Here is a 173,423-nt window from a genome sequence, read left to right on the forward strand (position 1 = left end):
AGGGCAGAAAAAGCCGCATTAATTGATTCGGGTCTAGGTATTGAAAATATGAATAGAATAACTAATCAACTAACTCACGCAGACCATATTGGAGGCCATAGCGAATTTAAAACAATCTATGTCCATGAAGGGGATGCAGATCGGCTAAAAAACGGAACTAAAGGGATTGCCTATAGAGCAAATAAGAAAAGATATAGGCCGCGACATTACAATACCTACTTCGGAGGCACTTGACCCTGACACATACACGCCATATCAAGGATGAAGTTTTCGTTTAAACAGACGTTGTCAGTTAGCGTAATAATGGATCGTGTTGCTGTACTACTTATATTTTTCATTTTCTAAAACAATCACGTCTTCATAATGAGATGTTTTAGCAACTTGTTTCGTATTTTCAACTAACTTATAAATATTATCACAGCATTGTTTTGCACCTTTTACTAATAACGGAACACCTATAAAATCAATTTTCAATCCTCTCGAGAAAAATCCCCCAAACGACATAACAATTGGAACAGTAGGTGATGTATTGGAGAAAACTATTTTTTCATTAAAATGAAATTTACTTTGAAGTAATAAAGTCAATTCTTTTAAAGCTGGAACAACAAGTTTGTTCCTTTTTCGTCCTATGGTATACACTGCGTTGCCATCTTCATCGTTTCCGTGAAAAATTAGTTTTCCAAAATCTTTTCTCGTTAGTCGATTAAAATACTTTACATTTAATATCTCTTCTGAGGTTAGTTTTCTTTCTGATTGAGGTAATTGTTTTAAATGATACGCAGCAGCCAAAGCCGTGGTATGTGTTCCGCCATAATCATTATAAATATAAATCATAGGAAATCATCCTTTATCAATTGATTGTTTTTATTATGGGCACTTTTTCATTTGCCAATTCGGTTGGCAGTGCAGACAGACAATACAATGGCTTTATATTGATAAAATTGTATTTTTCACCATCAGGAGATTTGGGGCTAAGCTCCGCTTTTCTTATAAAAAAATTTGCTTTGCGGAAAGTGGACAGTGTACTATAAAAAGAGCTAAATGATTGGAAAAACTTTGAGGTGAAGACTTGTGTTCGATAGATTACAATCGGTTGAAGACCGGTATGAAAAATTAAATGAATTGTTAAGCGATCCCGAAATCGTCAGTGACTCTGAAAAGCTCAGGGAGTATTCGAAAGAACAATCATCAATTTCGGAAACGGTTGAAGTTTACAGGGAATATAAAGAGGCTAAGTCGGAATACGATGATGCCAAAGAAATGCTCGATGATAAGCTAGATGCGGAAATGCGGGAAATGGTCAAGGAAGAGATCGCTGAATTGGAAGACCGGATCGAAGAGCTGGAAGAACGGCTGAAAATTTTGTTGATCCCGAAAGACCCGAACGATGATAAAAACGTCATTATGGAAATTCGTGGAGCTGCAGGCGGTGACGAGGCCGCTCTGTTTGCCGGCGCCCTTTACCGCATGTATAGCAGGTATGCGGAGGCGCAAGGATGGAAGACAGAAGTGATTGAAGAACATTCCACGGGTCTTGGCGGTTTTAAGGAAATCATCTTCATCATAAATGGTAACGGAGCTTTTTCCAGACTGAAATATGAAAATGGAGCCCATAGGGTGCAGCGTGTACCGGAAACGGAGTCGGGCGGAAGAATCCATACGTCCACTGCGACGGTGGCTGTACTTCCTGAAGCTGAAGAGGTTGAAGTGGATATACATGAAAAAGATATTCGCGTTGACACTTTTGCATCTAGTGGACCGGGCGGGCAAAGCGTAAATACGACGATGTCTGCTGTACGTTTAACGCATATTCCTACGGGAACTGTTGTCTCCTGCCAGGACGAAAAATCACAGATTAAAAATAAGGAAAAGGCGATGAAAGTTCTTCGTGCCCGCGTTTATGATAAGTTCCAGCAGGAGGCGCAGCAAGAGTATGATGCGAACCGTAAATCAGCTGTTGGAACCGGTGATCGCTCAGAAAGGATCCGGACGTACAACTTTCCGCAAAATCGTGTGACGGACCACCGGATCGGCCTTACAATCCAGAAGCTGGATCAAATATTGGAAGGCAAGCTGGATGAAGTCATTGATGCACTGATTGTTGAAGATCAATCCAAAAAGCTCGAAAGCGTGGAAGATTAATTGTCAAACGAACGGACCATATTCAAAGCCCTTTCCTGGGCTTCTTCTTTTTTAAAAGAAAATGGACGGGATACCAATGCTGGTGAAATTCTGTTGAGAGCCCAACTGGACATGAGCCGCTCAACACTTTTAGCTGAACAGAGAATGTCTCTTGCTGATCATCAATGGGAGCAGTTTGAAGTAGCTGTAAAGGAACATGCGGAAGGTAAGCCTGTTCAGCATATTATTGGTCATGAAGAGTTTTACGGTAGGGAATTCCTAGTAAACGAAGATGTTCTTATTCCGCGTCCGGAGACGGAAGAACTGATCGAAGCTGTTTTACAAAAGATCGAGGCGAAGTTCGGTTCCTCATTACAAGACCTTAAAGTGGCTGATATTGGCACAGGAAGCGGTGCTATAGCTGTGACGTTAAAATTGGAAAGACCCGAGTTGTCAGTTTTTGCTTCCGATCTGTCTAAAAAGGCCCTCGCAACTGCCAAACGCAATGCGGAACGGCTGAATGCAGAAATTGAATTTTTGCAGGGTGATTTGCTTCAACCCTTCATCGGAAGCCGGCAGAAACTGGATGTAGTTGTGTCCAATCCGCCCTACATCCCAGCTGATGAAGTGTTGTCAAAGGTTGTTTCTGAGCATGAGCCTCATACAGCTCTATTTGGTGGGGAAGATGGATTGGATTTTTATCGCAGATTTGCGCGGGACTTGCCGGGAGTTTTAAGTGAAGTCGCAATTGCGGCGTTTGAAATCGGGGATGGCCAGGGCAAGGCCGTGAGCAGTTTGTTGGAGGTCAGTTTTCCGGAGGCTGAAATTGAAATAATCAATGATATTAACGGAAAAGAGCGCATTGTCACCATGATACGTTAGGAAAATATGATTCAATTGATTATACGATTCAAATGTTGTCCATACTGTCCTAGTGAAGGGACGGGTGGGGAATATGAGGAAAAATAGTAAACAAAAATTCTATCAAAAAAATATAGCGTGGATATACATTGCCATTCTTTCACTAGCAGCTGTCGTTAGCTTCTATGCTCCTGAAAATGAGAGCGCAGCTGCTGAAAATATTATGGTTATTCCGGAAGAAGCAATTCGATTAAGGATTCTTGCCAACAGTGACAGCGAAAAAGACCAGGAAGTCAAAAGGGCTGTCCGAGATGCTGTGAATAAACAAATAAATGAATGGGTGGAAGAATTAACATCCATTGATGAAGCGCGTAATGTAATATCTTCAAGACTGCCGGAGCTTGAAAGCATTGCGAAGGAAGAGCTTGAAAAGAACGATTTTGATTATTCAGTCCACATTGATTTTGGGGATGTGCAGTTCCCGACGAAGCTTTATGGGCAATACCTTTATCCCGCAGGAACCTATGAAGCTGTATTGATCACTCTTGGCGAGGGGAAGGGAGCTAATTGGTGGTGTGTACTGTTTCCGCCGCTTTGCTTCCTGGACTTTTCAAACAGTGCTGCGGTCAGCCAGGGAATTGACGAAGATGTGGAAAACCCTGTGGATTCAGAAATTCAACTTGATGAAAATGTAATTGACCAGGCAGGAGGCCAGCCGGATGTTCCAGCGCCGACATTCGTTGGTGAGCAGGAGGAGGAAGTGGAGGTCAAATTCTTTTTAAAAGAATTGTTTGATGGACTTCTTTAATCAACAATCAATCTCTCGAAGGGGAGATTTTTTGTTTTTTGTGTTACTGTTTTAGCAAGTTATTCACAAATTCCAATTGGATTATCCACAAAACAGGGGTTTTTATCCCCAAGTTGTTGATAAAACCTGAAAATACATGTTGATTGTAAAAACCATGGCGTAAAAAAGACCCATATATTATGGTTGAAAGCGTAGGAAAAAAGAGGTGGCATTTATGGAGACAAAATACTGGTCTGTGGATAGTAATGTGGATAGAAAAAAAGATTATCCACAGATTGTGGAAGCCGCGGATTTTTTAAAAAATGAAGAGCTAGTTGCTTTCCCGACGGAAACGGTTTATGGCCTGGGAGCTAGTGCGCTATCGGACGCTGCGGTGTCAAAAATATTTGCCGCAAAAGGCAGGCCGGCAGACAATCCGTTGATTGTCCACATTTCTAGTGTAGAGCAGCTCGAATTATTAACAGAAAACATCCCTGAGACAGCTGTCCTGTTGATGAATAAGTTTTGGCCTGGTCCATTGACGTTAATATTAAATAAGAAAACCAATGCTGTTTCTTCATTGGTAACGGCTGGGCTGAATACGGTAGCCGTCAGAATGCCGGATCATCCAGTTGCCCTGTCACTAATCGAGGCAGCTGAAGTTCCAGTTGCAGCACCGAGCGCCAATAAGTCCGGAAAACCCAGCCCCACCTCAGCAAGTCATGTATTGGATGACCTTGCTGGTTTGATTGGCGGAGTGGTTGATGGTGGACCGACAGGGGTTGGAGTTGAATCAACTGTAATTGATTGTACTGCCGAAGTTCCCGTTATATTGCGTCCTGGCGGCGTGTCCAAAGAAGAAATAAAGGAAGTCATTGGAAACGTGGAACAGGATCCTGCCCTAATCGGTTCCAAGGCTGCACCTAAATCCCCTGGAATGAAATACCGCCACTATGCGCCGGTGGCACCGCTGTTTTTAACAGATGGAAATCAGGAATGGATTCAGGGGCTTATTGATCAAAAGAGGTCATCCGGACTAAAAGTCGGTATACTTGCCCCAAGGGAGTCAGCTTCTTTTTACAAAGCAGATGCGGTCGCAGTCTGTGGAAGCAGGAGAGACTTGGGGAGTGTCGCACAATCCCTTTATCAGGCACTAAGAAGCTTTGACGAAAAAAATCTTGATCTAATATATGCAGAAGTTTATCCTGTCAAAGGGGTGGGAGCGGCCATTATGAACAGGCTTGAAAAGGCGGCTGCCCACAGAAGAATAACACAGGAGAAATAGGATTCTAAGGGCTGGACGCCTTAAAAATCAAATCGTTAAAGTGGAATTAATCCGGCTTTGTCTAGCTATAGCGCCCAGCAACTAGCATGCTTCACACTCCTTTCCTCGAAAAAGCTCCATTTTTCTGCGTGGATGCTTTTTCAAGGAAGTAGATTCAGAGCACTACAATAAGTCAACATATAGTGCTCCTGCGCCATAGCTTACTCGAGGAGATTTTGTTCAGCTCGTCGCAAAGCGCACGAAGCGTATTCAAGGAGCAACTCACGATGCTTGGGAGAAAGCTGCTTGGCTCCGACGGGCAGGACGCCCTAGTGCCACCGACGTACAGGAAGTAATAGTGCAAGCGAAACGACAGGATGTCACGCTCTGAGCCTGCCAGCGCTTGTCGCCCCTAAACGGCCGTCTTCCGTATTTCAACTTGTACGTCGCTTAACGGGCGCTTGCGCTTTTCTATACGTCTACTCCTTCACCTCGATGCATATGATTTTTATAGGCACGTCCGAGGTGAAAGGGGTCATTCCATGACATTTCCGGAATTTGTTACATTAGTGATCATGGCCTTTGCTGTGGGAATGGATGCTTTTTCTGTTTCACTTGGCATGGGGATATTTAAACTCAGGTTACGTCAGATATTTTCTATTGGAATAACAATTGGTATTTTTCATATGGCCATGCCGCTACTTGGAATCATGACGGGACATATGCTGTCCGCTACATTTGGAAAGATTACAGGTTATATTGGCGGCATGCTTCTCGTGATTATGGGGGCACTGATGGTAGTTTCATGTTTTCGCAATGATGAACAAACAATCGTGGCACCTATTGGTTGGGGCTTAATTATTTTTAGTATGGTTGTAAGCTTGGACAGTTTTTCAGCAGGATTGAGTTTGGGAATGTTTGGTGCAAGAGCGGTCGCTGCCATGATTATTTTCGGAGCGGTGGCCACTATCTTGACTTGGAGTGGGCTAATTTTGGGGAGAAAAGTACAGACCTGGCTGGGTTTCTACGGGGAATTGCTGGGTGGCTTCATCTTAGTGGCATTTGGGATCAAGTTGGTCGTTATCGGCTAAAAAATCCCAGTAATATAGATTCATAGAAATAATCGCTCTACAGCTGTCCGTTGGATGGCTTTTTTATTGTTTAGCCTACTTGTTGTCGGTAAGCAGGCACTCTCCGCACTTCTTTTTCCTTTATCTCGTCACGAGTCGTCCAGTGTCTAGCTGCAACGCCTAGCCCCTCGAGGTCACAAGCCTGCAAGGAAGCACACTCAGGAAGGATGTGCTCCTGCGCCATAGGGAAATTCGAGGAAGTCTTGTTCAGCTCGTCGCAAAGCTGCACGGAGCATATTCAGAGTAGTTTCACATGATGTGTTTTAAGTAAGTAGCTTCCCTGTGGTGGCTGAAGTACTGCCTCCTCGGGAATCGTCTTGTGCTTGTCTGGGCTGACCAAGGCGTTTCCGCTTTTCTGTCTGTACGTCGCTAACCGAGCGCCTTCGCTTTTAATGATATCCAGCTACGACGGATAGGATGTCCTAGTGCCACCGACGCCACAGGATGTGGCGCTTGGAGGCGGCCAGCGCTCAGCGACTAGCAGACTTCCTCCTCTTTCCTACGATAAGTCAACATCGCTCCGCTTTGCTTCGCGTGTTTCCTTTATCTCGTCAGGAGTCGTCCAGTCTGTACGTCGCTCCCCGAGCGCTTTCGCTTTTAATGATATAATAAGGAAAAAAGATAAGGGGCGAGATGTGCCAGTATGAAAAACGTATTATTCGTTTGCACCGGCAATACATGCCGAAGCCCGATGGCCGAGGCGATTTTTAATCATATACAATTAGGAAAAGCTTTTGCCCGATCTGCCGGATTGTTTTCCTCCGAAGGCAGTCGTGCAGCCCAAAATACAATAAAAGTCCTGGAGGAAAACAAGATGCAGTTGGACCACAGGTCCAGTCAGCTGAATGAAGACGATTTGCATTGGGCTGAATATATTTTCACCATGACGAAGGGCCATAAAGATATTTTAATGGACATGTATCCGGCAGCCGCAGATAAAATATTCACACTGAAGGAATATGTTGAGGGACCAGAAGGCAACCTTGATATTGTTGACCCGTTTGGAGGGGATATCCATACATATAGGACAACCTTTGCCGAATTGAAAAATCTTATTGAAAGACTATCTTTATAATTAAAGAAAGTATAAAGTTAGACTGAATTTTCTTTTCAAACAAGGATAGGTTGTGTCTAGCTTCGACGGACAGGAGGTCTTAGTGCCACCGACGCGCAGGAAGTGCTAGCGCAACTGAACCTGCCGAAGCCACAAGATGTAGCGTCCTGAGGCGGCCAGGCGCCATCGGCTCGAGGTCACAAGTTGCAAGGAAGCCTATTCAAGATGAATGTGCTCCTGTGGCACAGCATATTCGAGGAAGAAAAGGTTAATCTCGTCGCAAAGCTGCATGAAGCAAATTCGGTGATACTTCTCACGGAGTGATTGAAATCAGTCGCTTCGCTGTGGTGGATGAGGAACTCCCTCATCAAAATTCGCCTTGTGCTTGTCGCCGGTAAGCGGGCGTCTTGCGCTTTTCATAATTAACGGCAATAATCCTGCGCTCTAAAATGGCAACAGCACTACTCTTCTTTTATAATGAAGAAAGTATGTGAAGAAGAATAAGGAGGAGAATCTTTCAATGAAAGTCGCAATTGCATCTGATCATGGTGGTATTAACATCCGAAAGGAAATTCTCCAGCTAATGGAAGAAATGAATATTGAATATGAAGACATGGGATGTGAAGACGGATGTTCCGTTGATTATCCTGATTATGCCATTCCTGTTGCGGAAAAAGTGGCAAGCGGGGAATGCGACCGTGGAATTCTGGTTTGTGGAACGGGTATTGGCATGAGTATAGCTGCCAATAAAGTGAAAGGCATACGCTGCGCTCTTGTACATGATGTGTTTAGTGCAAAAGCTACCAGGCTTCATAACGATAGCAATGTCTTAGCGATGGGCGAGCGTGTTATTGGGCCGGGATTGGCCCGTGAAATAGCAAAAGTGTGGCTGGAAACCGATTTCGAAGGTGGCCGCCACGAAAACCGGGTTCGTAAAATAACGGATTACGAAAGCAGGTAAACTTTTTGAATATTTTAGTGGAGGCGTTGTAAATGTCAGTTGAACAATGGCGTGAAGAGATGCGTACCCTCCTTATGGAGTGCAGTGAAAATTTATCCCTCACACAAGGTAAAGTTCTTGTAATCGGCTGTTCCACTTCTGAGATTGCCGGGAAAAAAATCGGAACTTCCGGAACATTGGAAGCGGCTGATATGTTGTATGAGGAATTGAAAAAGTTTGCAGACGACCAAAATATCCATTTGGCTTTTCAATGCTGTGAACATTTGAACCGTGCCTTGGTTATCGAAAGACAGACCGCTCTGGAAAAGGGTTGGGAGGAAGTGTCGGTTGTTCCGGTATATAACGCTGGCGGTTCCATGGCTACTTGCGCATACTCGCAAATGAAGGATCCTGTAGTAGTTGAATTTATCAAGGCAGATGCGGGCATTGATATTGGTGATACATTTATAGGCATGCATTTGAAGCATGTGGCGGTACCTGTTAGAGTCAGCCAAAAGTCGATCGGTGATGCCCATGTTACAATTGCAACTACACGACCAAAACTTATCGGTGGGGCAAGAGCGGTATATGAAAAGCAAAAACTGAACAATCAATGCTCTTTCTGATAATAATGTTCCGTTTTTGTTGAAAATGGAATTGGAAAGTCGAGCCCATCGTGTTAAAATATAAGCGAATAACGAATACAAGCCAAACCTGAAAGGATGAGGGAGAGCAACATGAGCAAATTAAGTGAAAATAGTGCTTTGAGTGCTATTGCACAAGAAGATCCGCAAGTTTACGAAGCCATTCAAAAAGAATTGAAGAGACAGCGGACGAAAATTGAATTGATAGCATCCGAGAACTTTGTCAGCGAAGCAGTAATGGAAGCGCAAGGATCGGTTTTAACAAATAAATATGCCGAAGGGTATCCAGGACGCCGTTATTATGGCGGATGTGAGTATGTAGACATTGCAGAGGACTTGGCACGTGACCGAGCAAAGGAAATTTTTGGTGCAGAGCATGTAAACGTACAGCCGCATTCAGGTGCACAGGCAAACATGGCGGTTTATTTTACTGTTCTTGAGCATGGAGACACTGTTCTTGGCATGAACTTATCTCACGGCGGCCACCTTACTCATGGAAGCCCTGTGAACTTCAGTGGTGTTCAATACAACTTTGTTGAGTACGGAGTTGATAAAGAGAACCACCGCATCAATTACGAAGATGTCCGTCAAAAGGCATTGGAACATAAACCAAAGTTGATTGTAGCTGGTGCGAGTGCATACCCGCGGGTCATAGATTTTGAAAAGTTCCGGGAAATTGCTGATGAAGTAGGAGCATACTTCATGGTGGACATGGCTCATATTGCAGGTCTTGTAGCAGCAGGACTCCATCCTAACCCAGTGCCATATGCTGATTTTGTGACTACAACAACTCACAAAACATTGCGCGGCCCACGCGGCGGAATGATCTTTTGCAAAGAGAAGTTTGCTAAAGCGATCGATAAATCTGTATTCCCTGGGCTTCAAGGCGGCCCGCTCATGCACGTTATTGCAGCGAAAGCCGTTGCGTTTGGAGAAGCTTTGCGTGATGACTTCAAAGATTACGCGAAATTGATTATCGAAAATGCCAACAGATTGGCTGAAAGCCTTAAAAAAGAAGGCATTAACCTTGTGTCCGGCGGAACTGACAATCACTTATTATTGTTGGATGTTCGTTCCTTGGGGCTTACTGGGAAAGTTGCAGAAAAAGTGTTGGATGATGTGGGAATCACTGTCAACAAAAACACTATTCCTTTCGATCCTGAAGGGCCTTTTACAACAAGCGGCGTCCGTATTGGAACAGCAGCAGTCACATCTCGCGGATTTGGAATGCAAGAAATGGATGAAATTGCTTCCCTGATCGCTTTTGTCCTTAAAAACCATGAAGATGAAGCGAAATTGGAAGAAGCACGCAAACGGGTTGAAGCAGTCACTTCACGCTTCCCACTCTATGAATAATTTTTTAAACGAACAGTCTGTCGATTAAAAGGCAGGCTGTTTTTTTTCTGCTTATTAATACGGTAAATATAAATTGTAATAATTGTCTTCACAAAGAGACCACAGTTGATTTCCGTTCTTGGCGGACGCTTTTGCGCGGTCTCACTTCCGCAGAATCCAGAAAAAGCTACTTCGATTAAGCAGCTCACATTGGAAATGCGAAGCATTTTCGAGGAGTCGCCGCCTTCTAGCAATCAACAAACTGGGTTTCTATGATTTCCATTGTATGTATCTCCAGGTCTTTGCTAGATGAATATTATTTCACTTTTCAGTTGTAGTCAGACTGCGAATAAGGCAGCTTCCGAACAGTAATCGAAACATCAATACCATTGTCTAGAAAGCCATGGTTGTGTTCAGGTATAAAGCGATCAAAAATGATAATTTTATTTGGTAGCAATCTTTCTCATTTGTTTCTTGAAGAAAGATTTTCTTTTATGTAAAATGGGCAGGGATATATAACGACCAGAGCGAGGGTAACTGGTTCGGCCAATCATGCCTAGCCGCTTTACATATGCTCCCGTCTTGATCGTAAAAACTAAATTATAAAGGAGAGAGAATAAATGGGCAAAGTTCATGTGATCGACCATCCTCTCATTCAGCACAAAATTACGTACATTCGTGATAAAAATACAGGGACAAAGGAATTCCGTGAGCTCGTTGATGAAGTGGCAACGCTTATGGCTTTTGAAATTACAAGGGATATGCCTCTCAAAGAAATTGATGTGGAAACTCCTGTAAGCACAGCTAAGTCGAAAGTGTTGGCCGGGAAAAAAATCGGCATTGTACCGATTCTTAGAGCTGGCATCGGTATGGTGGAAGGCATATTAAAACTCATTCCTGCTGCAAAAGTTGGACATGTAGGTCTTTACCGCGATCCGAAGACTTTACTGCCGGTTGAATATTATTTAAAACTTCCAAGCGATGTTGAAGAAAGGTTCTTTATTGTTGTGGATCCGATGCTTGCAACAGGCGGTACTGCAGTGGAAGCAATTCATTCATTGAAAAAGCGTGGAGCAAAGCAGATTAAGCTTATGTGCCTTATTGCTGCCCCTGAAGGTGTAAAGGCTATTCAGGAAGCACATCCGGACGTAGATATTTACGTTGCGGGTGTCGATGAAAAATTGAACGAAAAAGGATATATTGTACCGGGCTTGGGTGACGCCGGGGATCGTCTGTTTGGGACGAAGTAATGTTAAACATGGAAAAACGTATTAAGGTTTTGTCCGTTTTCGGAACAAGACCGGAGGCCATAAAAATGGCACCACTTGTCCATGAATTGAAAAGCAGGGACAGCGAATTTGAGTCGTTTGTGGCTGTTACAGCTCAACACCGCCAAATGCTTGATCAAGTACTTGAAATTTTTAACATTGAACCTGATTTTGACTTGAATATAATGAAAGACCGTCAAACACTCATCGATGTCACAACACGCAGCCTTGAAGGGCTTGATGCGGTTCTTAAGGATTTGAAGCCTGATATTGTTCTGGTTCATGGCGACACGACGACCACTTTTTCTGCCAGCCTTGCCGCTTTTTACAACCAGGCCTCCGTTGGCCATGTTGAAGCAGGTTTGCGGACATGGAATAAATATTCTCCATTCCCTGAAGAGATGAATCGGCAGTTGACAGGCGTTATTGCGGATTTGCACTTCTCGCCTACTGAAAAAGCAGCCCGGAATCTGATCGCCGAAGATAAAGAGGAAGAGAGAATTTTTATCACTGGAAATACAGCTATCGATGCTCTTAAAACAACTGTAAAAAAGGAATACAAGCATGAAGTGCTCGATCGGCTTGGCAGCGACCGGTTGATCCTTCTTACTGCCCACCGAAGGGAGAATCTGGGTGAACCCATGCGGAACATGTTTCGCGCGATCAAACGGGTTGTTAACGAGCAGCCCGATATCCAGGTTATCTATCCGGTTCATTTAAACCCGGTTGTTAGAAAAACCGCGGACGAAGAGCTGGGCAACGATCCGCGGATTCACCTGATTGAACCTCTCGGGGTTATCGACTTTCATAACTTTGCCAATAGGGCGCACTTGATTCTTACCGATTCAGGCGGAGTTCAGGAAGAAGCACCGTCATTGGGAGTTCCTGTGCTCGTTCTCCGGGATACGACAGAGCGGCCAGAAGGGATAGAAGCAGGGACATTGAAGCTTGCAGGGACGGATGAAGAAACGATTTATCGCCTTGCTACGCAATTGCTTAGGGATGCCGATGAATATAAACAAATGGCTCACGCAGTCAACCCTTACGGTGATGGAGAAGCTGCGAAACGGATTGCAGATGCTATTTTGTATTATTTTAAAATGAAAACAGACAGACCGAAACCATTTCGGCCATAGATTGACAGGAGGGAAATTGCCTCCTGTTTTTCTAAAGAAAAGATGTTGAAAATCAAAGTAAGAAAAAGGTCGAAAAACCACATATTAGTTGAAATTTGATGAATTTGTGACAAACTGAAAATCGCAATTAGTTTGTTTCTAATTTCACATGAAACTCGTTGACATTGACATAGCCCTATTGTATGCTTACAAAGGGTATGAAAAGGAGAGTTTATTCACTTTCTTTTAACCAGAAAAAGCGCGGAATTTGTCAACAAAACTCGAATGTTGCAGGCTTGAAAACGGAGCACAGGAATGATGCGAATTGAGTAAAGAAAAACGTCATCCGCTTTACGGGATGGCCATTTATTCTGCTGTCCTGACGCAGCTGGCAGGCTCTGTTTTGGCGGGAGTTTTTATCGGAAGATGGCTGGATGAAAAATCAGGAATGGAGCCATTGTTTCTGATTGTCGGTCTCCTTTTGGGTTTGGCAGTTGGAACGTTCGGGGTGATTATGACAATCCGACAATTTTTATCGGGGGATTAGAAAGATATGGATGATCTCCAACAGTTATTTAATAGGCACCGGAAGTACATACTGTACTTATTGGCAATTCTTGTATTGGGTTGGGGTTTTACTCCTTACCAATCTATATTTATGGGATTGATACTTGGGACTTCGATCAGCTTCTTTAATCACTGGATGATGATTCGAAGGACAAGCAAGCTCGGGGAAGCTGTTTTGGAAGGACGCAAGATGCGTTCAATCGGCACTTTGTCAAGGATGGCGTCAGCCGTATTTGCCGTATACATTGCAATGCAATACCCGGAAGTTTTTCATCTCATAAGCGTAATTATTGGATTAATGACATCTTACATTGTCATATTGATAGATGCTTTAATCTCCATCCTAATTAGAAAAGACAAGCAGCGGGAAGAGAGGTGAATCTAAATGGATCATGGAGCACCAATAAAAGAAATATTTGGATTATATTTCAACCTCGGTAACGTAATGATGATTACGATAGCTTCACTTATTGTGTTTATCATTGCTGTGGTCAGTACACGGACACTGGCAATGAAACCGACAGGTATGCAGAACTTTATGGAGTGGGTATTCGATTTCGTCAAAGGAATCGTTAAAAGCAACATGGACTGGAAAACAGGTGGGCACTTCCACATACTTGGCGTAACTTTGATATTTTATATATTTGTTTCCAATATGCTGGGGCTGCCATTTGCAGTATCCGTCGATCATCAACTATGGTGGAAATCACCAACAGCCGATCCGGTTATCACACTTACATTGGCAACAATGGTAGTGGTTCTATCACATTACTATGGTATCAAACAAAGAGGCTTCGGCGAATATCTTCGCGGCTATGTCCGCCCTATGTGGTTTTTGCTCCCGCTCAAAATTATTGAAGAATTTGCCAATACATTGACATTAGGTCTTCGTCTTTATGGAAACATCTTTGCAGGGGAGATTTTACTTGGTTTGCTGGCTGGAGGGCTTGCAGCCATGGGCGCAGTCGGCTGGATTGCAGCAGCAATTCCGACGCTTGCATGGATGGGATTCTCAGTGTTCATCGGAGCAATTCAAGCATTTATTTTTACGATGTTAACAATGGTTTACTTGGCTCACAAAGTCAATGCAGACCATTAATATATAACTTGTTCATAAAAATGGACAAAGACTTTCAACCAAAATACTTTTTATATATTTAAGGAGGAAATTTTATAATGGGAATGTTAGCAGCAGCAATTGCAATTGGTTTAGCAGCTCTTGGAGCAGGTATTGGTAACGGATTGATCGTTTCCCGCACAGTTGAAGGGATTGCACGTCAACCTGAAGCACGTGGTATGCTACAAACTACAATGTTCATCGGGGTAGCGTTGGTAGAGGCTATTCCTATCATCGCAGTTGTTATCGCGTTTATGGTTCAAGGTAGATAACATTTATTGAATAATCAGAACACGTTTTAAAATGGCGAAGAAGATAATGCTTCGCCATTTTTTAAGAAAAGCGTAGGCGTTTGACGCCTCATACAGTAGCAAAAACGAGTTAGTATTGACTTGCCACCGGCAACGGCCGGTTTGATTTAATCCAATACGAAAGGCCGAAAGGAGTGGAGCGGGCTTGTTAAAGAGCAGCTTTGTATTAGGAGCAGAGATTGCCGGCGTTCATTTTAATGGCGGCGACATCATTTTCCAGCTTCTAATGTTTATTATATTAATGTCGCTGTTGAAGAAGTTTGCTTGGGGTCCTTTAATGGGCGTCATGAAACAGCGTGAAGAACATATATCAGGTGAAATTGAAGCGGCAGAAAACAGTCGTTCAGAAGCGAGCAAATTGCTTGAAGAGCAAAAGTCTCTATTAAAAGAAGCACGTCTTGAAGCGCAAAACATGATCGAAAACTCCAAAAAGCATGGTGAAAACCAACGCCAGGAAATTATCGATACTGCCCGCCAAGAAGCGGAGCGCCTAAAAGAATCTGCGCGTGCGGAAATTGCACAGGAGAAGGAAAATGCTGTTGCGGCTTTACGCGAACAAGTAGCCTCCTTATCTGTCATGATTGCTTCTAAGGTTATTGAAAAAGAATTGTCGGCTGAAGATCAAGAGAAGCTGATCAATGAATATATCGAAAGAGCAGGCGAGGATCGATGAGTAATCCTGTCGTAGCTGAGCGTTATGCGCTGGCTCTTTATCAAGTGGGAAAGGAACAGAACCTTTCCGGTCAAATTGACGAAGAGCTCAAGACGATTAAAAAAGTCCTTGTGCAAAATCCAGGATTCATCGGCCTTTTGAAGACACCTAAGCTTTCCGTAGACGACAAAAGGAATTTAATTAGGCAGTCATTTCCAAATGTATCTCCTGCCGTTATCAACACTTTCATGCTTTTAGCTGATCGCCACAGGGAAGATATCATGGTTGAAGTGGCCGAATCCTATATCAATCTTCTCAATGAAGAGCGCGGCATTGCCGAAGCGACTGTCTATTCAGTCCGGGCATTGACTGCAGACGAAACTAAAGCCATTTCTGTTGTGTTTGCCCCAAAAGTAGGCAAGCAAACATTAAATATTGAAAATGTAGTTGATCCAAACTTGCTCGGCGGTGTCAAAGTGCGCATTGGCAACAGAATCTTTGACGGAAGCCTTCGTGGAAAACTTGACAGGCTTGGACGCAAGTTGACCAGTTAAGAACGATTTGAATAATGTGGGGTGAAATTCATGAGCATCAATGCTGAAGAAATCAGTGCGCTGATAAAGAAGCAAATTGAAAACTATCAAGCTGAATTAGAAGTTAGTGATGTTGGTACAGTTATTCAAGTAGGGGACGGTGTTGCCCGTGCTTATGGCTTGGACAACGTCATGGCTGGAGAACTTGTCGAGTTCTCTAACGGTGTCATGGGAATGGCGCAAAACCTTGAGGAAAGCAACGTCGGTATCGTAATCCTCGGACCATATACAGAGATCCGTGAAGGTGACGAAGTTCGTCGTACAGGACGCATCATGGAAGTTCCGGTTGGTGAGGAACTGATCGGTCGTGTAGTTAACCCATTGGGACAGCCTGTTGACGGAATGGGACCAATCAACACAACAAAAACTCGTCCAATCGAAAGCCCGGCACCTGGTGTTATGGACCGTAAATCAGTTCATGAGCCATTGCAAACAGGGATTAAAGCGATCGACGCTCTTGTTCCAATCGGACGTGGACAGCGTGAGTTGATCATTGGTGACAGACAAACAGGTAAAACAACCGTTGCTATCGATACAATCCTGAACCAACGCGAAGAGGATATGATTTGTGTTTATGTTGCTATCGGACAAAAAGAATCTACAGTTCGTAATGCGGTAGAAACACTTCGCAAACATGGTGCAATGGATTATACAATCGTTGTTACAGCTTCTGCAGCCCAGCCTGCACCACTCTTGTACTTGGCTCCTTATGCCGGCGTTACAATGGGTGAAGAGTTCATGTACAACGGCAAACATGTCCTTGTTGTATATGATGACTTGTCCAAACAGGCAACTGCTTACCGTGAACTTTCTTTGCTTCTTCGCCGTCCTCCAGGACGTGAAGCATTCCCAGGGGATGTCTTCTACTTGCACTCCCGTTTATTGGAGCGTGCTGCGAAGCTTAGTGATGCAAAAGGCGGCGGTTCTTTAACTGCGCTTCCGTTCGTTGAAACACAGGCAGGCGATATTTCTGCTTATATCCCTACGAACGTTATCTCTATCACAGACGGACAAATCTTCTTGCAATCCGATCTATTCTTCTCCGGTGTTCGTCCGGCAATCAACGCTGGTCTTTCTGTATCCCGGGTTGGTGGATCTGCGCAAATCAGTGCAATGAAAAAAGTTGCTGGTACACTGCGTCTTGACCTTGCAGCATTCCGTGAGCTTGAGTCATTTGCTCAATTCGGATCTGACCTGGATAAAGCGACACAAGCAAAGCTTGCTCGTGGTCAACGTACAGTTGAAGTGTTGAAGCAGGATCTGAACAAACCGATCAGAGTGGATAAGCAAGTAATGATTCTATATGCTTTGACACGTGGATACTTGGATGATATCTCTGTACCGGATGTCCTTAGATTTGAAGAAGAATTATATTCATGGCTTGATCACAACCGTGCAGATTTGCTTGAGTCTATTCGTTCAACAGGAAAGCTTCCAGCTGACGAAGATATGGCAGATGCTTTGAACACATTCAAAAAGACATTTGCAAAAAGCGACTCTTAAGATAAATGACGGCTCAAGGTGCCAAGGTTCTGAGTTCCTGGCACCTTTTCAAAAGAATATGATAACTTCAAATACAGGGTGGTGAGAACCAGTGGCATCATTGCGTGATATCCAAAACCGTATCAATTCGACGAAAAAAACAAGTCAAATCACGAAGGCAATGCAAATGGTTTCTGCGGCAAAGTTGAACCGTGCTGAAACCAACGCCAAGTCATTTGTTCCATATATGGAGAAAATCCAGGAAGTTGCTGCAAGTATTGCTTTGGGAAGTAAAGATGTAAATCATCCGATGCTTGAAACCCGTCCGGTCAAAAAAACAGGATACCTTGTCATCACTGCTGACCGTGGTCTTGCCGGACCGTATAACAGCAGCATTTTGCGGGCGGTCAATAATAAAATTCAAGAACGCCATAAAAGCAAAGACGAGTATGCAATCATTGCTATCGGGCGAATGGGGCGCGACTTCTTTGTGAAAAAAGGCATGAATGTAGTGCTAGAGATTACAGGCCTTTCGGATCAACCATCATTCGTTGATATCATGGACATCACTCGGAATACAGTCGGAATGTTCACCGACGGTACATTCGATGAACTGTACATGTACTATAATCACTTCGTAAGTGCCTTGACACAGGAAGTGACCGAGAAAAAAGTATTGCCTTTGACAGATTTGGGCACATCGACCAAGCTCATGTCATATGAATATGAACCTTCTGCGGAAGCCATTCTTGAAGTCTTGCTTCCACAATATGCAGAAAGCTTAATATATGGGGCTCTACTTGATGGAAAAGCAAGTGAGCATGCTGCAAGGATGACGGCGATGAAGAGCGCGACAGATAACGCCTCCGAACTCATCGACAGTCTTACATTGTCCTTTAATAGGGCTCGCCAGGCAGCAATCACTCAGGAAATCACTGAAATTGTTGGCGGAGCGGCCGCGTTAGAATAGATTGATGAAATAAAAACTTGATTATTATTACTATTGATCCCAGGTAGGAGGGAAAGAAATGAGCAAAGGACAGGTTTTGCAAGTTATGGGACCGGTTGTCGACGTTAAGTTCCCAGACGGCCATCTCCCTGAGATTTATAATGCGCTGAAAGTAACGTACAATGCTCAATCAGAAACAGAAGTTAATATTGACCTAACATTGGAAGTTGCCCTTCATCTTGGCGATGATACTGTACGTACTATTGCCATGGCATCTACAGATGGAGTTCAGAGAGGCATGGAGGTCATTGACCGAGGAGCTCCAATTTCCGTACCGGTCGGCGATGTCACTCTTGGACGTGTTTTCAACGTACTAGGTGAAAATATTGACTTGGATGAAAAGATTGATGAGAATGCAAGACGCGACTCCATCCACCGCGAAGCACCTAAGTTCGATCAGCTTTCTACTGAGGTAGAAATCCTTGAAACAGGAATCAAAGTTGTCGACTTGCTCGCTCCTTATATCAAAGGTGGAAAAATTGGCCTCTTTGGAGGTGCGGGTGTAGGTAAAACAGTTCTTATCCAGGAATTGATCAACAACATCGCACAAGAACACGGTGGTATATCCGTATTCGCCGGTGTTGGAGAGCGTACTCGTGAAGGAAACGACCTTTACTTTGAAATGAAAGATTCCGGAGTTATCGATAAAACAGCCATGGTATTCGGACAAATGAACGAGCCGCCTGGAGCACGTATGCGTGTTGCATTGACTGGTTTGACAATGGCTGAATATTTCCGTGACGAACAAGGACAGGACGTTCTTTTCTTTATCGACAACATTTTCCGTTTTACACAAGCAGGTTCAGAGGTTTCCGCCCTTCTTGGCCGTATGCCTTCTGCGGTTGGTTACCAGCCTACACTTGCAACGGAAATGGGTCAATTGCAGGAGCGGATTACATCAACAAACGTTGGTTCCGTAACATCCATCCAAGCGATTTATGTGCCTGCGGATGACTACACTGACCCGGCTCCAGCAACAACATTTGCTCACTTGGATGCTACAACAAACCTTGAGCGTAAACTTTCTGAAATGGGTATTTACCCGGCGGTTGACCCGCTAGCTTCTTCTTCCCGTGCACTTTCCCCAGAAATTGTCGGCGAAGAGCATTACGAAGTAGCGCGTCAAGTACAAGTAACACTTCAAAGATATAAAGAGCTTCAAGATATCATTGCAATCCTTGGTATGGATGAGCTATCTGATGAAGATAAGCTGACTGTTGCTCGTGCACGCCGCATCCAGTTCTTCTTGTCTCAAAACTTCCACGTAGCTGAGCAATTTACCGGCCAGCCTGGATCTTATGTTCCTGTACAGGAAACTGTCCGAGGATTTAAAGAGATCCTTGAAGGTAAATATGACCATCTTCCTGAAGATGCTTTCCGTCTTGTCGGTCCGATTGAGGAAGTTATAAAAAAAGCGGAAGAAATGGGCGTAGAAGTATAAATAGGGACGAGGAGGCGATCAAATGAACACTTTGAAAGTAAGTATTGTCACTCCAGACGGCCCAGTCTATAATTCAGAAGTTGAAATGATCAGCACAAAGGCTGAAACCGGTGAGCTGGGAATACTTCCAGGACATATTCCATTGGTTGCTCCCTTGCAAATCGGTGCAGTCCGTTTAAAGAACGGAAGCAAAACAGAATATGTTGCGGTCAGTGGCGGCTTTTTGGAAGTTCGTCCTGAGGAAGTCACTATTCTTGCCCAAGCGGCTGAAACAGCGGAAAACATTGATTTTGCGCGTGCTGAAGCAGCCAAGAAACGTGCAGAACAGCTTCTGCAAACTAAACGGGATGACATAGATTTCAAAAGAGCTGAACTCGCATTGAAACGTGCGATGAACCGGATAGATGTGTCACAACAAAGATAGAGCTTTAAAATATAACACCTTCTGGTCTTGCCTGATCGGAAGGTGTTATTTATAAAAAGACTGGTCGCTTCGCTGGGATTCCAGCTGTACAAGGAGGATTTCAATGATCGATGGTATGGAAATTGGTCAGCAGGCCCTCATTAGCATCATTTCGCATCTGTTATTTATCGGGTTAACCTTTTGGGCCCTTCAGGCATTACATTTTGATAAACTCCTAAGTGCCAACCGGATATTTCAGGCCAGGCTGCTATATATCATTTTAACGATTGCAATCGGGTCTTCCGTCAGCAACTTTTTCCTCGATTATTTACACTGGTCTCGACAACTTCAATACTTTTTTAAATAGGTCTTTTGGCACGTTTTTAAACGAAGGCTTTTTGTTATGATGTGAATTGTGAGTGCATAATAAAAGGAATTTGTCGAAAAAGCAAAAAAAATTTGTCTGGATATGCAGTCTTTCTTAAAGTATGTCCTACCCCTGAGTGGAAACACTTAAGTTAAGGGGGAGAGTACTTATGAAGGGATGCTGCAGAGAATATTTTATTTTATTGTTGCTATTAACTAGTTTGATTGTTTTTTTTAGCGGGAATAACACAAGTGTTGCTGAAAAAAGTGAATTGGATATTGAGAAATTGGTACATGCGGTTCAAAAGCAACAAGGATCCATCATTGAATGGTCTCTATATACAAGAGAACTGGCTGAGCAACCATCACAGGAATTGTCTGTCACTAGATTAAAAAGAGTTTTTCCCGAGTGGGACTGGTCTTTGTCACGTAAAGAAGGAAAAGAAACAGTGACAGGGATCAATTACAACGGGAAGATAGAAGAAAAGATTGTAGCAGTGACAACCGATAATGGTAATAAAGACAACTTAATTTCTTATGTATCTTATGAATTGAAGGGTACAACGTGGAATCACAGAATATCTAAAAGTACAGAAACATTATTTCAATCTAGAACTGAATTGATTTTTAAACAAAAGCCTGTTGTTTTCTCTTGTATCAAAGGCATATTCAATGATGATGAATTTGGGCAAACAATTGTAAGTGGACTATTATCATCTCTTTTGGCGAAGGAGAAAGAGGCACTTAGAGAAGAGGATTTTTCCTCTATATCTGCATATTCCTCTCTTTTTACACAATCTCTATCTCTCCCCGGCAAAGAAATGAATCTGCAGATCGGTCTGCGCAAAAACAAAGCAGGAAACGGTACATACTTTACGGTAGGCACACCCATCCTGACAAATGAATACTAATATTAAAGAAAATAGACGCGGAGGGGAATACTCTTGGAAAAGATCATCGTCCGCGGCGGGAAAAGGCTCAGCGGCACAGTCAAGGTTGAAGGTGCAAAAAATGCTGTTTTGCCTGTTATCGCTGCATCACTATTGGCAAGCGAAGGAAAAAGCGTCATTCGCGAAGTACCAACTCTCTCCGATGTATACACAATTGGTGAAGTGTTGCGTCACTTGAATACAGAAGTAACATTTGAAAATAAAACGGTTTATGTGAATGCTTCAAACGAACTCAATATCGAAGCTCCGTTTGAATATGTTCGGAAAATGAGGGCCTCAGTGCTTGTGATGGGACCATTACTGGCCAGGCAAGGTAAAGCTCGCGTGGCTCTTCCAGGCGGATGCGCAATCGGTTCGCGGCCAATCGATTTGCATTTAAAAGGCTTTGAAGCAATGGGAGCGCAAGTTTCCGTTGGGAATGGATACATTGAGGCTTCTGCTGAACAGTTGACGGGCGCAAAAATCTATTTGGATTTTCCAAGTGTTGGCGCTACACAGAATATCATGATGGCAGCTGTTCTTGCAAAAGGAACGACTGTTATGGAAAACTGTGCAAAAGAACCAGAAATTGCGGATCTTGCCGCTTATTTGAATAAAATGGGTGCTTATGTAAGAGGGGCAGGTACCGAAACGATTACAATCGAAGGTGTCGATAAATTATATGGTGCCGACCATACAATCATGCCTGATAGAATCGAAGCGGGTAGTTTTATGGTGGCTGCCGCTATTACAGGCGGGAACGTGCTTGTTGAAGGTGCGATCGCAGACCACATGGCATCCGTTGTTGCCAAGCTTAAAGAAATGAATGTGGAAATTATTGAGGAAGAAAACGGTCTGCGTGTAATTGGTCCGGAAAAATTAAAGCCGGTAGATATTAAAACAATGCCGCATCCAGGATTTCCAACAGATATGCAGTCGCAAATGATGGCACTCCTGCTATGTGCAGAGGGAACAAGCGTCATTACTGAGACTGTATTTGAGAATCGTTTTATGCACGTGGAAGAATTCCGCAGAATGAACAGTGATATTAAAATCGAAGGCCGTTCTGTTATCATCCAAGGACCATGCGAGCTCCAAGGGGCAGAAGTAGCTGCAACTGATTTGCGTGCAGCTGCAGCATTGATTATTGCAGGGTTGAAAGCCGACGGATATACTCGAGTTACCGAGCTTAAACACTTGGACCGGGGCTATCTTGACTTCCATAAAAAACTGCAAGCTTTGGGTGCTGACGTTGAACGTGTGAAAGACATTTCCAGTGAAGTGGAACACAAAGAAAGTAACATTGTAACCGACTTAAATGCATGATATGATCAAACCCGCGAAAGCGGGTTTATTTTTATGGATTTTTTATGGGGTCCAGACCCCTATCTGGCATATTTACAACACCATTCGTTCCCTGCATATAGATAGCATAAAAGCTTGTCCTTCTGAATAAATTGGACCGAGGTGATTGTTTTCAATTCACCTTAATTTTTATATTGGAGGCATAGGCATGAAGCAATTAAAACCGCTGCTTTTTATTACCACTCTATTAATCGCCATTTCTTTTCTCGTTCCGTCCCTTCTCGTTCTGCCTTTTTCAAAAGAAAAGGCCATCATCGAATTAGATGAACGAACGGCCGAATTGCCGCCAAAAGTTAAAGAAAATCAACCATCTGCTGAGGTCGCGGTCTACCGAACTGCAGCTCAGACAGTCGAAAAACTGCCTTTGGAAGAATACGTAATAGGAGTGGTGGCGTCGGAAATGCCGGCGGACTTCGAAGAGGAGGCATTAAAAGCCCAGGCGCTAACAGCAAGAACGTATATTGTCAACAATCTTTTAAATCCTGAAGGCGGCCAGTTACCGCAAAATGCGGATGTAACTGATACTGTCAACCATCAGGTTTATAAGAATAAGAAAGAATTGAAGCTTCAGTGGGATAAGGATTACGATTGGATGATGAAAAAAATAACTGAGGCAGTCAAGGCTACCGAAGGAGAAATCCTTACCTATAATAATAAACCCATAACTGCTTCTTTTTTCTCTACAAGCAACGGCTATACGGAAAACGCAGAAGATTATTGGAATAACCCTGTCCCTTACTTAAAAAGTGTAGAAAGCCCTTGGGACAGCCAATCGCCAAAATTCAATGACCGGAAAGTCATCAGTGTAAAAGAGTTCCAGCAGAAGCTTAATGTTAATATCGAGAATGCAAATGATATCGGCACGGTCACCGCACGTACATCAGGAAAAAAAGTGGCTGCTGTTACCATCGGAGGGAAAAGTTTTAGCGGTAGAGAAGTGAGAGAAAAACTTGATTTGAAGTCGACCGATTTCACTTGGGAGAAAAAGGGGAAATCGATTATTATAACTACGAAAGGATACGGACACGGTGTTGGAATGAGCCAATACGGTGCAAACGGAATGGCGAAAGAAGGAAAAAATTATGATGATATCGTCAGCCATTATTATCAGGGAATAACCATTTCGAATGCTAGTCAATTCTTTGATAAGAGAGTTGCGTCCACACAATGAGAGAAAGCCGGCAATCCGAAAGAACATTGCCGGCTTTTTCAATTTATCCATATGGTTATTTAATGCTTTAATGAAAGTAGAGGCTGTTCATGAGCAAAATAGATTTTAGCATTAGGAGAAACCTTATTCGAAAATACAAATCCAAATCCAAAATTGAAGGTTGAGCCTTCAATGTGCAATATTACATAGGGAATAAAAGGGAATATTCATTTTTTTGCATAAAAAATGTCTTATATCAGAAAATAAGAAGTGTTTTTCTCATTTTCAAGTATATAATTCTGTCTTTCTGTTCAAAATGATGGCAGAGGTGATGAAAATGAGAGAGGAAGAAAAGAAGCGATCTTCTCTAAACAAGTTTTTTAAAAAGCGGTGGGTATTCCCGGCAATCTATCTTGCCAGTGCTGCATTGCTCATTTCCATGATATTCTGGTATCAGACCGCCGGCAATAATACAGCTGATAAGGCTAAATTGACGGAGGAAGGTAAAGAGCTTACAGGCATGCATGACAATGACACAGTCATTGAAGTTAACCAGTCATTTGAAAATGTCTCGGTTCCTGTGAAAAATCAAGACGAAGTGGATTACGTCACACAATTCTACGATTCCAACGCATCAATGGACGAGCAGGAAGCGGCACTCATTGTTGATGGTAACAAATATCGTCCAAACATGGGAATTGATATTGCCATGAAGGACGGTTCCGAGTTCGAAGTATTAGCTTCCCTCAGCGGGAAGGTTACTGCTGTCCGGAATGATTCGCTCCTTGGCAACGTCATTGAAGTGGAGCATGATAATGGTGTGAAGACGATCTATCAATCGGTCAAAGACATGCAGGTCAAGTCGGGAGATGCTGTCAAGCAAGGGCAGGTGCTTGCTAAATCAGGTACAAGCCAGTTAAACAAGGAAGCAAAGAACCATGTTCATTTTGAAATTCGCAAAGACAACACGGCGCTAAATCCACTCGACTTTTTTGGGCAGCCGTTCACCGCTTTTGAAAATGTAGACAAAGAGGCAGCTGACACAGAGAAGCAGGAAGATGCATCCGGCGAAACGGAGCAGGATCCTGCAGCAGGAGATTCTGAGCAGCAAGAGACTGATGCGGATAATGATGGTCAGTCACAGGAGACTGATTCTCATGAAGAAGATCAGTCTAACCAAATGATAAATGAATAAATATTAAATCGACAGGCTTTGTTAAGGCCTGTCTTTTTTATTTTTATAAAAAGAACCGATATGCTCATGAAAGCTTTTTATAACGAAAATATTTGTCCTCATCCTTGTCCTTATTGCCTTTTTCGAGCATATATCTTCGTGCGGACAAATAAGATGTACCAACACGATAAAAACAGAGAGTGCTTGAGGTGAGTAATCGTTTATTAGAGCCTACATTCAATTCGATATTTGTTCATTTCCTGTAAATGAGCTTGATTTGTAAAAGATGACTTCCTATTCGTACAGTATGCTGTGGAACAGAAGACAAGTTCCAAAAAAGCAGACCCAGTATGTATATACAAACGACGAGTCTCATTTCACACTCCTCACATCCAATTCAGGGAGGGCGAGTGGTGTGCACGATTACATCAAAGAGCGAACGATCAAGATTGGAAAGTATATCGTGGAGACGAGAAAAACGGTTCGCATGATTGCGAAGGAGTTTGGCGTATCCAAAAGTACTGTCCACAAAGACTTGACCGAACGGCTTCCGGAATTGAACCCGGAGCTGGCCAACCAGGTGAAAGGCATTTTGGAATACCATAAATCAATCAGGCATCTTAGGGGAGGAGAGGCAACAAAGCAAAAATATAAGAAAGCCGAGCTTCAAAAATAACTTTTTCTTAGGAGGAAGGCGTGTGCCTTCTTCTTTGTTTATTCCATCTGGTTGGTGCTACGCCTAATCATTGATTTTTTATCTCATAGATTGGAGTGCTTTAGTACATGCGATTCGAAGCTGCTTTTGTCATCTTCTCAGCCTTACATATCCCGGTTTCTCCCTGATCAGCCGCCCTCCGCATTTCTCCTGTCCAGCTACGACGCCTAGCCCCTCGAGGTCATAAGCCAAACGCTGCTGTAGGCACAGGACGCCTTCTTCAGCGCTCGTCTTATGCTTGTCGGGGCTAATCAAGCGGTCTCCGCTTTTCTCCCTGTCCAGCTGCGGGCGGCAGGGGCTCGAGGTCGCTTCGGTCAAACCAATGAAGTCAAGGAACGACTTCACTGGTTTGACCTCCAGCGCTTGTCCCCCCTAATCAGCCGCCCTCCGCTTTTCTCCCTATGTCAAAAAACCCAAAATTTTGTCAAACGCTCATTTCTTTTAGATACCTTGGTGTGTTAAAATATATAATTAGGGATATGTGTGTTCATCGACATTGTACATAATAAACTTTTTAATAAATGAAGGGGTAGTTAATATGTTTGCAAAAGATATCGGCATTGACTTGGGGACGGCTAATGTATTGATTCATGTGAAAGGCCAGGGTATTGTCTTGAATGAACCATCAGTCGTGGCAATTGACAGAAATACAAATAAGGTCCTTGCGGTCGGCGAGGAAGCCAGGCGCATGGTCGGGCGTACTCCGGGGAATATCGTAGCCATTCGTCCCTTAAAGGATGGGGTCATTGCCGATTTTGATGTTACGGAATCTATGTTGAAGCATTTTATCAACAAGCTGAATGTTAAGGGTTTTTTATCAAAGCCGCGCATTCTTATTTGCTGTCCGACAAACATCACAAGCGTAGAGCAGAAAGCTATCAGGGAAGCTGCTGAAAAAAGCGGCGGAAAAAAGATTTATCTTGAAGAAGAACCGAAAGTTGCGGCAATCGGCGCAGGCATGGATATTTTTCAGCCAAGCGGAAATATGGTCATCGACATCGGCGGAGGTACGACTGATGTTGCTGTCCTTTCAATGGGCGATATCGTTACTTCTGCTTCCATTAAAATGGCCGGAGACAATTTTGACAGCGATATTCTAAATTACGTGAAAAAAGAGTACAAGCTCTTAATCGGTGAAAGAACTGCAGAAAACGTGAAAATCAATATTGCCACTGTTTTCCCAGGCTCCAGGAACGAAGAAATGGAAATACGCGGCCGCGATATGGTCAACGGTCTTCCACGGACAATCACAGTCACTACCAAAGAAATTGAAGAGGCATTAAAAGAATCTGTCGATGTTATCGTTCAGGCAGCTAAAAACGTTTTGGAAAAAACGCCACCAGAGCTTTCAGCAGATATCATAGACAGAGGTGTCATCCTTACAGGCGGGGGAGCACTTCTGCATGGAATTGATCAACTGCTTGCAGAGGAGCTGCGTGTACCAGTATTAGTGGCTGATGAGCCGTTGGATGCAGTTGCGATAGGAACCGGCATCATGCTCGAGAATATTGACCGGATTGACAAGCGTAGTTTAGTTTAAACGGGAGGCAGAAGTCATGTTAAGAGGCTTTTTTACTGCAGCATCAGGGATGTACGCTTCACAGCGAAAAACCGAAATGATAACGAATAATATGGCCAACGCCCAAACACCAGGGTTTAAGGCTGATTACTCCCATATACGGGCTTTTCCTGAAATGCTCATCGAGCGTTTCAATGCCGGGTCCAGCCGAAGCGAACAGGTTGGCACACTCCATACAGGTGTATATGTTCAAGAAGTCATACCACGGTTCATTCAAGGCGACTCCCTTCAGACGGATCGTCCTACTGATTTGGCACTCATGGATCGAACAGATGGGACTGCTTTTTTTTCGGTGGAACAGAACAATGAAATAAAATACACACGAAACGGGAAGTTTACTGTCGATCCGGAGGGTATATTAACTACAGAGAACGGATGGCCTGTCCTTGATGCGAATGGCAACCGGATCAGGGTTGCAAGCGAGCAGTTTGAAGTGGATGAGGCGGGTTGGATTACAGAAAATGGCGTACAAGTTGCCCGATTGAGAATCGTACGGTCAGATAATCCCGAGGATCTTTCAAAAGAGGGAGACGGCCTCTTTAGTACAGATATTAATGCTGGACTTCCACTGGCTGAAAATGCCGACTTTACACTCTCCCAGGGATTTGTCGAGAAGTCGAATGTTGATGTTACCCGCTCGATGACTGACATGATCACTGCCTATCGGACTTTTGAGGCAAATCAAAAAATGCTGCAGGCATATGACCGAAGCCTTGATAAGGCAGTCAATGAAATTGGCCGGGTTAACGGATAAGTGGGTGAAGATGTATGAATAGAACAATGATAACGGCCGTAAATACCCTTTCACAACTACAAAAACAAGTCGATTTGATTGGCCATAATATGGCAAATGCTGAAACTACAGGATACAAAAAAAGAGAAGCTTCTTTTGCAGACCTTATGGCACAGCAGATCAACAACTATTCTTCCAGAGCCGACTCTGAAGTTGGCAGGGTTTCAGCTTTAGGAATCCGTCAAGGCATCGGCGCCAGGATTTCACAGACCGGAATGATTACAAAACAGGGTTCATTGAAGACAACTGACCGTCCCCTAGATTTAGCTTTTACCAAGGAAAATCAATATCTGAAGGTAAGGGTTCAAGAGGGTAATGACTCTCAAATCCAATTTACTCGTAATGGTGAACTGGATATTGTGAATACAGGCGGCCAATGGATGCTTGCCACAAAAGACGGGCATCCGGTTTTAGACGAATACAATCAAGTGATTACTTTTTCTCAGAATGTAGAAAACGTAAAAATGATTAGGCCCGGCACATTCGAAGTGAGAATGGGGAATGGTGAAAATGCCATTTTTCAATTGGGAGTAATTACTTTAAACAAGCCCCAGTTTATGGAGCAAAAGGGAAATTCGTATATAGGGCTTCCGGACCAATTGAACAATAACATAAATCTCGATGATATTTATGTTAATTTGACGGAAGAGGGAAGAGGAGAGATCTCCCTTCAACAGGGTGTTTTGGAAGTCTCCAATGTAGACATTGGAATTGAAATGACTGATTTGATGACAGTGCAACGGGCAATTCAATTTCAATCCAGATCCATTACATTGGCTGATCAAATGATGGGTCTAGTCAACGGGATACGGTAATTTTTATCGCTCATTCTTCCAGGATCAAACAGCCAAAAGGAGTTTTTTTCTATGACGGCTAAATTTATCAGCAAAGAACAAACTAAAACACGTGAGCAAACGGATAAAAAACGCAGCAAAGAAAAAAATGTTGATGAGTCTTTGAAGAAGATCAAAGTTCGGCTCATCCCCATTTGGCTGAGGGTTTTGATTATCATATTTTTTACCGTAATCAGTCTGATTGCCGGCATCTTGGTCGGATATGCCGTCATTGGCGATGGGAAACCCCAGGATGCATTAAAAAAGGAAACGTGGACTCATATTATCGACCTTGTGAATAAGGAAAAGTGAAGGCTGTCTCAGCCTTTTTTTACTACATAGGTGAAGTGCATTTAATTATCTATCTAAGGTTTGGGGCATTATACATTGAACATTCTTAGAAACCCGGTTCGAAGGCGGGGAAACCTCGAAAATGCTTAGCGCTTCCTTCATTCGCAGAAGCTGTTACTGGGTCCTTCGGGAGAAGCTTCATCCTTGAGACCCCTCCAGGACGCGATGCGGCCGGGGAGGCTCAAGCAAGACTGCGCAAAAGCGTCTGCCTGGAATGGTATCAATCTGATTTTTGCACATTTTTAGTTCAACATATATTATTTTGGAGGAATACATTATGATGGATATTCAACAAATCAAGGAAATCATCCCGCACCGCTACCCATTTCTTCTTGTAGATCGGATTCTCGAAATCGAGGAAGGCAAGAAGGCTGTCGGAATGAAAAATGTTTCAGCGAATGAAGAGTATTTTAATGGACATTTTCCGGATTATCCGGTCATGCCAGGTGTACTGATTGTCGAGGCGCTTGCTCAAGTGGGTGCTGTGGCGATGCTCAAAAAAGAAGAAAATCGCGGAAAGCTTGCGTTTTTTACCGGAATTGATAAATGTCGTTTTAAACGCCAGGTGAAGCCTGGTGATCAGCTTTTGCTGGAAGTGGAAATCATTCGTGTGAAAGGCCCGATCGGTAAAGGGAAGGGAATTGCCCGCGTGAATGACGAAGTGGTTTGTGAAGCAGAAATAATGTTTGCTCTTGGAGAATAACGGGAAATGAAAAACTGAAAGTGGGATAGATGGTAAAGTCTTAGAAAAAAAAAATGAAGAAATTTGGGGAATTTGGGAAAGCTAAAATCAGACCAAGCAGGTCCTATGTAAACGGAAATCGGACATCCGATTTTAACCCACATAAAGTGGGCCCAAAAATCTGAAAGGAGCTTACCAAATGAATCCAAAGCTAGGAAAAATCATTGGGGCAGCGGCCCTGTCATCGTTACTTCTTGCAGGATGTGGAACCAATGATCAAGAGCCGCCGCCGCCGGCCAACAACAATGGCGTCGAGGACAACAACGGTATCAATGATAATAATGATGGAGTCAATGATAACAACGGTGTCAACGACAATAACGATTTGAATGATAATAACCTGGATAACAATGACGGTGTTGGCACGGATAACAACGGTATGGACAATAATAACAATCGTATGGATGAAGACGACAACAAATAGAAAAAAAGCGGGGGATTCCCCGCTTTTTTCTATGGCCTGAATTTAGATTATATGGAAAGGTCCTAGTACAACTTCCTGTGCTACGGTGCGTTTGCGTAGCAGGGCTATGCTCGTGCGCTTTTCTTTATTCCTTGGAAACAGGCTGCTTCATTCTCATTCTTGCCTTAAATTCCCTTAATAGCTTCTCTCCGCTCAATCCTTCTTTGATCAAATCGTCCAGAAGCAATTCCAAATACTCGTTTCGACGTTTGCTCAGGCGACCTATAAATAATACGCTGATATGATCTTTCACTGGCCTGATGGAATGAACCGAGACAGTGAAAGGAGCTGGATCGTTAGCAGCATGTGTAATAATTACCCGGATTTCAAATGGCGTGTTTTCTTCTTGAATTGATTCGAAATATGATTGAAATCTGTCAGCTACATAGGCTTCAATAATCCAGCTGCCTTCTTCATTCTCTTTATTAATGATCAACCCGTCTGTAAGTGGAATATTCTTCGCGTGCTTTTGTTCATCGATGACTTGCAGGGCTACGATTTTAAATGTTTTCAAATCGAGTCTCCTCCATATGCTCTTTTATTAAGTATATCACTTTCTAATTTCCTCCACATAGCCATACAAGATTATATTTTCGACAAGCTTTTTCAAAGTTTGATCTTTTTTTAAGAAGTATCAATATTCTTTTATAAATAAAGAAAAGTATTGATATTAGAATTTTACATTCTGAAAAACTGTAATTTTCAAGATACATTTTGAATGAAAAGTGATTTTTCGTCATTTTACATCCAGGAGTTTCGTCGATAAAATGTGGGTACCAAAGGAAAAGGAGTGATTATTTGATAAATCAAGTTACATTGGTAGGGAGGTTGACAAAAGATCCGGAGCTCCGTTACACGGTGGAAGGAAAGGCGGTATTGAATATTACACTTGCTTTGAACCGCCATTACAGAAATGCCCAAGGAGAATATGATGCTGATTTTGTGCTGTGCACGCTTTGGAACAAGACTGCCGAAAATACAGCGAAATACTGTAGTAAAGGGGCGATTATCGGAGTTACGGGGAAAATACAGACGAGGAATTACGAAGACCAGGATGGAAAAAGAGTTTATGTGACTGAGGTTGTTGCCGATTCTGTCAAGTTTATGGGTGGACGAACAAAAGCCGAAAGCCCTGCCGCATCAACTAGATCCGAAACAGGCTTAAGGGAGGTGAACGCTTGAGACGGACTGGCCAAGGTGATTCGCTGGAACTCCTTGTTAGTGACCTCATTTTTAAGCTTGGAAAAGCCAACCAGCAAATCCACACCCTTTCCCAACGGGTTCATCAACTTGAACTTCTCTTAAACCAAACACCCGACCGTTTATCTTCAACTAAAGCATATGATCTTCTAGAGAAACACTGATCCCCGCTTCAGCCTCCATTGTCCAATTTCAGTATCCACGTTTTGCGCCCTCCAAATGGAAGACCAGCTGCAATCAGCTGGTCCTTTTTAATCAAATCTATGCCTGTGGACATATTGGATTATGCTAAGTTTAGTTCCAACGCTAACTTCGCACTTTTCCCTATCTTGGAATCCAAAACATACTCCCGTTATATATGGTAATACCTTTAATTGGCTCTTCTTTTCCGTTTACGATTCTTACATTTCGATTTGAAGGGTATTCAATGGTTTGTCCATTTTTTTCAGCGATGAAAGCGGGGGCTTGATTCTTATTTTCGACTCTTACTATTGTCTTGAATCCCTGTTTTTCAAAGTGCTGTTTGGCCGGGATAAATCTCGTTTTCGTAAGCTCGGAAAGCGGCGGCAGATTGAGATGCTTTACAACATAGTCAGCCAACTCGATATTGTTGATGAGTCCTTGAGGTTTATGCGGAACACCTTTTCCGCCGTAAGTATAGAGGAAAACGTCCTCCCCTGAATGACCTCGTGTTGTAAACCCTAAATGGGCCCGCTTGGCCATCATTTGTACCATTGCTTTTTCAATATCTTTTTCATTTTTCATTCGCTCGATTTCAACTCTGCTAAGATTATCCAGGCCATAGCTGATCAGTACATCCCTCATATTGGAACGGTCTTGCTTTAATTGCGACACGGCACCTGTTACTGTCAAAGAAGCTTTTTTTAGTGGAGTGATAAATTTTTCTGAAGGTGTTTCAGGATACGTTTTATCCGTCTGCCTGTTTCCCATTGTCAAGCCGCTGTTTCCGTGATCCGTGACTGCAATTAGAAGGGTCTGTTGATCATTTTTTGCAAATTTCAAAGCTTCATTAACAGCCTCATCGAATGCCAAAACCTCACTGACCATTCCTACAGGATCATTCTTATGAGCAGCAAAGTCAACCTTGCTTCCTTCGATAAATAGAAAAAAGCCATTGGTATTTTGATTAAGTGTCTGTAAGGCTTTTTTTGTCATCTCGGCAAGAGAGGGCTGTTTCGGGTGGAGTCTTCTCCGATCGAAGTCATAGGCCATGTCCTCCTCGGAAAAAAAACCATGAAGCCGCGATTTGGTTGATCTCATCAACTCTTCCTTTGTATATATAACTGGAAAATCTTTATTGATAAAGGAATATTTTTTTCCTCCCCCCAGTATGACATCAATATTTTGATGCGCTTGCTGAAATCCGATCTCTCTCAGATTGTGCCGGCTGATTGAGTGGGCGGAAAAAGCTGCGGGTGTGGCATGTTGAATAGGTGCCGTAGCTACAATGCCGGTTGCCAGTCCTTTTTCTTGAGCAGCTTCCAAAACATTAGCGACTGGACGCCCCTTGATCGTTTGGTCTTTTTCCCTATAAGGGACCATGCCAATAAAATCAACTATCGTTTTATGTCCGGTGGCCATGGCGGTGGCTGCAGCAGCTGAATCTGTAATAGCTGAACGCAAAGAATAAGTGCGAACTCCTCCGGCTAAAATTTCATCCAGGGCAAGCGGCTTGCCCTTATAATGCCTGGATAATGTAATAACGTCTGAGTTTGTACCGTCCATTACCATAAAAATAACATTGTTCCGGTTTGTAATAGAGGCCTCTGCGTTAAACGGGAGGCCAAATGAAATTGAGTATATGAGAACTCCTAAAATCATTTTTTTAAACATGTTTTCCCCCCAATACAAACGGTGTGAATGGTTTTATTATTGGGAGGATAAATGAAATTATTCGGCGTTCCTTCTTTGAGTAAAAGAAAAAGCTGCAACGCATTTTCCGCGTTGCAGCTTGAATATTAATAAAATCTCTTGTATCCGTTAAATTTGCTCTTCCAATAAGAATTGCTCAGGCTTGCAATTTCCACTCCATTGTTTCCAGCATGGATAAATTGATTGCCTCCAAGGAAAATGCCCAAGTGGGAAATCCCACGTTTGTATGTATTTTCAAAGAAGACTAAATCTCCAGGCTGTGGGGTTTTAACATAATAAGATCGGTTGAAGTACCCATCTGCACTTGTTCTGGAGATGTTCTGGCCTGCTTGCTTAAATGCATAATATATGAACCCGCTGCAGTCAAAGCCTGCAGGAGTTGTACCGCCCCAGACATATTTGACACCGAGATGCTGTTTGGCTGCCGTAACTACGTTGCCCACTTTTGATTGGACCGGCTGTGAAACTGATGCAGCTGTTTGTTTGACAGTCGTTCCTGCTGGAGCGCTGCCGTTTAGGCGAAGTACTTGTCCAACATAAATCAAGTCCGATCTTAGTCCGTTTAGCTGCTTCAACTGTGCTACAGTAGTTCTGTATTTTGATGCAATCCGTCCAAGGGTATCGCCGGATACCACTTTATATGTAGTTGCATTGGCAGTGTTGCCGCTATTATTGCCTGAGGAGTTTGAAGTAGATGCCGCTGCCGTAGTAGGCGCAGGTGCCGAAGCGCTCCCCCCGCTTACTCTTAAAACTTGTCCGGGCCTGATGAGATCTGATGTCAAGCCGTTCCATTGTTTTAATTGGGCAAGGGTGATGCCATGTGAACTGGCAATTCTCATCAGGTAGTCTCCTGATTTCACAGTATATGTACTTCCCGTGGAAGGTGTGCTGTTTGTAGTTGAGTTCTTGGTTGAAGCTTTTACTGCAGGAGTAGTAGATGTACTATTTGCAGTGGAGCTACCATTTATTTGAAGAACTTGCCTTGGATAAATGATATCGCTGGATAATTTGTTTAGTTCCTTAATCTTAGTGACCGTTGTCTTATAATGATTTGCTATATTCCAAAGAGTGTCTCCGGGCTTAACTGTGTGTTCTGCAGCAGAAGCTTTTCCAGAAAAAGTTGCTACTAATGCTACTGTTGCTACGCCGCCGACTAACTTTTTCCGCACTATCTATTCCCCCTAGTTATATATATAGCCTTAATAGCAAGTCTAGCATAAAATTTTCATAATTCATGTAAATAAAACAAAATGTTACATTATTTTAATAAAGTAACCATATTTTTCCATGTAATAAAAAATGATTTGCTTTTCATCTGTAGGGCATTGTCATAGAATAGGAATGAGAAGGATTTCAGGAGGTATTCGACTTGGGAAAAAAGAATCGATTTGAAACAGATGTCTTACATGCAGGATATAATCCATCCGATTATCTGGGAAGTCTTGTTCCACCGCTTTTCCAGACCTCGACATATACATTTCCATCTGCCGAAGAAGGGGAACGACGCTTTGCGGGTGAGTCGGAAGGACATATTTATTCTAGGTTGGGAAACCCGACAGTTACAGCCCTGGAAGAAAGAATGGCGGTGCTTGAGGAAGGGGAAGCGGCATTGGCATTTGCTTCCGGAATGGCGGCTGTAAGCGCCACATTATTCCATTTGACGAATACTGGCGACCACATTTTATGCTCCGAAGGTATTTACGGATGCACTTTCGGTCTCCTGCAATTGATGGAGAAGAAATATAAGATCGATCATGACTTGATCAATATGGATAGTGAGGAAACGGTCAGAGCGGCTATTCGCGACAACACAAAAGTGATATATGTGGAAACACCGATCAATCCGACAATGAAACTGGTTGATCTTGAAATGATTGTCAGTGTTGCCAAAGAACATGATATTCGTGTTGTCGTTGACAATACGTTCTGTTCGCCATATTTACAAAGACCACTAGCATTGGGCTGTGATTATGTTTTGCACAGTGCGACCAAGTATATCGGAGGTCACGGCGATGTGGTTGCGGGCCTTGTTGTCGGTGCAGATAAAGATGAAATCGCTGCAATGGGAGCCACCATGAGAAAAGATATCGGAGGAATCATGTCTCCATTTGATGCATGGCTATTGATGCGAGGTCTGAAAACGCTGCCTGTAAGACTAGACCGCCACTGTGAAAACGCAGAAAAAGTTGCCGGGAAATTAAAATCACATCCGAAGGTGGGACAAATGTTCTATCCTGGAGATCCGGACTTCCCGCAGTACGAACTCGCCCAAAGGCAAATGAAACGTCCTGGAGGGATGATCAGCTTCGAAGTCAAGGGAAGCAAAGAGGATGCACAAGCTATTTTAAATCGGGTCAAGCTCATAAGTCTGGCTGTCAGTTTGGGTGACACGGAAACACTGATTCAGCATCCCGCAACAATGACTCATGCGGTTGTACCAGCGGAAGAGCGGAAGAAAATGGGGATATCCGATACGTTGATTAGAATATCCGTCGGTTTGGAAGCATGGGAAGATATTTGGGAAGACCTGAAACAGGCATTGGATGGTATCTGATTAATAACGCGGCAGCAACCTTAGATTAATTACCACCCTTGAAACACCTTGTCTTTTTATGAGGCAAGGTGTTTTAAAATTTATCCTGCGTAAAACCTTGAGGAGTTGGGGCCTCCCTATTGCAACAGGTAAGCTCTTCAACAGTATTATCGCATGAAGAAAAAGCGGCAGATTTTTAGGGATGTAGTGTATAAGCGGCGTTGCCTTTTCGAGCAGTCTATTGTCAGTAAACAGTTGCTTTAGCTTTTATGCTGGAAAAGTCGCCAGGCATAACCCGTGTAAATGAATCATAATGTATCAAGGGGTTATTTGGATGGGGTGGTAAAGGGCTGGATATGCCACCAAAAAAATCTGCGTTGTTTCTCGGGGTTTTTATTGTAACGAAAAAAAATGAGCTTTATAATTAATAGATGTTCATTCGGAAATTTGTTTAAATATGACAAAATGAGGTAAATAAGCAGGGTCCTAGGGAATGAAGCCGCAATTTTGGGGGTTCAAGATATAAGTGTTCCAGTTATGTTAGGAGGAAAATGAGATGAACGTGTTAATATTTAAAAACCCGGAAGAAGCAACAAAAGCCGCTTTTGATATTGTAAGCCAGCGTCTTGAAGCAGGATTGAAAACAATCGGCTTGGCTACAGGAAGTACTCCTTTAAAGCTTTATGAAAAGCTACGCAGTACGAACATGGATGTTTCTCATGTGACGACTGTAAACCTCGATGAATATGTCGGATTGGAGCCGACGGACCCCCAGAGCTACAATTATTATATGAATGAAGAATTGTTCAAGTATATGAATTTTGCGGCAACCTATGTTCCTAATGGAGTGGCTGAGGACCTGGAAAAAGAGTGTGAGCGATACGAGGAGATTTTGAGAAACCATCCCGTTGATCTGCAAATATTGGGAATGGGACCGAACGGTCATATCGGTTTCAATGAACCGGGGACATCCTTTGAATCAGTTACACATATTGCCGAGTTGACCCAATCTACTAGAGATGCAAATAAAAGATTCTTTGATAAAGAGGAAGATGTGCCGACAAGGGCGATCACAATGGGGATTTCTTCCATCATGATTGCCAAAGAGATCATGATGCTTGCCTTTGGAGAAGGTAAAGCTGAAGCAGTGAGAAATATGATTGATGTTCCGGTCACAGTTGATTGCCCGGCTTCTGTTCTGCAAAACCATTCAAATGCTATCATCATTCTTGATGAAGCAGCGGCAAGTAAATTGAAACGTAATTATTAACAATAAACAAAAGCGCAAGTGCCTGTTCATCGACGTACAGACTGAGCTGAAATGTGGAAGACGGCCGTTAAGGGGCGACAAGCGCTGGAGGGCAATCCAGTGAAGTCGTTCTTTGACTTCATTGGATTGACCGAAGCGACCTCGAGCCCCTGCCGTCTGCAACTAGACAATAGTGACTCCAACGAGATAAAGGAAACACGGCGACGAAGGCCGCCTCAGAACGCCACATCCTGTGGCTTCGGTGGCACTAGGACGTCCTGTCCGTCGGAGCTGGACGCAGCATATTCCGATTAACAAGTTATACACAAGCACAGAATTTTATAGTTTAATAAACAAAAGGCCGGACATCCCATTGAGATGTCCGGCTTAATTTTCATTGTTGCAAAACACCGATAAAAAAGTACTTAATAACTTTTTTGCGGCTGATTTCTTTTGCGGAAGATCTATTCAACTTATATACATCCAACGGCGTAATGAACGGAGCCTGCTTCACAGCTTGGCGATGGTCCGTCACGTAAAACTCTCCTGCTTTTGCCCCGTTTTTAATGGCATAAAGATTTCCGACTTCCAATCCTGTTGTTACTTTTCGCTTTTCTGCTATTCCGCTTTCGTTCAGCACCCAAATATAGGACGTATCTTTTTTCTCGCCGATGCTTTTTCCAAGTACGGCGGGTACATCCTTTTCTTCTTCCAAAATAATATCGGCTGTGACATGGTAACCAATATGTATATCTTCATTTTCCTCATCAAAGGCTGCTGTAAAAGGATATATGCTTTTCTTTTTAACTTCCGGTCTGTCTGCCGGAAGCTCGGAGATTTGATTGATTTCCCCAGTCAGCCGCCCTTCGAATAAGTGAGAAAGGATATTCACTTTCATCCCTTCATCCACTTGGGGCAATTGCTCCTCCTGAAGTTCTCCCTTCAGTATTTTCTCATCGGATACAATTGTAATGACCTTCTTCGAATCAGGGGTTATTTTTTTTACAACACCGGAAATGGGACTTGTGAGCGACAGGCTATCCTTATCGTTTTGCAAGGAATCCCTCTGACTTTCGAGCTTCTTGATATCAGCCTCAAGCTTTTCCATTTCAAAAATTTTTTCGCCGATTTCTTTATCATTAGCTTGTTTCCACTCTTCCTCATTGAAATGGTCAGAGGGGCTCGGATAGTACCAATCACTATAATCCTCGTCATAATATAGATCTGCGTTTGATGACCTCGATGAAACAGGCGGAGTCAGCGATTTTAATTGATTGATCAGGGACTGAATGCTGTTTCTCTTGGATTGCAGACTTTCTATCTCCGCATCCAAAAGAGCCGTTTGCCTGTCAATCTTATCGCTTTTATAAAGGAGCAGAGGAGTACCTTCCTCTACAGTATCGCCTTCACCGACAAGGAACTCTTCTATTGTTTCATCTTCGGAAGCCAACACATAGTATGTCTCGGCTTGAGTGATTACTCCATCAACAGGCAATGACTCCACGATGTCCGTCTTTCTTATTTTCGACCAGTCCGTAATATGATTAATCCGGCTGACTTTGCTGTTTTCCTTGCTGATAAGAACTAAGTTTACTATAAGAAATCCTGTTAATCCTATTGCTAGCAGTATGCTAAACCACTTCATCATTGTCCACAGCACACCTTCGTCATAAAATCTTTTTAAAATCAAGAAAAGCCAGGAATGCAGATCCGAGCCAGAAAATGAGATGTACTCCCAAGACGATGCCGAATAATGACAGTTGCCGACGGCGGCTTAAAATGCGCAAACCGTACAATTGGATTGAAATCACCCAAACTTTAAAGAGTGAGATACAGCCAAGGAAATAAATGAAATATCGTTTATCTGTCATATACTGAGCGATCGGGCCGAGTGAGAATGGAGAAGAGGACCAGGGCAGGTTTAATTGCACGGTCAGGAAAATATTGATTGCTTGCTCCAAAAGTAAGATAGGAAATATAAATGCCTGCAGCACTACCAGCTTGGAATATGGAACGTCTGTAAGTGTCCAAAACCAGAGCGCCTGAAAAAAAATGATCAAGGCTGCATAGAAAAGCCCAAGAATAAAACGGCCCGCAATAAAGTAGCTTTTCAGCCATTCAAACTCTCCGCTTGAACCTTCGGTCAATTCAGATGAAAATACATGCGAACCTATGCCCGCAAATCCAGACACGGCAAAAACTAAGGTGCTCATTAAAAATAGCAGAAATAATTTGAGGCGGAGGTCATAGACACTTTCCGCTTTTTCCAATTGAAAAAAACTTCTCTTGGGATAAAGCAAACCTTTTAATATTCTTAACTGGTAAATCATTACTCTCACCTGTTTCGAAAAACCTATGATTTCCCCTCATTTTACCTCATAATGTCCTTTTTTGTAATCCGCTAGTTGAAATTTTGTCAATATGGAGACATTCGGGTGCAATTCAGGCTAAAAGAATGGGATTTTGTATTCAAAAATCCGTGCAATTTAAATTTTGAAAAAGTTGTCGAAAAAAGTTTGAAAATGAGAATGATTGATATAATCATTATGTAAACGGATACAGTATTTGTGCTGGCTTTTAAGCAGCGATAAGATTCTGAAAAATGGTTGACGGAATGGGGAATCAACGGTATTATTAGGAACAATATATTACATCCACAAACGACAAATGTGCGAGAGGGGCGAACAATGGTGAGCGAGCAGTGGATATTCCTCAACGGCAACTATGTGAATAAAGAAGAAGCCGTTGTTTCGGTATATGACCATGGGTTTTTGTATGGAGATGGGGTTTTTGAAGGGATCCGTTCTTACGGCGGAAATATTTTCCGCTTGGATGAGCACCTCGTCCGTTTATATGAATCTGCAAAATCCATCATGATCGATATACCGTATACTCAGGAGGAAATGACACAAATTCTTGTGGAAACTCTCCGAAGAAATAATCTGAAAGATGGGTATATTCGCCTGGTCGTTTCACGTGGAGTTGGAGATCTCGGACTGGATCCGGCAAATTGCAGGAAGCCTTCTGTAATTGTCATTGCCGAACCGCTTCGAATTTTCCCTAAAGAGTTGTACGATTCAGGAATTGAAATTGCAACGGTGGCCACCCGGCGGAATCGCTCGGATGTGCTTAATCCGATGATAAAGTCTTTAAACTACTTAAATAATATTCTTGTAAAAATAGAGGCGAACCTGGCAGGGGTACAAGAGGCATTGATGTTAAATGACCAGGGATATGTTGCCGAGGGTTCAGCCGATAATATATTTGTGGTTAAAGGAAATAAAATTTTGACACCTCCGGGGCACGTCGGTGCATTAGTAGGAGTTACGAGAAATACAATTATTGAGATTGCCAAAGAAAAAGGTTATGAGATCGAAGAAGCTATGTTCACCAGACATGAAGTCTATACGGCAGATGAAGTTTTCCTGACAGGTACGGCAGTTGAAGTCATAGCCGTTGTTAAAGTGGACGGACGAGTCATCGGTGAAGGTAAGCCGGGTCCTGTTACAAATGATCTGCTTGAAAGCTTCCGGGAAATAACCGTTACAGATGGGAAAAAAGTTTACGGCGAAACATTACATGTCAGCTAAGAATCAGAGGGGGATGACGATGCGAAGTGATATGATAAAAAAGGGGATCGATCGTGCCCCTCACCGAAGCTTGCTTTATGCTACCGGTATTAAAACAAAAGATCTGGATAAGCCATTTATAGGTGTTTGTAACTCATACATCGATATTATTCCTGGGCATAAACATTTGAATGTATTTGCAGAAGTTGTCAAGGAAGCGATTTGGGAAGCAGGCGGAGTGCCGTTTGAATTCAATACAATCGGTGTAGATGACGGCATTGCGATGGGCCACATTGGCATGCGCTATTCACTTCCCAGCCGGGAGCTGATCGCGGATGCGGCTGAAACAGTCATCAATGCCCACTGGTTTGATGGGGTTTTCTACATCCCGAACTGTGACAAGATCACTCCAGGAATGTTGATGGCGGCATTCAGAACGAATGTCCCTTCCATATTTGTATCCGGAGGGCCGATGGAAGGCGGAACGTCTTCCGAAGGGGAACCGTTGACACTTACTTCAGTCTTTGAAGGCGTCGGTGCTTACCATGCCGGAAAAATGACTGCTGAAAAACTCTTGGACATTGAACAAAATGCCTGCCCAACATGTGGATCCTGTTCCGGAATGTTTACAGCCAACTCCATGAACTCGTTGATGGAAATGCTTGGGGTGACAATACCTGGAAATGGAACGATTGTTGCCACATCTGATGAGAGGCACCGACTGATCAAAGAGGCTGCACGCCATTTAATCAGAATGGTGAAAGAAGACATCAAGCCAAGAGACCTTGTCTCCGAACGAACTATTGACGATGCTTTCGCACTTGATATGGCGATGGGCGGATCGACAAATACAGTTTTACACACATTGGCTATTGCACATGAAGCAGAAATAGATTACGATTTATCTAATATTAATAAAGTGGCTGAAAGAGTTCCGTACTTGGCAAAAATTGCACCGGCTTCAGATTACACGATGCAGGATATACATGATGCCGGCGGAATCAGCGCCATCATTCGTGAACTCTGCGAAATGGGCGCGGTTGAAGCAGACCGCATGACAGTCACAGGTAAAACAGTATACGAAAATGTAAAAGAAAGCGTAATTACCAATCCTGAAGTCATAAGACCGAAGGAAGATGCATATAGTCCAGTTGGGGGATTATCCATCCTATATGGAAATCTCGCTCCAAACGGCGGCGTCATCAAAGTGGGAGCAGTCGACCCATCGATTAAAACATTCCTTGGAAAAGCGATTGTTTTTGAATCCCAGGAAGATGCGCAAAATGGCATCAATGATGGTACTGTCCAGGCGGGCCATGTCGTAGTCATCCGCTACGAAGGACCAAAAGGCGGACCAGGGATGCCTGAAATGCTTGCACCTACTTCAGCAATCGCTGGAAGAGGGCTCGGCAAAGAAGTTGCGTTGATTACCGACGGACGCTTCTCCGGAGCATCCCGTGGAATATCCATCGGACACATTTCACCTGAGGCTGCCGAAGGCGGGCCGATTGCTTTGGTAGAAAACGGCGATGAGATCTTCATAGATTTAGTCAACCGTACAATCCAATTGAATGTGGATGATGAGGTTCTGAACGAACGGAAAAAGCAAATAAAACCGTTTGAGCCGAAAATCAAAAAAGGGTATTTGGCTAGATATTCGAAATTAGTCACTTCCGCCAGCACAGGCGGAGTCATGAAAATATAAGAATATAAGGCAATGATAAGGAAAAAGTGGATGGTCACCTGCATTTACAGAGAGCCGGTACTGCTGGAAGCCGGCAATGCAGTCATTCGCGACATCACCTTGGAGCCGGAATCCTGAAAGCGAAAAGCGACTAGGGATTCACGGGAATACTTAGGAGTTCCCGTTATCAATGAACGGCTGTACAGCTGTTCTTAAGTCAGTGTTTGACACTGTAAAGTAGGGTGGTACCATGAAAGTTTTTTCATCCCTGCATAAAAGGTTCTCCTTTTGTGTGGGCTGAAAAAACTTTTTTTTTATAGAGAAATTAGGCAGATACATTTAGCGAAAGCTAAAAAATAAAATTTGAAAGGAAGGCGCTAGTGGTGAGTATAGGTTTCCCGATGAAAGCAGGCAACCAACAATCAGACACGGCCGTACAGGAACAAGTGAAGACAGGGGCTGACTTGTTTATAGAAGCATTAAAAAAAGAGAATGTAGAAATGATCTTCGGCTACCCGGGAGGCGCCGTCCTTCCGATATATGATGCGTTGTATAAAAACCCCATCAAACACATTTTGACAAGACATGAGCAAGGTGCCATCCATGCGGCAGAAGGATATGCCAGGGTAACCGGAAAACCAGGCGTTGTTATTGCAACTTCCGGTCCAGGTGCCACAAACCTGGTAACAGGTATTGCAGATGCAATGATGGATTCCATCCCTCTTGTCATATTCACAGGCCAGGTAGGAAGTGCGGTTCTCGGAACTGATGCATTCCAAGAGTCCGATATTGTTGGAATCACGATGCCAATCACAAAGCATAACTACCAAGTGAAGAAGATGGAAGATCTGGGGCGCATCATCAAAGAAGCTTTCTTTATCGCCAACACTGGAAGGCCTGGCCCTGTATTGATAGATATTCCTAAAGATATTGCTACAGAAACAGCTGGCGTATATCCGGATAAGCCGATTCATTTGCCAGGCTATCAGCCGACAACGAAGCCAAACTATTTGCAACTGCAAAAACTTGCAAATGTCATGTCAACAGCTAAAAAGCCGCTTATCCTTGCTGGGGCAGGCGTCATATTCTCCAAAGGTGCAGATGAGCTGAAAGCATTCGTTGAAAAAACAGGATTTCCGATAACAAACACGCTTCTTGGTCTTGGAAGCATTCCTGGCGACCATCCTCAATTTTTGGGAATGGCCGGTATGCATGGAACTTACGCATCAAATATGGCTATCACAGAATGTGATTTGCTTATAAACTTCGGTGCACGATTCGATGACCGCTTAACAGGAAACCTGAAACATTTTGCACCGAATGCAACGGTTGCTCATATTGACATCGACCCTGCGGAAATCGGCAAAAATGTTCCAACTGAAATCCCGATTGTTGCAGATGCGAAAGCAGTGTTGGAAAAGCTCCTGGAAATGGACTTTAAACTGTCAGATATTTCAGCCTGGACGGATCATATCCGGGGGTATATGGAAAAATATCCATATAAAAAACCAGTGTCCGATGACAGAGGGCTTTCTTCCCCTCATGTCGTCAAAATGATCCACGAAATGACCGGGGGAGACGCCATCGTAACAACAGACGTTGGACAGCACCAAATGTGGACCGCCCAATATTATGGATTCAATGGGCCGAACCATTGGGTAACGTCCGGAGGGCTTGGCACCATGGGCTTTGGTTTCCCATCGGCGATCGGTGCCCAGTTGGCCGACCCTGAAAAAACAGTCGTATCCATTTCAGGCGATGGCGGGTTCCAAATGTGTCTTCAGGAATTATCTGTAGTCAAGGAATTGAATCTTCCAATTAAGATTATCATCTTAAACAACAAGGCACTTGGCATGGTGCGCCAATGGCAAGAGAGCTTTTACGATGAAAGATATTCCCAATCACTTATTCCGGAGCAGCCTGACTTCATCAAATTGGCTGAGGCATATGGAATTAAAGGATATAAAGTAGAGAATGAGCAAGAGGCTAAGGAAGTTTTTGAAAAAACTTTGAACAGCAAGGAACCGGTTTTGATCGACTGCCGCGTCGTAAAGGACGAGAATGTATATCCAATGGTTGCACCAGGCAAAGGACTACATGAAATGATCGGGGTGGGAGAATGAAACGCGTTGTAACATTAACAGTCAACAATAACAGCGGCGTGTTAAATAGAATTACCGGACTAATCTCTAAAAGACAGTTCAATATTGAGAGCATCACAGTCGGCCCGACAGAAAACCCGGGCATTTCCAAAATGACTCTGATTGTTCCAATTGACGATCCAGCCAAAATGGAACAGCTCTCAAAACAACTGCAAAAGCAGATTGACGTGCTGAAAGTGACGGATATCACCGATAAAGCGGTGACCCGTGAGCTGGCACTCATCAAAGTATCTTGCCCACCGTCGGCTCGCAGCGAAGTTTACAGCATCATCGAACCGTTCAGGGCAACAGTCATTGACATTGGCAAGAATATCATCACAGTCCAAGTCACTGGCGAACCTTCAAAAGTCGAGGCTTTTATTGAACTTTTGAAACCTTATGGCATCAAAGATATTTCAAGGACAGGGTCAACCGCCTTCGTCCGGGAACAGCAAAAGCAAGAAACACCACAACTATCAATCTTACAATTATAAAAAGGGAGATGTATTAGAAATGGCAAAAGTTTACTACAATAATGAAATCAATGAAGCAGTACTACAAGGAAAGAAAATCGCAATCATGGGTTACGGTTCCCAAGGACATGCACATGCAAGCAACTTGAAAGAAAGCGGATTTGACGTAATCGTAGGTATCAGACCAGGTAAATCTGCGGAGGCAGCAAAAGAAGACGGACATGAAGTTTACTCTGTAAGAGAAGCAGCTTCCCAAGCGGACATCATCATGATTCTTCTTCCAGACGAAAGACAAACAGCAGTTTACGAAAATGAAATCAAACCGGAATTGACAGAAGGAAAAGCATTGGTATTTGCTCACGGATTCAACGTTCACTTCAGCCAAATCGTTCCTCCGGCAAACGTTGACGTATTCTTGGTTGCTCCTAAAGGACCTGGCCACTTGGTAAGACGTACATTCCAAGAGGGTGCTGGCGTTCCTGCATTGTTCGCTATTTACCAAGATGCTACAGGAAATGCAAGAGACATCGCTTTAGCTTATGCAAAAGGAGTCGGAAGCGCGAGAGCTGGCGTTTTGGAAACAACTTTCCAAGAAGAAACAGAAACAGACCTATTCGGAGAGCAAGCAGTACTTTGCGGAGGAACTACAGCTCTTGTAAAAGCTGGTTTCGAAACACTTGTAGAAGCTGGATATCAGCCTGAAGTTGCATACTTCGAGTGCTTGCATGAGTTGAAATTGATCGTTGACCTTATGTATGAAGACGGATTGGCTGGCATGCGCTACTCCATCTCCGATACAGCACAATGGGGAGACTTCGTATCTGGTCCACGCGTAGTTGATGCTGATACAAAAGAGCGCATGAAAGACATCTTGGATGATATCCAAACAGGTAAATTTGCAAAAGGCTGGTTGCTTGAAAACCAATTGAACAGACCTGAATTTAACGCAATCAATCAACGTGAAAGCGAGCACCTCATCGAAAAAGTTGGTCAAGAGCTTCGTGAAATGATGCCATTCGTCAAAGCTGGCAAAAAGAAAGCTGCCAAGGAAGTGGTAACTAGTGAGAAAAATTGACATCTTTGATACAACACTTCGTGACGGAGAGCAATCGGCGGGAGTCAATTTAAACACTGCCGAAAAGCTTGAAATAGCGAAGCAGTTGGAGCGCTTTGGAGTGGACGTAATGGAGGCGGGATTCCCCGCCGCCTCTCCTGGCGACTTGGATGCAGTCAGACAGATTGCTTCCACGATCAAAAACTCGTCTGTCACCGGATTGGCGCGCTCAGTCAAATCCGACATCGATGCAGCTTGGGAAGCCCTTAAAGTGGCTGAATGCCCAAGGCTTCATGTCTTCATTGCGACTTCGCCGATCCATATGACATATAAGTTGAAACAGACGCCCGAGCAAGTCGTGGAAACAGCTGTTGAATCAATCAAATATGCCAAACAGTTTTTCCCGATTGTCCAATGGTCCGCTGAAGATGCATTCCGTTCCGATCCCGCATTTCTTGCCCATATCGTTGAACAGGCAATTAAAGCCGGAGCTTCTGTCATCAACCTTCCTGATACAGTCGGATATGCAACACCTCATGAATATGGGGCTATGTTCAAATACATGAAAGACAATGTTCCAAATGTCGATCAAGTGAAATTGTCTTCTCACTGTCACAATGACTTGGGAATGGCAGTAGCCAATACACTTGCCGCTATTGAAAATGGCGCGGATCAAGTGGAAGGAACGATCAACGGCTTGGGTGAAAGAGCAGGAAATGCTGCACTTGAAGAAGTAGGCGTCGCTCTTTATACAAGAAAAGATGCTTATAATGTTCAAACAAATTTGACATTGAATGAAATCAAACGCACAAGCCAGCTTGTCAGCCAATTGACGGGTATGGCGATTCAAGCGAATAAAGCCATTGTCGGTAAGAATGCTTTTGCTCACGAATCCGGTATTCACCAGGACGGAGTTTTGAAGGAGCCGACAACTTATGAAATCATTACTCCTGAATTGATTGGTGAGACATCCAACAACTTGGTCCTTGGAAAACACTCCGGACGTCATGCATTCAATGACCGGGCTAAGTCCATGGGATTCCATCTTGATAAGGATGCACTTAACCAGGCATTCAAGGAATTCAAGCAATTGGCTGACCGCAAAAAAGAGATTACTTCCGAAGATCTGTGGACAATTTTGACACAGCAGCAATTGAAGGATTCTGATGCTCCTGTTTACGAATTGGAGTCCGTCCAGGTCCATTATGGAACAGAAGACAGCCCGATGGCCACTGCCCGCGTCAAAGTTCCTGACGGTTCAATCCAAGAGGATGCCTGCAACGGAGCGGGAAGCGTGGAAGCCATCTTTAATACATTAGAACGGATTATCGACGGCAAGGTCCATGTATTGGATTACAGGGTTTCTTCCATTGGCAAAGGCCGGGATGCTCTAGGAGAAGCAGTCATCAATTTGACTTTTAACGGCGAAGAATTTACAGGCCGAGGAGCAGCTCAGGATGTACTCGAAGCATCCGCGAAAGCTTATTTAAATGCAATTAACAGAAGCTTGCTTCAATCAAAAATGAAACAGCTTATTTCAACGACAGTTTAATTTAGTTACGTTGATTGAAGCGGAAGGCGGCCGCCCGAAGCGAAAATCAACAGTATGATAAATAATGTAAAAATTAAAATTAGGAGGAAAACGGGATGAAGAAACGAGTAGCTGTACTCGCTGGAGACGGAATTGGAAAAGAAGTAACAAATGCTGCAACGGCTGTTTTGGATGCAATCGGCCGTCGCTTTCATCACGAATTTGAGTGGGTGCACGGCGTACTCGGTGGAGCAGCCCTTGATCAGGCCGGCCACCCGATTCCTGAAGAAACAATCAGGAAATGCGAGGAAAGTGATGCAATTTTACTTGGTGCAATCGGAGGTCCGAAATGGGATCATTACCCAAAGGAACTTCGGCCGGAAAAAGGGCTTCTTCAACTTCGGAAGCACTTTGAATTAAGTGTGAATTTAAGACCCGTTCAAGCATACAAAACTTTGCTTGCCTCCTCTCCTTTGAAGGAGGAAGTTGCAGAAGGCGTCGACTTGGTATTTGTCAGGGAGCTGACAGGCGGCCTTTATTTTGGAGAACCGAGCTACCACACAGATGAAGAAGCAGTGGATACGCTAGTATATAAACGCGAAGAAATTGAGCGCGTTGTCCGGTTTGCTTTTGAAATGGCGCAACAGCGGAGAAAGAAAGTTTCCTCAGTAGATAAAGCCAATGTGTTGGAATCAAGCAGGCTATGGCGCAAAATTGTCGAAGAGATTGCAGCCGAATACCCTGATGTGGAATACGAGCATATGCTTGTGGACTCGACAGCAATGAAGTTGATTACTTCTCCAGCTTCTTTCGACGTAATTGTAACTGAAAATATGTTCGGCGATATTTTAAGCGATGAAGCCTCGGTCATTTGCGGTTCACTTGGGATGCTTCCATCAGCAAGCCTTCGTGCGGACGGATTCGGGCTTTATGAGCCGGTACACGGCTCTGCTCCGGATATTGCAGGCCAGAATAAAGCAAATCCATTGGGAGCCATTTTATCCGGTGCGATGATGCTTAGAACAGCATTTGGCATGACTCAAGAAGCTGATGCTATTGAAGAAGCAGTCAAAAAAGTACTTGAAGACGGATTTAGCACGGGAGAATTTAAATCCCTTGGTGGAAAAGTGTTGACTACTACGGAAATGACGGAAAAAGTCATTAACGAAATTGAAAGTGAATTAGTTTCAGACCATATTTTAGCAGCGTATTCGTGAGGTGAGGAAGATGGGCAAAACAATTATAGAAAAAATATGGGAAAAACATGTTGTTCATAGTGAGGAAGCAAAGCCGGATCTCATCTATATCGATCTTCACCTTGTTCATGAGGTAACATCTCCGCAGGCGTTTGAAGGATTGCGTCTAAACGGCCGTAAGGTGAGAAGACCTGATCTTACGTTTGCCACGATGGACCACAACGTTCCGACTAGAACGAACGAAGAAGTGACAGATCCAATTGCGAAGAAGCAAATGACAACATTGGAGAAAAACTGTGCAGAATTTGGAGTGCCTCTTGCTGGTATGGGTCATCCTGATCAGGGGATTGTCCATGTAATCGGTCCTGAGCTCGGCTTAACACAGCCTGGTAAAACAATCGTGTGCGGAGACAGTCATACTTCCACACACGGTGCATTTGGCGCCCTCGCTTTTGGGATTGGGACCAGTGAAGTTGAGCACGTTCTTTCTACGCAAACCCTATGGCAGCAAAAGCCGAAAACAATGCAAGTCAAAGTGAACGGGGAACTTGGTGCCGGCGTTACTGCGAAAGACTTGATCCTTGCTATCATTGCCAAGCATGGTGTTGACGTGGGAACAGGCCATGTCATGGAATATACAGGTGAAGCTATCCGCAAGTTGACAATGGAAGAGCGCATGACTGTATGTAATATGTCTATCGAAGCCGGAGCAAGAGCTGGTCTCATCAGCCCGGATGAAACGACTTTCGAATATTTGAAAGGCCGTGAGCATGTTCCGGCCGGTGAAGAATATGAGAAATTGGTGGAAGAATGGAAACAGCTCGCATCCGATGATGATGCTGAATATGATTCAGTCATCGAGATCAATGCAGATGAAGTTGAGCCGTTTGTTACATGGGGAACGAATCCTTCCATGGGTGTCAGAATTTCGGAGAGCATTCCATCTCCTGAAAATGCGGCGAGCAATTCCGAAAAAGAATCGATTGAACAGGCACTTGAGTATATGGGTCTAACCGGTGGTGCCAAGATGACAGATGTGGACATTCAATACGTGTTCATCGGATCATGTACGAATTCCCGCATTGAAGACTTGAGAGCCGCTGCGGAAGTATTGAAGGGAAGAAAGGTAAGCGAAGGTGTAACAGCGATCGTTGTACCAGGTTCCCGTACAGTAAAAGCACAGGCTGAAGAGGAAGGCCTGGATCAAATCTTCCTTGAATCCGGATTTGAATGGCGTGAGACAGGGTGCAGCATGTGTCTTGCGATGAATGCGGACCAGGTCCCTGCAGGCAAACGATGCGCATCTACATCCAACCGGAACTTTGAAGGACGCCAAGGGAACGCATCCCGTACACATCTAGTCAGCCCGGAAATGGCAGCAGCTGCAGCCGTAGAAGGCAGATTCGTTGATGTGAGGCATTTGATGAAAGGGGAGGTTCACGCATGAAGCCGATTAAAGAAGTAACAAGCGTTATTACACCGTTAGATCGCGTGAACGTTGATACTGACCAAATCATCCCGAAACAATTTTTAAAACGGATTGAACGGACTGGGTTCGGCCAATATTTATTTTACCATTGGCGTTTTAATGACGATGGCACAGAAAAAGCCGACTTTGTCTTGAACAAACCCGAATATAAAGGCAGCGAAATTATTGTCGCCCGCGAGAACTTTGGATGCGGCTCCTCCCGTGAGCACGCTCCTTGGGCATTGGGGGACTATGGATTCCGCGTTGTCATTGCAACAAGCTTTGCTGATATTTTCCATAGCAACTGCTTCAAAAATGGCATCCTGCCTATCCAATTGAAGGAATCCGAAGTGGAAGAATTGCTTAAAGACGGCAAAGAAAAGCCGCTTCAGATCACTGTCAATCTGGAAACAGAAACAATTGAGGCAGAGAATGGAAAAACATATTCCTTCTCTATCGATCCATACCGCCGCCAAATGCTTTTGAACGGCTGGGATGAAATTGCATTGACATTGCAATTGGAAGATGAAATTACAGCATATGAAAAAGCAATAGCGAAATAAGAAGAGCCAAAGTTTCGCCAGCACCGACAAGCACAAGACGATTCCCAAGAGGCATATGTCAGCCTAGCAGGTTACTCGAAAGCATCTTGAGAAGCTTCTCTGAAGATATCCATGCAGCTTTGCGACGAGCTGAATAAGACTTATTCGAATAAGCTATGGCGCAGGAGCACTTTTGCTTCATTGAAGGCTTGTGACCTCGAGGGGCTGAGCGCCGGAGCTAGCCAATGATTATAAATTTGCCCGCAGGCTTAAACCTGCGGGCAAATTTTTTTCAAAAATCCTTTATTAGGGTTGCAAAATACAGTAGATCGAACATTTGCCAAACAGCTGAGATAATTGTAACCCCTTTTTCATCAAATTTACATACGTTGTAATTTTATAGAAATGAAGCTGAAAAGTTTCATTGGTAAAATGTAAGATGGCCTATTACTCTGCCTACGTATTATAGATGATAAAAGGAGATTGAACATGGAGGAATATATAAAAAAGTCTTTGGAAGAATGGAAGGAAGAAATTTGCGAATTATTAATTGAAATAGATAAAAGATATGAAGAAACAAACCGGGAACTTCGTGTTTATTCCTATAAATTCAGTATTACCAAACAGGTTATACAATCAACTGTAAATGAAGAAATTATTCAAAACATCCGTGAGCTTTATCATACACCTTTTGAACAAAGGTTTTTCAAGTTAAAAGAAGAAATAAAAGATCTTGAAGAAAAGAAAAAAGTTTTTCAGATGTTTGTAGATAAAATTGATAAAGTGAAAGGAAAAGAAGAAAAGCCGTATGAATCTGTCCAATAATTGAAACTGGGAACCATAGCGGGGCTCTTTTCTATACACTGGCAAAAGTCTCCTCTTGGGGAATTTACCGGGCTTTTCCACATACAAATAGTGGTAAGGCGTATGGAAGGAGATCAGGCTTATATGATCCAGGACTTCCTTCAAGTGTTCTTGATGACACTTGTAAGCGATATTGACAATATGCTGATTCTCGGAGCAATATTGCGAAAGCATTCCTATTTGGAAGTGACTTTTCTGGCGGCTGTACTTCTGACATCCACACGAACAGTTTATGTCGGGTTAGTAGAGGGGCTGTCCAACGTTCCGCTGTTTCATTTGGTGACAGGGGTAATTTTGCTTTTTATTTCATTTAAACTTGTTACAAAGCTAATTTATGGTGCAGAAACTTTCAGGCCTTCGCGCCGTTCGTCATTCAAAAAAGTAAAGATATTGGCTGCTCTGGCGGCAACTGACTTTTTAATTTGCTGGGATGGTGTCCTGATCATTTCAAATATTTCCGACCAGTTGGCGGTTATATCATTAGGGATTTTAGGCAGCCTTTTAATCTCGCTATATTTTTTACGGCTGATCATTAAACTGGCCGCAACCATTCCTTGGATTAATATAGTTGCCGGAGGTTTTATTGCCCAAAATGCCATTACAGCCATATTTAAGGACCCGTGGTTAGCGAGATGGATCAACTATATGGACGTATTAGTACCTCAGGTAAACATTGTAAACACAGCCGCCAATGGAGCCGTCATTATTATTGTTGTAATTGGCCTGGTTTCCTACATTACACATCATCGAATTATCATACATAGGAAGTTTTGAACTTTAAGATTGAATCACCTCAAACCCCAGTAACGGATTAAGAATCTATTACCGGGTTTTTTCTATTGGCCTAATTGCATCTTGCGGCAAGGTTTATTTCCCTGTATAATATGTGACAATAATTAAACTTATAAAACTATTTCGGTTTAATTAGTTTTTCGGAGGGATATTTCTATGAAAGACAGAATTATGCAGGCCTTTGTTGATGAGGTGAAAGACAAAGGCATTAAGTTTACGATGAATGACTTGGCTGGCCGTTTGGGCATCAGTAAACGTACGTTATATGAACATTTTTCATCGAAGGTAGAAATCTTGGAATCTATTATAGAATTGACGATTAAAGAATTTGATGAAAAAACGGAAGCCATCGTTCAAGACAGCAGCCTGACAATCTTAGAGAAAATTAAAGCTGCTATTATGGTTGTTCCGAAATACGATGAGTTTTATGATCTGCAAATCTTGGAAGAGATGAAAAAGTACTACCCTCAACAATGGGAAAAAATGAATAACTCCTTATATGAGTGGGAGGCTTTAAAAAAGCTTCTGGAGCAGGGCGTTGAGGAAGGCCTCATTAAAGATCAAAATATTGAGCTGCTGATGCGGCTGGTCATTGATTCTACGAATCTTACGTTGGATCGGCGGTTCATTTGGGAAAATAGAATAACAGTGGAAGAAGCGATGAAAGGCATCGTGAATGTTTTATTGTTTGGAATGGTTGCAGAAAATGCGGAGCAATAAATATCTGCAGTTTCCATCTTGTTTTTTTGCATAAATAAACCAGGAAAACTAAAATAGTTTTCAAATTTTTATTGAGGTGCGAAGATGAATTTTTTTAAACAGATGAGCACAAAAAAAAGGCTGGGCTTAACGTTTGCCATAGCTATAATATTTTTAGATATGCTGTTATACAGCGTCATTATTCCGCTGACACCATATTATGAAGGAACATTTGAAGCGTCGTCCACCATGATAGGTATTTTATTTAGCAGCTATTCAGTTACTTTATTGTTGACTACTACATATTTTGGCAATTTGACAGATCGGATTGGGAGAAAGAAGCCAATTATTATTGGATTGATCGGAATGTCAGCCTCAACTATTCTGTTTTCCCATCCCATCAATTTTGAAATGCTGATTATTGCCAGAGGATTGCAAGGCATCGCTTCGGCAGCAACCTGGACAGCTGCGCTTGCCCTCTTGGCAGATCTCTTTGTAAAAAAGGAACGGGCGGTGGTCATGGGATTTGCCATGACCAGTATGTCTGCAGGTACACTGCTTGGAGCACCGATTGGCGGTTTTCTTGTTGAATTCGGAGGATATCTCGCACCTTTTTATACAATTTCAGTGCTATTGCTCATTACTACAGTCTTTGGTCTGATCTATTTACAAGATGAAAAGCGGCCTGTCATTCAGAAATCAAAGAAGCCATTGGATTTGTTAAGGCAGCCTGCGGTCATTTGGATCTTGATGATCATGGTAGTAAGCGAGGGCACCCTGACGATGCTTGAACCTATATTGCCGATTTATTTATCCAGTACCTTTAGTGGAAACTCAATTTTCATTGGCCTGATGTTTGGAGTGATTACATTAGCATACGGAATCATGGCTCCAATATCGGGCTCTTTGGTAATTAAATATACACCCAGCCGGGTTGTACTTATTGGTTTGTTACTAGGAGGATTATTCCTGCCTTTTGTTGTCCTTGCTCAATCTACCTTACAATTGGTGATTGCCTTAGCGCTTCTCGGAGGGAGCATGGGCCTTGCGGTATCACCCACGTTAACCATGCTGGGAGATACACAAGGTGACGGAGATCAAAGCTCATATGGGGCTTTATACAGTTTGTTCAATATTTTTTTTGCCGTTGCGGCAATTATTGGTCCCTTTTTTGGCGGAGTGCTGACAGATGTATTTTCGGCAAAAATTACAATCTTCATTACGAGCGGAGTTGTCCTGCTGGGAACAATTGGATTATCTGTAACAAGAAAAATCAGCATGGGCAAACAAGATTGTGTTCCAGCCCCAGATGCCGTACAACGAATAGACTGAAATTTTATCAAAAGACATGCCCAGGACCGAATCCGAGGCATGTCTTTTCCAGTTCTTTATATTGAAGCTTTTCGAAGCAGTATATACGAGACAGCCATATTGAACAAAATAAACGGTAGAAGCCAATAGGATAGCCCGGCCGCAGTTTGGGAGTTGAACCATTGGAAGATATCGGACCAAACATGAAATTGATGGAACAGGAATACGACGATACTTACGATCAGAAAAGCTCCCAACGATAAAAGCAACATACCTTTCCCGCCAAATCGTCGGGCAAAGCTTCCAATCAAGAATCCTAGAAAAAATAAAAAGGTTAATTGAATCATATACATGATCAGCTGCTCGAAGAAAGTACCGTCATTCAGGTAGGGAAAGTGGAAAAAATGGAATCTCTCTCCCCAGCCGTTAGACATGTTTTCAAGGTAGGCAAAAATACACATCAAGGCGGCAATGATGAAATTTACTGCGAGGCCCATAAATGCAGTCCCGTAGTAGTAATCCTTTCTAGTAACGGACATTCCGACCGCAAATGGGAAGGATTGGGCGACCACCATGATTCCCAGCACTAGCACATATACAAAAATGGAGGTTACTCCGCCCGTATAAAACTTTTCATCATTATTGATCAGTAGGCTGACAAGCAGATTGACGAAATAACTTAAAGAGAGAATGAGCGCCGGAATATAGATCCAACTCCATCTATCTTTTCTATGAATGTTTACTACGCTTTGAATATTCATTTGGCCACCGCTCCTTTTGAGTCGCGTTTCCCGGTTGTCAGATAGACGATTAACTGCTGCAGCGAAACCGGTGTCACTTCAAGACCAACTGCTTCCGCTTGTTTTTGTTCAGGACCGTAATCACTTCGGATGACTGTGGCTGAGAGTAATCCTCCGAACGGTTCCTTATGGACAATTTCTTTTCCGGCAAGGAAAGCTTCGACTTTGGCTGATTGGCCGGTAACCGTGTAAGCCATCCCTCTGAGTTTCTCCGCGTCTTCATCGATCATAAGCTCACCGTCCGCAATCACAAATATATGCTCCAGCAAATTACTGACCTCATCGATTAAATGAGTGGAGAGGATCACTGTGCGCGGATGTTCCACGTAGTCCTCCATTAACCGATCGTAAAAAACCCCCCGAGAAACAGCATCCAGCCCCAAATAAGGTTCATCGAAAACTGTCAGCGGTGCACGGCTGGCAAGGCCGACAACGATGCCTACAGCCGACAACATTCCGCGCGACAATTTTTTTATTCTCCTTTTTAAGGGCAGATTAAAATCCTTGATAAGCGAATGTGCAAAATCGGGGTCCCAGTTTGGGAATAATGATTTTGATACTTCAATCACATCCCTGACAAGAAAATTATCCGGGTATTTCTGGCTTTCTTTGATAAAACATATTTGGTTCAGTACTTTCCTATTTTCATAAGGGTCTTCATTGAATACCTTTAGGACGCCGCTTGTAGGAAAAATTTGTGCCGTGATCATTTTCATCAGTGTTGTTTTTCCAGCGCCATTTCGGCCAAGAAGTCCGTAAATTTTATTTTCTTTAATGGAAAAGTTAACGTTTTGAACTGCTTTAAAATTTCCAAATGACTTCTCCAATTGACTAACCTCAACAATGTTCTTCAATTGTGCTCATCTCCTCTCCGGATCATTTCAGTCAGTTGATCGGTTGTGATTCCAAGCTTTTTCGCTTCATGAATCATCGCAACGATATATTGTTCAAAAAACAGCTCTTTCCTTTTTTCAATGACCTTTGCACGTGCACCTTCCGCCACAAACATGCCAATCCCCCGCTTTTTGTAAAGAATACCTTCGTCCACCAATAGATTTACTCCCTTCGCGGCAGTAGCAGGATTGATCTTATAAAATGCTGCAAACTGGTTGGTTGAGGGGACTTGAGCTTCTTCTGCCAGTCCGCCTGAAAGGATGTCATCTTCAATGCGTTCAGCAATTTGAATAAAAATTGGACGGCCATCATCAATTAAACTATTCACTGCTTCACCACCATGTTGGTTAGTTACTTGTGTAATTAACCATATAACGTTAGCGGTCTAAAGTCAATGTGTTTTTATGAAAATACTTAAAAATGGGTTCCAGTATATTTTGTTCGCTGTGATAAGCTGCAATGCTGTGCCATACAATAAATAAGTACGGGGAAATAGTTGAAAGGGGGAAAGCCATGGACTTTTTGGGAGGAATGGTTACATGGAATATGCCGCTTTTAATGGTTCTTGCGTGTATTTCGGTCATTTACTGCTTTTTCATAAAGAAGGACTTGAAAATTAAACCCATTCAGCCTTGGCTGTTTTTCATGTGTATCGGTTTGTTTTACTTGCTGATGGGAAGTCCGTTATATGTAATCAGTCATGCATCATTCAGTACGCATATGATACAGATGAGTATTCTTTATTTTGTTATTCCACCTCTTTTTTTGCTTGGAATCCCGGCAGGGGTCATCCAAAAAATCAAGACGTCCAACATACTAAAAATGCTGTCATTTTCTCCGTTTATAGCTCTCATCATTTTTTCAATCCTGTTCTTTCTCTATCATTTACCCCCGGTTTTATCATTTCTTTTCAGTCAACCAGCAATCCATGCAGGATTCAATTTCATATTGCTCGTTCTGTCTTTTTTGATGTGGCTTCCCGTCACTGCATCTGATACCGGCTCTGAAGATAAGAAGAAGCGGTATTCATGGTGGAGCGGTATATTATTAATGCCAGCCTGTCTGCTATTTATTGTGAATGGATTAATAAGTGAAGTGAATGCCAGTCCCCTCTTAAATCAGCTTATTCTGGAATTATGTATCCCTGCCGGCCAAGTGGATTCTTTGCTTCCATTTCAAATGAATACGAAAATTGATCAAGTCCTGGGCGGGCTTCTGATGCTAGGTCTCCACAAGGTCAGCTTGATGATGACCTTCCGGCTGAGCAGTTTGAAAACAAACGAGGAGAACGTAAAGTTTGAAATAATAAAACCGTCACTCCGAAGGATGGAGTGACGGTTTGTTTTGTTATTTCGACAAAACCCGGGAAGTGACAGGCACTTTTTCAGGCATTTTTTTCGGCCAAAAACTCCATTTTCCAAGGAGGGTTAAGATGGCCGGGATGAGCAATGGACGGACGACGAATGTATCGATCAATATTCCAAGTGCCATGATGAAGCCGAACAATTTCAGTTCGTAAATCGGCATTGTTGCAAGGACAAGGAAGGTTGCGGCCAAGATCAACCCCGCAGAGCTGATGACGCCTCCTGTACGATCGACTCCTCTTCTGACAGCATCGACGAACGACATTGATTTAAGTTCTTCCCGTATACGTGCAATCAGCATGATCGAGTAGTCAACGCCGAGCGCAATCAGGAAAACAAAAGAGTATAGCGGAATTCGATAGCTGATGCCATCGAGTCCCAGAATGACTTTAAACAGGAACAGTGCCAGGCCGATGGTCGCTGCGTAAGAAAGGAGAATCGTTCCCATCATATAGATAGGGGCAATGACAGACCGCGTCTGGATGCCAAGCATGATGGAAATAAGCACGGTCATCAACACCATGACGACGATCGTGTCACGCTTGTTGATATCGCGAAGGTCCGCATTCTTGGCGCTCTCTCCAGCAACTAATATCTTTGTATCTGTTAATCCGGCATCTTTTAAGATGGTGTCGCTTTTGGACCGGATTGTTTTTACTGCATCAAAAGCCTGCTGTTCATATGGATTGCCTTTGAAAAGGATAGAAAACTTGGCCGCCTTTCCGTCTTCTGACAGTGGATGGCCGGTGGCGGCAACTTGATCCACGCCGTTTATTTTTTCAAACTCTCCAATGGCTGACTGGACGTCTTTCATCTTCAGCTTTTCGCTGGAAACAAACAGCATGGTGCCCGGTGCAAGGCTTCCTTCTGAAAAATCTTCACCCAACTGTTCATAACCGATTCGTGAAGATAGATCCTCGGGGAAGGATGCAATCAAATCATAAGACTCTTCAAGGTTTGTGGTATTCCAGGCGCCAACCGCTAAAAGCAGCATGATTGGAATCAGAAAAACCGCCGGACGCTTTGTCACCTTGTCAGCAAGTTTCCCCCAAATCGATTTTTTCTCAGTTTTTTCATCTCCGAACTTCGGAATGACAGGCCAAAAGGCTTTTCGGCCGGCAATTGCGAATAACGCTGGAAGCAGCGTGAGCCCGGCTATAAGCATGAAGCCTGCAGCAATCGCAAAGGCGGGGGCAAAGTTCCGGTAAGGCTCATACAGAGCGAAGAATAAAGTTGCCACCCCTAGGACAATCGTGCTGCCGCTGAAAAAGATCGGTTCTTTTACATGCCGCATCGTTTCGCGCATCGCAGCATCTTTTTTCTCATGGGTGCGAAGCTCTTCGCGGTAACGCGAGAAAATGAGCAGGGAATAATCGGTTACTACAGCAAATAAAAGAATGGTCATGATGGAAACCGCCTGGCTGTCAATGGCAAACAATCCCGCTTCTGTTGCCAGCCCGATCACTTTATCGACAACCGTGTAAACGATGGCAGCACCAATAAGCGGAATAAACGTCAGCAGCGGTGAACGATAGATTAATAGAAGCAATACTAAAATCAATCCGACCGTTGACAGCAATAAAACCACATCCGCACGGCTGAACAGCTCCACCGCGTCAGCCGCAATGCCTGCCGGTCCAGTCCAGGATAGCTTCACATCGTCAGCAATAGATACCTGCTTTTTAATTTGTTCCACTGCAGCATGCAGGTCATTGCCTTCCAAGTTTTCGGGCAATGTGATGGGGATGAAAAATGTTCTTTTATTTTCAGAGAGAAATGAATTTCGCACATCCGGAGACATGTTGGATAAAGGGAGCGGTTCAATGTCCCCGAATTTTTTATCAACCTTCAAGCCTTCAACTTCTTTTGAAAATGCCAATGTATCTTCATCCGTTAAGCCGTCTTCCTTTGAAAAAACAGCAAATAGCGGCAGTCCTCCGTCAGCGGGAAAATGTTTTTCCAATTGCCGGTCGGCAACGATGGACTCGACATCTGCAGGCAATCCCGCGTCCTTATTCGCGACGACAAAATCTTTGGCGCCAGGGGCAAAACTTGATAAGATGCCTGCCAGCGCCACCCAGACCACCAGTGAAAACCACCAGAGGCGGCTGCCTTTTAACATTCCCTTTTCCATTATTGTTTCACATCTTTCTCAGTGAGGAATGTGACGAAAATGAATAATACAAAACTGATCAGAAGAACACTTCCGCCTCCGATATAAAAGATCAAAGAAAAGACTTTATTGACGCCAAAAGGCTGAATAAACTGGAACCACATGCCTGCCGTCAACCCGATGGAACCAAGGATTGCTGTCCAGCCGTGTGCGGTGATCAACTTTTTCGCACGTACTTTAAACATTTTATAAAACGCTCCCCAGGCAAACATCGACAGCCACCCTACCAAAAGGATATGCGCGTGGACAGGGCGGAATGCATAGGATCCGGAACCGGCCATATGCGATCCCAGCACTGTTCCTATCAACCCAAAAATCGCCGCAATACGAATCAACCGGATACTCCATTTTTCTTGAGACATCATTCGTTCCTCCTAGTTTGTTCATGTTATACGTTTATCCTAATGCCCGAACATGAACGCAACATTAACTGGAGGTTACAAAAGTTAATTTCTGCAAATTTGAAACAGATTGTTGATAAAAAATGAGGTGCCAATCTTAATCAAACTTTAACAATTCACTTCCATAATGAAACTGAAAAAGGAGTGAGGATCGATGAATGACGTCGGAGTATTTTTTGCACTGGCGGGGGGCGTATTATCTTTTTTCTCCCCATGTGTATTTCCCCTTTTGCCTGCCTATATCACCCATTTGACAGGCGGGCGGATTGAAGATGCTAAAATTCAGGTCAACCGAACGAAACTTTATACCCGTTCAATCGGATTTATTATTGGATTCAGTCTCATTTTTATTGCGCTTGGGGCCTCGGCAAGCTTTATCGGGAAGGCTTTGGCGAATTACCGGATCATCATTATGCAGTTTGCCGGCCTGCTCATTATTGTTTTTGGCCTGCAGATGGCAGGTTTATTAAAATTTAAATTCCTTATGAGAGAAAAAAGAATTCAAGCTGAACACGGATCAAAAAATATATTTAGTTCCGTATTATTGGGAATGGCTTTTGCAGCAGGCTGGTCTCCTTGCGTCGGACTGGCTCTTTCCTCCATACTGTTGCTAGCAGGTTCATCAGAAACGTTAAGCCAGGGTGTTTTTCTTTTAGCTGCATATTCTCTTGGAATGGCTATCCCATTTTTTTTCATTTCCATTGTTCTTTCCTATTCATTGAAAGCAATGAGGAAAATTAATAGGTTTTTACCGAAGCTGGCATTTGTTAACGGCATGATCATGGTTATGCTGGGGTTCCTCGTCTTAAGCGGGCAAATGCAGAAAATTAGTGCCTGGCTGGCATCATATAACTTATTCTTTTAATAAGGAGGAGGGAGCGCGCTTGCTGCATAAAAATCTAATTGGAAAATCGGTTTTGATTGTAGAGGATGATCCAAAGATACGCAACCTCGTAAAAATCTATTTGACACGAGAAGGTTATGAAGTGATAGAAGCGACGAATGGCTTGGAAGCAAAGGAAAAAATAGAGGAAATGGATCCATGTATTTTAATTCTTGACCTCATGCTTCCCGGAATCAGTGGTGAAGAAATATGCAGATGGGTTCGAGAGGAGTATAAAAGCATGATGCCGATCATTATGCTGACAGCAAAAGTTTCGGAAAAAGACCGGATCAAAGGCTTCAAATTAGGTGCAGATGATTATGTTGTCAAGCCTTTTAGCCCTGGAGAATTAATGGTCCGTATCGAAGCGGTGCTTAGAAGGACGGCGAGCCGCTGTGGTAAGCTGAGCTTTATCGGATTTACGATCAAGCCGGCAAAAGGAGAGGCGTTAATCAACGGCGAACAGCTTGAATTAACCCATTTCGAGTTTAAGCTTCTTCATATATTCATGCAGCATCCTGATCAAATTTTATCAAGGGAACAAATCCTCTCTTTTATCTATGAAAACAATGAAAAAGCTGTATCAGACAGAACGATTGATGTCCATATTAAAAATTTACGTGAAAAAATAAAAGACAAAACGCCTAAGGATTATATTCAAACCGTACGTGGAATGGGGTATAAATTTGTGGCTCTTTAAAAGATTTTCCAACCTTTTGTCAAGACTTATCGCCCTGAATAGTTTTGTTATTTTGCTCGTCATTCTTGTCGCAGGCATATCCGTTAAGGATTATGCTTGTTTTTTGGTTAATTCGGAACAAGTCACGGGACAGGCTCTTGTTGACACCTTGAACGGATTTCTTTGGAAAGTTGGAATAGTTGTTTTTATTATAGTGGGGCTGTTTCACTATTTTACAGTAAGAAAAATGATGCGTCCCATTAAATCTTTATCAGCTGCGGCGAAATTGGTAAGGGAAGGCAGCATCCCAAGCAACATTGATGTAAGAACATCTGGCGAGATGAAAGAGTTGATTGAAAGTTTCAATTCAATGACCGAAACCCTTTACGCAGTTCAGGAACAAAGGGAGGAAATGCTTCGCGATATCGCCCATGAACTTCGTACTCCTTTAACAAATATAAACGGATATCTTGAGGCCTTGCAAAATGAGGTGATAGAAGGGGATTCCGAATTATTTGGTTCACTGCTCGAAGAATCCCAGCGTATTACAAGAATTGTCGAAATGATAACAGAATTGAATTCGTGGGATGATGGGAACTTTTTCTCGGATAAGGAGTTTCATCCAGTAATGGTCAATGAAGTGCTGGCCAAGGTGGTTACGACTTTCCAATTGAAGCTGGAAAACAATTTTAAAAACATTGATATTCATATTGAACAAGCGGAACTACTGGGGAATCAGGACGGCCTCAAGCAGGCTATTACAAATATACTTCAAAATATTATTGATTATAATACCGAAGAGACATTGACCGTGAACGGATCGGTGGAAAATGAAACATACACCATTGTCTTTTCACATACTGGTCAATTTATTGATCCTGAAAAAAAAGAACTTATCTTTGAGCGCTTTTACCGATTGGAACAATCAAGAAGCACGGAAACCGGTGGTGCAGGTCTTGGGCTTGCCATCACCAAAAGTATTATTGCTTCCCATGGCGGCAAGGTCGGAATCAAGACAAATGGCACCTGCCATACTTTTTGGATAAAGCTTCCTTTGAATTGACATTTTAATCATTCCTTAACAAATACAAATTATCATGATTTTGAGAGGAGTGATGAGATGGAATTTACCATTGAAAATAACCATATTAAAGGCAGTCTGGGGTTTGGAGAAATTGCTGTGGCACCGAATGAAACAGACGGTTACCGCCCATACGAGCTTTTTGTTTCTTCATTAGCCGGCTGCAGCGGAATCCTGCTTCGTACCATTTTAACAAAAAGAAGAATTACATTTGAAAACATCAAAATGGAAGTTACAGCGGTTAGAAATCCCGAAGAGGCGAATCGGATTGAACAGCTTTCTTTTTCGGCCCGTGTTTATACGGAAGATCCAATTACTCCGCAGCAAGCAGAAAAGATGGCCCATTTAGTGCTGAAAAATTGTGGGATGATCCAGTCAGTCATTCAGTCAATTAATGTCAAGTTCAGCATTGAATGTACCCCTTTGAATGGAAGTAAGAATTGACCTATTTCCAAGTCGGCAGTTTAGCAATTCCGGCTGTTTGGATTGCCGTTGTAGGGGCACTTTTTGTTGCATCCCTTTTTAACTGGGCTGTTATGGGTAAAAAGGTTGAGGATTGGTACTGGAACGGCTTTTTCTATTATTTTGTTTCATGGAAACTAAGCTATATTGTATTTAATTTTAATCTATTTTTAGACATGCCAATGTCGGTCTTATATTTCAATGGAGGTGAAAAAGGCCATGCTCTTGCGTTGGTCATACTTTCCATTTATCTACTGGTCGCATTAAAGCGATTCCCATTTTTATATGAAGAAAGTTCCAGGCTTTTTCTGCTCTACTTTATTAGTTATCAAGTGATAGTAGGATTTTTAGAAAAAAGCAGCTTGGAGATGTTCATCCACCTTGTATTGTTATTCGGTTTCCTTCTCCTATTACAAAAAATGAAAAAAATCCTGATATCCAGTCAAATGTTCCTGCTGTTCGTATTCCTTGAGCTATTGATCATCAGCTTGTTTAATTCTTTTTTTTCGTTGGAATCATTGACCATTATCTGGATGGGCTCGATTGTATTTATTCTAGGTATGAAAGCTGATAAGGGGGCATGATGACTTGAATAAAAATTTTTTGTCTGTTGCAATTATCATACTGGCCATTGCCATTGTAGCCGTCAATTTGTGGAAGCCGGTTGAAAAAGAGGCTTCCAAAGACAAATCGAATACTGAAACGGAGGAAGTGACATCAGAGGACGAAAATGTTCCGGGCGTGGATCTCTCGCAAGTAAAAGAAGGAAAGCTGGCACCCGACTTTGAATTAGCTACATTAAGCGGTGAAACAGTAAAACTTTCCGATTATAGAGGGAAAAAAGTAATCTTGAATTTTTGGGCAACATGGTGTCCGCCCTGCAGGGCTGAGATGCCTCATATGCAAAGCTTTTATGAAAAAAACAAGGATAAAGGCATTGAAATAGTGGCCGTGAACTTGACGAGTATGGACAATGGGAAAATGCAAATAGATAAATTTAAAAAAGAATATGGTCTTACCTTTGATATTCTCTTAGACGAGGATGGGGATATTGGTATGCAATATCAAGCCTTTACCATACCCACAAGCTATATTATCGATACAAACGGAAAGATAGCACAAAAAATTGTCGGCCCAATGGATGAGCCGACGATGGAAAGCCTGACGAACGAGATCGAGTAAGACCTCCTTTGCTTGTAGAGAAAGCTCTTATTCACTACAAGCTTTTTAGTTTTCGGTGAATGGGGAGGCCGGCAATGTCACAATAAATGTAACACCTTCTTCTTCATTCCTGCGTACGTCGATCCTGCCCCCGTGGAGCTTAACTACCTGTAGGACAATCGACAACCCAAGCCCCGTTCCAGCAATCTGCTTTGTCCTTGATTCGTCCACTCTGTAAAAACGATCGAAAATCCGTTCCATATGCTTCTCATCAATTCCGATGCCGGTGTCAGAAAAGCTCACGGTTACTTTATCCGCTCTTTTAGTAAGTGTAATTTCGATTGACCCGCCTGCCTCGGTATATTTTAATGCATTGGATAACAGGTTTTCCCATACCTTTTCGAGGAAGGCAGGATCGCCTTGAAATTCCACTTCGTCAAGGTCTGTAGATAGGGACATTTCTTTTTCCTCAAGAAGCCATCTGTGCCTGCGAATGACTTCCATTAACTGCTCATCAAGTTTGAATGCTTTCTTTCGGAGCGGGGAGACAAGCTGATCCAACGAGGTTAAAAGCATCAGCTGCTTTGTCAAAGTAGAAAGCCGTTCCGTTTCCGATTGAATGACTTTTGCATAATTTTTTCGCTCCGCTTCGGGGAGGTTGCTGTCCGTCAGCAGCTCCGCATATCCTTTGATGTTTAAAAGCGGCGACTGGAAATCATGCGAGACATCGCTGATAAATTCTTTGCGCATCCGGTCATTTTCACTTAACCTCTCTGTCATCGTTTGGAAAGTATGGGCAAGCTGTCCGATTTCATCACGGCGATGGATGTCAAGCTCCGCAGCGTATTGTTCTTCGCCTACTTTTTTTGCAGCCACAGTCAATTTTGTGATTGGATCAATAAGCATTTTTGCGACAATCAGCATGACCAAAACGCTGATAATCGCCATTACTACAACCATTCCGCCAAGCAAATAATGGACCTCAGTAAAAAGGAATTTAATGTCGGGGCGGAGGAAAAGGGCATAGTTTGTCCCGTTATATTGGAAAGGGACACCAACCGTATTCGCCAGCTCGTCGGAGAAAAACCCCGTGACAAATGTTTCGCTGGGAAGATCCCTCATTCCGTGATAGACTCCACCATCCAATACTTGGTTAATAGCGTCCTCTGAGAGATTGTTAACTCGAAAAGCTGCTCCATACCCGGCGGTGTCATGCCGATCGTTTATGACAAATATTTTATAGCCCGCTGCAGCCTGCGTTTCAAGAAAGCTTTCTAAATTCAAATCTTGAGTGGATTCGATGTATGAAGCTAAAGATTTTGCAATCGACATGTTTTTTTCATCATTTTTTCCTTTAAGCTGCTGGTGATAATAGGTGTTGACGGCCAAAAAAGCAATCAGTCCGCTCATGATCATCGTTCCAAGTGTAAAGATAACGAATTTGCTGTAAAGGGATTTCATGGTTTTACAACCTCTAATTTATAGCCAACACCCCGGACTGTAGAGATGACTACATTTTCAGCAAGCTTTTCCAATTTATCGCGGAGTCTTTTTATATGTACATTCAACGTCTGCTCATCACCTTCATAATCAAAGCCCCAAACCCGCTCGAGCAACACCTCGCGGGTAAATACCTGATGGGGGCGGGAAGCAAGCAGGGACAGCAATTCAAATTCCTTAAGCGGCAGCAGAATCATTTTTTTACCGGCAGACACTTCGTAGCTTTGCCTGTTGATTTTCAAAGGACCAACCTCAATCAGCATATCAACGGCTTTATCATATCTGCGCAAAATGGCATTGATCCGGAAAAGAAGTTCCTTTGGTTCAAAAGGCTTAACAAGGTAATCGTCTGAACCAGCAAGAAAGCCTTTTTCCTTGTCTTCGAGTTCTCCTTTGGCTGTCAACAGCAGCACAGGAATATCCGCTTCAGCCCTTAACTTTTTCGTAAGTGTATAACCATCCATTCCTGGCATCATCACGTCGACAACTGCAAGGTCCGGAAACTCACCGTCTAAAAGGGCAAGTGCTTCCAAGCCGTTTGATGCTTTTAAAACGCTATAACCAGCCTGTGTCAAATGGATATTTACAAGCTCTAAAATATGCGGATCGTCATCGACAACTAGGATTTTCAATCGTCGCCAACTCCTTTTACTTAAACTGCTTCTATTATAAAGGAAATTGTGGCGTATGAGAAAAAGGTAAGGAAAAGGAGACGAAAGCCGTATTTCCAGTTTTCAGCACAATACTTTTCACCTTTTTATCCGTCCGCCATAAGTAGACAACAAAAATCAGTCTCTGCTCGGCTGTTTTTATGAATTCAGGTTGGTTTTACAAGTTTATGTTTTCTAATATGGTATTGGAGGCTTTGACGGCTGATTCCAAGTTTTCTTGCTGCGGCGGAAATGTTCCAGTCAGTCTGCTCCAAAGTAGCTGTTATATAATGTTTCTTTGAGGAAGTAAATAACGATTTAAAAGGTGTTGTTTCCTTTGTATCTTCTTGATTATTTGTCTCGACAGCTTGTATTTTTCCTCTCATAAAGACGGGCAAATGCTCTATATCGATGGCTTTTTCGTTATCGTTGAGACGAATCATCAGGTTTTCAATTAAATGCTCAAGCTCCCGGGTGTTTCCTGGCCAGCTATATTGAAGAAGCATTCTTCGCAATGCTTCAGTCATTGGTGGTGCGACCTTTGAAAACTTATCCTGGTAACGCTGGAGGAAATACTCGATAAAAAAGTGGATGTCCTCCGGCCGCTCCCGCAACGGTGGAATATACAGGCTTGTCCTGGCAATTCGGTAAAATAAGTCCAGCCTCATTTTTTCATTCGAAAACAGTATTTCAGGATCTTCATTTGATGCGCTGATGACCGTACAATTGATAGGCTTGGTATCGTTCGAACCGACTCTTCTGACAAGCCTTTCTTGTAAAACTCTCATTAGCTTGGATTGTAATGTCATCGACATGGAGTTAATTTCATCGAGAAAGATCGTGCCGTCTTCTGCATATTCAAATAATCCCGCTTGATCGGTTGCCCCAGTAAAAGCCCCTTTCACTGTTCCGAATAACGTACTTTCCAAGAGGTTTTCCGGTATGGCCGCACAGTTGACAGCCACGAATGGGCTATTTGCCCGCTGACTGTGGTTGTGCATACTTTGGGCAAAAAGCTCTTTTCCAGTGCCTGTTTCACCCACAATTAAAACATCTGCGTTGTGCACTGCAATGTTTTGTGCGTCTTTGATCAAGTTTTTTAGAACGAGGCTTCTTCCTTTAATATCTTCGAATGTAAACGTAGTCCCGTTGCTTGAATCAATCCTTTCTACCTGGTTGTCAACAGTATGCCTTTTTTCCTCGATTGTTTGGTGAAGCCTGTCCTTTAGAAGGGATTCGTTAGTGCTGATTGAAAATACAGCAATGGTCTCCCCGTTTTTTTGGATGGGGAAAGTACTGTAATTTACATATCGGGGAACACCATCAATTTTTGAGTGGGCTCTGTATCGTGAAAATATGGGCTTTTCCGTTTTTAACACGTGTTTATGCTCGGAGTTTTGTGGATTATAATTATACGCAGTCCAGAGCGGCTTCCCAATAACCTGGCTTTTGTTCAATCCCTCCATTTTTTCCTGTGCGTCATTATACAGGACAATATCCCCGTTCAAGTTGCTCATCATTACCCCCTCATCAAGGGAGTCGATTACTCTTTCAAGGCAATAAAGGCGATTGCTCTTGTTTTCTATGAGATTCGCCAAATCCTCAAGGCAAAGAATAATGTATGGCTGTTCAGAAGCGAAAATTTTCACTTCGATGCTATATTTTTTACCGCTTAGCACTTCAGAAAATATTTCTTTATGTTCGAAGCTAACTTCTTTGGATGTGAGTAATTGGGAGATTGGCATTCCTATTTCTATGCTTTTTGACAGATCCGGATTTGTATCATGCCAAATAATCTTGTGGTTTTTATTTAGAATGATGACCTCTTCTACAAAACTTTTAATAAGAGAACCGATAGCTGGTGCAAGCAAAGCAATTCCTCCTATTTGTTATTTATATATTCCGAATATATCATGCGTTGACATTTTTTTAAATAGTCTGCATGCAAAAACACTTTGCATGCTCTAAAAACTTAAGCAAATTCAGCGCTTTTTCCTGATTTCGATTAATTTTCCTTTTTTGGCATGCAAAACTTATCTGCGGACATGCCGAAAAAGGGGTGATTAGAAGGTTATCGAAATCAATTAAATTAACATGAAAGTACAGGGTTTTTGGGCGTTTTTTATAAAAAAAGCCTTTTTTCAAAAGTTGGCACGAGGCTTGCAGTAGTAATATGTGTGAAAGGAAATATTTACTACATAGGAGGAATTTTATATGTCAACACCAGAGATTTTGTATGAAGTAAAGGCACAAAGAGGCGACACGTTACGTTGTAAAGGCTGGAGACAGGAAACCATTTTGCGGATGCTTGAAAATAATATGGAAAATGCGGAAAAACCCGAAGAGCTGGTCATTTACGGAGGAATCGGAAAGGCAGCGCGCAACTGGGAGTCGTACCATGCCATAGTCAAATCATTGAAGGAGCTTGAAGACGATGAGACATTGGTTGTACAGTCCGGTATGCCTGTGGCAGTTTTCAAAACACATAAATACGCACCGACAGTTGTCATGGCAACAACAAACATCATGAAAGCTGACTGGCCGACGTTCTATGATCTTCAAGAAAAGAACTTGACAATCTACGCAAACTACACAGCGGCACCTTGGGAATATATTGGAACACAAGGGGTTATCCAAGGTACTTTTGAAACATTGTCCGCCATTGCACGCTTGCACTACAACGACTCTCTTGTAGGAAAAATACTCTTGACTGCAGGGGCAGGCGGAATGGGTGGAAACCAGACAAGAGCGATGACGATGCACGGCGGAGTAGCCATTCTTTGTGATTCAAATGTGGAAATCATCAACCGCCGGATTGAAAAAGGATTCATTGATGTATTGGTCGACTCACTGGACGAAGCGATTGCCATGGCCAAGCAATATGCTGCAGAGAAGAAAGCAATTGGTATCGCAGTTGTTGGAAACGCTGCCGATGTATTTGAAGAAGTCATTGAAAAAGGGTTCCTTCCTGACATAACAACATCCATGACGCCGGCGCATGACCCAATCTCTTACTTGCCATCCGGCTTTACCGTACAGGAAGCGGAAGAGTTGCGTGAAAAAGACTTCGACCTCTACTTAGAAAAAGCAAGGGAAACAATGATCCGCGAGTTGAAAGCGCTTATCAAATTCATGGATCTTGGCGTCCATTCATTCGAATATGGGACAAGCATCCGTAAAGAATGTATTGACGCTGGAATGGAGGAAAAAGAGGCAAAGCGCCTGCCAGGATTCGTTGCAGAATATATTCGACCGCTCTTCTGTGAAGGGCGTGGGCCTTTCCGCTGGGTATGCATGTCAGGAGATCCAGAAGATTTAAGGAAAATTGACGACATGATACTTGAGAAGTTCAGCGACGATCTGCTCGTTACACGCTGGATCAAGTTGGCAAAAGAGCATATCCCGATCGAAGCTCTTCCGGCAAGAATCTGTTATATGGGCTTTGGACAGCGTAAAGAATTCGCTCTTGAAGTCAATGACATGATCCGCCGCGGGGAATTATCCGGACCTGTTGCTTTCTCACGTGACAATTTGGACTCCGGCTCCATCGTGAACCCGACGTTCGAATCAGAAAACATGAAAGATGGCGGGGACCTTATCTCTGACTGGCCGGTATTGAACGGACTTCTTAATGCAGTGGGGATGTGTGACTTGATCGCGCTCCAGGCCAACTACTCCATGGGTGAAGCCGTCCACACTGGAGTCACAATGATTGCGGACGGAACGGAAGAATCTGATATGAGATTGGAAGTTTCTATGACAGTCGACTCCGGTATAGGTGTTGTCCGCCATGCGCAAGCTGGATACGAGATTGCTAAAGACGTAGCCAACGGAAAAGGAAAACTGACAGACGAAAGCATCAAGATCCCTCTTTGGTGGACTCCAAAAGCCACATTCGGACCGAAAGATTTGGAGAAAGAAGACGTTAAGGCATAATTTTGATGAGGGGTTGATGGCCCGTTCCAAACGGGCCACTCTTCATCTTATGCACTCATCTAACGGAAGACGTTTCGATGGGAGGGGCGAATAAAGGGCGAAAAGGGTGAGAATAATGAGTGAATTGGACAGCGCAGTAAGCGGAAATCACGATGGGAAACAAAATAGAACCATGCCATTTGGTTTTGGCGAACGGTGTTCGCTCTCATTATTGTACTCCGACACTTTTTATGATTTTGTGATTATAGAAAAGGAGTTTGATAGCTTTGTCAGAAACAAAGGTAAAAACAAAAGTAGATTTAATCATCGCCAATGCTGCCGAAGCATTGACTTGCAGCGGAAAAGAACTGTCAGAAATTGGCGTCATTAATAATGCATGGATAGCTGTCAAGGACGGAAAGATCGCTGGTATTGGGTCCGAGTCAGAGGTAAAAGACACTTTTGACTTCTCGAAAGCGAAAACGATAAATGCTTCCGGAAAAGTTGTCGCACCGGGATTTGTCGACTCTCATACGCATCTAGTGTTTTATGGGTCCCGTGTGGAAGAATATGCAGCAAAAGTGGCTGGAATCGATCCGAAAAAGTTAGAAGAGCAAGGCATTATTACGGGTCCGAATCGCACGGTAGAGTTAACCCGTGAATCTCCTGACGAAGAGTTATTAGAGCAGGCAAAGAAGCGGATGCTGACAATGCTTGAACATGGGATCACTACAGTGGAAAGCAAAAGTGGATATGGATTGACAACGGAAAGTGAAATCAAAATCCTTGAAATCAGCAGGAGGCTTGGAGAAGAAACACCGCTGGATGTGTTCAATACCTTTTTAGGTGCCCACGGGTTTCCGGAGGAGTTGTCAAAAGAAGAGTATATCGAAGAAATCATTAATGACATGATCCCGAAAGTGGCCAATCGCGGACTGGCGGAATTTTGCGATGTGTGGTGCGATGATGGCTATTTTACAGCAGAAGAATCGAGACGAATCCTTGAGGCAGGATTGAAACATGGCATGAAACCGAAAATCCACGCGGACGCCTACTCTTATATCGGGGGATCTGATTTGGCTGCGGAGATGAACATGGTATCCGTCGACCATATGAACTATACGCCGGAAGACGTCATGGACCGCCTGGCGAAAACAGACGTGGTTGCTGTGCTGATGCCAGCGCTTGATTTTGCGGTTGGTCATCAACGTCCGTTTGAAGCCCGGAAGATGTTAGATAAGGGCGTCAAAATCGCCTTGGCGACCGATCTTTGCCCGGCATGCTACACAGAGTCGATGCAGTTTGTCATCAACCTCGCGTGCCGCTTGTACCAGTTTTCCGTCGAAGAAGCAATCAAGGCTGCTACATACGGAGGGGCCCAAGCCCTTGATTTGGATGACAGGGGCATTTTGGAAGAAGGAAAAATCGCAGACATTCAAATATGGGATGTTCCATCCTATAAACATATCGCTTACCATCTTGGAACCAATGTTGTTGAAACTGTTATCAAGGATGGGGAGATCGTTGTAAACAAATAAAACAATCGGAGGGATTTTTCATGAGCACTGAACAAATTTCCAAAGCTGCCGCAAAAGTGGATGAGGATCGCCTGCTAGATTTGTTTCTTGAACTGGCAAAAATAAACGGGCCAAGTACGAAGGAACATCTAGTTGCTGATTATTTGAAGAAGGCCTTGCCGGAGCTGGGCTTTACGTTAGAGTTCGATGAAGCCCATAAAAACTTTGACGGGGAAGTCGGAAATATAGTTGCCTGGAAGGAAGGGACCGATCCAACGATTCAACCGCTCTTTTTCTCCACCCATATGGATACCGTGCTCCCCACAGAAGGACTGAAACCGGTCATCAAAGACGGGGTCATCCATTCTGACGGGACAACAATTTTAGGTGCAGATGACAGGGCGGCGCTTGCTGCCTATTTGGAGGCAGTCAGAGCAATCATTGAAAGCGGTGTGCCGCATGGACCGATTGAATTTATTTTAACTGTTAACGAACAGCCAGGCCTCGTTGGTGCAAGATATATGGATTACAGCAAAGCGAAAAGCAGAACAGGCTATATTTTCGACAGCAGCGGCGACGTTGGGCAAATTATTTTAAAAGGGCCTTATAGCAGCCGAATCTGGATGGAAGTAAAAGGAAATGCCGCTCATATTGCGCTGAATGCAGAGGAAGGAAATAGCGCCTTTTTAATTGCCGCGGAAGGTCTCTCTAACATGAAGTTGGGTGAGATTGACGAGGAAACATTGGCCAATATCGGCGTGATGGAAGGCGGAGAATTGACTTCCATTATTCCAGGAAGCATAACAGTCGGTGGAGAAGTACGCAGCTTTTCAAAGGAAAAACTCGATCGCCAGCTCAAAGCTATGGAAGAGGCCATGAAAGAGGCGGCCAAAAAGCATGGAGGGTCCGTGGATACAAGAATTGAGAAAAAGTATAGCGGGTTTGATATTCCGGAAGATCATATTTTAACAGAAACTGCACAGGCTGCCGCACACAACATACAGGTGAATCCATGGTTGACTGAAACGCTTGGCGGAGCCGACACGAACGTATTAAACGAAAACGGATTGACTTGCCTCACCCTTGGATTGGGCTTCCAAAACATCCATTCCTTCAGAGAATGCATCAGCATTGAAAATTTGATCAACACAGGGAGATTGACAGCGGCTCTTATTGAAGAGTGGTTTGAGAAACATAAACGGGCTTGATCCTAAGAGACCTAAGTGGTGGACAAATTGTCAACCCGGTCACTAAGAAGTGCTCTAAGTGCCGAAAGCAGCAGAAAGCCCGCCAACTCGGTAAGTTAAAGATTTGCCTATAAAAACCAATCACCTCTGAATCGGCACCAAGGTAATTATAAATAACCGGTCGCCATCTCTCACCCGGTTGGGACATCAAAAATTAGGAGTAGAGGGGAATGGGGTTTATGTTGACCAATCCAGTCGTGGTTTCAGTACTTGTATTAACCGTGCTAAGCTTATCAAGGGTCCACGTCATTTTTGCCTTATTGATTGCAGCCATAACTGCCGGACTTGTGGCTAATCTGTCTCTGACAGACACGGTCTCCATCTTTTTAGGAGGTATGGGAGGGCAATCCGAAACAGCATTGAGCTATGTGCTGTTGGGGATATTTGCGGCAATGATTGCCTACTCGGGAATTACTTCGATTTTAATAGATAAATTGCTGGAAAAGAAAAATCGTAATAAGATAGTACTATTGTTGATGATTGCAGGGCTTACCTGTTTATCAGGAAACTTGATTCCGGTGCATATCGCTTTTATTCCGATTTTGATTCCGCCGCTGCTGCTATTCTTCAACCATTTGAAGATTGACCGAAGGGCAGTGGCGAGTGCACTTACTTTTGGCTTGAAAATGCCATATTTAGTTATTCCTGCAGGGTACGGACTGATTTTTCACGGAATCATAAAAACTGAAATGAAGGCAAATGGGATGACTATTGCCCTGTCGCAAATACCGAAGGCCATGGCCATTCCTGCGATTGGGATGTTCGTCGGTTTGTTTATTGCCGTGTTTTTCTCCTACCGTAAACCAAGGGACTATCAGGATACTACAGGTGATAAAGCCCTTGCAGAGGTTGGGGCAGCGAAAGATGCACCTAAACGGAAATTCCAGCCAAAGGATTATGTGACGATTGGTGCGGTTGTTATTGCACTATTAACACAGGTCGTCTTTGGATCTCTTGTTCTCGGAGCACTAGCAGGAATCATTATTATTTTTATCGGCCGGGTTGTAAAAGTCGGCGATGGCGAACAGGTCGTCCAAGACGGAGTCAAATTGATGGGTGCCATTGCTTTTGTCATGCTCATCGCTTCCGGATATGCGACGATCTTGAAGGAAACTGGCGCAGTAACCGAACTTGTAGAAGCGGTTAACACAGTCATCGGCGGCAGTAAGCTGGTTGGGGCATCAGTTCTCTTATTGATCGGTTTGCTTGTGACCATGGGAATCGGGACTTCATTCGGGACCGTGCCGATTCTGGCGACTGTTTTTGTGCCGCTTTGCATGCTGATGGGATTCAGTCCGCTTGCCACCGCAGCTTTGATTGGCACGGCAGGCGCACTTGGGGATGCCGGCTCTCCTGCATCGGACAGCACACTGGGACCGACGGCAGGGCTAAATGCCGATGGACAGCACAACCATATTTGGGATACATGCGTACCGACTTTCATCCATTATAATATCCCGTTATTTATTTTCGGTTTGATTGCGGCGTTGGTCCTGTAAAAGATACAACAAGAAAAATTCATGAAAGGGAGTTGGGGACATGTCAGAAAACAGAATTGCGCTTGACGGTGAAACGTTGGACAGGAAAAAGATGCAAAGGATTGTAAATGGCAAGACAGAGGTCGAAATATCCAAATCCAGTTGGGCAATGGTTCGAGCCAGCAGGGAGCGGATTGAAAAACAGATTAATGATGGGAAAATTGTATACGGTGTCAATACAGGATTTGGAAAATTAAGCGATATTGAGATTGGAAAAGAAGACATTTCAAAGCTTCAGCTGAATTTGCTCAGGGCAGATGTGGTTGGCGTCGGCGACCCTTTGCCTACGGCGGTGGTTCGTTCCATGATGGTGTTGCGTGCAAATGCGCTTGCCAAAGGATTTTCCGGAATTCGGGAGGAAACGTTGCAGCTTTTGGTCAACATGATCAACAAAGGAGTTCATCCTGTCGTTCCAAGTAAAGGCTCTGTAGGTGCAAGCGGAGATTTGGCTCCATTGGCGCATGTGGCCATAGTATTGGTCGGTGAAGGGAAAGCCGAATATCAGGGAGAAGTGCTGCCAGGAGGGGAAGCATTGAAGCGGGCAGGGCTGGAGCCTGTATCCTTGGAAGCGAAGGAAGGTCTCGCATTAATCAATGGAACTCAAGCGATGTCGGGCGTTGGAGTATTGGCCTTGAATGAAGCAGAGCGTGTGGGACTTGCGGCAGACATGGCAGCCTGTTTGACAATGGAAGCGCTTCAAGGGATCATCTCAGCTTTTGAAAGCGAACTGCTTGCTGTCCGCCCGCATCCAGAAATGGAATTCGTCGGATCCCGGATCAGAAGATGGCTGGAAGGGAGTAAAAGGATTACACACCAAGGGGAAATTCGTGTTCAAGATCCATATTCCATTCGATGTGTTCCGCAAGTACATGGGGCTTCCTGGCAGGCGTTCAATTATGTGAACGACCGCTTGGCGGTGGAAATCAACTCCGCAACGGATAATCCGATTGTATTGGAAAACGGTGAAATTATTTCAGGCGGTCATTTCCACGGACAGCCAATTGCTTTGGCAATGGACTTTCTCAAGGTGGGCGCCGCGGAACTGGCAAATATTTCGGAAAGAAGAATCGAAAGGCTCGTCAACCCGCAATTGAGCGGCTTGTCCCCGTTTCTTGCACCAGATCCCGGGCTGGAATGCGGCCTGATGGTGCCACAATATGCGGCGGCTTCCTTAGTGTCCGAGAATAAAGTTCTTGCGCATCCGGCAAGTGTCGATTCCATTCCAACCTCTGCAAATCAGGAGGACCACGTCAGTATGGGGACAATTGCATCCAGGCAGGCGCGCGAAATCGTCCATAACTCGGCTCGGGTCATTGCCATCGAATTGATTTGTGCGTCGCAAGCAATTTACTTGGAGCAGGCGGAAAATCAACTGGCACCAGCTACAAGTGAATTCCTTGGGAAAGTCCGCAAGATTTGTCCGCCGTTGCAAACAGACCGAGCTATCTCGGACGAAATGGAAGCATTGGCACAATTTATTATCAAGGAAGATCTTCTGGAAAAATAAGATGCAATGTTGGGACAAATGGGGGGGGATGTTTACAGCAGTATGCGTATAAGTGTAATAAGATAAGTCAATCTAGCCCAAACCATGTGTACAACCTTTTTTTGTAGAAGACCTTTATGGGGTCTTCTTTTTTTGATGTCCGTCTAGGTTTTTGATACCCAGCCCTACTCGAGTTACCGTTGCCGTTGGAAGGTAAGGACAATCTTATATTTTGCCCTTTTAAAACTTTGCATGCAAAGTAAATTTGCACCCTGGAATATCTTATGAATACAGTGTTTGTAGCACCTTATCTATAAAACATTACATAAAGTGTGCAAAATTTATCTGCCTTTTCATGTAAGGGCTTACATAGAGCCAAGGATAGAAAAGGCAGGCATATAGGAAGTTTTGATAAAGGAAGTAAAAATTTTTAGACTTGGCACAAATATTGCAACATTTTATCATGAGACATGGAGATATGAATGCTAAATCTACCGGAACATTTCCAACGAAACAGAAAGGAAGGATTGGATGAAAAAAAAACTCTGGAGGGACAGTGTACATACGTTGACTCCGTACGTTCCGGGCAAGCCGATCGAGGATGTTCAAAGGGAGCTTGGACTCGACAAAGTGATCCGGCTGGCTTCGAACGAAAACCCGTTTGGTCCTTCACCCAAAGCTCTGTCGGCGATGGCGGACGCTGTAAAGGACAGTTGGCTCTATCCGGAACCGACTTGCAGGGAGCTTCGTCAGAAGCTGGCGGAGAAATATGGTCTTACGGAGGGGCAATTCCTGGTTGGAAACGGTGCAGACCATATCATTACTTTGATTGGGAACGCCTATATTAATGCTGGGGATGAAGTTATTTATTGTGAACCTACGTTCTCAAGTTATGAAGCCATCACCCGCCTGATGGACGGGGTACCGATGCCTGTTTACTCCAAAAGTAATTATGAAACCGACTTGGACGCCATCCTGAAGGTGGTCACGAATCGAACGAAACTCATTTTTATCTGTAATCCAAACAACCCAACTGGGACCGTGGTAGACACAAAGGACTTGATTGCCTTTTTTAAAAAGCTGCCCAACCATGTGATTGTTGTCTTGGATGAGGCGTACGTCGAATACATGAATGATTCATACCAAACCGGCGTTGACTTCATCAAAGCAGAATATCCCGTCATTGCTATTCGGACATTTTCGAAATACTACGGACTGGCCGGTGCCAGGGTCGGCTATGCCATCGCCAAGGAGGAAAGGCTGGAGCCGATGCAGGCGGTAAAGCAGACATTCGCTGTCAATCGGATAGCAATTGCCGGGGCAGTTGCCTCCTTGGAAGACGAGGTATATGGAAAAGGTGTCCTATCCGAAACGAAAAAGGAAATGCAGCGTCTCAAAAGTGGGCTCGAGTCCCTAGGGTATGGCGTTACTGATTCACAGGCCAATTTTCTATTTGTTGATTTCAAGACGGACATCACCGATCTGTTCAAGAAGCTGATGCATAAAGGAATATTAATACGGCCCTGTTCGGCATGGAGTCTTAACACCCATGCTAGGGTAACGATTGGTACGGCGGAACAGAACACGAAATTATTGACAGCTTTATCCCAGATCAATCAACTGGAAGTGAAAACTTGCTAGCTTGGATAATAGGAGTTGTTCTATAGAACAGGCAAAGTTAAGATGGGTAATTAATTCAACTAGAATTTTCCAAAAAAACAAAATTTGTCATGTGTGAGAATGATTCGGTCTACAGTTTGTTTCCCGTCAAGAAGCAAGGAAAATTACCTTTTACAAACACGAAGGAATGACTAAAGCCAATTTGTTTAGTGTGCAGCTTCAACCTATATCTATTAACAGATGTTTAATCATTATTCGAGCGTTTACCAACTTATGCCGCTACGTCCTTTGCTTTATCCAATTTTACTAAAAGAGGTGGAATAATGGGAACAACTACTATTTGGCTAGCAATTAGTTTACTCGTTTACTTTGCAGTTCTATTGTTTGTTTCTTTTTATAAAAACAAAAATGAAACGAAAGAGGATTATTTTCTGGGCGGACGAAAAACGCCATATTGGATCTTGGCAATGGCCTTTGTTGCCGCTTGGTATGGAGGGAATTCAGCGCTTATATCAGTGGATCGAGCCTTTGAGCAGGGGTTAAGCTCCTGGTGGATTCTTGGCGGGCCAACGGTATTGGCAGTTTTGATTCTTTTAATATTCTCAAGTGCCATCAGAAGACTGGGTTCCATGTCACAAAATGGGATTATAACCAAGCGTTACAATGAAGCGACTGGTAATATACTGGTGTTCATTCTTGTGCTGTATTTTATCAGTTGGGGAGCTTCACAAATGGTTGCAATCGGTAAGTTCCTTGCTTCGTTTTTCAGTTTTAATTATACAGTTGCGGTCATTGTGGGGATTGCTGTTGCTTTAATTTACTCCATTCTTGGAGGGTTTAGGGCAGTCGTTCTTACCGAGATGGTACAATTTTTTATCATGATTGCTGGATTGGTTATTGTTATGGCTGTTGCATTATTTCACTCAGGAGGCTGGTCAGGCATTCAGGCAGCGGCTGAAGCCAGGGAGGTCGATGGTTATTTCAACCTTTTTGGAAGCTTTTCACAAAACTTCACTTTTGTTCTGTCATTCGGTCTTGCTTTTGTGATTGATGGAGCAGTATGGCAACGTATATCTGCTAGCAGAACGCCTGAAGAAGCCAAGAAAACAACATTCCAGGCTTTAATCTACTTTATTCCGCTCTATTTCTTTGTGGTTATTACAGGAATGGCTGCAATTGGCATCTTTGCTGAATTGCCCGAAGGCGGAATTGTTCCGGCACTAGTGAGCGGATATTTAAATCCGGTATTAGCAAGTATTGTTTTCGTCGGGATTGCGGCCGCAATAATGTCAACCATGTGTACAACGCTCAATGCAGGATCCATGTACTTGACCGAACTTTATTACAAATATGTAAATCCCGACGCATCGAACAAACAAGTGGTTCGCTTCGGGATGTTCGCCACTCTTTTCGTTTCGATCATAGGATTCATTATCGCCATAAGAATTCAGGATGCGCTCATTGTTCTGTCCATAGCAAGTCAAATTCTGGCGGCCGGTGTGTTTGTACCTATGATTTTTGGCTTTTTCTGGAGAAGAGGGACTTCGGTAGGAGCCATCAGTTGTATCATCACCGGCAGTGGATTTATCTTGTATCATTTTCTAGTTCAACTTGGTATCCCTTTACCGACCCTTTGGAAGGATAGCGTAGATATTATTTTGACAGGTTTCATATTAGGGTTGATTGCCTATATTGTTGGATCCCTTCTATCGAAGCCTAATTACGAAAAAGCTGATAAGTTCTTCGAAGAGGCCGGATTGTTTCCTAGTAAAAAGGTAGTGGAACATAAAATAGCGGAAAATGAGTAGATAATCAGTTGCCCCTTCCACTCAATGCTGGCTGGGGCTTTACTGTGAATTTAAGGAGGCAGCTCTATGAGGAATGGTAAACCGCTCGTATGGATTATTGATGGAGAATGGACCGACCATACAGTTGAAAAAGAATTCTTTGAAAAAAACGGATATGAACTTAGAATTACACATCCGAGAGATTTAAAGAAGGACATGGCAATATATGGTCCACATGCGTATGGATTGATTGTACAAATATCGTTTGACTGTAATCGAGCATTTATAGAGCAGTTGGAATGCTGCAAAGTGATATGTGTTTATGGTGTAGGCTATAACAATATCGATTTGAATGCTACGGAGAATAAAGGGATACCTGTTTATAATGTGCCCGATTATTGCATTGATGAAGTGTCTGATCATACAGTTGCTCTGATATTTGCTGTTGCCCGCCGTTTAAAAAGCTATAACAAGAAAGTGGAAGAAGGTAAATGGGATGCCCTTGATACACTTCCTATCCATAGATTTAAAGACATGACAATTGGTTTACTGGGGTTTGGAAGGATTGCCCGCTCTGTATCCGAAAAAATCAAAGCTACGGGGGCTCGCATTATTGCTCACGATAAGTATGTAGATAAACAGGTCTATGAGCACTTTGGAGTTGAGTCTGTTTCTTTGAACGAAGTTCTTCAGCAATCAACGATACTGAGCCTGCACGTTCCTTTGACGAAGGAAACTGAAAATCTGTTGGATTATGAACGGATGCAGCTTTTACACAAAGGTGCCATGATTGTTAATACATGTAGAGGTGGCGTCATTGATGAATTCGCTCTAGCCCGGTTGATTGAATCGGGTCATATTTCAGGTGCGGGAATTGATGTTTTTGAAAAGGAACCATTATCATCTGATCACCCGCTTTTAAACAATCCAGAAGTAATTATTACGCCTCATTCGTCTTATGTTTCGGAGCAATCTTTTATCGAGCTGAAAAATAAAGTTTGTAGGGTCATTTTCAATGGCATAAAAGAAATTCCGCAGCCGAACAAAGTTAACAGAGTATTCGTCAAATAATAGCTTTTTCATAAGGAAAGAAGGGAACTGAATTGGAAAAAAAAATTTGCGCTAAAAAACTGGGCGATCTATGTGAAAGTATTTTAAGAAAGTACGAGATTTCAGAAAAGTCTGCATCTGATACTGTTAAGTCTCTCATCGATGCGGACCTGTTGGGAATAAATAGTCATGGAATCATTAGGCTGCCACTGTATTTGCAAAATTTGAAAGAAGGTTATATTACAAAGGAACCCATTATAAATGAGGTCAAGACAAGCTTTAATGCTGCTGTACTGGATGGCGGTAATGGGTTAGGGCAGGTTGTTTCCCAACATGCTGTTGATCGGATTATTGAAGAAACAAAGGAAAAAGATATTTACGCCATTTCGGTACGAAACAGTAATCACTTTGGAACAGCACGATATTGGGCAGACCAATTGCAAGAGCATGGTTTAATAGGAATAGTGACTTCCAATGTACCTCCAATCATGCCGCCTACCGGAGGTGCCGAAGCGAGGGTAGGTAATAATCCGCTTTCTATAGCAATACCGGCAGGGGAAAGCCAGCCAATCATATTGGACATGGCAACAAGCAACGTTCCATTTGGAAGGATTCTTGACTTTCAAAGCAAGGGAAAGGAAATTCCAAAAGGATGGGCTGTAAATGCGGCTGGGGAGCATACTACAGATCCGGATGAAGTAGTGAAGGGGGGATATCTATTCCCGGTTGGAGGTCCAAAAGGATATGGTTTGTCGGTCATAATAGAGGCACTAACCTCGTTATTGAGCAATGGGGCGGTTGGGAACGATATTAGGATACATCACAATACACCTAACAATGTGAGCCATTTCTTTATGGGGATTCGAATAGACGCATTCATGGGGCTGGATCAATTTAAGCGCCAAGTTGATTATTATGTTCAGTTTATTAAAAATACAAAAAGAATAGAAGGTGTAGATGAGATATTTTTACCGGGAGAAATGGAGGTAAATAAACAAAAGGTTAATGAGAAGGATGGGCTTGCCATTCCTAATTCGCTTCTTACACAATTAGTGGCGTTGGCGGAAGAGGCGAAGGTTGATGAAGTTTATTTAAGGTCGTTTTATGATGTGGTAACGGAGGGTTAATCCGAGTTATTATACGTCATCAGTAAAGATAGATACATAGTATTTTATAGAGGAGACCTTTGAAAGGGTCTTCTTTTTTAGGCAGAAAAGCCTTTAATGAGCGACTCAAAACTGGGTTTGTGATATAATTTTGATTATTCTAAATTGGTGGAAAGGGGATTTGCATATGTCTCTTTTGTTGACGCAATTTTTGGATCGGGCAGTCCATCTGTATGGTAGAAAACCAGCGATCATTGATGAACTAGGCAAGCGTTACACCTACGAGGAAGTGAATGAACGAGTTAACAGCCTTTCTTTTGGACTTGCATCTCTTGGTGTAGAAAAAGGGGACCGTGTCGCTTATTTGGCACCGAATACTCTGGAAATGTATGAAGGGTTTTATGGGGTTTTTCAAGTCGAAGGTATAATGGTTTCGTTGAATACAAGATTGAAACCGATGGACTACGTCTACATTTTAAATCACAGTGAAAGCAAGGTTCTTTTTGTTGATCATGATCTATTAGGGCTTATAAGGCCGGTTCGCGATCAACTGGAAACTGTTGAAAAAATTGTCGTCCATGGCTTGGCAGAAAATGGACATGGGCTGATTGCATATGACAGATGGCTCTCCTCTTTTCCGTCAACTGATTTTCCGCGTGCGGATTTACATGAAGACGATGTCAGCACGCTATTATACACCAGCGGTACAACCGGGAATCCAAAAGGTGTCATGCTTACTCACCGGAATAATTATTTGCATGCTTTGTCCACGATGCACCATCTGCGTGTAAATGACCGCGATGTGCTGCTACATATTTTGCCGATGTTCCATGTGAACGGCTGGGGTTCTCCTTTTTATTATACGGCGAACGGCGCAACGCAAGTGATGCAAAAAGCTGCCGATCCGAAAGTGATTTTAGAAAAGGTTGAAAAATATGGAGTTACGGTTATGCATATGGCCCCTACAGTACTCCAATCAATCATGGATCAATATAAAAATGTTCAACCGCAAATTGATCAAGATGTCCGGATTATTGTGGCAGGCTCGGCACCGCCAAAAGCTTTTATCAAACAGCTTGAAGAAGAAATTGGATGGGAGTTCTATCAAGTGTATGGGATGACAGAAACATCGCCGCTTAGTCTGGCTTCTTATATTTCATCTGAAAATGAATGCGCTTCCAATGATGATTATTATGAACTAAAAGTCAAAACCGGGTTGGAAATGATCGGCGCTCAAGTTAGGGTCGTAGACGAATTTGGAAATGACATTGCAAAAAACGGCAAAGATATCGGAGAAGTGATTGTAAAGGGACCTCTCGTAATGAAAGGATATTGGAAGAACGAAGCGGCGACGAATGAAACAATCATCAATGGCTGGCTGCACACAGGAGATATGGGCACCATGGATGAAAATCGCCGCATTCAAGTTGTTGATCGGAAAAAAGATATCATTATTAGCGGAGGGGAAAATATCTCCACCATTGAAGTGGAAAATGTCATATACGACCATCCTGCAGTAAAAGAGGTGGCTGTCATTGCTGCTCCCCATAAAAAGTGGGGGGAGACTCCACATGCTATTGTTGTTGTCCGGGAAGGACATGAAGTGACGGGTTCGGAAATCATCGATTTTACAAGGGAAAGGCTGGCGCACTTCAAATGTCCGACAATGGTGACTTTTATGGAAGAGCTTCCCAAAACGGCGAGCGGGAAGATTATGAAGGTGAAGCTTCGTGAACTTACATCACAGCGCTAGTTTACGCGGCGTACAATAAAAGCTGATATAATAATAGCAGCTAATAAGAAATTTCAGATAGAAAGAGGGCTGCGCCATGACATCAACTATTGAGATTCGGGTTCTAAGCAGTAATGAAGAGATGAAACAAATGCAACAGCTAGAGGAGTTCATTTGGCAAGGGGAAGGCGGAATCCCTGCCCATCAGACCATCACCGCCGTTCAAAACGGTGGTCTCGCAATTGGGGCTTATTCCCAGGGGGAGTTAGTCGGGTTCAGCTATAGTTTTCCAGGATTCAAGGGTGGAAAGACCTATCTTTGCTCGCACAATATGGGAATTCATCCGGAGTTTCGTGACAAAGGGATTGGCGCGTCATTAAAAACGCGGCAAAAGGAAGAAGCGGCACTTATAGGCTACGATATGCTGACATGGACATATGATCCACTGGAAACCCGTAACGGTTATTTGAACTTATCTAAGCTTAGTGCGATCTGCAGTACATACATTGAAAATTGCTACGGAGATTCCGAGGACGAGTTCAATGCCGGGCTTCCGACGGACCGCTTTAAAGTTGAGTGGTGGATACAAAGCAGGCATGTAAATGAACGCATTCCTACTCCCGTTAGGGACGATGCCTATTATATTCCTTTGGAAGATTCCAAGAGTGGTCCGGTGTTGGCCGATGAAGTAAAACTACCTGAAAACGGCCAAATATTGGTGCCCGTTCCTGCGGCATTTCAAACAATCAAGCAGGAAGATATGAAGCTTGCATTGGATTGGAGATTGAAGACCCGCGCCGTTTTTCAGCAGCTTTTTCAAAACGGTTATGCGGCGATTTCCTTGGAGAGAAGCGAAGAAGGGCCTGTGCATCATTACTTGTTGGTGAAAAGATCTGAACTTCAAATTTAAATAACGAGCAAAAAGGGAAGACACTGAGACTTTCTCAATGTCTTCCTTTTTTGGACACATTCCTCTTACCGGCTAACAACAATTTTTCCTCTTTTCATGACTGTCTGTACAATATTTGTTCCAAGTTCATAAGCGATGTGTTTATAGGACGGGACATTCCAAATCTGCAAGTCCGCAAGTTTGCCAGGCTCAATGGTCCCTCTATCATCCAGATCCAATGCCTTGGCTCCTCCGTATGTTGCGGCTTTGATTGCTTCTTCCACGGAGAATTGGTACAGTCTGCATGCTAGATTGATTACGAACTGCATTGATTCCGTGTAGCAGGCGGGACACAGATCGGTCGCCAGGGCGACTTTGACGCCCTTATCCAGCATTTTCCGCGCGTCAAATGGACGCATATGCCCAACTGCAAAATCAAGCGCTGGCATCAACACAGCGGTGACATCTGTTTTTGCCAGGCGGTCCATGACGTCTTCAGGCGTATAGTTCATATGGTCAACGGAAACTATATTCATCTCTGCTGCCAGGTCCGATCCGCCAATATAGGAATAGGCATCTGCATGGATTTTCGGTTTCATGCCGTGCTTCATCCCTACCTCTAGTATCTGTCTGGATTCTTCCGCGGTAAAATAGCCGTCGTCACACCATGAGTCACAGAATTCCGCAAGTTTGCGTTCAGCCACTTTCGGAATCATGTCATTAATGATCACGTCGATATACTCTTCCTTTGTCAATCCTTCAGGAAAACCATGCGCTCCCAAAAAGGTGTTGAGGACGTCCACCGGTGTTTCACGGTCGAGTCTCCTTCCAACCTCCAGGATTTTCAACTCACTCTCTATAGTTAGGCCATATCCGCTCTTGCTCTCCACAGTTGTAATTCCATAACGCAGCATGTTCAGCAGACGCTTTTTCGACTGTTCAAACAACTCATCCTCTGATTGATCACGGGTTAATTCTACAGTCCGGTTTGGGCCGGCAGTCATTCCGAGTTTTTTCAACTGATTCGAGTCTCCGGAAACTTTGGCAGCATATTCCTCCACGCGTGATCCGGAAAACACTAGATGGGTATGGGAATCAACGAATCCGGGTGCCACCACCTTATTGGAGGCATCTATGAAAGAGGCATCACTAAGATTGAAATCCCTTAATAGCTCTTCATTTGTGCCGACACCGGCAATTTTTTCATCTTTAATGGCAATCCAGGCATTTTCTAGGATTCCCAAGTCATTAGGCCCCCCTACTGCGCAGGTGATCACCTCTTTGGCATTTTTAATGACAGTATCTATTTTTATTTTTGTTGTAGTAGGCATAGAATCCAATTCTCCTTTTATAAAAAATATGATTTAGTCATTTTTATGCAGGTTGTACCAAGATTGGATCAAGCTGACTGTATATCTGGCAGTATTTACAAGGTTCTTAATGCTGATATGCTCTTGGAAAGTGTGGATATTTCTGAACCCATTCCCCAAAGTAATGCAGGTCAAGTTGTTTTCATTTAAATTATTTGTATCCGCCCCGCCGAGAGTTCTTGTCAGCCAAGGGTGAACCTGTATCTGCTCTGCTGCATCAAGCGCAATTTTAGCCAATTGATGGCCTTTATCTACCTGAAAACCGGAATATTTCTTATCAATCTTATTAACTACTTTGCCGCCATGTTCTTCGGCAGCCCTCGAAGCGGCACTGAAAATGAGGTCAAGTTGTTCATCCAACCCAGCTTTATTAAAACAGCGAACCTCCCCAGTCATTTTTACACTGCCCGGAATGATAGAGGAAAGTTCACCACCGTGAATTAGTCCCACATTAACCAAAGTTTCCTCATCAATTTTTCCAACCTTAACATTTTTGATGATATCGGCTGCGATCTCAAACGCGTAAATACCCTCTTCAGGGTTTAATCCGATATGGGAAGACTTGCCGATAACCTCTAGATGAAATTTACTGCTGTATGGTCCTTGTAATATAATTTGGCCAACGTCACCGCTGCTGTCGAACACATACCCGAAATCACTTTTTACCTTCGAATAATCTAAATAACGGGAACCTTGTAAAGCCTGCTGCTCGTTAACCGTTAAAATTAATTCAATGGGACCTGAGGGAATGTCATTCTCTTGAACATATCGGATTGCTTCCAGATAAGCCGTCAATGCTGCCCGGTCATCAGCCCCTAATATGGTCGTCCCGTCGCTATATATGACGCCGTCTTTTATTACCGGTTTTAAACCCTCGGTAGGTAGTACCGTATCCATATGGGTGGAAAAAAATAATGGCGGTATACTGGAATCAGTACCTTCCCAATATGCAATTAGATTTCCAATTTCACCTTTAAAATTTACATTGGCTTCATCAAATTGAATAAAAAATCCCATGCCAGTCAGTTCATTCTCCAGCATTTCCGCAATATTTTTCTCTCTTCCGCTTGGTGCATTCACCTTAGCCCATTCAAGAAAGCTATTTACAACTTCTTCTTCATCCAATTGAATATTTTTCAAAACAAGGCTCATTTTTAGAGTCTCCTTTCTGGGTATGGCACTTAAACATTAACAGTTTGCCAGCCTAAGAGCTGTTCCGCCTTAGCGGTCATATTATTGGCAATCAAATGTCGTATGCGGGTGGAAGAGATAATTTCCCCATCCTGGCAACAGACCAAATCCAAACTATTCACATGAAAGTTTTGTTTTAGTGTATCGATATCCCCATTACGATTCACTCCAAATTTGAAATCTTTTCCAACCCATATGCTCAATGGGTTCATGTTGCGGATTTCATTGAGAAATACCTTGGCTTCCCGGGAGGCGTAAAAGGAATCAAAAGGTGCAACAACAGTATGGTCTACGTCTAACCGCTGAAGCCGCTCCAGTTTTACCGGCAAAGAAGCAAGCTGCAGCTTTTTTTGAAAATGAACCCTCGGCGGTGGATCAAACGTATAGACAACTAACGGCACCTGCATCCAATCTGCCTGAGTTTTTGCTTGTCGGATCAACTGTTGGTGGCCTCTGTGAACCCCATCAAAAGCGCCTATGACCAAAACAGAAGCAGTAAGATTTAAAGTATCGCAGGAATAGATCCGCATGGATGATCACCCCTTTTATTCTTAAAAGGAGAACAGGCACAAAGCCTGTTCCTTAAACTTGAAGTTCCGCTTTTTCAGAAAAGATATTTGCCGCTTTTCGAACCATCTGACGGGACGGCTCAAGGTCAAAGTTATTGAAAGCTGCTTGATACTGAGTGAATGGAGGTCCTTGAGCAAACAACTCAAACGTTGTTTGGTGTCCACCGCGTGATGAATTTAGCAAGTCGCGGGCAAAGAATAACAATTTGGTGCGGTCTTCGGCATCCCATCCGGCAAGTGAATAATATTTATCGATATATTCCTTCACTTCAGGGTGCTGGATCGTCATGGAGTCAGGAGTGACAGCCAATTGTCCGCCTACAAGTTCTCTTGTAAGGTGCAACATGTCATTAAAATTCGAGATTGCCTGGATCCGACCTGTATAAAGCAGTGATTGATTTGGCATCAGCAAACCCCCGCTACTTTCTTCAGCTTCAGAAACGGCAGCCGTCAAGTGGGCATTGATTGACTCCCTATAGCAAATTAGTTTTGTTATTTTTTCCTGTACCGCTGGAATCTTGGTTAGCCCAGTTTGTTCCGCATTCAAGACAGCTGTGCCCAAAAGCAGATCCGCGCGGCGCAAAAGTCGAATTACATAGTTGAAGGCGGAGTATCTGTGTACCGTCTTTCTGATAAACTGGACAGATTTAAGGTTGTTATGGAAAAGAACGTTTTCCCACGGGATTAACACTTTGTCAAAAATCAATAAAGTGTCAATTTCATCAAATTGTGTAGAAATTGGATAATCAATCGGGTTTTGATTTCTGCCATGGGATGTACGGCAAATGTGCTTTAAGCCAGGGGATCCCATGTCACAAATAAATCCGGATGCATAAGGAAGCATGCTTTCGTCTGTCCAGTTTGAGATAGTAGGCTTGACGAACGCTTGATGTGCATAGGCTGCAGCTGTCTCAAACTTAGCACCGCTTACGACGATTCCACGGTCATTTTCTTCGACCACGTGCAAAAGATTCGTATCACTTCCGGCTTTTCCCGCAAAAAGTTTGCTGCGGTCACCTTTCGGATCGGTGTTGGCAGAAACATGGAACAGATCCAAGCGAGAAATCCTTTCGATATGATTTTTAATGTTTTCAGTATAGGTAGGATCAATCTCATTTAACGATTCTTGTGCATCATAAAGGGACCACATTTCCCCGATTGTCTCATCGCCGACTCGATAGACAACTCCGCCCAAGTCATCAAGAACTGTTTCCACATACTTGCGGATTGCCTTGAGGTCAGCCTTTGTCTCAGGCATCTTGTACCCCCGGCAGATTGTGCCATCAGAAGTATCCACAGTACAAATATTCTTGTACTTTTCTTCATGATTCATATCATACATTCTGGCTTTTGCCTCAATGATGGGTCGTAGCGAAGGATGTTCCGCAATGTTTTGTATTTTTTCTCCATCGATATATACCTCACGGCCGTCATTTAACGATTCCATATATTCCTGGCCTGTCATTAACGCCATTGTTCATTCCTCCTACAAAGTGTTTTATTGGTTGAATTTTCCGAACCTACCTCGGTAGTACACCAGTGGGTCTTTCTCTGAGACTTTAATACTCTTCACTTTTCCAAGGAACACGGAGTGTGTTCCACCCGTGATCTCTTCGGCCACTTCACATTCAAAGATAGTGAGCGATTCATTTAATACGAGAAGTCCATTTTCTGTTCGGGATGCATCCACCCCCTGGAATTTATCCGGCTGTGGGGTAGCAAATCTTTTTGCGGTGTCCGCTTGATTTTCTTCTAAAATATTAACTGTGAAAAAACGAGATGTTGCAATAGCGTTACAAGTACCTGTATTTTGATTCACGCAAATCAGCAGCATGGGCGGTTCCAATGAAACAGAACTGACTGCGCTAGCAGTGATTCCATAATCCTGTCCATCGAGTTGGGATGTGATTACAGAAACGCCGCTGGTGAAATGTCCAATAGCATTCCTAAAAGATTCTGAAGTCACCTTCTCTTGAACTTGATTCAACGTAATCCCTCCGTTCATTCTCTAAGTTTAAAAAGGAGCATTGATCCTTTTGCTATTACTAAATTGCAAGTAGTGTGCCAATCTTATAAAGTCAACGCTTTTAGGGAGTTTTGCTATTATTTAAAGGGTTTTGCGTGCAAAAAAAGAAAAGATATTGCGCAAAATTTGCTCCTATGAGATTTTTTCTTTTGTATCATCACCGGCGACTGCTTTCCTTGATTGTGTGCTTTCGAGAAAGCGAGCAACCTTTTCGTATTCAGGTTTTGTGAAATAGCTGACAATGATATAAGATAGCAATCCTAAAGATAGGCCATACAAAATTCTTTCAGCTGAGTCCGGCCAGAAAGTTGGGAGTTTTACCCCCATGTCAACCATGAAGTTGTATAAGACAAAGGAACTTCCCGCGAGTAAACTTGCAATAGCACCTGCCGCTGTACCTCTTTTCCAAATAAAAGCAAAAATAAGTGGAACCAATACTCCGGATGCCAAAATATCACTAGACATCCAAAGCACCCACAGTGCATCGGGAATCCTTACCGAAATAATTGCTCCAACCAGGCTGATTCCTACTGTCGAAGCAATGCCTACGCGGACCACTGTTTTGTTGGACGCATTCGGGCTGACGTATCGATTATAGAAGTCTGTTACATATAGGGATCCGGTGTTAATGGCTGTACTCATCGTTGACATGATCGCAGCGGCTACTCCCAAAAAGACGATGCTTCCTAAAATGGGGTTTAGATACTCGGTCGTAATAGCGGCTACAATTCCGCCTTCAGGCAATTCATTAAAAAGTGCACCGCTGGCTACCCCGATGATTGCAACAAGGAAATACAAGGGTATAAAGAAAACAATTCCCCCTAAAGGCATTTTTCGTGCCTCCCCTTCATCCTTCGTAGCGGCTAAACGTTGCCAGGCGTCTGCACTGATGATCCACGCAAGCCCGAACGAGAGCAGGTAGAAAAAATTATTGCGGAAATTGGCAAAGAAATTAAAGTAATCGTCCTGTCCTTTCACTGCTGCAGCAGATTGAATGCTTTCCCATCCGCCGGAATGTTTCAGCGCCACCGCCGCAGTGATAACAAGTCCAATGGCAAGTAGGCCGAATTGGATGATATCCGTCAGTACAACGGCTCTGAAACCTCCAATAGATGAATAAACAGCCACAATAGATACACCTAGGATAATGGCAGTCAAATAAGTGGTGCCGAACATAGACGAAAAGAACTTTCCAAGGGCTACCATCTGGGAAGATGCGAAGGTGATCATATACCAGATGACGATAACGCTTACAATCAATCCGGCCGTTCGGTTATATCGATTCTCGATGATTTCCGTTTGTGAGAGTGACCCTACATTTCTAATAGCTTTAGCGAGAAAATATAAGACGATGGAGGCAGCAATTGACGGAGAGCCAATAATCCACCAGGCGCTTATTCCTTGTTCGAAAGATTGATCCACTGATACAAGAGCTGATGTGCCTCCAAACCAAGAAGCTACAAAAGTCATTGCCAGCGCCCAGTGAGGAAACTTTCTCCCCGCCAAGAAAAAGTCTTCTTTCGTTTCATTTTTGTTCTTTCTGACACTGACAAAAAGCAAAACTCCGAAATAAATTAATAAGCTGGCAATTGCCCAAGTTTTATAAATGATCATTTTATTCCCCCCATGTAATCTAATAATTTTTTACCATGCATGAATTGACTGGAATCGATTAGAATTATGCGTTATATGGCATGTAGTATTTAGACATCCACTCCTTTTTTGTCGTTTAATAATATAGTTGCAACAAACATGCCAATCTTTAGAAAAAAACAAAATGTGATAAAATAGAGTCAGTTCATATTAAAAACGCTTTCACTAAATATATTGGATGCAAAAAAACAGCTGCAAATTTGCGATTTTGCGCAAATTTTGCTTAAAGAATGCTCGGGGGGATGAGGGTAATGCGAATTTCAGATATGGGCTCTGTATTTGCACAAATGAATGAGGGTGTGCTGCTTCTTGATGGGGAAGGCAATGTTATATATGAAGCGGGGGATGTTGCCGCAAGCTTATCTAATTTATTGTCTGTGAGCAGCGGGGCAGATTCAATAATAATAGACGGTAAAACGTATGAATTGAAAGTTCAGGAAGTAGTTGTCGGAAACAGACAAGTAACTATTATTCTCGTAAATGAGGATGATAGAGGTACTAAGCTGGCCGCGTTGGAGCAAATCGTTGATTCCATCAACCAAGGAATCATGGCGAGCGATTCTGAGGGCAGGATTTTCATTTACAATGAAGCTCAAGAAAAACTGGAAAATATGAAAAGGGACGATGTGATCGGAAAGTATTTGTGGGAGGTTTATCGGATCGACCCCAAGACATCAGAGCATAGAGGGGTCTATAGAACAAGGGAGCCGATCATCGGCCAATACAGGGCGCATGCATACATAGACGGCGAGCCGCAATATACAACTTATAGCACCTATCCTTTAGTGAAAAACGACAAATCTCTCGGAGCTTTCTCCATATGTATGAATGATACGAAACTAAAAAAATTGCTTCATGAAACAGTGGAGTTGAAAAGGAAGCTTTTTCAACCGCCAAAAGCAAAAAACGAAACGGATAATGGTACATCTTTTAGCTTCGAAGATATAAAAGGAGAAAGTAGTGAGTTAAATAAGCTGATACAGGAAGCGCAAAATTTTGCTGTATATAATACCGATGTCTTAATTGTCGGGGAGACCGGAACGGGGAAAGAACTATTTGCCCAAAGCATCCATAACTTCAGTCCACGGGCAAACAGCCCTTTTATTGCAGTTAACTGCGCTGCAATCCCGGAAACCCTGCTGGAAAGCACGTTGTTTGGAACAACAAAAGGAGCATATACTGGGGCGGTAGATCAAGCAGGTCTCTTTGAATATGCCCAAAAGGGCACACTGTTCCTGGATGAAATCAACTCGATGCCAATGTCTTTGCAAGTAAAGCTCATTAGGGTACTAGAGGAGAGAAAAGTAAGAAGAGTGGGCTCAAACATTGTCACCCCGGTTAATTGTCAAATTATCACAGCATCCAATGAAGATCCGCAGGTCCTCATAAAAAAAGAAAAATTACGCCTGGATTTGTATTATAGAATTGCAAAGACTTGTTTGCTTATTCCACCGCTTAGAAGCCGGCAAAAAGACCTTACATTTTATTTTCGATATTTTATTAGTAAATGCAATGAGAAATTCAATAAACATATAAGGGGAATATCAAATGAGTTGGAAGAGTTGTTTTTACAATATGATTGGCCCGGAAATGTTAGGGAATTGGAGCATGTAATGGAAAATATCGTATTACGAACGGATCCCTCTGATCAGTATCTTGATTTAAAGCATGTTCCCGATTATCTAAAAGCAATGATGGAAAACGAAGAAGAGAAAAGGAAGTCCATCGGGCAACAGGAAGACACGGTTAAAAGCGTGCAAAAATTGTCAGAGGACAACATAAAAAACGAACTAGAAAAAACGAACTGGAATATTACGCAAGCTGCGAGAAACTTTGGACTATCACGTCAAAACCTGCAGTATTATATAAAAAAATTCAATTTAAAAAAAGAAGAAGATGTAGTTGAAAAATAAAAAGTCCAATTCATTTGTGAATTGGACTTACCCTTGTCAAGGTATCGGATGCGGCGTCTCCGCAGTAGTTATGCTCTCTTTTTCAACCGTCAGCTGTTCAAGCTTCTCACGGTTGACTTCAAATCCAATCCCCGACCCTGTGTGCACCTGGATGATTCCGTGATCCATGGTGACTTCAGGTTGGATGATATCTTCGTCCCAATAGTGGGAAGAAGGAGCGGTATCTCCCGGAATTGTAAAGTTTGATAGGGAAGTCAACGCGATGTTGTGAGCACGACCGATCCCTGTTTCCAGCATTCCGCCGCACCAGACTGGTACTCCGTTATCCCTGCACAGATCGTGGATCCGGATAGATTCACCCAATCCTCCAACACGGCCAATTTTAATATTGATGATGCGGCAGCTGCCCAGTTGCAGGGCTTTCCTCGCATCTTCCAGGCTATGAATACTTTCATCCAGGCAGACCGGAGTCTGGATTTCTTTTTGCAGTGTCGCATGGTCAATAATATCATCATGGGCAAGCGGCTGCTCGATCATCATGAGATTATATTGATCGAGCTTTTTCAAATGCTCGATGTCGTTTAATGTATAAGCAGAGTTGGCGTCAGCCATCAAAGGAATGTCCGGGAATTCTTTGCGGACCGCTTCGATATAATCCAAGTCCGCTCCAGGAGCAATTTTCACCTTTAGCTTTCTAAATCCTTCGTCCACATACTCGCCGATTTTCTCCACCAATTTTTCAGGAGTCGCCTGGATTCCAATGCTTTTTCCAACCTCGATTTCCGTTTTTGTTCCACCGATCAGCTCAGATAGAGGCATGTTGTTTTTCTTCGCAAAGACATCCCAAATTGCTGTTTCAATCGCAGACTTCGCAATCTGGTTTCTTCTGACGAAGGTGAGCATGTCATGGACATCCAGCGGATGCTCAATCGTTTTATGAATGATCTTTGGAATGAGGAAATCTTTCAACATATAGACAGCAGTATGTGTGGTTTCCTCATTATAATAAGGTTCATCACTTGTTGTCGTTTCTCCCCAACCGGAAATCCCTGATTCATCAATGGCTTCCACAAGACAAATATGCTTCTCCTCGAATGTGCCGAAGCTCGTTGTAAAAGGCGCAACCAATTTCATTTTTACTGTATGAAGGATAACTTCTTTAATTTTTACGGGTTTCAATGCTGGCTCTCTCCTTTTTGGCTATCACTTGAACAATTTCTGCAATTATATCAATTCCATTAAATAAAGCTTCACGATTAAAAGTCATATGCGGATGGTGGAGCCCGGGTTTCAAATCGCATCCAAGCCCGATCATCGTTGCTTTCAATTCCGGTTTTTTGATCGTGTAAAAATGGAAATCGTCTCCGCCCGGTGTTATCAGCGCTTCCATCGTCTTTTCAGGACCCAATACATTGGAAATTGCCTGTCTGGAAATCTCTTCGGCTTCTGGAGCAACTTCCGCTGCTGGAATTCCGTAATCATCGGTAATTTTTATTTTTGATTGAAAAAGCTTCTCCGTAGCTTCCAATGTTTCATAGACTTTTTCGGTTAACTGTTTCATATGCTTGTTCGTCTGTGCTCTCAGGTCAAAAGCCAATGAGGCTTGGCCCGGGATGATGTTTGTGCTTTTTCCGCCAGCGTGGAACTTTGTGACTTTTACAGAATACGGCACAGTGGGATCCAGGTGGATGGCGTTAATTGCATTCACAATGTGAGTTCCGACATCGATGGCATTACTCGTCAGATGAGGTCTTGCTCCGTGAGCATCGTCACCGATAATGTCACATTCGATTGAATTGGCGGCCCCATGAATGATTGCTGGGGTTGCATACCCGTCCGGTGCCTCCTGTACGGGACGCAAATGGATACCGAATAAATAATCCACGTCATCGACAGCGCCTTTTTCAATCATTTTCAGCGCTCCGTCACCGACCTCTTCCGCCGGTTGGAAAATAAAACGGATTGTCACTAGGTCCTTAATGGAAGGATCTTTAGCTAGTTTCCATAAAGTGCCGAGCACCATTGTCATGTGGGCATCATGGCCGCATGAGTGGTTGGCCTGGAACTTTCCGTCCACTTCCTGCCATAGGGCATCCATATCCGCGCGTACCGCGACAACCGGTTTGCCGTTTGCAACATCGCCGAAATCAGCTATGACGCCTGTACAATCGCTGAATGTCTGCACTTTGCAGCCTGCTTTTTCAAGATGCTCTTTAATAAATCGGTTAGTATTCTCCTCCTCCCAGCTGAGCTCGGGATGAGCGTGAAGGTAATCAAAGGTGTCATAAACGTGCTGTCTAAATTGTTCGTCTGGCATACTTGGTGATTTCCTTTCCAAATAACGTATTTGTGTGAAAAGCAGGTGATTCCGCTTTTACAGTATGTCTGATGGTTTATTATATGAAAAATGGGTATGAGAAGTCGCCCTGGATAGCTGTCAACAGCCGAAAAAAGGCGAATGACCATCCATTCATATTTGGCGCCTATTTGTTTCACATAATATTGTGCGGGCATGATGTTCTACTATAAATTATAGGCTTCTAGAATAGGGGAATCAACTGATCGAGTGAAATTGTTTGGAAAGTCTGAAAGATGGAATTGTTTCGGAGACTTTTTTATAAAAAAAGAAGGAATGAACGCGGGACATTTATTTAATACTTTTGGTGGTTTCTTTTATTGAGTGCATGGGCGAGTACCATGACATCTTCCATGATATCGGCCTTTTTATTGTGTGGAGAGCGCTCGTAGTCATTGAGCAGACGGCGCATCTCTCTAACGAAAAGTTGACTTTCTTCTGTGATAAACATAAGGTGGCCCCCGTAATACTATGTTTTTAAAAAATTCAAAGTTCGTGGCACAAGATTCATCGCGGCAGGTTCCCTCATCAATTCCTCCTTAAGAATCTATTCTTCCTATATCCATTATTTCAGTTTTTAAACATTTGTAACATTATTGTCATATTCACTGTAGTGGTTTCCTCTCCTTATACCGTCTAATAGAGGAAAGGATACAAAAGAGAGAATTTTGAATCCTTTTGATCGTTGAATCGTTATCATTCATTGTCGGGTTCTTAAGGGTTCCTGAAAAAAGGAAGAACCAATTACTTGCTAGGGGGAAATATTGTGAAAAAGAAAGCCTGGATATGGGCAGCAGGTTCTATTGTTGGGGTATTGGTGTTGGCGCTTGTGGTCACATTTGTTGTTAGGGCCCAAGCTGGAAAAGTGGCAGGAACCGAGGTTGAAGAGCCGGTGACTGTTCAAAAAGTATCGGAGCGGGAGCTGAGCGAAACCATTTTGGTGACTGGAAAAATTGTGCCGGAAGATGAGCAAAAAGTGTTTTTGGAGCCGGACAAGGGGGAAGTGACGGAATTCAAAGTGAAGGAAAACCAGAAAGTGAAAGCCGGAGACCCTCTATTTGTCTATGATTCTTCCAAATTACAGTCAGAATATAATAAAGCCGTCAGAGAAAGGGATCTGGTGGCAAAAAGGTCCCAAACAGAAATCAATCAGATAGCAGATATGAACAAACGGATTTCAAATGCGAAAAAAGCACCTACTTCTTCAGGAGATGGGGAAGAGAGCGAAGTGCCAGCGGGTGACGTGGACGCCCTGACAAGCGAGAAGCTTGAAATGGAAATCCAGCATGAAAGTACAAAATCGGAAATTGAATCCGCTCAGGAACAGATCAATGATTTAAATGAACAAATTAATGAAATGACTATCACAAGCAAAATTGACGGAATCGTGGTAAAAGTGGACCGGAACGCGGTGAGTACGGAGGGCGCCGCTGCAGGCCCGGCTGTACATATTATCTCAAGCCAGCCGTTTAAGGTTATCGGATCGATGAGCGAGTTTGACACAGTGAAAATTAAGGAAAAACAAGCGGTGATCATTCGTCCGAAAGTTTATAAGGACAGAGAGTGGAAAGGCGTTATCGAATCGGTTTCCCAATTTCCGAATGAAGAGGGTGGAGAAGAGGAATTTGCCGGCGGCGGAGGCGGTGGTGGGGTCACCATGTATCCATTCAAGGTTGCCATAACGGACGATACGTCTGAACTCCGTCAAGGCTTCCATGTTTCATTGGAAATCAAAATTGACGGAGACGGAAAGAAATTGGCCATCCCTCATGCAGCGATAAAGGAAGAGGGCGACATTAGTACAGTTTTTGTGCTGGAAGATGGAATATTAGAAAGCCGTGAAGTAAAAACAGGTGTATCTAATGATGAATACATCGAGATTAAAAAGGGCCTGAAAAAAGATGAGCTTGTTGTGATTGCTCCCCATGAAGGCATGCACGAAGGAATGGAAGTGACCACCTTTGATGAAGTTGAGTGAGATTACAAAGGTGTACGGGAATGGGTCACTCCAGGTTCCGGTCCTCCATGGCATTGATTTGTCTGTCGAAGACGGTGAATTTATCGCCATCATGGGGCCATCGGGATCAGGGAAATCCACGCTGATGAATATCATTGGTTTCCTTGATTACCCAACAGCCGGCACGTTTGAGCTGAATGGGGAAAATATCAGTTCAGCGAAGGAGAAGCAGCTGGCACTGCTGCGAAATAAACATATTGGATTTGTATTCCAGCAATTCTTTTTGCTGCCGAGACTGAATGCCTTGAAAAATGTGGAAGCCCCACTTATATATGCGGGTGTTCCCAAGCGGGAAAGAACGGAAAGGGCTATACAGATGCTGGAAAAAGTAGGGTTGGGTGATCGCATGAAGCATTTGCCCAACCAGCTTTCGGGAGGACAGAAGCAAAGGGTGGCGATTGCCCGCGCTCTTGTGAACAACCCGACGCTCATTCTGGCGGACGAGCCTACAGGTGCTCTTGATTCAAAAACAAGCGCACAAATTATGGAGTTACTTGTCCAGCTAAATCAGGAAGGGAAAACGGTCATCATCGTCACTCATGAAGAGGAAATCGCGGATTACACAGATAGGATTATCAACTTGAAGGATGGAAAGATCATAGATGACCGGAGGACAAGGCCATGAATATATGGGAAAGCTTCAAAGTCGCCCTGTCGTCAATATGGAACCACAAAATCCGGTCTATTTTAACGATGCTTGGAATCATCATTGGGGTAGCGGCGGTCATTGTCATCGTGGCGATTGGTCAAGGTGCAAAGAAGCAGATGACAGATGAATTATTCAGCACGGATAAAAATGTCGTGGAGCTTTATTTCGAACCGATTCAGACGGAAGATGAAATGGACATGTTCTGGCAAGAGCCCGAATTGACCTCTGAGGATTTGGAGTTTTTAGGAAGCGTGCAGGGAGTCAAGTCTGTCCTGGCCACTAATCAAGGCTGGGGATCCCTAATGATCAACGACAAGCAGGGGGAGATGGATACAATCACTGGTGTGGACGGCGAATATTTTACCGCTCGAAACATTCAAACGGTGGAAGGTCGTCCTCTGAATGATCGGGACAACGATGGTTTGAACCGTGTGGTAATGATTGATACGGTTGCTAGAGATAAGTATTTCAAAGCCTCGGATGATGCCGTTGGGGAAATCATTGATTTGAATGGAAACCCTTATAAAATTGTGGGGGTCTATGAATCTCCGATTCCAGAGCAATTTCGTTGGTCTGAAAATGGAGAAATGGTCATGCCGAGGTCAGTCGTTTCCATGATGTTTGGAAACAGAGAAATTGAACAGCTGGCCATCATCGCAGACGATCCGGAACGGATTTCTGAAATCGGGATGGGAGCGGCTGCTGCTCTGACAGAACACAAAAAAATGGAAGACGGCCAATACTCCATTCATGACTTTTCCGAATATGAAAAGGAAGTAGAAACGGTCATCACAATGATGACACTGTTCATCGGAAGCATCGCAGCCATTTCTTTGCTAGTCGGCGGAATTGGGGTCATGAACATCATGCTCGTATCCGTGACAGAGCGGACGAGGGAAATCGGTCTCCGCAAAGCCCTAGGAGCCACGAGGGGAAAAATCCTGCTTCAATTTCTTATCGAGTCCATCACTTTAACATCATTGGGCGGACTTATCGGAATCGGCCTGGCAGCGGTTGGAGCTTTACTCGTTACAATGCTCTCTCCGATCACAGCCATCATCAGCCCAGTCGTTGTTCTGATTGGTGTCGGATTCTCGGCATTTATTGGTATCGTTTTTGGCATACTGCCTGCCAACAAAGCATCCAAGCTGAGTCCAATAGATGCGCTGCGATATGAGTAGAAATAGAGAAGAGCCTCCGATTAAATTGGAGGCTCTATCTTTTAAACCAGTCGGCATTTTTATCCATATGTACAAACGGAATATCCGTGCCGACCTCACCTGAGATTTGTTTTTCATCAATATTCTTGCCGCTCAGCCAGGTTCCAAAATCAAATTCCATCGGTTCCTGATCTCCGCCAAGCGCCATCCACGTTTTCATTTCTTTTGGAAAATAGGCGGACGTATGAATCGTCCCGGCCCAACTGCTATATAAATCTGAAAAAACTCCCTTATCCGTATCGTTGAGGAGGCGGAAAGCGTTGTATGCATCGGAAGCGGGGTTTTTTTGAATTTCTTCCAGCCGGCGCTCGGAATCCGCGAGGTGATGCCGATTCTCATGTTTTAACACTTCAAAATGATTCGTGCAGACATTCGATTGCCTTACCTTGATCTCCCTTGGAGTGGCCTCCACGATGTACGTTTCGCCGCTGCGGTCATACACGATATAGCTGAACGAATGCCGGTGCGGAATTTCTTTTAACAGAGAAACGGCTTCCTGCACATTAGCGCACGTCTCTAAAACGAGCCTTCCGATCATTCCACAAATAAATCCGTCTTTAGGCTTTTTCCGATTCATAAAATTGTAGCCCATGGCCAGCCCCTTTTCATTCAGTCCATCCGAACGCCCGGTAATTCTTTGGCTCGGTCCAGCAGTCGCATAACCGCCGTCTGACGGCTGAAAAAACAAGTAACGCCCTTCGTACGTCTTCGGATGATAATCATAATTGCGGATCATATAGCCGTCACCGGTCAATATTGAGCATCCTGATTTAGGGATTTCCAACCGGTACCCGCCAAACTCCGTGAGCGCACGTTCGATAGGCCACTCCAGTGCCTCTTGGAGCCCAAGGATTTCATCCCAAATGCCGGGGGCAATGGATACGATGGCTGCTTTTGCTTCCTTGGCATCAATGGTAAACCTGGGCCTGCGCACCTTCCATTGATTCTCCCGGTTTTTCAAGGTAAGAGAATCTTTTAGAAGCTGTCCCTGCATGTAGCCGAAATCGGAGTGGGATCCTCGGAACTGGATAATATCGGTGTAGATTTTTTTCATAGCGGCCTCCTTTCTTATGGTTAAGCGTATAATAAAGTTTTATGCTTGTCGATAACGTGTTAATCGTAAATGCTTCGTCCAGCTCCAGCGCCTATCGACTAGCAGACTTCGCGCCTCTGGTGCTCCTGCGGCGCAGCTTATTCAAGGAAGTAAAGCTCACCTCGTCGCAAAGCGCAGGAAGCTTCTCGAAGAAGCAGCTTGCCTACGATAAGTCAACATCGGCTCCTTCGTCGCCGTGTTTCCTTTATCTCGTTGGAGGCACTATTGTCTAGTTGCAGACGGCAGGGGCTCGAGGTCGCTTCGGTCAATCCAATGAAGTCAAAGAACGACTTCACTGGATCGCCCTCCAGCGCTTGTCGCCCCTTAACGGCCGTCTTCCACATTTCAGCTTAGTCTGTACGTCGATGAACAGGCGCTTGCGCTTTTGTTTTTAAAGATTATTTTAGAGGAAAGACAGGGGTGATACAAATGAAGGAAGTGGAAGCTCTTAGGAATGAGAAGATTATCAAGGGATCCTAAACGTGTTTTGTTTTAACTTTATGGAAAAGGGGTAGAGATGCAAGGTAGATAAATTTCTGCTCAAATTAGGTTGGATAGCGAGTGTGGCTATCATGATACTTGGCGAAGGCGGTGCCGGTATTGATGCATTTGAAAGGAATGCATAGTTTTTTATGAGCAGAGTTTGTCTGATTAACGTATCGATACGGAAGTGTATGTCCTTTCTTAAGAATGGGTTGTACATACCAATTGGATCTGCAGCGGATCGGATATAACTCAGTAACAGTTTTTTTATACATGAGATGAAGCAAGCTTGCTGACAGTATGAATGAAAGGCCGCCATTACGGCGCTGAAATCAAACATTCAAAAAGGGGTTAGCCGGGTGCGCCTGGTTGGCCTTTTCTTGTTCTCCAGGAAATCTGGCTTCCTAATTGGTGCCCATGCTTTATTTCTGGCATTTAGTTAGATCTCGTCCGTTTTCTTAAAAAAAGGAGGTCAAATCTGTTGGAAATCTATACAATCGGCCACTCCACGCATACGGAAGAGGAGTTTCTGGACATGCTGAACCATTGCGGAATTGAAATGGTGGCGGACGTTCGTGCTTTTCCCGGCAGCCACAAGTTTCCTCACTTTTCCATAGATCATATGCCGGGCTGGCTTGGCGAGAATCAGATTGAATATAAGCATTTCCGCAAGCTCGGAGGCAGACGGAAAAAATCCAAGGAGACAGACCCGGAAATAAACGGCGGGTGGAACAACCGCTCTTTTCATAATTATGCGGATTATACGCTGACGGAGGAATTCCGGCAGGGGATTGACGATTTGACGGAGGAAGCGTCAGTGAAAAGGGTCGCCTATTGTTGCTCGGAGAGGCATCCTGCACGTTGCCACCGGCTGCTGATCAGCAATTGGCTTTCTGCTGAGGGATGGAAGGTAAAACATATTATTGACGGAAATAAAGGAGAAATCGATGTGGTCGACCATAAGCTTGGCAAATGGGGAGCGGAGCCGGTCATTTTGGAATCCGGCATCCCCGTCTACCCAAAAACAGATTCGACATAATTCGGGGAAGCTCGAGGAGTGACAGGCACCAAAAAAGACGCCCCCTCGGGGCGTCTTCCGCTTGTCCAGATCCAGCGTCCAGCGACTAGCAAACTTCGCACTCCTTCACTACGATAAGTCAACATCGGCTCCTTCGTCGCCGTGTTTCCTTTATCTCATTGCGGAGTGCTCCAGTTTGTACGTCGCTAAACGGACGCTTCTTCTTTTCTTATCAAATCAACAAATGGAAAAGAGTGCTGTCCTTGTTCACTTCTGTATAGGAAATGTTCCTTTGCTCCATCCGCTCAATCAGTCCAGCATAGTCCTCACGGCGTTTTAATTCGATACCGACTAAGCCTGGGCCTCTTTCTTTGTTGTTTTTCTTTGTATATTCGAATGTGATAATATCATCGTCAGGTCCAAGCACTTCGTCCAGGAATTCCCTAAGTGCACCTGCACGCTGCGGGAAATTCACGATGAAATAATAGAGTAATCCTTCGTAGATCAATGACTTCTCCTTGATTTCCTGCATTCTGCTGATGTCGTTGTTGCCGCCGCTGATGACGCAGACAACCGTTTTTCCTTTGATTTGGTCTTTATAAAAGTCCAATGCTGCAATTGGCAGAGCACCTGCCGGCTCAGCAATGATAGCGTGCTGGTTGTAAAGGTCCAGGATGGTCGTGCATACCTTACCCTCCGGCACAGCAACAATATCGTCGACATATTTCCGGCACAGTTCGAATGTTTTCTGTCCGACACATTGGACTGCCGCCCCGTCAACAAATTTGTCAATGGCGGGAAGGGTAGTTACGTTATTATTTTCCAAAGCAGCTTTCATGCTCAATGCTCCGGCTGGTTCAACGCCGATCATTTTTGTGTGAGGGGACACATTTTTAATATAAGTGCCCACTCCAGCCATCAATCCGCCGCCGCCAATACTTCCGAAGACAAAGTCGACTGGCTCATGGATATCATTCATCACTTCGACCGCGACAGTTCCCTGTCCGGCGATAATATCGTGGTCGTCAAATGGATGGATAAAAATACGATCTTCTTTTTCAGCATACTTATTTGCCTGGGCGGAGCTTTCATCGAACGTGTCGCCAGTCAATACAACCTCTACATAATCACGGCCAAACATTTTTACTTGGTTGATTTTTTGTTTAGGAGTTGTTTGCGGCATGAAAATGGTTCCTTCAATTCCCAAAGAAGCGCAGGCATACGCGACTCCCTGTGCATGGTTGCCGGCACTGGCGCATACGACGCCTTTTTCACGTGCATCATTCTCAATCGTTTTTATTTTATAATAAGCACCACGAAGCTTGAAGGAGCGAACGTGCTGCAGATCCTCTCTTTTCACATACACATTGCAATCATACTTTTCTGATAATCTTTCGTTTTTCTGCAAAGGTGTATGTGCCACTACATCTTTTAAAAACTGATACGAGATGAGAATATCTTCCAAATTTAAAGTTTTCGTCTTTTCCTCCGTTGTGTTCATGGCGTCATCTTACCTCCGCTTTCGTATAAACATTTCTATATTATAGCATGAATGTGTGAAGATTAACACAGGAGTTTTCTAAATATTTAGGGGGAACGGTTACATTAGAACATAGGTAAATTCCGCATGAATATGACTAATAATTTCCAGCATGCCAGGATGAAAGGTAGTGGACGCTTCACTTACAGCAAAGGTTTTTGTCTGGTAAGGGACGATGTCATCACTGGTGATTTCTGTAACCGAAAGCGGCACTTTGGATAACTGCACGTTCAACGTTTCAGCAATGGACTCCGCTTTCCGGCGGGCGTCCACAACTGCAAGGGACAATGCCTGTCTGTAAAGTCGGTCGTAATCTGAGGTTTTGAAAGTGATGCTTGATACAACATTGGCACCATTATTTACGGCGGTATCGACAATGGTTCCAGCCCTGGCGATTTCCCTGACTGTAATCAAAAGCATGTGATCAACCTTGTAGCTCCTGAAGATCTGTTTGCCTTCCATATAGTCATACTGTGGATGGATGGAATAATCGATAGTTTGTACGTCATTATCCTGTATTCCCGCACTCATCAGCGCTTTTTTGATATTGGAGATGGCCCTTGCACTTTCCTCCTGCGCCACGCTCAATAAGGCATTTTCCGTAGAAACCCCTAATCTGACTTCCGCAATGTCCGGCTCAACAGTAATTTTTCCTTTACCGGATACTTTAATGATGTTCGGCTTTCTTTTCGTTGTTCTGTATGGAGATTGATAGTACAAGAGAGTCTCCCCGCTTTCGAGTTTGTTTTAATAAAAAATTTCTAAAGGACTTGAAGTTGACGCTACGTCAACTTGTATAATGGCATTAGAAAAAAGAGATGGGGTGTTCAGTATGATCACCATCAGCCAATTATCGAAAAAAGCCAATGTGACCCCGAGAACTTTGCGCTACTACGATTCAATTGATTTATTAAAACCGTCCGGTGCTACTGAAGGCGGACATCGCACATACAATGAAAAAGATATTTTAAAGCTCCAGCAAATTCAATTTCTAAAGAAGGTCGGCTTTTCTTTAAAGGAAATTAAACAGCTGATTGAAAATGAAGACTTGGATTCTATCGAGTATTTGGAAAATCAGCTGAATTATATCCGGTCGGAAAAGAAGGCCCTTGAGAAAATGGAAAGGGATTTGACAGGGCTTCTTCATTCTTATTCCATCGAAGGCCGGCTGAATTGGGATCTTATTTTTCAAATGCTGCAGCACCAGCAAACGGGTCAGATGGAGATGAAAAGACTCTCAAAACGCTGGTTTGGCGAAAAAGCGGTTGAAGTGAACGAAAAGCTTCCTAACCTAAACGACAATGACAGCGAGACAAAGGAATGGATTGATTTGTTAACGAAAATTCAAAGCGTAATGGACCAATCCCCTGATTCTGAAGAAGTACAAATGATTATCGAAGAAATATGGTTAAAATCAGAAGTGCTATTTGGAAAAGATGAACAGCTTCAACAGCAATTATGGGAAGTCCGGAAATCGCCGGAAAAGTCGTTGCAGCTTGGGTGGTACCCGCTGGATGAAAAACTTCTCCTGTTTCTAGACCGGGCCTTTGCCGTATATGAAGCAAGGAGGAACCAGACATGACTGAATTCATCCTTCACTATAAATGGTTATTCCTTATCATGGGAGAAATCATATTTTGGGTAAGTCTTTTTGGTTTTTTTATCGTCAGATATGCTTTGGGATGGGAAAAACTCAGTAAGTACTTTATTTTCCTTTGGCTTTTTAGTGATGCCTGGCTATTGATTCTCGGCATAATGGACTATAGGAGTACGGGCACATTTGATACGTTCCAAGTCGTTATTCTCATCTTTCTATTTTATGCGGTGACATTCGGAAGGAATGATATGAGGAGGCTCGACCGCTGGATGAAAAGAACCATCAAAAAATGGAAAGGCGAGCCTCCCGATGAAGCGGAAAAAATTGAAAAACTTTCCGGCATGAGTTACGCAATCATGCAGGGGAAGGAATTCGCCCTTCACGTAGCCATGTTTGCCGCTGTGATCGCTGTCTTAAGTTTCTTTATGGATTTTCGTGGATTCAATTATTTTTTTGCGAACGGTTCCGGAGACATCATCGAAACAGTAATAAAAAACGGCTGGTTTGTTGAGCCTACAGTCGGGAAAATCACCGGCGTTTGGACGCTTATATTAATCATAGACGCTGTCATTACAGTTTCATATTTTATAATTCCAAAGAAAGCTTGAGAGAGGGCACGCTTATAGGATGCCCTCTTTTTTATTATGGGAAAAATCCGCAACGGATTCTTTTCGGAACGGTTTAACCAAGCTGTAAATAGCCGGTACGATGAATAGAGTCAAGAAAGTTGAGCTGGCCAGCCCTCCAATCACAACAATTGCAAGTGCCCGGGAAACGACTCCGGCTTCGGATGAGATAGCTAGGGGCAATAGGGCAACCATTGTGGCGATGGCTGTCATTAGGATTGGCCGGACACGCGTCACGCCGCCTTCCATCAAAGCTTGTCTGCGGTTCATTCCTGCTTTCTCGTTTCGTTTTACGCGGTCAAGAAGGACAATTGCGTTCGTTACGACGATTCCGTTCAGCATTAGTAAACCAATCATTGCAGGCATGCCGATCGGTTCACCGAGGGCGAACAGGCCACCAATGGCTCCGATGATAGAAAACGGTATGGCGGCTAAAATGACGAAAGGCATCACAGCTTCACCGAAAGCAAGAAGCATGACAAAATACACAAGGATCACGCTGACCGCTAATGCGATCCCCATATTGATGAAGCCTTCCCGCATTTCTTTTGCTGCACCTTCAGATGTCAATGTTATGCCTCGCGGAAGATCGAGTTCATCGATTGCTGCAAAAGCATCGTTTGTCACCCGTGATTGGTTCTCGTCCGTAATGGTTCCGTACACCTGTAAATATTCCTTTTGGTCAAGGCGGGAAATGTCTATGGCTCCCAGCGTTTGTTTTATATTACCGAGTTCCTTAAGCTTGATAGGCTGACCCAACTGGTTTGTTATTTCCTGCTCCTCAAACTTTGATACATTGGACATGTTGTCGGAATGCAGCTGAAGGATGACATCCGCCGGCTTTTTTTCGATGTCTATGCTCGTAATTGTGCTGCCTTCAATCATTGTTCGCAGGCTCATCGCAACCCCGGCAGGTGTTAGACCATTTTCGGCCAACGCACCGTGATTGAAGTCAATGTTTACTTCCGGCTTTTGACCTTCAGAAGAGCTTCGTACATCTGCAAGGCCATCCACCTTCTTGAGTGCCTGTAAAATCTGTTCGGACGCTTTGGAAATCGCCTCTGAATTAGGCCCATTTATGATAATCCTAAAATGAGAATCGACCCTCATCCCGCCAATGCCCACCAGTACAATGCTTTCTGCGTCCTTAATATTTGCAAAATCGCTTCGCAATTCATCTCCCAGGTTGTCAACATCTGTCTCTTTTTTGACTTGATAGGTGATTTGGCCATGTTCATCACCGGCAGTTGTATAAATCTGTATGACATCCGGGTGTCCTTCCAATGTTTCTTCCACCTGCTTGACTACACGTTCCGTCTTTTGAATGTTGGAGCCGATTGGCATGTCTATTTCTATGTTGAAGCTGGTGGCTTTTTCGTTTGGCAGGAAGTTGAAGCCGATCCATCCCATGGCGGGTATCGCCGCACTTCCTGCTAAAAGCACTATGGATAGGGCAAGTGTGATCAGCCGGTGGTCAAGCACCCAATCCAGCACGCGCCGGTAAAGTCGTTGAATTCCATTCTCCTTATGTTCCGTATGCTCCAGCTTGAGCAGGAAGAGACGGGATAATAGCGGCACCGCCGTAATGGCAACAAGAAGTGAGAAGAGCAGGGACACGACAACAGTCCAGGCTAGCGGGACAAAAAACTTTCCGACGATGCCAGGGACGAAAGCAAGCGGCAGGAAGACGGCGACGGTTGTCATTGTTGAAGACGTAATGGCTACAGCCACTTCCCTGGTGGAGTCCTCCACAAGCTCCGGACTTCGGTTCTTTGATATACGGACCCGGCGAAACACGTTTTCGATCACAACGATAGAATCATCGATCACACGGCCCACCGCAACGGCGATCCCGGCTAAAGTCATCATATTTAATGAATAGCCAAAGTAATTCAATACGATGAATGAGGCGCACATCGACAGCGGTATGGAAATGACCGCAATGATCGTGGACTGTATGTTGCGTAAAAATAGAAGTGTAACAATTGCGGCCATTAAAGCACCGAGAAGCACTTCACGCAGCATTCCATTGACGGATTTCTCGATTTCGCCGGATTGGTCGATCAGCAGTTCTTGGTTGATGCCGGTCGGAAGCGTAAGTTCATCCATTTCCTTCTTGACGTCCTTGACTATGCCGACAACGTCTTCGCCGCCTTTGGCCGTAACGCTGACCGTGACAGCAGGCTCCCCGTTCATTCGGGAGATGGAGTGGCTCTTCGCTTCAAATGAAATATCGGCGATATCGCTTAAGCGGAAGGTCTCCAGCATGCCGCCTGCTTCTTGCAGTGATTCAGGTGTTGGTACCGCCGTAAGCTGTATATTACGGACGTCCTCCAACGACGCCATCTGTTCATCCAAACGAATGGGCAATACATCTTTAGGTGTACGGATATCTCCAATCGGGATGGACACATGGTTGGCCGTAATCATTTGTTGAACTTGATCAAGAGTAAGGCCTTTTTTCTTCAAATCATCCGGGCGTACGCTTATGTATACATTTTTTTTCTGTTCTCCCCGAACTGTGACTTGATCGATCCCTTTAACAGAGCGTATGGCAGGTTCTGCTTCATCCTGGACAAAACGCTGAACCTTGGATTGGTCTGCACCGCTGAATGAAATCATATAAATGACATCGTCCAATGATTCTCTGAAAAAATGTGGTTCTTTTATCGTTTCAGGTAGGTTGGCTTTAGCGACAATATTCCTGACTTCCTCTTCAAGGGCGTCCATATCTGCGGACATATCCGCTTTGATCATTCCGTGGAAATTATTCGGATTTGCCCAAGAATAAACACTGACAGCTCCTTCAATATTGGCAAACTCTTTTTCCAAAGGCTCTCCAATATCCCGCATCGACTGCTCGGGCGAAGCTCCGGGATAGATGATATTTACGTGGAAATATGGAATATCGACATCTGGGTATTTCTCCATCTTCATTTGGCTGACTGAAAAAAGCCCGCCGCCGACAAGCAGGAAAATCAGGATAAAAACTGCCAGCGTATTTTTCATACTAAAGCGAATCAGTGACTTCAATTAAATGCCCCCTTTATATTTTTTTCTTATCTGGAAAACGAGTTTATCTAGTCTCAAATCAAATTTGCCTGTTCAAATGAAGGAAATTCAATCTGGATGGAGTAGTTTCAGAAGTTGGAGGTGATTGTAAGAAGGCCGAATCTACCTTCGGCTTGATGTCAGTCATCGTGGTGTCAAACTCTTCTTGCAAGCACGATTCGATAATATGTAACCAGCGTTGATGATATGCATGCTGTAGGAGAAATTTTCGTTAATCAAATCATAACACTTTTGAAAAAATAATAGTTCGAAAGTAACGAAATTTCGGTATGTTTTATAGAAAAGAATTTCTACAAAAAAGCACTTTGGCTTTATGTCAAGGTGTGGAAAAAAGTAATCATAAAGTTTTTCGTAAAACATGTCTGAACAATGATAAAATAATCGATATGGGTATTTTTAGGAGGGTTATGAGAACAGATGGATGAGAAGTTTAGTAGACCGAAGGGGTTTGGCCAGATTCTTGATCACACGTTCGGATTAAGCAAAAGGCATTTCAAGGACTTCTTTTTAATTTTACTTGTTTTCTTGGGTCCTATTTATCTGCTTCAGGCGTTTATCCAGCTAGTTTCGGGCGTCAGTTTTTTTAGAGAGGTCGGGGCAGGAGAGACATGGTTTGAACAGATGGTCATGAGTTTCGGCGAAACGGAAAACGCAAGCTTGGCGGCCGATTTAGGGATCGCATTAGTAGGGCTGGTTACAATTTTCGTGGCACCTGTTGCTACTGCGGCAATCATGTTTGCGATTGACCATTTGCGAAAAGGTGAGGATTATACGGTCGGTTCCGTGATTAAGCAGGCATTTTCACGATATTGGCCAATGCTTGGTAGCACAATCTTGTTTTGTTTGATTGCGTTTGGTTTGTTTGTTGTACCGGTGATTCTCGTAACGATTGCAGGTGTTGTCGGAGCGATTGTTTTTCCAATTGTCGGAATCATTTTGGCGATTGTGCTTTTCTTGGGATTTGCAGTCGGGATTGGACTTTTATTGACCCGCTGGAGCTTTTATTTCGGTGCTGTGATCTTCGAAGAGGAGACTCCCGGACTCTCACGCAGCTGGAAATTGACAAAAGGGCGGACTTGGGTGCTCTTTGGATTATTTATCATCTTCTCTTTGATTATCACCGTTATCAGCACTACGTTGGAATTGACCTTTGGAATGCTTCTTGGAAACAGTGTGCTGCTCTCACTCATTATCAGTGCAGCAAGCATCTTCACAACGATGATTTTTACCGTAGGATATGCCGTCATGTACTTTGACTTGAAGATCCGGAATGATGCCGATGATTTGAAAGAAATGATTGGGGAATATCACACACCACAAATTTAGGTCAGGTGATTGTTCATGTTGGATGCCGATCAGGCTAAAGAAAGGCTGCAGGAAATATTAAGCAGAACTGAATATACAATTTATGGCGATCAGTCGAAAAGTTTGCTGCAGACCTGGTGGGATAACGCCAAGGAATGGATGGCCGAGCAGCTTGAAAAACTTTTTCCTTCTTATGAAGCAACGAGCGCAGCAGCAGGCCCAGTTCTGACGCTGATCATTGTCTTGGTCGTCATCGCGCTTGGCGTAGCTGCATACTTCATCATCCGAAATACACAGCGGTCAAGAGCGCACCGCGATAAATCGCCACTCCAATCGATGAAGGAACTGGATTGGACATCCGATATGCATTTGTCCGAGGCGCTGAAACAGGAAGGCCAGCAGGAGTACTCACTCGCTGCCCGCCATTTGTTTTTGGCGCTCCTTCTTTATTTTCATAAAAAAGAATGGCTGGAAGCAAGGATCTGGAAAACGAATTGGGAGTATTATGATGAGTTAAGAAAGGTCAACAAAGAATGGGCAGACCAATTTTACCATCTGGCGCGTGTTTTTGATGAAGTGACTTACGGCGAGCGGCAGCTTGAAAAGCAAGAGTACGATCAGTTCCGCAAAGAAGCTTATGTGTGGCTGGAGGAGCCGCGGAAATCAATGGAAGGATAGGAGGGGCGCAAGAGTTGCAGAGATCAGGAAAAAGAACTTGGGTTTTACTTGTCATTTTTCTTTTATGTTTTTTTGCCGGCGGATATTTTTTACAGTCCCAGCAGCCTGCCGCCTATCCCGACTACGTTTCCGACTCACCTTCACCAACAGGCACAAAGGCTATGTATACATATTTAAAAGAAGAATCGGAATCTGTTCAGAGGTGGAAGAAGCCGCCGCAAGCATTGGATGGTGAAGACGGCGGAAAGGTTCTTGTCATGGTTGAGCCGCGGTTTATGCCGAAAACAGAAGAGTTGAAGACTTATGAGAAATTCATGGAATCTGGTAATACGATTTTGCTATTTCAGAAGAATCCGCAGGGGATGTTCGGTTTAAAGACAGACTTCGTTGAGGCAGAGCCGGAAAAAGGGGTTCTTTATGATAAAAATGATGTCAGGCGCAAGGCGGAGATGACGTACATGAACCGCCTGCAGACGAGTCAGAAGGATGACATCCTTTTATATGATGATGCCGGAACGATTGCGCTTGAGCGTCCGTTCGGAGAAGGCCGGCTTATCGTATCAGTTTTTCCGGAATGGATGACGAATGGAAAGATTCTTGATAAAGATCACGTGGAGCTCCTCGTTTCATTGATGAATGAAGCAGAAGGCGGGCAATTTTTATTTGACGAGTACATACATACGCCTCAGGGCGGGGAAAAAGCATTAAACGCCTATCCCATGTGGTTTTTGCTCATTATGTTCCAGGGAGCGATACTTGCCATCCTGTGGCTTTGGTACCAAGGGAAACGGTTTGGCCCGATATACAGCCCGAGAGAAGCGACTGTCCGATTCAGTGATGAGGGGATCCGAGCATTGGCTGCCTGGTATATGAGGAGCAGCCGCTACCATGATTCAATCGTTATTCAGGCGGATTATTTAAAATTTTTGCTGCAGGAGAGGTGGCACATTCCTTACCGAAAGGACTGGAAGGAACTGTCTGCCCTTTTGGAATGGAAATTTGGCGGCCAGATGGCTAAAAATGAGCTGGATTCCTTTTTGGCAGGTCTAACAAATGTTTTAAATAAAGAAAAGCTGAGCAAACAGGAATACTTATTATGGTCGAAGAAAATTGACCGGATGAGGAAAGTGGTGGAAGAGGGATGAGTACACAAGTATTGACTTTATTGGAAAAATACGAAGAGCGGATTTTGGGACAAAGCACGAATCTCAGACTCTTGCTGTCTGCAATTCTCGCGGGCGGCCACGTGCTTTTGGAAGGTGTGCCGGGAACGGGAAAAACAGCAACGGTCAGAACGCTTGCGGAACTATTGGGCGGACAATTCAGCCGTATTCAGTTTACACCCGACCTCCTTCCGAGCGATATTACAGGAAGTGTAATCTATAACGTGAAAGAGGGAACCTTCGACACGCTGAAAGGACCGATTTTTACAAATATCCTGCTGGCGGACGAAATTAACCGGACCCCGGCTAAAACGCAGGCAGCCCTTTTGGAAGCGATGGAAGAAGGGCAAGTCACCATCCAAGGCACGACCTACCCGCTAGCTGATGTGTTCTTTGTTGTGGCAACCCAGAACCCGATTGAATTTGAAGGGACATATCCGTTGCCGGAGGCACAGCAGGACCGTTTCCTGTTCAAGCTGCACATAGAATTTCCAAGTTTTGAAGAAGAGAAAGATGTCCTGAAGAATGTGATTGAAAACAACTTTAAATCAGCGGCTTTATCGCCTGTGCTCGACATGGCCGAGTTTTTAAAAATAAGAAAAGAGATTGAGCAGGTCACTGTGAATGACAGTGTCCTGGACTATATCATGCACATTGTAAGAAAGACTAGGGAAACAGACGCCATCCGGTTCGGGGCGAGTACAAGGGCTGCGATTTCGATCGGGAAAGCCGCCCAGGCGTGGGCCTACCTGGACAACCGGAACTACGTGACCCCAGATGATGTGAAAATGGTTGCTAAGCCGTCACTCAGACACCGGATTCAATTAGCCCCGCATGTGGAATTGGAGGGAGGATTCGTTGACCAAGTCATTGAAGAGCTTGTGGGCTCGGTTCCTGTTCCAAGATAGGGGGATATTGCCGACCAAGCGGCTGCTGTTCATTTTCCTGGGCGTTTCCGCTTTCTTTGTTCTGATTGGAATTTTTACAGATCTTTCGTGGATGTACGTTGTGGCCATGAACGTGATTGTTTTTTTTGCCAGCTTCCTGGATCTGTTTTTTTCTCCGAGAAAAAAGGATCTGAGCTTTAAACGGAATATGCCGGCAGAAATGGAGCGGGATCTTCCGTATACAGTGGAGGTTGAAATCAAGAATAGAGCGGCGCGTCCATTTTCGTACGCGATTGTCGATAGTTTACCGCAAACTTTCAAGCGGCCGTTCCCTGTCCGGGGTGTTGCTCCGGATGAAAGGGTTTTGAAGGCTTCGTACGAAACGAGTGCAGAAGTTCGAGGAGACTACGAAACCAATCGTCTGTACTTCCGTTATAAAAGTACTTTTGGATTGTGGGAAAAACAGACGACAGTCGAATTGCCGCACGCTCTGAGAGTCATCCCGGACATGACTGAAACGAAGCAGTATTTGCAGGATGCTCAAAAATTTTTATTGCATGAAGGCATGCACATCCGCAAATTTCAAAGCGGGTCAGGGGAGTTTTCCCAGATCAGAAAATACGCGGCAGGCGACGATCCACGCATGATCAACTGGAGGCAGACAGCGAAGCTTCAGGAAGTCATGACAAACGAATATGAGCCTGAGCACGGAAAGTATATTACGATTTTAATAGATTGTGGAAGAATGATGGGAGCGGAGCTGAAAAAGGGCAACCGTCTGGAACGGGCGCTAGAAGCCTCCATGACTGTCGCTGCTGCTGCATTGCGAAAAGGCGATTACGTGGCAGTCCTCGCTTTTTCCAAAGACGTGAAAGTGTTTGTTCCGCCTGCAAAGGGCATGGAACATATGCAGACCATACTCAAATCAATCTATGATTTGCAGGTCGACCCGGTGGAATCGAATTACGCGTCAGTTTTTTCGTTCTTGGAAACGATGCAGAAAAAGCGGAGCCTCATGCTATTGTTCAGCGATATCCGTACTTTTCTGTACGAAGAAAACGCCCTGGCCTATTTGATGCGGATCAGGCGGCGCCATCTATTTTTCATGATCGGGTTGGAAGACCAGGTGATCAAGCAAAGGATCAATGAGGCGCCTAAACAAGTAGAGCAGGCCATGATCAAAAGCATCGCCCAACAGCAGATGCTTTTTAAAAAGAAAGAAAAGGCCAAATGGGAGAACCAGGGTCTGCTCATGGCCGAAGCCGATGAAGAAAAGCTGGCGGTTGCATCCGTCTCTTATTATATTGATTTAATGAACCGAAATCTTTTGTGAGGGGAAGCGGACATTGCCGGAAATATAGTGCGGTTTGATGCGGATAAGGCTTGAGTTGGGACTGCGGGGAAATGTAATCTTGTCTGGAAGTGATACTGTCCGGGTTGTCAGGAATCTGTCCGTTTGGAAAGGATACTGTCCAGTTTTTAAAAATACTGTCCGTTTGGGAAGTAATACTGTCCAAGATTCGGAAATACTGTCCGATTTGGCAAGGATACTGTTTAGATTCCGGAAATACTATCCAGATTCAGAAACTGCAATCCGGCATCAGGCCGTTCGATTTGAATCTTGGACAAAGAAAAGACCTGGGCGTTTCCTCGCCCAGGCTCAAACTATAAAAGGTAAGAAAGTGTAAAATCTGTCTAAGTTTTCATTCAGGAAAATATGCGCTATGTCTAGCTCCAGGCGCCTTGCGCTTTTCTTATTCCAATACCCCGCTCTCCTTCAGGAAGAGTCTCTTTCCTATAATGAAGTAGAAGATCAAGCCAAGGACGGTTGCGAAAGCGACGAAATATTTTGCTTCCAACGGGATGGGCGCCGGAGTGATGAAGCCTTCGATGATTCCGGCAATGACGAATAGCGGGATTGTGCCCAGTAAGAGCTGGACGGAACGCTTTGCATTTACCTTTAGCTGGTATCCCCTTGAAAGGTGTCCAGGCACAAAGAGTTTGTATCCCATCAGGAGTCCTGCTCCGCCTGCGATGAAAATGGCAGTCAGTTCGATCATCCCGTGAGGGACAATGTAAGCCCAAAATTCATAGGTTTTACCGTGAGTCCAAAACAAAGCGGCGAGGGCACCGATGATGATGCCGTTGTAAATTAAGATGTAGACAGTCAGTAATCCAAAGGTGATTCCTCCGGCAAATGCCAGCATGGCCACTTGGATGTTGTTGGTCATGATGCTGGCTGACATCACGGAGGAATCCCATCCGCTGTTATCTCCGATTGCTTCCGGATCGACGCCATAGGCAATCTCAGGAGGAAGAATCGCATACATATTTTGGGGGTCCTGGAGAACGGATATGTAACTGCCGATTGCACCGATTGTAAAAAGAACCAATGCTGCAACGACAAATTTCCATTGTTCCCAAAGCAGGCGGATAAATGTTGTACTGAAAAAATGGCGTACCTGGTGCATGCTCGATATTTGGTCTTTATATAATACATTATGGGATTTGGAAACAAGGCCGTTTAAATAAACTGTAACTTCTTCTTTTGGGAAATAAGTCTGGGAGTACGAAAGATTTTGAGCGGCCTTTTGATAGAGTCTGTAAAATTGATCAATGGTGGATCCCGTTACATCTTTTTTTCGTTTATGCATCGTTGTGACGAGCTGTTCCAGCTGCTTCCAGTCATCACGATGTTTTTTAATAAATTGTTTAACATTCATGCAGGCAGTCACCTCTTGTAATAGATCTGCATCTATACTCTATTATTATAGTAACACTCCTAAGTAATAGAAGCATCAACTTGGGAAAGGAGGAAAAACCATGGAAAAAGACCGAGTCGGCATAAAAACGCCTGAATTCGTTTCTATACAATTCCAATTAGCTGGACTGGGGAGCAGAGCAGCAGCTTATTTGCTCGATAGCCTCATTTTGTCCCTAATCAATATACTCGTTGTTATCGTCCTATTGATCCTTTTGACCGGCGGTGCTTCGTTTTCCGCATTGGATGATGAGATCAGCTCCATTATTTTCGGCATCGCGATCGTCGGGCTCTTTATCCTTAACTGGGGATATTTTGTTTTTATGGAATTTTACTTTGGCGGAAAAACGATCGGGAAAAGGGCTCTCGGCATTCGGGTGATCCAGGATAACGGCCATAGCCTGACGTTGCTATCGAGCTTCATCCGCAATGTGATGCGTATTGTTGACTCGCTGCCTGCCAGTTATTTAACGGGACTGCTAATGATCTTTTTCCATCCACAGCATAAAAGGCTCGGGGATTTAGTTGCTGGAACGATTGTTGTTCACGAAAGGAAAGCGAAGCGTTTAGGAAAGCTTACGCCTGTTGAAAAGGAAATTCAAAGCAGAGGACTGTCCAAACACGACCTTACAATTGATGAATTTTCCCTTAGCGCGCTAAATGCCCAAGATTGGAATCTGATTCGTACATACAGCAACCGTCTAATGCAGCTGCCTTGGGAAGAACGCCACGATTTGACGAAGCAAGTGGCGGAGATTCTGTTTCCGAAAATCGGATGGGAGACAGGAGGAAAAAATACCGGAGAACTGGAGGACTCGCTTCTTGTTTTGTACTTGAACATGAAGGACGAGTGGGAATTTGAACTGTAGGCCAGCTACTCTGTAAAATTAAGGGCAAGTGAATGTGCCTTTTTATTGGCAGAACAGACGTTTGTCTTTAGTGTCACACATTTAAAAAAGTTAAGTACATCACTTATATATAGTGGTGTACTTTTTTGTTTATGAGACCTCTAAATGACCTCACTTATTACAAAAACTTGCAGTCGAAGAATGCTCAAAGTGAGTAGCAATTGTTATTATATTAACGGGCCAGATTGTGGAATAATGAATATCTTTAATCTATCTAATGGATGAGGTGGCGACAATTCTTAAGATAATAAATAAAACTATATTTAAAAGGGCTGTAACTTTTTTTGTTTGCGCAGCGATAATAACAGTACTGGCAACAGTGATAACTTACATTGTCAATCCTGATTTAAAAGGAGTGATGAAATCGTTAGGAGATAATTCATCGAATCAATTAAAAGAATCTACAGGGATTAAAAAAATATGGGCATACGTTGTTAATAATGGGTTTATGGTGCCTTTGCAAATGGTTGTCTTGACCTTAATTCCTATACAATTTCTTTATCTTATAAATGTAATCTCAACTGCTATTCTTCCGGGTATTCTTTTTGGTGTTGTTTTGCAAGTCGATTATAAAAAAGGTATTGAGATAATTGCGTCTTCTATTCCACATTATTTCGTTGAAATTTTTGCATTTTGTTTATTTGCAGCAGTTCTTTTTGAGTTAAATCGAGTGATTAGAGGTAAAATTAGAAGTGTATTTAAGAAAGATAAAGATGGGATTTCTCTTGTTAAGAAAACTTTAGGTACAATTAAGATTTACATGGTATTAATATTACCGATGATTATCGTGGCTGCATTCTTGGAGACTTACATAGCCGATATTATCTTTAGTTTATTTCATTAACAGTTTCGACAAACGGACCAGATTGCAGAAGATCTTACTTCGAAGGTAGTTGGAAATTTATTTATAAAAATAAAATAAAAATTGCTTCGGATTGCACTTTAACTATGTAGCTGGCCTAGCTAGGAAAGTAACTCATAAAAAATGGGGTGTAAAAATGGATTTGTTGCTTTGGATAACTGTTGGTTTCATCGTATTCGGATTTGTTGTTCTTGTTTCTATGAAAAAAAGTATGGAAAGGAAGGTCGCTTTAATAATAGAAAATAAGGAAAGTATGGAGAGTAAACAGATTTCACCTAAACCCGTTGTTTGGTGGATAGTGGGAGCTACAGTTTGGGGATTAGTAAGTATGTTTTTAATCGTACGGTCGTTTTCCGTTTATATGTAAAATGGTGTGTTAAAAAATGGATTTAGAATGAGATTATTCATTTTTATGAAAGACTGTAATTCAACAATCGGGCGCTTTAGTTGAATAAGCATATGGGATTTTGTAGTAGTAAAATTTCAGTGTAGTAGTAAATGAGGTCATTGTAGTACAAATAAGGACAGGTTGAGTCCGTATTATTGCTCACCTATCCTTCATTTTTTAACCCATTTAATGTGTAACATTAAATCAGGAAGTATTATTAACAAGTGTGACTTTTAATAATACCAATTGCTGGCCTATTTAAGAAACAACTTGATGCTCTTTAATGCATTTTTCACATTTGGATAGCGAAAAGGGATATCGAATAGAGTCGTCTGTTTCAGGACGCTTTTTTTATGGGAAAAAACGTCAAAGCTGCTCTTGCCGTGATAGGCGCCGATTCCACTTGTTCCGACCCCGCCGAACGGCAAATAGGGCGATGCGGCATGATAAACAGTGTCATTGACACACCCGCCTCCAAAAGAGACCGAGTTTAGTATTTTCTTCTGTATCCCTGTGCCTTCGGTAAAAAGATACAGAGCGAGCGGATTTGGATGCGTATGGATGCTTTCGATTACGTCATCGAGATTTTTGTATTCCATGATTGGAAGGATGGGTCCGAAAATTTCCTCTTCCATGATCGGGTCTTCCCATGTGATGCCTGTAAGAACAGTGGGTTCGATGGATAATTCTTCTCTGCTGGCATTTCCACCTGTAAAAATGTCCCCCTGATTCAGAAATGAAGTGAGCCGGTTGAAATGCCTTTCGCTGACGATTCGCGTCAAGGACCGCCCGCCGAAAATTTCTTGAATGGCTTCTTTTAAAAAGCTTAAAAATTGCTCCTTGATCCCCTTGTGGACATACAAATAATCAGGTGCGATGCACGTTTGTCCTGCGTTCGTAAATTTTCCCCAGGCAATCCGTTTGGCGGCCAGTTTCAAATTTGCGTCCTCATGAACGATACAGGGACTTTTTCCGCCCAGCTCTAATGTGACAGGTGTGAGGTGTTTAGCGGCAGCTTCCATCACCGTTTTTCCGACAGACACACTGCCAGTGAAGAAAATCTTGTCAAACTTTTCTTGGAGAAGGGATTGGCTTGTCTCCACTCCGCCTTGAACAACAGCAATGTATTTTTCCGGATAAATCTCCCGGATTATTTTTGAAAAAACCTCAGAAGTCCGCGGAGTCAGCTCCGATGGCTTGACGATCGCGCAGTTCCCGGCGGCGATTGCCCCAATCAAAGGGGCAGCTGCCAGTTGAAACGGATAATTCCATGGAGAAATAATCAATGCTGTCCCATAAGGTTCTGAGTAAATATAGCTGGCCGAACCGATATGGGTGAGCGGCGTCTTCACTTTGACAGGCTTTGCCCATGACCGCAGCTTGCTGATTGTGAACCGGAGTTCTTCCAATATGATCCCGACTTCAGTCGAGTACGCTTCAAATTCGGATTTATTCAGGTCATCATTAAGTGCCGTGATGAGTTCGGTTTCGTACAGCTTGACGGCGCTCCTCAATTTTTCAAGGGCATTCAGGCGGAAGGCGATATCCTTTGTTTGATTTGTCCGGAAAAAATCGCGCTGTTTTGTAACAAGAGATTCATAGGATTCCATAAGACAGTCTCCTTATCTGATCTTGATATGTTTACTCGAGTCATTTTTGTGTTGTTTGTAAAATTGTACCATAGGAGTGATGACTACTTTGAAATCAGGGCAGGTAATGCCTGAACCTTTCAAATCCTCCTGTGCTTGCGTGCTGTCATATTCCGCCATACAAGAAAAATAGTCCAAGGCCTCTTTTTCCACCCGGGTCCATTTTCTAAAGGCGCGGATGGATAGGAACCATCTTGCGACGGAAAGGGGTATCGTTCCAAGAGGCTTTCTTCCGAGAAGCTCTTCCATGAGCGTCCGATACACGTCTTTTACGCGATAAGGGTTGGGGTCTGTCAAATGGTAAGTTTTTCGAGCACCTTGATCGGCATGTGCCAAATAAACCGTTGCCTTCAATATATAATCTATGGGCACGAAATTTCCCGTGGCCTGGCCTTTCCCCAAGTAGGGAATAAACGGAAAAAATTTCAGCCGATCAAAAAAAATCAACATGAAATAGGGGCCGTCAAATTTGGTCGTCTTACCTGTAATTGAGTCGCCGACGACGATTCCCGGGCGGATAATGGTTACTGGCAACCCTTGATCGAGCAGCTTTTTCACAAGTACTTCGGCTTCATACTTCGTATGTTCATAATGATTTTTGAAGTTTTGATTCATTTCGAGCTCAGCTTCAAGAATTCGACCTTCCCTTTTTCCGGCGACATACGCCGTGCTGAAGTAGACATACCGCTCGAGTTTGGGCAGGGTCTGGACCCAGTCATTCATATTCCTGGTACCTTCCACATTGACCGTTTGGGCGATTTTTTCAGGAACAGCGAGGTCATAGACCGCCGCCAGATGAAAAACATGCGTCACTTCCTGTAACGGAGTGTCTATGTCCAGATTGGATTTCGTAATATCCCCAGTTACCAAAGTAAATAAATTTCCTTCAATATGTAATTCTTCCTTTAACTTTTCCAGTTCAAGCTTCGCTTTTTCCAAAAACTGCTGCTGTACAAGCAGATAGATTTGCTTTGCATGATATCCATTTTCTAACATATGTTTAATTAGAGTAGAGGCGATGAATCCAGGGTAGCCAGTAAAAAAGTAAGTCTTGGACATGAAAAATACCCCCTTGCTAGATTAAAATTTTTCGAGATGGAAATTTTTTAAAAAAAAGGATAAAAAAATTATTTACAACATCCTCTATTCGGGTATATACTAAAAACACTAAAAAAAAGGAGTGACAAATTTATGAACAAATCTACAAAGTCTGGAATTATCTTCGCGGTTGTGCATACTGTCTTTTTCTTAAATTTGGCTTTAGACCTATCATTCCTTTCTTAGTCTCACTTCTATTAAAGCGCTTTCAAAGAGTTTCTTCAATATATCACTTCTATACTTACCAAAACGGGCTCTCTGTTAAAGAGAGAGTCTTTTTTGTGCGGTTATCCTCAAATTTGAATTATTTACCAAGTTAATTGTTTAATTCTCCTCCTTATAAGGTATAGGACGTAAAAGATACTTTGTAAGGAGGAGATTTGCAGATGAGATATGACTTTACCGATTGGATATCCATTTATTTGGCTAAGCTGCCAAACCTCATATGGGCACTGATTGTCCTGTTGATTGGATGGATTGTTGCAAAAGCCATTGGAAAAGCGGTTGAAAAACTATTAAGGAAAACAAGCTGGGATGAAAAACTTTTCAGCAGAAGAAATGTCCCGGACGGTGATCCAGGCAAGAAAAGAATTAATACAAATGAAATGATAGGCAAAATCGTCTACTATGTTTTACTAGTATTTGTCTTTATGATTTTCTTCCATATGCTAAATCTTGGAGCTATCGCTTCACCGTTTATGGGCATGTTTGATACAATGCTCGGATTCATTCCGGCTATCCTGAAGGCGGGCTTGATTCTACTTCTGGCATTCGTGATTGCAAGTCTGCTTAGAATGCTTGTCGAAAAAATCGGTCACAATCCAAAAGTGACAGGCGCCATGAAGAAAATGAACGTGGCCGAATCTGACACCGAAGGGAAAAAATTCACACATACAGCGGGCAACATCGTCTTTTACTTAGTCATGCTTCTGTTCATTCCAGCTGTGTTATCGGCTTTGAACATTAGCGGTATTGCAGAACCGTTCCGGGGAATGCTCGACAGCATGCTCGCGTTCATCCCGAAACTTCTTGCTGCTGCACTTATTTTCTTTATCGGCTGGCTCGTGGCAAAAATTATCCGCGACCTTGTAACGGGACTGCTTCAATCAGTCGGAACAGAAAAATTGGCAAGTCGTTTGGGCTTGGACAAAATTTTGGGCGGAACTACGCTATCATCCGTAATCGGCACAATCATATTCGTACTCATCATGATTCCAATTGTTATCTCAGCACTTGACCAATTGCAGATCCGTGCCATCACAGCTCCGGCCATTGCCATGCTGAATGACATCATGACGATGATTCCGAATATTATTATTGCGGTTCTTCTGATCATGCTTGGCATCTGGATTGGAAAATGGGTACGTCAAATCGTGGCGAACCTTTTACAAAGAGTCGGGTTTGATTCGTTGACACGCAAAATGGAAATCGGCAACTGGAAGCCGGGTTCAGGAAAGATGCTCATGTCCGATCTTGTCGGATATATCGCACAGGTCCTTGTTGTCTTCCTATTAACCATTGAAGCTTTGAATCTAGTAAAGCTTGGATTCCTAGTTACGATGCTGACAGCCATCACGGCCTACTTGCCGATGGTATTGGCTGCAGTTCTTATCCTGGCACTTGGATTGATCGTTGCGAATATCGTTTCCAAAGTGCTGTCCAACATCTTGACTGGACCAAGCTTTAGAATATTGGCTGCAGTAGCCAAATATGCGATCATTGCGCTTTCCATTTTCATGGCTTTGGATCAGCTTGGAATTGCAGCGACGATCGTCAACTCCGCGTTCATCTTGATCCTTGGCGGACTGGCCTTAGCATTTGGTTTGGCATTCGGCTTGGGCGGAAAGCAATTCGCGAGCAACTACCTGGCAAAACTGGATAAAACGATTGAGCAGACAAATGTAAATAAGAGTACGTCTGGAAATACAGCGGGGAGCGGTGGAACCGCTGGTTCCTCGGGGATAGGCCCCTCACAGAATCTAAATAGAAAAAGAGGGAAGGGCGGGCCCGAAGACTTCCTGCCGCCGAAAAAATAAATAAATACGAGAAAATCCCCTTCTGGCGGAAGGGGATTTTCTCGTTATTGGACATGATTATGATAAGTTATCTCCGTATCCCCACAACCTTTAATACTTTTTAATTTGAGCTTTCTTCTTTGAGTTTGAATGTCAATGCTGCTTGTCTTTTCGAGATGGGCATCCTGTTACTTTTGAAACGCTTTTATTTGTTAAAATAAGCATTTTCTAATCGAAGAAGTTCTTTTTCAAATTCTAATTGTTCCTTGCAAGACATTGCTGTTTCTTGTATTACCGATTTTAGTTTTCTTTTTTAGAACATAGGAGGCCATCTTTCGGTTTTTATTTTTGCCCTCCTATTCCTTCATTAAGAATTGTTCTGTTCTATTCGCAATAGGAGAAGGATTATTCTTCTTAAATTCTATGGCAGTGTCTTGGTAAGAAGCCCCTTTTTTTCACAAAATTTCCTGTTTAACGCTTTTGCGGATGATTAAAAATGTACGCTTTGTGGAATCCTATCATCAATTCAAAAATGATATGGAATCAAATGAAAGGAAACGACTTAATGGATTGGTACGAGAAATTAAATGAATACTTTCCTGCTGAGGAAATGAAATCAAAAGAGCATATGGATAAATTATTAAGTGAAATGGGCGATACTTATCATAAAGATGAAGGTCCTCATCATGTGATGATGTACGCAGAGTTTGATAATTTTATTTTTATTGACTATATATGGGTTTCATTGAAATCGAGAGGTCAAGGGATAGGTCATTCATTAATCGAAGATATGAAAAAGAAAAACAAGCCGATTTTGTTAGAGGTAGAGCCGATTGATTACGATGATTCCGATACAGAAAAAAGATTACGTTTCTATAATCGAGAAGGTTTTATCCATGCTAAGTCCATTGGTTATAATCCCCGTTCACTTGTAACAAACAAGCCAGTGGATCTAGAAATACTTTACTGGTCACCGAATGAAAGTGAGACAGAAGAAGATATTTTTAAACAAGTTCAAACAATGTATAAAGATATCCATTCATATAAAACAAAAGAAATATATGGTAAACCTAGACAAAAAGTAGATGAAGTCGTCACATTTGATGAACAACAAAGTGAAAATTGATGAAAAAATGAAAGTTAAAAAGACCTCGTTCATAAATGTGTTTGTCATGTTATGTGTGTAGGCATACCTTTCCTTTAGTTCATTGTGAAGTAGTAAAAACTGAAATTTCTTGGTAACCATTTAATGATTCCTCCCTTCCTCTATCAGAGGGAAAAGTTATTTTTGTATAAATTACTTTCATTTTGCAAAGTTTAAGTTATGTAGTTGAGGTGCTTTTTTTAACTACTGAGCGAAATATTCATCAGGGAGGCAACTATTTATGACACAGCAACAACAAATGCAACAAGCTATTCAATCTGCACAGCAAGCACAACAAGCTGTTCAACAAGCTCAAGCTAGCGCTAATCCACAGCAACTCCAACAGGCACAGCAACAGCTGCAACAAGCACAGCAGCAAATTCAACAAGCTCAACAACAAGCTGGAGCACAAGCGAATGCACAACAACAGCAACAATTACAACAGGCACAGCAACAGCTACAACAGGCCCAACAACAAATTCAGCAAGCACAGGCTACAGCTCAAGTGCAACAAAGTTCCGCTCAACAACAAAATGGATATCAATAATACAAATCCCCTTTATAGGGGATTTTAATGGACTATAGCCAAGTGGTAAGGCAACAGACTTTGACTTCGTGATCGTTGGTTCGAATCCAGCTATTCCGGCCAAAATTTTACATATGTTTTATCAAATCTCTAACAAAATTTTTTTCTGTCAATTCGTGAAGGACCTCCATCTGATTGTGGAAAAAAAGCGGACCGGAAGACTTCCTGCCACCGAAGAAATAACTAACTCAAATCCCTTCTTCTTGCTAAGACAGGCAAGAAGGAGGGTTTTCTTGTTTAGGGAGTGGAATACTTGACCATAGACACTCGCAATAGTATTCTGGCGATGGCTGGTTGGAAAAAACAACTGGCGCAGCGACTTTTTTAAATGTTAAAAAAGGAGAATTTTATTATGCAGAATTTACAAGGTAAGAATGCTCTGATTACTGGAGCGGGAAGAGGAATCGGCCGGGCAACCGCTATTGCTTTTGCACGCGAAGGAATCAATGTGGGACTTGTTGGAAAAACATTCGATCACCTGGAGAAAGTGGCCAAAGAGCTTGAGGAATTCGATGTAAAAGTATCTGTGGCAACGGCGGATGTCTCCGATCAAGATTCGGTAACAGCAGCAGTTGAGCACGTTGTATCAGACCTCGGCTCCATAGATATTTTGATCAACAATGCGGGGATTGCCAAATTTGGAAAGTTCCTTGAGCTCTCTCCTGAAGAGTTCAAGCGGATCATTGATGTCAACGTCATGGGAATGTATTATGTGACAAGAGCCGTTCTGCCGGGCATGATGGAAAGAAAGTCTGGGGATATTATTAATATCTCTTCCACCGCCGGTCAAAGAGGCGGGGCGATCATGAGTGCATACAGCACTTCGAAATTCGCTGTCTTGGGATTGACGGAGTCCACCATGCAAGAAGCGAGAAAATATAATATCCGCGTATCCGCCTTGACGCCAAGCACAGTTGCGACTGATCTGGCATTCGCGGAAAACCTGACAGACGGCAACCCTGAAAAAGTGATGCAGCCGGAAGACCTGGCTGAGCTCATGGTTTACCAGCTTAAACTGCATCCGCGCGTCTTCCTTAAAGAAGCGGGACTGTGGTCAACGAACCCATAAAGACGAAGCCCTCCGGCATTGTGCGGGAGGGCATTGTCCTTATTCATAAAATTAATACACACGACTGCTTTGCCCTTGTGTGGGGCTCGCTTTTCATATTTTATTGGAAGTGTTAATTATTAAACAGAAGTTGCTTGAAACACCATTTTCTCTAAAAAATAATAACTTAATATGAAAACATCCAACTACTTTTTTGAATAAGGGGTAACTTAGTTAATTTTTGCTGATTCTTTCTATCAGCGTTTTGCCAGTAGGAGCCTTTCCTTCTAATTCGTTTTTGTCATCTAAGCGGGCTAGCCCCGATTGTACTATGCGAATTCCGGCCCATCTGAATGGTTCGGGTTCCCATTTCCGAGATTGGTGTTGAACCATTGGCAGCGATGTGAGTTCAGTATCTTTTTCAAATATTAGGTCGGTTAGTATTCTTCCGGCGAGATTTGTGGTCGACACTCCCTGCCCTGCAAATCCCCAAGCACTTGCGACTTTTGTCTGGCGGTTATATAGGATATTAGGTGTCCAATCTCTAGTGATACCGACCGGACCTCCCCAGTCGTGGGTGAATCGGATTCCTTTTAAAGATGGAAACCAATCTGTTAATCTACTTTTGAGAAACTCGTGCGTTTTCTGATGTTTATCAAGGGATTTGTCAATTTTTGACCCAAACCGATACGGCTGGCCTCTTCCTCCAAATAAAATCCTCCCATCAGCTGTACGCTGTAAATAGTCAACAGACAGGCGGGTAGACCCGACTGTTTCTCGATTATCCCACCCAATCTCGGCCCATTTTTTTTCACTGATTGGTTCAGTCAGAGTGATTAAGGAGTACATCGGGACCAATTGTCTGCGAAACTTGGATAATTGCGCCAAGTATGCTTCCCCTGCAATGACTACAGCCTGTTTAGCTGTTACGGTTCCATAGGGAGTAATGAGTTTTGCCGGTTTGTTTGAACTTCCCTCAATAATTTTTTCAACTTTTGTTTGTTCATAGATGGTTGCCCCTCGTCGTTCAAGAATTCGGGCCAGTTGCCTTACTAGTTTTCCAGGATGCATGACTGCTGAAGTTTTCGTTAACAAGCAGCCTGCAGAACCGTGAATAATTACTCGTTCGTCAGTTTGTGCCTTATCAAGCAGCTGAAAATGGTCTTCTAAGCCAAGCTTACTATATGTTTGCATTGATTTTTCCAACGCAGGGAGGCTTTGATCACCTAGTGCAATTTGCAAGGAACCAGCCAGTTTCCAATCCGTGTCTATCTGTTCTTTTTGAATGACATTTTCCACATCTATAACCGAGTTGAGCATCGAGAGTTGTAATTGGCGAGCAGTCTCTATGCCGTACCTATTGATGGATGTGGCAGGGGAAACGGAAAACTTAGGGGAACACCATCCACCATTTCTCCCGGACGCACCAAAGCCGGTGATTTCCTTTTCTAATATGGCAATTTTCAAGGAAGGGTCCTGAAGCAATAAATAATAGGCTGTCCAAAGACCTGTGTAGCCTGCGCCCATAATCGCAATGTCTACGGTTATAGAGTTTGACAGTTTCTCCCTGGGTTCTAGATCTTCATTGCAGGTTTCAAGCCAATAACTTACGCTCCGATCGATCATGTTTGCACCATCTCCACGGGTTTTTTTATTAAATTTACATTACTTCAATTCCCACTTTTTTATCAGTTTGTCCAACTCGCCACTCTGTTTCATTTCATCGATGGCACCATTTAACGCTTTTTGAAACTCCGGCGTATTTTTAGGGATACCCAAACCCAAGTCAACAATGTATCGCGGCTCATAATCAGGAACAGCCGAGATTTTATCTTTTGCATCAGGTAATTCCTTAAGCATCATTTGATAAACCGGATAGTCTGCCACATAGGCATCTATTCTCCCGTTAATCAGTTCTTTCGTCATGTCTTGAATCGTTTTGTATGGTTGGACATTGATTCCGGATTCTTTTATCAATTCATCATAATAAAGGGTTGCTTCTTGAACTCCGATTTTCTTCCCTTGTAGATCATCGATGGATTGGATAGAATCATTGCCATTTAAGACAACCAGTGCCTCGCCATAACTATAAACAGGTTGGGAGAAGTCAATTTCCTCTTTGCGTTTTTCGGTAATCCCCATACCTGCGGCAATCATGTCAATTTTCTCACCGTTGAGCGAAGGCATCAGTGAAACCCAATTCACCGAATTAATATTGACATCCAAGTCCAATTTTTCGCCGATAGATTTTGAGATGTCCACCATCAGTCCGTCAATTTCGTTGGTTTCTGTATTCAAAAAAGTAAAAGGAGGACCTGAAGGGGTGGAACCTACTTCAATGGTGCCTTTGTCTTGAAGATGATTGTAAAACTCGTCTGCTGCAGCAGAGTCATTTAATGTCTTGTCAGACTGATCCTTGGAAGAGCAAGCGCTCAATACCATGAAAAAAACTGCTAATGATAATAGAAAAAAGAGTTTAATTTTTTTCATTTACATCTCCTTTTCATCACAAATTTTTATGGATAAATATAACAAGTGGTATTACCAGTTAACCGATCCGACACCCCCTTTCAGGTACATTGTATTTTAATAATCAAACCCTAAATGGCCATAGAGGTATAAGTCGAAGAAATAGGGAAGAGTTCAGTATTTTAGCCCTTCCTTTATTTCGTTTTCCAAGTCTTTTCCTTCTTTAAACAATTGATAGTTCGCTGCAAATTTTTCCATGGCTCTACTGTTATATTGATCAGTCATTGAAGCAATATGGGGAGTAATGAACACGTTACTCAGGTTCCAGAAAGGATGATTTTCGGGCAATGGTTCCGTATCGAAGACATCCAAAGCCGCTCCTTTTATTTCCTTTTGCGATAAGGCATTAATGAAAGCTTCGTCATCTATTAACGGCCCCCGGCCCACATTGATAAGAAAGCTGGATTTTTTCATAATCTCAAGCTCTTCTTTACCTATACAATGGTGGGTTTCCTCTGTTGCCGGCATTATAAGGACGACAAAGTCGCTTTCTTTAAGGACAGAATGCTTTTCCTTCAGTGTATATACTTCGTCAAAATAACGCTTCGGGCTGCCGCTTGTATTAACTCCGATTGTTTTCATATTCAATGCTTTTAACAATTTTGCTATATCCTGGCCAATGGAACCGGTTCCAAAAATACTGACAGTTTTCCCGAAAGCTTCCCCGACCCTTTCTCTTCTGTCCCAGTAACACGTGTTTTTGCTACGGAGATAACGCTGTATGTCTCGAACACTATATAAAATCATGCTGAGAACATACTCGCTGATGGGAATGCCGTGAATATCCTTGGTATGGGTCAGTCTAATCTTCCGGCTGAGAATAGCAGGAATGTCCAAATGTTCGATACCTGTTTGCCCAATATGTATCCATTGAAGGGACGGCATTTTATTTAACGGATATTGATCGAAGTCGTAGCCGTAAGTGATGAATATATGAATTTCATCCAAGGAAATATTCGTTTCGATCATATCTGAAGCAAAAAGTATCTGGTCGCGACAAGCCTCCTTAAGAATTTTTTTTTCTTCAAAAGACAGTTGTGGAATGGTGCAAAGTATCATACTATTATTCTCCTTTCAAAATAACATAAAATACAAGCGATGTATTTAACAAAGTATTTTACACTACCATGAACACGGAATAAAGAAAAATTTAAAACTTTTAGTATTATTTGGAGACTATTGTATTTAAAGATCACCTATTCTATTAATTTGCAGATATGTGGAAAATTATTAAAAATTATCTCTTTACTTTATTTTTTTAATCAATTATACTCTTCACAAGGATTCATTTAATGTATCCAAGTAAAAAATGTTACGCATATACATTTTGTTTTTAGCAGGAGGGGGAAACTGGATGACAAAGAAGAGTATAGCCGTTTTGGGAGCCGGAAATGGCGGGGTGACAGCTGCAGCAGACCTAACATTAAAAGGTTTCGACGTCAGATTATTTGAACTTGAAAAGTTTTCTGGCAACTTGAAAAAAATCAGGAAAAACAACGGTATTAGATTTGTTGAAAATGGTGTTGAAAAGTTTGTAAGCCCTTTCTCCATCACCACTGATATAAAAGAGGCCCTTACCGGAGCAGACATTATTATGCTTGTTGTACCGGCTGTTGCCATCGAACATTTTGCCGGGGTCTGTGCACCGCATTTGGAAGAAGACCAGATTGTCTTTATCAACAGTGCTGCCTCCATGGGAAGTGTCAGATTTGTTAATGAGGTCAGGAAACAAGGAGTTGAAACAGAGTTTAAGATATGTGAAACAGCTTCTCTTACTTATGGGACGAGAGCAACAGGAGATTATGTAGAGTTGTACTTAAGAGTAAAAAACTTATTATTCTCGGCCTATCCAAGCAGTGATACACCGGAGCTACTCGAGGTTTGCAAAGAAATGTATCCTGAGCTCGTGCAGGCATCCAATGTTTGGGAAACCACATTGAATAATGGTAATCCTGAAACTCATCCGGGTCCTTCGTTATTGAATGCTGGCAGGATCGAGTATTCAAACGGAGAGTTCTACCTTTATACAGAGGGAATAACTGAAAGCGTTACCCAAGTCATTCGCAGCGTCTCGCTGGAACGAAAAGCGCTTTGTGAAGCCTTGGATATCCAATACTTGCCTCCTGAGACGAGACTGGTGGAACTTGGATATTGTGAACCTAAATCGTGTTTGGCAGAGCAATATAACGAGAGTAAGGTCTTTTCCTCCATTAAGGGGCCGTTAAGCCTATCCTCCCGCTATTTTACAGAAGATATCTCTATGGGACTTGTACTCTGGTCCAGCCTTGGAAAAGAACTGAATGTCCCTACCCCGGTGATTGATTCGATTGTTACCCTGAGCGGGGCGCTTCTGCAGACAGATTTCTGGAAAGATGGCCTAAATTATTCAAAGCTTGGCCTCTCTGTTAAGGAAGCAATCTAGCAACTGTAAATAACACTAAATAGAGAAGAGGTTCAAATGGTATGAAAAATGTGGATTTGCTCTATCTGACCCAAGAAATGATTCTTGAGTTGGGAATATCGATGAAAGAGATCATTCCAACAATCGAGCAGGTATTAAAGGAACACGAGGAAGGGAGTTTGGAAATTCCTCCAAAACCTGGCATCCATCCTCAAAAAAATACATTTATTCACGCGATGCCTGGTTTCATTCCGGGCATGCAGGTAAGCGGTATCAAGTGGGTGAGCGGTTTTCCGGATAATTATAAACATGATTTGCCGCAAATCATGGGGGTTCTGATTCTTAATGATGTCGAGACGGGTGCCCCGCTGGCCATTATGGATTGCAGATGGATCACGGCTGTCCGGACAAGTGTCATGAGTGCTGTCACTGCCAAGTACTGTGCAAGAGAGGATGCAAAAGTTGCTGGTATTATTGGTGCAGGCATTCAGGGCAAATTCCATGCGCTGGCTTTAAAAGAAGTTCTCCCTCAATTGAATACGATTAAAATATTCGATATTAAAGAAGAATCGATGGATGATTACGCCAAAGTAATATCCGAGAAAACGGGGCTACAGGTAATGAAAGCACCCACCGTAAAAGAGGCTGTAATCGACAGCGATGTTGTCATCACGGCAACTCAGCGTCTGAAAAAGCCAATTATTGAATTCGAGTGGCTGAAAAGAGGAATTTTCGGTGTAGGGCTCGAAGCAGGGAGAGCTTGGGGGGATGCGATTTTACGCATGGACAAGTTTGTAACGGACGATTGGGAGCAGACCAAAAAATTCGCTGAAGCGGGTGGTTTTCCAAAGGAAGTTGAAGATTTCTATATCGAGGTTGGCAAATTTGTAAATGGCAAGCGGAAAGGCAGAGAGAATGATCAAGAGAATATAATCGCCTGTAATGTTGGAATTTCGGCATTAGATCTTGCCATCGCCAACATGGTGTATGAGCGGGCTCTTGACAAAGAAAAAGGTATGAAGCTTCCATTGATGGAAACAGAAAATATTATCCTTTAAAAACCCTAGGCAAAAGTGGATTTGACAAAGTACAATAAAAAGTTTAACATGTATCCACTATTTGGATACAACGAGGTGTTTTTATTGGAAAACAAACCATTATCATTGGAAGAAGAAATTTACCAAAGCATCAAACACGCTATTTTCAGCAGAAAGATCGGTCCTAAAATGATGCTGAGTGAAGAGCAGTTGGCTGAAGCGTTTAATGTCAGTAGAACTCCAATCAGACATGTGCTCAAGCGCATGCACTATGAAAAAATTGTGGAGATAAAACCCAAAAAAGGCGTTTTTATCCACGAACCCTCTAAAGAGGAGATTGAAGAAGTTTTTCATGTAAAAATAATCTTGGAAAAAGAAGCAATTAAAATGGCTTGTCAGAATCTCTCTGAAAAAAAGCTGGATGAGTTGGAAGCCTTAACCTATAAAGAAGAAGAGTGTTATAAGGAAGGCGAGTATTATAAAGCATTGCTTGCTGCCAACAAGTTCCATGCTGAAATTGTTCAAGCTTGCGGGAATAACCTCTTGCTTCAATATTACAATGATTTAACAGACTTGACTAATCTTTACCTTGCTCTTTTTGATACTGTACCTGAATATCCACCTGCACCCTCGGAGCATAGACGGATCATTCAGGCTCTACGCAGTCGTGATGAGAGAGAAACAGAAAAAGAACTGATAAGCCACTGGACCCGAGTTAAAGAATTTATGGTGTATAACAGGGAGAAAGACTCAAGTGTAGATTTAAAAACGATTTTTAATCCGTTAAAATAATTAAAATGCGAAGGGGTTATCCAGTAATGAAAAATATGAAGTTATTGATAACGTTAATAATTGCTGTGGCCATGTTATTTGTAAGCGCTTGTAGCTCCAGTAATGCAGGTAATGAGGGTGAATCAAAGAGTGAAAGCTCAGCATCCGGAGGAAATGTTTATAGCAAAATACAGGATAAAGGGGTTATAGAGGTAGGCTCAACTCCATCAGGTCCTCCATTTACTTTTTTAAATACCAAAACAAATGAAATAGATGGGTTTATGGTAGACATTGTAAAGTCTGTTGGTGAGGAACTGGATCTTGATGTGAACATCAACTCTGTCCAATGGGCTTCATTGATTCCTTCAATGGATGCGGAGAAGCTGGACATGGTAGCTGCAGCGATGGCGATTACAGAAGAGAGGAAAAAAGTATTGGATTTCTCTGAGCCGGTTTATACCTACGGGGAAAGCATTATCACTTTGAAAGACAACGATGATATTAATTCATTCGAAGATTTAGAAGGATTTAAAGTAGGTGTTCAAGAAGCTTCCATTTATTATACAGGGGTTCAGGAGCACCCGGAATTGGAAACTCAGACATACAAAACACACCAAGACATGGCTAAAGAACTTCAAAACGGACGAATCGATGCCTTCTTTGCTGATTATCCAGTATTTAAAGAAATGGTAAAAGAACTGCCTGATTTAAAAGATAAAGTGAAAATTATCAAACCGGAAGATCCAAGGTGGGTAGCTGAAATTGCCCTTGCTCTTCCAAAAGGTGAAAAGGAATTCCAAGAAGATGTTAATAAAAAAGTGGCTGAAATGAAAGAGAGTGGAGAGCTGGAAGAACTAATCAAAAAGTGGGGATTGGATTGATATAATTGTTCAAATAGTAGTTTAAGAAAGTATTATGTTCCGGCATTGAACTTACTGAATCTTTGCCGGAACACCCATTCCTGGATCAATATACTCTCCCCCACCTATAAACAGAAACTGAAAGGGAATAATTGAACGGAGTAATTAAGGCAGAAATATGAATGATAGATTTTCTCCCGGACTTCCCACTAAATTTATTCCATCCCGATAGTTTAACAGAGTCCAAAACCTTTTACTGTTTAGTCAACGAAGGAAAGGAGCTAACGAATGTTTAGTGCAATCGAGTTTTTGCCACTTTTATTAAAAGGAACATTAATTACTCTTCAAATTACTTTCATATCCTTAGCTATATCGTTAGTGTTTGGAGTATTTGTTGCGCTTGCGCGAATTTCGAACATCTTTATTTTAAATAAAATAGCTTCTGTATATATCAGTATTATTCGCGGAACTCCCCTGCTGGTCCAATTAATGTACGTGTATTTCGTACTGCCGGAACTCGGCTTGAAATTAACGCCGTTTGCTTCAGCAATCATAGGGTTGGCCCTATATGAATCTGCCTATTTGGCAGAGATTTACCGGGGAGGGATCCAGTCGGTCGCTAAAGGCCAGCTGGAAGCTGCTTACGCCATCGGCATGAACTACAGTCAAGCAATGAAGAGAGTCATATTGCCGCAGGCGTTTAAAAATGTTCTACCCGCTGTAGGAAACTCGGCTATTTTATTATTGAAAAATTCCTCCCTGACATCATTCATAGCTGTAAATGAGTTGATGCATACAGGAGAACTATTGGCAACTTCCACATTTAGAAGCTTAGAGATCTTCACCTTAGTTGCAGCAATCTATTGGATACTGCATTATCCTATGACAATTCTTGTAAAGCAGATGGAGAGGAAGATGGATATTGATTCTAGTCAAAGATCTTAATAAGTCCTTCAATAGCAATCATGTGTTAAAGGGAATATCCTTGGAAGTGGAAACTGGTAAGGTCGTAGCTATCATAGGTCCAAGTGGAAGTGGAAAAAGCACACTAATCAGAACAATTAATCTGCTGGAGATTCCAGATGAGGGCAGTATCTTTATAGATGACAAACAAGTGCAGTTTGAGCGAAAGAAAAAAATAAGCAGAGCAGATAAGGAATTGTGTGGGATTAGGACGGAAGTGGGGATGGTATTCCAAGGGTTCAACTTATTCCCGCATAAAACTGTGATAGAGAATGTAATGGAAGGACCTATTGTTGTCCGTAAATATTCAAAAGAAAAGGCCATGCAAATTGGACGAGAAAACCTTAAAAAAGTGGGCTTAAGTGAAAAAGAAAATGCTTACCCAAATCAACTTTCAGGCGGACAGCAGCAAAGGGTAGCCATTGCAAGAGCCTTATCTATGGAACCAAAAGCAATCCTTTTTGATGAACCGACATCTGCTTTAGATCCTGAATTGGTGGGAGAAGTGCTTGCGGTTATGAAGCAATTGGCCAACGAAGGGATGACGATGGTCGTCGTAACACACGAAATGAACTTTGCGAAAAATGTTGCTGACGTCGTAGTGTTCATGGAAGATGGAAAAATCGTGGAGCAAGGACCACCGGAACAAATCTTTGATGCCCCTGAATCCGACCGGTTAAAACAATTCCTTGCAAGGTTAGAAATTTAAGTTAAGTTTAAAGACAGGAGGATTAAATAAGTGGCCGAAATAAATAGATCTATAGAGGAAGAAAGAATACATAGAAAAGAGCGTTTGGCAGCATCATTCAGGCTTTTCTCTAAATTTGGCTTTGATAATGGTGTCGCAGGGCACATAACGGTCAGGGACCCTGAATATCACGACCACTTTTGGGTCAATCCATACCGCATGCACTTTAGCCAAATCAGAGTATCCGATTTGGTCCTGGTTAACCATCAAGGAGAAGTAGTAGAGGGAAATCATGAAGTGAATAAAGCAGCCTTTGTTATCCATTCAGCTGTTCACAAAGGAAGACCTGATGCGGTTGCTGCAGCTCATGCTCATTCAACCTATGGACAAATCTGGTCTACCACAGGTAAACTCCTTGAGCCCTTAACTCAAGATTCATGCGCTTTTTATAAAGATCATAGTCTTTTTGATGATTATACAGGCGTGGTATATGAGAAAAGTGAAGGCGAAAGGATTGCAGATGCTTTAGGCAAAAACAAGGCTGCAATTTTGAGAAACCACGGTTTATTAACAGTTGGACAAAGCGTAGAAGAAGCTGCTTGGTGGTTTATATTAATGGAAAGATCCTGCAGAGAGCATGTATTCGCTCATGCCATTGGAAATCCTATCAAAATAGATGAAAAGTATGCAAAAATTACTGTAGAGCAGGAGGGAACTCCGGCAGCGGGCAAGAGTATGTTCCAACCGCTATGGGATCGTATAGTGGCGGAGCAGCCTGACTTCTTAGATTAATTGTTTTTGATACACACTGCACCCCTTGTTATAGAAGTTTTGGGGTGTTTTTATTATGGCTGATACAAAACTGATAGTTGTTCGGAAAGTTTCATTTTTTATAAAAATAATTCCCTAATTTGCTTTCTTGACATAGCTGTCCAACTTTTTCGTATGGTTTCTACCCTTGAAGCTACATATTCATTATTTAACTTGCCTTATATATATTAATCCTTTAATAGCAGGGGCTATTGGCAAGGCGAGAGATGTAAGGTAATATAAAGTGAGATTATTTTTAAAACTTCAAATGATAAAACTGCTTAGGAGGATTACTAGAATGGAAGCTACTGTTACTGTGAATCATCGTACTGTCGAGGAAGAAAGGCTACATAGAAAAGAGCGGCTTGCCGCAGCTTTCAGGTTATTTTCCAAATTTGGCTTTGATCATGGAGAGGCGGGGCATATCACGGCTCGAGATCCGGAATACCCTGACCATTTTTGGGTGAATCCTTACCGAATGCATTTTAGCCAAATCAAGGTATCAGATTTAGTGTTGGCTAATGATAAAGGTGAGGTCGTTGAAGGCGATCATGAAGTGAATAAAGCGGCCTTGGTGATCCATTCGGCTGTTCACAAAGCGAGACCTGACGCAATTGCTGCAGCCCACGCCCATTCAACTTACGGTCAAATATGGTCGACGACTGGAAAACTGCTAGAGCCTCTAACTCAAGATTCATGCGCTTTCTATAAAGACCACAGCGTTTTCGCTGATTACACAGGAGTGGTCTTGGAGAAAAGTGAAGGTGAAAGGATCGGAGAGGCTTTAGGGAATTACAAAGCCACAATTTTAAGGAATCATGGTTTACTGACTGTTGGTAAGAGCGTGGAGGAAGCTGCTTGGTGGTTTATTTTAATGGAGAGATCCTGCAGAGAGCATGTATATGCACACGCCATCGGAAATCCTATTAAAATAGATGAAAAGTATGCGGAAATCACATACCAGCAGGAAGGGACGCAAGAAGCAGCTGAAGGTATGTTCCAGCCACTATGGGATCGTATTGTTGCGGAGCAGCCCGACTTTTTAAATTAATAGTTTTTAAATTATACTGCACCCCGATAGGGGTGTTTTTTTGTGTAAATAGTTAACAGGCCCACGTGATTTCTTGACGTAAAAGTCCTTTAGCAGTATTCTTGCATTGAAGTTTCAGATTAGCTTGAATGGGGTGGTTAAGCCTAATGGTTTCGCCAACCGATCGTACTTGAAAGCAGCTGTCATAAGCAACCTAAAAAAGAAACTTGGAAATCTACTCGAAAAAGCCGCTCTATTTTACTAGTTTTTAATAAGAACTAAGATTCAAGATTTACAGAAGTATGTTTCATTTGGGGGAAGTTGTATTAAATCAGGTAAAGGGGAATCGTTATGATAATTGAAGAAATCAAGCTCGACCGCCTGCATATGCCGCTGAAGCATCCATTCGAAACGAGTTTCGGGAAATTGATGACGAAAGATTTTATCGTCGTAAGCGCAACGAGCGAAGGCAGCACTGGATACGGAGAAAGCACGGCATTCCCGCTGCCATTTTACAATGAAGAATCAACCGAGACGGTTCTATATATCCTCAAGGAGCTCATCATCCCTCAAGTGTTAAATTTGGACAAGCTAGATCACCCGCAAGATCTTGATCCAATCTTCCAATCCATCAAAGGACACCGCATGGCGAAAGCGGCATTGGAAGGCGCAATTTGGGATCTTTACTGTAAAAAGAAGGGCGTCTCCCTTTCAAAGGCGCTCGGAGGGACAAATACGGAAATCGATGTGGGAGTAAGCATCGGCATCGAGCCGACAATCGGGGAGCTGCTTGATCGAGTGGGCGGCTGCATCGACCAAGGCTATAAAAAGATAAAAGTGAAAATCAAGCCTGGATTTGATGTCAAGCCAATGGAAGCGATCAGGGAACGGTTTGGAATGGATGTCCCATTGATGGCAGACGCTAATTCAGCCTACACCTTGCAGGACATCGACCTTTTAAAGCAGCTTGATCCTCTTAATCTGATGATGATTGAGCAGCCGCTTGCCTATGACGATATTATTGACCACGTCACCCTGCAAAAGGAGCTTTCCACGCCCATTTGTCTGGATGAAAGCATTCATTCCGTCGAAGACGCAAGAAAAGCGGTGGAAATCGGAGCAACGAAAATTATCAATATCAAGGTTGGCCGTGTAGGCGGTCTGACCGAGGCGAAAAAGATCCATGATTACTGCCAGGAACAGGGGATTCCTGTCTGGTGCGGAGGCATGCTTGAATCAGGCATCGGAAGGGCGCACAATATCGCGATCACTTCATTGTCCAACTTCACCATTCCGGGAGACACATCCCCGTCCGACCGCTATTGGGACCGGGATATCACCGATCCGGAAGTCGAATTTTATAAGCCGGGAGTGATAAAAGTACCGGAGGGACCGGGGATAGGTTATGGAATAAATGAGGAAGCATTTATTGAGTATGTTGTCCATACCGATACATTTTCAAGGACAAAAACCGTTTGAAATCGGAGGGAATCCATGTCGAAACCATATCTGTTTAAACCCATAACGGAACATGATGAACTGCAGAAAGCGGTTGACCTTCAGGTGGATATATGGGGGAATGAAATTGTCACCCCTCTCCCCCAATTGGTTGCGGCCATTCACAACGGGGGCTGTGTAATTGGGGCCTTTGACGAAGACCGGATGATCGGATTCGTTTACGGTTTTCCAGGAATCACAGACATCCATGCCAAACCACATCTCGTATCCCATATGATGGCGGTTGATCCGGATTACCGCAATCAGGGAATCGGAGAAAGCTTAAAACGCCGACAGAGGGATTGGGCGATCAACAAAGGTTTTGAGAAAATCACCTGGACCTTCGATCCGCTGGAATTCAAAAACGGCTATTTGAACTTGACCAAACTGGGCGGATACGTCAGAACTTATTATGTTTCCTACTACGGAATCATGCAGGACAAAATCAATAAAGGCATGCCGACAGACAGGTTCCTCCTGGAATGGGACTTGCTCAGCGACCCTGTCGTCAATGTAGGGATGAAAAAGGACAAGTACACTAGGAACCACGATTATCCGTTGGCATTAGAGTTTTCCATCCAGGATTCATTGCCGGTTTCAGGAGATGTCGTTCAGAACGATGGGGAAAAAGCGGTCCTTGTTCCCGCACCGAAAGATATTCAGACAGTAAAAAATCATTCATTTGAGCTCGCTTATGATTGGAGAATGAAAATCCGGCAGGCCATTCAAGAGCTATTCCTAAACGGGTATGTAATTGTGGCAGCCATTCCTTCGGATGATATGGGGTATTACGTGTTGGAAAAAGAGTAAAAGTAGTTTAAAACGCAGCGGGAGGCAAGGTTCCGGCTGCGTTTTATTATTAAAGAAATATCCATCAAGATACGAGCATCTATCATTATTTTTAAAATCTTAATCAATGAGACAATAGACTTATGAAAAAAGATTCATTTTCCTTGTGGAAACTTATTTCGGTTTGCTAAAATTAAATTGGAATATTTTACATAAAAAAGGGGTGTATGGATTGATCGCTTTTATTAAAAAAATGATAAACGCTCTGAATGGTAATCAATCCGAATCGGATTTGATGTCACGGGCAGTGGATAGCGCATTGCAGGGAAAAACCGGAATGTTTAGCAGTGCTTTGAATTCGCTTTCCAGCAAAAGTGATTATCATGATGATATGGATGAATTGATGTATCAAATGCATGTAGATGAACAGATGGAACAGATGCACCGTGACATGCATGACCCGTACTTGAACCCGGGACAGGATATTGTTGTAGATGAGGTATACCACGGGTTTGACCATGGCAATGATCACCACTATTAAAAAGAGATAAACGGGAAGCATCAGGGGGGAGACTTGGGATGGGGATCAGTTATTTACTGAAAGATTATACAGAACAGTTTGGCTTATGGATAACATATTATGCTCTATTACATACGGTAGGAATTCTTTATTTTTGGAAAATTCATCACAAAATATTTAAATCGAGACCAATAGGACTAAGGGCTGTAATTTTGTCTTTAATCGGTTTTGGCTTTGGACAGGCTTATAACAGGCAGGTTGTTAAAGCAGTTATATTCTCTGCCTTGATTCCAATTGCGATATTTATTCAGAGAAACGGTTTGTTTTTTGAAGAAGATACAATTAGGAATATCACGGTGGTAGCAATCCTTCTTTGTCTGATTGACGCCGGAATCAGTGCGATATCAGGAAAAAGGAGAGCCGAACGGCAATACCGGAATAAAGAAGTGATGAAAAAAGCACAGCTGGTGAAAAAATACAGCCAGGGTGATCACCAATTCGGAGTTGATACGAATATCCTAATGCATGAGCCCGATTTACTAGTATATTTGATGGAAAAAGAGAATTTCAAACTAAACATGAGCATGATGGTATTTAATGAACTGGACGGGTTAAAAAAGAACGATAATCCAATCACGCGAAAAAAAGCGCAGCTTGCATTTGACATCATTGAAGAATTCCAGCAGCGTGGCCAACTGAAAATACTGAAGACACCGAAAACTGACGATATTAGAAAATATGGCCTTGGCGGTTCGCCGGATGAAAAAATCATTGGGACATACTTAAGGGAAAGAGACAATGGCATGCTAAATCTTGTGTTCCTATCAAATGATAAGGGAGCTAGGATTATTGCCCGGAATGTGGGAATGCCGGTGGCAGAGTTGTAAAATTACAATGATAGTGAGCGGGTAGCTTTTTGATATATCATAATAGGGCCAATCAGAAAGTTGTGTAAAATAATTTTATGAATGGCCCTTATTTTTATTGCGAACGCGGTGTTAACCGCTTTTTAGAACCGCACATGATGGTCAAAAAGAAGGCTAGCTGTCTTAAGTTACCGCACCGGTGAAAATAGCTAGCATGGTAACTAAGGACGGTCCTAAGAGGCAGCTGAAAAAACGTTAACACGGTCACTATGAAGGTCCCTAATAACAATATTTGCTGGTAAGATTTCTGGAATAACGGTGTTATTTTTGTGATCAATTACTATAGCGACATCGTGCCCCTTTAATGGTGCAATTTGGTCCAAAGGGGCCTTAAATTTTTTAATTGCCACCTATCAACGAAACCAATCTTCTAAAAACCCTCAATAGTCTTACTCTAAAAGCAAAGGTTGTAGTGCTTTTTCCGCATTGGTCGGCAAAGTGTTTTCATAGTGATTAATGTGATAGTACATCTTTTCTTGTGCCATTTTCTTATCCTGTTGTTCGATTGCAGAATAAATATCACTTAATTCAATAGCAAGGTTTTGTTTTAAAGATTCATTTAAGTGTAGGGACCGGAATAAATTTAATACATTTGTTATAGACTCCACTGTAATAATAAATAAAGGGTTATGAGTGGCTGCGGCAATAGCCCTATGAAATTCAAAATCCTGCTGAAAATATTCAAAATCACTAAGAGGTGTGTTTATCTCCGGTAAAATTTTCTTAAGTTTAATTAAATCTTCCTCGGTCCTTCTTTGTGAAGCGAGGATGCAAGATTGAACTTCAATTATTTTCCTGAATTCCATTAGTTCATCGAAAGTCACTCCTTTTAAACCTAAAGAAAGTGATAAATAATCACTAAAATCACTTATAAATGAATCCGGAGATATTTCCGAAACAAAATGTCCTCCTTTGGCTCCTGATCTTGTAGTAACGAGCTTTGATGCCGAAAGTAATTTAATAGCATCACGGATTGTTGGTCGGCTAACTTCAAATTGATCAGCCAACTCTTGCTCAGGTGGCAACTTATCCCCTTTTTTAAGACTACCGCTAATTATTGCCTCCTTTATATGCTCAGAGATTTGTTCAGAAAGAGTTAATATTTTTTTGTTTTTAAAAGCCATAGATATCCCTCCATTTAAAGAATTCAATTTATCTAAATATATCAAATGTAATAATTATTTACAATTGGAGTCGTTTACTTAGTTAAGTCTATTTGATATATTCTGATTAAATAGAATTACCATTGAATGTAAAGTTTACTCATATTTTTAAAAGGGGGGAGTTTATTTAACAAACATTAGCATTACTGAAATAGATAAAAGTGTAGAAGAATACAAACTTTGAAGAAAAGAGGATATTTATGGAGACAATTCTAGAATCAAATAAAGAAGTGATAATGGAACAGAGATGGAGAGCGTTAGATCGCGTAATGGAAAAAAGTAATTATGACGTAGTTCTGATTTATGGAAAAGGTATTATTACCCAGTATGGAAACCTTTTTTACTACGGAGGTTACTATCCGATACTACGTCATGGAATAGTCATTTACGCTCGGGGAGAAAAACCGGTAGCATATTATAACACTAGAGCGGATTACCATTTGGCAAAAGAGATGGGAACAATTGAGGATGTCCGTTTTGTAGGAACAGGTGATGTGATTAATTCCGAAAATGATCTGTTCTCGGAAATTGTTAGAAGTATTAATAGCTATAAACCACATAACACAGGTGTTGTCGGATTAAACTCTCATATGAGCTTTGAGCAACATGATTTTATTACAAGAAATATTAATGGAAATGTTACTGATGCGACAGGAATGATCGAGCGTATCAAAATGATTAAAACAGACGAAGAAATTGAAATGATACGCCAATCTTTCGCTCTTGCTGAAAAGAGTTTCCTATCTTTCAAGGAAGCGATTCGTCCAGGTAGGACTTCAGCAGAAATTGCAGCGGAAATTGATCAAATTGCTAGAAGTAACGGTGCGATAGACACTCTAATTTTTGTAGAGGAAGGCGCTTACTTTTTAAGAAAGCCTACACCAAAACCTTTGAGCGATAATGGGCTTGTTACTGCTTACGTTGAACTTATAGACTCTAATGGCTATTGGGTTGAAAAAGGCGGAATGTTTGCTGTTGGGAACACATCTTCCAAGGCAATGGAACTTGCCAACGCATGCGTCGAGGCAATGAAAGAAGCTAAAAACATAATAAAAGCCGGGGTTACTGTAGGTGAAGTAGCTAATGCAATTCATAAGCACACAAAAAATCTTGACGTAAAAATGGGAATTTGGCACGGACATGGAGTTGGGGTAGATCATGATTTGCCAATTATCATGGATCATAGTGATGTTGTTTTGGAAGAAAACATGGTGCTAAGTATACATCCTAATTTTTCAAATAGCGAAGAAACAATTGGAGCAAGTCTTTGTGACGTGTTTGTTGTTAAGAAGGACAGGGCTGAATCATTAAGCAAACTGCCTTATGAGATTGTTAATCTTTAAGAAATGAAATGGTAGCAACTTTTTAATAAGAGGTTCCGTTAAAGCTTCAAAAATAAAGAAGAGGTGAAGTCAATGGGTATATTTACAATCGGAATTGACGTAGGTGGAACTTTTACAGATTTTTTAGTTTTGAACACAAAAGACCAAACACAATTAATTGATAAGGTACCGACAACCCCGTCGGACCCTTCAATTGGCGTATTAAATGGCCTAAATAGCGTATCAAATAAGTTGGGAATGGATACTAAAAAACTTCTAAACAAAACGAAGTTAATCGTCCATGGCACAACCGTAACAACCAATGCTGTCCTAACAGGTACAGGTGCGAAAACGGGCTTAATCACTACAGAGGGGTTCCGTGATATGCTGCAGATGAGGCGCGGAATCAGAAGCAGGGAACATTTATATAACAATAAATACACAGCCCCACCTGCTTTAATTAATAGGGACCTCGTTGTAGGGATAAGTGAAAGAACCGATTTAAATGGAAAAGTGATCAAAGAAGTAAAAGAGGAAGAGGTTAGAGAGGCTGTAGAGTGGTTCGAGGAACAACAAGTTCAGTCTGTAGCTATCTGTTTTATGCATTCTTATGCAAATCCTGATAATGAAATACAAGTAAAAAGGCTTGTACAGGAAATGATGCCGGATGCTTTCGTAACTATATCTACCGATGTTTCGCCAGTTATGAGATTAAATAACCGTGTAGGCACCGTTGCAATGAATGCTTATGTAGGCCCCGTTTTGAACAGTTATATCGATAGATTGCTAGATAAGTTAAGGAACAGTGGCTTTGATAATGGGGAACTATTGATTATGCAATCAAGCGGTGGAGTCACTAATCCGCAGACAGTTTCCAGGGTACCTGCAAGTACGGTATTGTCTGGACCAGCTGCTGGCCCTGTTTCGGGAAAAGCGTTTGCTAAAGCATCAGGTTATGAGAATGCGATTGTAATTGACATGGGTGGGACATCGTTTGAAGCGTCCATCGTTCAAGATGGTGAAATCTCAATAAAAAAGGAAGGGGAGATCAATAGGAATTTAATCTCGTTACCAATGGCTTCAATACATTCCATTGGTTCCGGAGGTGGAAGCATTGCGTGGATTGATAAAGGGGGATTGCTTCAGGTTGGCCCGCAAAGTGCCGGAGCAACGCCAGGCCCTGTTTGTTACGACAAAGGAGGCGAAAAGCCTACCTGCTCTGATGCGAATTTAATTCTCGGCTACTTGAGTCCTTCCTTTTTCTTAGGTGGAAAAATGCAATTGGATTCAGCTCTTACAAGGAATGCTATTCGGGAACATATTGCTGATCCTTTGAACAAGTCGGTTGAAGAAGCGGCGTTTGGAATCTATCAAATTTCCAACTTGAATATGGCAAATGGCGTCAAGGAAGTAACAGTCCAAAATGGTTATGACCCACGAGATTTCCCGCTTGTTGTCGCGGGAGGAGCAGGGCCGATTCACGCGGCAATGATCGCGAGAGAACTTAATATTTCAGAAGTGATTATTCCAATCTTTTCCTCGGTATTATGCGCTGTCGGAATGCTGGCCTCGAATCTTAGACACGATTATGTACGAAGTTATCAAAAGGTATGGGAAGATGCTAGTTTTGGTGAAGTAATAGACAGATTAAAGAATGACCGTATAGAGGGTACTAATGCACTAATAACTGAAGGTATAGAAGAAGAGGATCATATAGTAATGGTTGGCCTTGATATGAGGTACAGAGGTCAACATTATGAGGTAACAATAGAAGTACCGGAAGAACTCATTCGTACAAATCGGAAGAAAGAGGTTGAAAAACTATTTCATGATGAACATGAAAGGCTATATGGCTATAATCTTGAAGGCCATGAAATTGAGGTAATCAATGTAAGGTTATCTTGTCGCGGTAGTTTTGCTGAATTTGAACCGAAAAAATTAGAAACAGTAAATGGTGCGGAAGGAATTGATCCAAAAAATTATAGGGAAGTCTATGATCCGGTTTTGAAGGAATTTATAAATACTCCTGTTTTTGATGGGGATAGAATGAAAGCCGGCACGTCTGTTCAGGGACCGGCAATTATCGAGTTAACAACAACGACAATTGTGGTGCCATCTCAATTCAATATCACAATGGAGAAATACGGTAATTTCCTGATGAGAGACACTGCTTCTAAATCTAATGGAAAAAAGGAGGAGACAGTAGATGGATCCAATCTTAGTATCAGTTATCTCTAACCGGCTGCGTTCAATAGGTAGACAAATGGGCGTTGTAATAGAGAGAAGTGCGCATTCTCCTCTACTTGTAGAAGGTAGAGACTTCTCGTTAGGTATTTATACAGCTGAGGGCGAGTTAGTGGAACAAACTGAATATATTCCAATCTTAGGATACGCAGCAGCTCCAGGTGTTAAAGCAGTAATCCAATACTTTAAAGAGGATTTAAATCCGGGAGATGTTTTCTTGCACAACGACACATTTACTGGAGGTAATCAAAACTCAGACTGGAAAGTAGTTCGTCCAGTTTTTTATAAAGGGGAATGTGTGGCTTGGACGGTTGTCACAGGACATCAAGCGGATGTCGGAGGTGCCGTCCCCGGTTCGTACAATCCCAAAGCGACAGACCTTTGGCAAGAAGGGTTGCGTATTACTCCACTTAAAGTTTATGAAAAGGGTAAAAAACGCAGGGATGTTTGGGACTTTGTTTTTGGCAATATCCGACTGCCAATTGTAGCTGATGATATTGAAGCAATGATAGGAGCGTGTGTTGTCGGAGAGCGCGAGTTGGTAGAGTTATTAGATCAATACGACGTCCAAACATATAATAGCGTTGTTGAAGAAATTTTTAATTCAACTGAAAAGATGGCCAAGGATATTATTAAGGAAATTCCTAATGGTGTATATTCCTCCCAATGTTGGGTACAAGATGATGGATTTGATCATGACGCTCGTATGAATATCGATTTAAAAGTCACCGTGGAGGATACACATCTTGCTTTCGATTTCACTGGCACACATCCGCAGACAAAGGGGTATGTAAATGCTCCACTACCCGTTACGATTTCATCTGTGATGATTGCGTTCCTTATGCTTAGTAAACAAAACATTCCAAGGAATGAAGCAATTCAGCGATGCGTATCCATATATGTTCCCGAAGGAACGATGCTAAACCCTAATTATCCGTCTGCGAGCGGGTTTGGTAATCATTTAAGCGATCAAATTTGTTCTGCGGTATTCCTAGCGTTGTCTGAGGCATTGCCCGGTCAGATTACAGCTGGTTGGAATCCACTCTTAGGGACAATCATGAATGGTTGGGATAAAAGACGAGATTCACCATTTGTCGATATATTGATAAATGCATGTAAGGGTGGAAGCGGAGGAACAAAAGAGGCAGATGGCTACGATCATATCGGTTTGATTGCTTCAGGGGGTGCATTAGCGGCACAAGACCCGGAGATGTTCGAACTTACAAACCCACTTTTTCTCCATAGATATGAGTATGCCCAAGATTCCGCGGGTGCAGGTCAATGGCGGGGAGGCATGGGGGTAGAAACAATATTTACTATTCTCTCTGAGGGAACACAAGCTAGTGTATTTGGAGACGGAGCTTCGGAGGAAACAGCTGCTCCTGGTATACTTGGCGGTTTACCAGGTAAGGAAAATTATATTCATTTTGAATATCCAAATGGTGATGTCTATCAATCAAAGACAAAAGATTTGATTTCCGATATTCCAAAAGGAACTATATATAAGCAAGTGGCAGGCGGAGGTGGCGGCTACGGTAATCCTAAAGATCGCCCTGTGGATATAGTCGCCCACGAGGTGAGATGTGGATATATCTCTAAGGAATTTGCACAACGCTACTATGGTGTAATAATTGAAGACGAAAAGAGAGGAATAGTAAAAGAAGTGTCGCGGTAAGGTTGCCTCCAATGTTTTGATTATCATCCACATCTCGTAGATAGCTTAAATGTTAGAAATTGTAGAGATTATTACCGTGTGAAAATAAATAGTCCTTAATTTTAAGATGTGGATGAAAAATTCAAATTGTTTTTAAAATACTCCTAATGCAGACAAAATTTGGTCAGCTATCATTTGGTTTCTGTATTTTTGGGCTTTCTGAACACCATGTAGATATTACCTTGATCAACAATTAATATGTTTTAGGGAAAATAGGGGGAGTGAAAAGTAATATGTTCAAAAAGTGGTTTTATTTAACGGTTGCCATCATGGTAATTTTTGTAAGCGGTTGCGGAAAGCAGACTACTAAAGGGGACCAAATTAAAGTAGGGGTTTCGATTGCTTTGGAAGCTAACAACACCGTAAAAACATGGTACGAGGCAATTAAAGCCAGAGGAGAATCTTATGGCTTCGATGTAATTGGAATAGATGCTCAAGGGGATCCCGGAAAACAAGTAAGCGATATAGACAGCTTGCTAGCCCAAGGGGTAGATGCTGTTGTTGTGTGGCCATTAGACGCTAACGCGCTAACATCAACAATTGATCGTGTAAGAGATCAAGATATTCCTGTCTTTGGCATTGATTTTAATGTTGAATTAGGCGGTTCGGATTATGGTCTTACAAATCAAATTATTTTGGGAAGAGGAGATACGGCCGAGAAGGTAGCAGAGCTGTTTGCTGAAAATTTGCCGGAGGGTGCCGAAGTGGCTGGAATTGGCTATGCTGTACCTGTTCCAGGCAATACTTTTATAATGAAAAAGTTAAAATCCGAAATTGAAAAACATAGTCATCTACAGTGGGTCGGACAACAAGATAATCCAACAGATAATATTTCTGGTGCAGAGCCACTAATGTCCAATATATTAACTAAAAATCCGAACTTAAAAGCGCTTTTTACTTATAACGATGAGAGTGCCATTGGTGCTGCACAGGCTGTTTTGAATGCAAATAAAAAGTTGTACTCTGCAGAAAATCCCGAAGGAATCATGATTATTGGATTTAATGCAGAGGAAAGTGGCATAGAAGCAATAGAGCAAGGAAAGGAATATGCAACATTCAACCTTAATCCCGTAAAAGCAGGGGCAGCTTCGGTAGATTATATTCACCAATTGCTTGTAGAAGGGGTAGGGCTTGCCACTATTCCAGCAGAAACTGTCATACCCTCTCCAATGGTGGATAAAACTACATTATCACAATTTGATTCGTGGGAAGAAGAACTGAAGTTAATCATTGAAGGAAAGTCATTTGATCCATTCGATGAAAGTGGGACAGAGTAATGAAAGATTCTAGGAAACATTCGGTCAATGATAGGGCTATAGAAGTGATTGGGGTTTCTAAATCATACCCGGGTGTTCAGGCGTTATCTGATATTTCGATGTCTATAGAATGGGGCAGCATTCATGGGCTAGCCGGAGAAAATGGTTCAGGTAAGTCGACATTACTTCGAATATTGGCTGGATTGGAGCCGGCTAGCTGGGGTGAAGTTAGATTTTCAGGAGAATGTTTATCAAGAACAAAAAATAATCTCACAAAGAATGTGGCTATGGTTACTCAAGAGCCATCTTTAGTCGAAAGTCTGACAGTTGCAGAAAATATTGCATTGGCCGGTAATTTATATAGAAAATGGTTCGTAAATTGGAAATCCAGCAAAGAAATAGCCGAGTCAATTTTACAGCGTCTTGGAGCCGATGAAATAGATACAGAGGGGATAGTAGCTAATTTGCCGCCGGATCAACAGCAAATTATTTCCATTGCCAGAGCTCTAGCGGCCAATCCGCAAATACTATTACTTGACGAGGCAACTAGCTCCCTTACAGAGGATCAAACAGAGCGACTCTTTTTATTGTTAGATGAATTACGAGCGGATGGCAAGATAATCATCTTTATATCTCATAGGTTAAAAGAATATATAAGGCTTTGCGACAAAATAACAGTCCTTCGTGACGGCAGTTATATTTGCAAATTAGAACATCCAAACTTTAGTGAGGAAGATATTGTCACAGCCATGGTAGGTAGAAAAATGTCTGAGTACTTTCCGCCTAGAACATCTTCTGATTATGACGAAATAGCACTTCATCTAAAAAAATTTAATAGCTTAAACGCTAAAGAGGTGTCTTTAGCTGTTAAAAAAGGAGAAATATTTGTTTTTGCCGGGTTAGTTGGTTGTGGAAGAAGCGAAATGCTTAGAGGGTTATTTGGAGTTCATCCTTCTCATGGGAAAGTAGAAATTTACGGAAAAGCATTTTCTCCTCACTCACCAAGAGACTCTGTACAAAGGGGGATTTCTTATATCCCATCTGAACGCAAGGCTGAGGGTATCGTTGCCGGACTCTCAGTGTTGGAAAATGGTGTTTTAAGTTTGCGTTTGAGAAACTCCATATGGAAGTGGGTAAATTTCAATCAGGAAAAAGAAATTATGCATCGAATGGTTAAAAGTATGAATATCAAAACCCCCTCACTTGAAACAGAAATTCAAACACTATCGGGAGGAAATCAACAAAAGGTAATCCTTGCACGCTCAATAGCCACTCATCCCAAAATCTTATTGCTAGATGAACCAACAAGAGGAATCGACGTTGGGGCTAAAGCTCAAATTTACGAATTACTGCGTAAACTTTCGAAAGAAGGTGTAACAGTTATTATTTCCACATCTGACTTGCAAGAAGCTTTAGGCATAGCGGATAGGGTCGGAGTCATGTTTCGGGGTCATTTGAAAAAAGTGTTAAATCCGGATGAATTATCAGAAGAAAATGTGATGTATTATGCAACCGGAAATTAATTACGCATGAGGAGACCATGTTATGGAAAACACTGTTAAGAGAACTATAGGAACGGTAAATCGCCAAGTGAAAAAGAAGGGTTTACTGAGTTTTATTGGCATTGGACCACTATTTATTTTACTTTGTGTGATCTTAAGCTTTATGAATCCTTCATTTTTAACATTCCAAAATTGGATTAATTTACTAAATGCAACATCCGGGATATGGATTATGGCAATGGCAATGACTTTGGTTTTAATAACTGCAGGGTTTGATCTTTCTGTCGGTGCTGTTTTGGCCTTAAGCGGTATTGTATTAGTGTCACTTTTAAATTATGGAATTCCAGAAATAGTAAGTATCATTGTTACTTTGGGTTGCATAACTCTAATAGGTATATTCACTAACGGAATTCTTATTGGCAAAATGGGTCTTAACTTTTTCGTAGTAACTCTCGGAACTATGTCACTATTTCGAGGGATTGTTTATGTATGGTCTGATGGGAAAACCCAATATGCAAATGATTACTCTCTACTTCAGTTTATTGGCAATGGAGAGGTAGGGTTAATTCCGGTAACAGTTTTCATAATGTTTGCAATGTTCATCTTCACATTTATCCTTTTGAAATACACCTATTTCGGCCGGTCTGTTTATGTAGTTGGGGGAAATCGTGAAACGGCTAAGTTAACAGGGATTAAGGTACCGTTGATATTAATGGCAGTTTATGGATTAAGTGCACTATATGCTTCCATTGCCGGGATTGTTGAAGCTGGAAGGCTTGCTTCTGCTTCACCTACAATTGGAATCGGGACGGAGCTATTGGTAGCAGCAGCTGTGCTTTTAGGTGGAACAAGTTTTAAGGGAGGAGAAGGAGGTGTAGTTGGCACAACCTTGGGCGTATTGTTTATTGGTGTGTTGCAAAATGGGTTAAGTATATCCGGTATATCTTCCTATTGGCAAAGTGTGATAACCGGAGTTATCCTAATATTCGCAATCCTGTTAAACCAGCTAAAAACTAAATAGGCGATTTGATGTTCCAGTATATGGAAGGTTAGGAGGAGATCGCCTTTCGATCTGGGTAAATTTTGAATAAAGATAATATTGACCCAATTGTATAAAACTTGAACAATATAGCCGCTCAACCTTGTGTTAGGATGAAATTAATCGATAAATATGAAGGAGGAGGAAGGGACTTGACGAAATGGGATTGGGATCATTTGATCCAAGAGGACCGGGTACACCGTTCTGTATACACCGATCCGGACATTTATAAAATGGAAATGACAAAAGTATTCGGCGATACATGGGTCTACTTAGCCCATGAGAGTGAAATACCGGAAAAGAATGACTATAAGACCGGATATTTGGGACCGCGGCCGATTATCATTACCCGGAATAGGAACGAGGTCATTCGTGCGTTATTTAATAGGTGCACTCATCGGGGGGCGACCATCTGCCGGGTGGAAAAAGGAAATGCAAGAAGTTTCACCTGCCCCTATCATGGCTGGAATTTCTCTAATGAAGGAAAGCTGAATGGGGTTCCGTGGGGACAGGCTTATGGAGAAAATTTTGATAAAAATGAATTGAATTTAATACAAGTGCCGCGGGTGGAAAGTTACAAAGGGTTCATTTTTGGAACGATGAATGAAAGCGCGCCCAGCCTAGAAGAACACTTGGGAAATGCCAGGGAGTTACTGGATCAATGGATTGATCGATACGATGGAAATTTAATAGTAAGAAACAGCGCTCATCGAATGACGCTGAACGGGAATTGGAAGTTTGTTTTTGATAATGCGGGTGACGGCTATCACGTTTCATTTTCACACCGCTCTTTATTGGCGGTCGGAGACCGGTATGGAAGCGGCGAGGACAAGGATATGACTTATTTCGGAAAAAACCCGGACTCTTCGCCGATGTATGTGCAGTATTTGGGGAATGGCCATATATTTTTGGACCAACGGCCCATGTACAACGAGACAGGTGATATGTGGGAACAGCAGCGACCGCAGCCCGGGCGTGAAGCTTATGAGGATATGATCAGAAAGAAATATAAAGATAAAGCGGATCAGTACTTGGATTGGTCAGTAGGGGCACAAATGAATTTGTCCATTTTCCCGAACTTGCTTATTATAGGAAATCAAATTCAGGTGATTGAACCTATTTCAGCTGAGAAGACTCAATTAACATGGTATGCAACAACTGTCGAAAACCTGCCGGAAGAAATAAACACATTGCGTATGCGGGCTCAGGAGGACTTCCCGGCTTTTGGAGAACCGGATGATGTCACGAACTTTGCGGAATGTCAAAGGGGATTAAGTATCCCGGAGGTTGAGTGGGTCATGTTTAACCGGGGTTATGATGTTCCGGATCGGCAAACAGTCGATGAACGCGGGGTCATTACGGCACCTGTCACGGACGAGGCGCCGATGAGAGGCTATTTCCAGGAGTGGAAACGGTTAATGAGTGTGGAGAGGAGTGAGAAGATTTGTCAGGAACTTCAGAAACAGTAAGCACCTCATTTTCATCCCATTATGTGACCGACGGGTTTTATGAAAACGTTTTATCTGATGTGAAAGTGTTCGATGGCGACTTTCCTCCTGTTTCACTTGAACTTCGGGCAGAGGCGGAGCGGGTTTTGTTTAAAGAATCCAGGCTCATTGATGAACTTCGCCTGGAAGAATGGCTTTCCCTTTTCAGCGAAGAATCCCTGTACTGGGTACCTACTGTTCCGGGAGGAGGGGATCCGCGGAAAGAAGTGTCGATCGCTTTTGATGACCGCCGCCGCCTGGAGGACAGGATTTATAGGATCAGAACGGGTTACGCCTATTCACAGCTGCCTCTTTCACGAACAAGACGCATGCTGACAAACATAGAAGTGACGGAAAGACATAGCACAGATGAATTGTTTGTCAGAACGAATTTTATTCTTTCCGAGTTCCGTGTAGGGGTGTTGGAAAGCTTCTCCGGGTGGATAGGATACAAAATGATAAAAGAAAAGGGGGAATGGAAAATCAAATTGAAAATGGTGAATCTGATTGACTCTGATCAAGCCCATGATAACCTGACGTTCATTTTATAATCACGGGTCTTGTTTATCAAATACTGCGTCAAGGGAGGACAGATGAGTGGAAGAGAGTGAAAGGTTACTGGTTTTACAAGTAAAAGAGTTATCCAGAAAGGTAGAGCAGCAGGAGAAGCTGATAGAAAAATATCGCATTTTGGCGAAAGTTGTCCAAGAGGCCGAAATATGGGATTACAGCATCTATGATGAAGTGCCTGACGATACGTGGGTGGCATTGGATCAAACGGGTTATGAAAGAATGAAGCAAGTGTTGTCGGAACTGGATGAATTGCAACCTTGGAAAACGTCCATCGAAAAGCGTCTGGGAGGGGGATAAAACTGAAACCGTTAGCTGGCATTGTTGGAACAATCTATGATTTACAGACACCTTTCACCCGTGAAGTGGAGTTGGTCAATCAAAAAAATACAGACTTTAAAACTGAACGAGTTTTATATAGCGCGGAAAATACTCTGTCGTATTTCCAAAAAGTGGGCTTTCATGCCTGTATGATTTCACCCCATGAGGATCGTAGCATCATTGATCGGTTGGATATGATCGTCATCCCTGGAGGACCTGACGTTAATCCGAATTTATATGAACAGGTCCCTCACCCGAAGACATTCTTTGAAAAGGATGGTGCCAGGGATCATTTTGAAAAGGGAATCATTGAACTGGCAATTGAGAAAGGCAAACCGATCTTCGCCATCTGTCGCGGTTTGCAATTGGTGAACGTGGTTTTGGGGGGGACGTTGCACCAACATTTGCCGGACTGGTCCACTGAAGTTCCGCACAGATCCATTGAGGGTCCAGCAGCGTATGTACATAAAGTAAGGACTGCCGGGTGGCTGAAAGAAACGATTGGTGAAGAACTAAGTGTCAATTCTTGGCATCATCAAGGAATTGACACTTTAGCACCCGAGCTGACACCTTTAGCTTGGTCGCCGGAAGGGCTCATTGAAGCATTTGAAGCTAAACCTGATTTTGCACCGATATTTGGCGTACAATGGCACCCTGAGATTTTGCAGGACAAAAAAAGCATTGATCTACTCGCTGTTTCCTTGGAACGTATAATATCGAATTTTAAGATTGGGGGAGATGAACATGTTAAAAGTAGACTCTAGTTTTGTGGGGATTCACAATCTAAGAAGCAAAGAAGAAGAGGAAATGGTTGAGCAAATCAAGGCAACGATAGAAGAAAAGAACATTCGTCTGATCCGGGTGGCCTGGGCAGACCAACATGGAATTTCACGAGCGAAGACAATGACGGTTCCAGCTTTTCACAGAGTGTTGGAAAGCGGGCTTGAATTCAACACAGGGCCGTTGTTCTTTGATACAGGAAGCGCGATCGTCTTCAATCCATTCCAAGAGGGAGGCGGTTTTGATTTAGAGGAAATGACCGGTTGTCCTAACTATCGTCTGATCCCTGATCCGTCGACTTTCAGAATTTTACCGTGGGCCCCTCATACCGCTTGGATTCTTACAGATGCCTATTTAAAGGATGGTAGGCCGTTGCCTTTTGATAGTCGGGGTATTTTAAGAAAAGCCCTCAACGAGTTCAAGGATTCCGGTTTCGAATATATTTCCGGAATTGAAGTTGAATGGAATTTGATGAAGATTGTCGATAACAAACTGAATCCCGAATTCATGGGAGCGCCCGGCATTGCGGCAGAAGCACCCGCTGTCTTATCTTCCGCCAGGGGATATCAATATCACTTGGAGTCCCATCTTGACGAAGTGGACGATGTATTGTATGAAATCTCAAACGCGCTTTCAGCTTTGGGACTACCGTTAAGCACCATGGAAGATGAATGGGGGCCGAGTCAGCAAGAGTTCACATTTGAGCCTCTCACAGGGTTGGAAGCGGCTGATACTATGCTGCTTTTCAGAAATACAGTGAAGCAAATATGTAAAAGGCACGGATACGTCGGCTCCTTCATGTGCCGCCCTGCATTTTCAAGTTTTGTCTCAAGTGGATGGCATTTACACCAATCAATCCGGAGTCTTGAAACAGGTGAAAATGTTCTCAAAGATCCATACGAGCTTGAACCGACATCAGAAATTGGAAAGCATTTCATGGGTGGTATTTTAATGCATGCACAAGCCGCTTCTGTATTTACCACTCCGACAATTAACGGGTTTAAACGGCTTAACCCTAACTCTTTAGCTCCCGACCGGGCCGGCTGGGGAGATGATAACCGTGGGACTATGCTTAGAGTGATCGGAGCTCCTGGTGAAAAGAATGTGCGGTTTGAAAACCGTATCGGGGAGCCTGCCGCGAATCCATACCTGTATCTTGCTTCTCAAGTAATCGCAGGTGCGCATGGTATTCAGAACAAAATAGATCCGGGAATACCGAGTAAAGAGGCCTACAATGACGATCGCCAAAGACTGCCGAGAAGTCTCAAAGAAGCGGTGGAAGCCTTGAAGAAAGATACATTGTACCGTGAGAAAATGGGAGATTTGTTTATTGATTATATTACCAAAATTAAAGAAAGTGAGATTTCCCGTTACGAAGCATTTGTTAAAGAAAATGGCATTGAAGACCACCAAATGGTTGTTACCGACTGGGAGCAACGAGAATATTTTGACCTATTCTAACAGAAGAGTATTCCTAATATTCGGGATATGAAACTCGGATTCTATTTGAATAAGGAGTTTTTAATTCATACCTGATCCCCCGGAGAAAGGAGTGTATGAATTCGGATGGGTGCGTTGTTTAATAGGTGCGACCTTACAGCTGAGTAGACTGTTGATGTGAATGTCAGCGGTTGGATAGGCAAGAAAATCAAGTGAGGGGGCTTAAAATGGCTTCTCGTGGAACTGGGTTTTTAAATGATTTCAAAGTATACAGTGTAACGGAGCAAATCGCGGATCATATTAAACAAGCAATTATTTACGGGGATTTAAAGGAAGGGGAGAAACTGCCAAGTGAAACAGAAATGGCCGAAACGCTTCATGTGAGCAGGAACACGATCAGAGGAGCCCTGTATCTGCTCTCCTGCGAGAAGCTGATTGAGACGAGGCCGGGAAGGAGCGGGGGACACTACGTATCGACAATCACCGAAAATGCAATCAATCAAAGTTTCGGAGATGCCTTAAGCTTATCCTTATCCTTGGCAGGCACTACCATAGAAGAAGTGATAGAGCAACGCCGGATTATAGAAGTCCGGGCGGCCTACCTGGCAGCTTTGCGGAGAACGGACGATGATTTGCAAAGGTTGAAGGAAAATATCCACTTCTTGAATAGTGAACCCATGTCAGACTTGATTTTTTGTAAAAACAACTATCTTTTTAATCAAAACGTTTCACTTGCAACAAAAAACCGATTGATCAATCTGTCATTTGTGACGTTAGCGCGTATCATCGTACCACTATTTAAATATATCAATGTGCCGATTTCTTTGAAGAAGACATTAAATGAAGAGCTGGAAGACATTTATACTCTGATTTATAACCAAGATCCAATGAAGGCTGCGAAAAAAATGGGGGAACACCTTTCCCATTTTGAAGAATATTTTAAAGACGTTTATCCAAAGGAAAAAACAATTCAACTTGAAATCAATCTCTAATCAGAAAAAACAATGGAGCGGGAGGAATTTATTATGAGCAAGCAAGCTGTAAAAAATGTTCGTGTAGAAGAGGTTTTTAATCTGTACATCAAGCATATGCAGGAGTTTTTGAAAGAAGCGAGGTTGAATCACGAGGAGTATACCAATTTCGTCAATTGGGCGGACCGCCTGGGACGTGCTGGGGAGCTCCCATTATATGCGGATGTATTCCTTGAAACCCATGTGCTTCGGGCTATGTATACGGATAAACCAGGCACCCAGCCATCCCTTCTTGGGCCTTACTTCATCGAAGGCTCCCCGCTTGTGGAAAGCGAACCTGGCCAGCAACTTGTGCTGACACAGCGTCCGGATGAACCAGGAGAAGTACTGATCTTCAAAGGAAATGTGAGCAGCGTCGACGGTATGCCGCTGGCGAATACGAGGGTGGAAATGTGGCAAAACGATAACTCCGGCAAATACTCCGCCTTTGATTCCGATGCACCAAGATACAATTTGAGGGGACATTTCTTCACTGACGAAAACGGGAACTTTGAAGTAAAGTCCATCGTTCCGCTTCCTTATTCGATTCCAGATCAGGGTCCGACCGGGGAATTCCTGGAATACGTAGATCAGCATCCGATGCGCCCGGCTCACCTCCACCTCATGTTTGAAGCTGACGGCCATGAAACCCTGATCACCCAGGTGTTTTTTGAAGGCGACAAGTGGCTGGAATCAGACGTGGCGGATGGCGTACGAACTGAACTCATCACCAAGCTGGAAGATAAAGGCGATCATAAAGAGGCTTCCTTAAACTTTGTGATGCGCAGGGAATAAAAATGAATACCAAGGGGGCATTGTTCAATGTCCCCTTGTTTTTTACCTAATATTCAGAAGGAACGGAGGGAATCATCGTGAGTGTCATACGCATCAAGCGCATTCATACAAAAATTTTGGATATACCCATCAAGCGTCCCCATCAATTTTCAACAGAGAAAGTGTCGGCCAAAAGCTTTGTGTTAATCAAGGTGGAGCTTAGCAACGGCGTTGTCGGCATCGGGGAAGGAACAACTCCGGGAATCTGGTGGAACGGCGAGAGTGTGGAAACGATGAAGCTCGTCATCGACCGGTACGCCGCCCCCCTGCTCCTGGGTGAAAATCCGGTTTTTATCGAAAAGCTTATGCAAAAGCTTAACCGGCAAATCCGTGCCAACCACTTTGCGAAAGCCACAGTTGAAATGGCCCTGTATGACGCGCTCGGAAAAATGTACGGCGTGCCGGTCCACCAACTACTGGGCGGCCTGCACCTGGAAAAGATCCCAGTCCGTTGGGCATTGGCATCCGGCACTCCCGAAGGGGATATCGAAGAAGCGATCAGCCATGTGGACGCCGGGCACTATGACAACTTCAAAACTAAGTCCGGGAAGGAGAGTCCTGATGACGATGCCCTGCGGAATATCCGAATCGCAGAAGGGATCCGGGGCAGGTCCTCCATCGGAATCGACCCGAACGGTTCATGGGATAAAGTCACCGTGATGAAATGGATGGACGCCTTCTTCGAATCGGGAATTGACTTTCTCGAGCAGCCGCTGCCACCCGAAGACATCAGGGGGCTAGCCCAGCTTGCTGCGATGAAAAAAGTGCCCATCATGGCCGATGAAAGCCTGGCCACTGTCCAGGATGCCATGCGTCTGGCGGAAGAGAAAGCGGCGGATATCTTTTCCCTGAAGATACATAAATCCGGCGGGATGAAGAATACGGTGAGAATTGCCGGGATTGCTCAGGCAGCCGGCATCTCCTGTTTCGGAGGGACTTCGTTGGAAAGCTCCATTGGGACCGCCGCCTGCGTTCATGCCTATGCATCGATCTCGAATCTGGATTACGGGAGCGAACTGTTCGGGCCCGGCTGGCTGGCGGATGATCCGGTGAAAAACCCGCTGACCATCAAGGACGGTTCCATTCTGGTTCCTGCGGGAGCCGGGCTTGGCGTGGAGCTGGACGAAAAGAAAGTGAGAAAATACGAGAGGAAAGAAGAGGGAGTGGAGATATTCCAGTGAAATACTGAATTTCGTCTACACTCACTTGCGGGACAGGTCTCATTTATAGAACGTATCACTTTTACTGATTGAAAATCTTTCGAAATGAGGAATGAGATGAATGGCTGAAAAGCTTGTATGGAAAGTCGGGGGTCAGCAAGGGGAAGGAATAGAAAGCACAGGAGATATCTTTTCTAAAGGTTTTTGTCGTTTGGGCTATTTTTTATATGGATACCGTCACTTCTCTTCCCGAATTAAAGGAGGACATACGAATAATAAAATTTGTGTAAGCACTAAACAGGTGCATACGGTGACGAGGGATGTGGATATTCTCATCGCATTTGATCAAGAAACGATTGATTTAAACTTCCATGAGCTAAATGAAGATGGCGTGATTATTGGCGACGCCAAGTTCAAACCGAGAAATCCTGCTGCCTCTAAGGCTCAATTATATTCAGTACCTTTTACGGAGATTGCCGAAAAACTAGGTACAACTTTGATGAAAAATATGGTTGCAATAGGAGCCACCTGCGCTGTAATGAATAAAGAAATTGAGACTTTCACTACGGTTATTAAAGAGATATTTGGTAGAAAAGGTGAGGACGTCGTCTTAAAAAACATGAAAGCGATGCGAAGGGGCTACTTATTTATGAAAGGAATCCTTGAAGAAGGCTCCCGTGTTTTTTCGCTTGCACAGTCGGATGGAAAAAGGCGGATGTTCATGATCGGAAACGATGCAATCGCCTTGGGTGCTATAGCAGCAGGGGCTCGCTTTATGCCTGCCTATCCTATTACACCAGCTTCGGACATTATGGAGTATTTGATTAAACAGTTACCAAAGGTCGGCGGAACCGTCATACAAACCGAAGATGAGATTGCAGCCGTTACTATGGCCATCGGTTCCAATTACGCAGGAGCCCGCGCCTTTACTGCTTCGGCAGGTCCAGGGTTATCACTGATGATGGAGGCGATCGGGCTATCCGGTATGACAGAAACACCGCTAGTTGTCGTGGATACACAGCGGGGAGGCCCTTCCACAGGGCTGCCGACAAAGCAAGAACAATCCGATTTGATGCAGGTGATCTATGGGACCCACGGAGAAATTCCCAAAGTGGTGATAGCTCCAAGTACTGCTGAGGAAGCCTTTTACGATACTGTGGAGGCATTCAATATTACCGAAGAATATCAATGTCCAGTCATTGTACTGTCTGATTTGCAACTTTCGTTGGCAAAGCAAACAGTTGAGCCATTAGAGCTGGATCGGGTAGAGATTCGCCGGGGAAAACTGGTAAATGAACCAGAGGAAAAGAAGGGCAAATCTACGTATTTCAAACGCTTTGAAGTGACCGAAGATGGTACTTCGCCGCGAGTGCTTCCAGGAACAAAGCATGGGATCCATCATGTGACAGGGTTGGAACATGATGAAGAAGGGCGCCCGAATGAAACGGCATCTAATCGACAGGCTCAAATGGAGAAAAGGGGGCGTAAGTTGGATGGTTTCGCTGAGCAGTTCCAAAATCCAATTGCGGTGCTTGCTCCTCATGAAAAGGCCGATCTGCTTTTGGTAGGATTCAACTCCACCCGCGGTGCCATAATGGAGGCGATGGAGCGGTTGGAAGAAGAGGGAGCCAAAGTGAACCATGTGCATATCCGATTGGTCCATCCGTTTCCGGTAGAACATGTAAAGCCATATATAGAGGCCGCCCGGCATGTATTGGTTGTGGAAAATAACGCCACAGGCCAGTTGGCCAATATCCTCAAGATGAATGTGGGCCATATAGATAAGATTCACAGTGCGCTGAAATTTGATGGAGATCCATTTCATTCTGAGGATGTGTATGAAGGAAGCAAGGAGTTGTTGGAATATGACTATGTCAACATTTAAGGACTTCAGAAATGGAGTCAAGCCCAATTGGTGTCCAGGCTGCGGAGACTTCTCGGTGCAGGCGGCTGTTCAGCGTGCAGCTGCTAATATTGGACTTACCCCCGAAGAACTTGTGCTTGTATCCGGGATTGGATGCTCCGGCCGTCTATCGGGATATATCCGTTCCTATGGGTTTCATGGAATCCACGGACGTGCGCTTCCAATCGCCCAGGGAGTAAAGATGGGTAACCGGGACCTTACTGTTGTCGCAGCCGGAGGGGATGGGGACGGATTTGCAATAGGGATCGGTCATACGATCCACGCTATGCGCCGTAATATGGACTTGACTTATATTGTGATGGATAACCAGGTGTACGGGCTGACAAAAGGCCAGACATCTCCCCGATCGGAAAGTGGATTTGTCACTACCTCCACTCCGGACGGCTCAATTGAAAAAGCTTTATCACCAATGGAGACGGCATTGATCAGCGGGGCTACATTTGTGGCCCAAAGCTTTTCTTCCGATATAAAAGGCTTGACAGCTACAATTGAGGCTGGAATTTTGCATAATGGATTTTCTATCATCAATGTGTTCAGTCCTTGTGTGACATACAACAAATTCAATACGTATGATTGGTTCAGAGAGAATTTGATCAGGTTGAGCGATATTGAGGGGTATGATCCAAAGGACCGTAAAATGGCAATGAACACTTTATTGGAAAATAAAAGTATGGTCACGGGGATTATTTTTCAGGAGGAACGTCCCTCGTATCAGGAGATGGTGAAAGGATATGCCGAAAAACCATTGGCACAAATCCCGCTGGATTTAAACTCAGATTTATTTCACGAGCTTGTCGCTGATTTTATGTGAGAGTCCCATAGAAGAAAGGGATTAAAAATGCAGCAATAAAATTCCTACTAGAGGGAGGAGCTAGAATGGCTAAATTTACAATGGTAGATAGAGAGACTTGTATTGCTTGCGGCGCATGCGGAGAAGTAGCTCCCGACATATTTAATTACGATGAAGAAGGTATTTCTTTTAGCGTCTTGGATGATAACCAAGGGATCACTCCTATTTTGGGAGAACTGGAAGATGATTTAATGGATGCACATGATGGTTGTCCAACTGAATCGATTAAAGTCAGTGAAAAGGCCTTTGCATGTGCGAAAGTGAATGTTAGTTAATATAGATCACTATTTGAAATCTATGAAATTTACAGTGATGAGGAGGTTTATCATATGAGACATTTGCCTGCCCCCTCCCTTTCGTTTTTATGTGACATGGAATTGACTGTTGAAGGTGCCCACCTGCCCGGTAAGACCCCAGTCGGCAACCGGCGAATCATCCGCGTCATCGGCGGGTCGCTCAGAGGCGACCGGCTTACGGCGGAAGTGATTCCCGGAGGTGACGACTGGATCATCGTCCGGGAAGACGGCACGATCATTCAGGACGTGCGAATTTTGCTAAAAACAAACGACGGGGAGCTGATTATGATGTCCTATAGAGGCATCCGCACCGGGTATCCGGAAGTTCTACGGCGGCTGGACAACAACGAGGAGGTCGACCCCGACGAGTACTATTTTCGGACCGCTCCTATCTTTGAGACTGCTTCTGTCAAGTACGACTGGCTGAACCGCCGGCTGTTCGTCTCCAGGGGCATCCGGCTGCCCGGCAAAGTGAACTATTCCATATACATTGTCGATTAAAAAACAGAAAGCAGGGATATGAACAATGGGACAGTATGTGACGACCAAGAAAGGACGCACCTTTTATATCCATGAAACGCCCGGTGAACAGGGGACAATCATCGGCTCCCACGGCCTCACCGGCAACCACAAGCAGCTTCGTTATTACCAGGAGGCCCTCTCCGGTTACCGGTTCATCAGCTACGATATCCTGGGCCGCGGAAACAGCGATACGGCTCCGAAGGACAGCTCGATTGACACCCATGCCGATGACCTGCTGGATTTGGTTGATTCGCTTGAGATCGAACATCCTATCCTTTTAGGCTATTCCATGGGAGCGTATATCAGCGCCATCGCCGCCAGCCGAATGGAGAGGACAGAAGCGCTGATCCTTCTGGATGGGGCCGGCGAAGCGAACGAAGTTACCAGACAGCTTGTCCTCCCTTCCCTGGATCGTTTGAAAAAGACCTTTGCCAGCCCGGACCATTATGCGCAGGAGGCGAAAAAACTGTATACCAGCCTTGGCATCGACTGGGGTTCGCATATGGAAGAGGTGGTCCGCTATGAAATCAAGGAAGACGGCGGCGCATGGAGGAACAAGTCCGACCCGGACACCATCGCCCGGGACTTCGAAAGCTTTTATACATTCCAAGCGGAAGACGTGCTGGCGAGGGTCAACTGCCCCGTTTTCCTGCTGACGGCGATCGGCAGCCTTGGAGACAAGGGTCCTCTTTTTAAAGAAGAGGGCTATGCCCGGACAAAAGAAACGGCCGGAAACATTCGTACGGCCATGACTTCAGCCAATCATTATGAATTGGTGTTCAACCCGCAGCCGGAAATCAACGGACAGCTGGATTCATTTTTATCTCAAAAGGAAGTGAAGTCATGAGTGCCACCAAACAGACGGATGCACAGCAAATCATCCGAAGAATTGTAAAGTCCGGAGACACCATCATGGTCGGCGGGTTCGGCCTGATTGGCAGCCCCCTGACATTGATCGAGGAGCTGACCCGGCATAACGCGGACAAACTGACGATTATCAGTAACAATGTCGGGGAAGCCGGACGAGGCCTGGGACTGCTGCTCAGGCAGGGAAAAATCAAGAAGGCCATCGGCTCCTATTTCACGAGTAACCGGGAAGTCGCCCAGTGGTATAACGAAGGGAAACTTGAGATTGGCCTGCTCCCTCAAGGGACTTTTTCAGAGGCCATCCGCACAGGCGGGGCGGGAATCGGCGGGTTCTACACGAAGACCGCCGTCGGAACGGAGCTGGCCAAAGGCAAGGAAACGAAGGTAATTGACGGGGAGACCTATCTGTTTGAAAAAGCTTTGAAAGCCAATGTGGCCCTTGTCCGGGCAAAAAAAGCGGACACAAAGGGCAATCTAGTCTACTATAAGACAGCCCGAAATTTCAACCCGATTATGGCAACAGCGGCCAATTATGTGATTGCGGAAGTGGACGAGATTGTTGAAGAGGGAGAGCTGTCTCCGGAAGAGATCGTCACCCCGCACCTGTATGTGGACGCGATCGTTACCAGCCAACTCATCTTGACGAATGAAGGGGTGGTCGAAGCATGAATATGAAGGAATTGATTGCCAAGAGAGCAGCTGAAGAACTGACTCCCCACTCCATCATCAACCTGGGGATCGGCATTCCTACTTTGGTTCCCGATTATCTGGACCAGAGCAAATATTACCTGCACACGGAAAACGGACTGCTCGGCGTGACCTCCGTGGATGAGGAAGACGTTGATCCGCTCCTCGTTAACGCGGGCAAGCTCCCAGTCGGAGAAGCGGTCGGAGCTTCTTATTTCCACAGCGCCGATTCGTTTGCGATGATTCGCGGCGGCCATGTCGATGTCGCCATCCTCGGCGCCTTGCAGGTGGACGGCAACGGGATGGTTGCCAACTGGGCCATTCCGGGAAAAGACATCATCGGTGTGGGCGGGGCGATGGATCTGTTGTCCGGTGCCCAGAAAATCATTATTACGATGGGCCATGTCTCCAAAGACGGCTCCCCAAAATTCGTTGAGCGCTGCACGTTTCCGATTACAGCCGAGCGCATTGCGGATGTCATCATTACGGACCTGGCCGTTTTCCACTGGAGAGATGGAGGATATGAGCTGACCGAGCTGATGGGAGACGCCACCTTGGAAGAAGTCAAAGGGAAGACGACTGCAGGCTTCCGCATCGGCGAAAGCTTGCTTCAAAAGGAGAGCAGCCGATGAATGAAGTCGTCATTGTGGATGCGGTTAGGACGCCGATCGGCCGGTACCGTGGGGTCTTAAAAGGGGTGCGGCCTGATGACCTGGGGGCTGTAGTGATCAAGGCGCTGATGGAGCGGAACCCCGGCTTGCCGGCTGAAGAAATCGGGGACGTTATCTTCGGCAATGCCAACGGGGCCGGTGAAGATAACCGGAACGTAGCGCGAATGTCGCTTCTTTTGGCAGGGCTGCCCGAAACAGTAAGCGGTACGACAGTCAACCGCCTGTGCGGTTCCGGCCTGGATGCCGTCAGCATGGCTGCCCGCACGATCCTTGCGGGGGAAGCGGACATACTCATCGCTGGCGGGACGGAAAGCATGTCCCGGGCGCCGTTCGTCATGAAAAAGCCGGAAGCAGAATTTCCAAGGGGAAATATGGAACTGTTCGATACGACAATCGGCTGGCGGTTCATCAATCCGAAGCTTCAGGAGATGTATGGGACCGATTCCATGCCGCAGACAGCGGAAAACGTGGCTAAAAGATACGGGGTTTCACGGGAAGAACAGGACAAATTTGCCTATCTCAGTCAGCAACGAGCAAATGCCGCTATGGAAGCTGGGCGGTTTGCCGAGGAAGTCGTACCTGTTGTAGTCAAGGACCGCAAAGGCAAAGTAACCGTTGTGGACACAGATGAGCATCCGCGCCCGGAGACGACACTGGAGAAACTAGGTAGCCTCCCTGCCCTGTTTCCCGGGGGCACGGTCACAGCTGGCAATGCCTCCGGCGTGAATGACGGAGCGGCTGCTTTACTTCTCATGAGTGGCAGACGGGCAAAAGAACTTGGAGTGAAGCCGCTCGCTACTTTCATCGCCTCCGCGACAGCCGGACTGGAACCGGCTGTCATGGGGCTCGGCCCAATCTATTCGACCCGCAATCTGTTGGAACGTACCGGGTTGACTGCCGACGACTTCGACCTGGTGGAGCTCAATGAGGCGTTCGCCTCCCAAGCGATTGAATGCGTAAAGCAACTTTGGCTAGATATTGAAAAAGTCAACGTCAACGGAGGTGCCATCGCGCTCGGGCATCCGCTGGGTGCCAGCGGTGCTAGGATCCTCACCACGCTCATCTATGAAATGCAAAGGCGGGGAGCCAGACGCGGCCTGGCTACGATGTGTATTGGTGTTGGACAGGGGATTTCTTTGGCTGTAAAGAGAGGCTAAGGTTGTATTTATAGGTTGGTCCGTTTTTTACCTTCTGCAAGTCATGTATACCATGCAACTATCTTAATAATGGATTAATATATAATTTGATAGAACTTAGTATACTTTTGTAAAGACAAGCAGCCAACTCTAAATCCGGAGGGGCTGCTTTACATGTTTTTATTCTTGGATCTAAACTTCTTCAGAAATATCTGTACCACCCGCAGTTCAAGTGCCGCGGCTAATATGTAACTAATGATAACAGCGTGCATAACCACACCGAGGATCGTCAACGTAACAATGATTACATTTCCCGTAACTTTCACCGGTTGAAGGTCGCTTTTTCCAAAGAATACAAGTGCAAAGAGACATTCCTTAAAGGCGTCTTTGTATGAATGGACAGCTGGCTCCAAGTGAAATAAAGGAATGGTGAATAAAAATACAAGGAGTAAATTGTACGGCAAGAGCAGAATTAACCTTCTCTTTTTTAGTTTCTTTACCAAAGGTGAAGCAAAGTATTTCGTCATCGTTTTTAACCGGAATAATTGTATGATTTGGGTAATGCGGGCGAGCTGAAAAATGCTGTCCAGCGGAATGATCGCAATCAATAAAAAGGGGTTCTTTTTCACAAAGGCCCATTTATCTTGAGCTTGAAAAAAGCGTGTCGAGAAGTCGAGAAAGAAGACAAGCCAAACCGTCCAGGTAATGAAAACCCCAATGCGGCTTTGAACCCAAATCGTCGCTACGGAGGCGACAGCGAAAAGGATCATGCAGACTTCATATATAAATTTTGAGCGAAAATGATTTTGAACGGCGGCCAGCTCCTTTCTTATAATTTATTAGGTTGACGGATTCTCCTCCGCGATATATGATAATACAAATGGGGAACGCTCGTTCTTTAGGTGGGAGGAGAGAGTCCAATTGCTCGATCATGATCGTTTATTCAAGCTTCTGATCGAAACATTTTTCGAGGAATTCATCATGCTTTTTTTACTGGAAGCAGCCGAAGCCATTGACTTTTCGGACATCACCTTCTTAAACGATTTAATGGAAGGTGAGAAGAAAGTCGTCGACCTGCTGGTTAAAACAAGACCCCGCGGACAAGACAGCATAATATTAATACAAGTAGAACCACAATCATACTGCCAAGATCATTTCAACGAACGCATGTTCATCTACCACAACCGCCTCTGCGAAAAGCACCGCTTGCCAATCCTGCCCGTTGCATTATTCACCTATGATAAAAATAAAGCTGATCCTAATGAACTTACCAAAGAAGAATTGGAAAACATAGCAGCCAGTCTAGATAGACTATTTCTGCCTGGCAAATTCCTGGTGGGTCATCGGGAAATCGATGATGATTTTTTCACCGGCTGTTCGTCCGTGCTGACCTGCGAGTGTAAGGAGAAAGGACAGGGCTCTTTGCCTGACGTCTTTTCCGGATAAAACTTGAATTCTTTCCTGCAGTCCACGGATGATATCACCCATAACTCGCATCATTTTGATAGCGATTGAAGGTTTTTCCATTATTAATTGTTCAAACGCCTGGATCGGAACGGCCAACAAAGTTGAGTCCGCTATCGATTGGGCTGTAGCCGGATAAGGATTTTGGTTGAAAAAACCTGTGTGCGGAAACATGTCGCCAGTCTTCAGGAAAGAGACAATCTGTTCGTGGCCGTTTTCGTCCGTTTTAAAAGTTTTCACCAGTCCCTTTTGGATGAAAAAGATTGCTTCTTTCCTTGCGCCTTCTTTAAATACAATCGATTTTTTTGGAAAAAAGCGCGTAATCGTTATACCCTTCAGCCGATCCAATTCTTTTTCGTCCAAATCGTGGAACAGCGGAACGTTATGAAGCGTTAACGTTTCTTTATTGCTCACCTTTCCCCCCCTCCCTGCCAAACTCTTAATTTGATTATATCTAAAAAGCAGGCATGTCATCACATTTTTCACCGATCCCCAAAAGAAGCTCCCGCTATAAAAAGCGGAAGCCTCCGGATTATTTATAAGGCACCGTATCTGCCGTTTTTGTTTCGGTGCGCCGAAAATAGGACCGCTGACAACAATGGAAAAATACCCCGAGCCAATCAACGTACCCCTGACGCTGATAAGGCCAAATATCAATAGGAGAGCAAGAACTAGGTCAATTGAATCTATAACAATCGTGGCTATTTTAGACTTTCCAGCCAATCTGCTTCCTCCGGTGATAGGCCCTTGTAGCGGTATGTAAAATCCTTCGGCCGGTATAACGAACATCCCTTTCATCGTTATTTGACCCGAGATCAACAGGAAAGGGGTCATCAGGTTAATACCCAGATAATTCTATTCTGCAATGTTTTTTTCAGTGTGTCACCTGCCAATTACTCATGTATAAAGTATTCATATAGGGCTCCTGCCGCAATACATTCAGTGAAATATCATTAAACCTCCACTACTGTCATAAAATGAAATAGCATGCCCAAAAGGGGATGGGGGGGAAGAATCATGAAAATACTGGGACAAAGTGTGTATCGGAAAGAATCCTGGGAAAAGGTGACCGGAAAAGCGAAATATACGAATGATTTTGAGTCGAAGGAGATGCTGTATGGAAAAATCGTGACAAGCCCATACGGTCATGCCAGAATCGAAAAAATCGATCTGTCCGATGCGCTTGAAATCCCGGGAGTGCGCACTATTATTACAGGCGGAAATTTTCCGCTAACAGGTGAAGAGATGCGTGACCGCCCGCCAATTGCCGTTGACCGGGTGCGGTATTATGGGGAAGTTGTTGCTATTGTTGTTGCTAATAACCTTGGGATAGCCCAGCGCGCGGCAAATAACATCCACATTACATATACCCCCCTTACGGTTGTGAACTCTCCAAGTGAAGCTCTCCAGCCTGATGCGCCGCTGCTTCACGAAAACCTTGGAAGCTATGAAAAAATAGCCGGTGTTTATCCGGTACCTGGGACAAATATCGCCTCAAAAATAAAAATCCGTAAAGGTGATATCAAAAAAGGCTGGGAAGAGTGCGATCTGACTGTACAGGCCTCTTTTTCCTTCAACCCTTCAGACCATGCGGCAATGGAAACCCGATGTTCCTTTGCGCAAATCCATGAAAACGGAACGATAGAAATCACCTCAACGTCGCAAGCACCTTTTATGATAAAAAGGCTGATTGCCCAATACTTCGGCGTTCCATCGGGAAACATTGTTGTAAAAACTCCGTTGGTAGGCGGGGCATATGGAGGAAAAGCATCGGTGCAGCTTGAAATCCTCGCATATATCGCATCAAAGGCGGTAAACGGAAGGCTTGTGAAAATCGTCAACAACAGGGAAGAGGATATGGTCACCGCCCCCGGGCATATTGGACTGGAGGCCACAGTAAAACTCGGATGTACAAAGGAAGGAATTTTAAAAGCTGCAGAGCTCCTTTATTTATGGGATGGCGGCGCCTATTCAGATAAATCGATCGACCTGGCGAGGGCAGGTGCTGTTGACTGCACCGGGCCTTACCGAATTGATAATATTTACTGCGATTCGCTGGCCATGTATACGAACCATCCCTATCCCGCTCCGTTCAGGGGCTTCAGCCATTCGGAAGTCCATTTCGCTTTTGAACGGACGATGGATATGCTCGCAAAAAAATTGAACATGGACCCGCTTGATTTCAGATATAAAAACGCCATCCAGCCGGGGGATACGTCGCCTACACGAGTAAAATTGAATAGAAGCAATGTGGGAAATGTGCAAAAATGTATTACCAAGCTGAAGGAGTTGTTCAACTGGGGCGAGGGGCAGAGAATCAAGGTTGATGAGCACATCATCAGGGCGAAGGGAATCAGCTGCATTTGGAAAACTTCAACAATCGATACAAACGCTAGCTCAGGAGTCATTTTAACGTTCAATCCGGATGGGAGTATCAACTTAATGTCCGGCGTCGTGGAGATCGGAACGGGGACCAAAACGGTTCTGGCTCAAATTTTAGCAGAAAGATTGAAAATGCCCATTGAAAAAATTCATGTTCAAATGTTGGTTAATACATTAAATACGCCGGAACATTGGAAAACCGTTGCGAGCAGGGGAACTTTCATGGCCGGGAGGGCTGTGTTAAACGCGGCAGAAGATGTCATTTTTCAATTGAAAGAAAGGGCATCCTGTATTTTGCGTGCCCCTGTTGAGGATTTGGAAGTAGGCTATGAAAAAGTATTTTTAAGAGATGATCCTGACATAAATATCGCAGTAAAAGATATTGGCTACGGGTACATGTTTCCTAACGGAAATACGGTTGGCGGCCAGATCATCGGAAGCGGAACATACACACTCAGACATTTAACCCGGCTGGATAAAGAAACGGGTGCGGGCAAGCCTGGTCCCGAATGGACTGTCGGTGCGCAAGGCGTTGAAATCGAAATTGATACGCGAACATACAGGTACCGTTTGTTAAAAGCTGTTTCCGTCATTGATATCGGCAGGGTGATGAACCAAAAGGCGGCAGAAGGTCAAGTGATGGGAGCGATGAACATCGGATTGTCTTTTGGGGGGCGGGAAACCTTTATTTTTGACGAATATGCCAGGGTTCTCAATCCTCAGCTCCGGACGTATCGGCCGATACGCTTTGGAGAGCAGCCTGAATACATCGTGGGTTTTGTTGAAACTCCTCAGATCGATAGCCCGTACGGTGCTCGCGGAGTTGGGGAGCATGGTCTAATCGGCATGCCGGCGGCATTGGCGAACGGTTTATCCACGGCGCTGCAAATGGACCTTCATCATCTGCCTCTCACTCCTGAACTGTTATGGCGAACGAAAGAAGGGAGGACGTGAACATTGCTCCCAGCCAATGTTGAATACTACCGTCCGGCCAAGCTGGAGGAAGCTGTAAAATTGTTCCATGAATTGAAGAAGGCAAACAAAAAGCCGATGTACTGGTCCGGCGGAACTGAAATTTTAACGCTCGGCCGGCTTGATATTGACTCACCGCGCTCCATTATTGATGTAAAAGGAATTCCGGAAACGATGGTTTTGGAAAAAACATCGCAGCTTTTCACGATAGGCAGCTCTGTTCCTTTGACCGTCCTTGAAGACGATAACAGTTTCCCGCTATTAACGGAGGTTTCGAGCGGGATCGCTGACAGGACAGCAAGAAATAAAATTACAATCGGAGGGAACATTTGCGGAAAAATTTTTTACCGGGAAGCGATTTTACCTTTTCTTCTGGCCGAAAGCCATGTCACCATAGCAGATTTTCAAGGGGTAAATGAAGTCCTTATCAATGACCTCGTGCTTGAAGACGGGCAGCTGCTCGTAAATATTCGGACGGATGCAAACTTCCTGGAACTTCCTTATATTTCGCAAAAAATCCGGAAGCAATGGGAAACTGGCTACCCTCTTATTACCGGTGCGGCGGTCAAAGCGGCCGGCCAAATCCGAGCGGCATTCAGCGGGCTTTGTCCGTTCCCATTTCGGTCGACTGCAATGGAGAAAGAAATAAACAGAACGGATTTGTCATTTGAAAGCAGAATCGAACGCGCCGTCACGCATGTACCCCAACCTGTGCTGAATGATATCGAAGGGTCAAGCGAGTATCGGCTGTTTGTGCTGCGGAACCTGCTGACGGATTTTTTGATAGGACTGGAGGGGACATAGTGGAAACCCGGAAATTTCAAGTTGAGATGGAGATCAACGGAGAAATGACAGAAATTGAAATCCGTGCCGGAGAAACCCTGCTTCATGTGCTCCGAAATAAGCTTGGTTTGACAGGTCCAAAGCCCGGCTGCCTAAATGGAGATTGCGGAGCTTGCACTGTCATGGTGGGAGAACTCCCATTTAAGTCCTGCATCATGCTGGCTGTGGAAGCGGTCGGCCATAAAATTACCACAATCGAAGGGTTGCACGATACCCCGATCCAGCGTGCTTTCATTGAACACTTCGCGTTTCAATGCGGCTACTGTACGCCAGGCTTCATCATCAATTGCCATTCATTGCTTCAAAACCACCCAAATCCTTCTGGTGAGACGATAAAAAGCTGGCTGTCATCCAACATATGCAGGTGCACAAGCTATCAGGAAATCAACGAAGCGGTTAGGTCCGTGATCAAGAGCGACTGAAAAGACATCTTTCTGTTAAAAAGGTGTCTTTGTTTTTTCTAAAAGATTGGAAAAGGGCGACGTTTCAGGTGTTTTTTTACCTAATAGATGCTAAATTGATTAAAACAAGAGCGGAGGAAGTGATCAGTTGGAAAAAGAGAGGCTGGTACGTATTTTTGACAAACAGGCAGCACGATATGGAACAAACAGAGAACCTTCGAATTTAAGAAAGTGGCGAAGAGAACTTCTGAGCCAAGCGGAGGGTGAAGTGCTTGAGCTTGCTGTCGGTGCGGGAGCCAATTTTCCATATTATCCATCCAGTGTTAAGATAACTGCTGCTGACTTCAGTGAAGAGATGTTGGCCAAGGCAAAAAAGAAAGCTTCCAACTTCAATATGAAGGTTGAATTCATCTGTACTGATATAGAGGAAATGGAATTCGAACCTCACTCATTCGATACGATCGTTTCAACATTGTCTTTTTGCTGTTACGAAAATCCTTCAGAGATGCTGGGCAAAATTCAGCGCTGGTGCAGGCCTGGAGGGAAAATATTACTGTTGGAGCATGGATTAAGCACCAATGTTTTCGTCTCCGGGGCTCAAAGGGTATTGAATCCACTTTTATATAAAATGATCGGTTGCCACCAAACGCGCGACATATTAAGGCTTGTGAACGATTCGGGATTAACCGTCCACAGGGCGGAAAGCCACTGGATGAGTATGATTCATCAGGTTTGGGCGAGTCCGAGGACTTAACTTGCAAAAAGTGAAACGTTTACTTATAATAATGGTAATTTAATAGTTATCCAGAGTGGTTGAGAGATCTGGCTCGACGACACCACAGCAACCTGCGAAAAGCAAGGTGCTCCTACCAGCAAAGCGAAGCGCTTTGGATGATAGAACGGATTTTCGTAACCCTTTTTGCATCCATTGCAAGAGGGATTTTTTTATTTCATCACAAGCGTTTGGGAAAAATATAGGAGGGAACAGATATGAGTGAGGTAAGATCCTGGCTCCGGGAACAGCGGGTTCAGGGTGGAGAAAGCTTGGCATCGGCGATGTTCAGAGGGAACGCAGATGCCGAATCATACTTGCGAAAAATAGTTGAGATTGTTGAGAAGAAAGAGGATATTGAACTCACAGTTGTGGAGGGTTTGCATGGATTTGAAGTTCTCTGGTACGACGATATTGTCTGGTTCGGCAGGGATATTGATATTGACCTGCTCCGTACCGTGAGTGCGAGTATGCTTGAAGAGTTACTGGAGAAACGGATAAAGAGATTGCGTGAATACAGGGCGCCGGCTCTGGACCTTTTCTCTGAGTATTTTAACGATCAAGAGTGATTGATTAAAAAAAGGCAGATGCACGTCTAAGCATCTGCCGCCTCACTTTTCAGAAAATATGATATACTCAGAGCTGTTGAATAACCTTCAAAGGAGTGGATACATATGTACGATATCGCAATCATTGGAGCGGGGACGGCCGGAGGAAGTGCAGCCATATTTGCGGCCAAATCCGGAAAGAAAACAATTGTCATTGATGCTGATAAAAGCATGACAAAGCGCGCATGGATTAGAAACCACTATGGAATTGAAGATATCACTGGGCCTGAATTGATTGAAACAGGAAAAACGCAAGCGAAGAATTTTGGAGCGGAAATTGTTCAGGATACAGTAGTGAATGTGACGAAGACCGATGAAGGATTCAAGGTTGAAGGCGAAAGTGGAACATACGAAGCCAAGCATGTCATCTTGGCAACCGGTGCGTTGGCTGCGCTGGCTGAAAAAATCGGAGTGAACACAAAACCAGGCACAGAGCCAAGAATCAAAACAATCGTCGACGCCGGAGTCAACGGGAAAACAAACATCGACGGAATCTGGGCTGCAGGAACAGTCGCGGGCGTGAGCGTCCACACAATCATCACGGCCGGCGACGGGGCAAAAGTGGCCATCAACGTCATCTCCGAATTGAACGGCGAGCGTTATGTGGATCACGATGTTTTGAAGAGTTAGGAAATCTTAATGGGAGCAACTCCCCCGGACATCCTTGGATGGATCGGGGGAGTTGCTCCAACTCTCTTATAAAAGCTCCAACTCTCTTATAAAAGCTCCAACTCTCTTATAAAAGCTCCAACTCTCTTATAAAAGCTCCAACTCTCTTATAAAAGCTCCAAC

165 protein-coding genes, 1 tRNA gene, 1 riboswitch and 1 other annotated feature are annotated in these 173,423 nt (G+C 43.4%); of the genes, 129 read left to right on the forward strand and 37 right to left on the reverse strand.

Annotated elements, in window-relative coordinates; genetic code table 11:
• Positions 1 to 321 precede the first annotated feature (321 nt).
• A complete protein-coding gene (locus D4T97_RS00755; RefSeq protein ID WP_126046696.1) occupies positions 322 to 834 on the reverse strand; it encodes a DUF3189 family protein in 513 nt (170 codons plus the stop codon).
• A gap of 237 nt (positions 835 to 1,071) precedes the next feature.
• On the opposite strand from D4T97_RS00755, the gene prfA reads away from it, so the two are divergent.
• From prfA to spoIIID, 27 genes are all read left to right on the forward strand, one after another.
• On the forward strand, positions 1,072 to 2,142 hold the full coding sequence (gene prfA, locus D4T97_RS00760; RefSeq protein ID WP_126046698.1) for a peptide chain release factor 1: 1,071 nt from the start codon (positions 1,072 to 1,074) through the stop codon (positions 2,140 to 2,142).
• Positions 2,143 to 3,003: a peptide chain release factor N(5)-glutamine methyltransferase gene (prmC, locus tag D4T97_RS00765; protein ID WP_126046700.1), complete on the forward strand. Its 861-nt coding sequence runs from the start codon at positions 2,143 to 2,145 to the stop codon at positions 3,001 to 3,003. It abuts the gene before it with no gap.
• 73 nt (positions 3,004 to 3,076) lie between these two features.
• Entirely contained in the window at positions 3,077 to 3,790 is a 714-nt protein-coding gene (gene spoIIR, locus D4T97_RS00770) for a stage II sporulation protein R (protein ID WP_126046702.1), read from the forward strand.
• A gap of 214 nt (positions 3,791 to 4,004) precedes the next feature.
• Complete coding sequence (locus tag D4T97_RS00775) at positions 4,005 to 5,054, forward strand: L-threonylcarbamoyladenylate synthase (protein WP_126046704.1); 1,050 nt, start codon at positions 4,005 to 4,007, stop codon at positions 5,052 to 5,054.
• Between the two features lie 521 nt (positions 5,055 to 5,575).
• Positions 5,576 to 6,124 (forward strand): manganese efflux pump MntP, encoded by a 549-nt coding sequence (locus tag D4T97_RS00780; protein WP_126046706.1) that lies wholly within the window; start codon positions 5,576 to 5,578, stop codon positions 6,122 to 6,124.
• Positions 6,125 to 6,806: 682 nt separating this feature from the next.
• A complete protein-coding gene (locus tag D4T97_RS00785; RefSeq protein ID WP_126046708.1) occupies positions 6,807 to 7,238 on the forward strand; it encodes a low molecular weight protein arginine phosphatase in 432 nt (143 codons plus the stop codon).
• A 499-nt stretch (positions 7,239 to 7,737) separates the two neighbouring features.
• Positions 7,738 to 8,178, forward strand: a complete 441-nt coding sequence (gene rpiB, locus D4T97_RS00790) for a ribose 5-phosphate isomerase B (RefSeq protein ID WP_126046710.1) — start codon at positions 7,738 to 7,740, stop codon at positions 8,176 to 8,178.
• 32 nt (positions 8,179 to 8,210) lie between these two features.
• A complete protein-coding gene (locus D4T97_RS00795) occupies positions 8,211 to 8,783 on the forward strand; it encodes a TIGR01440 family protein (protein ID WP_126046713.1) in 573 nt (190 codons plus the stop codon).
• A gap of 111 nt (positions 8,784 to 8,894) precedes the next feature.
• Positions 8,895 to 10,157: a serine hydroxymethyltransferase gene (locus tag D4T97_RS00800; RefSeq protein WP_164525411.1), complete on the forward strand. Its 1,263-nt coding sequence runs from the start codon at positions 8,895 to 8,897 to the stop codon at positions 10,155 to 10,157.
• A 599-nt stretch (positions 10,158 to 10,756) separates the two neighbouring features.
• Positions 10,757 to 11,386, forward strand: a complete 630-nt coding sequence (upp, locus tag D4T97_RS00805; protein WP_126046715.1) for a uracil phosphoribosyltransferase — start codon at positions 10,757 to 10,759, stop codon at positions 11,384 to 11,386.
• An 8-nt stretch (positions 11,387 to 11,394) separates the two neighbouring features.
• Positions 11,395 to 12,540, forward strand: coding sequence for a non-hydrolyzing UDP-N-acetylglucosamine 2-epimerase (gene wecB / locus D4T97_RS00810; protein ID WP_126046717.1), 1,146 nt, complete (start codon positions 11,395 to 11,397; stop codon positions 12,538 to 12,540).
• 304 nt (positions 12,541 to 12,844) lie between these two features.
• Positions 12,845 to 13,066 (forward strand): AtpZ/AtpI family protein, encoded by a 222-nt coding sequence (locus D4T97_RS00815; protein WP_126046719.1) that lies wholly within the window; start codon positions 12,845 to 12,847, stop codon positions 13,064 to 13,066.
• Positions 13,067 to 13,072: 6 nt separating this feature from the next.
• Positions 13,073 to 13,465 (forward strand): ATP synthase subunit I, encoded by a 393-nt coding sequence (locus D4T97_RS00820; RefSeq protein WP_126046720.1) that lies wholly within the window; start codon positions 13,073 to 13,075, stop codon positions 13,463 to 13,465.
• Between the two features lie 6 nt (positions 13,466 to 13,471).
• Positions 13,472 to 14,185, forward strand: a complete 714-nt coding sequence (gene atpB, locus D4T97_RS00825; RefSeq protein WP_126046722.1) for a F0F1 ATP synthase subunit A — start codon at positions 13,472 to 13,474, stop codon at positions 14,183 to 14,185.
• Between the two features lie 77 nt (positions 14,186 to 14,262).
• Entirely contained in the window at positions 14,263 to 14,475 is a 213-nt protein-coding gene (gene atpE / locus D4T97_RS00830; RefSeq protein ID WP_018708433.1) for a F0F1 ATP synthase subunit C, read from the forward strand.
• Positions 14,476 to 14,659: 184 nt separating this feature from the next.
• Positions 14,660 to 15,187: a F0F1 ATP synthase subunit B gene (atpF, locus tag D4T97_RS00835; protein ID WP_126046724.1), complete on the forward strand. Its 528-nt coding sequence runs from the start codon at positions 14,660 to 14,662 to the stop codon at positions 15,185 to 15,187.
• Complete coding sequence (locus D4T97_RS00840) at positions 15,184 to 15,720, forward strand: F0F1 ATP synthase subunit delta (protein ID WP_126046726.1); 537 nt, start codon at positions 15,184 to 15,186, stop codon at positions 15,718 to 15,720. The genes atpF and D4T97_RS00840 overlap by 4 nt, the downstream gene beginning before the upstream one ends.
• Positions 15,721 to 15,750: 30 nt before the next feature.
• A complete protein-coding gene (gene atpA, locus D4T97_RS00845; RefSeq protein ID WP_126046728.1) occupies positions 15,751 to 17,262 on the forward strand; it encodes a F0F1 ATP synthase subunit alpha in 1,512 nt (503 codons plus the stop codon).
• A gap of 91 nt (positions 17,263 to 17,353) precedes the next feature.
• Positions 17,354 to 18,211, forward strand: coding sequence for a F0F1 ATP synthase subunit gamma (locus tag D4T97_RS00850; protein WP_126046730.1), 858 nt, complete (start codon positions 17,354 to 17,356; stop codon positions 18,209 to 18,211).
• A 58-nt stretch (positions 18,212 to 18,269) separates the two neighbouring features.
• A complete protein-coding gene (atpD, locus tag D4T97_RS00855; RefSeq protein WP_126046732.1) occupies positions 18,270 to 19,691 on the forward strand; it encodes a F0F1 ATP synthase subunit beta in 1,422 nt (473 codons plus the stop codon).
• A 22-nt stretch (positions 19,692 to 19,713) separates the two neighbouring features.
• Positions 19,714 to 20,115, forward strand: coding sequence for a F0F1 ATP synthase subunit epsilon (locus D4T97_RS00860; RefSeq protein ID WP_126046733.1), 402 nt, complete (start codon positions 19,714 to 19,716; stop codon positions 20,113 to 20,115).
• A gap of 103 nt (positions 20,116 to 20,218) precedes the next feature.
• Positions 20,219 to 20,461, forward strand: coding sequence for a DUF1146 family protein (locus tag D4T97_RS00865; RefSeq protein ID WP_126046735.1), 243 nt, complete (start codon positions 20,219 to 20,221; stop codon positions 20,459 to 20,461).
• 169 nt (positions 20,462 to 20,630) lie between these two features.
• Positions 20,631 to 21,371, forward strand: coding sequence for a YwmB family TATA-box binding protein (locus D4T97_RS00870; protein WP_126046737.1), 741 nt, complete (start codon positions 20,631 to 20,633; stop codon positions 21,369 to 21,371).
• A gap of 33 nt (positions 21,372 to 21,404) precedes the next feature.
• On the forward strand, positions 21,405 to 22,715 hold the full coding sequence (murA, locus tag D4T97_RS00875; protein WP_126046739.1) for a UDP-N-acetylglucosamine 1-carboxyvinyltransferase: 1,311 nt from the start codon (positions 21,405 to 21,407) through the stop codon (positions 22,713 to 22,715).
• Positions 22,716 to 22,902: 187 nt separating this feature from the next.
• Positions 22,903 to 23,925 carry a stage II sporulation protein D gene (spoIID, locus tag D4T97_RS00880; RefSeq protein ID WP_126046742.1) on the forward strand — a complete coding sequence of 341 codons (1,023 nt, stop codon included), beginning with the start codon at positions 22,903 to 22,905 and terminating at the stop codon, positions 23,923 to 23,925.
• A gap of 316 nt (positions 23,926 to 24,241) precedes the next feature.
• Positions 24,242 to 25,099 (forward strand): M23 family metallopeptidase, encoded by an 858-nt coding sequence (locus D4T97_RS00885; protein WP_164525412.1) that lies wholly within the window; start codon positions 24,242 to 24,244, stop codon positions 25,097 to 25,099.
• 394 nt (positions 25,100 to 25,493) lie between these two features.
• Positions 25,494 to 25,754 (forward strand): sporulation transcriptional regulator SpoIIID, encoded by a 261-nt coding sequence (gene spoIIID, locus D4T97_RS00890; RefSeq protein WP_018706548.1) that lies wholly within the window; start codon positions 25,494 to 25,496, stop codon positions 25,752 to 25,754.
• Between the two features lie 129 nt (positions 25,755 to 25,883).
• Here spoIIID and D4T97_RS00895 read toward each other — a convergent pair whose 3' ends face one another.
• Positions 25,884 to 26,138, reverse strand: a complete 255-nt coding sequence (locus D4T97_RS00895; protein ID WP_126046744.1) for a hypothetical protein — start codon at positions 26,136 to 26,138, stop codon at positions 25,884 to 25,886.
• A gap of 193 nt (positions 26,139 to 26,331) precedes the next feature.
• Between D4T97_RS00895 and mreB the strand changes: the two genes are divergently transcribed.
• The 6 genes from mreB (at position 26,332) to D4T97_RS00925 (ending at position 30,515) form a co-directional block, all read left to right on the forward strand.
• Positions 26,332 to 27,333, forward strand: coding sequence for a rod shape-determining protein (gene mreB, locus D4T97_RS00900; RefSeq protein ID WP_126046746.1), 1,002 nt, complete (start codon positions 26,332 to 26,334; stop codon positions 27,331 to 27,333).
• 16 nt (positions 27,334 to 27,349) lie between these two features.
• Positions 27,350 to 28,126: a flagellar hook-basal body protein gene (locus tag D4T97_RS00905; protein ID WP_126046748.1), complete on the forward strand. Its 777-nt coding sequence runs from the start codon at positions 27,350 to 27,352 to the stop codon at positions 28,124 to 28,126.
• 14 nt (positions 28,127 to 28,140) lie between these two features.
• The gene (locus tag D4T97_RS00910) at positions 28,141 to 28,980 is read left to right on the forward strand and encodes a flagellar hook-basal body protein (protein WP_126046750.1); all 840 of its coding nucleotides are present in this window, start codon (positions 28,141 to 28,143) and stop codon (positions 28,978 to 28,980) included.
• A gap of 51 nt (positions 28,981 to 29,031) precedes the next feature.
• A complete protein-coding gene (locus tag D4T97_RS00915) occupies positions 29,032 to 29,310 on the forward strand; it encodes a DNA-directed RNA polymerase subunit beta (RefSeq protein ID WP_126046752.1) in 279 nt (92 codons plus the stop codon).
• Positions 29,311 to 29,626: 316 nt separating this feature from the next.
• Positions 29,627 to 30,052, forward strand: a complete 426-nt coding sequence (fabZ, locus tag D4T97_RS00920; RefSeq protein WP_126046753.1) for a 3-hydroxyacyl-ACP dehydratase FabZ — start codon at positions 29,627 to 29,629, stop codon at positions 30,050 to 30,052.
• Positions 30,053 to 30,230: 178 nt separating this feature from the next.
• Positions 30,231 to 30,515 (forward strand): hypothetical protein, encoded by a 285-nt coding sequence (locus tag D4T97_RS00925; RefSeq protein ID WP_126046755.1) that lies wholly within the window; start codon positions 30,231 to 30,233, stop codon positions 30,513 to 30,515.
• A 124-nt stretch (positions 30,516 to 30,639) separates the two neighbouring features.
• Here the strand turns inward: D4T97_RS00925 and D4T97_RS00930 are convergent, their stop codons facing one another.
• On the reverse strand, positions 30,640 to 31,068 hold the full coding sequence (locus D4T97_RS00930; protein WP_164525413.1) for a YwpF family protein: 429 nt from the start codon (positions 31,066 to 31,068) through the stop codon (positions 30,640 to 30,642).
• Positions 31,069 to 31,352: 284 nt separating this feature from the next.
• On the opposite strand from D4T97_RS00930, the gene ssb reads away from it, so the two are divergent.
• Both ssb and D4T97_RS00940 read left to right on the forward strand, forming a co-directional pair.
• Entirely contained in the window at positions 31,353 to 31,736 is a 384-nt protein-coding gene (gene ssb / locus D4T97_RS00935) for a single-stranded DNA-binding protein (RefSeq protein ID WP_126046759.1), read from the forward strand.
• On the forward strand, positions 31,733 to 31,918 hold the full coding sequence (locus D4T97_RS00940) for a hypothetical protein (RefSeq protein ID WP_126046761.1): 186 nt from the start codon (positions 31,733 to 31,735) through the stop codon (positions 31,916 to 31,918). The genes ssb and D4T97_RS00940 overlap by 4 nt, the downstream gene beginning before the upstream one ends.
• A 160-nt stretch (positions 31,919 to 32,078) precedes the next feature.
• Here D4T97_RS00940 and D4T97_RS00945 read toward each other — a convergent pair whose 3' ends face one another.
• Entirely contained in the window at positions 32,079 to 33,608 is a 1,530-nt protein-coding gene (locus D4T97_RS00945; protein ID WP_126046763.1) for an alkaline phosphatase, read from the reverse strand.
• A gap of 125 nt (positions 33,609 to 33,733) precedes the next feature.
• Entirely contained in the window at positions 33,734 to 34,816 is a 1,083-nt protein-coding gene (locus D4T97_RS00950; protein ID WP_126046765.1) for a C40 family peptidase, read from the reverse strand.
• Positions 34,817 to 35,016: 200 nt separating this feature from the next.
• On the opposite strand from D4T97_RS00950, the gene megL reads away from it, so the two are divergent.
• Both megL and nagB read left to right on the forward strand, forming a co-directional pair.
• Positions 35,017 to 36,201: a methionine gamma-lyase gene (gene megL, locus D4T97_RS00955; protein WP_126046768.1), complete on the forward strand. Its 1,185-nt coding sequence runs from the start codon at positions 35,017 to 35,019 to the stop codon at positions 36,199 to 36,201.
• Between the two features lie 535 nt (positions 36,202 to 36,736).
• Entirely contained in the window at positions 36,737 to 37,450 is a 714-nt protein-coding gene (gene nagB, locus D4T97_RS00960; protein ID WP_126046770.1) for a glucosamine-6-phosphate deaminase, read from the forward strand.
• Between the two features lie 373 nt (positions 37,451 to 37,823).
• On the opposite strand, the gene D4T97_RS00965 is transcribed toward nagB, so the two are convergent.
• Positions 37,824 to 39,077: an efflux RND transporter periplasmic adaptor subunit gene (locus D4T97_RS00965; RefSeq protein WP_126046772.1), complete on the reverse strand. Its 1,254-nt coding sequence runs from the start codon at positions 39,075 to 39,077 to the stop codon at positions 37,824 to 37,826.
• 19 nt (positions 39,078 to 39,096) lie between these two features.
• On the reverse strand, positions 39,097 to 39,759 hold the full coding sequence (locus D4T97_RS00970; protein ID WP_164525414.1) for a hypothetical protein: 663 nt from the start codon (positions 39,757 to 39,759) through the stop codon (positions 39,097 to 39,099).
• Positions 39,760 to 40,119: 360 nt separating this feature from the next.
• On the opposite strand from D4T97_RS00970, the gene ilvE reads away from it, so the two are divergent.
• From ilvE to D4T97_RS01035, 13 genes are all read left to right on the forward strand, one after another.
• Entirely contained in the window at positions 40,120 to 41,019 is a 900-nt protein-coding gene (gene ilvE, locus D4T97_RS00975) for a branched-chain-amino-acid transaminase (RefSeq protein WP_126047999.1), read from the forward strand.
• A gap of 19 nt (positions 41,020 to 41,038) precedes the next feature.
• The gene (gene ilvD, locus D4T97_RS00980; RefSeq protein WP_126046776.1) at positions 41,039 to 42,703 is read left to right on the forward strand and encodes a dihydroxy-acid dehydratase; all 1,665 of its coding nucleotides are present in this window, start codon (positions 41,039 to 41,041) and stop codon (positions 42,701 to 42,703) included.
• A gap of 3 nt (positions 42,704 to 42,706) precedes the next feature.
• Positions 42,707 to 42,955, forward strand: a binding site (T-box leader).
• Between the two features lie 128 nt (positions 42,956 to 43,083).
• Positions 43,084 to 44,805 carry an acetolactate synthase large subunit gene (ilvB, locus tag D4T97_RS00985; protein ID WP_126048001.1) on the forward strand — a complete coding sequence of 574 codons (1,722 nt, stop codon included), beginning with the start codon at positions 43,084 to 43,086 and terminating at the stop codon, positions 44,803 to 44,805.
• Positions 44,802 to 45,317: an acetolactate synthase small subunit gene (gene ilvN / locus D4T97_RS00990; RefSeq protein ID WP_126046778.1), complete on the forward strand. Its 516-nt coding sequence runs from the start codon at positions 44,802 to 44,804 to the stop codon at positions 45,315 to 45,317. Before ilvB ends, ilvN begins: the two co-directional genes overlap by 4 nt.
• A gap of 19 nt (positions 45,318 to 45,336) precedes the next feature.
• Positions 45,337 to 46,371, forward strand: coding sequence for a ketol-acid reductoisomerase (ilvC, locus tag D4T97_RS00995; RefSeq protein ID WP_126046780.1), 1,035 nt, complete (start codon positions 45,337 to 45,339; stop codon positions 46,369 to 46,371).
• The gene (locus D4T97_RS01000; protein WP_126046782.1) at positions 46,358 to 47,902 is read left to right on the forward strand and encodes a 2-isopropylmalate synthase; all 1,545 of its coding nucleotides are present in this window, start codon (positions 46,358 to 46,360) and stop codon (positions 47,900 to 47,902) included. Before ilvC ends, D4T97_RS01000 begins: the two co-directional genes overlap by 14 nt.
• A 95-nt stretch (positions 47,903 to 47,997) precedes the next feature.
• Complete coding sequence (gene leuB, locus D4T97_RS01005; RefSeq protein WP_126046784.1) at positions 47,998 to 49,098, forward strand: 3-isopropylmalate dehydrogenase; 1,101 nt, start codon at positions 47,998 to 48,000, stop codon at positions 49,096 to 49,098.
• Between the two features lie 10 nt (positions 49,099 to 49,108).
• The gene (leuC, locus tag D4T97_RS01010; RefSeq protein ID WP_126046786.1) at positions 49,109 to 50,524 is read left to right on the forward strand and encodes a 3-isopropylmalate dehydratase large subunit; all 1,416 of its coding nucleotides are present in this window, start codon (positions 49,109 to 49,111) and stop codon (positions 50,522 to 50,524) included.
• Positions 50,521 to 51,108, forward strand: a complete 588-nt coding sequence (gene leuD, locus D4T97_RS01015) for a 3-isopropylmalate dehydratase small subunit (RefSeq protein ID WP_126046788.1) — start codon at positions 50,521 to 50,523, stop codon at positions 51,106 to 51,108. The genes leuC and leuD overlap by 4 nt, the downstream gene beginning before the upstream one ends.
• Before the next feature lie 468 nt (positions 51,109 to 51,576).
• Positions 51,577 to 51,912 carry a hypothetical protein gene (locus D4T97_RS01020; RefSeq protein ID WP_126046791.1) on the forward strand — a complete coding sequence of 112 codons (336 nt, stop codon included), beginning with the start codon at positions 51,577 to 51,579 and terminating at the stop codon, positions 51,910 to 51,912.
• Between the two features lie 102 nt (positions 51,913 to 52,014).
• Positions 52,015 to 52,725: a TerC family protein gene (locus tag D4T97_RS01025; protein WP_164525415.1), complete on the forward strand. Its 711-nt coding sequence runs from the start codon at positions 52,015 to 52,017 to the stop codon at positions 52,723 to 52,725.
• A 174-nt stretch (positions 52,726 to 52,899) separates the two neighbouring features.
• Positions 52,900 to 53,463, forward strand: a complete 564-nt coding sequence (locus D4T97_RS01030; protein WP_126046795.1) for a TetR/AcrR family transcriptional regulator — start codon at positions 52,900 to 52,902, stop codon at positions 53,461 to 53,463.
• An 84-nt stretch (positions 53,464 to 53,547) separates the two neighbouring features.
• On the forward strand, positions 53,548 to 54,774 hold the full coding sequence (locus tag D4T97_RS01035) for an MFS transporter (protein ID WP_126046797.1): 1,227 nt from the start codon (positions 53,548 to 53,550) through the stop codon (positions 54,772 to 54,774).
• Positions 54,775 to 54,830: 56 nt separating this feature from the next.
• On the opposite strand, the gene D4T97_RS01040 is transcribed toward D4T97_RS01035, so the two are convergent.
• From D4T97_RS01040 to D4T97_RS01050, 3 genes are read right to left on the reverse strand one after another with little or no spacing between them, the layout of a single operon-like run.
• On the reverse strand, positions 54,831 to 55,514 hold the full coding sequence (locus D4T97_RS01040) for a hypothetical protein (RefSeq protein WP_126046800.1): 684 nt from the start codon (positions 55,512 to 55,514) through the stop codon (positions 54,831 to 54,833).
• Positions 55,511 to 56,407, reverse strand: a complete 897-nt coding sequence (locus D4T97_RS01045) for an ABC transporter ATP-binding protein (RefSeq protein ID WP_126046802.1) — start codon at positions 56,405 to 56,407, stop codon at positions 55,511 to 55,513. Before D4T97_RS01045 ends, D4T97_RS01040 begins: the two co-directional genes overlap by 4 nt.
• The gene (locus D4T97_RS01050) at positions 56,404 to 56,775 is read right to left on the reverse strand and encodes a GntR family transcriptional regulator (RefSeq protein WP_126046804.1); all 372 of its coding nucleotides are present in this window, start codon (positions 56,773 to 56,775) and stop codon (positions 56,404 to 56,406) included. Before D4T97_RS01050 ends, D4T97_RS01045 begins: the two co-directional genes overlap by 4 nt.
• Before the next feature lie 185 nt (positions 56,776 to 56,960).
• Here D4T97_RS01050 and D4T97_RS01055 point away from each other — a divergent pair, with 185 nt between their 5' ends.
• Entirely contained in the window at positions 56,961 to 57,782 is an 822-nt protein-coding gene (locus D4T97_RS01055; protein WP_164525416.1) for a cytochrome c oxidase assembly protein, read from the forward strand.
• A 12-nt stretch (positions 57,783 to 57,794) separates the two neighbouring features.
• Here D4T97_RS01055 and D4T97_RS01060 read toward each other — a convergent pair whose 3' ends face one another.
• Positions 57,795 to 59,945: an MMPL family transporter gene (locus D4T97_RS01060; protein ID WP_126046808.1), complete on the reverse strand. Its 2,151-nt coding sequence runs from the start codon at positions 59,943 to 59,945 to the stop codon at positions 57,795 to 57,797.
• A complete protein-coding gene (locus D4T97_RS01065) occupies positions 59,945 to 60,346 on the reverse strand; it encodes a hypothetical protein (protein ID WP_126046810.1) in 402 nt (133 codons plus the stop codon). The genes D4T97_RS01060 and D4T97_RS01065 overlap by 1 nt, the downstream gene beginning before the upstream one ends.
• Positions 60,347 to 60,539: 193 nt before the next feature.
• Between D4T97_RS01065 and D4T97_RS01070 the strand changes: the two genes are divergently transcribed.
• The 6 genes from D4T97_RS01070 to D4T97_RS01095 are packed head-to-tail and all read left to right on the forward strand — an operon-like array spanning position 60,540 to position 64,672.
• Entirely contained in the window at positions 60,540 to 61,250 is a 711-nt protein-coding gene (locus tag D4T97_RS01070; protein WP_126046812.1) for a cytochrome c biogenesis CcdA family protein, read from the forward strand.
• 19 nt (positions 61,251 to 61,269) lie between these two features.
• On the forward strand, positions 61,270 to 61,968 hold the full coding sequence (locus D4T97_RS01075; protein ID WP_126046813.1) for a response regulator transcription factor: 699 nt from the start codon (positions 61,270 to 61,272) through the stop codon (positions 61,966 to 61,968).
• Positions 61,955 to 63,010: a sensor histidine kinase gene (locus D4T97_RS01080; protein WP_126046816.1), complete on the forward strand. Its 1,056-nt coding sequence runs from the start codon at positions 61,955 to 61,957 to the stop codon at positions 63,008 to 63,010. The genes D4T97_RS01075 and D4T97_RS01080 overlap by 14 nt, the downstream gene beginning before the upstream one ends.
• 57 nt (positions 63,011 to 63,067) lie before the next feature.
• Positions 63,068 to 63,472, forward strand: a complete 405-nt coding sequence (locus tag D4T97_RS01085; RefSeq protein ID WP_126046818.1) for an OsmC family protein — start codon at positions 63,068 to 63,070, stop codon at positions 63,470 to 63,472.
• Positions 63,469 to 64,074 (forward strand): hypothetical protein, encoded by a 606-nt coding sequence (locus D4T97_RS01090; protein WP_126046820.1) that lies wholly within the window; start codon positions 63,469 to 63,471, stop codon positions 64,072 to 64,074. Before D4T97_RS01085 ends, D4T97_RS01090 begins: the two co-directional genes overlap by 4 nt.
• A 4-nt stretch (positions 64,075 to 64,078) precedes the next feature.
• Positions 64,079 to 64,672: a peroxiredoxin family protein gene (locus D4T97_RS01095; protein ID WP_126046822.1), complete on the forward strand. Its 594-nt coding sequence runs from the start codon at positions 64,079 to 64,081 to the stop codon at positions 64,670 to 64,672.
• Between the two features lie 45 nt (positions 64,673 to 64,717).
• On the opposite strand, the gene D4T97_RS01100 is transcribed toward D4T97_RS01095, so the two are convergent.
• The 3 genes from D4T97_RS01100 to D4T97_RS01110 all read right to left on the reverse strand — a co-directional run bounded on the left by D4T97_RS01100 (position 64,718) and on the right by D4T97_RS01110 (position 68,672).
• Complete coding sequence (locus tag D4T97_RS01100; RefSeq protein ID WP_126046824.1) at positions 64,718 to 66,112, reverse strand: sensor histidine kinase; 1,395 nt, start codon at positions 66,110 to 66,112, stop codon at positions 64,718 to 64,720.
• Positions 66,109 to 66,783 (reverse strand): response regulator transcription factor, encoded by a 675-nt coding sequence (locus D4T97_RS01105; protein WP_126046826.1) that lies wholly within the window; start codon positions 66,781 to 66,783, stop codon positions 66,109 to 66,111. Before D4T97_RS01105 ends, D4T97_RS01100 begins: the two co-directional genes overlap by 4 nt.
• Before the next feature lie 185 nt (positions 66,784 to 66,968).
• The gene (locus tag D4T97_RS01110) at positions 66,969 to 68,672 is read right to left on the reverse strand and encodes a sigma-54 interaction domain-containing protein (RefSeq protein WP_235872117.1); all 1,704 of its coding nucleotides are present in this window, start codon (positions 68,670 to 68,672) and stop codon (positions 66,969 to 66,971) included.
• A gap of 343 nt (positions 68,673 to 69,015) precedes the next feature.
• On the opposite strand from D4T97_RS01110, the gene D4T97_RS01120 reads away from it, so the two are divergent.
• The 11 genes from D4T97_RS01120 to D4T97_RS01170 all read left to right on the forward strand — a co-directional run bounded on the left by D4T97_RS01120 (position 69,016) and on the right by D4T97_RS01170 (position 84,709).
• A complete protein-coding gene (locus D4T97_RS01120; protein WP_126046832.1) occupies positions 69,016 to 70,737 on the forward strand; it encodes a urocanate hydratase in 1,722 nt (573 codons plus the stop codon).
• A gap of 266 nt (positions 70,738 to 71,003) precedes the next feature.
• Positions 71,004 to 72,254 (forward strand): imidazolonepropionase, encoded by a 1,251-nt coding sequence (hutI, locus tag D4T97_RS01125; RefSeq protein WP_235872118.1) that lies wholly within the window; start codon positions 71,004 to 71,006, stop codon positions 72,252 to 72,254.
• A gap of 20 nt (positions 72,255 to 72,274) precedes the next feature.
• Positions 72,275 to 73,441: a M20/M25/M40 family metallo-hydrolase gene (locus D4T97_RS01130; RefSeq protein ID WP_126046836.1), complete on the forward strand. Its 1,167-nt coding sequence runs from the start codon at positions 72,275 to 72,277 to the stop codon at positions 73,439 to 73,441.
• Between the two features lie 218 nt (positions 73,442 to 73,659).
• The gene (locus D4T97_RS01135; protein ID WP_126048003.1) at positions 73,660 to 74,979 is read left to right on the forward strand and encodes a Na+/H+ antiporter family protein; all 1,320 of its coding nucleotides are present in this window, start codon (positions 73,660 to 73,662) and stop codon (positions 74,977 to 74,979) included.
• A gap of 40 nt (positions 74,980 to 75,019) precedes the next feature.
• Positions 75,020 to 76,525, forward strand: coding sequence for a histidine ammonia-lyase (gene hutH, locus D4T97_RS01140; protein WP_126046838.1), 1,506 nt, complete (start codon positions 75,020 to 75,022; stop codon positions 76,523 to 76,525).
• A 510-nt stretch (positions 76,526 to 77,035) separates the two neighbouring features.
• Positions 77,036 to 78,145 (forward strand): histidinol-phosphate transaminase, encoded by a 1,110-nt coding sequence (gene hisC, locus D4T97_RS01145; RefSeq protein ID WP_126046840.1) that lies wholly within the window; start codon positions 77,036 to 77,038, stop codon positions 78,143 to 78,145.
• A gap of 302 nt (positions 78,146 to 78,447) precedes the next feature.
• Positions 78,448 to 79,932 carry a sodium:solute symporter family protein gene (locus D4T97_RS01150; RefSeq protein WP_126046842.1) on the forward strand — a complete coding sequence of 495 codons (1,485 nt, stop codon included), beginning with the start codon at positions 78,448 to 78,450 and terminating at the stop codon, positions 79,930 to 79,932.
• A 66-nt stretch (positions 79,933 to 79,998) separates the two neighbouring features.
• The gene (locus D4T97_RS01155) at positions 79,999 to 80,982 is read left to right on the forward strand and encodes a C-terminal binding protein (protein WP_126046844.1); all 984 of its coding nucleotides are present in this window, start codon (positions 79,999 to 80,001) and stop codon (positions 80,980 to 80,982) included.
• A 32-nt stretch (positions 80,983 to 81,014) separates the two neighbouring features.
• A complete protein-coding gene (locus tag D4T97_RS01160; RefSeq protein ID WP_126046846.1) occupies positions 81,015 to 82,088 on the forward strand; it encodes an Ldh family oxidoreductase in 1,074 nt (357 codons plus the stop codon).
• Positions 82,089 to 82,248: 160 nt separating this feature from the next.
• Positions 82,249 to 83,820: a long-chain-fatty-acid--CoA ligase gene (locus tag D4T97_RS01165; protein WP_126046848.1), complete on the forward strand. Its 1,572-nt coding sequence runs from the start codon at positions 82,249 to 82,251 to the stop codon at positions 83,818 to 83,820.
• A gap of 76 nt (positions 83,821 to 83,896) precedes the next feature.
• Entirely contained in the window at positions 83,897 to 84,709 is an 813-nt protein-coding gene (locus D4T97_RS01170; RefSeq protein ID WP_126046850.1) for a GNAT family N-acetyltransferase, read from the forward strand.
• A 65-nt stretch (positions 84,710 to 84,774) separates the two neighbouring features.
• Here D4T97_RS01170 and hutI (D4T97_RS01175) read toward each other — a convergent pair whose 3' ends face one another.
• The 6 genes from hutI (D4T97_RS01175) to D4T97_RS01200 all read right to left on the reverse strand — a co-directional run bounded on the left by hutI (D4T97_RS01175) (position 84,775) and on the right by D4T97_RS01200 (position 91,458).
• Positions 84,775 to 86,019: an imidazolonepropionase gene (gene hutI, locus D4T97_RS01175; RefSeq protein ID WP_126046852.1), complete on the reverse strand. Its 1,245-nt coding sequence runs from the start codon at positions 86,017 to 86,019 to the stop codon at positions 84,775 to 84,777.
• A 33-nt stretch (positions 86,020 to 86,052) separates the two neighbouring features.
• Positions 86,053 to 87,210 carry a M20/M25/M40 family metallo-hydrolase gene (locus D4T97_RS01180; RefSeq protein ID WP_126046854.1) on the reverse strand — a complete coding sequence of 386 codons (1,158 nt, stop codon included), beginning with the start codon at positions 87,208 to 87,210 and terminating at the stop codon, positions 86,053 to 86,055.
• Positions 87,211 to 87,239: 29 nt separating this feature from the next.
• Entirely contained in the window at positions 87,240 to 87,779 is a 540-nt protein-coding gene (locus D4T97_RS01185; protein ID WP_126046856.1) for an FAD synthetase family protein, read from the reverse strand.
• Positions 87,780 to 87,831: 52 nt separating this feature from the next.
• Positions 87,832 to 89,292, reverse strand: a complete 1,461-nt coding sequence (locus tag D4T97_RS01190) for a 4-hydroxyphenylacetate 3-hydroxylase family protein (protein ID WP_126046858.1) — start codon at positions 89,290 to 89,292, stop codon at positions 87,832 to 87,834.
• Between the two features lie 24 nt (positions 89,293 to 89,316).
• Positions 89,317 to 89,805, reverse strand: coding sequence for a flavin reductase family protein (locus D4T97_RS01195; RefSeq protein ID WP_164525419.1), 489 nt, complete (start codon positions 89,803 to 89,805; stop codon positions 89,317 to 89,319).
• 171 nt (positions 89,806 to 89,976) lie between these two features.
• The gene (locus tag D4T97_RS01200; RefSeq protein ID WP_126046862.1) at positions 89,977 to 91,458 is read right to left on the reverse strand and encodes a sodium:solute symporter family protein; all 1,482 of its coding nucleotides are present in this window, start codon (positions 91,456 to 91,458) and stop codon (positions 89,977 to 89,979) included.
• 290 nt (positions 91,459 to 91,748) lie between these two features.
• On the opposite strand from D4T97_RS01200, the gene D4T97_RS01205 reads away from it, so the two are divergent.
• Positions 91,749 to 93,410: a sigma-54 interaction domain-containing protein gene (locus D4T97_RS01205; protein WP_164525420.1), complete on the forward strand. Its 1,662-nt coding sequence runs from the start codon at positions 91,749 to 91,751 to the stop codon at positions 93,408 to 93,410.
• A gap of 36 nt (positions 93,411 to 93,446) precedes the next feature.
• On the opposite strand, the gene menC (D4T97_RS01210) is transcribed toward D4T97_RS01205, so the two are convergent.
• From menC (D4T97_RS01210) to D4T97_RS20360, 3 genes are all read right to left on the reverse strand, one after another.
• Complete coding sequence (gene menC / locus D4T97_RS01210; RefSeq protein WP_126046866.1) at positions 93,447 to 94,589, reverse strand: o-succinylbenzoate synthase; 1,143 nt, start codon at positions 94,587 to 94,589, stop codon at positions 93,447 to 93,449.
• On the reverse strand, positions 94,570 to 95,727 hold the full coding sequence (locus D4T97_RS01215) for a M20 peptidase aminoacylase family protein (protein ID WP_126048005.1): 1,158 nt from the start codon (positions 95,725 to 95,727) through the stop codon (positions 94,570 to 94,572). Before D4T97_RS01215 ends, menC (D4T97_RS01210) begins: the two co-directional genes overlap by 20 nt.
• Before the next feature lie 334 nt (positions 95,728 to 96,061).
• A complete protein-coding gene (locus tag D4T97_RS20360; RefSeq protein WP_164525421.1) occupies positions 96,062 to 96,217 on the reverse strand; it encodes a hypothetical protein in 156 nt (51 codons plus the stop codon).
• Between the two features lie 315 nt (positions 96,218 to 96,532).
• On the opposite strand from D4T97_RS20360, the gene D4T97_RS01220 reads away from it, so the two are divergent.
• From D4T97_RS01220 to D4T97_RS01230, 3 genes are read left to right on the forward strand one after another with little or no spacing between them, the layout of a single operon-like run.
• Positions 96,533 to 97,744, forward strand: a complete 1,212-nt coding sequence (locus tag D4T97_RS01220; protein ID WP_126046868.1) for an efflux RND transporter periplasmic adaptor subunit — start codon at positions 96,533 to 96,535, stop codon at positions 97,742 to 97,744.
• Positions 97,728 to 98,408, forward strand: a complete 681-nt coding sequence (locus tag D4T97_RS01225; protein ID WP_408021580.1) for an ABC transporter ATP-binding protein — start codon at positions 97,728 to 97,730, stop codon at positions 98,406 to 98,408. The genes D4T97_RS01220 and D4T97_RS01225 overlap by 17 nt, the downstream gene beginning before the upstream one ends.
• Positions 98,405 to 99,613, forward strand: coding sequence for an ABC transporter permease (locus D4T97_RS01230; protein WP_126046870.1), 1,209 nt, complete (start codon positions 98,405 to 98,407; stop codon positions 99,611 to 99,613). Before D4T97_RS01225 ends, D4T97_RS01230 begins: the two co-directional genes overlap by 4 nt.
• A gap of 34 nt (positions 99,614 to 99,647) precedes the next feature.
• Here D4T97_RS01230 and D4T97_RS01235 read toward each other — a convergent pair whose 3' ends face one another.
• Complete coding sequence (locus D4T97_RS01235; RefSeq protein WP_126046872.1) at positions 99,648 to 100,706, reverse strand: C45 family autoproteolytic acyltransferase/hydolase; 1,059 nt, start codon at positions 100,704 to 100,706, stop codon at positions 99,648 to 99,650.
• A 1,003-nt stretch (positions 100,707 to 101,709) separates the two neighbouring features.
• Between D4T97_RS01235 and D4T97_RS01240 the strand changes: the two genes are divergently transcribed.
• On the forward strand, positions 101,710 to 102,267 hold the full coding sequence (locus tag D4T97_RS01240; protein ID WP_126046874.1) for a DUF488 domain-containing protein: 558 nt from the start codon (positions 101,710 to 101,712) through the stop codon (positions 102,265 to 102,267).
• Positions 102,268 to 102,478: 211 nt separating this feature from the next.
• Here D4T97_RS01240 and ilvA read toward each other — a convergent pair whose 3' ends face one another.
• Together ilvA and D4T97_RS01250 are read right to left on the reverse strand one after the other, a co-directional pair.
• Positions 102,479 to 103,747, reverse strand: a complete 1,269-nt coding sequence (gene ilvA / locus D4T97_RS01245) for a threonine ammonia-lyase IlvA (RefSeq protein WP_126046876.1) — start codon at positions 103,745 to 103,747, stop codon at positions 102,479 to 102,481.
• Between the two features lie 99 nt (positions 103,748 to 103,846).
• Positions 103,847 to 104,506 (reverse strand): SIMPL domain-containing protein, encoded by a 660-nt coding sequence (locus tag D4T97_RS01250; protein WP_126046878.1) that lies wholly within the window; start codon positions 104,504 to 104,506, stop codon positions 103,847 to 103,849.
• 112 nt (positions 104,507 to 104,618) lie between these two features.
• Here D4T97_RS01250 and D4T97_RS01255 point away from each other — a divergent pair, with 112 nt between their 5' ends.
• Complete coding sequence (locus D4T97_RS01255; RefSeq protein WP_164525422.1) at positions 104,619 to 105,368, forward strand: MerR family transcriptional regulator; 750 nt, start codon at positions 104,619 to 104,621, stop codon at positions 105,366 to 105,368.
• The gene (locus D4T97_RS01260) at positions 105,365 to 105,991 is read left to right on the forward strand and encodes a hypothetical protein (protein ID WP_126046882.1); all 627 of its coding nucleotides are present in this window, start codon (positions 105,365 to 105,367) and stop codon (positions 105,989 to 105,991) included. Before D4T97_RS01255 ends, D4T97_RS01260 begins: the two co-directional genes overlap by 4 nt.
• A gap of 12 nt (positions 105,992 to 106,003) precedes the next feature.
• Here D4T97_RS01260 and D4T97_RS01265 read toward each other — a convergent pair whose 3' ends face one another.
• Complete coding sequence (locus D4T97_RS01265) at positions 106,004 to 109,042, reverse strand: efflux RND transporter permease subunit (protein ID WP_126046884.1); 3,039 nt, start codon at positions 109,040 to 109,042, stop codon at positions 106,004 to 106,006.
• Between the two features lie 456 nt (positions 109,043 to 109,498).
• Between D4T97_RS01265 and D4T97_RS01270 the strand changes: the two genes are divergently transcribed.
• From D4T97_RS01270 to D4T97_RS01295, 6 genes are all read left to right on the forward strand, one after another.
• Positions 109,499 to 110,407 (forward strand): hypothetical protein, encoded by a 909-nt coding sequence (locus tag D4T97_RS01270; protein ID WP_126046886.1) that lies wholly within the window; start codon positions 109,499 to 109,501, stop codon positions 110,405 to 110,407.
• A 15-nt stretch (positions 110,408 to 110,422) separates the two neighbouring features.
• Entirely contained in the window at positions 110,423 to 111,064 is a 642-nt protein-coding gene (locus D4T97_RS01275) for a DUF4129 domain-containing protein (RefSeq protein ID WP_126046888.1), read from the forward strand.
• A 14-nt stretch (positions 111,065 to 111,078) separates the two neighbouring features.
• The gene (locus D4T97_RS01280) at positions 111,079 to 112,209 is read left to right on the forward strand and encodes a DUF4350 domain-containing protein (RefSeq protein ID WP_126046890.1); all 1,131 of its coding nucleotides are present in this window, start codon (positions 111,079 to 111,081) and stop codon (positions 112,207 to 112,209) included.
• Entirely contained in the window at positions 112,206 to 113,135 is a 930-nt protein-coding gene (locus D4T97_RS01285) for an AAA family ATPase (protein ID WP_126046892.1), read from the forward strand. The genes D4T97_RS01280 and D4T97_RS01285 overlap by 4 nt, the downstream gene beginning before the upstream one ends.
• Entirely contained in the window at positions 113,086 to 114,447 is a 1,362-nt protein-coding gene (locus D4T97_RS01290; protein ID WP_235872119.1) for a DUF58 domain-containing protein, read from the forward strand. The genes D4T97_RS01285 and D4T97_RS01290 overlap by 50 nt, the downstream gene beginning before the upstream one ends.
• Before the next feature lie 79 nt (positions 114,448 to 114,526).
• Positions 114,527 to 114,802 carry a hypothetical protein gene (locus D4T97_RS01295; protein WP_164525423.1) on the forward strand — a complete coding sequence of 92 codons (276 nt, stop codon included), beginning with the start codon at positions 114,527 to 114,529 and terminating at the stop codon, positions 114,800 to 114,802.
• Positions 114,803 to 114,868: 66 nt separating this feature from the next.
• Here D4T97_RS01295 and D4T97_RS01300 read toward each other — a convergent pair whose 3' ends face one another.
• Entirely contained in the window at positions 114,869 to 115,837 is a 969-nt protein-coding gene (locus tag D4T97_RS01300; RefSeq protein ID WP_126046895.1) for a stage II sporulation protein M, read from the reverse strand.
• A gap of 100 nt (positions 115,838 to 115,937) precedes the next feature.
• Between D4T97_RS01300 and D4T97_RS01305 the strand changes: the two genes are divergently transcribed.
• The 3 genes from D4T97_RS01305 to D4T97_RS01315 all read left to right on the forward strand — a co-directional run bounded on the left by D4T97_RS01305 (position 115,938) and on the right by D4T97_RS01315 (position 118,012).
• Entirely contained in the window at positions 115,938 to 116,744 is an 807-nt protein-coding gene (locus tag D4T97_RS01305) for an RDD family protein (RefSeq protein ID WP_126046897.1), read from the forward strand.
• Positions 116,745 to 117,009: 265 nt separating this feature from the next.
• The gene (locus tag D4T97_RS01310; protein ID WP_235872120.1) at positions 117,010 to 117,627 is read left to right on the forward strand and encodes a stage II sporulation protein M; all 618 of its coding nucleotides are present in this window, start codon (positions 117,010 to 117,012) and stop codon (positions 117,625 to 117,627) included.
• Positions 117,628 to 117,781: 154 nt separating this feature from the next.
• The gene (locus D4T97_RS01315) at positions 117,782 to 118,012 is read left to right on the forward strand and encodes a hypothetical protein (protein WP_126046900.1); all 231 of its coding nucleotides are present in this window, start codon (positions 117,782 to 117,784) and stop codon (positions 118,010 to 118,012) included.
• Between the two features lie 275 nt (positions 118,013 to 118,287).
• On the opposite strand, the gene D4T97_RS01320 is transcribed toward D4T97_RS01315, so the two are convergent.
• Together D4T97_RS01320 and D4T97_RS01325 are read right to left on the reverse strand one after the other, a co-directional pair.
• Positions 118,288 to 119,643 (reverse strand): aldehyde dehydrogenase, encoded by a 1,356-nt coding sequence (locus D4T97_RS01320; RefSeq protein WP_126046902.1) that lies wholly within the window; start codon positions 119,641 to 119,643, stop codon positions 118,288 to 118,290.
• A gap of 12 nt (positions 119,644 to 119,655) precedes the next feature.
• Entirely contained in the window at positions 119,656 to 120,741 is a 1,086-nt protein-coding gene (locus D4T97_RS01325) for an SDR family oxidoreductase (protein WP_126046904.1), read from the reverse strand.
• Between the two features lie 425 nt (positions 120,742 to 121,166).
• Here D4T97_RS01325 and D4T97_RS01330 point away from each other — a divergent pair, with 425 nt between their 5' ends.
• The 5 genes from D4T97_RS01330 (at position 121,167) to D4T97_RS01350 (ending at position 125,594) form a co-directional block, all read left to right on the forward strand.
• Positions 121,167 to 122,816 (forward strand): mechanosensitive ion channel, encoded by a 1,650-nt coding sequence (locus tag D4T97_RS01330; protein ID WP_126046906.1) that lies wholly within the window; start codon positions 121,167 to 121,169, stop codon positions 122,814 to 122,816.
• A 544-nt stretch (positions 122,817 to 123,360) separates the two neighbouring features.
• Positions 123,361 to 123,921 (forward strand): N-acetyltransferase, encoded by a 561-nt coding sequence (locus D4T97_RS01335; protein ID WP_126046908.1) that lies wholly within the window; start codon positions 123,361 to 123,363, stop codon positions 123,919 to 123,921.
• A gap of 259 nt (positions 123,922 to 124,180) precedes the next feature.
• The gene (locus D4T97_RS01340; RefSeq protein ID WP_126046910.1) at positions 124,181 to 124,486 is read left to right on the forward strand and encodes a hypothetical protein; all 306 of its coding nucleotides are present in this window, start codon (positions 124,181 to 124,183) and stop codon (positions 124,484 to 124,486) included.
• A 28-nt stretch (positions 124,487 to 124,514) separates the two neighbouring features.
• Positions 124,515 to 124,588 (forward strand) — tRNA-Gln (locus D4T97_RS01345).
• 289 nt (positions 124,589 to 124,877) lie between these two features.
• Complete coding sequence (locus D4T97_RS01350) at positions 124,878 to 125,594, forward strand: 3-ketoacyl-ACP reductase (protein WP_126046912.1); 717 nt, start codon at positions 124,878 to 124,880, stop codon at positions 125,592 to 125,594.
• Between the two features lie 213 nt (positions 125,595 to 125,807).
• Here the strand turns inward: D4T97_RS01350 and D4T97_RS01355 are convergent, their stop codons facing one another.
• The 3 genes from D4T97_RS01355 to D4T97_RS01365 form a co-directional block, all read right to left on the reverse strand.
• On the reverse strand, positions 125,808 to 127,199 hold the full coding sequence (locus D4T97_RS01355; RefSeq protein WP_126046915.1) for an NAD(P)/FAD-dependent oxidoreductase: 1,392 nt from the start codon (positions 127,197 to 127,199) through the stop codon (positions 125,808 to 125,810).
• 39 nt (positions 127,200 to 127,238) lie between these two features.
• Positions 127,239 to 128,063: an ABC transporter substrate-binding protein gene (locus tag D4T97_RS01360; RefSeq protein WP_126046917.1), complete on the reverse strand. Its 825-nt coding sequence runs from the start codon at positions 128,061 to 128,063 to the stop codon at positions 127,239 to 127,241.
• A gap of 153 nt (positions 128,064 to 128,216) precedes the next feature.
• A complete protein-coding gene (locus D4T97_RS01365) occupies positions 128,217 to 129,161 on the reverse strand; it encodes a D-2-hydroxyacid dehydrogenase (protein WP_126046919.1) in 945 nt (314 codons plus the stop codon).
• 295 nt (positions 129,162 to 129,456) lie between these two features.
• Between D4T97_RS01365 and D4T97_RS01370 the strand changes: the two genes are divergently transcribed.
• The 12 genes from D4T97_RS01370 (at position 129,457) to D4T97_RS01425 (ending at position 140,355) form a co-directional block, all read left to right on the forward strand.
• Complete coding sequence (locus tag D4T97_RS01370; RefSeq protein ID WP_126046921.1) at positions 129,457 to 130,524, forward strand: NAD/NADP-dependent octopine/nopaline dehydrogenase family protein; 1,068 nt, start codon at positions 129,457 to 129,459, stop codon at positions 130,522 to 130,524.
• Between the two features lie 41 nt (positions 130,525 to 130,565).
• Positions 130,566 to 131,561 carry an ornithine cyclodeaminase family protein gene (locus D4T97_RS01375; RefSeq protein WP_126046923.1) on the forward strand — a complete coding sequence of 332 codons (996 nt, stop codon included), beginning with the start codon at positions 130,566 to 130,568 and terminating at the stop codon, positions 131,559 to 131,561.
• A gap of 84 nt (positions 131,562 to 131,645) precedes the next feature.
• Positions 131,646 to 132,332, forward strand: coding sequence for a GntR family transcriptional regulator (locus D4T97_RS01380; protein WP_164525424.1), 687 nt, complete (start codon positions 131,646 to 131,648; stop codon positions 132,330 to 132,332).
• 26 nt (positions 132,333 to 132,358) lie between these two features.
• Positions 132,359 to 133,192 (forward strand): substrate-binding periplasmic protein, encoded by an 834-nt coding sequence (locus D4T97_RS01385; RefSeq protein ID WP_164525425.1) that lies wholly within the window; start codon positions 132,359 to 132,361, stop codon positions 133,190 to 133,192.
• A 267-nt stretch (positions 133,193 to 133,459) separates the two neighbouring features.
• Positions 133,460 to 134,116 (forward strand): amino acid ABC transporter permease, encoded by a 657-nt coding sequence (locus tag D4T97_RS01390; RefSeq protein WP_126046929.1) that lies wholly within the window; start codon positions 133,460 to 133,462, stop codon positions 134,114 to 134,116.
• Positions 134,094 to 134,843, forward strand: a complete 750-nt coding sequence (locus D4T97_RS01395; RefSeq protein WP_126046930.1) for an amino acid ABC transporter ATP-binding protein — start codon at positions 134,094 to 134,096, stop codon at positions 134,841 to 134,843. The genes D4T97_RS01390 and D4T97_RS01395 overlap by 23 nt, the downstream gene beginning before the upstream one ends.
• Before the next feature lie 30 nt (positions 134,844 to 134,873).
• A complete protein-coding gene (locus D4T97_RS01400; RefSeq protein WP_126046932.1) occupies positions 134,874 to 135,614 on the forward strand; it encodes a class II aldolase/adducin family protein in 741 nt (246 codons plus the stop codon).
• 316 nt (positions 135,615 to 135,930) lie between these two features.
• Positions 135,931 to 136,683, forward strand: a complete 753-nt coding sequence (locus D4T97_RS01405) for a class II aldolase/adducin family protein (RefSeq protein WP_126046934.1) — start codon at positions 135,931 to 135,933, stop codon at positions 136,681 to 136,683.
• Between the two features lie 330 nt (positions 136,684 to 137,013).
• The gene (gene menC, locus D4T97_RS01410; RefSeq protein ID WP_126046936.1) at positions 137,014 to 138,141 is read left to right on the forward strand and encodes an o-succinylbenzoate synthase; all 1,128 of its coding nucleotides are present in this window, start codon (positions 137,014 to 137,016) and stop codon (positions 138,139 to 138,141) included.
• 15 nt (positions 138,142 to 138,156) lie between these two features.
• Positions 138,157 to 138,969 (forward strand): GNAT family N-acetyltransferase, encoded by an 813-nt coding sequence (locus D4T97_RS01415; RefSeq protein WP_126046938.1) that lies wholly within the window; start codon positions 138,157 to 138,159, stop codon positions 138,967 to 138,969.
• Positions 138,970 to 139,180: 211 nt separating this feature from the next.
• Complete coding sequence (locus tag D4T97_RS01420) at positions 139,181 to 139,489, forward strand: hypothetical protein (protein ID WP_164525426.1); 309 nt, start codon at positions 139,181 to 139,183, stop codon at positions 139,487 to 139,489.
• A gap of 38 nt (positions 139,490 to 139,527) precedes the next feature.
• On the forward strand, positions 139,528 to 140,355 hold the full coding sequence (locus D4T97_RS01425; RefSeq protein ID WP_126046942.1) for a PIN domain-containing protein: 828 nt from the start codon (positions 139,528 to 139,530) through the stop codon (positions 140,353 to 140,355).
• Positions 140,356 to 140,783: 428 nt separating this feature from the next.
• On the opposite strand, the gene D4T97_RS01430 is transcribed toward D4T97_RS01425, so the two are convergent.
• Positions 140,784 to 141,518: a FadR/GntR family transcriptional regulator gene (locus tag D4T97_RS01430; protein WP_126046944.1), complete on the reverse strand. Its 735-nt coding sequence runs from the start codon at positions 141,516 to 141,518 to the stop codon at positions 140,784 to 140,786.
• A gap of 239 nt (positions 141,519 to 141,757) precedes the next feature.
• Between D4T97_RS01430 and D4T97_RS01435 the strand changes: the two genes are divergently transcribed.
• The 22 genes from D4T97_RS01435 to D4T97_RS01540 all read left to right on the forward strand — a co-directional run bounded on the left by D4T97_RS01435 (position 141,758) and on the right by D4T97_RS01540 (position 165,210).
• Positions 141,758 to 142,900, forward strand: coding sequence for a M24 family metallopeptidase (locus D4T97_RS01435; protein WP_126046945.1), 1,143 nt, complete (start codon positions 141,758 to 141,760; stop codon positions 142,898 to 142,900).
• A gap of 72 nt (positions 142,901 to 142,972) precedes the next feature.
• Positions 142,973 to 145,117, forward strand: coding sequence for a hydantoinase/oxoprolinase family protein (locus D4T97_RS01440; RefSeq protein ID WP_126046947.1), 2,145 nt, complete (start codon positions 142,973 to 142,975; stop codon positions 145,115 to 145,117).
• Complete coding sequence (locus D4T97_RS01445) at positions 145,086 to 146,798, forward strand: hydantoinase B/oxoprolinase family protein (RefSeq protein WP_126046949.1); 1,713 nt, start codon at positions 145,086 to 145,088, stop codon at positions 146,796 to 146,798. The genes D4T97_RS01440 and D4T97_RS01445 overlap by 32 nt, the downstream gene beginning before the upstream one ends.
• A gap of 260 nt (positions 146,799 to 147,058) precedes the next feature.
• A complete protein-coding gene (locus D4T97_RS01450) occupies positions 147,059 to 148,114 on the forward strand; it encodes a sugar ABC transporter substrate-binding protein (RefSeq protein ID WP_126046951.1) in 1,056 nt (351 codons plus the stop codon).
• Entirely contained in the window at positions 148,114 to 149,616 is a 1,503-nt protein-coding gene (locus D4T97_RS01455; protein ID WP_126046953.1) for a sugar ABC transporter ATP-binding protein, read from the forward strand. The genes D4T97_RS01450 and D4T97_RS01455 overlap by 1 nt, the downstream gene beginning before the upstream one ends.
• Before the next feature lie 22 nt (positions 149,617 to 149,638).
• A complete protein-coding gene (locus tag D4T97_RS01460; protein WP_126046955.1) occupies positions 149,639 to 150,616 on the forward strand; it encodes an ABC transporter permease in 978 nt (325 codons plus the stop codon).
• 170 nt (positions 150,617 to 150,786) lie between these two features.
• Positions 150,787 to 152,103, forward strand: coding sequence for an aromatic ring-hydroxylating oxygenase subunit alpha (locus D4T97_RS01465; RefSeq protein ID WP_206435515.1), 1,317 nt, complete (start codon positions 150,787 to 150,789; stop codon positions 152,101 to 152,103).
• Positions 152,079 to 152,672 (forward strand): aromatic-ring-hydroxylating dioxygenase subunit beta, encoded by a 594-nt coding sequence (locus D4T97_RS01470; protein WP_235872121.1) that lies wholly within the window; start codon positions 152,079 to 152,081, stop codon positions 152,670 to 152,672. Before D4T97_RS01465 ends, D4T97_RS01470 begins: the two co-directional genes overlap by 25 nt.
• 46 nt (positions 152,673 to 152,718) lie before the next feature.
• The gene (locus D4T97_RS01475; RefSeq protein WP_126046958.1) at positions 152,719 to 152,991 is read left to right on the forward strand and encodes a hypothetical protein; all 273 of its coding nucleotides are present in this window, start codon (positions 152,719 to 152,721) and stop codon (positions 152,989 to 152,991) included.
• Positions 152,952 to 153,776, forward strand: a complete 825-nt coding sequence (locus D4T97_RS01480; RefSeq protein WP_164525427.1) for a gamma-glutamyl-gamma-aminobutyrate hydrolase family protein — start codon at positions 152,952 to 152,954, stop codon at positions 153,774 to 153,776. Before D4T97_RS01475 ends, D4T97_RS01480 begins: the two co-directional genes overlap by 40 nt.
• Complete coding sequence (locus D4T97_RS01485) at positions 153,757 to 155,253, forward strand: glutamine synthetase family protein (RefSeq protein WP_126046962.1); 1,497 nt, start codon at positions 153,757 to 153,759, stop codon at positions 155,251 to 155,253. The genes D4T97_RS01480 and D4T97_RS01485 overlap by 20 nt, the downstream gene beginning before the upstream one ends.
• A 206-nt stretch (positions 155,254 to 155,459) precedes the next feature.
• Positions 155,460 to 156,224, forward strand: a complete 765-nt coding sequence (locus D4T97_RS01490; protein ID WP_126046964.1) for a FadR/GntR family transcriptional regulator — start codon at positions 155,460 to 155,462, stop codon at positions 156,222 to 156,224.
• Between the two features lie 33 nt (positions 156,225 to 156,257).
• Complete coding sequence (locus D4T97_RS01495; protein WP_126046966.1) at positions 156,258 to 157,037, forward strand: dioxygenase family protein; 780 nt, start codon at positions 156,258 to 156,260, stop codon at positions 157,035 to 157,037.
• 77 nt (positions 157,038 to 157,114) lie between these two features.
• Entirely contained in the window at positions 157,115 to 158,257 is a 1,143-nt protein-coding gene (locus tag D4T97_RS01500) for a muconate/chloromuconate family cycloisomerase (protein WP_164525428.1), read from the forward strand.
• 100 nt (positions 158,258 to 158,357) lie between these two features.
• Complete coding sequence (locus D4T97_RS01505; RefSeq protein WP_126046970.1) at positions 158,358 to 160,121, forward strand: 2-oxoacid:acceptor oxidoreductase subunit alpha; 1,764 nt, start codon at positions 158,358 to 158,360, stop codon at positions 160,119 to 160,121.
• Complete coding sequence (locus tag D4T97_RS01510) at positions 160,108 to 160,971, forward strand: 2-oxoacid:ferredoxin oxidoreductase subunit beta (RefSeq protein ID WP_126046972.1); 864 nt, start codon at positions 160,108 to 160,110, stop codon at positions 160,969 to 160,971. The genes D4T97_RS01505 and D4T97_RS01510 overlap by 14 nt, the downstream gene beginning before the upstream one ends.
• Positions 160,972 to 161,036: 65 nt before the next feature.
• Entirely contained in the window at positions 161,037 to 161,285 is a 249-nt protein-coding gene (locus tag D4T97_RS01515) for a ferredoxin (protein WP_126046975.1), read from the forward strand.
• Between the two features lie 54 nt (positions 161,286 to 161,339).
• Entirely contained in the window at positions 161,340 to 161,807 is a 468-nt protein-coding gene (locus tag D4T97_RS01520; protein ID WP_126046977.1) for a DUF3237 domain-containing protein, read from the forward strand.
• 25 nt (positions 161,808 to 161,832) lie between these two features.
• On the forward strand, positions 161,833 to 162,675 hold the full coding sequence (locus D4T97_RS01525) for an alpha/beta fold hydrolase (RefSeq protein WP_126046979.1): 843 nt from the start codon (positions 161,833 to 161,835) through the stop codon (positions 162,673 to 162,675).
• The gene (locus D4T97_RS01530; protein WP_206435517.1) at positions 162,672 to 163,364 is read left to right on the forward strand and encodes a CoA transferase subunit A; all 693 of its coding nucleotides are present in this window, start codon (positions 162,672 to 162,674) and stop codon (positions 163,362 to 163,364) included. The genes D4T97_RS01525 and D4T97_RS01530 overlap by 4 nt, the downstream gene beginning before the upstream one ends.
• Positions 163,361 to 164,014, forward strand: coding sequence for a 3-oxoacid CoA-transferase subunit B (locus tag D4T97_RS01535; protein ID WP_126046982.1), 654 nt, complete (start codon positions 163,361 to 163,363; stop codon positions 164,012 to 164,014). Before D4T97_RS01530 ends, D4T97_RS01535 begins: the two co-directional genes overlap by 4 nt.
• Positions 164,011 to 165,210: an acetyl-CoA C-acyltransferase gene (locus D4T97_RS01540; protein ID WP_126046984.1), complete on the forward strand. Its 1,200-nt coding sequence runs from the start codon at positions 164,011 to 164,013 to the stop codon at positions 165,208 to 165,210. Before D4T97_RS01535 ends, D4T97_RS01540 begins: the two co-directional genes overlap by 4 nt.
• A gap of 149 nt (positions 165,211 to 165,359) precedes the next feature.
• On the opposite strand, the gene D4T97_RS01545 is transcribed toward D4T97_RS01540, so the two are convergent.
• Both D4T97_RS01545 and D4T97_RS01550 read right to left on the reverse strand, forming a co-directional pair.
• Positions 165,360 to 165,959, reverse strand: coding sequence for a hypothetical protein (locus D4T97_RS01545; RefSeq protein WP_164525429.1), 600 nt, complete (start codon positions 165,957 to 165,959; stop codon positions 165,360 to 165,362).
• 541 nt (positions 165,960 to 166,500) lie between these two features.
• Positions 166,501 to 167,376 (reverse strand): Crp/Fnr family transcriptional regulator, encoded by an 876-nt coding sequence (locus D4T97_RS01550; RefSeq protein ID WP_235872122.1) that lies wholly within the window; start codon positions 167,374 to 167,376, stop codon positions 166,501 to 166,503.
• 294 nt (positions 167,377 to 167,670) lie between these two features.
• Here D4T97_RS01550 and D4T97_RS01555 point away from each other — a divergent pair, with 294 nt between their 5' ends.
• The 6 genes from D4T97_RS01555 (at position 167,671) to D4T97_RS01580 (ending at position 173,261) form a co-directional block, all read left to right on the forward strand.
• A complete protein-coding gene (locus D4T97_RS01555) occupies positions 167,671 to 169,989 on the forward strand; it encodes a xanthine dehydrogenase family protein molybdopterin-binding subunit (RefSeq protein ID WP_126046988.1) in 2,319 nt (772 codons plus the stop codon).
• A 3-nt stretch (positions 169,990 to 169,992) separates the two neighbouring features.
• Positions 169,993 to 170,811 carry an FAD binding domain-containing protein gene (locus D4T97_RS01560; protein ID WP_126046990.1) on the forward strand — a complete coding sequence of 273 codons (819 nt, stop codon included), beginning with the start codon at positions 169,993 to 169,995 and terminating at the stop codon, positions 170,809 to 170,811.
• Complete coding sequence (locus D4T97_RS01565) at positions 170,808 to 171,272, forward strand: (2Fe-2S)-binding protein (protein ID WP_164525463.1); 465 nt, start codon at positions 170,808 to 170,810, stop codon at positions 171,270 to 171,272. The genes D4T97_RS01560 and D4T97_RS01565 overlap by 4 nt, the downstream gene beginning before the upstream one ends.
• 127 nt (positions 171,273 to 171,399) lie before the next feature.
• Positions 171,400 to 172,005, forward strand: coding sequence for a class I SAM-dependent methyltransferase (locus D4T97_RS01570; RefSeq protein WP_126046992.1), 606 nt, complete (start codon positions 171,400 to 171,402; stop codon positions 172,003 to 172,005).
• A gap of 43 nt (positions 172,006 to 172,048) precedes the next feature.
• A riboswitch (SAM riboswitch) is annotated at positions 172,049 to 172,152 on the forward strand.
• 89 nt (positions 172,153 to 172,241) lie between these two features.
• The gene (locus D4T97_RS01575) at positions 172,242 to 172,592 is read left to right on the forward strand and encodes a hypothetical protein (RefSeq protein WP_126046994.1); all 351 of its coding nucleotides are present in this window, start codon (positions 172,242 to 172,244) and stop codon (positions 172,590 to 172,592) included.
• Between the two features lie 105 nt (positions 172,593 to 172,697).
• Positions 172,698 to 173,261, forward strand: coding sequence for an FAD-dependent oxidoreductase (locus D4T97_RS01580; protein ID WP_126046996.1), 564 nt, complete (start codon positions 172,698 to 172,700; stop codon positions 173,259 to 173,261).
• The last annotated feature ends 162 nt before the right edge of the window (positions 173,262 to 173,423 follow it).

The sequence above is a fragment of the Siminovitchia acidinfaciens genome (genome assembly GCF_003605385.1).
Taxonomy (GTDB): Bacteria; Bacillota; Bacilli; order Bacillales; family Bacillaceae_C; genus Siminovitchia; species Siminovitchia acidinfaciens.

What these genes read in the sequence shown, in the direction of transcription:
- D4T97_RS01040 (WP_126046800.1), bottom strand. Translation starts at nt 55,514, where the DNA reads ATGAATATTCAAAGCGTAGTAAACATTCATAGAAAAGATAGATGGAGT.
- D4T97_RS01135 (WP_126048003.1), top strand. Translation starts at nt 73,660, where the DNA reads ATGTTGACCAATCCAGTCGTGGTTTCAGTACTTGTATTAACCGTGCTA.
- D4T97_RS00885 (WP_164525412.1), top strand. Translation starts at nt 24,242, where the DNA reads ATGAGAGAGGAAGAAAAGAAGCGATCTTCTCTAAACAAGTTTTTTAAA.
- D4T97_RS01130 (WP_126046836.1), top strand. Translation starts at nt 72,275, where the DNA reads ATGAGCACTGAACAAATTTCCAAAGCTGCCGCAAAAGTGGATGAGGAT.
- menC (WP_126046936.1), top strand. Translation starts at nt 137,014, where the DNA reads ATGATAATTGAAGAAATCAAGCTCGACCGCCTGCATATGCCGCTGAAG.
- D4T97_RS01300 (WP_126046895.1), bottom strand. Translation starts at nt 115,837, where the DNA reads ATGAATGTTAAACAATTTATTAAAAAACATCGTGATGACTGGAAGCAG.
- D4T97_RS01375 (WP_126046923.1), top strand. Translation starts at nt 130,566, where the DNA reads ATGAAAAATGTGGATTTGCTCTATCTGACCCAAGAAATGATTCTTGAG.
- D4T97_RS01120 (WP_126046832.1), top strand. Translation starts at nt 69,016, where the DNA reads ATGTCAACACCAGAGATTTTGTATGAAGTAAAGGCACAAAGAGGCGAC.
- D4T97_RS01440 (WP_126046947.1), top strand. Translation starts at nt 142,973, where the DNA reads ATGGGTATATTTACAATCGGAATTGACGTAGGTGGAACTTTTACAGAT.
- D4T97_RS00970 (WP_164525414.1), bottom strand. Translation starts at nt 39,759, where the DNA reads ATGATTTACCAGTTAAGAATATTAAAAGGTTTGCTTTATCCCAAGAGA.
- D4T97_RS00800 (WP_164525411.1), top strand. Translation starts at nt 8,895, where the DNA reads ATGAGCAAATTAAGTGAAAATAGTGCTTTGAGTGCTATTGCACAAGAA.
- D4T97_RS01100 (WP_126046824.1), bottom strand. Translation starts at nt 66,112, where the DNA reads ATGAAATCCCTTTACAGCAAATTCGTTATCTTTACACTTGGAACGATG.
- D4T97_RS01360 (WP_126046917.1), bottom strand. Translation starts at nt 128,063, where the DNA reads ATGAAAAAAATTAAACTCTTTTTTCTATTATCATTAGCAGTTTTTTTC.
- D4T97_RS00965 (WP_126046772.1), bottom strand. Translation starts at nt 39,077, where the DNA reads ATGATGAAGTGGTTTAGCATACTGCTAGCAATAGGATTAACAGGATTT.
- D4T97_RS01350 (WP_126046912.1), top strand. Translation starts at nt 124,878, where the DNA reads ATGCAGAATTTACAAGGTAAGAATGCTCTGATTACTGGAGCGGGAAGA.
- D4T97_RS00905 (WP_126046748.1), top strand. Translation starts at nt 27,350, where the DNA reads ATGTTAAGAGGCTTTTTTACTGCAGCATCAGGGATGTACGCTTCACAG.
- D4T97_RS01335 (WP_126046908.1), top strand. Translation starts at nt 123,361, where the DNA reads ATGGATTGGTACGAGAAATTAAATGAATACTTTCCTGCTGAGGAAATG.
- D4T97_RS01305 (WP_126046897.1), top strand. Translation starts at nt 115,938, where the DNA reads ATGGAAAAAGACCGAGTCGGCATAAAAACGCCTGAATTCGTTTCTATA.
- ilvN (WP_126046778.1), top strand. Translation starts at nt 44,802, where the DNA reads ATGAAACGCGTTGTAACATTAACAGTCAACAATAACAGCGGCGTGTTA.
- D4T97_RS01415 (WP_126046938.1), top strand. Translation starts at nt 138,157, where the DNA reads ATGTCGAAACCATATCTGTTTAAACCCATAACGGAACATGATGAACTG.
- D4T97_RS01060 (WP_126046808.1), bottom strand. Translation starts at nt 59,945, where the DNA reads ATGGAAAAGGGAATGTTAAAAGGCAGCCGCCTCTGGTGGTTTTCACTG.
- D4T97_RS01215 (WP_126048005.1), bottom strand. Translation starts at nt 95,727, where the DNA reads ATGCCAGACGAACAATTTAGACAGCACGTTTATGACACCTTTGATTAC.
- D4T97_RS01320 (WP_126046902.1), bottom strand. Translation starts at nt 119,643, where the DNA reads ATGGAATCCTATGAATCTCTTGTTACAAAACAGCGCGATTTTTTCCGG.
- D4T97_RS01340 (WP_126046910.1), top strand. Translation starts at nt 124,181, where the DNA reads ATGACACAGCAACAACAAATGCAACAAGCTATTCAATCTGCACAGCAA.
- D4T97_RS01180 (WP_126046854.1), bottom strand. Translation starts at nt 87,210, where the DNA reads ATGAGCCTTGTTTTGAAAAATATTCAATTGGATGAAGAAGAAGTTGTA.
- nagB (WP_126046770.1), top strand. Translation starts at nt 36,737, where the DNA reads ATGAACGTGTTAATATTTAAAAACCCGGAAGAAGCAACAAAAGCCGCT.
- D4T97_RS00915 (WP_126046752.1), top strand. Translation starts at nt 29,032, where the DNA reads ATGACGGCTAAATTTATCAGCAAAGAACAAACTAAAACACGTGAGCAA.
- hutI (WP_126046852.1), bottom strand. Translation starts at nt 86,019, where the DNA reads ATGCCTACTACAACAAAAATAAAAATAGATACTGTCATTAAAAATGCC.
- D4T97_RS01520 (WP_126046977.1), top strand. Translation starts at nt 161,340, where the DNA reads ATGAGACATTTGCCTGCCCCCTCCCTTTCGTTTTTATGTGACATGGAA.
- D4T97_RS01575 (WP_126046994.1), top strand. Translation starts at nt 172,242, where the DNA reads ATGAGTGAGGTAAGATCCTGGCTCCGGGAACAGCGGGTTCAGGGTGGA.
- D4T97_RS01370 (WP_126046921.1), top strand. Translation starts at nt 129,457, where the DNA reads ATGACAAAGAAGAGTATAGCCGTTTTGGGAGCCGGAAATGGCGGGGTG.
- D4T97_RS00860 (WP_126046733.1), top strand. Translation starts at nt 19,714, where the DNA reads ATGAACACTTTGAAAGTAAGTATTGTCACTCCAGACGGCCCAGTCTAT.
- D4T97_RS01445 (WP_126046949.1), top strand. Translation starts at nt 145,086, where the DNA reads ATGGATCCAATCTTAGTATCAGTTATCTCTAACCGGCTGCGTTCAATA.
- D4T97_RS01185 (WP_126046856.1), bottom strand. Translation starts at nt 87,779, where the DNA reads ATGCGGATCTATTCCTGCGATACTTTAAATCTTACTGCTTCTGTTTTG.
- D4T97_RS01455 (WP_126046953.1), top strand. Translation starts at nt 148,114, where the DNA reads ATGAAAGATTCTAGGAAACATTCGGTCAATGATAGGGCTATAGAAGTG.
- D4T97_RS01385 (WP_164525425.1), top strand. Translation starts at nt 132,359, where the DNA reads ATGAAAAATATGAAGTTATTGATAACGTTAATAATTGCTGTGGCCATG.
- upp (WP_126046715.1), top strand. Translation starts at nt 10,757, where the DNA reads ATGGGCAAAGTTCATGTGATCGACCATCCTCTCATTCAGCACAAAATT.
- D4T97_RS00820 (WP_126046720.1), top strand. Translation starts at nt 13,073, where the DNA reads ATGGATGATCTCCAACAGTTATTTAATAGGCACCGGAAGTACATACTG.
- D4T97_RS01580 (WP_126046996.1), top strand. Translation starts at nt 172,698, where the DNA reads ATGTACGATATCGCAATCATTGGAGCGGGGACGGCCGGAGGAAGTGCA.
- D4T97_RS01150 (WP_126046842.1), top strand. Translation starts at nt 78,448, where the DNA reads ATGGGAACAACTACTATTTGGCTAGCAATTAGTTTACTCGTTTACTTT.
- D4T97_RS01405 (WP_126046934.1), top strand. Translation starts at nt 135,931, where the DNA reads ATGGAAGCTACTGTTACTGTGAATCATCGTACTGTCGAGGAAGAAAGG.
- D4T97_RS01535 (WP_126046982.1), top strand. Translation starts at nt 163,361, where the DNA reads ATGAATATGAAGGAATTGATTGCCAAGAGAGCAGCTGAAGAACTGACT.
- D4T97_RS01525 (WP_126046979.1), top strand. Translation starts at nt 161,833, where the DNA reads ATGGGACAGTATGTGACGACCAAGAAAGGACGCACCTTTTATATCCAT.
- D4T97_RS01260 (WP_126046882.1), top strand. Translation starts at nt 105,365, where the DNA reads ATGACTGAATTCATCCTTCACTATAAATGGTTATTCCTTATCATGGGA.
- spoIIR (WP_126046702.1), top strand. Translation starts at nt 3,077, where the DNA reads ATGAGGAAAAATAGTAAACAAAAATTCTATCAAAAAAATATAGCGTGG.
- ilvD (WP_126046776.1), top strand. Translation starts at nt 41,039, where the DNA reads ATGCGAAGTGATATGATAAAAAAGGGGATCGATCGTGCCCCTCACCGA.
- D4T97_RS00785 (WP_126046708.1), top strand. Translation starts at nt 6,807, where the DNA reads ATGAAAAACGTATTATTCGTTTGCACCGGCAATACATGCCGAAGCCCG.
- D4T97_RS01025 (WP_164525415.1), top strand. Translation starts at nt 52,015, where the DNA reads ATGGAAGGAGATCAGGCTTATATGATCCAGGACTTCCTTCAAGTGTTC.
- wecB (WP_126046717.1), top strand. Translation starts at nt 11,395, where the DNA reads ATGGAAAAACGTATTAAGGTTTTGTCCGTTTTCGGAACAAGACCGGAG.
- D4T97_RS00775 (WP_126046704.1), top strand. Translation starts at nt 4,005, where the DNA reads ATGGAGACAAAATACTGGTCTGTGGATAGTAATGTGGATAGAAAAAAA.
- atpE (WP_018708433.1), top strand. Translation starts at nt 14,263, where the DNA reads ATGGGAATGTTAGCAGCAGCAATTGCAATTGGTTTAGCAGCTCTTGGA.
- D4T97_RS01020 (WP_126046791.1), top strand. Translation starts at nt 51,577, where the DNA reads ATGGAGGAATATATAAAAAAGTCTTTGGAAGAATGGAAGGAAGAAATT.
- D4T97_RS01490 (WP_126046964.1), top strand. Translation starts at nt 155,460, where the DNA reads ATGGCTTCTCGTGGAACTGGGTTTTTAAATGATTTCAAAGTATACAGT.
- D4T97_RS00755 (WP_126046696.1), bottom strand. Translation starts at nt 834, where the DNA reads ATGATTTATATTTATAATGATTATGGCGGAACACATACCACGGCTTTG.
- D4T97_RS01035 (WP_126046797.1), top strand. Translation starts at nt 53,548, where the DNA reads ATGAATTTTTTTAAACAGATGAGCACAAAAAAAAGGCTGGGCTTAACG.
- D4T97_RS01365 (WP_126046919.1), bottom strand. Translation starts at nt 129,161, where the DNA reads ATGATACTTTGCACCATTCCACAACTGTCTTTTGAAGAAAAAAAAATT.
- D4T97_RS01545 (WP_164525429.1), bottom strand. Translation starts at nt 165,959, where the DNA reads ATGATCCTTTTCGCTGTCGCCTCCGTAGCGACGATTTGGGTTCAAAGC.
- D4T97_RS01555 (WP_126046988.1), top strand. Translation starts at nt 167,671, where the DNA reads ATGAAAATACTGGGACAAAGTGTGTATCGGAAAGAATCCTGGGAAAAG.
- D4T97_RS01270 (WP_126046886.1), top strand. Translation starts at nt 109,499, where the DNA reads ATGGATGAGAAGTTTAGTAGACCGAAGGGGTTTGGCCAGATTCTTGAT.
- hisC (WP_126046840.1), top strand. Translation starts at nt 77,036, where the DNA reads ATGAAAAAAAAACTCTGGAGGGACAGTGTACATACGTTGACTCCGTAC.
- atpB (WP_126046722.1), top strand. Translation starts at nt 13,472, where the DNA reads ATGGATCATGGAGCACCAATAAAAGAAATATTTGGATTATATTTCAAC.
- D4T97_RS01030 (WP_126046795.1), top strand. Translation starts at nt 52,900, where the DNA reads ATGAAAGACAGAATTATGCAGGCCTTTGTTGATGAGGTGAAAGACAAA.
- D4T97_RS01515 (WP_126046975.1), top strand. Translation starts at nt 161,037, where the DNA reads ATGGCTAAATTTACAATGGTAGATAGAGAGACTTGTATTGCTTGCGGC.
- D4T97_RS20360 (WP_164525421.1), bottom strand. Translation starts at nt 96,217, where the DNA reads ATGTTTATCACAGAAGAAAGTCAACTTTTCGTTAGAGAGATGCGCCGT.
- D4T97_RS01170 (WP_126046850.1), top strand. Translation starts at nt 83,897, where the DNA reads ATGACATCAACTATTGAGATTCGGGTTCTAAGCAGTAATGAAGAGATG.
- rpiB (WP_126046710.1), top strand. Translation starts at nt 7,738, where the DNA reads ATGAAAGTCGCAATTGCATCTGATCATGGTGGTATTAACATCCGAAAG.
- D4T97_RS01065 (WP_126046810.1), bottom strand. Translation starts at nt 60,346, where the DNA reads ATGTCTCAAGAAAAATGGAGTATCCGGTTGATTCGTATTGCGGCGATT.
- D4T97_RS01510 (WP_126046972.1), top strand. Translation starts at nt 160,108, where the DNA reads ATGTCAACATTTAAGGACTTCAGAAATGGAGTCAAGCCCAATTGGTGT.
- atpA (WP_126046728.1), top strand. Translation starts at nt 15,751, where the DNA reads ATGAGCATCAATGCTGAAGAAATCAGTGCGCTGATAAAGAAGCAAATT.
- D4T97_RS00865 (WP_126046735.1), top strand. Translation starts at nt 20,219, where the DNA reads ATGATCGATGGTATGGAAATTGGTCAGCAGGCCCTCATTAGCATCATT.
- D4T97_RS01325 (WP_126046904.1), bottom strand. Translation starts at nt 120,741, where the DNA reads ATGTCCAAGACTTACTTTTTTACTGGCTACCCTGGATTCATCGCCTCT.
- D4T97_RS01485 (WP_126046962.1), top strand. Translation starts at nt 153,757, where the DNA reads ATGTTAAAAGTAGACTCTAGTTTTGTGGGGATTCACAATCTAAGAAGC.
- hutH (WP_126046838.1), top strand. Translation starts at nt 75,020, where the DNA reads ATGTCAGAAAACAGAATTGCGCTTGACGGTGAAACGTTGGACAGGAAA.
- D4T97_RS00840 (WP_126046726.1), top strand. Translation starts at nt 15,184, where the DNA reads ATGAGTAATCCTGTCGTAGCTGAGCGTTATGCGCTGGCTCTTTATCAA.
- atpD (WP_126046732.1), top strand. Translation starts at nt 18,270, where the DNA reads ATGAGCAAAGGACAGGTTTTGCAAGTTATGGGACCGGTTGTCGACGTT.
- D4T97_RS01390 (WP_126046929.1), top strand. Translation starts at nt 133,460, where the DNA reads ATGTTTAGTGCAATCGAGTTTTTGCCACTTTTATTAAAAGGAACATTA.
- ilvA (WP_126046876.1), bottom strand. Translation starts at nt 103,747, where the DNA reads ATGAACACAACGGAGGAAAAGACGAAAACTTTAAATTTGGAAGATATT.
- D4T97_RS01255 (WP_164525422.1), top strand. Translation starts at nt 104,619, where the DNA reads ATGATCACCATCAGCCAATTATCGAAAAAAGCCAATGTGACCCCGAGA.
- D4T97_RS01505 (WP_126046970.1), top strand. Translation starts at nt 158,358, where the DNA reads ATGGCTGAAAAGCTTGTATGGAAAGTCGGGGGTCAGCAAGGGGAAGGA.
- D4T97_RS01430 (WP_126046944.1), bottom strand. Translation starts at nt 141,518, where the DNA reads ATGGCTTTTAAAAACAAAAAAATATTAACTCTTTCTGAACAAATCTCT.
- D4T97_RS01230 (WP_126046870.1), top strand. Translation starts at nt 98,405, where the DNA reads ATGAATATATGGGAAAGCTTCAAAGTCGCCCTGTCGTCAATATGGAAC.
- D4T97_RS00945 (WP_126046763.1), bottom strand. Translation starts at nt 33,608, where the DNA reads ATGTTTAAAAAAATGATTTTAGGAGTTCTCATATACTCAATTTCATTT.
- D4T97_RS01285 (WP_126046892.1), top strand. Translation starts at nt 112,206, where the DNA reads ATGAGTACACAAGTATTGACTTTATTGGAAAAATACGAAGAGCGGATT.
- D4T97_RS01540 (WP_126046984.1), top strand. Translation starts at nt 164,011, where the DNA reads ATGAATGAAGTCGTCATTGTGGATGCGGTTAGGACGCCGATCGGCCGG.
- D4T97_RS01190 (WP_126046858.1), bottom strand. Translation starts at nt 89,292, where the DNA reads ATGGCGTTAATGACAGGCCAGGAATATATGGAATCGTTAAATGACGGC.
- D4T97_RS01085 (WP_126046818.1), top strand. Translation starts at nt 63,068, where the DNA reads ATGGAATTTACCATTGAAAATAACCATATTAAAGGCAGTCTGGGGTTT.
- D4T97_RS01155 (WP_126046844.1), top strand. Translation starts at nt 79,999, where the DNA reads ATGAGGAATGGTAAACCGCTCGTATGGATTATTGATGGAGAATGGACC.
- D4T97_RS00795 (WP_126046713.1), top strand. Translation starts at nt 8,211, where the DNA reads ATGTCAGTTGAACAATGGCGTGAAGAGATGCGTACCCTCCTTATGGAG.
- D4T97_RS01495 (WP_126046966.1), top strand. Translation starts at nt 156,258, where the DNA reads ATGAGCAAGCAAGCTGTAAAAAATGTTCGTGTAGAAGAGGTTTTTAAT.
- D4T97_RS01355 (WP_126046915.1), bottom strand. Translation starts at nt 127,199, where the DNA reads ATGATCGATCGGAGCGTAAGTTATTGGCTTGAAACCTGCAATGAAGAT.
- D4T97_RS01435 (WP_126046945.1), top strand. Translation starts at nt 141,758, where the DNA reads ATGGAGACAATTCTAGAATCAAATAAAGAAGTGATAATGGAACAGAGA.
- D4T97_RS00870 (WP_126046737.1), top strand. Translation starts at nt 20,631, where the DNA reads ATGAAGGGATGCTGCAGAGAATATTTTATTTTATTGTTGCTATTAACT.
- leuD (WP_126046788.1), top strand. Translation starts at nt 50,521, where the DNA reads ATGAAGCCGATTAAAGAAGTAACAAGCGTTATTACACCGTTAGATCGC.
- D4T97_RS00780 (WP_126046706.1), top strand. Translation starts at nt 5,576, where the DNA reads ATGACATTTCCGGAATTTGTTACATTAGTGATCATGGCCTTTGCTGTG.
- D4T97_RS01315 (WP_126046900.1), top strand. Translation starts at nt 117,782, where the DNA reads ATGGATTTGTTGCTTTGGATAACTGTTGGTTTCATCGTATTCGGATTT.
- D4T97_RS01205 (WP_164525420.1), top strand. Translation starts at nt 91,749, where the DNA reads ATGCGAATTTCAGATATGGGCTCTGTATTTGCACAAATGAATGAGGGT.
- D4T97_RS00925 (WP_126046755.1), top strand. Translation starts at nt 30,231, where the DNA reads ATGAATCCAAAGCTAGGAAAAATCATTGGGGCAGCGGCCCTGTCATCG.
- D4T97_RS01330 (WP_126046906.1), top strand. Translation starts at nt 121,167, where the DNA reads ATGAGATATGACTTTACCGATTGGATATCCATTTATTTGGCTAAGCTG.
- D4T97_RS01425 (WP_126046942.1), top strand. Translation starts at nt 139,528, where the DNA reads ATGGGGATCAGTTATTTACTGAAAGATTATACAGAACAGTTTGGCTTA.
- D4T97_RS01070 (WP_126046812.1), top strand. Translation starts at nt 60,540, where the DNA reads ATGAATGACGTCGGAGTATTTTTTGCACTGGCGGGGGGCGTATTATCT.
- D4T97_RS01200 (WP_126046862.1), bottom strand. Translation starts at nt 91,458, where the DNA reads ATGATCATTTATAAAACTTGGGCAATTGCCAGCTTATTAATTTATTTC.
- D4T97_RS01460 (WP_126046955.1), top strand. Translation starts at nt 149,639, where the DNA reads ATGGAAAACACTGTTAAGAGAACTATAGGAACGGTAAATCGCCAAGTG.
- leuC (WP_126046786.1), top strand. Translation starts at nt 49,109, where the DNA reads ATGGGCAAAACAATTATAGAAAAAATATGGGAAAAACATGTTGTTCAT.
- fabZ (WP_126046753.1), top strand. Translation starts at nt 29,627, where the DNA reads ATGATGGATATTCAACAAATCAAGGAAATCATCCCGCACCGCTACCCA.
- D4T97_RS00910 (WP_126046750.1), top strand. Translation starts at nt 28,141, where the DNA reads ATGAATAGAACAATGATAACGGCCGTAAATACCCTTTCACAACTACAA.
- mreB (WP_126046746.1), top strand. Translation starts at nt 26,332, where the DNA reads ATGTTTGCAAAAGATATCGGCATTGACTTGGGGACGGCTAATGTATTG.
- spoIID (WP_126046742.1), top strand. Translation starts at nt 22,903, where the DNA reads ATGAAGCAATTAAAACCGCTGCTTTTTATTACCACTCTATTAATCGCC.
- D4T97_RS01530 (WP_206435517.1), top strand. Translation starts at nt 162,672, where the DNA reads ATGAGTGCCACCAAACAGACGGATGCACAGCAAATCATCCGAAGAATT.
- leuB (WP_126046784.1), top strand. Translation starts at nt 47,998, where the DNA reads ATGAAGAAACGAGTAGCTGTACTCGCTGGAGACGGAATTGGAAAAGAA.
- D4T97_RS01055 (WP_164525416.1), top strand. Translation starts at nt 56,961, where the DNA reads ATGGACTTTTTGGGAGGAATGGTTACATGGAATATGCCGCTTTTAATG.
- D4T97_RS01235 (WP_126046872.1), bottom strand. Translation starts at nt 100,706, where the DNA reads ATGAAAAAAATCTACACCGATATTATCCAGTTCCGAGGATCCCACTCC.
- ilvC (WP_126046780.1), top strand. Translation starts at nt 45,337, where the DNA reads ATGGCAAAAGTTTACTACAATAATGAAATCAATGAAGCAGTACTACAA.
- D4T97_RS01275 (WP_126046888.1), top strand. Translation starts at nt 110,423, where the DNA reads ATGTTGGATGCCGATCAGGCTAAAGAAAGGCTGCAGGAAATATTAAGC.
- ilvB (WP_126048001.1), top strand. Translation starts at nt 43,084, where the DNA reads ATGAAAGCAGGCAACCAACAATCAGACACGGCCGTACAGGAACAAGTG.